Below are 230,686 nucleotides of genomic sequence, written 5' to 3' on the forward strand. Positions count from 1 at the left end.
GAGAGCGCCGACGTCATCAACCGGATCAACCCGGACTTCATCCGCTTCAGGGCGTTGCACGTACTGGACAACCTGGACCTTTTCCCGGACGGCGGCAAACCCTTCCGCTTTGCGCCGGACCTGGTGCTGGCACGGGAGACCCGCACCTTCCTCGAAAGGCTCGACGGCATCACCGGCGCGGTCAGAAGCGACCATGGCTTCAACCTGTTCCAGGAGATCAACGGCGCCTTCCCCGGCGGTAAGGAGCGCATGGTCGCGGTGCCCACGAGGTTCATGGAGCTGGAGCCGGATCAGCGGGTCCTGTTCCAGGTGGGGAAAAGGACCGGGTCCCTGCAGCGACTCGATGACCTCCAGCGCACCGAACGGGTCGACCCGGTGCGGGAGATGTGCCGAAAAGCGGGGATCACGGCGGCCAACGTGGATGAGCGGATGCACGCGATGATGCAGGAGAGGATGAGAAGGGGGATCTACTGGTGATCCTCAGCAGATGTCGGGGTTGACGAAAGGATCCTGGAGGCGGAAAGAGCCTTCCCCTTTCTGCTGCAGGCTCCCCAGGCGGTAGGCAAGCTGCGGGCGGGTGAGCCCCAGCGCACGCGCCGAAGCGGCAAGATTGCCACCCTCCTTTTCCACGGCGGCCCTGATCATCATGCTCTCCACCTGCTCAAGGGTCAGGCCCCCTTCCAGAACCGCCTCGCACAGTGCCTTTCCCGCCGAACTGTGATTGAGGTCGAGGTTGCCGGTGCTGCTGACGCTGTATTCCACGTTTGCTTCGTCGGCGGTCGAGGAGAACATCTGGTCCAGCTCGATGCGGGCGCCGTGCTGGGCCAGGATCACCCCGCGCTCCACCATGTTCTGCAGTTCCCGGATGTTGCCCGGCCAGGGGTACGCCAGCAGGGCCCGCTTGGCCTTGTCGGTGAAGCCCCGCAGCTTCTTCCCCTGTATCGCCGCGTATTTCTCCACGAAGCGCTCCGCGAGCAGCAGGATGTCCTCCTTCCTCTCGCTGAGCGACGGGATCTTGACCAGGAACGCGTTGAGGCGATAGTAGAGGTCGGAGCGGAACTTCCCTTCGCTCACCAGCTGTTTCAGGTCGATGTTGGTGGCCGCCACCAGCCTTACGTCCACCTTGCGGACCTTGTGGTCCCCCAGCCGCTCGATTTCCCCCTCCTGTAACACGCGCAGCAGTTTCGCCTGCGCCGGCAGTGGCAGGTCGCCGATCTCGTCCAGGAACAAGGTGCCGCCGCTGGCCCGCTCGAAGCGCCCCGGGCGCGATGCGAGCGCCCCGGTGTAGGCCCCCTTTTCCACGCCGAACAGCTCCGATTCCACCAGGTCATGGGGGATGGCGGCGCAGTTCACGGCGATGAAGGGGGCCTTGCTCCTAGTGCTCCGCTCATGCAGGGTGCGCGCGAACACCTCCTTGCCCACCCCGGTCTCCCCCTGCAAAAGGACCGTGATCTGACTTCCCGCCGCCTGCTTGAGCAGGCCGTATGCCGTCAGGAACGCGGGGGATTTGCCCACCACGTCCGCGGGGAGTTTCTCCTTTTCGTTGATGGCGGAGCGCAGCTCCACCACCTGGGTCTGCAGTTCCCTGAGCTCGTCGGCTATGGGGTCCGGGTGGAAGATCCTTTTGAACTCCTCCGTGTCATCCCATTCCTCCAGCGGCTTGCCGACGGTGCGGCAATGCTTGTCCCCCCTGCCGATGCACTCCACCTCCTTGTAGAGGATGGGACGCCCCATGAGAGCCGAGGTGTAGCCGCAGGCATAGCCGAGTTGGCTCCAGCAGGTCGGGGCCGAGTGGGGGCCGTAGTGCCTCATGTGCCAGTTTCCTTCCCAGGAGTTCTCCCACATGAACTGACCGGAGAACTTTCCCGCAGCCCGGTCGACCTCCAATTCCAGCGTGGTGACCTTGGCGACCCCCTCCAGTGTGTGCAGCTGTGTCCCGACCAGGAACGCCTCCTGGTCCGAGACCCCTTCGAGCTGTCTTTTGAACACCTCGGCGTCCTGAACGCCGGAAGCGAAACCCATGCGCATGAGAAGGGCCCTGGCGCGGCTCATCCCCAGGGTGTCGATCAGTTCCCTGCGCATGGCCCCCTGCGCCTCCGCGTGGATCAGCAGCATGCGGTGTTCGTGCAGCCAGATGTTGCCGGTGTCGGCGCAAAATTGCACCAGGGAACGCACCTTGTGCTTTGTGGCGTCGCCGGGAATGTTTTTCTTTTTCTGTGACTTGCTCATCTTCGTCCTGCCCTCCACGCCCCTCCCGAAACAGCGGTTCGAGAAGGACCTGCCCACACTCCGCCCCTCTTAGCTACCAAAGAAGTAAGAGCAGTGGTATTGTAATACCATAATACGGAGAACAATGTTATATTCATTTGTAGACATTTGCAAGCCGCTTCTTCGTTGGATCCGTATATCCCGGCGCCGGTTCCCGGCCCCGCCACCTTTTCCCCCGCCCCCGCTGTTTCTCACCTTCTCTCCCATGTGCTCGCGCAGGGCGCGCTTTAGGCCCCGGCGCAACATTCACCGTTATTGCCCAGTCATATCGGGCTGATAGGGGAGGTTGTGGGGTTTTTCCGCTGCAGTGCTTGCCGCATAGACTTCATCAAATGATAAAAACCGCCCGGGTCACCACCATCAGATTTCATCAATTGGTGAAGAGCCGAGCTGCTCCCTCCGGCCGCGGGTAAATCGTGTGCGGCAAAGTTTACGCCCCCCTCAGGTTCGCAAGACGCAGATTTCACATGGATTTTCCTGAAAAGACAATCTTGCATACAATTGAAAACGATGTTTTGGCATTACGCGTGCTATGGAGAGGGTGTTCCAGCGAGAAAACGGCTGCTGCGGGTCCTGGCAAGGTGGAGTGCATGGTTCCGGCCGCTGTTGGCTTGATAATTCACTTGATTCACGATGTATTTTCCCCGTGAGATCCGTGGTCGCAACGCTGGCGTTTCCAGATGCTGCCTATTCATTAGTGCAAAAAACCGTTTGTTGAAAATATCCAGAAGGGAGGACGGGCCATGAGTATATCGGGTGATGGGCAGGACGGCGTGACCATGGAAGCAATCGAGACGGCCTGCATCGATGCCGGTGGGAGCCGCGCGGCCGCAGCCCCGGGATTCGGGCAGCTTGTGGTCTACCTTGCCGTGTTCATGGGGCTTAGCTGGGCGATGATGTATTTCATCCCCACCGGGTTGCTCTTCACCGTGCTCCTCCCCGCGTCCTTTTACGTGCTGTTCGGCATTGTCGTCTTCTCCCCGCTGGTCTCGGGAGGGTGGCCCTTCGCGCCCCCCCTGGGCGACTGGAAGCCGGGCGACGGCATCTGGAAGCCCGGCCTCGCCACCACGGCGCTCCTCACCGCGGTGGCCGTTGCGGGCCCCCTGGCCACCACGCACCTTTACCCCCGCTTCCCGCTCTTCCCGGTCGGCTTTTGGTGGGGCATCATCCTCTTCACGGTGACCCTTTGGTACGCCTTCTCGTGGAACGGCTGGCCCCTGAACCGGACGTGCTCCCCTGCCGTGCGCGGCATCGGCGGTGGGGCGGTCATCGTCGGCATTACGGCACTCCTGTGGCAGCTGGTGAACCTCTCCGGCACCCCCTTCGCCGGCGCTCCCTACGACCCGAAAGGTCCTTTCCAGGCGGAGTGGTTCTTCGGCCTGCTGGTCTGGATCATCGTCTGGATCCAGGCGTTTTCCAACGTGCTCACCTTCCAGCAGTGGCCCTTCTACAAAATGCGGCAGCCCCTGGGGGAGATCGCCAACACCGCCGTCTGCATCCTCCTCGGCTGGCTCTGCTGGAGCGTGAGCCTCAAGTTCATGTCCCCGACCTTCTCCTTCGCGGCCCTTGGTGGCTCCATCATCGGGATGCAGAACTTCCACGGCGCCATCTTCGGCTACTACCCGTTCGCAAAGTACAAGCAGCCGACCCGCGGCATCTGCAACTTCGCGACCGAGATCATCCTGGCCTTCGGCTGGATCGCACTGATGCGGCTGATCATGCCTCCGGTCGTGGCCAGGGTCCAGGCGGCGGGGCTCCCCTTCGACCTGAACGTGGTTTCCGTGCTGTTCACCCTCCACTTCGTGGCCCTTTTGACGCTGATTCACAACTTCTATTTCCTGAGGGCGCCGCTTGCACCGGGCGGTCCTCCTCCCGCGCCCGAGTAGCACCGTACGTCCGTCCATCCCCTCTCCCGCGGGAGAGGGTGCCCGAAGGGGGGGAGGGGGATGCCACGACGATGGGGTCCTGGCTGGGGCACCCCCCTCACCCCCGCCCCTCTCCCACAGGGCGAGGGGAGACAAGACACCTGCCAAAGAGGAGTCGGAAATGGAACAACAAACCGGCAAGTACCAGGTGAGGATCCTGGGTATCGAGGAGTACCGGGCGCTGACCGCGTGCCAGAGCGCCTGCCCCGTGGGGACGGACACCAAGCGCTACGTGAGCGCCATCTCCAGGGGGGACTACGAGAAGGCCTACCTGATCGCCCGGCAGACCAACCCGCTGGTCTCGGTCTGCAGCAGGGTCTGCACCGCGCCCTGCGAGAAGTCCTGCCGCAAGGGGGAGACCGGCAGCCCGGTGGACATAAGGGCGCTGAAGCGCTTCGCCTGCGACCAGCACGGCGCCGCTTCCACGAAGCGCGTGGTGCAGCGGCTGGACGAGCTTTCCCGGCGCGCCGACTGGGTGAGCGACCGCGCGGGCAACCACGTGCTGAACCTCTCCAGGCAGGTCGGGAAGGCCAGGACGAAACAGGCGGCCGCCGCCCAGGGGGCGCGGGTGGCCATCGTCGGTTCCGGCCCCACCGGGCTTGCCGCGGCCCACGACCTGGCGCTCCTGGGGTACGCGGTGACCATCTTCGAGGCGGCTCCCCACGCAGGCGGGCAGCTCCGCTCCGGCATCCCGGCGTTCCGCCTCCCCAAGGACGTCCTGCAAAAGGAGATCGACGCCATCCTGGAACTCGGGGTGGAGCTCAGGCTGAACACCACGGTGGGCGCCGACCTGACCCTCACCCAGTTGCGCGAAGAGGGGTACCAGGCGGTGCTATTAACCATCGGCCTGCAGGACCCGATGCGCATCGAGATCGAGGGGACGGGGCTGCGCGGCGTCCACACCGGGATCGATTACGTCAGAAACCACGACAAGATCGAACTGGGGAGGAGCTGCCTGGTGATCGGGGGGGGCGGGGTCGCCATCGACTGCGCCCAGCACGCGGTGCGCCAGGGGGCGGAGCAGGTGATGATCGCCTGCCTGGAATCGTGGGAGACCATGCCTGCCAGCCGCGTGGAGATCGAGGACGCGCAGGAAGAGGGGATCACCTTCCACCCTTCCCTGGGGCCGCAGCGCTTCCTGGGAGAGGACGGCAGGGTGACCGGGGTCCAGTTCATGAAGGTGGCCTCCATCTTCGACGGGGAGGGGAGGTTCAACCCGAGCTATGAGCCTGACTCGGAGCACGTAATCCGGGTGGACTCGGTGATCCTCGCGGTGGGGCAGGCCTCGAACCTTGCCTCCCTGAAAGGGCTGGAAGGGCTGGAAGTCACCCCGGCCGGGCAGATCAAGGCGGGCGACGACATGTCCACGAGCCTCCCCGGGGTCTTCGCCGGTGGGGACGTGCGCTGGCGCTTCGCCAGAAACGCGACCGAGGCGATCGCCGACGGGCAGAAGGCGGCGCGCTCCATCCACGGCTACCTGCGCGGCGAGGCGTTGAACGTCAGGCAGACGGGTCACATGAGGGCGCTGCCGGCGGACTTTTTGAACACCCGCTGCGACACCATCGCCGCCGCCAGGATCCCCAAAAGGGAGGCGCAGGTGAGGGTGCGGACCCGGGAGGAGATCACCCTGGGGTTTGAGGAAAAAGAGGCCCGCGAGCAGGCGGCCCGCTGCCGGCAGTGCAGCATCCAGACCGTCTTCGACCGTTCCCGCTGCCTTTTGTGCGGCACCTGCGTCGACACCTGCACGCAGGGGACGCTGAAGCTGGTGCGCCTGGAGGATATCGAGGGGGACGAGAGGCTGGCACAGCTCACCGCCGCCCTGAAGAAGGGGGCGCCCGGGACCAGGGCGAGGACCGCGATCATCAAGGACGAGAGCAGGTGCGTCTCCTGCGGCATGTGCGCCCGGCGCTGCCCCGGCGGCGCCATCACCATGGCGGAGTTCAACCTCGACGAGGAATGGGAATAGGAGGAGAAAACCTATGAGCGCAACGGTCTACACAATCAGAGATTCCATCAAGAACCTCCCCAAGAACATCAGGAGCTCGGTGGTCCGCCCCGTGGAGGGGACGCCGGAACAGGCGCGGGCGGCGGCGGTCTTCGGCAACGTCTTCCTGCACATCCACCCGGCCCGGGTGCACGAGAACTCGCTTCGCTTCGGCTACACGCTGGGGCTTGGGCTGATCTCCTTCTACCTGTTCCTGATCCTGGCGATCTCGGGGACGCTGCTCATGTTCTACTACACCCCGTCCACGCAGCTCGCCTACCACAACATGAAGGACCTGGAGTACGTGGTCTCCTTCGGGGTGATCCTGCGCAACATCCACCGCTGGTCGGCGCACGCCATGGTCGCCGCCGTGTTCCTGCACATGTGCCGGGTCTTCTACACCGGCTCCTACAAGGCCCCCCGGGAGTTCAACTGGGTGGTGGGGGTATCCCTTTTGCTGATGACCCTGTTCCTGAGCTTCACCGGTTACCTCCTCCCCTGGGACCAGCTTGCCTTCTGGGCCATCACCGTGGGGTCCAACATCGCGGCCTATGCCCCCTGGATCGGCGAGAAGATCCGCTTCGTGATGCTGGGCGGCAACGAGGTCGGGCAGATGGCGCTGATCCGGTTCTACGTGCTGCACGTGGCCCTGCTCCCCGTGGTGGCGCTCGTCCTCATGGGGGTCCATTTCTGGAGGATCCGCAAGGACGGCGGCCTTTCCCGCCCGGCGGACCGTTAACGCGGCATCTAATTCAGACCCAAAGGAGGTGCAGCCATGCATCTGGTTAAAAAAGAAGAGATTTTCCCGAGGGACCCCAACAAGACCTACTCGCTGATGGCCATCGTGGATGGGGATTCGCTCCAGGTGGACAAGGACCCGGGCGACACCGTTTCCAGCTGGCCGCACCTGGTGCTGCGCGAACTGCTCCTCTTCCTGGTGGTGGGGATCGCGGTCGTCGGCGTGTCGCTTCTGTTCAACGCGCCGCTCGAGGAGCCGGCCAACGCCCTGCACTCCACCAACCCGGCCAAGGCGCCCTGGTACTTCGTGGGGATCCAGGAGCTGGTCAGCTACTCGGCCTTCCTGGGGGGGATCGTGGCCCCGGCGGCGATCGTGCTGTCGCTTCTGTTCCTCCCGTACCTGGACCGCAACCCGGCCGGCGTCGGGGTCTGGTTCGCCAAAGAGCGCAGGGTCGCCACCACCATTTTCACCGTTTTCGTGGTGTCCATGGGGATCCTGATCGTGATCGGGCAGTTCCTGCGCGGGCCGAACTGGACGCTCAACCTCCCCTGGAAGTGAGGGGGCAAAGGGGTGCTTAACGGCGGAAGAGAGTCAGATATCGCTTTGCAAAAAGGAGGATACGTCATGGGACTGAACAACTGTGGTGGCGCGGCGACCATGCCCGACGGGCTGGACGAGGGGCGCAGGAGTTTCGTGAAGAAGGTGACGGCGACCACGCTGGCCCTGGGGGTAGGGGGGATCGCGCTGCAGACCGGGCGGTTTCTGAAGCCCAACGTGCTCTACGAACCGGCCCGGGCCTTCAAGGTGGGGGAACTCGCCGCCTTCCCCATCGGCAGCCGCATCGTCATCGAGGGGCGCGGCGTCGAGATCGTCAGGGAGCGCGACGGCATCCACGCCGTTTCCCTCACCTGCACCCACCTGGGGTGCCTGGTGAAGCAGGTCGAGAACGACCCGGACGTGGCCTACGCCTGCCCCTGCCACGGCTCCACCTTCGCCCACAAGGGCGAGGTGCTGGGCGGGCCGGCACCGAAGGACCTCCCCTGGTACGAGATGTACATGGACCATACCGGCGCCCTCGTGGTGGACACCTCCAAGGTGAACCGCGATCGGACCAAACTCGTCGTCTAGGGAGGGCATGGAGATGGAAAAAGCAGTCTTGCGTAGGCTCACCACACTCTGCATCGTCTGCGGGCTCGGCTGCCTGGTCCTCCTGGGTGTGGCGGGTTTCCGGGACACGAACCGGGAATGGAAATACTACCAGGAGGATTACCGGGAAAAGCTGATGGGTAAGCTTGGCCGGGACAAGAACCCCGCCATGTACCAGAGGGTCGCCCAGATGAAGCCGGAACTCAAACAGGTGGTGGTGACGGAATGGCAGACGGTGGACCGCTGCGTCACCTGCCACATCTCCATCGAGGACCCGCTCTTCGCCCAGGCCCGCCAGCCGCTGAAGACCCACCCGTACCCGGAGCTTTTGAAGCAGCACCCGGTGGACAGGTTCGGCTGCACCATCTGCCACGGCGGACAGGGGCTCGCCACCACCTACTACGGCTCCTCGCACGAGCCGATCCACAACTGGCCGGTGACCCTGGTGTCGAAGGGGCTGATGCAGTCGCGCTGCGGCTACTGCCACAAGAACTTCGAGGCGATCAAGGCGGACAAGCTGATCGAGGGGCGCGCCCTCTACCAGGAGCTGCACTGCGCCGGCTGCCACCAGATCAACGGCCAGGGGGGGGCGGTCGGGCCCGACCTGAGCTCCTTCGCGGACAAGGACCCCAGCAACTTCTCCCTGGAGAACCTGAAAGGGAGCCGCTCGAAGCAGAACTGGGTCATCGAGCACTTCCAGGACCCGCAGCGGGTCTCCCCCGGCTCCCCATGCGCGGCTACGCCATGAGCGACAAGCAGGTCGAGGCGCTGGCGAGCTACGTGCTGAGCCTGAACCAGAGGGAGTTCACCCGCAAGTACACCCCGAAGCTGCGCGCGGGCTATGTGCCGCCCCGGGTGGACACGGTGCTCCCCGAGCCGGAACTCGGCACCTCGTCCAAGGCGGAAGCGGACGGCAAGCGGGACCTGCGCCTTTAACCGGACCAACACAGGAGCGAGATATGAAAAAAACCATCCTATCGATAGCGGCGGCGCTCTCACTGGCGGCGTTCACCACGCCGGCTCCGGCCGCGCCGGGTCCGCCCCGGATGCCCTACGCCTTCGAGATGTACTGCGTGATGTGCCACCAGCAGGGGGTCCAGATCGGCCCCACCGGCATCTTCGACATGCAGAGTAAAAGCGGCAATCCCCTGCACGAGCAGTACATCAGGAACAACGTTCGCTTCGGGATGAAGGCCATGCCCGCCTTCAGGCTCTCCGAGGTCCCGCCCAAAGAGCTGGACGGCTTCGTGGCCTACCTGAAGGACGTCGCCGCCTACCGGAAGACCAACCCCACATACCGGCCGGTTCCGGCCCAAAAAGGAGGGGCAAAGAAATGATCAGCCAGAACAGAAGGTCCTTTTTCAAGACGGTGATAGCCGCGGGCGCGGCCATGGCGGTTTCCGGTACCGGCACCCTGGCAGGCAGCGCTCAGGCCGCACCCGCGGGAGCCATCAGCGGCGTCTGCCTCTACGCCCCGGGCCTTGGGAGCGCCCGCGACTTCGTGGAGAGCATGCAAAAGAGCGCGCCGGGAGAGTGGAGCGTGCAGCCGTTGTCCGGCTCCCTCACCGACTGCTATTTCCAGGCGGCCCTCCTCTTCGAGGACGCCAGAAGGGGGAGGACCAACACCTTCGTCGGGGTCCTCGACCAGGCGAGCTTCGCCGTCGTGCACGAGGCCATCGTCGATCGCGGCGGCCGCTTCCACTACGTGACCCAGAACGGGCCGGACCGGGTCACCTTCTCCGTAGAGGTATAGGACGCCACAGACCAGGAGGTATCAAGATGAGCCGTTTCGTTGCGCTTCCCAAGGGAGTATCGGAAGAAACCTTCGCCCGGGCGATAAATGAGTACCGCGCCCTCCTGGGCGAGGGGAGGGTGAGGACCGACCCCGCTTCCCTGCAGTCCTACATGAAGATCATGATCCCGGAGTCGGAGGAGCTGCACAAGCCGTCGGCGGTGATCTACCCGAAATCGGTGCAGGAGATCCAGAAGATCGTGGGGATCGCCAACAAGTACAAGACCCCCCTTTGGACCGTCTCCACCGGGAAGAACATGGGGTACGGCACGGCGGCTCCTGCGACCCGCGGCCAGATCGTCCTGGACCTGAAGACCATGAACCGCATCGTGCACGTGGACGAGGAGCTCGGGTACTGCCTGGTGGAGCCGGGGGTTACCTACTACGACTTGCAGCAGCACTTCAAGAAGAACCGGATGAACCTCTGGGTCGACGTCCCTGCCCCGTCGGCGATGGCGAGCCCGGTGGGGAACACCGCCGACCGGGGCGTCGGGTACACCCCCTACGGCGAGCACTTCCTCTTCTCCTGCGGGATGGAGGTGGTGCTGGCCAACGGTGATGTCATCAGGACCGGCACGGGGGGGCTTGCCAACTCGAGCTCCTGGCAGACCAACAAGTGGGGCAACGGCCCCTACGTGGACGGCCTGTTCACCCAGTCCAACCTGGGGATCATCACCAAGCTCGGGGTGTGGCTCATGAAAGGGCCCCCGCCGGGCGGGTACTACCCGTTCCTGATGAAGTTCCCCAAGGTGGAGATGCTTCCCGACATCATCAAGACCCTGATGCCCCTGCGCATGAGCCAGATCATCCCCAACGCCTGCATCGTGGTGAACGCGGGGTGGGAGGCGGCGGGGTACTTCACCTACGACAAGAACGGCAAGGGGACCAACCGGGAGACCTTCTACAAGGGGAGGGGCTCGCTCCCTCCGAAGGTCTTCCAGCAGATCATGGACAAGTACGACGTGGGGGCCTGGAACTTCTACGCGGCGCTCTACGGCTCCCCCGAGCAGGTGGCGCTCAACTGGAAGTACGTCTCGGGGGCCTTCAAGCAGAAGTTCGGCAAGGACGTCCGCATCATCACCGAGAGGGAGGCGAAAGACGACCCGATCTTCGAGTACCGCCGCCAGCTGATGATGGGGGGCTCCACCCTCCAGGAGTTCGGCCTGTACAACTGGCGCGGCGGCGGCGGCTCGATGTGGTTCGCCCCGGTGGCGGCGGCGCGCCCCTCCGAGTGCGAGCAGCAGATGAAGGTGGCGACGGACATCCTCAACAAGTACGGCTTCGACTACGTCTCCGAGTTCATCGTCGGGTGGCGCGACATGCACCACATCATCGACCTGCTCTACGACCGCACCCAGCCGGAGGAGATGAAGCGCGCCTACCAGTGCTTCGACGAGCTCCTCACCGTCTTCACCAAGAACGGCTACGGGACCTACCGGACCAACACCGCGTTCATGGACAAGGTCTCCCGCAGCTACGGGCAGGGGATGCGCGACATCCACCACAAGCTGAAGCGGGCGCTGGACCCCAACAACATCCTGGCGCCGGGCAAGTCCGGGATCAACCTGCAGGCCTAGCGCCTGAACCGGGCAACAGACCACCACAGTCGAGGAGGCATCCAGATGAGCAGCTTTATGGCACTCCCCAAGGGGATAAACGAAGAGACCTTCGCCAAGGCGATCCGGGAGTACCGCTCCCTTCTGGGGGAGAACCGGGTCAGGACCGACGCGGCGTCCCTGCAGCGCTATCTCAACAACACGCTGGCGCAGACCGCCCAGCACCGCCCCTCGGCGGCACTGTACCCGGCCAGCGAAAGCGAGGTGCAGGGGGTGGTGAGGATCGCCAACCGCTACAGGACCCCGCTTTGGACCTGCTACGGCGGGGAGAACCGGGGCTACGGCTGCGCCACCCCGGCCACCGACGGGCAGATCGTCCTCGACCTTTCCGGGATGAAGAAGATCATCGAGGTGGACCGCGAACTCGGCTACTGCCTGGTGGAGCCCGGCGTCACCTATGACGACCTGCAGCGCTACCTCGCCAAGAACAGGATCGACCTCTGGCTGGACACCCCGGCCCCGGCGGCGGGGGTGAGTATCGCCGGCAACATCCTGGAGCGCGGCACCGGCTACACCCCCTACAGCGAGTCCTTCCTCTTCTCCTGCGGCATGGAGGTGGTGCTGGGGGACGGCAGCCTGATCCGTACCGGCATGGGGGGGATCCCCAAGACCACCAGCTGGCAGGTCTTCAAATGGGGCTTCGGCCCCTACGTGGACGGCCTCTTCTCGCAGGGGAACAGCGGCATCGTCACCAAGGTGGGGGGGTGGCTCATGCCTCCCCCGCCGCCGGGGGGATACAAGCCTTTCTGCATCAGGTTCCCAAGCACCGACATGGTTCAGCACATCGTCAAGCCCCTCATGTTCCTGCGTGAGACCCAGATCGTCCCCAACGCCTGCGCCCTGGTCAACGCGGGATGGGAGGCGGCCACGGTGGCGCAGGGGAGAAAGAGCGGCTTCGTGAACGCCGGCAAGGGGACGCTCGCCACCCGCAAGGTGCAGGACAGCTACGGCGTGGGTGCCTGGAACCTCTACGGCGCGGTCTACGGCTCGCCCGAGCAGGTGGAGCTGAACTGGAAGTACGTCTTCGGCACCTTCAGCAAGGCCTTCGGCAACAAGATCAAGATCATCACCGAGAAGGAGGCGAAGGGGGACCCTGCCTTCCTGTACCGCGCCCAGCTCATGAAGGGGGAAGTCACCAGCGCCGACCCGCTCGACTCCTGGCGCGCCGGCGGCGGCTCCATGCGCTTCCAGCCCACGGCGGCGGCCCGCCCCGGCGAGATCGCCCAGCAGGTGAAGCTCGCCACCGGGATCGTGAACCGGCACGGTTTCGACTACCTGAGCGAGCTGGTCTTCTTCTGGCGCGACGCCCGCCACGTCATTGACCTGCGCTTCAACCGCGCCGACGCGGCCGAGTCCCGCCGGGCGCACCAGTGCTTCGACGAGCTGACCAGGTCCTTCACCAAGCGCGGCTGGGGGATCAACCGCACCAACCCCGCTTTCATGAACCAGGTGGCCGATTCCTACGGGCCGGCCATGCGGCGCTTCAACAGGACGGTAAAGAAAGCCCTCGACCCGAACAACATCGTGGCCCCGGGCAAGTCGGGTATCACCCTGGCCTGACCCCTTACCTGCAATTGATTTCAGGAGGCATCAATGACGCACGCACGGATATCGATCTTCGTCCTCGTTTTGGCCGCACTCTTCATCTGCCGCCCGGTCCACGCCTTTAACAGCAGTTCCTTCAACGGAACCGCCGACTTCTACGCCGGGGCCGCGCCGCCGCCGGGGCTGCACCTGATCGACTACAACGTGTTTTTGGACATCAAGAAGGTCCAGAACAAGGGGCAGGGAATCACCGACGGCGAGGGGACGCTGACCGCCATCGCCTTCCGTCCCATCTACGTCTCCGACAAGGGGCTCTTCGGGGGGAACTTCCTGATGCACTCCATCATCCCGATCCTCTCCGTGGAGGCCAACGTCAAAGCCCAGACCCCGGGGGGACCGGTGAGCGTCAACGGGCATGACGGCGGGCTTGGCGACATCTACTTCGGGGTCGGCATGGCGTGGCACACCAAGACCTGGCACTTGCTGACCGTGCTGGACGTGATCACCCCCACCGGCGCCTTCGATCCCGCCAAGCCGATCAACGCCGGCAACAACGCCTTCATCATCGAACCGGTGATCGCGGTGACCGGTCTCTTCGACAACGGCATCGAGGCGAGCGCGAAGCTCATGTACTCCTACCACACCAAAAACTCGGACTACGTGGAGGCGGGTACCGGACTGCGCGGCTACCAGACCGGGCAGGCGGTGCACATGGACTACATGCTGAACTACGCCGTCACGCCGGCCCTGAAGCTCGGGGTCACCGGCTGGATCTGGCAGGGGCTGCAGGACGACAAGATCGGCGGCGCCAGGCGCCCCGACACCAGGGACCGCGAATTCTCCATGGGCCCGGCGGTGCGCTACCAAAACGGCAAGTTCGGCCTCGTGGGCAAGTACGTGATCCCGGTGTCGGCAGAGAACCGGATCGAGGCGAACCAGACCTGGATCGACCTGGTCTATTCCTTCTAACAACGGAGTCAACCATGAACAGCGCCAAGATACTGATCATCAACCCCGGCTCCACCTCCACCAAGATCGGGGTGCACCTGGACGGCGAGATGAAGGTGAACGAATCGGTGAAGCACGCGGACGAGGAGCTGAGGAAGTTCCCGACCATCTGGCACCAGTACGATTACCGGAAGGAGGCCATCATCGGGGTCCTCTCCGATAACGGGCTGTCCGTTACCGACATGAACGCGATTGCCTGCCGCGGCGGCAATGTGAAGCCGCTGCCGGGGGGGACCTACCGGGTCTGCAACAGGATGATCGAGGACATGAAGAGCGGCATCTACGGCGCGCACCCCATCAACGTCGGGGGGCTGGTGGCGTACGACCTCGGGCGGGAGCACGACATCCCGGTCTTCACCGCCGATCCCCCCATGACCGACGAGCTCTGCACCTCGGCCCGCTACTCCGGAATCCCGCAGATCGCCCGGCAGAGCAGTTTCCACGCCCTGAACCAGAAGGCGACCGCCAGGAAGGTCTCGGTGGAGCTGGGGAAAAACTACCAGGATGTGAACCTGATCGTGGTGCACCTGGGAGGCGGCATCTCGGTCGGCGCGCACAGAAACGGGAAGATCATCGACGTGAACAACGCGCTTGACGGGGACGGCGCCTTCTCCCCCGAGCGGGCCGGGACGCTGCCGGCGGGGGACCTGGTGAAGCTCTGCTTCAGCGGGGAGTACACGAAGGACGAGGTGCTGAAGCTCCTCACCGGGCGGGGGGGGCTCTACGCCTACCTCGGGACCACCAACGCCATCGAGATCGAGAGGCGCATCGCCCAGGGGGACCAGAAGGCGGCCGAGGTGTACGAGGCGATGGTGTTCCAGGTGGCGAAGGAAGTGGGCGCCGCCGCGGCGGTCCTGGAAGGGAAGGTGGATGCCATCGCCCTCACCGGGAGCCTGGTCTACTCGAAGGTGCTCCTGGAGAGCCTGCTCAAAAAGATCTCCTTCATCGCCCCGGTGCACCTGAACCCCGGCGAGAACGAGATGGAGGCGCTGGCCGACGCGGTGCTCCGTTACTTCAACAGGGAAGAGGACCTGGCGGTGTACTCGTAGCTCGCTTGTATCAGCTGGCGCGGCCTCTCCCTCACCCGGCCTGCGGCCACCCTCTCCCATGGGGAGAGGGGATGACAGAGATACGGAAGGGGTGAGGGCGTTGCAACCGGGTTCTCCCTCTCCCTCTGGGAGAGGGGTGGGGTGAGGGCATTGCAACCGGCTGCCATAGCGGTTCCGGCACCTCCCTCGCCCGGCCTGCGGCCACCCTCTCCCACGGGGAGAGGGGATGACAGAGATACGGAGGGGGTGAGGGCGTTGCAACCGGTCGCTCCCTCTCCCTCTGGGAGAGGGTTGGGGTGAGGGCGTTGCAACTGGCTGCCATCGCGGTTCCGGCACCTCCCTCACCCGGCCTGCGGCCACCCTCTCCCATGGGGAGAGGGGATGACATACGGAAGAAGTACAGATCAATAAGCAATCAATCCAACCAAAAAGGAGATACGACCATGGGAAGACTCAACGGAAAAGTTGCCATCATCACGGGGTCCGCACAGGGTATCGGCGCCGCCTACGCACTGGGGTTCGCGAAAGAGGGGGCGAAGGTGGTGATCGCCGACGTCATTGACGGGCAGAAGGCGGTCGAGGAGATCAAGAAGGCGGGGGGCGAGGCGATCTACGTCAAAACCGACGTCACCGACCAGGCGCAGTGCGACGCCATGGCCACAGCCGCCAGGGAGCGCTTCGGCAGCGTGGACATCCTGGTCAACAACGCCGCCGTCTTCGGCAGCATCGTCATGAAGCCCTTCACCGAGTACACCACCAAGGAGTTCATGAAGGTGCTGGAGATCAACGTGGTCGGGCAGTTCCACTGCATGAAGGCGGTCTTCCCGTTCATGAAGCAAAAAGGGGGCAAGATCGTCAACATCGGCTCCTCCTCCATCAACGAGGGGGTCCCGGGGATGCCGCACTACGTCGCCTCCAAGGGGGCCATCATGGCGCTCACCCGCTCCATGGCGCGCGAGATGGGGGACTACAAGATCAACGTGAATACCATCGCCCCGGGCTTCACCCACTCGGAGGGGGGCAACAACTTCGACAAGAACAAGGCGATGGACATCCCGCCGCTGGAGACCCTGCAGTTGAACGCCCGCTGCATCAAGCGCGAGGCGGTGCCGGAGGACCTGATCGGCCTGGCGCTCTTTCTCTCCACCGACGATTCCGCCTTCATCACCGGGCAGATGATCGTTCACGACGGCGGGCTCTCCTTCCACTAGGGGAGAACGGCGGGGGAGCGCGGGCGGTGCCTGGGACGAGTCTCCCCCTCCCTTGACGGGAGGGGGCCGGGGGGGTGGGTGAAGCCGCAAGCAGGGGAAGCGATGGCCAATTCCCCCACCCCCTACCTCCCTCCCGCAAGGGGAGGGGGAACCAAAGCCAGGCCACCCCCACATCCCAGGAAGAACATGAAACGCTGCTCCCCCGGGACATTCGCAGCAAAGGAGAGGATAGCTATGGACAAAATCTACCGTGTGGACATGTCGTCTTTGCAGTGCTCCGTCGAGCCGGTCCCGACCCCGTGGACGGGACTTGGAGGGCGTGCTCTCACCTCCGCCATCGTGGCCAAAGAGGTCCCTCCCACCTGCCACGCGCTCGGGGAGAACAACAAGCTCGTCTTCGCCCCGGGGATGCTGAGCGGCACCACCGCCGTCAACAGCGGCCGCCTGTCGGCCGGCGCCAAGAGCCCGCTCACCGGCACCATCAAGGAGAGTAACGCCGGCGGCACCGCCGCCCAGGTGCTGGCGCGCCTGGGGGTGAAGGCGCTGATCATCGAGGGGATCCCCAAGGGGGAGGCGTGGTACGGGCTGCACCTGACCAGGGACGGCGTCACCATCGTCGAGGAGAAGGAGCTGATCGGCAAGGGGAACTTCGCGGTGATCGAGGCGCTGGAAAAGCGGCTGGGGAAGACCGGCGTCCTCACCATCGGCCCGGCGGGCGAGATGAAGATGCTCGCGGCCAACATCTCGGTTCGGGACATCGACGGGAAGCTGAGAAGCCACGGGCGCGGCGGTCTGGGCGCGGTGATGGGGTCCAAGAGGATCAAGTTCATCGCCCTGGACGGAGAAGGCACTCCGGCGGTCCCCCTGGCTGATCCGGGGAAATTCACCCAGGCGGCGCGCACTTTCGCCCAGGCCATCATGAACCATCCCGGCACCGGGCAGGGGCTCCCCACCTACGGCACCGCCGAGATGGTGAACATCGTCAACGCGGCCGGCGGGCTCCCCACCAGGAACTTCCTGCACGGCCAGTACCACGACAACGAGAAGATCTCCGGCGAGACCCTGCGCGAGACCATCATCGAGCGCGGCGGCAACCCGAGCCACGGCTGCCAGTCCGGCTGCGTCATCAAGTGCTCCCAGGTCTTTTTGGACAAGAAGGGGAAATACGTCACCTCCGGCCTTGAATACGAGACCATCGAGATCCTGGGCGCCAACGCCATGATCGGCGACCTCGACGTGATCGCCGAGGCGGACCATCTCATGGACGACATCGGCATCGACTCCATCGAGACCGCGGTCGCCATCGGGGTCGCCATGGACGGTGGCGTGCTTCCCTTCGGCGACGGCCAGGGCGTGCTGAGGCTGCTGCGCGAGGAGCTGCGGGCCGGAACTTCGCTCGGGCGCACCATCGGAAGCGGTGCTGCCAGCGTCGGGAAGGTGTACGGCGTGACGCGGGTGCCGGTGGTGAAGAACCAGGCCATTCCGGCCTACGACCCCAGGGCCATCAAGGGGATCGGCATCACCTACGCCACCAGCACCATGGGAGCGGACCACACCGCGGGCTACGCGGTCGCCACCAACCTGATGGGGGTGGGGGGCGGGATAGTCGACCCGCTCAAGAAGGACGGGCAGGTGGAGCTGTCGCGGCACCTGCAGATCGCGACGGTGATGCTCGACTCCCTGGGGCTGTGCCTCTTCATTGGATTTCCCTCCGCGGACGATCCGACCTGCGTCCCGGCCATCGTGGACATGCTGAACGCCCGCTTCGGCCTGGAGCTGACCCCGGAATGGTTCGGGGGACTGGGGGTGAACACGCTGAAGACCGAGCGGGCCTTCAACCAGGCTGCCGGCTTCACCAGCGAACACGACCGGCTCCCCGAGTTCTTCAGAGAGCCGCTCGCCCCAAGCGGAGCGGTGTGGGATTTCACCGGCGAGGAAATCGACCAGTTCTGGAACTTCTAGAGGCTAGAGGGGGGAGCACCATGATCGAGGTGACTGTGAATCTTTTGGCGACCTTCCGGACCGACCGCTTCAAGCAGGAGCTGCAGCAGATTCCCGAGGGGACCACGGTGGGAAGCCTGGTTTCCACCATGGGGATTTGCGAGAAGGAGGTGGGGATGTCGCTGGTGAACGGGCGCCATGCCCCAATGGCGTACCCGCTGACCCACGGGGACGTCCTGCACCTCGCCCCCTGGATCGCGGGAGGGTGACGGGAGGGGGCAGGGGGTGGGTGAAGCGGCCACCAACTCGAACGATGGCACCTACCCCCACCCCCTAACCCCCTCCCGCCAGGGGAGGGGGGACTTGATCATCAGCAATCAGCGCAAGTAAAGGAGACGACCATGATCAGATGCCTGGACGACCTCTACGCCGCCGTGAGGGGGAAGGAGACCAAATCCATCGCCGTGGCGGTGGCGGAGGACGAGGCGATTATCAAGCTGGTGAAGCAGGCGGTCCAGAAGGGGATCGCCCGGTTCATCCTCACCGGCGACGAGAAGCGCATCATCGAACTGTTGCGCCAGCATGGGCTGGAGCCCTCCGACTTCGAGATCCACGACTGTGCCAGCCACAAGGAGGCGGCGGAGAGGGCGGTGAGTCTCGTGGTCCAGGGGAAGGCGCACCTGGTGATGAAGGGGGAGCTGCAGACGGCGCTCTTTCTGAAGGCCCTCCTGGACAAGGAGAAGGGGCTGCGCGGCAGCAACCTGATCAGCCAGATAACGGTGACCGAGAAACCGGAAGGGGATGGGCTCCTCATGTTCACCGACTGCGCCATGAACATCACCCCGACGCTCGAGGAGAAGAAGCAGCTGATCGAGAACGCGGTAGGGCTCGCCATGAGCCTCGGCTACCAGCAGCCCAAGGTGGCGGTGCTCTCCGCGGTGGAGGTGGTGAACCCGACCATGCCGGACACCATGGACGCCGCGGTGCTGAGCAAGATGGCAGAGCGTGGCCAGATCGCCAACGCCCTCGTCGACGGCCCCTTCGCCCTGGATAACGCCATCTCGGTCGTCGCGGCGAGGCAGAAGAAGATCGGCGGACCGGTGGCGGGACAGGCGGACATCGTGCTGGTCCCGAACCTCCAGGTGGGGAACGCCATCCACAAGGGGCTCACCTTCCTCTCGCAGAGGAAGGTCGCCGCAGCGGTGGTGGGGGCCAAGGTCCCCATCGTGATGACCTCGCGGGCCGACACCACCGACACCAAGCTCTACTCGATAGCCATCGCCACCTACGTTTCCTGACGCCATAAGCCCCCGTCCCCTGCGGGAGGGGAGGCGTGACCACGCCGAAGGGAAGGAGAGTTACATGTTCGGATTCGGAGTACCGGAACTAATCATCGTGCTGGCCATCCTGGTGATCGTCGCCGGGCCCGCCAGGCTGGCCGGGCTTGGGGGAGCCCTCGGGGGCGCCCTGAGAAGCTTCAGGAAGGGGGCGCAAGGGGAGGAGCCCAGGGAGATCGGGGGCGGCGAGGCGCACGGCAGGGAGGGGGACAGCCGTGTCTGACCACCTCCCCCTCACCGAGAATATCGTGTTCCTGGTAGCTAAGGCCCACCAGAAGACCCAGGGGGTGCTCAAGGGGCACCTCCAGCCCCTGGGGATCACCCCGATGCAGTGCCTGTTCATGGAGTCGCTCTGGGCCGAGGACGGTCTGAGCGTCGGGGAGATCGGGCGCCGCATCGCCCTGGACACCGCGACACTGGCGGGGATCCTGGACCGGCTGGTGAACGGCGGCTGGGTGCTCAGGGAGAGCGACCCGGCGGACGGGCGGGTGGCCCGGGTCTACCTGACGGAGAAAGCGCGGGAGGTGATCCCGCAACTATGCAGCGCGGTGCACCGCACCAACGACGCGCTGCTGCACGGCTTTTCGCTGGAGGAGAAGGTTCTTTGCAAGCGTTTCCTGCGCAGCATCAAGGGGTGAGCCGCTCCCCCTTTTTTGCCGGCATCCCTCGCATGCAAGAGATTATTGCAACGAGCAGCAGCTCTCCCCCTCCCTTGACGGGAGGGGGCAGGGGGGTGGGTGAAGCCGCAAGCTGTGGAGATGATGGCGAATTCCCCCACCCCCTACCCCCCTCCCGCAACGGGAGGGGGGAGCGCCCGAGCAAAATCCCCCCTCGGGAGAGGGAGAGACGTAAAAACCATAAGGAGACCAACCATGTACGTGCCCGATTTCGAGTATCACGCACCGAAGAGCGTCGCGGAGGCCTGCGCCATCCTGGCGGAGCTGGGGGACCGCGCGACCGTGCTCGCCGGGGGGACCGACGTCCTCCACAAGATGAAAGTGGGGAAGCTCGCCCCGGAGCACCTGGTGTCGCTGAAGCACCTGGACGAGCTGCGCGAGATCCGGGAGGAGCCGGGCCGCGTGGTCATCGGCGCCCTGGCAAGCCATAACCAGATCTACAACTCAAGGCTGCTGCAGAGGCGCTACCTGTCGCTATCCATGGCCGCCCACACCATGGCGTCCAACCAGATCTGCAACCTGGGGACCGTGGGGGGGAACATCGTGAACGGCGTCCCCTCGGCCGACCTCCCCCCCATCCTGATCGCGCTGAACGCGTCGATCCGCCTCACGAGCGCCGAGGGGGAGCGGACCATGCCGCTGGAGGATTTCTTTCACGGCTCGGCCCAGACCCGCATCAAGCAGGGGGAGATCCTCACCGAGATCGTGATCCCGGACCAGGCCACCACGGGGAGCACCTACCTGAAGTTCGGCCTGCGCCGCTCCGGGGCCCTGGCTGTGGCGGCGGCCGCGGTATCGGTGCAGGTGGCCGGGGACACGCTGCACGGGGTCCGCATCGTGCTCGCTTCCGCCGCGCCCACCGTGCTCAGGGTGACCGGCGCCGAGCGCAGCCTCGTCGGGCGCAGGATAGACGACGACCTGCTGGCGGAGGCGGGGTACCTGGCGGCCAAGGCGAGCAGCCCCAGGGACAGCATCCGGGGGTCGGCGGAGTACCGCAGGAACCTGGTCGAGGTATTGACGAAACGCGCGCTCAGAAAGGCGATCGACGAAGGTCACGCCTAGAAAGGAGGGGATACATGGCTCAGGCAATTACCGACAAGGACGGGGTGAAGCGCTACCTGATCACCCTCAACGTGAACGGCGACGCCCACACCGTGCTGGTGAAGGGGAACGCGATACTCACCAACGTGCTACGCGAGCAGCTTGATCTGACCGGCACCAAGAAGGGGTGCGAGCTCGGGGACTGCGGCTCCTGCACCGTGCTTTTGGACGGGAAGCCGGTCGATTCCTGTCTGGTCCTGGCGATCGAGGCGGACGGGCGCGAGATCACCACCATCGAGGGGGTGGCGGAAAACGGCAGGCTGGACGCGATCCAGGAGTCGATGATCAACCACGCCGCCGTGCAGTGCGGCTACTGCACCCCGGGGATGGTGTTGTCGGCCAAGGCGCTTTTGACCAGGAACCCGAACCCCAGCGAACAGGAGGTGCGCGAGGCGATCAGCGGCAACCTCTGTCGCTGCACGGGGTACGTTCACATCGTGGAGGCCGTTTTGGCCACCGCCCAGGGGCGGCTAACGCCGGACGACCACTAAGGAGATAAAGATGAGCGACAACCACAAGGTAATCGGCCGCAGCGTGCCCCGCATCGACGGCCCGGAGAAGGTAACCGGGGGGGCGAAGTACACGGGTGACCTCAAGTTCCCCAACATGCTCTACGGCAAGATCCTGACGAGCCCCCACGCCCATGCCCGGATCATTTCCATCGACACCTCCGAGGCGGAAAGGCTCCCCGGGGTGAAGGCGGTGATCACGCACAAGGACGTGCCGACGCTGAAGTACGGCCTGAGCCCGGCGCGCTGGGACGAGAGCATCTTCTGCAGCGACAAGGTCCGCTTCGTGGGGGACAAGGTGGCCGCGGTCGCCTGCCTGGACGAGGACACCTGCTACCGGGCACTGAAGCTGATCAAGGTGGAGTACGAGGTGCTCCCCGCCGCGCTCGACTTCCTGCACGCCATGGACGAGGGGCAGCCGCAGGTGCACGAGGAGTACGCGAGGAACATCAACACCGAGATCCACCAGGAGTTCGGGGACGTGGAGAAGGCCCTGGCCGAGGCGCACCACGTGCGCACCGACACCTTCGTCGGGCAGAGGACCTACCAGTCACCCATCGAGCCGCACTCCGCCATCTCCATGTGGGACGGCGGCAAGCTCACCATCTATTCCAGCACCCAGTCGCCGCACTACTTCCAGCACTACATCGCCCGCGAGTTCGACATGCCCATGGGGGATGTGCGCATCATCAAGCCCTACCTGGGGGGCGGGTTCGGCGGCAAGCTGGAGCCCACCGGGCTCGAATTCGCCGGCGCGGTGCTGGCGAGGCTCACCGGCCGGCCGGTCAGGACCTTCTACGACCGCGCCGAGATGTTCGCCCACAACCGCGGCCGCCACGCCCAGTACATGGAGATCACCACCGGCGTGGACAAAAACGGCAAGATCCTGGCCGCCAAGGCGAACTTCCTCATGGACGGCGGCGCCTACACGAGCCTGGGCATCGCCAGCGCCTACTACGCCGGCGCGCTTTTGCCGCTCACCTACGAGTTCGACAACTACCAGTTCGACATGTTCCGGGTCTACACGAACCTCCCCGCCTGCGGTGCCCAGCGCGGCCACGGCGCTCCGCAGCCGAAGTACGCCTTCGAGAGCCACCTGGACAACGTGGCGGCGGATCTCGGCATCGACCCCATGGACATCAGGATCATCAACGCCCGGCGCCCCGACACCGTGACCCCCAACGATTTCCGGGTCAACTCCTGCAAGATCAAGGAGTGCCTGGAGCGGGTGCGGGTGATGTCGGGGTGGGATGAGAAGAAGAAAAATCTCCCCCGCGGCAGGGGGATCGGCGTCGCCACCGGCAGCTTCGTCACCGGCGCGGGTTATCCCATCTACCGCACCGACCTGCCGCACGCCGCCGCCTTCATCAAGGTCTGCGAGGACGGCACCGCCGCCACCCTCTACACCGGGTCGGTGGACATTGGCCAGGGCTCGGACACCGTGCTCTGCCAGATGGCGGCCGAGGCGATGGGGTACCGCTACGAGCAGATGAAGATCGTCGCCGCCGACACCGAGATCACCCCGCTCGACTTCGGCGCCTATGCGAGCCGCCAGACCTACATGTCCGGCGCGGCGGTGAAGCAGGCCGGCGAGGAGGTGAAGCGGCAGATCCTGGAGATGGCATCTTCGATGCTGGGGCTCCCCGCCGATGACCTCGACTGCGCCGACGGCATGATCTTCTCCAAATCGCGCAACGGCAAGAGCCTCAGCTTCGAGGAGGTGGCGCGCAAGCACTTCGTGCTCCGGGGACCGCTACTGGGGCGCGGCTCCTACACCCCGCCCAAGCTCGGCGGGAGCTTCAAGGGGGCGGCCGTCGGCACCTCGCCCGCCTACAGCTTCGGGGCACAGGTGGGGGAGGTCGCCATCGACGAGGAGACCGGCGAGATCTCCGTGGTGGGGATCTGGGACGTGCACGACTGCGGCAAGGTGATCAACCCGCGCCTTCTGCACGGCCAGGTGCACGGCGCCCTCTACATGGGGATGGGGGAGGCGGTCTGGGAGGAGGTCCTCTTCGACGACAAGGGGAGGATCAAGAACGCCGAGCTCGCCAACTACCGCCTGCTGACCGCGGTGGACATGCCCCCGATCACCTCCGAGGTGGTGGACAGTTACGAGCCGACCGGCCCCTGGGGGGTGAAGGAGGTGGGGGAAGGGGCCACCAACCCGACCCTCGGGATGTTCTCCAACGCCATCTTCGACGCCATGGGGGTGCGGGTGAACTCGCTGCCGCTTTCCTACGAGAAGGTCTGGCGCGCCCTGAAGGAAAAGCGCGAGCGGGAGGAGGACGCCAGGCGCGAGGAAGATGCGAGGCGGGAGGCACATGATAGGCGGGCGGACGCCCAGCGGGAGGCGGACGGCCCCACCCCGATTTACGCGAACCCGATCTGAAAAAGGAGGCGATTATGTGGGACTGGGTAGCAAAGCTTGAGGAGCTGCGGCGCCGCGACCAGTTGGCGGTGCTGGTGACGGTGACCAAGAGCGCGGGATCGACCCCCGGCAAGAAGGGGGCGAAGATGATCGTCCTCCCCGACGGGACCTTTTACGGCACCGTCGGCGGCGGGGTGCCGGAGCACTTCGCCCTGGAGGATGCCAGGAAGTGTTTCGAGCTGATGCACGACACCACTACCACCGTCCCGCTCGAGCAGCGGGGCGAGTTCCCCGCCTGCGGCGGCACCATGGAGCTCTACATGGAACTGGTTAACGACAACCCGCGCCTGTACCTGTTCGGCGCCGGACACATCGCCCAGTCGCTGTGCCACGTGCTGGACGGGACCCAGTTCCGGGTCCATCTGGTCGACGAGAGAAGCGAGTGGATCAACGCGCCCACACTCCCCGCCGGGGTGATCCGCCACCAGCGCCACTACAGCGACTTCATCCGCGAGGCGAACTGGTGCGACCAGAGGACCTATGCCACCATCCTCACCTACAACGGTGCGGTGGACCAGCAGGTGCTGGCCGAGGTGCTGCCCAAGCCCGCGCGCTTCATCGGCATGGTGGGGAGCAAGTCCAAGTGGGCGAAGATCCAGAAGAACCTGGAGGGGCAGGGCCACGACCTGTCCCGGGTGCGCTGCCCGGTCGGGCACGATAACGGCGGCAACTCCCCGCGCGAGATCGCGGTGAGCATCGCAAGCCAGCTGTTCGCTACCAGCCATGACCGCGAATAGCATGTCAGGGAAGCGGCTGTCGGAGCGGGTAGTGGTGATCCGCGGCGCGGGGGAGCAGGCAAGCGGCATCGCCTGCCGGCTGTACCGCGCCAACGTGCGCCGCATCCTGATGCTGGAAACCGAGTTCCCCCTCGCGGTGCGGCGGCTGGTCTCCTTCTGCGAGGCGGTGCACGACGGGGAGATGACGGTGGAAGGGGTGACGGCCGTGAGGGCCGACCGGGTCGAGGACGTGGCCGGAATGTGGAGCGCCGGCAAGATCGGCGTACTCGTGGATCCGGCAGCAGAGAGCCTTTACACGGTCCGCCCCGACCTCCTCCTGAATGCGACCCTCGCCAAGCGCAACCTCGGCACCTCGATCGGCGACGCGCCGTTGGTGGTGGGGCTTGGCCCCGGCTTCTGCGCCGGGGTGGACTGCCACCTGGTGGTGGAGACCAACCGCGGCCATGATCTCGGACGGGTGATCGGGGCTGGGCCGGCGGAGGCCGATACCGGCATTCCCGGCGCCATCGGCGGCTATACCAGCGAACGGGTGCTGCGCGCGCCGGTTGCCGGCCGCTTCGAGAACGAGCGGGCCATAGGCGACCTGGTGCAGCAGGGGGAGACGGTTGGGCGGATCGGGGAGGTCGAGGTCCGGGCGACAATCGACGGCGTCCTGCGCGGGATGATCAGGCCCGGCGCCGTGGTTAAGGCGGGGTTGAAGATCGGGGATGTCGACCCGCGCGGTCGCAAAGATTACTGCGTGACCGTCTCGGAGAAGGCCCGGGCGCTGGGTGGCGCGGTCCTGGAGGCGCTCCTTGACCGCTACAACTGCTAGCGGCTTGGTCCGGGGCCCGGGTTCGCGCAAGCAGGAAGGGGTCGCAGTCCATCCCCCTCGCCCTCTGGGAGAGGGGCAGGGGTGAGGGGGGTGGCCCAGCCAGAATCTTGTCTTCGTGGCATCTCCCTCACCCGGCCTTCGGCCACCCTCTCCCAAAGGGGGAGGGTGATCTGAGACCGGCTACCGTCTGCCCGCCCCTGGCATGAGGGGAGGGACGTTTCCCGGAATCCCTTGAAGATTCCTTTTTCTACAGGCTGATATCTCGCGTGCGAGGCAATTGAGGCGGACAGGGCAGGGGAAAGGAGAAGGCATGCAACTGATAGAAGAAGTACTCTGCACGGCGCCGCGCGGGGTGGTGAGCATCACCGGAGCCGGGGGGAAGACGAGCCTCATGTTCCACCTGGCCCGCGTCCTGTCGGAGTCGGGGAAAAGGGTGCTGGTCACCACCACCACGAAGATCTTTCCACCTACCGCCAGGCAGTGCGGCACGCTGCTGATCGATGCTGATCCGGAGGTGGTGGTGAGGCGGGCAGCTTACCGCTACGGTAAGGAACCGGTCACCGCGGCGGCGCGGCGCGACCTGGAATCGGGAAAGCTTCTGGGCTTCGCGCCGGAGGCGATAACCCTTTTCCAGAACTGTGGCCGGTTTGACTGGATCGTCGTCGAGGCCGACGGCTCGGCCCGGCGCCCGCTCAAGGCCCATGCACCTCATGAGCCGGTGATCCCCTCCTGCAGCACGGTCCTCGTTGCCGTGGCCGGCCTGGATGTCCTGGGAGAGCCGCTGAGCGGTGAGTGGGTCTTTCGCCCCGAAATCGCCGCGCCCTTGATGGGGCTGGCCGAAGGCGACACTATTGGCGCGGCGGCCTTGGCCCGGATCATCGTCCATCCGGAGGGGCTCTTCACCGGCGCCCCGAAAAGTGCGCGCCGTTTCCTGTTCCTGAACAAGGCGGACACCCCGCAGCGCCTGTTGCGCGCCGCGCAGATCGCGGCCGCCGTGAGAGAGGAGGCCCCCTCGGTCGCCGAGGCGTTTTTGGTGGGGCAGGCCCTGAACGGGGTCACTCTGCACGCCATCCACCCGATGGGGGCGTCATGAGACGGGTCGCCGGCATCATCCTGGCCGCGGGGGAGGGGAGCCGCATGGGGACGACCAAGCAGCTCCTCCCCTTCAGGGGAAAGAGCATCCTGGAGTGGGTGGTGGAGAGCGCGCTGGCCTCGGCGCTGCACCGGGTTGTGGTGGTCGTGGGGCACCAGGCGGAGCGGATCATCCCGCTGATCGAGGGGCGCGGGGTCGAGGTGGCGCTGAACACGGAGTACCGGCGCGGGCAGAGCTCCTCGCTCAACTGCGGGCTCCGGTCCCTTGGGCCGGAAACCGATGCGGCGCTGTTTCTCCTGGGGGACCAGCCGCTCATCACACCGGCGCTCATCGACACACTGATCCGTGCCTACCGATGCTCCCAGCACCCCATCGTGATGCCGGTCTTCGAGGGGCGGCGCGGCAATCCGGTCCTCTTCGACCGGGAAACCTTTCCCGGCATGGAGGGACTCGCAGCGGACTGCGGCGCGAAGCCGCTCTTCGAGAAGTACCGGGAGCGCCTGCTGAAGGTCCCGGTGGAGGATGCCTCCATCCACTTCGACGTAGACACCGCCGCCGATTACCGCCGGCTCCTGGAACAGTATGGTGGCGGCACACCGGCCACCTTCAACAGCAGAGAAAGGATCCCGTCATGAACCTGGAAACGTACATAGTTCTTTTCAGCGCCATCCTGACCGTTGCCGTCCTCTACTCCTGCGTAGGCCACGGCGGCGCATCGGGTTACATCGCGGTGCTCGCCCTTTTCAGCGTCGCCCCGGAGGTGTTCAAACCAACGGCGTTGCTGCTGAACATCATGGTGGCTTCGGTCGCCGCCTACTCCTTCCGGCGTGCCGGGCATTTCTCCTGGGGGCTCTTCTGGCCTTTCGCGGCGACCTCTATACCGTTCAGTTTCCTGGGAGGGTACCTGAGTCTGCCGCAGCACCTGTACCGTCCGCTGGTCGGCGTCGTTCTACTCGCCTCGGCCTGCCGGCTCCTGGTGCACCGGGAACCGGACGCCGCCTCGCTGCGCCGTCCGCCGGTTGCCATCTCCCTCCTGGTGGGCGCCGTATTGGGGCTTCTCTCGGGGCTCACCGGGGTGGGAGGAGGGATCTTTCTGAGCCCGCTCATGATGCTGCTGCGGTGGGGGCGGGCGCGGGAGGTTTCGGGGGTGGCTGCCCTGTTCATCCTGGTCAACTCCTGCTCGGGGCTTTTGGGGCACGTGAGCAGCCTGCAACTGGTGCCGGGGTTCGCTCCGCTTCTGGCGGTGGCCGCCGTCGCCGGCGGATGTGTCGGGTCGTTCCTGGGGAGCAGCTTTCTTCCGGTGCGCAGGGTAATCAAGGCCCTCTCCCTGGTGCTGACGGTCGCCGGCGTGAAGATGCTGATGGTGTGATAACCACGAGGCGACGCCCGAAGCACCGCACCTCCCTGGCAGCCGCTGTCTTCAGCTAAGAAAGCGGCAACGTCCACCTTGAGTACCGCTTGGGCGGCCGAATATCGTTGAGAAAACATCGTTCTTTTGGCGCCGCACTCTGGTTGCGGCGCCCTTTCCACGCGCCCGTATCCCTGCAGCGCTTCCGCAAGACACCCACTCCCACAGGCTTTGGCACGCACGCCACTCTACTGCGGCAGGACTAAAGAAAGGTTCATCCAGGAACGCCGGGAACTCGGGGCTCCTTTGGTCCCTCTCCACGTGCGGGAGGGGGAGGTGGAGGACTAAGGCGCAATTATTTCACTGTCTTGCGGAGTTGCTTGCCTCCCGCCCCCCTCCTGTCAAGGGAGGGGGGCGGCGTGAAAGGGCGGTTCTCCCTGGAATTCCTGGATGGACCTAAAAAATTGCATGAATCGGCTTGACAGGTAAAATGGTATTGTGGTACCTATTTACACAAAACAAAGTTTTGCTGATCCGGCGACTATCCGGACAGCCACTAACGAAGGAGGAGGTTTTATGTCCAAGCAAGCGTATCGCTGGTCTATGATGGCCGTTGGTGAACCTATGGCGAAGAGCGAATTCACCCCGACCCCGGGCGCAGGTGAGGTTGTGGTCGAGGTTGCCGGCTGCGGCGTCTGCCACACCGATCTCGGCTTCTACTACAGCGGTGTCCGTTTCAACCATCCCGCTCCGCTCACGCTGGGGCACGAGATCTCCGGCCGCGTCGTGGCCACCGGTGAAGGCGCCGGCACCTGGATGGGGAAGGCCGTCCTCATCCCGGCCGTTATGCCGTGCGGCGAGTGTGACCTCTGCCTCTCCAGCCACGGCACCATCTGCCGCGCGCAGCAGATGCCGGGGAACGACATCCATGGCGGCTTCGCCTCGCACATCGTGGTCCCGGCCAAGACCCTCTGCCCGGTCGATGAGAAGCGCCTGGCGGCCTCCGGCCTCACCCTTGCCGACATCTCCGTCGTCGCGGACGCGGTGACCACGCCGTACCAGGCGGCGGTCCAGGCCGAGGTGCAGCCGGGGGATGTCGCCATCGTCATCGGGGTTGGCGGGGTAGGTGGTTACGCTGTGCAGGTGGCCAACGCCCTTGGCGCGACGGTCATCGCCATCGACGTCGACCAGGTGAAGCTGGACAACATGGCGCAGCACGGCGCCGCGCTCACCCTCAACTCCCGCCAGATCGCCGGCAAGGAGCTGAAGAAGGCGATCAACACCTTCGTCAAGGAGAAGGGGCTCAAGGAAACCTGCTGGAAGATCTTCGAATGTTCCGGCTCCGCTCCAGGCCAGGATACCGCCTTCGGTCTCCTCACCTATGGCGCCACCCTCTCCGTGGTTGGCTTCACCATGGACAAGATCGAACTGCGCCTCTCCAACCTTATGGCCTTCCATGCCAGGGCCCTTGGCAACTGGGGCTGCCTGACCGAACTCTACCCGGCGGCGCTCGACCTGGTTCTGGACGGCAAGGTCAACCTGATCCCCTTCATCGAGAAGCACCCGCTGGATAACATCAACGAGGTCTTCGCTTCGGCGCACGCGCACAAGCTCACCAGGCGCGCCATCCTGGTACCCGGCGCGCAGGGAGGTGTGCAATGAGCCAAGCCGCCGCAGCCGCACAGACCATGACGGCACCGTCCGAGTCCCCGCTCAAGGTGAGCCTCGAGCGTGACGGCCGCCTGCTGAAACTCACCCTGGCGCGCCCCAAGGCGAACATCGTGGACGCAGCGATGATCGCGGCTTTGCAGGCTGCCCTGGACCAGTATCTTGTCCGTCCGGAGCTGAGAGCCGTCCTGCTGACCGCGGAGGGGCCGCATTTCAGTTTCGGGGCGAGCGTGGACGAGCACATGCCCGACTCCTGCGCCCAGATGCTGAAGTCGCTACACGCACTGGTGCTGAAGCTCGTGGAGAGCCCGGTGCCGGTTCTGGTGGCGGTGCGCGGGCAGTGCCTGGGCGGGGGGCTCGAGGTGGTCGCGGCGGGGAACTTCATCTTCGCCGCCCCCAACGCTCAGCTCGGCCAGCCCGAGATCAAACTTGCCGTCTTCGCACCCGCTGCCTCGTGCCTGTTGCCGGAGAGAATCGGGCAGGCGCAGGCGGAGGACCTCCTTTTCTCGGGGCGCAGCGTGAGCGCGGAAGAGGCGCTGCTCATGGGACTCGTGTCGGTGGTCGCGGAGGACCCGGACCAGGCTGCGTACGACTACTTCGACAAGCATCTCTCCAGCGTGAGCGCGAGCACCCTGAGGTTCGCCGTGAAGGCCGCCCGCACCCAGTTCGCGCAGCGGGTTCGGGCGAAGATCGAGTTCGTGGAGAAGCTTTACCTGGAAGAGATGATGAAGACGCACGACTCCGTCGAGGGGCTTATGGCTTTCGTCGAGAAACGCCAGCCGACCTGGCTCGATCGCTAGGCGTGCGATAAGGAACTCCACCCCTCTAAGGGGGAAGGGGGATTGCCGCTCTCTCGGACAGGCGGCAATCCCCCGGAGTCCAAAGGGTGACCAAGAGCAGATCTCATCCTGAATCTGATCCATAAGGCAAAAACAGCTTAAAGAGGGGGCGACATGAGCAGCTTTCTGAATTTCAAAGGACGGACCGCGGTGGTTACCGGAGGTGCGCGCGGACTGGGACTTTCCATCACCCGCACGCTGCTGGAGCACGGCGCCAAGGTACACGTCTTTGACGTCGCCGAAGGTGAAGCGGGAGGTGGTTACCAGTTCCACAAGGTCGACATCACGGACCCCGCCAGCGTTTCGGCCGCCGTGGCTGCCATCCCGGACCAGGTGACCCTTTTGGTCAACAACGCGGGCATCACCCGTGACCGCAGCGTTTTCAAGATGTCGGACGACGAATGGCAATCCGTGCTCGGGGTGAACCTCACCGGGGCTTTCAACGTGGTCCGGGCCTTCGCTCCCGGGATGAGGGATGCCGGCTACGGCCGCATCGTCAACATCACTTCGATTAACGGCATCCGCGGCAAGTTCGGCCAGGCCAACTATTCGGCATCCAAGGCGGGTCTCATCGGGCTTACCAAGACCCTCGCCCGCGAGCTGGGGCCCAAGGGGGTGACGGTGAACGCGGTGGCGCCGGGCATGGTGCTGACCGACATGGCGCTCGCCCTCCCCGCGGAGATCCTCGACAAGGCCAGGAACGAGTGTCTGCTCCCGGACCTTGCCAAGCCGGAGGATATCGCCAACGCGGTCGCCTTCCTCCTTTCGGATGCGGCCGGCAAGATCACGGGCGAGGTGATCCGGGTGGATTCGGGGCAGTACATCTAAAACATCCTTGCACGACGGCATCCGCCACCGGCCCACCATCCAGAGGGGCAGGGCCACCATCCCCTCTACCTCGTGGAGTTGGGCAGGCCACCATCCCCTCTCCCTCTGGGAGAGGGGGGGCATGGAGGACAGTCGTGGGGGATGTTGGGAAAACCTCCCTCACCCGCCCTTCGGGCACCCTCTCCTATAGGGAGAGAAGGGGGCATGGAGGAGGGTCGCAAAAGGGAGTTGCTTGACCGCCTGGATTGAAAGTTCCAGGCAGGAACGGAGGCGCATGTGCGTGAAGCGGTGATTATCGATGCGGTGAGGACCCCGGTGGGGAAGTTCGGCGGCGCCCTTGGCAAAGTTCGGCCGGACGACCTGGCGGCGTTGTGTATAGCGGAGCTTGTCGAGCGCAACAGGCTCGATGCGTCCCTGGTCGAGGACGTCATCCTCGGCTGTACCAACCAGGCGGGCGAGGACAACCGCAACGTGGCGCGCATGGCCGCGCTGCTCGCCGGGCTGCCGCACAGCGTGGGGGGGCAGACCATCAACAGGCTCTGCGGATCGGGGCTGAACGCGGTCAACGCCGCGGCGCTCGCCATCAAGGCGGGTGAGGGGGATGTCTTCATCGCCGGTGGCACCGAGTCCATGACCCGCGCCCCCTTCGTCTTCGCCAAGGCTGACTCGCCGTTCTCCCGCGACATGAAGGTATTTGACTCGACCATCGGCTGGCGCTTCACCAACCCGAGGATGACCGAGCCGTATGCGAAAGAGGGGATGGGAGACACGGCGGAGAACGTGGCGCAACGCTACGGAATCACGCGCCAGGAGCAGGACGAGTTCGCCCTCGTCACCCAGAGGAAATGGAGCGCCGCCCATGCCGCCGGGAAATTCGCGGACGAGCTGGTGCCGGTTCCCGTCCCGCAAAGAAAGGGTGAGCCGCTCATCGTGGACCGGGACGAGTTCCCGCGCCCGGACGTAACCATGGAACAGCTTGGCAAGCTCCCCGCTGCATTCAAAAAGGACGGCACCGTCACCGCCGGCAACTCGAGCGGCATCAACGACGGGGCAGCCGCCGTCCTTCTCATGGAAGCGGAGCGCGCGCGGCAGTTGGGCTACCGACCGCTGGTCAGGGTCGTGTCGAGCGCCGTGGCCGGCTGCGACCCATCCTACATGGGGCTCGGGCCGATCCCGGCTATCCGCAAGGCGCTGGAGCGCGCACGGCTCTCCATCGACGACATCGATCTCTTCGAGCTGAACGAGGCCTTCGCCGCCCAGGCCATCCCCTGCATCAGGGAGCTGGGCATCGATCCGGACCGGGTCAACGTGAACGGAGGCTCCATCGCCATCGGGCACCCTTTGGGCTCCACCGGCGCGCGTATCACCGCGACCCTGGTGCACGAGATGAGAAGGCGCGGATCGCGCTACGGCCTGGCCTCGCTCTGCATAGGGCTCGGACAGGGGATTGCCACCATCGTCGAGCGGGTCTGAAAGGGAAGGGGAGAAAAGCCATGCCGTCGCCGGGCGAACCGAAACCGCAGCCTTTGAGGATCGACTTTCACGTCCATCTCGCCACGTACGACGGCTCGATGCACCCCTGGGTGGTGGATTGGATAAGCCAGTCTCATCCCGGCGGCTACGAGAAGTACGTCGCCCGCTACAGCGACCCCGGCGCCTTCGAGGCGCTTCTTGAAGAAGAAGGGGTGGACTACGCCTGCATCCTGGCCGAGCTGAACCCTGTCACCACAGGCATGTGCAGCAACGACTCGGTGCGTGAGTTCTGCCACGGCAGGAAGAGGCTGATCCCGTTCTGCGACCTGAACCCCCACCTGCACACCGACCTGGGCGCGGAGCTGCGCCGCAAGGTGGAAAGCGAAGGGTTCCGGGGGCTCAAGCTCTACCCCAGCTACCAGCACTACTACCTCAACGAGCCGAGGATGTACCCCTTGTACCAGGCCGCGGAGGAACTCGGCATCCCCGTCCTGATCCACACTGGTTCCTCGGTCTTCAAGGGGACCAGGCTGAAATACGCCAATCCCCTACACCTCGACGACGTGGCCGTCGACTTTCCGTCGTTGAACCTGGTCATGGCCCATTCCGGGCGCGGCTTCTGGTACGACCGCGCCTTTTTCCTCTCCCGGCTGCACCCCAACGTCTACATGGAGCTTTCGGGGCTCCCCCCCGCGAAGCTTTTGACCTACTTCCCCGAGCTTGCGCGCAACACCGGCAAAACCATTTTCGGCAGCGACTGGCCCGCGATGCCGCACATCCGCCACAACATGGAGGCGATAGCGAAACTGCCGCTGTCACCGGAGGGTGCGGCGGCGATCCTCGGGGGGAATGCCGCGAGAATTCTCAAGCTGGAAGGTCGATCTTAAGTGTGAGGTGCATGTCCATGTCCCCTCCCCCGGAGGGGGAGGGGGCTCCCGTTCCGGCAGAGGCCCCCTCCCAGCCTCCCCCTCCGGGGGAGGAGCGAGCCGGAGGAGTGAGGGGGCATTGCCCCAGTTAAGACGCCACGTTCCCTGAAAGGAGCTGACCATGTCGCTGATCGATTCCTACGGAAGACGCATCAACTACCTCCGGCTCTCGGTTACGGACCGCTGCAACCTGCGCTGCCGCTACTGCATGCCGGCCAAAGGGATGCAGATGCTCCCTCACCACGAGATCCTCTCCTTCGAGGAACTGCTGAGGGTCTCTGAACAAGCTGTTGCTGCCGGGATCTGCAAGATACGGGTGACCGGCGGCGAGCCGCTGGTACGAAGGGGGATACTCCCTTTCCTGGCGCGGCTGGGGCGGCTTCCCGGCTTGAAGGAGCTTGTGCTTACCACCAACGGCGTCCTCCTCGGGGAGATGGCCAGGGGGCTTAAGGATGCGGGAGTGCAGCGGCTCAACATCAGCCTCGATTCCCTGAAGCCGGAGACCTTCGCCAGGATCACCCGCGGGGGGAAGCTCTCGGACGCGCTCTCCGGCATCGAGGCGGCGGAAAAAGCAGGTTTCCCGCCGCACAAGATCAACGTGGTGCTGATGCGTGGCGTCAACGACGACGAGATCATGGATTTCGTGGAGCTCACCAGGGAGCGCCCCTACAACGTCCGGTTCATCGAGTACATGCCGACCCACTCGGGCAACTGGCGCGCCTTCTCCATCCCGGGGGCGGAAGTTCTGGAGCGGATCGCGGAGCGCTACCTCATAGAAAAGCTCGAGCCGGGCGAGCATTCGGGTCCCGCCAGCAACTTCCGGGTGCGGGGAGCGCCGGGGTCGCTCGGGATCATCTCCGCCATGACCGGGCACTTCTGTGGCAGCTGCAACCGCCTGAGGGTGACTGCGGCGGGATTAGCGAAGGGGTGCCTGTTCTCGGGCGAAGGGGTGGACCTGAGGCCGCTGCTGGCGGCCGGGGACGACACCCTGCTCAGGCAGGAGCTACAAAGCATCGTGCAGGCAAAGCCTGCGGGGCACGAGATGAAGGGGCGGCCGGCATTTCCCCCGGCATCCTTTCACATGTCCGCGATAGGCGGTTGAAGACGGTAACCAGGAGAACCGGAGCGGAGGAGTCATGAGCTGGGTCTACAGGTATGAAAAGGGGACGTTGTCGGCACGGGAGCGCGAGGTAGTCGAGGAGGTCCCGGTGGTGCTCAACGTGAACGGCCGGGAACTGGCGACGCTGATCGCTTCTCCGCACGACCTCCGCTTCCTGGTGGCGGGGTTCCTGCGCATGCAGGGGCTCGTCGAACGCGCCGACGATTTTTACCTCCTCTCGGTCTGCAACGACTTCGGCATGGCCAAGGTTCAGATAAAGGGGGAACTGCCGGAGAGCCTCAAACCCGTGCTGACATCGGGGTGTGGCACGGGAATCAGCTTCACCATCCCCCAGGCCCGCAAGATGCGATCTGAGGAGAGTTCCGGTATGAGCTACCTGCCGGCCGGCGTCTTTACCATGATGGACGCGCTGGCGCAAAAGGCGGAAGCCTACGCAAGCCACGGCGGCATTCACTCGGCCGCCGTCGGGCATGGCAGTGTCGACCTTTTTTCCGAGGACCTGGGGAGGCATAACACCATCGACAGGATCGCAGGCGAGGCGCTCCTGAAGGGGATCGACCTCACGGGGATGATGCTGGTCACCTCGGGACGGATCTCCACCGAACTGGTGGCGAAAGCGGCGCTGCTCGGTATCGGCCTGGTCGCCTCCCGCACCTCTCCGACGTCAACGGCGGTGCAGATGGCCGAGGAGGCTGGGATCACGCTGATAGGGTACGTGAAGGCCGACCGTTTCGAGGTGTATTCCCATCCGGACCGCCTGGACGTGGTGGGAACCGTCACCCTGCAACATCAAGAAGGTTGACATCGGATCGTGATATTGCGTATACACAATCAATCGGGTACTTGGCCGGCGCAGGTTCCGCGGCGACGGCTGACCTTCCATGATCCCGGGTGCACAAGCGAAAGGTGAGACCATGGAGCAGCCCACAGAAATAGCCGGACCGGCAGCAGTGAAGGCAGCGGATGACGGGAACTCTTCGGGAATCCTGCATCTCGATGCCCAACTCTGCATCGTCTCGCTGGACGAGGCCGCCGGTACTCTTCTTGGGGCGGCGCCGCAAGCGCTTCTGGGGCGGAGGCTGGACGAGATCGCCGATCTGGCTGATCTGGGAGCCTATATGAAGAGCGGCACCGTCTTCAACGGGCAACCGATTGAGGTCAGCGGCCGCCGGATCCTGTGCGACTACCTCCCTACCGTGGAATCGGACCAGGTCGTCGGAGGCGTGCTCTCGCTGCTGCGGGTCCTTCCCGACGCCCTCGACTGCCACGTCGATCTGAAGGAATTGCTACAGTCGGCCGGCGCCTACCTCGACCTCAACTATGACGGTATCGTTATCTGCGACCGCGCCGGCATCATCGTCATGGTCAACCAGGCCTTCGCCGATCTCCTCGACACCACCCCCCACGCCATCATCGGCAAGCACCTGAACGAAGCCTACCTCAACTCGCAACCCTCGCGCCTTCCCGGCGTGATGGAAACCGAGACTCCCCAAGTCGGCATCACCCACTACATCAACGGGAAACAGGTGTACGCCTCGCTCTACCCGATCCAGAAGGACGGGAAGGTGGTGGGGGGGATCGGGAAGATCCTCTTCAAGGACATCCGCGAGATCACCCTGATCGCGAACCGGCTGCAGACAGCCCCCGAGACGCGGGCCCTGGCCGGGAGCGTGACCAGAAAAGAAACCAGTTCGCGCTACGACGTGAACAGCATCGTCGGGCAGAGCAAGAAGATCCTCGATCTGAAGGAATCCCTGCTGCGCGTGGCGGGAAAGAATTCCAACGTCCTGTTGCTGGGGGAAAGCGGCACAGGCAAGGAACTTTTCGCGCATGCCATCCATGCCGCCAGCAACCGGCGCTACGCGCAGTTCGTCAAGGTGAACTGCGCCGCCATCCCGGAGCACCTCCTCGAATCGGAACTGTTCGGCTACTCCGAGGGGGCCTTCACCGGGGCGCGCAAGGGTGGGCAGCTGGGGAAATTCGAGCAGGCGCACCTGGGGACCATCTTCCTCGACGAAATCGGCGACATGCCGCTGTACATGCAGGCGAAGATGCTGCGTGTCCTGCAGGAGCGGGAACTTACCCCGCTTGGGGGGGGCGCTCCGAAGATGGTCGACGTCAGGGTGGTCGCCGCGACCAACTGCAACCTGGAGCACCTGGTTCGGGAGGGAAAGTTCAGGCAGGACCTGTACTACCGCCTGAAGGTGGTGACGCTGGCCATCCCTTCCCTGCGGGAGCGCAGGGAGGACATTCGGCCCTTGGTCATGAGCTTCATCCACCAGTTCAACGAGGAGTTCGGCCTGGAGGTGCAGGCGCTGAGCCTCGAGGCGAGGGAAGTCATCATGCGCTATGACTGGCCCGGCAACGTCCGGGAGCTGCGCAACGTCATCGAAAGCGCGTTCAACCTGGTGACCGGGCCTCTCATCCTGCGCGATCATCTTCCCGAACAGTTGTCCCGGATGCACGACTCTTCGGCTGCCGAGGCATCAGCCGCACAGGACATCGGCGGGTACATTCACCAGCGCTTGGGGGCCAAGCCCCTGTCCGAGATAGTGGACGAGTTCGAACAACTCCTGCTGGAAACGGCCCTGGAGGTGAGCAAGGGGAACAAGCTTCAGGCCGCAGACCTCCTGGGCATTTCCCGGCAGTGGCTCTACAAGAAACTGCATAAATACGAATCCGGCGAAGATCCCTGACCCTTTCTCCATCCTCCCCTGCTTTCTTTCTCCTTCGTTCCCGACAGACTCTCTCCTGATCGTAAACGCCGTTTTGATCGTCGAGGTAACACTATCTTGGAGCGCGACCTGATCCGCAGCCCCGGCTTCGGAGCCGACCGGTATCTACGAACTGTAAACGTTTTGTATACATTATGTGTCAGGCCATAAGTCGCTGTAATCTATCTAACTTTCCTCCGGTGTCGCTATCGTGTGTCAACGATCGTTGACATGGCCCTCCTGGTGCCGTTTCAACGTACGTCAGTTCATGGAAACATTGTTTTGATAGATTTACGGATACTTGCACGGGGTTCCATGACTTTTGTCAAGAAAGGCCCGTTTTTGGTATCAGGGTTGCTTTACTCTCCTTCAAACACGAGCCTGTAGTCAGGACGTTCAACCTTAAAGGATGGAGGAGCCACCCGTGAAGAGTATCGCTCTGGCAAAAAGCAATTTTGAACAGGAATACCGGCAAAAACTCTGTACCCCCGCTGAAGCGGCCTCGATCGTCAAATCAGGGGACCACCTGTGCTTCCCGCTCGGAGTCGGTGAACCGACCCTCTTCGTGAAGGCGCTGGCGGCGCGCAAGCGTGAGCTGGAGGGGGTGGTGGTGAACCAGCAGCATCATCTTTGCCCCGATTATTTCACCGAGGATTCCGTGCCGCACATCAAGGTGAATGCCTGGTTCACCAGTCACGTTTCGCGTGAGGCGGTGCAGAAGGGGTGGGCGGACTTCGTGCCCAACCACTTCCACGAGGTTCCCAAGCTCTTGAGGGAATACTGGCCGGTGGACGTGGCGGGGACGGTGGTGTCGCCGATGGACGAATTCGGCTATTTCACCTGCAGCCTTTCGGTCGGGTACACCATGGAGGCGGTGAAGAAGGCGGAGAAGGTCGTGGTGCAGGTCAATCCGCATGCCCCCCGCACCCATGGCAACTGTCACATCCACATCTCGGAGGTGGATCACATCGTCGAGTGCAACGAGCCTCTCAAGGAGCTGCAGATACCGGAGATCTCCCCGGTGGAGGAAGCCATCGGCGGCCACCTTGCCGAGATGATCCAGGACGGGTCGTGCCTGCAACTGGGGTGGGGGGGGATTCCCAACGCGGTCACTAGGGCCCTCATGCACAAGAAGGACCTGGGGATCCACACCGAGCTCATGTCCGACGGCATCGTCGACCTCATGCTCGCGGGGGCGGTCAACAACTCCAGGAAGAACATCCATCGCGGCAAGGCGCTGGCGACCTTCGCACTGGGCACCAAGCGGCTTTTCGACTTCATGAACGAGAACCCGATGATCGAGATGCACCCGGTCGATTACGTCAACGACCCTGCCGTGATCGGCTCTATCGACAACGTCGTGGCCATCAACGCCACCATCCAGGTGGACCTCCTTGGGCAGTGCTGTTCCGAGTCGTTCGGGCACCTGCAGTGGAGCGGGACCGGCGGCCAGGCGGACTTCGCGCGAGGCGCCAACCGTTCGCGCGGCGGGAAGGCCTTCATCACCACGGCCTCCACTGCGAAAAACGGAACCATCTCCTGCATCGTGCCGACGCTCACCGCGGGGGCCTCGGTCACCACCAGCAAGAATGACGTCGACCACGTGGTTACCGAGTTCGGCGTGGCGAAGCTGCGCGGGCAGACCGCGAAGCAGAGGGCGATGAACCTGATCAACGTGGCCCACCCCGATTTCCGCGGCGAGCTGATGGAAGCGGCGCGGAGGATGAACAGGATCTAGCGGGGCGGACGAAAGATCCCTCTCCCTCGGGGAGAGGGGGCCCGGAGGGCGGGTGAGGGCGGGTTGGCAGCCGAATCCCTCACCCTGACCCTCTCCCAGGGGGAGAGGGGATTGTGGGCGTTGGAAGGGCGGGTGAGTGATTACCCCGAATCCCTCACCCTGACCCTCTCCCAGAGGGAGAGGGGATTGTGGGCGTTGGAAGGGCGGGTGAGTGATTACCCCGAATCCCTCACCCTGACCCTCTCCCAGAGGGAGAGGGGATTGTGGGCGTTGGAAGCGCGGGGGAGTGACTGCGTCCGAATCCCTCACCCTGACCCTCTCCCAGGGGGAGAGGGGATTGTGGATGTTGGAAGGGCGGGTGGGTGATTACCCCGAATCCCTCACCCTGATCCTCTCCCAGAGGGAGAGGGGATTGTGGGCGTTGGCTGGGCTGGGGGGGGGATTGCTCCGAATCCCTCACCCTGACCCTCTCCCAGGGGGAGAGGGGATTGCGGACGCAGCGGATGTTGTGGCTACCAGGTCCTTTTGTAGGGGGCGGGACTAGCTTTTTGGGGGTTCCTTCTGCGCGGCGAGTTCGGCGCGCAGGCGGGTGTTCTTCAAGGCGGTGGCGAGGGTGATGGTATCGAGGATGGCGCGGGTGACCGTGTCGATCTCATTGGTAATCGCCTGTAGCTCCTCGACGACGGGATCGGCGGCCTTGCTCCAGTGCGGCAGGTCGAGGTCGGATTCCAGCGACTCGAAAAGCCTGATGATGTCGAGCAGCGTGGTGCGGTTGACGTTACCGGCGAAGCGATAGCCGCCACCGACTCCGCGCATCGCCTGCACCACCCCTTCGTGCACGAGGTTGCGCATCACCTTGGCCAGGTGGTGCGAGGAAATGCCGTACTTGTCGGCGATATCCGCGGTGGAAAGTTGCCGTTCCGGCTCGCTCGCCAGCTCGAGAACCGAGATCAGTGCGAAGAGGCTTGCCTTGTTCAGCTTCATGATGTGCTCGCTCCAGTGGGGTGCAGACCGCACCCTCAGTCGATTTGCTTTTCCAGTTCGATGTAGCGGCCGGTGCGCATCCCCATGCTGCGGAAGAAGGAGAGGGTGAGCTTGCTGTCGATGTCGACCATGGTCCGCACCGTGGAAACCCCCGCCTGTTTGAGCCTCTGGCAGATCTCGTCGAACATCTTTTTGCCGATACCTCCTTCACGGGCGGAAGGGGAAACGGTGAGGGCGAAGACCCAACCGCAGGGAGGAGAGCCGAACTCCCAGGCACGTACCTCACCGATGATGAACCCGACCGGAGTACCCCCCTGTTTGGCTACCAGGAAAACGCGGTCGTTGCGCCCGCTTTCGACGTAGCGCTGGAAAACGCCGCGCCAGTAGCCGATCTTGTCTTCCTTTAGTCCGGCCCGGTCCAGGGCGATGACCGCTTCCAGGTCACCTTGGACTGCGTCTTCTATGACTATCTGCTGGTTCATGTTGCTCTCGCTCGCGCCGCGTGCCGGACCGTTGGACGAACCGGGCGGCCGCTCGGGGAAGTGGCCTCCTGAGATACGGAGACTGTTAAAGTGGTAAATTAGTACCACAAATACCGGGCTCTGGCAAGTGCGGGAAAATAATAACGCCAGGAGCACAAAAAAGTGTTGACAGTAAATCGGTATAGTGATACCAATTTAGCAACGTAACGCTGTTCTGCTAAATCGTAGACGCCGCTGCCGGCAGGTGGCAGGCGGCAGCCGAAGGATCCCACCCGGGACCGGTAGAGCGAGGTTTTTCATGAACGACATGTTCCGTTACTACATGAGGGTGCGCTACTACGAGTGCGATGCGCAGAAGGTGGTGTACAACGCCAACTACGGTAACTACGTCAGCGTGGCGACCACCGAATTCCTCCGCGCCCTGCAGGGGAGGGACCTCCTGCAGGGCGATCTCGACTACAAGGTGGTCAAGCAGGAAATGAAGTGGCATGCGCCGGCGCGCTACGACGAGGTCCTCGAGGTCTCGGTGGCCGTGAAGCAGCTGGGGCGCAGTTCGGTCACCATCTCGACCGACTTCCGCATCGCGGGCTCGCCGGAGGTGGTCGCCTCCGCCGAGACGGTCCGGGTCGTGGTCGACGCCCGCACCATGGAGAAAATGGGGATCCCGCAGGACGTGCGCGAGATGCTCAAGACGGGAGCGCCGGGAGTCGTGGTAGACCACGCGGGGTACATTAACCTGGACGACATCGTCTTTTCTTAGAACAACGGTATTTTTTTTGGATTAATAATCGTATTATGGTACCGCAATACAACAAGAGGGGCGGGAGCCCACAAAAAGACAAGCAAAGGGGGAAGCCGTGGCAACTACAGACGAAATCATAAAGAGAACCGCACCGTCCCATCTCATCGACCACAACCTGATCGACCGCGAGGTGGAGAGCCTGTGCGACGGCATGGTGCAGTACCAGAAGAGGCCGGCCCAGCGTCGCGACGGCAGCGTGGTGGACGGGCTCTACAACGCCTGGATCATCTTCAACAACCCCAAGCAGTTCAACTCCTACACCACCGACATGGTCAAGGCGACCATCCTCGCCTTCCGCCGCGCTTCCGCCGACCGCCAGGTCAACGCGGTGGTCTTCACCGGGGTAGGGGAGAAGGCGTTCTGCACCGGCGGCAACACCAAGGAGTACGCCGAGTACTACGCCGGAAACCCGCAGGAGTACCGCCAGTACATGCGCCTTTTCAACGACATGGTCTCCGCCATCCTCGGCTGTGACAAGCCGGTCATCTGCCGGGTCAACGGCATGAGGATCGGCGGCGGCCAGGAGATCGGCATGGCCTGCGACTTCTCGGTCGCGCACGACCTGGCCAACTTCGGCCAGGCCGGTCCCAAGCACGGCTCGGCGGCCATCGGCGGCGCCACCGATTTCCTCCCGGTCATGATCGGCTGTGAGCAGGCCATGGTCTCCGGCACGCTGTGCGAGCCCTTCTCGGCCCACAAGGCCGCACGCCTCGGGATCATCGCCGACGTGGTACCGGCGCTGAAGATCGACGGCAAGTTCGTCGCCAACCCCACCGTGGTCACCGACCGTTTCCTTGACGAGTACGGCCGCGTCGTCCACGGCGAGTTCCGCACCGGCTCCCAGTTCAAGGAGGGGCAGGCGATGATCAAGGAAGGGGAGATCGACCTGTCGCTTCTGGACCAGAAGGTCGAGGAACTCTGCGCGAAGCTTCTGGACACCTTCCCCGAGTGCATGACCAAGAGCCTCGAGGAGCTGAGAAAGCCCAAGCTGAACGCCTGGAACCAGAACAAGGAAAACTCCAGGGCATGGCTCGCGCTCAACATGATGAACGAAGCGAGGACCGGCTTCAGGGCCTTCAACGAGGGGACCAAGGAAACCGGCCGCGAGATCGACTTCGTCAAGCTGCGCCAGGGGCTTGCCGTCGGCACGCCGTGGACCGAGGAACTGGTCGACAGCCTGATGCCGGCAGCGGCCAGGTAAGACGCCGCACTTCCCGCGCCGGCCGCCGCCGCGCGCGGGAAGGATTCCAGGGGGGCGCCCCCACGTAGCACCGGTCCCGATCGTCGGGAGTCCGAACTCAAGGCAATCACCAAGGGGTAACACTATGAGGTACGCAGAGACAGGATATGTGCTGGAAGTCGACCTTACCAAGGGGAACATCGAAAGGGTGGCGACTGACCCGAGGGATACCGAACTCTACCTCGGCGGTCTGGGCACCAACGCCAAGATGCTGTGGGACAGGGTCCCTGCCGATGTCGAGCCCTTTTCGCCGGACAACCTTTTGATCTTCGCCGCCGGCCTTCTGTGCGGAACGCCGGCCACCGGCTGTAACCGCACCATCGTCTCCACCATCTCGCCGCAGACGAGGCTCATGGCCTTCTCGATGATGGGCGGGTTCTGGGCTCCGGAGCTCAAGTACGCGGGGTACGACAAGGTGGTCCTGCGCGGCAAGTCGGAAAAGCTCGTCTATCTCTACATCAACAACGACAAGGTCGAGATCCGCGACGCCTCCCACCTGAAGGGGAAGGGGGCCATCGAGACCGCGGAGATCATCAAGAAGGAGCTGAACGAGCCCCGGGCCCAGGTGGCCGCCATCGGCCTCGCCGGTGAGAACCGGGTCTTCTACGCATCCATAGAGCAGGGGCGCTCCTCCGCCTCCCGCGGCGGCATCGGCGCGGTGATGGGGGACAAGGGGGTCAAGGCGGTGGTGGTGCGCGGCACCAAGGACGTCGTGGTCGCCAAGCCCCAGGAGTACATGGACCTCTGCAGCGACGTGCTCGACTACATAAAGCACCGCGAGGAGAACCCGATTCCGGACGTGATGCCGATCCTGGCAGGGCTAGGCAGCCCCCAGGAGATGAAGGTCCACGACGAGAAGTGGCACACCGAGAACTTCAACTGGGGCAACGCCCGCACCCGCCGCAAGGACTTCTGGACCGAGGAGGTGGACCACGCCTGGGCCGAGACCATGGAGAAGGCGAGGACCAGGCTCATCAGCTGCTACAACTGTCCCATGAAGTGCGGCGCCACCATCTCGATGGAGGGGCTCCCCACCTACATGATGAAGTGCTTCACCAAGCTGACCTACACCATGGCCGCCTTCTCCGACCTCGACTTCGGCCTGAGGATGGCACAGAAGGCAACCGAGTACGGCCTGGACGGCTTCTCCGCCCCCCAGGTCATGGCGTTCGCCCTGGAGCTCCTGGAGAAGGGGAGCCTGAAGGACTCCGACTTCCCCGGGATGCCCGAGGACACCGAGGGTAGGTTCTTCTACCTCCTGGACATGATCGTGAACCGCCAGGGGATCGGCGACGTCCTCGCCAACGGCACCTACTGGGCCGCGCGCGAGATCGGCAACGGCGCCGAGGATTTCGCCCACAACAACATCAAAAAGCACGAGCAGCTTCCCTTGAAGCTCTCCATGCTGAACCCCATCTACTACCTCATGTACTGCACCGGGGAGAAGATCAACATCACCCAGATCGAGGGGCAGTTCCCGCAGGCGCCGTACCCGACGGTGGAGCAGCGCGAGGCCTTCGTCAAGGACTGGATCCAGGTCCCGGACGACAAGTTCAAGGACATCTTCCTGCAGTGGGAGCCGCGCGGCGAGAAGTCGATGCCCAACTTCCCCACCGTGGACATGTGCTGCGACATCGTCGACTGGCAGGAGATGATGCACTACATCGACGACGCCCTCGGGCAGTGCGCCGGCCTCTCCTCCTTCCCGCTCAAACCGCCGTACCACATCCACAACTACCCGAAGTTCATCTCCGCCGGGGCCGGCATCGAGATGACCAAGGAGAAGCTCACCAAGGCCGCCAAACGCTACCGCACCCTGGTGCGGGCGATCAACATCCGCCGCGGCATGAGAAGGGTGGACGAACAGCCGCCGGCGAACCACTGGAAGAACAGGTTCCCCGAGCTGGAGAAGGAGCTCCTCGACTCGTACTACCAGTTGAAGGGGTGGAACGAGGACGGCATCCCCACCAGGGAGACCCTGGAGGATCTGGGGCTTGGCTACGTCGCCGCCGAGTTCGAGCGGAGCGGCGTGTACGGCGGCTCCGCCCAGCCGGCCAGTGCGCCGCGCCAGCAGGAGACACTTAACGTCGGGGGGGTACAGCCGTGAGCACCGAGACCAAGAAAAGAACCATAAAGACCATCAACATCGACGCGGACAAATGCAACGGCTGCCGTGCCTGCGAGGTGATCTGCTCCTCCTTTCACGCGGCGCCTAAGTACAGCAGCAACAACCCGGCACGCTCCAGGGTGCGCGTGGTGCGCGACCCGCTGCGCGACATCTACATCCCGCTCTACGCCGGTGACTACACCGAGAGCGAGTGCATGGGGCGCGACAAGTTCATCATCGACGGCAAGGAGTACGACGAGTGCGGCTTCTGCCGGACCTCCTGCCCCTCGCGCGACCTCTTCAGGGAACCGGACTCCGGCCTTCCCCTGAAGTGCGACCTCTGCGACGGCGAACCCGAGCCCCTGTGCGTCAAGTGGTGCCTGGTCGGGGCCCTTTCCGTGACGGAACGGGAGGTGGAGGAGCCGGCTGAGGAGACGAAGCGGGGCGAACTGGAGATAGGCCTGGAGTCCCTGGCGAGAAGATTCGGCGCCGACAAGCTCCTTGATACCGTTGCCCAGATTACCAAAGGACGCTGACGCGAAAGGACGGTGCATCGTGGAAACCGTGACTCCATTCAAAGAGATCATAGATGTCATCAAGGAGAAGGGGGGGGACTCGCTCAAGTACTGCTACCAGTGCGGCCTGTGCGACTCGGTCTGCCCCTGGAACCGGGTGCGGCAGTTCAGCATGCGCAAGGTGGTGCGGCAGGGGGTCTTCGGGCTCACCGAGATCGAGCAGGAGGAGATCTGGCGCTGCAGCACCTGCGGGACCTGTCCCTCCCGCTGCCCCAGGGGGGTGAACCAGATCGAGGCGGGGGTTGCCCTGAGGACCATGGGCGCCGAGTACGACGTCTACCCCGGTCACGTGGCCACGATCAGGAACGTGGTGGCGAGCCTGACCAGCGAGGGGAACTCCATCGGTGGTGAGCGCGCCAAGAGGGGCGATTGGGCCAAGGACCTCCCGGTGAAGCCGTACCAGGAGGGGATGGAAGCCCTCTACTTCACCGGCTGCTACCTGAGCTACGATCCTAGGATGAGAAGGGTGGCCCAGGCCACCGCGACCATCCTCAACAAGGCGGGGGTGAACTTCGGGATCCTCGGCACCAAGGAAAGCTGCTGCGGCGAGAGCATCAGGAAGACCGGCAACGAGGAACTCTTCAAGAAACTCGCCAAGGAGAACATCAGGACCTTCATCGACAACGGCGTCAAGAAGGTGATCGTCTCCTCGCCGCACTGCTACCACACCTTCAAGAACGAGTACCCGGAGTTCATGGTGAACTTCGAGGTGGTCTTCATCTCCCAGTTCATCGAGGAGCTGATCGAGACCGGGAGGCTCACCATCAAGGGTGAGTTCGCCAAGAAGGTGACCTATCACGACCCCTGCTACCTCGGGCGGCACAACGGCGTCTACGACGAGCCCAGGAACGTGCTGAAAATGGTCCCGGGACTTCAGTTCACCGAGATGGCCGACAACCGCGAGTTCGCCCTTTGCTGCGGCGGTGGCGGCGGCAGGATCTGGATGGAGACACCCAAGGAGGAGCGCTTCGCCGACTTGAGGCTCAGGCAGGCGGTCCAGGCCGGGGCCGAGGTGCTGGCCACCTCCTGTCCCTACTGCATCACCAACTTCACCGACTCGAGCCTCGACCTGGCCGACCACGAGAAGGTGGAAGTAAAGGACCTGACGGAGATCATCGCCGAGGTGATCTGAGGCAAGAAACCCTGAGGGGAAGGATAACTTCTATGAATAGCGCAGAGAGAAATATAGGTGACGTACTCATCGTGGGCGGAGGGATCAGCGGCATTCAGGCCGCCCTCGATCTCGCCAACTCAGGATTCAGGGTCTTCCTCGTGGACAAGTCCCCGGCGCTCGGCGGCAAGATGTCCCAGCTGGACAAGACCTTCCCTACCAACGACTGTTCCATGTGCATCGAGTCCCCCAAGTTCATCGAGTGCTCGAGGAACCCGAACATCGAGATCATCACCTACACCGAGGTCGACCGGGTCGAAGGGGAGGCCGGCGACTTCAAGGTGACCCTCACCAAAAAGCCCAGGTACATCTCGGAGGAGAAGTGCACCGGGTGCAACATCTGCGTGGACTACTGCCCGGTGAAGATCCCGGACCCGTTCAACCAGAACCTCTCCGAGAACAAGGCGGTGCACATCTACTTCTCGCAGGCGGTGCCGCTGGTCACCTACGTCGACCCGGAGACCTGCCTGTACCTGAAGGAAGGGAAGTGCCAGATCTGCGTCGGCGCCTGCAAGACCAACGCGATCGACCTGCACCAAAAGCCCGAGACCTTCCAGATCGAGGTGGGCGCCATCCTCCTTTCCCCCGGCTACTCGACCTTCGACCCGAAACTGAGGGGGGACTTCGGCTACGGCAGGATGCAGAACGTGGTGACGAGCCTCGACTTCGAGAGGATCCTCTGCGCCACCGGCCCCTACGAGGGGGAGGTGCTGCGCCCCTCGGACAAGAAGCACCCGCACAAGATCGCCTGGATCCAGTGCGTGGGCTCCCGCCAGGTCACCCCGGGCGGCAACAACTACTGCTCGGCAGTCTGCTGCGCCTATTCGCAGAAGCAGGTGATCCTCGCCAAGGACCACAGCCCGACCCTGCAGGCCACCATCTTCCATAACGACGTCCGCGCCTACGGAAAGGATTTCGAGCGCTTCCACCAGCGGGCCGAGAAGCTCCCCGACGTGCGCTTCATCCGGAGCTACGTCACGGTGGGAAGGGAGATCGAGAGCAGCAAGAACGTCACCATCAGGTACTCCACCGTCGACCAGGGGGTCAAGGAGGAGGAGTTCGACATGGTGGTCCTCTCGGTGGGGCTTAACCCGCCCAAGGACGTGGAGGCGCTGGCCGCCAAGTTCGGCATCGAGCTGACCGACCAGAAGTTCTGCAAGAACAACCCGTACAACCCCATCGAGACCTCCAGAAAGGGGATCTTCGTCTCCGGCGCCTTCCAGGGCCCCCTGGACATCCCCGAGTCGGTCGTGACCGCCAGCGGCGCCGACGCCCTGGTCGGCCAGCTCCTCTCCACACGGCGCCACAAGCTGGAGCGGGAGAGGGTCTACCCGGCCGAGAAGGACGTCTCGCAGGAGGAGCTGAAGATCGGGGTGGTGGTCTGCTACTGCGGCGCCAACATCGGGCGCGTTGTCAACATCCCGGAGGTGATCGAGTACGCGGCGACCCTCCCCAACGTCTCCTGGGCCGGCGAGAACCTCTTCGCCTGCTCCACGGAAAACGCGAAGCAGATCTCCGACGCCATCGTGGCCAAGGGGCTGAACCGCGTGGTGCTCGCAGCCTGCACGCCGAGAACGCACGAGCCACTCTTTAGGGACACCTGCCGCGAGGCGGGGCTTAACCAGTACTTCTTCGAGTTCGCCAACATCCGCGAGCACTGCTCCTGGGTCCACTCCCGCGAGAAGGAGAACGCGACGGAAAAGGCGAAGGAGATCATCCGGATGTCGGTGGCCCGCGCCGCCCACCTGGAACCGTTGCAGGAATTCCAGCTCCCGGTCGACCACACCGCGCTCGTCGTCGGCGGCGGGGTCGCGGGGATGACCGCCTCGCTCAACATGGCCGAGCAGGGTTTCGAGGTCTACCTGGTCGAGAAGGACGACGACCTGGGGGGGATGGCGAGGCGCCTCCACTACACCCTGGAGGGGACCGAGGTGCAGCCCTTCCTCGCCGAGCTCGTGAAGAAGGTGTACCGGCACCCGTCCATCCACGTCTGGACCGACGCCACCATCGAGGACGTCTCCGGCTACGTCGGCAACTTCACCACCCGCGTGCTCTCCCAGGGGAGGGTGCGCGAGGTGAAGCACGGGGTCTCGGTGCTGGCCACCGGCGCCGCCGAGTACAAGCCGACCGAGTACCTCTACGGCGAGAACGACAACGTCCTGACCCAGCTCGAGCTGGAAGAGCGGATCGCGGCGGGGGACGAGAAGGTCAAGGCGGCCCAGAGCGTGGTCATGATCCAGTGCGTCGGCTGCCGCCAGGCCGACCGCAACTACTGCAGCCGGGTCTGCTGCAACCAGGCCATCAAGAACGCCCTGAAGCTCAAACAGATCAACCCCGAGGTCGAGGTCCAGGTCATCTTCCGCGACATGCGCACCTACGGGCTCAAGGAGGTCTACTACCGCGAGGCGGCCAACCAGAACGTGAAGTTCATCCGCTACGAGGCGGAGGGGAAACCGGTGGTGGAGGCGACAGGCGCCGGCTTCACGGTGACCGTCCCCGACCCGGTCCTGGGTCAGAAGATGGAGCTGGAAGCGGACCTCGTGGTGCTCGCGGCGGCGGTGATCCCGTCCGAGGCGAGCCAGGAGGCGGGGAAACTGTTCAAGGTGTCCAACAACCCGGACGGCTTCTTCCAGGAAGCCCACGTGAAGCTGAGGCCGGTCGATTTCAGCGCCGACGGCGTCTTCCTCTGCGGCACCGCCCACTATCCCAAGCACCTGACCGAGACCATCAGCCAGGCGCTGGGGGCGGCGGGACGCGCGGTGGGGATCCTCTCCAAGGAGACGGTGACCGCCTCCGGATCGGTCTGCGACGTCGACGAGACGAGCTGCGTATCCTGCGGCGCCTGCATCACCGCCTGCAAGTACGGCGCGATCAGCTTCGCCGACACCCCCAAGGGGAAGAAGGCGCGTGTGGAACCGATTCTGTGCAAGGGAGACGGCCTGTGCAACGCCAAGTGCCCGACCCGCGCCATTTACCTGAAGCACTACACCGACGACGCGATCTTCGCCCAGATCGACGCGGCGCTCCCGCCGGGCCGGGGCTAGATCTCACGAACAACTCCAGGGGAAACCTGGGAAGGAGGTAACAATGACAACCGGAATCGAGCAAAAGCCCAGGGTCGTCGGTTTCCTGTGCACGTGGTGAGCGTACGGCGCTGCCGACCTGGCTGGAGTTTCCAGACTGCAATATACGACAGAGACGAAGATTATCAGGGTGATGTGTACCGGCCGCGTGGACATCGGGTTCGTGCTGCGGGCCTTCCAGAAGGGGGCGGACGGGGTGTTCATCGGCGGCTGCTGGCCGGGTGAATGCCACTACGTCACCGAGGGGAACTACGATGTGCTGAAGAACGTGCACATTGCGAAAAAGATCCTCGAGAAGATCGGGGTGAACCCGAACCGCCTGAGGCTCGAGTGGATCTCGGCCTCGGAGGGGATGCGCTACGCCGAGGTGATGAACGACTTCGGCCGCGTGCTGAAGGAGTTGGGCCCCCTGGGCAAGGGGGAGGGGATCGACGCGAGCGCCCTGACCATCCGGATGGAGGCCGCCAACAGGCTGGTCCCCTACGTGAAGCTGGTGGAGCGCGAGCGGCTCAGGCAGCGCTTCAAGACCGAGGAGGAGTACGCCCGGTACTTCGAAAGCGACGAACTGAACCGTATCTTCGAGGACCTGGTGGTGGACAAGCTGGCGGTGAGCCAGATGACCCTGCTCCTGAGGGACAACCCGCTCACCAGCGCGGAGATCGCCCAGGCCCTGGGCCTCGAACCGGCGGACGTCTCCCGGCACCTGAAGGATTCGTCGCGGAAAGGATTGGTGAGGTACGACGAGGGGGAGAAGCGCTACGCGCTGGCCCTGTAGTCACAACGAAGGTAAATGAGGACCGCTGCCATGTGCATGGATATTACGAGAATCGACCAGATCATTGACGACCACAACGCCGAGCAGAGCTCGCTGATCCAGATCCTTTTGGACATCCAGGCCGAGCACCACTGGCTTCCCAAGCAGGCGCTGGACCGGGTGGCCGAGAAGCTGGATGTGCCGATGAACCGGATCCAGCACATCACCACCTTCTACAAGGCGTTCAGCCAGGTTCCCAAGGGGCGCCACCAGATCCATGTCTGCATGGGGACGGCCTGCCACGTGCGCGGGGCGCAGAGGGTGCTGGACACCATCTCCGAGGCGACCGGGATCAAGGCGGGAGAGACCGACGCCGAGCTCAAGTTCAGCCTCGAGACGGTGAACTGTCTCGGGTGCTGCGCCCTCGGGCCGGTCATGGTGGTGGACGGTGAATATCACGGCAACGTGGCGCCTGCACAGGCGGCAGACGTTCTGAAAAACTACGAGTAAGGGGCGCTTATGCCAAGGATAAATTCGCCAGCGGAATTGGAAGAGTTCAGGAGGAGCATCCTGTCGAAGCGCAGCGACGACAGGCCCTGCATCACGCTCTGCTCCGGCAGCGCCTGCCACGCAACGGGGAGCGAGAAGGTCGCCGGCGCCATCGTCGCCGAACTGGAGAACCACGGGCTCACCGGCCAGGTCGATTTCAGAAGGACCGGCTGCCACGGCTTTTGCGAGCAGGGGCCCATCGTGGTCATCTACCCGGAGGGGATCTGCTACCTGAAAGTCAAGCCCGAGGACATCTGCGAGATCGTCTCCCACACCTTCAAGGAGAAGAAGCTCGTCGAGCGGCTCCTCTACGTCGACCCGACCAACGGGGAGAAGTCGAGCTTCGAGCACGACATCCCCTTCTACAAGAACCAGCAGCGGCTCATCCTGGGGCTCAACCGCAAGATCGACCCGAAGAGCCTCGAGGACTTCCTCGCGGTCGGAGGGTACAAGGCGCTCACCAAGGCGCTCTTCGAGATGAGCCCGGAAGAGGTGATCGGCGAGGTCAAGGCCGCGAAGCTCAGGGGGCGCGGCGGTGCGGGCTTCCCCTCCGGCATGAAGTGGGAATTCGCCAGGAAGGCGCCGGGAGACCAGAAGTACGTGGTGGTCAACTGCGACGAGGGGGACCCGGGCGCGTACATGGACCGCTCCCTCATGGAAGGGAACCCCTTCACCGTCCTCGAAGGGCTCATGATCGGGGCCTACGCCATCGGCGCCACCGAGGGTTACATCTACGTGCGCCAGGAATACCCGCTCGCCGTCGACAACCTCTCGGTCGCGATGAAAGAAGCGGAGCGGCGCGGGCTTCTGGGGAAGAACATCATGGGTTCCGGCTTCGACTTCACCGTCAAGGTACATCGCGGCGCCGGCGCATTCATCTGCGGCGAGGAGACTTCGCTGCTTGCCTCGCTGGAAGGAAAGCCGGGGGAGCCGAAGTCCAGGCCGCCGTTTCCCGCCAACAAGGGGCTTTGGGGCAAGCCGACCAACATCAACAACGTGGAGACCTGGGCCAACATCCCGGTGATCATCAACGAGGGGGCGGAATTCTTCTCCTCCGTCGGGACCGAAAGCAGCAAGGGGACCAAGATCTTCTCGCTGGTCGGGAAGGTGAACAACACCGGCCTCGTCGAGGTGCCGATGGGGATACCGCTGCGCGACATCATCTACAAGATCGGCGGCGGCGTGCCCAAGGGGAAGAAATTCAAGGCGGTGCAGACCGGCGGGCCGTCGGGTGGCTGCATCCCCGAGGCGTATCTCGACGTCAAGGTGGACTTCGACGAGCTGATGAAGATGGGCGCCATGATGGGCTCGGGCGGCATGATCGTCATGGACGAGGACACCTGCCTCGTGGACATCGCCCGCTACTTCCTCGAGTTTTTAAGTGACGAGTCGTGCGGCAAGTGCGTTCCCTGCCGCGAGGGGATCAGGCAGATGCTCAAGGTGATGACCGACATCACCCAGGGGAAAGGGAAGGAAGGGGACATCGAACTCCTCGAGAACATGGCGATGGCGACCCAGGGGGCGGCACTTTGTGCCCTCGGCAAGACCGCGCCGAACCCGGTCCTCTCGACCCTCAAGTACTTCCGCGAGGAGTACGAGGCCCACATCAAGGAGAAGCGCTGCCCGGCCCTTTCCTGCAAGGAGCTGATCGCCTTCCACATCGATCCGGAGAAGTGCAAGGGGTGCGGCAGCTGCTTGAGGAAGTGCCCCGCCAACGCCATCGAGGGGGGGAAGAAGACGATCCACGTCATCGACCAGGAGAAGTGCACCAAGTGCGGCACCTGCATCGAGGCCTGCCCGGCGGCCTTCCAGGCCATCGGCAAGCTTTCCGGCGTGCCGGTGCCTGCCCCGGTTCCGCAGGAAAAACGGGCGTTGGCGTAGTATCGAGGAACTTTTAACCCCCTCTCCCGACACTCCCTCTCCCCCTGGGAGAGGGTCGGGGTGAGGGAGCCGGCACCAGGCACCAGTCAAGCTTCGCGGCAGCGCCCTCACCCCCAGCCCCTCTCCCAAAGGGGGAGGGGGGGAACGGGGTCCCCTTGAAAGGAGTACAACATGAGCGAATTCGTCCTGCAGATAGATGGGAAAGAGGTCACCGCCCGGGAAGGGATGACCATCGTAGAGGCCGCGAAATCGGCCGGGATCAGAATCCCGACCCTTTGCCACCACGACCAGCTGGAGCCCTACGGCGCCTGCCGGATCTGCACGGTGGAGGCGGAGGCCAACGGCAGAAACCAGCTGGTCGCAGCCTGCGTCTACCCTGCGGAAAAGGGGATGGTGGTGCAGACCAAGACCGAGAAGCTGGCCAAGATCCGCAAGGTGCTGGTGGAGCAGATGATGGCCCACGCCCCGGACGCGCCGCAGCTTCTGGAACTGGCCGAGGAGTACGGCGCCGACCGGGACCGCTTCGACAAGGACCCCTCCTTCTGCATCCTCTGCGGCCTGTGCGTCAGGTACTGCAACGAGGTCAAGAAGAAGAACGCCATCGGCTACATCGACCGCGGCCCGCGGCGCGAGATCAGCTTCATCCCCGACGTCGCCGGCAAGGAATGCTGGGACTGCAAGGAATGCTTTCCCCTCTGCCCGACCTCCGCGCTGCAGGCGGCCTACGTGCTGACCGAGGCGCTGGCCACGCCGCCCGAGGAGGCCGCGCAGGAGGCCGGTTGCGCCTGCTCCTGCTCCTGCTCGGGAAGCTGCGGCTAGCGGATTTGGCTGAAGGGAAAGCTAGAGTCTCTTGCTTCCGGGGGCGCGGTGGGTGTGTGTCGTTGGGGTGCGAATCCCCATCCGGCCTTCGGGCCACCCCCGGGGGCGAGGGAAACAAGAAGATAGTTCGCTCACACAGTGAGCCCTGCCTCCCGCTCCAGCGCGGGGAGGGCAACTTCCCTCTCCCTCTGGGAGAGGGCCAGGGTGAGGGCGTTGCAATAGGCGAAATGTCACTTCGTGGCTCCCCCCTCACCCGCCCCTTCGGGCACCCTCTCCCGGGGGGAGAGGGGATTGAGTCGAAGATTCTAGTCAAGCAAGAAACTTAATAACCAAGGAGGTCGTCATGCGGTTCGGATTAACGGATGAACAGAAAATGATGCAGGAGATGGCGAGGGACTTCGCCCAGAAAGAGATCCTTCCCACCCTGAAAGAGGACGAGGCCAACCATACCTTCCGTCCCGAACTGGTGAAAAAGATGGCCTCCCTCGGGTTCTTCGGCTGCGGATTGCCCGAGGAGTACGGCGGCAACGGCTGCGGCTTCCTCGAATCGGTGATCCTGGCGGAACAGCTCGCCACGGTGAGCGGCTCGTCACGGCTCCCCCTCAACATGCAGAACATCGGCCCCGCCCTCACCGTCAACCGGTTCGGCAGCAAGGAGCAGAAGGAGCGCTTCATACCGGACTGGGTAAGCGCGGAATCCTTCGGCTTTTTCGCCATCACCGAGCCCAACTCCGGCTCCGACGTGGTGAGCATGGGGACCACCGCCACCGACCGCGGCGACCACTGGGAGATCAACGGCCAGAAGATGTGGATCTCCAACGCCCACGTGGGTGATTGGGGTCTCCTCTACGCCGTGACCGACCGTGCCGCCAAGCACAAGGGTCTCACCTGCTTCATCATCAACCTGAAGGGGAACGAGGGGATCATCACCGCCGCCATCGAGAGCAAGGTCGGTCTCCACTGCGCCCCGACCGGCGAGATCTCCTTCAACCAGGCCAAGATCCCCAAGGATTCGGTGCTGGGCGAAGTGGGGCAGGGGTTCCAGATCTGCATGTGGCAGTTGAACAACACCCGCATCAGCTGCGCGGCGGGAGCCCTCGGTATCGGCGCCGGCGCCATCGAGGCGGCCATCGGCTACGCCAACGAGAGGACCCAGTTCGGCAAGAAGATCGGCTCCTACCAGATGGTCCAGGCCTCCATCGCCGAGATGGTCGCCGAGCACGAGGCGGCACGGCTTCTCGTCTACCAGGCCGCCTGGCTCAAGGACCAGGGGCTCCCCAACCAGTACCAGACCTCCATGGCGAAGCTCTTCGCCTCAGAGGCTGCGGTTCACGCGGCGACCGAAACCATGAAGATCTTCGGCAGCTACGGATTCTCCACCGAATACCCGGCGGAGCGCTGGCTGCGCGACTCCATGTCACTTCGTACCGTCGAAGGAACCAGCAACATCCAGAAGACCATCATCGCCGGCTTCGCCCTGGGCGACGTGGTCAACCGCTAACCCAAAACCCCTCTCCCCCTGGGAGAGGGTGCCCGAAGGGCGGGTGAGGGCGTTGCCTTGTAATGAGGAGCTGCCGCTGCCGACGCCCTCACCCTGGCCCTCTCCCGGAGGGAGAGGGGATGTGGACGATGTGCTGGCGAAGATCATGACAAATTAAATTCAATGAAAGGAACCCACCATGGCACGAAAGCAGACACCGCTGCGCCCGTATTTCGAGAAGATGGCCGACATCGGCAAGGCGCTGAGCGATGCGGAGGTTAAACGTTCGCAGGAGAACGTGGAGCTGGTCAAGGAGCAGGTGCAGCTCCTCGGTCAGGAAACGGAGCGGGTGAAAAACGCCGGCATCCCGGCCAAGAAGGTCCACGAGCGCGGCGGCATGACCATCTACGACCGCCTCGACTACCTCGTCGACGCCGGGACCTGGGCGCCGCTGCACACCCTCTACAACCCCAAGAACAACGAGGAGGGGTGCACCGGGGTCGTGAACGGCATCGGGCGCATCGAAGGCAAGTGGGCGGTCATCATCGGCTTCGACAACAAGGTGATGGCGGGCGCCTGGATCGCCGGGCAGTCCGAGAACATCCTCATGGTCACCGACATGGCCAAGCGCCTCAACGTCCCGCTGGTCTGGCTCACCAACTGTTCCGGCGTGAAGCTCATGGAGCAGGAGACGGTCTATGCCGGACGCCGCTCCAGCGGCGCTCCCTTCTACCGCCACGCCGATCTCAACCACCTCGGCATCCCCATCCTCAACGGCATCTACGGCACCAACCCGGCCGGCGGCGGCTACCAGGGCATCAGCCCGACCATCCTCCTTGCCCATGATGGTGCCAACATTGCGGTAGGCGGCGCGGGCATCGTCGGCGGCATGAACCCGAAAGGACACATCGACGTGGAGGCCGCGCAGGCACTCATCGATGCCACCCGCAACTTCAAGGCGAAGGATCCCGGCCGCGTCGAGACCCATTTCGACCAGACCGCCTACTTCCGCGAAGTGCACGACACCGAGACCGGCGTCCTGGACGGCATCAAGGATTACATGCGCATGATGCCCGCCTACGATCCGGCCATGTTCCGCGTCGCGGCGCCTGCCGCGCCCCGCTTCCCGGTAGAGGATCTCAACATGATCCTGCCGGCCAACCAGAAGCGCCCCTACGACGCCATCCAGATCCTGGCGCGCCTGACCGACAACAGCGAGTTCATGGAGTACCGCCCCGACTACGGGCGCGAGGTCTACACCGGCATCGCCAAGGTGGACGGCTTCCCCGTCGCCTTCATCGGCAACCGCCAGGGGGTCTTCCCGGGCTATCCCGAGTACGCCAAGGGGGCCTACCCGGCCGTGGGCGGCAAGCATTACCGCGAGGGTCTCATCAAGCAGGCCGAGTTCGTGACGCTGTGCGGCCGCGACAACCTCCCCATCGTCTGGCTCCAGGACACCACCGGCATCGACGTCGGCGACCTGGCCGAGGAAGCCGAACTCCTGGCACTCGGGCAGTCGCTGGTCTACTCCATCGAACAGACCGACCTCTCCATGATGTGCGTCGTGCTCAGGAAGGGGACCGCGGCGGCCCACTACATCATGTGCGGTCCGCAGGCGAACAACAACAACGCCTTCACCCTGGGCACACCGCTCACCGAGATCTACGTCATGCACGGCGAGACCGCGGCCGCCGCGTCCTATGCGCGCCGCCTGGTGAAGGAGCAGGATTCCGGCAACGACCTGGCGCCGGTCATCGGCAAGATGAACCAGATGATCCAGGACTACCAGGAGAAATCGCGCCCGGCCTACTGTGCCATCAGCGGCTTTGTCGACGAGATTGTCGAGCTTCCCGACCTGCGCAGGTACATCCAGGCCTTCACCGGCGCCAACTATCAGAACCCGAAGTCGATCACCCCGGTGCACCAGATGCTCCTACCGAGGATCATCAGGGGATAGCGATCCAGGTTCCCTCCCCCGGAGGGGAGGGTTAGGGAGGGGACGCCTGAAAGTTTCCCCCTCCCGACCTCCCCCCCGGGGGGAGGAGCGATGACGTTCCCCCCCTGGTTCCCAAGCTCCAGCTTGGGAACCCCCATGTGGCGCAAAGCTCCAGCTTTGCATTCGAGGGAAAATCGGAGCTTCGGAGAGGCTTTGCGTTCCCAAGGTGGACCTTGGGAACATAAAAAGTCCCCCTTTGCGAAGGGGGATTTAGGGGGATTTGTCTTTGATCCCCAGCAGCTTAACAGTGATCTTTTAAACAAACACTTCAGCAGCTTAACTTCACGATAATTACGGAGACGAAGATGGCCAAGACAACGAAACCGTTAGGGATCACCGAAGTCGTCCTCAGGGACGCCCACCAGTCCTTGTTCGCGACCCGCCTGCGCCTGGACGACATGCTTCCCATCGCCGCCAAGCTGGACCAGGTCGGCTATTGGTCGATCGAGATGTGGGGCGGAGCCACCTTCGACTCCTGCATCCGCTTCCTGGGCGAGGACCCCTGGGAGCGCCTGCGCGAACTGAAGAAGGCGATGCCCAACACGCCGCAGCAGATGCTGTTCCGGGGGCAGAACATCCTGGGCTACCGCCACTACGCAGACGACGTGGTCGAGAAGTTCGTGGAGCGCTCCGCGGTGAACGGCATCGACGTCTTCCGCGTCTTCGATGCCATGAACGACCCGCGCAACCTGGACACCGCCATCAAGGCGGTCATCAAGCAGGGCAAGCACGCCCAGGGAACCCTCTCCTACACGGTCAGCCCGGTGGACACCATCCCGAAATGGGTGGATCTCGCCAGGAAAATCGAGGACATGGGGGCACACTCGCTCTGCATCAAGGACATGGCCGGCCTCATGGCCCCCTACGCCGCCTACGATCTGGTCAAGGCGCTCAAGAAGGCGATCAAGATCCCCATCCACATGCAGTGCCACGCCACCACCGGCATGTCGACGGCGGCCTACGTGAAGGCGATCGAGGCGGGGGTCGAAAACGTCGACACCTCCATCTCCTCCATGAGCATGACCTACGGCCATTCCCCCACCGAGACGCTGGCCGCCATCTTCGCGGACACCGACAAGGCCACCGGCCTCGACACGGTGCTCCTGCAGGAAATCGCCGACTACTTCACCGTGGTGCGTAAGAAATACGCCAAGTTCGAGGGCTCCCTCAAAGGGGTCGACGCCCGCATCATCACCGCGCAGGTCCCGGGCGGCATGCTCACCAACATGGAGAGCCAGTTGAAGGAGCAGAACGCCGGGCACAAGATGGACCTGGTGCTGGCCGAGATCCCGAAAGTCCGCGAGGACCTGGGCATGATCCCGCTGGTCACCCCGACCTCGCAGATCGTCGGCACCCAGGCCGTCATCAACGTCCTGACCGGCGAGCGCTACAAGTCGATGACCAAGGAGACCGCCGCAGTCCTCAAAGGGGAGTACGGCGCCACCTCCGCTCCGGTGAACAAGGAGCTGCAGCAGAAGGTGCTGGCAGGCGCCGATCCGATCACCTGCCGCCCGGCCGATCTTCTCATCGCCGAGATGGACAAGCTCACCGAGGAACTGCGCGCCCTCTCCAAGGAGAAGAACCTGAAGTTCGGCGACCACGAGGTGGAGGACGTGCTCACCTACGCCCTGTTCCAGCAGGTGGGTCTCAAGTTCCTGGAGCATCGCGACAATCCCGAGATGTTTGAGCCTGTGCCGACCGCCGAGGATGCGGCCCCCAAGAAAGCGGCGGCAGCCGAAGTCACCGGCGGCGACACCTACACCGTCACCGGCGGCGGCCAGACCTTCGTGGTGCAGGTGGCGAAGGCAACCGGTGCGGCCGCAGCCGCAGCCGCGGCAGCCTCAGCCGTGGGTGGCAGCGCCCCGGCAGCAGCCCCGGCCGCAGCCGCCGGCAAGACCGTCGTCTCGCCCCTGGCTGGCAATGTCTGGAAGATCGAATGCGAGCCGGGCCAGCAGGTGCAGGAAGGTGATCTGCTCCTGATCCTGGAGGCGATGAAGATGGAGAACGAGATCTTCGCCGACCGCGACGGCATCGTGGGCGCCATCCATATCGAGGAAGGTACCGCCGTCGACATCGGCGCCGCATTGGTCACCATCATCGGCGAGGGTGATGCGCAGGCCGCCGCCTCGGCCCCGGCCGCAGCTGCCGCAGTCGCCGCTCCCGCCGAAGGTGGCGTCGTCGCCCCCTTGGCCGGCAACGTCTGGAAGATTGAGGTCGAGCAGGGGCAGGCGGTCCAGGCCGGCGATCTGCTCCTGATCCTGGAAGCCATGAAGATGGAGAACGAGATCTTCGCCGAGAAGGACGGTGTCGTCGGCCAGATCATGATCCAGGAAGGAAACGCCGTCGACATCGGCCAACTCCTGCTGGTCGTTCAGTAAAGAAAAGCTCCCTCTCCCTCTGGGAGAGGGTACGTCTCGACTTTCCTTTCCCAAAGGGAGGCTAAGTCACCGATCCTGTTGTCAATGCCACTTGCCTTGAAGGGGATGCTGCTATGAAGAAGATGTCTGATGCACTGCAATACCACGCCACAGGTCGCAAGGGGAAGATCGAGGTTATCGCCACTAAGCCCTGCCAGACCGCCCAGGACCTGTCATTGGCCTATTCGCCCGGCGTCGCCGAGCCCTGCCTCGCCATCGAGCAAAACCCCGAGGATGCCTACCAGTACACCGCCAAGGGAAACCTGGTGGCGGTGGTCTCCAACGGCACCGCGGTCCTTGGCCTTGGCAACATCGGCGCCCTCGCGGGGAAGCCGGTCATGGAAGGGAAGGGGGTCCTCTTCAAGCGCTTCGCCGACGTCGACGTCTTCGACATCGAACTTAACAGCGAGGACCCGGACGAGATCATCAGGGCCTGTCAGCTGCTCGAGCCGACCTTCGGCGGCATCAACCTCGAGGACATCAAGGCACCCGAGTGCTTCTACATCGAAGAAGAACTCAAGAAGACCATGAACATCCCGGTCTTCCACGACGACCAGCACGGCACGGCTATCATCTCGGCGGCCGGGCTGATAAACGCCCTGCACCTCGTGGGTAAGAAGATCGACGAGGTGAAGATAGTGGTGAACGGCGCCGGCGCATCGGCTAATGCCTGCGTCAACCTCGCCCTGTCGCTTGGCCTCAAGCTGGAAAACCTCATCATGTGCGACACCAAGGGGGTGATCTTCAAGGGCAGAACGGAGGGGATGAACAAGTACAAGGAGCGTTTCGCCGCCGATACCCCGCTGCGGACGCTGGAAGAGGCGGCGGTCGGCTGCGACGTCATGTACGGCCTCTCCTCCAAGGGGGCCATCACTCCGGCGATGGTGCGCAGCATGGCGCCCAACCCGATCATCTTCGCCATGGCGAACCCCGACCCGGAGATCACCCCGGAGGAGGCGCACGCGGTCCGCGGGGACGTCCTGATCGCCACCGGGCGCTCTGACTATCCGAACCAGGTCAACAACGTCCTGGGCTTCCCCTTCATCTTCCGCGGCGCTCTCGACGTGCGGGCCACGACCATAAACGAGGAGATGAAAAAGGCGGCGGTCTTCGCGCTGGCCGAACTTGCCCGCGAGGAATGCCCCGATTCCGTCTGCCGCGCCTACGGCAACGTCAAATTCAGCTTCGGTCGCGACTACATCATCCCGAAACCGTTCGATCCCCGGGCCCTTTTGCGAGTCGCCCCCGCGATAGCGAAGGCGGCAATGGATTCGGGCGTGGCGCGCCAGCCCATCGCCGACATGAACAAGTACGTGGAGCATCTGGAGTCCCTGCAGGGGAAGTCCAAGGAAACGCTGCGCCAGATCATCAACAAGGCCAAGAGCGACCCGAAGACGGTGGTTTTCCCGGAAGGGGAGAACGAGAAGGTCCTGCGCGCGGCCCAGATGCTGGTGGAGCAGGGGATAGCGCGACCGATCCTGCTCGGGAACGAGGACAAGATCCGCTGCACGCTCAAGTCGCTGGAGATCGACCTCAACGGCGGCGTCACCATCATCGACCCGGCCAACTACGAGAACCTCGAGTCGTACGCAAATGAGCTGTTCCTGCTCAGGCAGAGAAAGGGGCTCACCCTCTCCGAGAGCCGCCGGCTCATGGCCCGCAAGTCGCGCACACACTTCGGCTGCATGATGGTGCGCCGGGGCGACGCGGACGCGCTCTTGGCCGGCGTCGATGCCAACTACGCCGATACCATCCGTCCCGCCCTGCAGGTGATCGGCAAGCAGGAAGGGCTCTCCAGCGTACACGGCCTCTACATGATGGTCTTCAAGCAGGAGATCTACTTCCTTGCCGACACGACCGTCTGCATCGACCCGGACGCGGCGGAGCTTGCCGAGACGGCGATCCTTGCCGCGGAGAAGGCGCGTATGCTCGAGATCGAACCGAGCGTCGCCATGCTCTCCATGTCGAACTTCGGTTCGGTGCGGCACCCGCAGGCCGACCGGGTGCGAAGCGCCGTTGAGATGGTTAAAAAGAGGGCCCCCGGGCTCGACATCGACGGGGAGATGCAGGCGGACACCGCCGTGGTCTCCGAGCTGCTGCAGGCGAATTTCCCCTTCACGACTCTCAAAAAAGCTGCTAACGTCCTGGTCTTCCCTGACCTCACCTCGGGGAACATCTGTTACAAGCTCCTGCGCCAGCTGGGGGGGGCGGACGCCATCGGCCCCATCCTCATGGGGATGAACAAGCCGGTGCACATCCTGCAACAGGGGGACGACGTCTTGGACATCGTCAACATGGCCGCCATCGCCGTGGTCGATGCCCAGAACTGCGGCAGGTCGGCCACCGCGGCCGGTGCGCCGGCAACCAGGAAGGCCCATCCTGCCCCCACGTCCGAGGGGGTCTTCGCCGGGGCCTGAGGAGGCGTTCATGATGCCCGCGCACGAACAGATGAGAGCAGCCGCCGCTGTGGCCGGCCACTACCGTTCACCGGACCTCGAAGAAAGCGTCCTGGCGGCGCTGGTCGCGGCGGGAAAGGACCCGGACCGGCTACGGCCAGAAGATCTGGCTGCAATCGACGAATTCCACGTGCGCGGTGCCGCGGCCACCAGGGAACTCGCGGCGGCGCTGGATCCTCGGCCGGGGCTGCGGGTTCTCGATGTTGGCTGCGGGCTGGGAGGGGCGTCGCGCTACCTCGCCGGCCATTTCGACTGCCACGTCACTGGCGTCGACCAAAGTTCCGACTACTGCGCGGCGGCGAGGATGCTCGCGAAAAGGCTCGGGATGGGTGCCAAGGTCGTCTACCTTCACGCAAACGCGCTGACGCTCCCCTTCGGGCACGGGATCTTCGACGTGGTCTGGACCCAGCACGTCTCGATGAACATCGACGACAAGCGCCGTTTTTACCGCGAGGTCCGTCGCGTGCTGGCGCCGGGTGGAAGGCTTGCCTGCTACGAGGTGCTATCGGGGCCGGGAGGCGAGGTATGTTTCCCGGTGCCGTGGGCGCGGGACCCGTCGGGGAGCTTCCTGGTAAACCAGCAGGGGTTTCGCCGGCTCCTCGGCGAGGCGGGATTCCAGACCTTGCTTTGGAAGGACGTGACAGAGGAGGGGCTTGCCTGGTTTCGCGGCAGGCAGCAGAAGAGCAGCGGCGCACCTCGCAACCCTTTCGGGCTGCAGTTGCTGCTCGGTAACGATTTCCCCCTGATGACCGAAAACCAGCTGCGCAACCTGGAAGAACAGCGGATCACCCTGGTGCAGGGAATTTTCCAGGCGCCGGGAGGGAGATGATTTTTCTAACAGCAGGGCAGGGATAGGAGGTTCGCCATGAAAAATGCCGCCAGGAGGTTTTCGCTCTTACCACATCCGAAGGAGGGGCCGGCCATGCCGCAGCTCAAGGATTGCACCCTGACCCTGGAGGACCGGGTCGCAGTTCTGACGTTCCAGCGCGACGATGTCCGCAATGCCCTCACCGGAACCGCCCTCGCCGAAGACATCATCACCACCATCAACTGGGTAAACGCGGAAGATTGCGTCTCCGTCCTGGTCATGACCGGCGCCGGATCGGCGTTTTCCTCCGGCGGAAACGTGAAGGAGATGCAAGCTCAAAGCGGCATTTTCGGCGGCTCGCCGGTCCAGGTCCAGGACAAGTACCGCCGCGGCATCCAGCAGATCCCGCTTCTGCTGCACAAGGCCGAGATCCCCGTCATCGCCGCGATCAACGGTCCTGCCATCGGGGCCGGATTCGACCTTGCCAACATGTGCGACATCCGCATCGCCTCCACCCGCGCCAAGGTCGGAGAGACCTTCATAAACCTCGGCATCACCCCCGGCGACGGCGGAGCCTGGTTCATGCAGCGGCTTTTGGGGTACCAGCGGGCCGCCGAGCTCATCTTCACCGGGCGTGTGATCGACGCCGCCGAGGCGCTGAAGCTCGGCATCTTCCTCGAGGTGGTCGATCCGGAGGAACTCCTGCCGCGCACCATGGAGCTGGCGCGCGAGATCGCCTCCAAGCCCCCCGTGACGCTCAGGCTCACCAAGCGGATGATGAAGCTCGCCCAGAGAAGCGATCTTCCCGACTTCCTCGACCTCTGCGCCTGCTTCCAGTCCTTCGCGCATCATACCGAGGACCACCTGGAGGCGGTCGACGCCTTCCTGGAGAAGCGGAAGCCCACCTACAAGGGGCGCTGACATGAGCGTATCGGAGACAACGACGGGTAACGGGGGAGCCGGCGCCGGGATCATCGACGTCCATGCCCACTGCTTCACCTCGAAGAACCTGGCGGCGGACGTCGCCCGGCAACTGGCGCGACTTCGGGAGCGCGGGATCACCCACGTGGCCGTGGCAGGGATGGTGAACGACCGCTGCGATGCGAAGCAGATCTGGGGGCTCGTTCCCGACTGGGTGGAAAACCGGGGTGACGGCCTCTTCGATGAGGCCCACGATCTCCTGGAGCACGCCCGGCTTTCCAAAGGGGCCATCGTCCCGCTGCTTGACACCCGTTACCTTTGGGGAGACGTCTCCGGCGCCTTGGGGCGGTATCTGAGGCAGGGGTTCCGCGGCATCAAGGGGATCTATCTCCCCGACTCCGGGAATGACCTGGGCGTGAAGGGTGTGCCGGATACCTTCGGCATCACGGTGGCCGAGTACCGCAAGAGGGAATGGGAGATCTTCTCCTTCGCCGAGGCGAACGACCTCCCGGTCCTGTACCACATCGATGCCAGGCGCTACGGCGACACCATGGCGGCCCTTCTGGCCGACTTCCCGAGGGTGCGCGTGAACTTTCCCCATTTCGGGATCGGCAGGAAGGCCTTCAGCCCGTTCCTTGACCGCTACCCCAACCTGTTCACCGACTTCTCGGGGCTTCTCCCGCACATGAGGGAGAACCGGGCGAGCTACCGCGACTTCATCCTGCAGTACCATGACCGGGTCTGCTTCGGGAGCGACGCCATCCTCTACAAGGTCGAGGGCTCCGCTCATTACCTGGACGCGCTGCACGACCTGGGGCTTTCCGAAGAGGTGCTGCACAAGGTGTGTGTCGAGAACCCGCACCGACTGATGGGGAGTGCACTCCGGAGCGCTTGATCAGCCCTGGTCTTTGCCGCATGCGTCCGGATTTCCTGCCCGGTGGGAGGGTAGGGGAGGGCGCGGGATGTTTTCACATAAAAAATCCCCTCACCCTGACCCTCTCCCAGAGGGAGAGGGGACCGGTGAAAAACCTTGGGGCGGTTGCCCAGGCGTCCCCGCCCCCGGAGGGGGAGGGACAGGGAGGGGCTCTGTGTCTTTCCCCCTCCTGGCCTCCCCCTCCTGGCCTCCCCCCTCCTGGGGGAGGTATCGAGTTTCCCCTTACCTGATACCTTCCGGCGGTGGAGCCGGTAGGCATGTTTCTCTAAAAAAGAAATTGCTGTAACACCGTTCTCTTTTTTTGTTGACAGTAAAATGGTATTGTAGTACCTATTTACCAACTAGCGACGGAGCGGCTCCATGGAACGCCGCACCAAGAGGAGAAACACCATGTCCGAGGTCTACCTTGTCGAAGCTTTGAGAACACCGTTGGGATCCTTTGGAGGCGCTCTTTCCGATGTGGAGGCCCCGCGTCTTGCCGCAACGGTGATGAAGGAAATCCTGCAGCGTACCGGGCTCCCGGCTGACGCTGTCGACGAGGTCATCGTCGGGCAGGTCCTCTCCGGCGGCAGCGGCCAGGCCCCGGCCAGGCAGGCGCTGCGTTACGCGGGACTCCCCGACAACGTCCCGGCCCTGACCATCAACAAGGTCTGCGGTTCGGGGTTGAAGGCGATCATGCTCGGCGCGGGCTCGATCCGGCTGGGTGACGCCGAGGTGGTGCTGGCGGGCGGCATGGAGAACATGTCCCTCGCTCCGTACGCGCTCAGCAAGGGTCGCTACGGCTACCGGATGGGGAACGCCGAGATGCTCGACCTCCTGGTCCATGACGGCCTCATCGACCCCTACAGCGGCAGCCACATGGGGGTGATCGCCGAGGCGAGCGCCGAGAAGAACGGCATCAGCCGCTCCACCCAGGACACCTACGCCCTCGCCTCCTACATGAAGGCGCAGGCGGCGCAGACGGACGGGGTGTTCGCGGACGAGATCGTGCCGGTCACCAAGAAGGGCCGCGGCGGCGAGGTGGTGGTCAAGGACGACGAGGAGCCGTTCAAGGTCGACTTCAAGAAACTCCCCGAGCTCCGCGCCGCCTTCAAGAAGGAAGGGACCATCACCGCGGGGAACGCCTCGACCATCAACGACGGCGCCGGCATGACCCTTCTGGCCAGTGCCGCTGCGGTGAAGAAACATGGGCTGAAGCCCAAGGCCCGCCTGGTGGCCTACGCTACCAACAGCGTCCACCCCGACGACTTCACCGAGGCGCCGGTAGGGGCGATCGAGAAGGCGTGCGCAAAGGCCGGCCTTTCCGTCGCCGACATCGATCTCTTCGAGATCAACGAGGCCTTCGCGATGGTGCCGCTCATCGCCTTCAAAAAGCTCGGCATCGACCCGGAGAAGGTCAACGTGAACGGCGGCGCCGTCGCCATCGGCCACCCCCTGGGTGCCAGCGGCGCCCGCATCACCGCGACCCTGGTCCGTGAGCTCAAAAAAAGAAAAGCGCGCTACGGTCTCGCCACCCTCTGCATCGGCGGCGGCGAGGCGGTGGCGGTCATCCTCGAGTCCGTTCAGGAGGCAATATGATCAGGAAGGTTGGTGTTCTCGGCGCAGGGCAGATGGGGAGCGGCATAGCGCAGGTCCTGGCCCGGTATGAAACCGAGGTGCTCCTCTACGACATCGCGCAGCCGCAGCTCGACAGGGCACTCGCCGGCATCGCGAAGAACCTGGACCGCCAGGTGCAGAAAGGGGAGCTCGCCGCTGAAGCGGTGCAGCAGATCCTCAAGCGCATCGTCGCCACGCAGAAGATGGACGACCTCTCCGGTTGCGACCTGGCCATCGAGGCGGTCACCGAGAAGGAGTCGCTCAAGCTGGAGATCTTCCGGCAGCTCGACAAGGTGGTGAAGAAAGACGCCATCCTCGCCTCAAACACCTCCTCCATCCCGATCACCAGGATCGCGGCGGTGACCGGGCGGCAGGACAAGGTGATCGGCATGCATTTCATGAATCCCGTGCCGGTCATGAAGCTGGTCGAGGTGATCCGCGGGCTTGCCACCAGCGACGAGACCTTCGCGGCGACCTCCTCGCTCGTGGCCAGGCTGCAGAAGGAGATGGCGGTCTCCGCCGACTACCCCGGCTTCATCGTGAACCGCATCCTCATCCCGATGATCAACGAGGCGGCGTTCGCCCTGTTCGAGGGGATCGCCACGGTCGAGGACATCGACAAGGCGATGAAGCTCGGCACCAACCAGCCCATGGGGCCACTCACGCTGGCCGACTTCATCGGGCTCGACACCTGCCTGGCCATCATGGAGGTCCTGTACCAGGGGTTCAAGGATCCCAAGTACCGTCCCTGCCCGCTGCTCGTGAAGAAGGTCGAGGCAGGCTATCTCGGCAGGAAGTCCGGCAGGGGCTTCTACAACTACGCCTAAAGGGGGCTCGCCATGCCATACCAGAATCTGCTCTTGGATAAAAAGGACGGGGTCGCGCTCCTCACGGTGAACCGCCCGAAGGTGCTGAACAGCCTCAACGAGGAAGTGCTGGACGAACTGCTGCACGCCTTCGAGGTGCTCGACCTGGACCGGTCGGTGCGCGCCGTGGTGCTGACCGGCGCCGGCGAGAAGGCCTTCGTGGCCGGTGCCGACATCGCCGCCATGGCCGACTACAACGTGGAGCAGGCGCTCGCCTTCGCGAAGAAGGGACAGCAGCTGATGGCGCTGATCGGCCGGGTGAGAAAGCCGGTGATAGCCGCCGTGAACGGCTTCGCCCTGGGGGGCGGGCTGGAGCTGGCCCTCGCCTGCGACTTCGCCTACGCCTCGGACAACGCGAAACTCGGTCTCCCCGAGGTCACCCTCGGCATCATGCCCGGCTTCGGCGGCACGCAAAACCTGCCGCGCCTGGTGGGGAGGTACCGCGCCAACGAGCTGATCTTCCTCGGCAAAGTGGTCAACGCCGTCGAGGCCAAGAGCTGGGGGCTGGTCATGGCCGTGTTCCCGCCCGAGCGGCTGCTGGACGAGGCGCTGGAGACCGCGGCGAAGATCGCCGGCAACGGGGTGATCGGCGTCGCCCGCGCCAAGGACGCGGTGAAGAGCGGCCTCGACATGTCGCTGGCGGACGGGATGAACCACGAGGCGGTAAGCTTTGCCTCCCTCTTCGCGAGCCAGGACCAGAAAGAGGGGATGACCGCATTCGTGCAGAAAAGGAAACCCGCCTTCGTGGGGGCGTAAGCAGATTGAAACGTACGTCCGTATCCCCTCTCCCTCCGGGAGAGGGCCAGGGTGAGGGCGTTGCAAACGGCAAGATGATAGCGACCGGCAGGGCCCTCACCTGCCCTTTGGGCACCCTCTCCCGGAGGGAGAGGGGACTGGCAAAAGTATCGGCAATCAGGAACGGCAAGCGAGGTGAGTCATGGAAGCAACGCGCGAACTCTATTGGAACATAGGCCACGGGGCGGCGGTACTGGTCCCGATGTACCTGATCACGGTGGCCGCTTTGGCGCTGCTCGGCTACTACGGTTACCAGCGGCTGCGGATCTACGGCAAGGGTAAGCCCCTGGACCGGACCGGCAACCGCCCGGAACGGATCTCCATGCTGGTGAAGAACGTCCTCCTGCAAAGCCGCGTGCTCAAGGTCAAGGGCCCCGGCTTCGCCCACGGCTTCTTCTTCTGGTCGTTCGCGACACTCTTCGCCGGTACCGTGCTGGTGGCCCTGCAGGCCGACGGCACCGACCTGCTCCTCGGCGTGCGCTTCCTGACCGGCACCTTCTACAAGATCTTCTCCCTGGTGCTCGACGTCGCCGGTCTCGCCGCCCTCATCACGCTTGGCGGACTCTTCGTGCGCCGCTACCTGGTGCGCCCGGACGGGCTGGAAACGACCCGCGACGACGCCGTCATGCACGCCCTTCTCTTCGCCATCATCGTCACCGGTTTCCTCATCGAGGGAGCCAGGATGGCCGTGACCGAAGTGGTGCAGCAGCCCGATCTCGCGCTCTGGTCGCCGGTGGGGCTCCTGGTCGCCAAGATCCTCGCCGGCTCGCAGCCCGAGGACCTGGCCCGGGTGCACCGCGGTCTGTGGTGGTTCCATTTCATCCTGGTCGCCGCTTTCATCTGCGCCATCCCCTTCACCAAGTTCCGCCACATCTTCACCACCTCGGCCAACTACTTCTTCGCGCCGCTCGGCCCCAAGGGGGCCCTGGTGACCGTGGACATGGAGGGTGATGCCGAGAGCTTCGGGGCGGCAAAGATTGGCGATCTCACCTGGAAGGACATCTTCGATACCGACGCCTGCACCAAGTGCAAGCGCTGCCAGGACCGCTGCCCGGCGCACGCAACGGACAAACCGCTCTCTCCCATGAAGGTCATCTCCCAGCTGGGCGAGGTGGCCCGCGAGGCCGTCGAGGACAACCTGGTCGAAGCGGTCGGCAAGGATGCCCTCTGGTCCTGCACCACCTGCCGGGCCTGCCAGGAGATCTGCCCCGCCGCCATCGAGCACGTCAACAAGGTGGTCGACATCCGCCGCAACCTGGTCCTCATGGAAGGGGAGTTCCCGGGGGACGAGGTGGTCACCGCGATGGGGAACGTCGAGGTGAACGGCAATCCACTCGGCATGTCCTTTGCCTCCCGCGGCGACTGGGCCGAAGGGTTGCCGGTCACCCAGCTCTCCGAAGGGGCCGAGGTCGACATCCTCTACTTCGTCGGCTGCTACGCCTCCTTCGACAAGCGCAACATCAAGATCGCCACCAGCTTCGTGAAGCTCTGCGCCGCCGCCGGCATCAGGGTCGGCATCCTCGGCAAGGAGGAGAAGTGCTGCGGCGAGCCGATGCGCAAGCTGGGGAACGAGTACCTGTACCAGACCCTGGCGACGGAGAACATCGAGACCATCAAGGGGTACGGTGTGAAGAAGGTGGTCACCGCCTGCCCGCACTGCTTCAACACCCTCTCCAAGGATTACCGGGACCTCGGCTTCGACGTCGAGACCGAGCACTACACCATGTTCCTGGAGCGCCTGGTCACCGGCGGAAAGCTGAAGATCGAGCAGGGAACCTTCGAATGCACCTACCACGACTCCTGCTATCTCGGTCGCTACAACGAGACCTACCAGGCGCCGCGCGCCCTGGTGCAGGCGGCGGGGGGCACCATCAGGGAGATGGAGCGCAAGGAAGCCGAAAGCTTCTGCTGCGGCGCCGGCGGGGGACGGATCATGGTCGAGGAGAAGCTCGGGAGCCGCATCAGCGTGAAGCGCGTGCAGATGGCCGCCGCGACCGGCGCCGGAGTCCTGGTCTCGAACTGTCCGTTCTGTCTCACCATGTTCGAGGACGGCGTCAAGGGGGCCGAACTGGAAGGGCTCCTGGTGGCCCGGGACGTGTCGGAGATCCTGCTGGAAAGAATTGCACCCCAGGCAGGGTAAGTGTTCCAACCTCCCGCCTCCCGCAACGGGCCTGCGCGCAGCGCTCCGGTCCGCGAAGGGGGAAGGGGGACCATAGCAGTCAACGGTAGAGGTAGAGCCGGTAGCGGCAGGTACCGCATCCGACTCCGGGCAGGCGAAAATCTGACGGAGGACACCGATGAGCCGAATTCATTGTGCAGATGGCCCCAGGAGGGGTGGCGGAAACCGTAGCAGATGTGAAATCCAGTTGCTGATACCTCCATGATGGGGGCTCGGGGGAATGGAAATCCAGCCGGAAACGGCGGGGATGCCTTGGGACAACCGCAATCGGCGCGACAGGCGAGACGGGGAGGCGCCGCGCGCCTGGGAGGATAAAAGGGATGAACATTCACGAGTATCAAGCCAAAGCGATACTGAGGAAATTCGGGGTGCCGGTTCCGGACGGCCACGTCTGCTACAACGGCGCGAGCGCGAGGGAATGGGCCAAGCGGCTCGGTGAGGGGCCCTGGGTGGTGAAGGCGCAGATCCATGCAGGCGGGCGCGGCAAGGGGGGCGGCGTCAAGCTCGCGCGGAGTTCCAGCGAGGTGCAGATGATCGCCCGCGACATGCTCGGCATGACGCTCAGGACGCACCAGACCGGCCCGGAAGGGAAGGTGGTGCACCGGGTGCTGGTGGAGAACGGCTGCGATATCGCCCGCGAACTCTACGTGAGCCTCGTCGTGGACCGGTCCACCTCGAAGGTGACCGTGATGGCCTCCACCGAGGGGGGGATGGACATCGAGGAGGTGGCGGCGAAGACGCCGGAGAAGATCTTCACCGAGAAGATCGAGCCGCTGGTAGGGCTCACCCAGTTCCAGGGGCGGAAACTCGCCTTCGCCCTGGGGCTCGAAGGAAAACAAATCGGGAAGGCGGCCAAGATGTTCGAGGCGCTCTACGCCACCTTCATCGCCTGCGACTGCTCCCTTCTCGAGGTGAACCCGCTGGTCGTGACCGGTGCGGGGGAACTTCTCGCCCTGGACGCGAAGTTCGGGTTCGATGACAACGCGCTCTTCCGTCACCTGCAGATCGGCGACATGCGCGACTTCGACGAGGAGGACGCCAACGAGATCGAGGCGAGCCAGCACGACCTCTCCTACATCTCGCTCACCGGCAACATCGGCTGCCTGGTAAACGGCGCCGGCCTGGCCATGGCGACCATGGACATCATCAAGCACTACGGTGGCGACCCCGCCAACTTCCTCGACGTCGGGGGGGGCGCGACCATCGAGCGCGTCACCGAGGCTTTCAAGATCATCCTCTCCGACAAGAACGTCGAGGGGATCCTGGTCAACATCTTCGGCGGCATCATGAAGTGCGACGTGATCGCGACCGGCGTCATCCAGGCGGCCAAACAGGTATCCCTCAAGGTCCCGCTGGTGGTCCGCCTGGAAGGGACCAACGTCGAGAAAGGCAAACAGCTCCTCGCCGAGAGCGGGCTCGACATCGTGGCCGCCGACGGCATGGCCGATGCCGCGCAGAAAATCATCATGGCCGTTTCCGCCAAAGGGGGTAGAGCATGAGCATCCTGGTCGATAAAAACACCAAGGTGATTACGCAAGGGATCACCGGGGCCACCGGCCTCTTCCACGCGCAGGGCGCCCGCGAGTACGGCACGCAGATGGTGGGCGGCGTCACCCCCGGCAAGGGAGGGACCACGGTTGACGGGTTCCCGGTCTACAACACCGTCGCCGACGCGGTCCGCGAAACCGGCGCCACCGCGAGCGTCATCTACGTCCCGCCGCCGTTTGCCGCCGACTCCATCATGGAGGCGGTCGATGCCGGGCTGGAGCTCGTCTGCTGCATCACCGAGGGGATTCCGGTCCTCGACATGGTCAAGGTGAAGCAGTTCATGCAGGGGAAAAGCACGCGGCTCATCGGCCCGAACTGTCCGGGGATCATCACCCCGGGGCAATGCAAGATCGGCATCATGCCCGGCTACATCCACAAGCCCGGCAAGGTCGGGGTGGTCTCCAGGAGCGGCACGCTCACCTACGAGGCTGTCTGGCAGCTGACCGGCTACGGCCTCGGACAGTCGACCTGCGTGGGTATCGGCGGGGACCCGGTGAACGGCACGAGCCACCTCGACTGCCTGAAGATGTTCGAGCAGGACCCGGACACCGAGGCGGTCATCATGATCGGCGAGATCGGCGGCTACGCCGAGGAGGAGGCCGCCTACTTCGTCAAGGATTACATGACCAAACCGGTCGCGGCCTACATCGCCGGCCGTACCGCGCCTCCGGGCAAGCGGATGGGACATGCCGGCGCCATCATATCCGGCGGCAAGGGGACGGCCGCGGAGAAGGTCGCGGTGCTGGAGTCCTGCGGCATCAGCGTCGCGGCGACCCCCGCCGAGATGGCCCAGGCGCTCATGAAGATCTACCGTCCCGGTGTGAAGAACACGCAACACTACGTGACCGCCCCCGCTGCCGCCGCGGTTTAACCCGGGCCTACCCGGTTACCGGAGACAATCCCCCGTTGGCCTTGTCCCCCCCTCCCTTGACGGGAGGGGGTCGGGGGGTGGGTGAAGCCGCAAGGCAGTTGAGATGATGGCATCCTCCCCCGCCCCTACCCCCTCCCGCAAGTGGAGGGGAGCAACGGCAGGGGGATTTCAAAGGCGGTACCGCTGAAGTTGTTAGAAACGCTGCACGACACCTCGCGTTCCCCCCTTTGCGAAGGGGGGACAGGGGGGATTTGCTTCTGAACCAACAGCACACCAGCAGTCAAAGCGAAGGAGAAGATCATGCTCGTGATCTCCTGTATCAAGCAGGTGCCGGACACCACCCAGGTCAAGATCGACCCGGTCACCAACACCCTGGTGAGGGAGGGGATCCCCTTCATCGTGAACCCCTACGATACCCACGCCCTCGAGGAGGGGCTGGCCCTCAAGGACCGCTACGGGCTGCGCTCGGTCGCCATCTCGATGGGGCCGCCCAACACGGTCGCCACCCTCAAAAAGGCGTGCGCACTCGGGGTCGATGAGGCCATCCTCCTCTCCGACCGCGCCTTCGGCGGTGCGGACACCCTGGCCACCAGCCAGGTGCTCGCCTCCGCCATCGAGCGGCTCGCGCAGCAGGAGGAAGTGGGGATCGTCTTCTGCGGCAAGCAGACCATCGACGGGGATACCGCGCAGGTCGGGCCCGGCATCGCCACCCGCCTTGGCTTCACGCAACTCACCCTCGTCGACCGGATCGAGTGGCTCGATCTCGACAAAAAGAGGATACGGGTCAGGAGAAAGCTCGAAGGGAGGCACGAGATCGTCGAGGCCCCGCTGCCGGTGGTCATCACCGCGGTGCGGGAGCTGAACCGTCCGCGCTACCCAACCGTTCCTATGCGCCTGACCGCGGAGCTGACGGAGGTGACCGTGTGGGACAACCAGGTGCTCAACCTGGACGTCGGGACGGTCGGCCTCAAGGGGTCGGCGACCTGGGTCAGCAAGATCTTCTCTCCCGAACGTGACCAAGGGGAGATCATCGGCGACGGCATCAAGGATCCCGTCGGCACCGCCCACCTGCTACTCGACAAGATGCTCAGCAAAGACCTGTTAGCGTTGTAGCCTGCAAGGAGTTGACATGGACAGCAAGAAGATCAAAAAGCCGCGCGGCATAGCGCGCGTGGTCGCCGGCAAGTGCATAGCCTGCGGGGCGCGCTGCGAGAGTTCCTGCCCGGTGAGCGGCATCCTCATGAACGAGGCGGGGGAGCCTTCGATCCACGCCGAGAAGTGCATCGGTTGCGCGAAGTGCGTGAAGGTCTGCGCGGCCGGCGCCCTCGAGATGTTCTACACGCCGGAAGAGCTGGAGCTCCTGAAGCAGTGGGAAGCGCAGCACGGCGCGGCCGAGGAGGAACTCGATCCGGCGGAAAAGAAGCTGCGGGAGATGCTGGCCACCTATCGCGGCGTCTGGGTCTTCATCGAGCAGTACCAGGGCGAGGTCGCCAAGGTCTCCTGGGAGCTTCTGGGTGCCGGTGCGGAGCTGGCGAAAAAACTCCAGGTGCCGCTGTCGGCGGTGATCATCGGCCACGGCGTGGCCGAGCTCTGCGAGGAGGCCTTCAGCTACGGCGCCGAGCAGGCCATCGTGCTGGACGCACCGGTCTTCGAGAATTACCGCACCAAGCCCTTCTGCGACGCGCTCTGCTACCTAGTCTACAAGCACCGGCCCGAGGTGATCCTCATGGGCGCCACCGGCCAGGGGCGCGACCTCGCCGGGGCGGTCGCCACCGTGGTCAAGACCGGCCTTACCGCCGACTGCACCGGCCTCGGCATCGATGACAAACGCAACCTGATGCAGACCCGCCCGGCCTTTGGCGGCAACATCATGGCGACCATCATGTGCGACCGCTTCCGCCCGCAGATGGCGACGGTGCGCCCGCACGTGATGGCCATGCCGGAAAGGCTCCCGGGGCGGACCGGTGTGGTTGTCAGCGAGACGTACGACCTCTGCGAGGAGGACGTCCTCGCCAAGGTGATCGAGTCCATCAGCGACAAGGGGGGCAAGGACATCGACATCGCCGGGGCCGAGATCATCGTCTCGGGGGGGCGCGGCCTGATGGGGAAGGAGAACTTCGCCATGCTGCACGAGCTCGCCGCGGAACTTGGCGGGGTGGTCGGCGCCTCCAGAAGCGCCGTCGATGCGGGGTGGATGCCGCACAGCCGCCAGGTGGGGCAGACCGGGAAGACGGTGCGGCCCAAGATCTACATCGCCTGCGGCATCTCCGGCGCCATCCAGCACCTGGTCGGCATGCAGGACTCGGACGTGGTCATCGCCATCAACCGCGACCCGGAGGCCCCCATCTTCCAGGTCGCCACCTACGGCATCGTGGGTGATGTCTTCGAGATCGTCCCGGCCCTGACCAAGAGGGTGCGCACCATGAAAGAGCAGCGCGGCGGGAGACTCCCCGACCGGCTCGCCGTCTGACGAACCGATGACCGCTTGAGTTGAAGGGGACCGGCACCTGCGGAGCCAGTCCCCCTCAAGGAACAGATAACCGCTTGCGAGGTATCACATGCAAAGCCACCCGTACTTTATGCCGTTGTTACTCGTCGCCGTCCTGACCTTTTGCTACAGCTGCTATCAGCGCCTGCAACTGGTTGCCGCCGGTGCCGCCGAGGACCGCTTCGACCGCCCCGGAACGCGCCTGGCCGGCGTCTTCTCCTACGCCTTCGGACAGAAGCGGGTTCTTTCCCGCCCGTTCGGTGTCAACCATTTCGTGCTGTTCTGGGCCTTTTTGCTCCTTCTGGTCGCCAACGCGGACTTCCTGTGGCAGGGGCTCTTCCCGGGAAGCGGGCTCTCCGCCCTTCCCGAAGGGGTCCGCCACCCGCTCGAACTCGCCTTCGACATGGTGTCGCTCCTTGCGCTCGTGAGCGTCATCGTGGCCCTGGCGCGCCGGCTCTTCTTCGCCCCGTCGTATCTTGGCAACGACTACACCAAGCCCTGCAGCGGCGAGGCCCTCCTGATCCTCGCGATGATCGCGACGCTCATGGCGGCGTACTTCCTGATGAACGCAGCCCGCCTCGCTCCCGGGGCGGATACGTGGCAGCCTGTCTCACGGGCAGTCTCCTTTTTATTGCAGGGCGTTCCTGCGGCAACACTGGACGCGGTGGCCCTGGCCTCGTGGTGGGTGCACGCGATAGTGTTGCTTCTTTTTCTCAACCTGCTGCCGCGCAGCAAGCATATGCACATCCTGACCGCCATCCCCAACTGTTACTTCAGGAGCCTCGACCATCCCGCCGTCCCGCCGCGCGAGGAGTTCCAAATGGGGAACAGGTTCGGTGTGAGCGGCGTCGAGCAGTTTTCCTGGAAGGATCTGCTGGACTCCTTCTCCTGCACCGAATGCGGACGCTGCCAGGACCTCTGCCCCGCCCACACTACCGGGAAGGCCCTCAATCCGCGCCGCGTCGTGCACGATCTCAAGGTGAACCTGCTGGAAAAGGGGGGGAAGCCGCTCATCGGTACCCAGGACGAGGGGACGAGCAGTGAGGAGGCGCTCTGGGACTGCACCACTTGCGGCGCCTGCCTCTCCGTCTGCCCGGTCCTCATCGAGCACCTCCCCAAGATCGTCAAGATGCGCAGGCACCTGGTGCAGGAAAAGGCCCGGTTCCCGGAAGAGCTCTTGAACCTCTTCGAGAACATGGAACAGCGCAGCAACCCCTGGGGCATCGCGCCCTCCGAGCGCGGCAAGTGGACCTCCCTCCTCGGGGATCGCAGCTTCAAACAGGGCGAGACCGAGTATCTCTTCTTCGTCGGCTGCGCCGGCTCCTTCGACAGCCGCGCCAAGCAGACCACACTCGCCCTGGCCACCACCCTGGACCGGGCCGGGATCAGCTGGGGCATCCTGGGCAAGGACGAGATCTGCTGCGGCGACAGCGTCCGGCGCCTGGGCAACGAATTCGTGTTCGACAAGATGGCCCGCGGCAACGTGGAGCTGTTCCGCGAGCGTGGGGTGAAGAAGATCGTCACCGCGTGCCCGCACTGCTTCAGCACCTTGAAGAACGACTACAAGCAGTACGGCATCGAGCTGGAGGTGGTGCACCACAGCGAGCTGATCGCCCGGCTGGTCCGGGATGGCAGGCTCAAGGCCCCCGGCACGGCGAGCCAGGGGAAGGTTCTCTTCCATGACTCGTGCTACTTGGGGCGCCACAACGACACCTATACCGCGCCTCGCGCCGTCATCGAGGCGGCTACCGGCGCTCCTCCCGGCGACTTCGAGCGCAACCGCGAGAACGGCTTCTGCTGCGGCGCCGGCGGCGGCAGGATGTGGATGGAGGAACAGACCGGAGCGAGAATCAACCACGAACGGGTGAAGGAGGCCCTCACGCAGCAACCCGACACCATCTGCGTAAGCTGTCCCTACTGCATGACCATGCTGGAGGACGGGCTGAAGGACCAGGGGGCGGAGAAGGTACGGGTTAAGGACATCGCAGAGGTAATGGCCGAGGCATTAAACGACCGATAGGGAGGCGCACAATGAACATTCTAGTCTGCATCAAACAGGTACCGGACATGGAATCCCGCTTCAAGGTGAACGGGACGGGGGATTGGTACGACGAGGCCGATCTGGCCTACAGGATGAACGAATACGACGAGTACGCCGTCGAGCAGGCGGTGCAGCTCAAGGAGCAGCTCGGGAACCAGCCCGAGATCACGGTGCTCTCCATCGGCGCGGACCGCGTCGGGGAGGCCCTCAAGAAGGCGCTCGCCATGGGGTGCGACAAGGCGGTCCAGGTCCAGGATAACGACAGCGCCCGCAAGGACCCCTGGCAGATCGCCAACATCATCGCCGCCTTCGCGAGCGACAAGAACTTCGACGTCATCTTCACCGGGATGCAGTCGCAGGACCGGGGCTCGGCGCAGGTGGGCGTCACCGTGGCCGAAATTTTGGGCCACAACTGCGCCAGCACCCTGGTCGGCTTCGAGTACGCCGACGGCGTGGTGACCGCGAAGAGGGAACTTGAGGGGGGCGTCAAGAGCGTGGTCAAGGTCCCCGTGCCGGCGCTGGTCACCTGCCAGTTGGGCCTCAACGTGCCGCGCTACCCGACCCTGCCCAACATCATGAAGGCGAAGAAGAAGGAGCTGCAGCTGGTACCGGTTTCGAGCCTCTTGAAAGAGGAGGCCGCGACGGGAACCGCGAAACTCTACCCGCCGGTGAAAAGCGGCGGCGGCATCGTTCTCGAAGGGGATCTGGGGGACGTTGCGGACCGCCTGCTGGGCATTCTCAAGGAAAAAACCACGGTCATGAAATAAGGAGGTGAGCCATGAAAGCACTGCTTGTCTGTGAACAGCGGGAAGGGAAATTACTGGATACCAGCTATGAGCTGGTGGCCTTCGCCGAGCGTCTGGGGGCGGAGGTGAGCCTGGTTCTGGTGGGGAAGCAGGCGCAGGCGCCGCAGGTTGCCGGGAAACTTTACCTGGCGGACGTCGACAAATATGGGGAGTACAGCCCGGAGCTGCACAAGCACATCGTGCTGGCCGCGGCGCTTAAGGAAAACCCGGACTACATCATCTTCCCGCACTCCTCCTACGGATGGGACCTGGCTCCCAGGGTGGCCGCGACACTGAGAGTGGGACAGGTCTCCGAGATCGTCAACATCGTGGACGGCCAGCTGGAAGTGAGCCTGTGCAACGGCAAGCTGCGCCGCACCGTGAGCCCGAAAGGGGCCCGCGCCGTCCTCACCGTCCAGGCTGGTGCCTTCAACTATGCCGGCCAGAAATCCGGTGCCCCGCAGGTGGAGGAGATCGAGATCTCCCAGGGGAGTTCGGCGCTGCAGTTCGTCGGCTATGAGCCCGCCGAGAAGAAAGAGGTCGACCTCGGGCGCGCCGAGATCATTGTCAGCGCAGGTCGCGGCGTCGGCAAGAAGGAGAACGTGGGCGTCATCGCCGATCTGGCCAAGGCTTTCGGCGGCGAGCTCGGGGCGAGCCGCCCGGTGGTCGACGCCGGATGGGTCGGGCACAGCCACCAGGTTGGCACCACCGGCCAGACCGTGTCGCCCAAGCTGTACGTCGCCTGCGGCATCTCCGGTGCCATCCAGCACCTGGCCGGCATGAAGAAATCCGACTTCATCGTCGCCATAAACAAGGACAAGGACGCCCCCATCAGCGAGGCCGCCGATGTCATGGTGGTGGCCGACGTGCTGCAGCTGGCGCCGGTCCTGGCCGAGAAGCTGCGCGCCGCGTAACGGCACCTGCAGCGGGTGGCAACATGAAGGATCCCCTCTCCCTCTGGGAGAGGGTGGCCGGAGGCCGGGTGAGGGCGTCACTACCGCTAGGGATCCCCTCTCCCTCTGGGAGAGGGTGGCCGGAGGCCGGGTGAGGGCGTTGCTACCGCTGAGGGATTCCCTCTCCCTCTGGGAGAGGGTGGCCGGAGGCCGGGTGAGGGCGTCGCTACCGCTAGGGATCCCCTCTCCCTCTGGGAGAGGGTGGCCGGAGGCCGGGTGAGGGCGTCGCTACCGCTGAGGGATCCCCTCTCCCTCTGGGAGAGGGTGGCCGGAGGCCAGGTGAGGGCGTTGCTGCAGGGCAAGATGCGAGCCGGTGGCACCTCCCTCACCCCGACCCTCTCCCAAAGGGAGAGGGGGTAAAAGGGTAAAAGGGAGAAGGGGAGAAGGGGAGAAGGGGAGAAGGGGAGAAGGGGAGAAGGGGAGAAGGGGAGAAGGGGAGAAGGGGAGAAGGGGAGAAGGGGAGACGCCGTCTACCGGCAACCTCGCTGCAAGGATATGTTTCTCAGGAAATGGCTCGGGACAATGCGCCTGGGACCAGCAGCACCACGCGCAGGGTTTCTCCTGGCTTCCCTGCGCGTGGTGCGACTTCACTTCTCGTGGTACTCAAGTACATCTGGTGCGAATACATAAAGGAGGGTGTCATGTCCGTGGCGAGCATAGAGGAAGCGATCGAAGAGATCAGGGCGGGAAGGATGGTCATCCTGGTGGATGACGAGGACCGCGAGAACGAAGGCGATCTCACCATGGCCGCCCAGTTCGTAACCCCGGAGGCCATCAACTTCATGGCGCGTTTCGGGCGCGGCCTCATCTGCCTCACCATGACCGCGGAACGCTGCGACCACCTGGCGCTCCCTCCCATGGTGCGGGACAACACCTCCTCCTTCGGCACCGCGTTCACCGTCTCCATCGAGGCGCGCTCCGGCGTCAGCACCGGGATCTCCGCGGCGGACCGTGCCCGCACCATACTGACCGCCGTGGCCCCCGACGCGCAGGCCTCGGACCTGGCAAGGCCGGGGCACATCTTTCCCCTGCGCGCCCGCGACGGCGGCGTCCTGGTCCGCTCCGGGCAGACCGAGGGCTCCGTGGATCTCGCGCGTCTGGCCGGGGTGGAGCCGGCAGGCGTCATCTGCGAGATCATGAAAGAGGACGGCTCCATGGCCCGGATGCCCGACTTGAAGCGCTTCGCGCTGCAGCACGGCATCAAGATCTGCACCATCGCCGACCTGGTCGCCTACCGCCTCCGGCACGAGTCCCTGGTGCGGCGCTCCGTAGAGGTCGCCCTCCCCACCAAAGCGGGTGCTTTCCGCGCCATCGCCTTTGACAACGACGTCGACCATCTCGAGCACATCGCCCTCGTCAAGGGGGACCTCGCCGGCGACGAGCCGGTCCTGGTACGGGTCCATTCCGAATGTATGACCGGCGACGTGTTTGGCAGCGTCCGCTGCGACTGCGCCGACCAACTGCACCATGCCATGGAACTGGTGGAGGCGGAGGGTAGGGGGGTGGTCCTCTACATGCGCCAGGAAGGGCGCGGCATCGGGCTCACCAACAAGCTGAAGGCGTACGCGCTGCAGGATCAGGGTAAAGATACGGTCGAGGCCAACCTTGCCCTGGGGTTCAAGGCCGACATGCGCGACTACGGCATTGGGGCTCAGATCCTGGCTCACCTGGGGCTCACGAAGATCCGGCTCATGACCAACAATCCGAAGAAACTGGTCGGCCTGCAAGGGTACGGCATAGACATCGTCGAGCGCGTGCCACTGGAGGTCGCACCCGGCAGTGACAACATCGAGTATCTCCGTGCGAAGCGGGAGAAAATGGGACATATGCTGCAGTTCATCTGAGGATGCGGGAGAAGGCGCTGCGGCTCGTGGGGGAAGTATGAACGATTATGGAGACCTTGATTGTCGGCGCTACATCATCTCGGTCAGGATCACCGATGCCGAGCGCAAATTTTTGCTGCGCCTGTTGAACGGGCAGAACATGACCATCTCCGACCTGGTGCGGGAGGCCCTGGGGCGCCTGGCCGTCTTCCCGCCCACCACTCTCCGGAAGCCGCGCTCCGCGCCAGGAGGGAAAGCGGCGCGGCAGAAAAACAGCGTCGCGTGAAGCTGCGACGTGGGTCTTCGGACCCAGGCGGGGTGTCCCGAAAAATAGATAGCAAAATAATAGATAGCATGCTATCTATATTGCATGACCACGGCAAACGCAAAGGTAGGCAAAGAAAACCTCCTCTACCGCATGGGATTTTTAACCAGGCGGTGGCGTCAGGTGCTGGACGGCGCTTTCCAATCCCTGGGGCTGACTGACGCCGCATGGCGCCCATTGCTGCACCTGCACCACATGGGCGACAGCATCAGGCAGAAGGACTTGGCGGCCTCTCTCGGCATAGAAGGTCCCTCGCTGACACGCATTCTCGACCAACTGATAGCCAGAGGGCTTATCGAGCGCAGCGAGGACGCCAGCGACCGGCGAGCCAAACTCCTTACCCTCGCTCCCCGGGGACGCGCGATGGTGACTGAGATTGCCGGCAAGGTCGCGACCCTGGAGCATGACCTCCTCAATGAGTTCAGCGAAGCGGAGATCAACCAGATGAGCGACTACGTGGAGCGGCTGGAGAAGAGGTTGCAGGAAACCCGCTCGAGACTCAAAGGATGAATCCGTCCCACCGCTTGAAATTCGCCCTCGCCCTGCGCGGGACGCTGGCCGCACTGACCGCCCTGGGCGTCGCCGAGTTCCTCGGCATAGAGAACCCCTACTGGGCGGCGATGACCGCTCTGATCGTCATCCAGCCTACGCGCGGCCTGCTGTTCGAAAAAAGCTTCTACCGCCTGGTCGGCACCGTCTTCGGCTCCCTGGCCGCCCTGCTGCTCCTCCAGTACACGAAATCCCCCTTTCTGCTCACGTGCGCGCTCGTCTTCTGGATCGCCGGGTGCGTCGGCATAGGAAATCTCTTCCACGGCCTGCGCTCCTACGCCTTTCTCATGGCAGGCTGCACCTGCGCCGTCATCGTCATGAGCGGCTTCATGAATCCCTCCCGCGTGCCCGAGATCGCCTTCGGCCGGATCGCCTGCATCGTCGTCGGCATCATCGTCACCACGGCGGTCACCGCCCTTTTTACACCGCGTTCGCCGCGTGAGGAGTTGAAGCGGCGTCTTCGTGAGGTGATCTGCGACGCCATACGGTGGCTGTCGGAGCTGATCAGGGACGGCCGCAGCGATAACGTCGCGAGGCTTGAGCAGGTGATGCTCATCGAACTGGCGGACCTGGAGCTGCTTCTCGATACCGCCGGAGCGGCATCACCCGGCTTTAAAAAAAGACACCGCCACGTGAAGAGCCTGATTGCGGCGCTTCTTTCCCTGCTGTCAGTGGGGCGCCTCGCAGCGGAACACCTCGACCGTCACAGCGATGGCGTCGGCAGGGACGCGAAGTGGCGCGAGATGATGTCCCGGCATCTTCTCCACGTCGCATCGACCTTCGCGTCCTCCCCTCGGGGCGGGATCTGCTCCGAGCTTGCGGCTTTGGCCTGCGAAGCGCGTTCCCACCTGCCACTTCTGGGCGAGACTTTCGCCGGGCTGGTGGTAGCCATGGAAGAGGTCCGTGCAGGATTCGAGGCCGTGGCAGAAGACGCGGCAGAGGAGCCGCGACATCGGCTCATCCGGCACCGGGACTGGGTTGAAGCGGGTAGGGCGGCCTTTCGCTCCGGGCTCGTCATCGCCGCCGTGGGCTTCACCTGGAGCGCCACCGGCTGGAGCAAGGGGCCTCTCATGATGATGGCCCTGTCGATCATGACCACCATCTTCTCGAACAAGGACCATCCCGCCCATTTTGTCGGCAACATCTTCGTCGGTGCGGCGATCGGCTCGGCCAGCGCTGTTTTCTGCCGGATATTCCTGCTCTCCGCCGTTCATGACCCCTCCCTTACCGTTGCCGTCATCGCGCCTTTCGTGCTGCTCGGGTTCGTCGCCATGCAGTATCAGCGCACGATGATAGCGGCGACCGATGCGACCCTTTTCTTCATCTTCGTGGTCCAGCCGGGTGTCGCGGTCAACGTCGCACATGTCGATCTGGCCATCGGCGCCGTAGCCATGGTGGCCGGTGTCGGAACCGCCTGGCTTTCCTACACCGTGCTGGTCCCCATCAACCCGGGGCTGCGGATGCGGTCCATTCTCGCCGCCGTTTCCCGCGACCTGGTGCACATGGCACAGGACGGTTCGCCGCAGGTGCTAGGCCGGGCACAGGAAAGGCTGCACCACAGGGTGATCCGCCTGGTGGACATGGCCGCGCGGCACGACCCGGAACATCTGAGGACGGTCGAGGGGGGGGTGACCGCGCTTGGCATGGCAGCATGCATCAGGTCGCTCTGGGAAAAACTGAACGGTAACGACCTTACTCCCTCCTCGGAGCGGATCATAAGAGAAGCGCTGATGACGATAGCGGTCCTGGCCCCTCAACCGGACAACGCACGGGAGCTCCTGAGCCGTGCCGCCCGCGCCCTTTATGCCGTTTTGGAAGAGGGTGCCGTCATGAAGGGGCTGATGAATGAAACAGCAGGGGCGGCCGGGGATTCCGGCCAGGTCCGGCAGCCGCGTAACCGGCTGTTGTGGGCAGAGCGACAGTAACACAGAAGAGGAGAATGAAAGATGGATGTGTCAGGCAAAGTAGTTCTGGTTACCGGTGCCAACGGCGGTATCGGGTGGGCGCTGGTGAATGAGTTGCTGGAGCGCGGAGCTGCCAAGGTATATGCGGCGGCGCGCAATATCCAGGCGGTGGCGGGAATGGCCCGGTTCGACCCCGGGCACGTGGTGGCGCTCAGGATCGACGTGACCCACGAGACCAGCGTGGCCACGGCCGCGGCGCAATGCCAGGATGTCGACCTGCTGATCAATAACGCCGGCGTGAACCATTGCAAAAGCCTACTCGACCCCGATGGGCTTGAAAGCGCGCGCCAGGAGATCAAGGTGAACTATCTCGGCACCCTCTCCATGTGCCGGGCCTTCGCGCCGCTATTGGCAGCCCGCGGTGGGGCGATAGCGAACGTCTGCTCCATCCTGGGTCTTGTCAACCTCCCCGTTAACGGCACCTATTCAGCCTCCAAGGCCGCAGGTCATTCCTTGCTGCAGGGGGTGCGCGCCGAACTCGCGTCGCGTGGCGTCAAGGTGTACGGAGTGTACCCCGGACCCGTGGACACCAGGATGACAGCAGGCCAGGAAATGGACAAAGCCACCCCGGAGCAGGTCGCCAAGATGATCCTGGACGGGATCGCGAAGGACCAGGAGTACATCTTCCCGGACGCGATGTCCCGGGACGTGTATCGTGGACTGCTCAACGCTCCCAAAGAAGTCGAACAGCAGTTCGGTGCCATGGTGCCGTAAGCGATAGAGAAGCGCAAGGTGCCATCGGTAAAAAAATGAACGATTCCGATTAGATGTAGCTGTGGTGCAAAGGTGCCCCAAAAAAACAATTGACATAAAGTTTTGGAGGGGCTATACACAAGTCTACAAAAACGACAGGCTAATGGATGATATCGAAAAAAACGAAATACGGCCTTAAAGCCCTTATCTATCTTGCGCGGCAGTACGAGCAGGGACCGATCCTGATAGCGGACCTGGCGCGGGACGAGAACATCCCGAAGAAGTTTTTGGAAGCCATCCTGCTTGCGTTGAAAAACAGCGGTATCCTGCAGAGCCGGAAAGGGAAGGGCGGGGGCTACCACCTGGGGCGGTCCCCCAGGCAGATCACCATGGGGCAGGCGATCCGGGTGATGGAAGGTCCTCTGGCGCCGGTCCCCTGCGTCAGCGAAACGGCGTACGCCAAGTGTACCGAGTGCGGCAACGAGAACACCTGCGGCATCCGGCTGGTCATGAAGGACGTGCGCGAGGCCATCGCCAAAATCCTGGACAACACCACCCTGGCCGATGTGCTGGATCGCATCGAGCACGCTGAACTCTCCGAAAAGAACGTCATCGATTTTTGCATCTGAACAGCAGCACTTTTTTTTGTCTCAATAATCTATCAAATCTGTAGACTAAACAGAAAAAGGAGAAACGCCGATGAAGAAAACTATCCGCACCGCACTCGCCACGCTGCTGGTAGCAGCACTCCCCCTCACCGCTTTCGCGGCACAGGAGTTCCTCAACGTCTCGTATGACCCGACCCGCGAACTGTACCAGGACTTCAACAAGGCCTTCGCCAAAAAAGGGCACTCCAATGTCACCTTCAAGCAGTCCCACGGCGGCTCCGGCAAGCAGGCCAGGGCGGTGATCGACGGCCTCGAGGCCGACGTGGTAACCCTGGCGCTGGCCTACGATATCGACGAGATCAGCGACAGGGCGAAGCTCCTCCCGGCCGACTGGCAGAAGAGGCTCCCGAACAACAGCTCTCCCTACACCTCGACCATCGTCTTCCTGGTGCGCAAGGGTAACCCCAAGAAGATAAAGGACTGGAACGACCTGGTGAAGCCGGGCGTCGCCGTCATCACCCCCAACCCCAAGACCTCCGGCGGTGCGCGCTGGAACTACCTGGCGGCCTGGGCCTACGCCCTGAAGCAGAAAGGGGGGAATGAGGCGAAAGCGAAGCAGTTCGTATCCGAACTCTTCAAGCACGTACCGGTGCTCGATTCCGGTGCTCGCGGCGCCACCACCACCTTCGTGCAGCGCGGCCAGGGCGACGTGCTTCTCGCCTGGGAGAACGAGGCCTTCCTCGCGGTGAACGAACTGGGCAAGGACAAGTTCGAGATCGTGGTTCCCTCGCTGAGCATCCTGGCCGAGCCGCCTGTTGCCGTGGTGGACAAGGTCGTCGACAAGAAGGGGACCAGGAAGCTTGCCGAGGAGTACCTGAAATACCTCTACTCGACGGAAGGGCAGGAGATCGCCGCCAAGCATTATTACCGTCCGCGCGACAAGAAGGTGGCGGCCAAGTACGCCAAGGTGTTCCCCAAGGTGAAGCTGGTAACCATCGACGACACCTTCGGCGGCTGGCGCAAGGCACAGAAGACACATTTCGCCGACGGCGGGGTGTTCGACCAGATCTACAGCGCAAAGTAGCTTGCACTGCATCAGCTAATCGTCCCGGAGGGAGCATGAAAACGGTACCCGAACAACCTGGCAAATGGAGTAAGGAACTCGAGCAGAGGCTCCGCCTCGCACTCCAAGACCTGCGCTTCGGGACGGTCACCCTCGTGGTCCAGGACGGCAAGGTCATTCAGCTCGATAAGAACGAAAAGATCAGGATTTAGAAGATAGCAGCGAGCCCGGCGGTGCCCTGAGAGGGGGGCGCCGGTACACCCGACACAAACCCTGTCGCCGACCAGACAAACTGGAGGCCAGGCCGTAACCGGATGCACGGTTATGCCTGGCCTTTTTTGTTGCCGCCGGCCAGTTCCAGAGGAGGAAGCACCCATGTCCAAGCAGCGATTTCTGTTCACCTCCGAATCCGTCACCGAGGGGCACCCCGACAAGCTGGCGGACCAGGTTTCCGACGCCATCCTCGACGCCCTGCTGGCACAGGATCCCCATGCCCGCGTCGCCTGCGAGACCAGCGTGACCACTGGGCTTGTGCTGTTGTTCGGTGAGGTCTCCAGCTCGGCTCAGGTCAACTTCGCCCGCATCGCCCGCGACACCATCGCCCGAGTCGGCTACACCGACGCGAAGTACGGCCTGGACGCGGAACACGCCGCGGTCCTGGTTTCTCTGGACCAGCAGTCGGCCGACATCGCCCAGGGGGTAGACGTTGCGCTGGAGCAGAGAAAGGGGGCGGAGCACGACGGCTACCTCGACTCGGTGGGGGCGGGGGACCAGGGGATGGTCTTCGGTTTTGCCACCGACGAGACTCCCGAATACCTCCCCACCAGCATCGCCCTGGCCCACAAGCTGGCCCGGCGGCTCACCGAGGCGCGCAAGTCCGGCGAGATCCCCTACCTGCGCCCCGACGGCAAGACCCAGGTAACCGTGGAATATGAAGGGGATGTTCCGGTCCGGGTGGACACGGTGGTCATCTCGGCCCAGCACGACCCGGAGGTGGAGCTCGAACAGATCCGCGCCGACCTGATCGCAAAGGTGATCGGGCCGGTGATCCCCGAGGCGCTCCTGGACGCGCAGACCCGCATCTTCGTCAACCCGACCGGTCGCTTCGTGATCGGCGGACCGCACGGCGACGCCGGCCTCACCGGCAGGAAGATCATCGTGGACAGCTACGGCGGCTTCTCGCGCCACGGCGGCGGCGCGTTCTCGGGCAAGGACTCCACCAAGGTGGACCGCTCCGGCGCGTACGCGGCCCGCTACGTTGCGAAGAATCTGGTCGCGGCGGGGTTGGCAAAGAAGGTCGAGGTCCAGATCGCCTACGCCATCGGCGTCGCCCGCCCGGTCTCCATCTTCGTCGACAGCTTCGGGACCGGGGCCTTGGCCAACGAGGAACTGGCCGGACTGATCGCGCGCCACTTCGACCTGCGGCCTGCTGCCATCATCGAGCAGCTCGACCTCAGGCGTCCCATCTACCGCGACACGGCAGCCTACGGCCACTTCGGCAGGCTCGATCTCGATCTCCCCTGGGAGCGGACCGACAAGGCGGATCTCCTGCGGCAGGCGGCGCGCGGCGTGGCGGTCAACTGAAAGCATCCTGATCGGCCGGCCGTGTAGAACCTGTGCTTCACCGCCAGCCAACGGCGCACCGTGCTGCGCTTGGGCATGAAACAGTAAAAGGAGGCGCCACATGGCCGGACAACATCTCATCATCGTAGGGAAAAGCGGCGTCGGCAGGTCCACCGTCGCGGCCAATGTGGGCGCCGCCCTGGCGGAAACGGGGCGCCGGGTGCTGCTGATCGGTTACGACAACCACAGGAGTTCGGCGGGCAACCTGAGCGGAGGCAGCGAGCTGAAGGCGCTGCCGCTCTGGGGGCACGGGGAGGAGCCACCCCTTTATGCGCACGGCTACCGCGGCGCCCTATGCCTGGAAGCGGGGGGAGGCGTTGCGGAGGACGAAGCCGCGCAGGCGGCTCTTTGGGCCCATCCCCTGGTCGCGGCTTTTCAGCCGGAATTCGTGCTGCATGACGTAGCCTGGGAGCCCTGCGGCACCTTCCGTCTCCCGGTGGGAATCGACGGCGTTGCCAGTATCCTGGCGGTCACCTCCGCCGACCGTTGCGCGCTGCAGGCGGTTAACGGGCTCTTCGGCTGGCTCAACACGGTCGCCGCCGCCAATGCCAGGCTGGGAGGCGTGGTGGCCAACAACCTTACGGGGCCGTTGCAGGAGGCGATCGTGTCCGATTTCGCCGGCCAGACCGGAGCTTCGGTCACGGCGACCATCCCGCATTCCATCATGGTTTCGGTAAGCGACTTTTACAGCCAGACGCTGCTCGAGTCCGCCCCCTTCTCCCACGTCACCTACGCCTACCGCAAGCTGGCGAAAACGCTGGTCGAGGCGGCGACGCAGCGCCGTCCCCGGCAGCTTGACGACGAAGCCATGAGGAAGTGGTCCGCGAAGTGGGGTGACATCATCGCCGAGCTCGAGACCGGCGTGGTGAACGGCGGACTCGGGATCTAGACAAGGAGGATGCCGAGATGTCACGCATTTATGACAGCCTTACCGAGCTCATCGGAGCCACGCCCCTGCTGCGCCTGAACCGTTTCGCAGCCGGTGCCGGGGCGGAAGTCCTGGCCAAACTGGAAGCCTTCAACCCCGGAGGGAGCGTCAAGGACCGCATCGGCTACGGCATGCTCATCGAGGCGGAAAAGCAGGGACTCATCGACCAGGATACCGTCATCATCGAGCCCACCAGCGGCAATACCGGTATCGCGCTCGCCATGGTGGCGGCGGTGCGCGGCTACCGGCTGGTGTTGACCATGCCCGACTCGATGAGCGTCGAGCGTCGCAACCTGCTCAAGGCCTACGGGGCCGAACTTGTTCTCACCCCGGGGGCGCAGGGGATGAAAGGACCGATGGACGCAGCCGAGGAGCTGGCGGCCCGCATCCCCAATTCGTTCGTGCCTTCGCAGTTCAAGAACAAGGCGAACGCCGCCATCCATCGAGCCACCACCGCCGACGAGATCTGGCAGGACACGGACGGCAAGGTGGACATCGTGGTGGGAGGGGTGGGGACCGGCGGCACGCTCACCGGCGTCGGGGAAGCGTTGAAGGCCCTCAACCCGAAGGTACGGGTCATCGCGGTCGAGCCCTTCGAGTCGCCGGTGCTCTCGGGAGGCATGCCGGGCCCGCACGGCATCCAGGGGATCGGCTCCGGGTTCATCCCCGAGGTGCTGAACCTGGAGATCGTCGACGAGATCTTGAGGGTGAGGTCGAGTGAGGCGATCGATGCCAGCCGGCGCCTGGCCAAGGTGGAGGGGGTGCTGGCCGGCATCTCGGGAGGGGCCGCGGTCCATGCAGCCTGTCTCGTCGCGGAACGTCCGGAGAACCGCGGCAAGCGCATCGTGGTGGTGCTGCCGGACACGGGCGAGCGCTACTTGTCGACTCCGTTGTTCAGCCAGCCCCAGGGGGGGGCGGCTGCATAAACAATCACTGTGGACTACAACCCAACACGAGGAGGGAGCATCATGGGAAACATTTTTAACGACAATTCGCTTTCGATCGGCAACACGCCGCTGGTTAAGCTGAACCACGTGACCGGCGACGCCAAGGCCACTGTCCTGGCCAAGGTCGAGGGACGCAACCCGGCCTACTCGGTGAAGTGCCGCATCGGGGCCAACCTGATCTGGGACGCCGAGAAAAGGGGCGTGCTGAAGTCCGGCGTCGAGATCGTCGAGCCCACTTCCGGCAATACCGGTATCGCCCTTGCCTACGTGGCGGCCGCCCGCGGCTACCGGCTCACCCTTACCATGCCCGATACCATGAGCATCGAGCGGCGCCGCGTGCTGGCCGCCCTCGGGGCGAACCTGATCCTGACCCCCGGTGCGGAGGGGATGAAGGGTGCCATCAAGAAGGCGGAGGAGATCGCCGCTTCCGAGCCGGCACGCTACTTTATCCCGCAACAGTTCAAAAACCAGGCGAACCCCGCCATACACGAAAGCACCACCGGCCCGGAGATCTGGAACGACACCGACGGCGCGATCGATGTCCTCGTGGCCGGTGTCGGCACCGGGGGGACCATCACGGGCGTCTCGCGCTACCTGAAGAAAACGAAGCAGAAGCAGATTCTGTCCGTTGCCGTCGAACCAAAGGAGAGCCCGGTTATCAGCCAGGCACTGGCCGGGGAAGAGCTCAAGCCCGGTCCGCACAAGATCCAGGGAATCGGCGCCGGGTTCATCCCCGACACCCTTGACCTTACCCTCGTGGACCAGGTGGAGCAGGTGAGCAGCGATGAGGCCCTGGAGTTCGCCAAAAGGCTCGCCCGGGAGGAGGGGCTCCTGGTCGGCATCTCCTCCGGCGCCGCGGCCGCGGCCGCCGTGCGCCTGGCGCAGCGTGACGAGTTCGCCGGCAAGACCATCGTGGTGGTGCTGCCCGACGGCGCCGAGCGTTATCTCTCCACGGCGCTCTTCGAGGGAATCTGATGAGCGCGCAGAGTCCAGACCCATGGAACCCGGAACTCGAACAGATTATCAGGGACCTGCTGGTCTCGTTGCGCTTTGGGACGCTCACCCTGGTGGTCCAGGACGGGCGCGTGATCCAGGTGGACAGAAGTGAAAAGTACCGCCTCAACAAACCCGGTCACATAGACGGCAGCGGTATCTGAAACTGGACTTTTGGGGTTCATCGCGGAATTTCGGGGTGGGCCATTGTTCACGGCTCCCCCTCCCTTGACGGGAGGGGGACGGGGGGTGGGTGAAGCCGCAACCAGCGGAAATGATGGCATCTCCCCCCACCCCCATACCCCCTCCCGCAAGGGGAAGGGGCAGCTGCAGGCTGCCCCCGGAATTGTCTGCAGAGCCTATTTTTTTCCGTTGACAAAGTAGCTTCTATCATATATACCTTGTCCATCGTTTCAGTAGACTAAAGGCTCACCGGAAAAACCGGAGGCCAAAGGACCTGCTCCTTTGGCCTCTTTTTTTTGCACTCACATATCGTCGTACTGGTTGACTGGAAATACCGGAGACCGGCTGCAGATTATCTGCACCGGTCTTTTTTCGTTTTTGGAGGGTGCATGAGCAACGCGAGCAGGATCATCAGGAAAAGGGGAGGGGACCAGAACATCGAGGCGATCCACAAGGTGACCGACCTCCTCAAGACGGTCCATTACGGGTCCATCACCCTGCATATCCAGGCAGGGAAGGTCTACCAGATAAACAGAACCGAGAGCCGCAGGCTTGCCGCCGCGGCCCTTGACTAAGCCAACACACAAAAGGAGCCAACGACATGTCCGGTAAAAAAGTGAAAACCATCGCCATCTACGGCAAGGGGGGGATCGGCAAGTCCACCACCACCTCCAACATCAGCGCGGCTCTCGCGGCCTCGGGCCTCAAGGTGATGCAGATCGGCTGCGACCCGAAGAGCGACTCCACCACCACCCTGCGCGGCGGAGGGTACATCCCCACCATCCTCGACACCCTGCGCGAGAAGAAGAACGTGAAGCTCGACGAGGTGGTGTTCCGCGGCTTCGCCGGCATCTACTGCGTCGAGGCGGGCGGACCCGCCCCGGGCGTCGGCTGCGCCGGCCGCGGCATCATCACCTCGGTGGAACTGTTGAAGCAGCTGCGCGTCTTCGAGGAGCTCGATCTCGACATCGTGGTCTACGACGTCCTCGGGGACGTGGTCTGCGGCGGCTTCGCGGTGCCGGTGCGCGAGGGGATCGCCGACCATGTCTTCACGGTTTCCTCCTCGGACTTCATGGCCATCTACGCGGCCAACAACCTCTTCAAGGGGATCCAGAAGTACTCCAACAACGGCGGTGCGCTCCTGGGCGGGGTGATCGCCAACTCCATGAACTCCGACTACCACAAGGCGATCATCGACGACTTCGTGGAGAACACCCAGACCCAGGTGGTCGAGTATGTCCCGCGCTCGGTCACAGTAACCCAGTCCGAGCTGCAGGGTAAAACGACCATCGAGGCCTTCCCCGATTCCGACCAGGCCAAGGTGTACCGCGCTCTCGCGGACAGGATCTACAACCACTCCGACTCGAAAGTGCCCACGCCGCTGAACGACAAGCAGTTGCACGAATGGGCCCTCAAATGGGCCGACACCCTGCTCGCCATCGAGACCGGCGAGGTGAGAAGCAGCGGCGCCAGCATCTAGCCTGCAAGTGGGGGGGCGATGCCCCGCGAGACCGGCGCGGTTCCCGCGCCGGACACCAATTTCCGGAGGAGATTATGGACGGAATCATCTATACGCCGGTGCGGGAGAAGACGGTTGAAGGGGAGGCGGCGAGCGCCGCGGCGCGAGGAAGCCACTTCCATCTGCCTGATTTCGTGCTGCGGCTGAACGATCGGCTGCTCGACTGGTACGGACTCGCGCTGTTGCTGGCCCTGTGGGAGATCGCCCCCCGCCTGGGGTGGATCGACATCCAGTTTTTCCCTCCTCCTTCGCTGATCGTCGAGGAGGGGGTGAAACTGGCTTCCCGGGGCGAGCTGCTGGCACAGATCACCTCGAGCCTCGCGCGTCTGTTGCAGGGGCTCTCGGCGGCGCTCGCGGTTGGCATTCCCGCCGGCTTCGTCCTCGGGGGGTGGTACCCGCGCCTCACCCACTTCCTGCGGCCGCTGCTGCGCCTTTTCGGGCAGATCAACGCCTTTTCGCTCTTCCCGCTCTTCGTGCTCTTCTTCGGGATCGGGGAGCTGGCCAAGTTCGCGGTGATCTTCTGGTCCTGCCTCTGGCCCATCCTCTTCACCACCATCTCCGGGGTGCAGAACGTGGACCCGCTCTTCGTCAAGGTGGCGCGCTCCATGGGGTGCGGCAGGTTGAGGCTCTTCTCCCGGGTGCTCTTGCCCGGAGCGCTTCCCTCCATCTTCACCGGGGTGCGCCTCGGGGCCACGGTCGCCTTCCTGATGCTGATCGCGGCGGAGATGATCGGAGCCAACGCGGGGCTTGGGTGGCTCGTGCACAACTCGTCCACCAACTACGTGATCCCGCGCCTGTACCTGGCCGCCGCGCTGATCGCCCTGCTGGGGCTGGGCATGAACTCGGCCATCCACTTCGTCGAGGCGCGGGTCGTCGCCTGGCGCCAGTCCGTCGAAGTCTAAAGGAGGAAGCTACCATGCCGCAAGAACAGATAACCGACCGGCGGGGGGGATGGCTGACCCGCCACCTGGACAAGCTCTCCATCCTTCTCTTCTTCGCCGCCTGGCAGGCCGCGCCTCAACTGGGGGGAATCGTCGAGACCTTCATTGCCCCGCCGACCCTGGTGCTGAAGACCCTGTACGAGATGTTCCAGGCCGAAGAGCTGCTGCCGTCCATCGGCGTCAGCCTGTTCCGCTCCGCCACCGGATTTTTCCTGGCCGCCGCTGTCGCCATTCCGCTGGGCTTCCTGCTGGGGGGGAGCTTCAGGACCTTCGAGCGCCTGGTGAACCCGGTGCTCCGCTTCCTCGGACAGGTGAACCCCTTCTCGCTCTTCCCGCTCTTCATCCTCATCTTCGGGATCGGCGAGATGTCCAAGGTGGCCATGATCTTCTGGGTCTGCATCTGGCCCATCCTCTTCAACACGGTGAACGGGGTGAAGCAGATCGACCCGCTCTTGGTGAAGTCGGCGCGTTCCATGGGGTGCGGCGTGGCAACGCTGTTCTTCCGGGTCATCCTCCCCGCGGCCTCCCCCGGCATCTTCCATGGCCTCAAGATGGGGTGCGGCACCGCCTTCTTCATGCTCATCGCCGCCGAGATGATCGGAGCGAGCGCCGGGCTCGGCTGGCTGGTCTGGAACGCCCAGATCAACTTCCAGATGCCGCAGCTTTTCGCGGCCACCGTGCTCATCTCCACCCTCGGCCTGATCCTGAACCACTCCTTCGCCCTCCTGGAGGGGAAACTGGTGGGGTGGAAGCAGCGATCCATTACCGAGAATTTCTGACGCGGCACTCAGGCGGAATCACCCTGGCGGCAGGGGGCGTCAAGAAGAATGATCACAGCGACAAATAAAGAAGAACTGCCGCCGGCAAAAACAGATGCCGGTGCATCCAAGGAGGAAGGACCATGAACGTATCGAGGAAAAATGTGGTACTGGCCGCACTGGCGGTGGTTGTGGCGGCAGCGTCGATTTTCGCCGGGACCGGCAACGGGCAGGCCGCGACCAAAAAGCAGCTGGTCGAGATCAAGACCTGGACCAGGAAGGACTGTTCGCTCGCCCCCTGGCTGGTCACGGAGAAGCTGGGATTTTTCGAGCAGGAGGGTGTGAAGCTCGTCTACACCGGCGAGACGCAGGCCCCGCTGCAGATCCCGTCCCTGGTGAAGGGGAACAACGACGTGGGGAGCGGGCATCCAAACCAGTACGGCATCGCCATCGCCGGCGGCGCCAAGCTGAAGGCGGTGGTGCGGGCCGGGGTCGAGCCGGCGCCTTCCTACGATCCCAAGTTCCGCCACATGTGGTGGTTCGTCAACCCGGCCAAGCATCCCAACGTGAAGAGCTTCGCCGACCTGAAGAACCTGCCGGGCAAGATCAAGGTCTCCACCATCACCAAGAACATCTGCGCCGACTTCGAGACCAACATCCTGGCGGAGAAGTACGGGGTGCCCAAAGAGAAGATCGAGTGGGTAACCATGCCGGACATCCAGGCCATCCAGGCGCTGAAGCAGGGGCTGGTCGACGTCGCGCCGGTGCACCCCCCGTTCTACAAGGGGATGCTGGACGCGAAGGCGATCAAGGTGGCGGACTCCACCGACACGGGGCTCGGCTCCGCGGCCGGACTCTCCTACTACTGGTTCACCGAGGACTTCATCAAGAAGCACCCGGAGGCGGTGGCCGGTTTCGTGAGGGCGATCAAGCGCGGACAGCGCTGGGCCAACGCCAACCCCGACAAGACCGCCAAGTGGGTCGAGGAGGTGATCGGCGTGCCGGTGACCGGCAACCACTACTACTCCGAGGACGCCACCATCGTCGAGAAAGAGATCGTCCCCTGGATCAAGGGGGTCGAGGATGCCAAGGTCATCCCCAAGGGGAAGATCACCCCGGCTTCCATCGTGACGCACCAGTTCGAGGCGGTGGGCAACGACGACAAGGCCTACCAGAACAAGCTGAAGCAGGGCGCGAAGAAGAAAAAGGCATAACAGGAGGCAACTCATGGCAACGGCTGCAAGTAACGCAAAGATCGAGATCAGGGGCATCCACCGCGTCTTCCCGGCCCGAAACCGTGGCCGGGGGGACAGCCCCAAGGAGTTCGTGGCGCTCAAGGACGTGAGCCTCCAGGTGCAAAAAGGGGAGTTCCTCGCCATCGTGGGGCCCTCGGGGTGTGGCAAGTCGACACTCCTGGACATCCTGGCCGGGCTCGCCAAGCCGAGCTCGGGGGAGATCTTCATCGACGGCAGGAAGGTGACCGGGCCGGCCCTGGACCGCGGCATCGTGCTGCAGGGATACGCGCTCTTCCCGTGGCGCACGGTGCGCCAGAACGTGGAATTCGGCCTGGAGATAAAGAAGGTTCCCAAGGGCGAGCGCCGCGCCGTCAGCGACCGCTTCATAGGCCTCGTCGGCCTGGAGGGGTTCGCGGACCACTTCCCCCACGAGCTCTCGGGAGGGATGAAGCAGCGGGTGGCCATCGCGCGCGCCCTGGCCTACGACCCCGAAGTGCTCCTGATGGACGAACCCTTCGCGGCGGTGGACGCCCAGACCAGGGAGACCCTACAGGACGAGCTGCTGCGCATCTGGGAGGAGACCGGTAAGACCATCATCTTCGTCACCCACAGCATCGAGGAGGCCGTCTTCCTCGCCGACCGGGTGGCCGTCCTCGGCACCAACCCCGGTGCGGTGAAGGAGGTGGTCGACATCGACCTACCCAGGCCGCGCCACAACAGCGACCTGCGCTCCTCCGCCGAGTTCGGCTGGGTGCGGCACAAGGTCTGGGAGCTATTGCAAAACCGCGAGGCGAAGGTCGAGGCGCCGCGCCGAACGCTTCCCTCCGTAGCCGACGCCATCTCGTCGTCGGTCGAGCTGTAGGACGGAGGGACGCCGCCATGGGCGCCTCGGCATCGATAAAAAAGCTGCGGCATCTGCTGCTGCGCTGGTCCGGCGTCGTGCTGTTCCTGCTCGCCTGGGAGCTCGCCCCGCGCCTGGAGTGGGTCGATCCCTACTTCCTGCCGCCGTTCTCGACGGTGGTGGCCGAGATCGACCGGCTCTTTACCGGCGCCTGGCTCTCGGTGCACATCCTGGTCAGCCTCTGGAGGGCGCTCGCGGGACTCCTTATCGCGGTCGCGGCCGGGATCCCGGCGGGGCTCTTGCTGGGGCGGGTCTATCCCCGGGTCGCGAACGCCGTGAGCCCGCTCCTGAAGGTGCTGAGCCAGGTGAATCCGTTCTCGCTCCTGCCGGTTTTCGTCCTCTTCTTCGGCATCGGGGAGGCGGCCAAGCTTGCCGTGGTGGCCTGGGTCTCGGTCTGGCCGGTCCTCTTCTACACCATGACCGGGAGCCGCAACGTGGACACGGTGCAGGAGAAGACGGCGGCCTCCATGGGGATAGGCCCTTGGGCGCTGCTGGTAAAGGTGATCCTCCCCGGCGCGCTCCCCACCATCTTCGTCGGGGTGCGCATCGCCGCCACGGTGACCTTCTACATCCTGGTTGCGGCGGAGATGCTCGGGGCGAGCGCGGGGCTCGGCTACCTGGTGCACAACGCCGCCATGAACTACCAGATCCCCCGCATCTACGCGGGGGCGACCTTCATCGTCGTCTTCGGTTTCCTGCTGAACCGCGGGCTGATCGCCCTGGGCGACCGTCTCTTCTGCTGGCAGGAAACGGAAGCCGTGGCGCCCGCTGACGGTCCGGCGCCTTCTCGCCCCTCCTGGAGGCCGGGCAGGTTTTCCGCCTGCGCCGCCGCGGCCGCCACTGTGGTGCTGCTGGTGCTGGGGGGGATCGAAGTGGGGAAGGTGAACCGGGAGGCCGCGTCGCTGACACCCGGCGACCACTCCCGCCACTTCGGGACGCCGGTCGACTCGGGAAGCGGGAGTTGAGCCATGAACGATAGAACGACCCTTATGCACCAGGCGCTGGCCGTCATCCTGTTCCTCTCCCTCTGGGAGGTGCTCCCGCGAACCGGCCTGGTGAACCCGCTCTTCATCCCGCCGCTCTCCGGGGTGCTGCAGGCGATCTGCGACCTGTACGCGAGCGGCGAACTGCTGCTGCACGCACGCCTGAGCCTTGGGCGCGCGCTGATCGGGTTCGGCGCCGCGGTCGCCATCGGTCTCCCGCTGGGGCTCGTGCTGGGGGGATGGTTCCCCCGCATCCAGACCGCCACCGAGCCCCTGCTGGAGCTTTTCGCCCAGGCGAACCCGGTGATACTCGCCCACATCATCATCTTCTTCCTGGGCATCGGCGAGGTGGCCAAGACCTTCATCATCGGCTGGCTCTGCCTGTGGCCCATCGTCTTCAGCAGCATCAGCGGCATCAGGAGCGTGGACGTGCCGGTACTGAAGGCGGCGCGTTCGCTGGGGCTCGGGCGCCGGCAGCTCTTTCTCAAGGTCGTGCTCCCTTCCGCCGCCCCTGCCATCTGCACCGGGCTGCGCCTCGCCTCCGGCTACGCCTTCATCATGCTGGTCGCCTCGGAAATGATGGGGGGGAGTAACGGCATCGGCTGGCTCATCGTGCAGAGTCAGGAGAACTACCACGTGACCCGCATCTTCGCCGGCGCGACCGTGCTCACCGCGCTCGCCGTGGCTGCGGATCTCTCCCTGAAGCTTGCGGAGAAGCGGTTCGTGGTCTGGGACGTGGCCCTCAGCGAGGACTATCTGAAGCTGGCACCCGTCAGGGGGGAGGAACCATGAGAAGCCTCATTTTGGCAGCGGCGCTAGTGGTTCTCATTGCCGGCGGCGTACAGGCAGCTGGGCCGCGCATCGGCTCGCAGGCACCGGCCTTCACCCTGACGGACCTCTCAGGCGCCAAGGTCGATTCCGGACGTTACCGTGGCAAGACCACGGTCCTCTATTTCTGGAACAACCTGTGTGGCTGCACCGAGCAGCTGATCGCGCTGAGAGGGTTCGTTGGCGCCCGCAAGGGAACCATGAACTTCGTTGCCATAAACGAAGGGCAGAAGAAGGAGATCATCGAGAGCGTCATCCTGTCCAACGGGCTGCCGTACCAGGCACTCTCCGACCGCGACCTGGCGGTGGGGCGGGGGAGCTTCGGCATCAAGGTCCTGCCGACCGTGTTCGTGGTCGACGGTAGGGGAGTGGTGCGGGAGAAGCTGATCGGCATCCTCGACAACAAGAAGCTGGAGTCGATCATCCAGAGGTATCTGTGAGAATGGAAGAGGGATGGTGCGGACGGTTGTTTGGGCGAATGTTTATTCGCCCCTACAGTGCCAAAATCTCAAGGCGGGGGACTGGCTCCTCCAGGTGCCTGTCCCCCTTGTCTTTGGGAAGGTGGCTGAGCTGAAGGGAGCGTTCCGCCAGAGGGACAGGCACCTTACGGAGCCAGTCCCTTCGGCCCTGAACCTTTACCCAATGTAGGGGCGAATAATCATTCGCCCAGGTTTTTGCTTTCACATTTCGAGGAACCTATGACCAAAAAAACACTCTTCATCTCGTTCATCATCACCGCGCTCCTTTCGAGCGCCACCCTCGCCATGGCCGCTGCCGGCAAGCCCCGCAAGCCTGGCCCTACCGACAAGTGCGCCGTCTGCGGCATGTTCGTGGCGAACTACGCCAACTTCGCCGCGCAGGTCCACCTGAAGGACGGCAAGGTGCTCTACTTCGATGGCAGCAAGGACCTGTTCCGGTTCTACCACGAGGTGCCCCGGTACGCGCCGGGCAGGAAAGCGGGCGACGTCGCCGCCGTCTTCGTGACCGGCTATTACGACGCGACCCTCATCGACGGCACCACGGCCTTCTACGTGATCGGGAGCGATGTGGCCGGCCCCATGGGGAGCGAGCTGATCCCGTTCGCCAAGGAGGCGGACGCCAGGGAGTTCCTGAAGGACCACCACGGCAGGAAGATCGTCCGTTTCCGGGAAGTGACCCCGGCAGTGCTGGCCCAGGTGCGCTGATGCGGCTTAGCCTATCCTCGTCATACCTTGTGCTCACCGGGGCGCTGCTGCTGCTCCTGGTGGCCGCCGCGTTGCACGCGAGCTTTGCGGCTCGGGCGCTTTTGCCGGGCGTCAGCCTGATGAACTGGCAGGTCAGGACGCTGGAACTGACCGATCTGACCCTTTTCAGCGAGGCGAGCTACACCAGGAACCTGGCCCTGGCGGACCGTTTCACCCCGTTCCAGGACTCCCCGATGGCGCTGGAGCATTTCCCCTCGGGGAGCGTCGCCGGCCCCCCCGCGCAGTTGAGACGACCATGAGAAACCTTCTGGAGCGACAGCGACATATCCTGGATTTCACCATCGCGTCGCTATTGCGCCGCAAGTGGAAGAACGGCTCCCTGCTGGCGGTCTACACCCTGCTGGTGTTTCTCCTCTCCTCGATCCTGCTCTTCTCCCATGCGCTGAAAACCGAGGCGAATGCGGTATTGCAGGGGACGCCGGAAATCATCGTGCAGCGCAGCCTGACCGGCCGCTACCAGCCGGTCCCGCTTTCCTACGCGGAGAAAATCGCGGAGATCCGCGGCATCCATTCGGTGCGGCCGAGGCTTTGGGGCTACTACTACGACGCCAACTTCCTGGCCAACTACACGCTGCTGGTCCCCCGCGAGGGCGCGCCGCAGCCGGGCTTCATCGACATCGGCAGCGGCATCTCGCGCATCCGCGACACCCATCCCGGCGACGTCATCGGCTTCACCGGGCATGACGGCAAGCCGCGCAGCTTCACCATCCGCAAGGTCCTTCCCGCCGGCTCCGAGCTGGTCAGCGCGGACCTGATCCTCATCTCGGAGTCCGACTACCGCGACTTCTCCGGCCTCCCGGCGGACCAGGCGACCGACCTGGTTATCACCGTGCGCAACCCCAGGGAGTTCAGCACCGTGGCGGAAAAGGTGGTGCGCCTCCTCCCCGACAGCCGCCCGATCGTGCGCGACGAGATCCTGAGGACCTACGACGCCGTCTTCGGCTGGCGTTCGGGGCTCGTCATCGTCGTCTTCGGCGCCGTGGCGCTCGCCTTCGTCATCTTCGCCTGGGACAAGGCGACCGGGCTGTCGGCGGAGGAACGCAGGGAAATCGGGATACTGAAGGCGGTGGGGTGGGAAACCGCGGACGTCCTGCACCTGAAATTCTGGGAAGGGGTGGTGGTGTCGCTGACGGCGTTTCTGGCCGGCTATCTCCTCGCCTACGCCCACGTGTTCCTGGGGGGCTCTTTCCTGTTCGCGCCGGTCTTGAAGGGGTGGTCGGTGCTCTACCCGGAGTTTCGGCTGGTGCCGTCCCTCGACTGCGGCGAACTGGCCGCGATCTTTTTTCTCACCGTGGTCCCCTACACCGCGACCACCATCGTCCCCTCCTGGCGGGCGGCAACCATCGACCCCGATGCGGTCATGCGCTAGGCGAGGAGGCCCCGTGATCACAGCACGCAACGTGAGCAAGACCTTCAACGCCGGCCGCCCCAACGAGTTCCGCGCCGTGAGCGACGTCACCCTGTCCATCGACCTTGGGCGTACCACCGTCCTCAAGGGGCCGAGCGGTTCGGGCAAGACCACGCTGCTCGGCATGATCGGCTGCATGTCGCGCCCCAGCGCCGGACGGATCTTCCTCGGGGAGCGGGAGATCACCAGCCTCCCCGAGCGCTTCCTGACCTCCATCCGCCGGCGCACCTTCGGCTTCATCTTCCAGCAGTTCCACCTGGTAAAGGGGCTCACCGTGCTGGAAAACGTGATGATCCCGGCTTATCCCACCCCGGAGCGGCTGGGATCGCTGCAGAAGCGGGCCCTGGATACGCTGGCCATGTTCAACCTGGAGGGGAAGGCGGGCGCCAAGATCGAGTGGCTCTCCGGCGGCGAGGCGCAGCGTGCGGCCATCGCCCGGGCGCTCATCAACGACCCCGCCATAATCGTCGCCGACGAGCCGACCGCGCACCTCGACACCCGGCTCTCCCACGAATTCATGGGGATCATGCGCACCCTGAAAGGAGAGGGAAAGACCATCATCCTCTCCAGCCACGACCCCATCGTCTATGACAGCGACCTGGCGGACCGGATCGTGGAAATGCGCGACGGCCGCATCGTCGCGGCGGGGGCGCCGTCATGATCCTCAACCCGGGCATCCTGTCGCTCTTCGCCGCGTCGCTGCTCACCGCCATCATGGTGCTCTACGCCACGCTGCACGGCGTGCAGATCCTCAGGCACTGGGACCTCTCCAGCGGCAGCGAAGCGCAGCTGGTGCTGGAGCGCAAGACCTACCTGGTCGCGACGGTGCTGAGCTACTTCCTCGCCTTCCAACTGGTGTCCCTGTTCCTGTTCATAGTTACCGCCGACAACATCCACCACCTCTTCGTCGGCGCCATGTGCGCGGTGGGGACCCTTACCGCGACCCCCCTCGGCTATCCCACGCTCCTCTTGAAGTGCGCCGGTTTTCTCCTGGCGGGGCTCTGGCTCGTCTTCAATCACGCCGACAGCCTGGGGTACGACTACCCGCTGATCCGCACCAAGTACCTGCTCCTGTTGCTGCTCGCTCCGCTGCTTCTGGCGGAGGCGGTGCTCCAGGGGGGGTACTTCCTGGGGCTTTCCCCGGACATCATCACCTCGTGCTGCGGCAGCCTGTTCAGCCCGGCGAGCCGCGGCATCGCCACCGAGATCGCCAACGCGCCGCCGCTTCCCATGCTGGGGATCTTCTACCTGAGCTCCGCGCTCACCGTCGGCTGCGGCCTGCGCTTGGCCGGGTCTGGCAGCGGCGGCGGCATCTTCGCGCTGGCGAGCGCGCTGCAACTGGTGGTGGCGCTGGTGGCGCTGGTCTCGGTGATCTCGCTTTACATCTACCAGATGCCCTCGCACCACTGCCCGTTCTGCATCCTGCAGAGGGAGTACGGTTTCGTGGGATACCCGATATACCTGGCCATCCTGGCCGCAGCCGTGAGCGGCATAGGCGCCGGATGCCTGCAGCGCTACCGGAACGTCGCGAGCCTCGCGCCCGAGCTGCCGCACCTGACCAGGAGGCTCGCGCTGGTCTCGGTATCGGCCGTCCTGCTGCTGGCGGCCATCGTCACCGGCTACGTCGTCTTCACCGACTTCACCCTGCGCTGAGGCGCGCAGGCAGACACAGCACACAAAGGAGCAGACATGAAAGTTGTGGCACTTCTGGGAAGCCCCCGTCGCAGGGGAAACAGTTCCTTTCTGGCAGAGCGGTTCCTGGCACGGGCGGAGGGGGCCGGGCACAGGCCGGTGGTACATGAGCTCGGCAGCTTGATCTACAAGGGGTGCGTCGCCTGCTACGCCTGCAAGACGGGGAGGGAGGACTGCGCCGTGCGCGACGACCTGACCCGGGTTCTTGCCGACGTCGCAGCCGCTGACCTGCTGGTGCTGGCCACGCCGGTCTATTTCGGGGACGTCACCAGCCAGCTCAAGGCCTTCATCGACCGCACCTTTTCGTACTTCACGCCCGATTACCGCACCGCGGCCGCCCCGAGCCGCCTGAAGCCGGGGAAGCAGCTGGTCTTCATCCAGACCCAGGGGAATCCGGACGAATCCACCTTCGCCGACATCTTCCCCAAGTACGCCGGGTTTCTGAGGCGGAACAGCTTCGGCGCCGCCCACCTCGTCAGGGCGCGCGGCGTCTCCGCGCCTGACGACGCCCAGAAGCGCCAGGAAATCCTCGACCAGCTCGATCGGGTGGCCAATGAGGTGTTCGGCGCGCCCCACCTGCCGGCAGGTGACGGGCAGGTCAGCTGGTAGGACCTGAGGTGCCGACACCGCAGGCAGATGCCGGGAAGTGGATGCTGACCCTCACGGTGATGCTGGGGACCATGCTGAACGCGATCGACACCAGCATCGTGAACGTCGCCGTCCCCTACATGCGGGGCAACCTCGGCGCCTCGGTGGAGGAGATCTCCTGGGTGGTGACCGGATACATCCTTTCCAACGTGATCGTGATGCCGCTCATCGCCATGATCAGTACCCGCTTCGGCAGGAGGCGCTACTACCTCTTTTCCGTGGCGGCCTTCACGGCCACCTCGCTTCTGTGCGCCCTTGCCACGACCCTCCCCATGCTGGTCGCCGCCCGGGTGCTGCAGGGGATCGCGGGGGGGAGCCTGGCGCCGCTCTCGCAGTCGATCATCCGGGAGCGGTTCGCGCCGCACGAGCAGGGAACGGCGATGGGGATCTTCGGTCTCGGGGTGGTGATCGGCCCGGCGCTCGGCCCCACCCTCGGCGGCTGGCTCGTGGACCGCTTCTCCTGGCCCTGGATCTTCTACGTGAACCTCCCCCTGGGGCTGTTGAACGTGGCCATGGTGCTGCGCTACCTTCACGATCCCCCGTACCTGAAAAGGGAGCGGGTGTCGCTGGACCTCCCGGGGGTGGCCCTTTTGGTGCTGGGGCTCGGCTCGCTCCAGCTCATGCTCGAGGAGGGGGAGCGCAACGACTGGTTCTCGTCCCGGTTCATCACCGGGCTTCTGTTCATCGCGTTCACGGCGCTTGCGCTCTTCGCCTGGCGGGAGCTGACCACGCCGAGCCCCGCGGTGGATCTGACGCTCTTGGGCGATGCGCAGTTCACCTCCGGGGTGCTGATCAGCGGGATGCTGGGGATGGGGCTTTTTGCCAGCACCTTCCTGCTCCCGATCTTCCTGCAGCAGCTCATGGGGTACCCGGCCTTCGACGCCGGCGTGGTCATGGTCCCGCGCAGCCTGGCCATGGGGCTCACCATGCCCCTGGCGGGGAGGCTCTACAACCGGGTCGGGCCGAGGTTCCTGGTGAGCGGCGGGCTGCTTCTCTCGGCGGCCTCGTTTCTCCTGATGACCCGTCTCTCGCTGGACGTGGGGTACCGGGAGCTCTTCCTGGTCCAGGCCGTCCAGGGGATGGGCTTCGGCATGACCTTCGTCTCGGTGAGCACGGCGACCCTGGCTTCGGTGCCGCGCCCCCGCATGATGGCGGCCAGCGGCCTCTACAACGTGTTCCGGCAGGTGTTCGGCAGTATCGGCATCGCCTGGGCGGCGAACCTCCTGGTGCGGGGGCAGGCCCAGCACCGGGTGCGGCTGGCGGACGGGCTGCTGCCGTACTCGGAGCGGGTGGCACATTGGCTCGAGCAGAGCGCTGCGTCGCTCGGCGCCCGCTACGGGAGTCTCGCGGCCAAGGTCAAGGCGCTGCACCTGCTCGACAACCTGGTGCAGCGTCAGGCGTCCATGCTCGCCTTCAACCGGGTCTACCTCGTCTTCGGGGTGATGCTGCTCGCGGCGCTCCCCCTGGTCCTTCTCATGGGGCAGGGGGGGCGCGTGGAGAAACCGGAGGGGAACGGGATGGTGCTTGAGTGACCTTTGCGCCTCCCCCTCCCTTGACGGGAGGGGGCCGGGGGGTGGGTGAAGCCGCCATCCAAGGCGATGATGGCACCTTCCCCCACCCCCTAACCCCCTCCCGCAAGGGGAGGGGGGACGAGGAGGCGTTCCGGGAATTTCTGAAAGACAGCTCTTCGGGGCGATGGCACTGAAGAAACATAAAGGAGGAAGGACTATGAAGGTATCAGCGGGAATCGTGGCAGCGGTGGTGATGCTGGCCCTTGCGGGTACGGCGCAGGCGAAATCGAAGGCGCCGGAGATCGACCTGGTCGAGGTGAAGGGGGGGACCTACCAGCAGGGAGACACCTTCGACACCGGCGGAGAGGACGAGAAACCGGTGCACCAAGTCACGGTAAGTGACTTCTACCTGGGGAAGTTCGAGGTGACCCAGGGGCAGTGGAAGGCGGTCATGAAGACCAATCCCTCCCATTTCCAGGGCGACAGCCTCCCGGTGGAAAACGTCTCCTGGGACGACGCGCAGTTCTTCATCAAGAGGCTGAACAAGCTGACGGGCAAGAAGTACCGCCTCCCCACCGAAAGCGAGTGGGAGTACGCGGCCAGAAGCGGCGGCGGGGACAAGTACGCGGGCACCAGCAAGGGGCTCGACAAGGAGACCAAGGAAAACGAGCTGGCGGACTACGCCTGGTACGACATGAACAGCGGCGGACAGACCCACGCGGTCGGGGTGAAAAAGCCCAACGCCCTGGGCATTCACGACCTGAGCGGCAACGTCTGGGAGTGGGTGCAGGACCGCTACGCCGCAGACTACTATGCGAAGAGCGCGACTGAGAATCCGCAGGGGCCGGAAACCGGCCAGGACCGTGTCCGCCGCGGTGGCGGCTGGACCAGCTCCGAGCGCGGCGTGCGCAACACCTTCCGCTACGGCGACTTCGCCAATGCGCGCAACGATTTCGTCGGCTTCCGGCTCGCCCTCTCCAGGGAGGATCTTGTCGCGGGTCACAAAGCCGTCAGGAAGTAGCACGGCTTCAGCCGTAGGGAGTGAGGCGGTGCCATATGGATGATCTGGTGAGCGAAGGCGGGGGGGATGCGGCGGTAGCCATCCTGGAGCAGATCCTGCGGTCGTATGCGGCCGTGGGCGCGGCGCTCAGCCCGGACGGCGGCCCGGACCTGGTGCAGCCGGTGACCGAGGTGGCGCGCGGCAGCTACCGCTTCGCCGCCGTCCACTTCATGGAGGTGCGGGTGGACGAATACGTGGAGGTGGTGCCGGTCCGCTGCACCGCCACCGTCTCTCCGGCCCGCGGCAGCGGCTTTCGCGTCGAGCTGGTCTGCCATACCAACCTGGAGGAGCCGGATTATTCATACTGGGAATTCCGCGATTTCCTGAAGGAGCTTTCCGCCAACGGCTACCTAGGCGCCTTCAGCCTCGGCTCGTCACCCTGGTACAGCCACGGCTGCAGTCGGCAGGTGCTCTGCTACCAGTACCGTTTCCCGGCGGGGCAGGGGGAAGAACTCCCGGTGAGCCTGGCCTACTGCGTGCTGGGCGGCATGGTGGATGACATCTTCCACGCCGCCACGTCGTACTTCCAGCACTTCTGGTATTACCTGGAACACGACGGTTCCTGGTCCAGGCGCCCGGGGTACGACCAGAGACCTGCCGTACCCACGCGGGTGATCCAGTTTCCGGGGTATCGCCGGAACAAGCAGAGCTGACAGCCTCCGTGTGATCGCCCGCGCCCGCGCGGGCCTTTTTTTTCGCGGCACTGGACGCTGCGCTGACACCAACCCGAAGGAGTTGAATGAACATGCTGATCTGGCAGATCTTCTGGCTGTACACCCGCGTCTCGCTCTTTTCCTGGGGGGGAGGGCCCGCCTCACTCGCGCTCATGCAGCGGGAAACGACCGCCGCCATCTGGGTGCCGCCCGGGAGCACCCATCCGGTTCCCTGGGCCACGCCGCTCGAGTTCTCCGACGCGGTGGCGGTCGGGAATGCGCTGCCCGGGCCGATCGCTCCGCAGGTCTCGGCCTACATCGGCTACAAGCTGGCCGGTGTTCCCGGGGCGGTGGCCGCGGCGCTGGGGACGGTCCTTCCCACCACGCTCCTCATGCTGGTGATGGTGGTCTTTTTCTTCAGGATCAAGGAGAGCCTTACCGTTCAGTCCATGCTGAAGGGGGTGCGTCCGGTGGTGGTGGGGCTTCTGCTCTGGACCGCCTACGACATGGCGGTGAGCGTGTTCGGGGTGAAGCAGGGAGGCTGGGGTGCGACGCTATTGCAGTGGGACAAACTGCTCATCGTCGCCCTGACCTTCGGCATCCTCACCCTGACCGGCCTGAATCCCGCTTTCGTCATCTTCGGGGCCGCTTGCTTCGGGCTGGTCGCCTACCAATAGGGGGGGCAACCCTGTACCCGACCCCTTTCAACCGTAAAAGGAGCGCGCATGAACGACCGGAATCCGATCGCTGAAACCCTGCAGGAGCGAGAGCTCGGCTCGTTGTTGCCTCTCTCCGAGCACGCCGTCTCGGTCGCCTTGCCGAAGTGGCAGGACGTAGTGGGATACGAGGAGAAGTGGCCCGAGGTGGTAGACAGCCTCCAAGGGGGCTACCCCCGCTGCGTGATCCACCCGGGTGTGCTGGAACTCGCCGAGCTGCTGGCACCGGGAGAACCGTGCCTGCCGTTCCCGTCACTGCGGGTGGCGGAGGCTGCAGCTGCTTTCATCCGGGCGCACTCCGGGGCCGAGGCTCGCGTGGTTCGCTGGGAAGGGGAGTTCGGTGTGGCGACCACGCAGGGGGGCGCCGACAGCCTCAAGATCTTCTGGCGTTACCCCGGGCAGATCGTCTCCACGCGCCGTGCCCGCGCCGCTCTTTCCCGCGCCTCAACTGAACGCCTGGACGACCGCGCTATCCGGCAGGACCTCCGCCGACAGCTGGCTGGGCTCTACGACTGCAATGAGGACGACGTCTTCCTGCACCCCTCCGGTATGGCGGCGCTCTACCACGCCCTGCGCGCCGTGCAGGCCCGCAGGCCGGGGGCGGCCACCGTTCAGCTCGGGTTCCCCTACTCGGACAGCCTGAGACTGCTTAAGTGGTTCGGTGGCGAGCCGACGCTGCTGCACGACCTGGGCGAAGCTCCGGCCTGTATTGAGGAGATTGCGCGCCTTCGTTCCGTAGCCGCCTGCTGCACCGAAATCCCCGGCAATCCCCTGCTCGGTACTGCCGACCTGGGTGCCGTCACTCCCATCCTGCGCCGCTTCGGCATCCCGCTCATCGTGGATGACGCAGTCGGCTCCCCCTTCAACGTCGACGCGAGCGCCCATGCCGACCTCATAGCCACCAGCCTTACCAAGTTCCTGGCCGGAAGCGGCGATGTCATGGGGGGATGCGTCGTCTGCAACCCGCGTTCCCCGTACTACCCGGAACTGAAGGCGCTGGCCGCGGGCTTGCACGAGGAACACCTCTGGGTCGAGGATGCCGCTGTGCTCGCGGCCCGGATCAGCGGGTTCGCCGAGCGGATGCGGCTGCATAACGCGAACGGGTTGGAGATCGCGCGACGCCTGCGGGAGCATCCCGCCGTCGAGCGTGTCTGGTATCCACAGTGGTCGGACGGGGCGGCCTATGAGGCCGTGCGCCGACCGGATGGAGGCTGGGGCGCCCTGGTCAGTTTTCTTCCCAAAGATGCCGCCACCGCGGCCCCGCAGATCTACGACCGGCTGCCGATAGCCAAGGGACCGAGCTTCGGCACCGTGTTCACCCTGGCCTGTCCCTTCACGCTCCTTGGCCACTACTGCGAGCTTGAGTGGGCTGAGTCGCTGGGTGTGCCACGTGAGCTGATCCGCCTCTCGGTGGGGCTGGAGGATGTCGAGGAACTGTGGCGCGGCATCGCCGCCGCCCTGGGACAGCCAGGCAGCCAGAGGGAGGGGGAGGGGGATGCGTAAGTCGTTTGGGCGGAGCCTGGCGCTTTCTTTCCTGCTGGCGGGGAGCCTGCACCTTTCTGCTTCTCATCCGGCCAGCGCCATGGAGGCGGAGTTCGGCGACTTTCAGCGCATCATGCTGATGCCCCTTCAGGCGCAGGTGAAGCGAGCCGACGCCATTTTGAACCGGAAGTACAAGAAGGATTTCAATCCGGCCACCTACGAAAGCAACATGGAAAACTCCATCCCTTTCTACGCCCTTGCCAGCGACGCGACCTTTGCCGCCTACCGCATAGCGGCGGCCAGGCCGGAGCTCCTTGCGGGCTACGAGGTCTATGAAAGCTGCCGGGGCGGGGTGCCGCGCACCCTGCTGGAGTGCTTCTTCAGGGGGGGCGCCCGTGGCGAGTACGTCGACCTCGCCGCTTCCTGCCCCGTCTGCAGCGCCGAGGCCGTTACCCTCTTTCTCTGGGATGAAGCGGGTGTTCCCTCGTCGCAGTTCACCGGCGGACTCCGCTTTCTCTACGACCCGTCCCTGCGCGAGCCGCCCCCCCTCTGATCTTCTTAGAACGAACAAAAAAAGACGGCCCTGCTACCTGAGCGGGACCGTCTTTTTCTTTGTGCGCAGTGGCTAGAAGAAGTAGTAGAGCGCGAGCCTCGCGATGTTGGTGGTTCCCTCGTCGGAGCGGCCGGATGTGGCGGTTGCCGTCGCCGGGACGGTGATGTTGCCGTACTTGGTGTTGAGCCGCTGGTACTCGGTGGCCACCCGGACGGCGGCGTTCAGGTCGTAGTAGGCGTTCGCGAAATAGGTCTCGTTGTACTTCTCGAAGTTCGAGATCCCCTTGTAGTCGCCGTAGTTGTAGGCCTGGCGCCGCCCGTAGCCGGCGCTTACGCTGAACTGGTCGGTGGGGTAGAAGATGAGGTGGCCGGAGGCGCCGAACCCCTTGGCGGGGTGCAGGTCGCCGGCGGTCCCGGTGTACTGGTACGCGGTTGCGCCGGTCACGTTGGCGGCAAGGTAGGTCTGTCCCTCGAAGGTGAGGCTCCCGGCCCGTTTTTTCCCGTCGGGGGAGGCTATGACCGGCACGAAGGTGTAGAAGCCGACGCCCCAGGAGTCGATGGTCTTGTCGTTGGTCTGCCCCTTGGCATGCTGGTTGCCGTAGAGGCCGAAGAAGCCGGCGGTCAGGTTCTGCTGCCCGAAGCCGTAGGCGATGGGGGAGGTGCCCAGGGCCTTGCTGACGAAGAAGGCCTGTCCGACGAAGTTGGGTACGGGGCCCCAGCTGTCACCCGCGCTGCCGACGGTGTTGCCCGGTGCTGCGTTGGCGTTGGCCGTGTTGAAGTTGGTCTGGAAGGGCTGTTCGACGGCCGCCACCAGCTTGAGGGAGTTGCCGCCCCCCAGGTCGACGCGCTGGGTGAGTTTTACCTGCGGCACCCTGAAGCCGTTGCCGAAGCCCGCCTGGATCCCTGCGTTGAAGTCGACGCTGTTGGCGTTGAAGACGCTGAAGTTCTCGGTGGTCTGCCCGAAGAGGAGCTGCGTGTTGCCCCAGTCGATGTTTCCCCAGGCGTGGCGCAGGCGCGGGGTGGCGTTGAAGGATTCGGTGTTGGCGACGCCGCTGGTGCCGTAGATCGGGGCGTTGGTGAAGTCGAGTTCCACCAGGGCCGTGGACCGCCCTCCCAGGAGGTTGGGGCCGTTGGAGCGGAACCAGATGCGGGAGGAGCGCGCGGAGAAGGTCGATTGGTCCTTCTGCCCCTCCAGGGAGTCGTTCTTGGGAGAGCGGGTGTTGGTGAAGAAACCGTTGGGGCCGAAGTTGCTCGAGTTGTAGGCGTAGTCCAGCTTGACGAAGCCACCCACCGCCAGGTTGAACTTGCTCGAGGCCGGCGCGTTCAGGTTGCCGTAGACGCCGGGTGCGACCTCGCAGGCGGGCTCGAAGTCGCAGTTGAACTGCGTGGCGCCGTTTGGCGGGGGCGCGTCGGCGGCGAGGGCCGGGGCCGCCGCGAGAAGGCTCGCGGCCACTACTACGGGTACTGCTCTGCTCATCTTTTTTCTCATCTACTTCCTCCTCTGGTGTGGTGCCGCCGCTCTGCGGCGGGCAAGTCATTGAATAAAAAAAAGGCCGGACCCCTGTTTCGGGTTCGGCCTCCAGTTGCCTGGTACACCTCATTGCATCTTCAAATCTATGGAAGTGGTGGGACTACGGGGGGCTTTCCAGCTCCACGTAGTCTCCGGCCTGCACCTGCGCCGCCTCCGTCGAGGTGGCGACGGAGCCGTCGGAGCCGAAAAGCTCGTTCACCCTGAGCGTCGCGATGTGCGTTCCCGGCGCGAAGCCGATCCCCTTCACGACTTCTCCTCCGCGGTACACCGTGACCTGCTGTCCTGCCGCCAGCCCGGCTTCCGCTCCTCCGTCCAGATAGACGCGCTCGCCGCTGACGCGCGCCACCCGGCCGTACCACGGAAACCAGGAGAGGGTGCGCACCGCCGTCTCCGCCAGCCCCTTTACCGCCGACAGCAGGGCCTCCTGTTCGCTTTGTCCGGGCGCAGGTTCGGGCACCGCCACCCAGAAGGAGCGGATCACGAGCGGCCCTCTCACGTCGTAGAGATCCGCCTTGAGCCGCGCACCCGGATGAGTCCCCTCCGGTTTGGAGAGAAAGAGGAGCGGACCGGAGGCGTTTCCGGAAACGGTGCCGAGGTAGGAAAGCGCCTCTGCTTCGGTGAGCGCGTCCGCCGGCGAGGGGGGAGCCGCCTGGCGTACCACCAGCGCTTTGCCCACCGCAGCGGCGAAGTGCTGGCTGAGCTGCTGCCTGCCGGACTCGGCGACCAGCAGGCGGAGCCGGAGCGGGCTGCGGGGGACTGTCGCCGCATCGGTGACCTTGGCGGCGGCGAGCTTCTCGTAGCCGATCTTCGCCACCTCGCGCCCCCGCGGCACTCCTTTCTCCAGCGATGCCTTGGGCACCCAGATCTTCGCGTTGGCGTCACCCGCTTCCCCGGGGAACGGGGAGTCGATCTCGACATAATCCTGGTTGTTTAGAACCTGCTGCCGCGCCGCACACCCTGCAAGCGTGCCGGTGATCGCCGCCGCGACGGCGGCGGCCACGATAAGCCGTTTTGCCAGGATTTCATGACCTTTCCCATGCACACTCATGCCGTTATTACCCCGTAACTTCATTTCTGTTGCCTCTCCTTGATGAGCACTTCCCTCACCGCCAGCTGAAACGCTTCCGGCACGAAGCCCCGCAGCACTTTTTTGCCGTCGCCGATCACGATGAGCGGGACCGAACTGCAGCGGTAGCGTTCCGACATTTCGTCCAGGTAGCTCTCGTTCGCCGTGACGTCCTTTGCGGTATAGGGGATGCCATTCGAACCCAGGTATTCGCTCGCCGCCTTGCAGCTCTTGCATCCGGGTGCGGTATAGAGCTCTATCTTGGGGTAGCTCCCCTTGGTGGCGGCCGTCGCGATCCCTGCGCAGGCGGCGAGCAGCATGAGGACGAAGAAGGCAAGCATGATGTTGCGATGGGCGGTCTTCATGGTCTTCCTCCCGCGCCGTCGGCGCCGTCGGTGATGTAGGCGAAGGGGTCGTTGCGGTACCAGCTTTCCCGGTAGGGCTGGCGGGTGTGCCGGCGCAGCTGCTCCTGGAAGGCCCTGTTCGCCGTGAGGCGTACCGCCCGCCGCGCCACCTCGAACACGCCGAGGTAGCCAAGATAGGTCTGGGGCGCGCTGAAGATGGGGAGAGTGGGGACGCCCAGCTTGGCGACCCAGGCGTTGCTGCCGCTGTGCCCGAGGTACAGGTCCGGTTGCGCCCGCTCGATCAGGTTTGCCAGCTCGAAGGTCTGCGTGGTGGCGACGTTCACCTCCATGCCGGGGCGGTCCTGGGCGGCGGTCAGGTAAAGGTCGTCGCCGAACTCGTCGTAGTGGTGGGCCCGGAAGCCGACCACCTCGCACCCCAGTTCGTGCATGAGCATGGCCGTGGCCGCGACGCGCATCTCCCCGCCCCCCAGGTAGACCCGCTTGCCGGCCAGGGGCGGTCGGTAATCGGAGAGGGCCCGTTCCAGTTCGGCCTCCTCCGCGGCGATCACCCGTTCCGCCTGTTCCTCGAGGCCGAAGCGTGCCGCCACCGCCCGCAGCCACCGTCCCGTGTTGCGGATGCCGATGGGCATGGTGTCGATCAGGTACGGGATGCCGTAGCGCTCCTCGAGAAAGGTGAGGAAGTAGTCGTCGTGGGTGGCGCAGATGCTCACGTTGAGCGACGCCTCGGTCAGTTCGGTGAACGCTTCGGGGCGCGCGAAGTTGGGGTAGAAACGCGCCTCCAGCCCGATCAGTTCCAGAAGCCTCGCCAGCTCCACCTCGTCCGAGCGGCCGATGGAGTACACGTTGAACACGTTGACGCGCCGGCTCTTGCGGCGCTCGTCCAGCAGCGCCTGGCCCGAGCTCTCCTCGGCGAGCCGCTGCGCGTCGTGCGGTGCGAGCTGCACGTAGCGGGCTAGGCCGTGGTAGACCGCGTCGTAGCCGGTCGCCGAGATGCGGGTCTTGAACCCCTCGCAGTGCAGCGGCACCACGGTGGCGGCGACCCTGGAGCGGACCCGTCCCGCCACGGCGTCGATGTCGTCGCCGATGATGCCGGGGGTGCAGGTGGAGACCACGAAGATGAGGCGGGGGCGGAAGCGCAGATCAGCCTCCACGATGGTCGCTTCCAGCTTCTCCTCGCCGCCGGCGATGACGTCGGCCTCGTCGAGGTTGCTGGTGAACCAGATGAGCGGCGCCTTTTTTTCGCCGCGCGCGTTCAACCCGTTTCTCACGTAGAGGTCCATGGAGACGTTGGAGCCGCCGCAGCCGGGAGGGGCGTGCATGATGATCACCGCGTCCGGGATGGTGGTCACCATGGTGAGGGCGAGGCTCATCTGGCAGTTGCAGACCTGGGTGAAACTCCGCTCGCTGCGCACCAGGCAGCCGCCGCGGGACTCCTGCACCAGCGCGCAGGAGGTGCCGCCGTAGGCGTGGCAGGTGCGCAGCCGGTCCTCCCTCTTCGGGAGCACTTTCTGATCGGTGTGGTGAGCCATGTCATGCCCCTCCGAAATAGGTCGAGAGCAGGTCCTCGACGAGATGCAGTGCGCCGTGGAACCCGGCGTAGCCCCGGTTGACGATGACCCGGTTGAAGACGGGGTAGCTGACGCTCAGGTGCCGCGCGCCCACCGCCGCGGCGGGCTCCTGCTCCAGCGTGCTGCCGAGGACGAAGGCGGGAGCGAAGCGCTTTTGGTAGCGCTCGCCGCCTGAAGGACGCCAGGCCCGGGTCAGGTGTCCCGCGATCACCGATGCGTCGGTCTCGAAGACCAGGGCCGGCTTCCCGCCGTGCGGCAGCGAATCGAGGCTGAGGGCGATGCGGCTCCGCTCCTCGTCGGGGAGGTTGTCCGTCACCACCACGAGGCTCGGCAGCCAGCCGAGGTCTTCGGCGAGGAAGCGGGTGTAGGGGAGGGCGCTGGTCGCGTTACCCACTACCGCCACGTAGTGCTGCAGGTCGGTGTCGCAGTAGAAATCGGCCACCCGCTCCACGAAACGGTAATAATCGGCCGTTTCCCGTTCGATCACCCGCTCCACGAGCTGACCGTCCAGCCCCAGGAACTCCGCAACCTGGCGCAGGAACCGCGCCGAGGCGGACGGGCCGATGGGGAGTTCGAGGGCGAGGTAGGGGGTGCCGAAGCGCTCCCTGAATGCCTCGGCCGCCGCGATGCCGTGCTGCTGCGACACCACGATGTTGGCCGCGGCCTTGCCGGCCTCGACCAGGTCGCGCACCCCCTCTCCGGGGACGAAGAAGGTGGACGCCTGCACTCCGACCAGGGCCAGCAGCCGCTGCAGTTCCAGGAGGTCGCCGCGGAAGAACGGGTCGAGTCCCGGCACCAGCCCCCACAGGTTCACCCTGTTAGTCGCGCGCTCGTCCGTCTCGGCCACCACCTGCCGGAACAGGGCGGAGAGGGCCAGGTCGTACCCCTTGTAGGAGGTCCCCTTGAAGCCGCCGGTTTCCACCCCGGCGACCGGCGCGCCGGTGCCGCGGAACTCCTGCACGGCGCTGCGGATGTCGTCCCCGATGATGTCGGTCATGCAGCCGGTGAGGACGACGTAGCACTCCCCCTCCATGATCTCCAGGGTGGTGCGGATCTGTTCGGCCAGCCGCTCCTCTCCGCCGAAGACGATCTCGTGCTCGGAGACGTTCGACCCCGGGGCCGAGAGGCCGCCGCAGTAGCCGGAGCCGTAGTAGCCGCTGCCGCCCAACTGCGCGGTGAAGAGATTGCCGCCGCAGCCGGCCGCGGCATGGACGATGGGGACCGTCCCGTGGATGGCGGTCACCGTGGAGAGGGCGCCCCCCAGGGTGCAGGAAAATCGCGGTCTTTCAACGAATCCGTTCATGCCTGTCACCTCTTACCTGTTGGCGACCAGCACGCTGATCAGTTCGGTGGCGAGCCGCAACCCGCCGCGGAAGCCGACGTAGAACTGGTCGGTGACGATCCTGTTGGTGATGGGGTAGGAGACCCCCCAGAAGCCGGCCTTGATACCGGCGGCAAGGGGGCGGTCCAGGTTGCTGCCGATCACGAAAGCGGGGTGGATCGGGTTGCCGTAGGGATCCTCCTCCTGCTCCAGTATCTCCTGCAGTCGCGCCGTGATCCGGTCCGTGTCCGTCTCGAAGATCACCTTGGGGCGGTAGTCGGCCGGCAGCGTCTCCAGCCTTTCGATCACCGCCTGCTGCTGGTCGTCGTGCAACAGGTCGGTGACCGCGGCCAGGTAGGGGAGCCACCCCAGGTCCTCGGAGATGAAACGGGTCACCGCGTAGCTGTAGTTGGCGTTGCCGATCACGATGCCGAAGCGCTGGAAGTCCTGGTCGTTGACCAGGTCGGTCATCGGGTTGATGAAGCTGTAGTAGTACGCCTTCTCCTGGGCGATGGCGAACTCCGCCGTTTCCTCGTCGACCTTCAAGAGCGACGCGATGCGCCTCAGGAATGCCTCCGTCGCGGTCGGGCCGATCGGGAGCGGTTCGGTGACAAAGGGGGTGCCGTGCAGTTCCTCGAAGAGCTTGGCGGGCTTCACCCCGTGCACGTCCGAGAAGACGATGTTGAGCGAGGCGCGCGAGGCCTCCTTCAGCTCCTTCAGCCGGTCCTGTGGGGTGAGGAAGGTGTTCGCTTCGATGCCGAGAAGCCCCAGGAGGCGTTTGAGCTCCAGGAGGTTGCCGCGCCAGAAGACGTCCTGCGCCGGGACGAAGCCAAAGAGGTTGACCCGGCGCGCGTCCTTGGGGAGCCCTTTCGCGACGAACTGGCTGAAGATCGCCTCCCAGATGAAGTCGGCGCCGACCGTGGAGTCCCCCTTGAAGCCGCCGGTCTCGGCCACGATCACCGGCTTGCCCTGGCGCTGGAACTCGCTCACCACGGAGCGGACGTCGTCGCCGATGATGTCGGTCATGCAGCCGGTGATCACCGCGTAGAGGTCGGCGTCGACCACCTCGAGAGTGGCGGCGATCTGCTCGGCCAGGCGCTCTTCGCCGCCGAAGATGACCTCACGCTCGACGATGTTGGTGCTGGGGGTGGCGCGGCCGTCGGTCTCCGTGGTGCCCCAGTAGCCGCCTCCCACGGTGGCGGCGCCGTCGGCGCTGGCCGCACAACCGGGTGCTGCGTGCACTATGGCCACGGCGCGGTCTATCGAGTTGATCGTTACCAGGGCTCCGCCCAGTGCGCACTGGTAGCGCGGGCGTTCTATATGGCTGCTCATGTCGTTGCTCCTTGTTGTGGTCGTGTCTGCTTTCGGTGCGGCGAAGCTCATTACGCCGCGCGTGTCGCCGGCTCGACGGGGGGCTCCACGCTGTCGCTCTTTATGTAGGCGAAGGGGCTCTTCGCGTACCACTCCTTCTTGTAGGCGTCGCGCACGTTCTGGCTCAGCTTCTTGTTGAAGTTGTGATTCTTCAGGTTCCTCGCCGCCTTCTTGGCCACCTCGTAGAAGCCGCGGTAGCCGAGGTAATGGTCGAAGATCCTGAAGATGGTGATGCAGGGGTAGCCAAGGCGCGCGGCCCAAGCGTTGTCGAAGACGTGACCGCAGAAGAGGTCGGGCTCCACCTTCTTGAGCAGGTTCACCAGTTCGAAGGGCTGGAAGTTCGCGATGTCGATGGGGAAGTCCTTCCCATCCTGCGCCTGGACCAGCTTTCGGTAGAAGTCGGTGCCGAAGTCATCGTGGTGGTAGGAGCGCAGCCCCACGATCTCCATGCCCAGTTCCTGGAACAGGCCGCCGGTGACCAGCGCCCGGAACTCGCCGGCCGAGAGGAAGACGCGGACCCCCTTCAGCTGCGGCAGGAAGCGCTGCACCGCCTGCCTTGCCTTGGCCTCTTCCGTCTCGATGAACGCGAGCGCCTTGTCCTCAAGCCCGAAGTGGCGCGCGATGTCGAGCACCCAGTTGCGGGTGTTCTCAAGGCCGATGGGCATGTCCTTGAGGACATAGGGGATGCCGTATTCCTCGTGGAGGTACTCGATCAGGTAGTCATCGTGGGTCGGGCAGACGCTCACGTTGAGGTCGGCCTGGGTCATGCTGCGGATCTTCTCACGGTCGGCGAAGTTGGGTCCGATGACGACGTCGATGCCGATGGCGTTCAGGATACGCTCCAGCTCCAGTTCGTCCGGCTTCCCCATCGAGGCCAGGTTGATGATGTTGACCTGCGGGCGCTCGCCCGGCTTTCTCGGCGCCTTCCTGGGGGGCGGCCCTTCTTTGTCCCTTTCGATGAAGCCGTTGAACATGGCGTGGAAGGCGACGTCGTAACCGGTGGCCCAGACCTTGGTCTTGAACCCCTCGCAGTGCGAGTACAGTAGCGGCGTGTCGATCTGCGGCCTCAGCTTCTCGATGACCCCGACCAGGTCGTCGCCGATGATGGAGGGGGTGCAGCTCTGCAGGACGATGATGGACGCCGGGCGGTACTTCTCGTGCACCGCGAGGATGGTCTCCTCCAGGCGCTTTTCGCCGCCGTGCACCACGTCCGACTCGTCCAGGTTGGTGGTGAACCAGAGGCTGTCCTTGGCGTTGGGGTTGCCGCGCAAAAGGTGGTGCAGCTTGATGCTCGTGTTCATGGCGAACCCGGTCGAGCCGCAGCCGATGGCGCCGTGCACGATCACCGCGGTCTCCGGAAGGGTAAGGAGCATGCCCAGCGTCGGCAGGAGCTGGCACAGGCCCGCCTGCGAGAAGCCGCGCTCGTTGTTCTTGAGGCAGATCTTGTCCTGTCCGCCGATGCCGCTTGCGCACCCTCCGTGCGCCATGCAGGCCTGTACCCGGTCCTCGCGGCCGGGGACCACCTTGTCCGTCTTCAAACCCATGGTGACCATCTCCTTGTTGGTTGAGGTTGCTCCCGTCCCGCCTCAGGGGCTAGGGGAGCGGGACCGGCGGCGGGACGAAGGGCGCCCCCGCCACCTGTTTGTGTTCCGGTTCCAGCTCTATGGTGGGGACGACGCTCATGCCGACCCGCAGCAGATGCCCCGGGTCGCTTCCCGGCTCCAGGGCGATTTTCACCGGGATGCGCTGCACCACCTTGACGAAGTTGCCGGTGGCGTTTTCCGGCGGCAGCACCGAGAAGGCCGCTCCCGCGCCTGCCATGATGCTGTCCACCCGTCCGTGGAAGGTCCTGCCGGGGTAGGCGTCGGCCGTCAAGCTGACCCTGAGCCCCGGCCGCACCCCGGCAACCTGTCCCTCCTTGAGGTTGGCGGTGACCCAGATCTGCTGCAGCGATACCAGGGTGAGCAGCGTCCGCCCCGCCTCCACGTTGCTCCCGGGTTCCACCGCCTTGCGGGTGACGTAGCCGTCGCACGGGGCGACGATCCTGGTGAAGGCGAGCTGCCGCCGCGCCTCCTCCAGCGCCGCCTGCTTTGCCCGGACCTTGGCGGTTGCGCTGACGCTCCGTTCCAGTCCGGCCTCGGCCCGGGCCTTGCGCCAGGCCTGCTCGGCCTCCTTCAACTGGTGCTGAGCGGTGAGCCTTGCCGTAGCGAGCTGTTCCACCTGCTCCCGGGCCACGATGTCCTGTCGGAACAGTTCCTCGGCCCGCTTGAGGTCCCGTTCCGCCTGGGCGAGCCGTACCCTGGCGATATCGGCCGCGGCCTCGGCGCCGCCGATCCTGGAGAGGTCCGCGCTGCTCTCGTCGCGGACGACACCAAGGTCCGCTTCGGCCTTGCGTACCGCGATCCCGAAATCCTCCGGCTCCAGTTCCACCAGGAGCTCCCCGTGGCGCACGTACTGGTTGTCCTGAACCAGGACCCGCCGCACCATTCCCCCCACCCGCGGCGAGATTGCGGTGCTGCTTCCTTCCACGAAGGCGTTGTCGGTCCGGACGTGCCCCGCCTCCCAGAGCCACCAGCGCACGCTACCCGCCGCGGCCAGCGCCGTAAGCGCCAGCGCGAAGAACAGGGCGCGGTAACGGGCCGGCACGGGTGCTGCCTGCGGCATGGGGATGTCGTCCTCCAGAACCTGGTCCATCTCTCGTGCTCCTGTATCGATCTAATGCTGGTGTTTCCCCCTCCCCTTGCGGGAGGGGGTAGGGGGTGGGGGTAGGTGCCACATTTGCGGTCATGGCAAGGTCACCCACCTCCCAGCCCCCTCCCGTCAAGGGAGGGGGAGAGCTGGAAACAGTTCCATCCTGATAAATGCAGGTGTCCAATCGGACGGCGCTCGGTTGGTTCGGCTCCGCGACCGTCGTAGGCTACTGGAAGCTGTTCAGGATCACCGTGTAGATGTCCTCGGCCAAGGTGAGCCCGCCGTCGTAGCCCGCGTAGCTGCGGTTCAGCACCAGGCGGTCGCTCACCGGCAGCGATACCGAAAGGGGGTAGCCCTGCAGTTCCCGTGTGATCACCTTGTCCCAGGTGCTTCCGAGGATAAGCGGCCTCTCCCTGAACTTGAGCCCCTGGATCACCTCCCTGATGGCGCCGCCGTCGCTGGTGAAGATGACGGGGGAGGGGATGCCGGCCACCTCGTCCTGGAACTCCGCCTCGATGCGCTCCCGGTGCTGGTCGGGCACCTTGTCGGTGACGAACTGAGCCTCCGGGATCAGCCCCAGGTCGTTGACCAGGAACCGGGACAGCCCCAGGGCGAAGCCGCTGTCGGCGATGGTGATGAAGTGCCCCGGCTTGAAGCGCGTTTCGAAGAAGAGGTCGGCGGCGCGTTCCATGTAGTAGTAGTAGCGGGATTCCTCCCGCGCGATGGCCGCCTCGACCAGCGCCTCGTCGATGCCGGCGTAGGCGGCGACACCCCTGAGGAAGCGCCCGGTCTCGGTGGCGCCGACCGGCAGGGCCGGGTACTGGTAGAAGGGGATGCCGAAGCGCCGCTCCAGGTGCTGCACCGTCTTCAGTCCCAGCCAGGGGTTCAAAAGCAGGTTGAACTGGGCGGAGGGGATGCTCCTCACCGACTTGATCCCCTGGCCGTGGCCGTAGATGAGGTTCGGTTTGAGGCCGATCAGCTTCAGCAGGTTGCCGATGGTCTCCAGGGTCGCGGCCCAGAACGGGTCCTGGTAGGGGAGCACCGACCAGACGTTGACCAGGCCGGGCTCCACGGCGTCAGCAGGTTCCAGGAACTGGTCGATGATCGATTCCCACAACAGCTCCTGGCCGAAATAGTTGTTCCCCTTGAAGCCGCCGGTCTCGACGTGCACGATGGGGGCTCCCTGCTCCCGGAAGCCGCGCACCACGTCGCCGGTGTCATCACCGACGATGTCGGCGGTGCAGCCGGTGAGCACGACGAAGAGGTCGCCGTCCATGACCTTGAGCGAGTTCTCGATGGTCTCGCGCAGCCGCTCTTCCCCGCCGAAGACGATTTCGTTCTCGGTCGAGTTGGAGCAGGGGACGCTGTGCCCCCCGGCGTAGCCGGAGCCCTGGAAGCCGTTGCCGCTGGAAAGTGCGCTCCAGAGCTTTTGACCGCAGCCGGGGCCGGCATGGATGATGGGGATGGCGCGCTCTATGGCGGCTACGGATTGCAGCGCCCCAAGGGCGCAAACGTTGCGTATCTGTTCGACTACATCGGGCATCAGGCGGCCTCCTCCTGGGAAAGGAAATGGTAGGGGTTCTGCTCGAACCACCACTGCTGGTAGGGGAGCCGGACCCGCTGGGCAAGGTTGTTGACGAAGCGGCGGTTGGCCAGGGCGTCGGCGATGCGCCAGCCGAAGTTGACCAGGCCGCGGTAGCCGAAGGCGGTGTACTCGTCCATGACGGGGATGGTGACGATCCCCTGCTTGGCCGCCCACACGGAGCTGCCGGGATGGCGGGAGAAGTAGAGGTCGGGCTTTAGTTCCTTGAGCAGGTTTGCGATCTCGAAGTTCTGCTGTTCGCCGATGCCGAAGGGGATGTCCTGGTGCTCCGTCGCCAGCTCCGTTGTGATGGCAGGCTGGCTGCCGTGGTCGTAGTGCTGGTCGTAGTGCCAGCTCGCCGCGTAGAGAACCTTGATGCCCAGCTCCTCGAGGACCCGGATATAGGAGAGGCTGAAGCCCGGGCCCATGCCGATCACGGCGGTGGCGCCGGCCAGTTTCTGCCGTACCTGGGCCAGGTCGTCCTGCACCGCGCGCTTTTCCTCCACGATGAGCGCCTCGATCTCCCGCTCTTTGCCGACCGCCTGTCCCAGTCCGCGCAGCCAGGCGTCCATGCCGGCGAAGCCGTGCGGCGGCGTGCTCTTCACGTATGGGACGCCGTACTCTTCCTCGAGCGCCGTGCCGAGGTAGCTGCCGAGCGTGCCGCAGATGGTGAGCGAGGCGGCGGCCTCGGAAATGCGCTCCAGTTCGCCCACGGTGGCAAAGGGGACCACGAAGACCGGCTTCAGCCCGACCCGTGCGAAGAGATCGGTGATGTAGGCCCGTGCCGAGCCGCGGAAGTTGATGATGTTGACCAGCTCCTTGCTCTTCTGCTCGGGCGGCTTGACGATGCGGGTCAGGATGGCATGGAAGGCCGCGTCGAACCCGGTGGCCCAGACCCTGCTCCGGAACCCCTCGCAGTGCACCGGCACCACCGGAGTCGGGATCTCGTCCTTCAACTCGTCGATGACCCCTTGCACGTCGTCGCCGATGATGCCTGAGGCGCAGGAGGTGGTGACGAAGATGGCCTTCGGTTTGAAGCGGCGCCATGCCTCACGTATGCCGTCCTTGAGCCTCTCCGCGCCGCCGAAGACGGTATCGGACTCACCCATGTTGGTGCTGATCATGCTGACGTTGCTGTAGGGCCAGTTGCGGTGGAATTGCCCGTAGTGGTAGCCGATGTTCTGGTACAGCGAGTCCCCCAGGCAGCCGAGCGGGGCGTGGTTGACCACGGCGGCGTCGACGATGCCGGAGAGGAGCGTCTGCGCGCACCCGGAGCTGCAGGAGCTGGTCTGGGCGAAGCTCCGCTCGCGGTTGGAGAGGCAGCACCCCGGCGCCGTGCGAGCCGCCAGGTCGTGCACCGAACCGCTGTAGCCGGTGATGGCGTCCAGGCGGAGCTCCCGGATGGGGGCCTGTGCGATCTTCGTGTTGATGGCCATGGATAAACCTCCTTAGGATGCGCAGCCGCCGCCGATCAGGCCGACCGCGTCGGCGCGGCACTGCTGGCAGCCGCGGAACTGCGCGATGATGGATTCGTTGGCGGAGCGGACCTGTTCCAGGTGCTCCGGGGTTGGGCGCGGCACGTGGGCCAGGTCCGCCTGCGGGATGATGGGCATCACGTTCATGACGAAGGCGCCGGCCTCGCTGACCCGTTGCGCGATGCGTTGGATCTGGTCCTCGTTGATGCCGGGGATGAGCACCGTGTTCACCTTGACCACCATGCCGTGCTCCGCGGCGAGACGCACCCCTTCGAACTGGTTCCTGATCAGGATCTCGGCGCCCTCGACGCCGTTCAGGACGCTGCCGCGGTAGCGTACCTGCCGGTAGATCTTCGCAGCCACCTCAGGGTCTACCGCGTTGATGGTGACGGTAAGGCTGTGCAGGTTGATCCGGGAAAGTTCCTCGATGCGGTCGGGGAGCGCGAGCCCGTTGGTGCTCAGGCAGAACAGGAGGTCCGGGAACTCCTGCTGCACCAGCCGGAAGGTCTCGAAGGTCTCGTCGTTCGCCAGCGGGTCCCCCGGCCCGGCTATCCCGATCACCTTGATGATGGAGCCGAAGCTGGGGCTTGCCATCACGCCGCGCACCTGTTCCAGTGCCTCCGACGGGGTGAGGAGCCTGCTGGTCACGCCGGGGCGCGACTCGTTGGCGCAGTCGTGCCTGCGGTCGCAGTAGCCGCACTTGATGTTGCAGCGCGGAGCTACCGCGAGATGGATGCGTCCGTTTTTGTGTCTGTTCCCGCCGAAGCAGGGGTGGCCGTGTACTACCCTGTCCTTCGTGCATGATGTCGCCATGATCGTTGTCTCCTGGAAACAAAAAAGGCCGAGGTGAACTACCCTCGGCCTCCGGTTGTCCGGTCGGCCCCAGCAAGGTGCAGAAACGAAAAAAGGCCAGGGAAATTTCCCTGGCCTCCAGTTGTCTGGTGAGCCTTAGCTGAGTTTGCTGCTTTGAATTGTGCTGCGAGCCTATACCATCGATTCCGGGTTGTCAATAGAAAATTATTCTTACTCTATCGAATTTATAGAAAGAGCGGCTGCTACAGAAGTTGCTGAAATGGTACAACTTTTTACGATGGGTTGCGGGTCGTCGCGGGTGTTAGTCCCATTTTTACCGTTGACAGTGAAAAAAACGTGTGCTACTTCGGCATCATGAATCATGGGTAGCAGGGAGCGAGGGAAGGGTAAGGCGATCCATCTTTCTAGCGACCAAGGACCCGACATAGCTGACCAGAAAACTGGAGGCCGAGAGAGAACCGCAGCCGTTCTCACTCGGCCTTTTTTTATTTACGCGCAGGGCTCAGGTCGCGGTTTCGCGCAGTGTGGCTGTCAAAAAAAGGAGATCAGATACGGTGAAAGTAGCGGTAGCGACAAGCGATGGTGTCACCATCAACGAGCATTTCGGGCAGGCGCGCGAGTTTCGCCTGTACCGGGTGGAGGATGACGGCAGCTACGAGCTGCTGCAGGTACGGGCGATCCCCAACGCACCGCTTGATCCCGCGCGCACACACACGGCGGAAACCACGGTGGAGCAGCTCGCAGACGTTGACGTGGTGCTGGTGAGCCAGATCGGTCCCCATGCGGTGGCGAGCCTCGGCGCGCGCGGCATCAGGTCGTTCACCGTGAAGGGGAGCATCGATAGCGCGCTGACGGCGTACGGCAAGCGCCACAAGCTGCTCGATCTTGACATTCCCGGCGTATCCGGCTGCCGGCCAACAGGTAGCTCCTGCGGCTGCTCGCAAAGGGGGTGCAGGTGATGGGCGCGCAACCGTTCCAGGAAACCATGTCCTCCAAGGAGCGCACCGTGGCCGCGCTCACCGGAAAGCCGTACGACCGCATCCCGGTGAACCTCCTCATCAGCGACCACGCGGCACGCGTCATCGGCGTCAGCGTAGGCGACTACAACAACTCGGCACATCTTTTGGCCCGCGGGCAGGTAGCCGCCTGGCGCAGGTACGGCACCGACAACGTCAACACCGGGCCGGGACTCACCGGCATCGCTGAGGCAATCGGGAGCAAGGTAGCCTTCCCCGACAGCACTCCCTACATCGCCGAGAACGTGGTGACGCAGGAGTCGGTGCTGGACGCCCTGAAGATCCCGGATCCGGAAAAGGACGGGCGCCTGCCGCTTTTCCTTGATGCGGCGACCCTGGTGCTGAAGGAGATCGGCGACCAAGTCCCCCTCGGTATGACCTGCGCGGGCCCCTTCACCACGGCGGCGGGCATCCGGGGTACCGAGAAGTTTCTCCGCGACCTGCGCAGGAACCCAGCCTTCGCCCATCGCCTCCTTCGGCTCTCGACCGAAAGTATCATCCGCTTCGCTAAGGCGGCGCTCGAGCGCGGCGCCCGCATTGGCCTCGCCGACCCGACCGCCTCCGGGACCATGATCTCGCCTGCGCTGTTCACGGAATTCGCGCTTCCCTACCTGAAGGAGGTCTGCGCCGCCATCAAGGCGGAGAGCGGCGCGGCTCCATCTCTGCACATCTGCGGCAACACCACCCGGATCTGGCCCGAGATGGCGGACACCGGCGCCTCGGTGCTGAGCCTTGACGACGTGGTCGATCTGGCGGACGCCAAGGCGGCGGTGGGGGACAGGGTCGCCCTTTTGGGCAACGTGCGCCCCACCGCGACCATGTACCTCGGCACTCCCGACGACGTCCTCGCCAACGCGAAGGAGTGCCTGGCGAAAGGGTGGGACAACCCGAAAGGCTACATTCTCGGGCTTGGCTGCGGGCTCCCCATCGACACCCCGCCGGCCAACATCGACGCCCTGGTCGCCGCCGCCCGGACCTACGGGCGCTGGCCTCTGGACCCGGCGCTCCTGGCCCAGGGGGAAGCAGCCTAAGGAGGGGGTATGGCAACTGAAATGACGTCCCTGGAGCGCGTGGATGCTCTGCTTGCCGGAAAGCAGGTGGACAGGATACCTTGTCATCCCTTCATCGGGGATCATGCCGCGACGGTTCTCGGCGTGCCGGTCTCTGACTACCATCGCTCCGCACGCCTTATGGCCAAGGCGCAGGTGGCCGCCTGGCGCCTTTACGGTCATGATTGGGTCGGCGTCGGGCCGGTTCTTGGGATTGCTGAGGCGGTCGGTACGGTGTTCCATTACCCGGAGCAGGCGGCGCCCTACATCGTGTCCCATGCCATTGCTGATCCTGTTGACCTCGATTCTGCTGTCCTTCCCGACGTAGCGGATCCGCGCATAGCGCTCTACCTGGAGGCGGTCCAGGCGATACACGCCGAAATCGGGGATCGTGTGCCGGTGAGCCTCAACGTTCGTTCCCCCTTCAGTACAGCGGCCAACTTGCGCGGCGCCGAGGAGTTGATGCGGGACCTTATGTACCGCCCCGCGTTCGCGCACCGGCTGCTCCGCTTCGCGCTCGACGCGACGCTCCCCGTCCTCGAGGCGGCCCCCGCCGGAATACGGTTCGGCACTTCCGACCCGGTGGCATCCGGCAGCCTTATCAGCCCCCGGCACTACCGGGAATTCGCCAAGCCTTACGAACAGGAACTGCTGGCTGCGATGAGACGGATCTCTGGATCGCCGGGGCTTTTGCATATCTGCGGCAACACCAAGAAGGTATGGGCGGATATGGCCGACACCGGAGCGGGTTTTCTTTCTTTGGACGACGTGGTGGACATGGCCGCGGCCAAGGAGGCGATAGGAGACCGTGCCGTGCTGGTCGGCAACGTGCGGCCGACGGAAAGCATGTTCCTGGGGACCCCGGAATTGGTCCGCGAGAATGTGCGGGAATGCGTGGCGGCGGCCGGTGATGCTCCCGGCGGCTTCATGCTGGCGGTCGGCTGTGGGCTCCCCATACCGACGCCGCCGGCGAACGTTCATGCCCTGGTGCAGGCGGCCAAGGAGTTCGGCAGCTTCGCACCGGACCGGGAGGTACGCGGTGCGCTCTGAAACAGGCAGCACTCGCATCATCGCCTGCGAGGTCATGAAGGAGGAACTGCTGGCGGTTCCGCTGCTCAGGGAGGTCGAGTTCGAGTTCGTCTCCATGGGGCTGCACCGCTGGCCGGACAAGCTGCACGAGGAGCTGCGCCGGCTCCTGGCCGGGACTGACGGCCTCCGGCGGGTGGTGCTCGCTTTCGGTCTGTGCGGCGGCGCCGTCTCCGGCCTTGCCGCGCCTTCGGCCGAGCTCCACATCCCCCTGGCACACGACTGCATCCCCCTTTTGCTCGGCTCCGGCTACTCCCATCAGTCGCTGCTGCAGGAGGAAAAGGGGACCTTTTTCCTCTCCGGCGGCTGGCTGGAAGGGGAGCGTACCGTCTTCAGCGAATACCGACGGGTGCGGGACAAGTACGGCGAAGTCAAGGCCCGGCGCGTCATGGCCACCATGTTCGACGCCTACCGCCGGCTGGTCTTCATCAGGACCGGGCATCCCCGCGAGGAGCAACACGCGGCGACCGGTCGGGAGCTCGCCTCCCTGCTGGGGCTCCAGTACCGTGAGGTGGGGGGACGGGCGGCCTGGCTGCATCGCATCGTCAACGGCCCCTGGGATGACGAGGCCTTCGTCACCGTCGCCCCGGGGGAGCCGCTTACCGAGGCCGCTTTCGGGATAGCAGCGGGCGTTGCCACGCTGCAAGGGGTTTGAACGGTTTTGAGGCAGACGAATTTCCCGACATTCAGGCAGCACCAGCGCCGCCGTGCGACGGCGATGCTGCTTACCGTCATCTACCTGGTGATGGCCCTGGGGCCGTTGGCGCCCCTCGCCCTGCGCTCACCCCACGTGGCGCACGCCCTGACCGGGGAGTGCGCCGGTGACTGCGACATCTGCGGCTGCGCGGCGGAAAAGCGCGCCAACCATACCTGCTGCTGTGCGCAGAAGAACAGGGCGGAAGCGAAGCAGACCATAGCGCGCGAATGCTGCAAACCCGAGCCGGACCACGGCGCCCCGGTACTGAAGTGCGGCTGCCCCTGCGGCTCGGACAAGCAGGCCACGCTGCTCAATTTCGACAAGAACGAACTCCTCCCCTTCATGTTTCACGCGGCGAATTTCACGCCGGTCATTCACGCCATCCCTCCCGCGCGGCCGAGACCGCTGGTCTCACGCTGCGGCGAGCCTGTTGAACCACCGCCACGCTTACTCCCTGCCTGATGACAACCTGGTTCGGATCGCCCTGCACCCCGCTGTCCGGGGGACCGGAAGGCCGGCGCGCGCCTGACGCCGCGCCCGGCAGCTGATCCGTAAGCGCGGAAACCCGGCGTCGCCATGCGGCCGGGCGTTTCCGCCCGATATCCACACGTCCCGTGGGCCGCACGGCACAGCTGCGCCTTACCGTCAGCGCCGCGCGCCTTCGCTCGACCTACCGGTCGGACTCCATCGGGAGTTCGTCCAGGCACAAGGAGTCGTCTGTCATGAGTACAGCAGCGCGTTTATATCCCCTTTTCCTTCTGTTTATTCTTTTCTTGATCTCCGGTTGCGGCGGCTCCGGCAGCGGTGCCGCAACCACCGACGTTTCAGGCACCGTCTTTGCCGGTCCGGTCACCGGGGCGACCCTCGTCGTCAAGGATCCGGGTGGCGCCGTGGTCGCCGGTCCCTTCACGGTCAGCTCCAGCGACGGTTCCTTCCGCGTTCCGGTACCCACGTCCTCGCTGCGGGGGGCGCTGATCTTCCAGGCTACCGGCGGCACCTATACGGACGAGGCGACCGGCACCACGGGCGTCCCGCTGGGGGCCTTCTCCGCCTATGCGGCGCCAGGGGCAGCCTCCGCTGCGCCTGTCACAATCGACCCGGCGAGCACCATCGTGCAGCAGCTCGTCGCCCGCGGGTCGAGCCTTGCCGCCGCCACCCGGGCCTTCGAGAACGCCTTCGGCTTCACCCCGGACAGCTCGACAGCCCCGGCCTTTGCCAACGTCTCCAGCAGCGCCGCGACCCCTTCCCGGCTGGCTGGGGTACACGCGGCCTACTTCAGCCAGCTCACCAAGGATCTGGCCCTAGCCCCGGAGAGGCAGTCCGAACTGGTGGCAGCGCTCGCGGATGACCTGGCGGACGGCACCCTTGACGGCAGGGTGGGCTCCCTTGCCGTGAGCACCAGTTCCGGCACGGTCCTACCCGAGGACATCGCCGTGCGCTTTGCCGCCGCGGCGGTCAACTACCTGAGCAGCCAGAACAACAAGAGCAGGCTCGCCGCGGACAAGATCGAGGCGCCCGTCTGCGGAACCATTTCGATCACGGCCAGCTACCGGGTCGAATACCTCGCTCCGGCCGGGGGTGACCTGGCGGGAAAAGACACCTTCCGCTTCAAGGTGACCAAGAGAAGCGACGGCTCCGCCGCGACCGGCCTCGCCTACGGAGTCGTCCTTTCCCCGCTCATGGTCATGGGGACGATGAGCGGGGCTACCACCTGGCCCAACGCCGTCGTCGAGACCGGCACCCCCGGCACTTACGCCGGCACGGTCTACTACAGCATGGCCACCTCCGGCATGAACATGTACTGGCGCCTGAGAATCGACATCGGGTCGGAAAGCGCCGTCTTCTACCCGAAGGTTGCGGCTCTCCCCGCCGGGAACACCGTCTCGGCCAAGCTCTCCAACAACGCCGACAAGGTCGGGGCCGGCAACCGGACCTACCGGATTTGGCGCGACAGCCTCACCCCCGCCAGCGACGGCAGGTACGACCTGAAGGTGTTCGTCTCCTCGACCGACGCGGGATACGCCCAGCCGGTGTTTCCCGGCCAGCAGTGGAGCGCCCCCCAGATGAGCCTCACCGCGGTGGAGCTGGCCATCTCCGGTGACGGGAGCAACTGGACCCCGCTCTCCGCCGAAGGGACGAGCGGCAGGTACGTAGCGGCTGCCCTTTCCCTCGCCCCGGGCAGCACATCGAGGTACTACCTGCGGCTGCGGATCAACGGCAGCACCTACACCACCAACGGCGGCACACCTGACGGCAACGCCAACCCGACGCTGAGCAACGGCTTCGCGAGCTTCAGCGTGACCCCCTGAACAGACGACCTTGACAGGGCGGGCTCCGGCGCACCGTCCCGGCCTGCCCAACCCGGTCCTTAAGGTGAACGGCCGGAATGCCTGCAAGTTCCGGCCGTTCACCTTACCCGAAGAACCTTGGAGGAGGAGCATGATGACAAACCGTAACGCCTGCCGCCTCGCCGCCGCGCTTTTCCTGGCGTCACTGGTCAGCGCCTGGGGCGGTCCCGGCGCCGCCCGGGCCGCTTCCTGCTGCGGCAGCGGTTCCAATACGACTTTGCTGGTGCCCAAGTATGCCACGGCGCTGGCCGACCTTTCCTTCGATGCCGAGAGCTACCACGGCTTTTGGAATGAAAAGGGGAGACATACCCCGGACCCCGCCGGGGCCGATCTGAACCAGTACCGGCTGAACCTGGCAGCGGCGTACCGTTTCCTGCCCGACTGGCAGTTCAGCCTCGCCGTCCCCTACGTCTGGAACGACAACCGCTACTCCGGCCTGTCCAGCCATACCAGCGGCCTGGGGGATACCACCGTCTCGGTGTGGTACGACCTCACGGACGATCAATCCCCCTGGCGGATCACATCCTGGCGCGACCTGACCCCCGCCGTGAGCCTGGGCGTCTCGCTGCTGCTGCCCACCGGGTACTCGCCCTACGACAACGTGAACAGCAGCTTCGATGTCACCGGGCGCGGCTTCTACCGCCTGGACGGCAACCTTCTGGTCGAGAAGGTGATCAAACACTGGGACCTGACGCTCTCCGCCAGTTACGGCAGCTACTTCGAGCGCTGGGTCAACCGGGAATACGGCAAGCTCGTGGAGCCGTACCGCAAAGAGCTCGGGGACCGCACCTCGCTCTCGGCGTCACTGGGGTACGGTTTCCCGCTGGGAAGCGGCGGTGACCTGCTGACCGCTACCGCCTCCTACGCCTACCTGGCGGAGAGCGAGGTGAGCTTCGACGGCCGGGCCGATCCCGGCAGCGCGTTTCGCAAGCAGTCGGTGGCTGGTATGCTCTCCTTCTCCGGCGCCGACCGTGATTGGAGCCTTCGCGCCGGATGGCGCCATGACCTGCGGGGTTCCGGCTGGGGGAGGAACTTCCCCAGCACCGACGTCTTGACGGTGGGGGTGCGCTATGTCTTTGGTTAGATGCGCGGCCATCGTGCTGCTGGTGGCTCTCCTTTCCGGCTGCGGCGACAACCTGACCCCTTCCGGCTCCGACCTGCGCCCCGCGCTCCAGCCCGGCAGCACCGGTCCAGCCGTGGGGCAGAGCGCGCCCCCCTTCGCGGTGAGCGACAGCTCCGGGGCGACTGTCACCCTGACCACGGCGCTGGCCGGACGCAAGGGGATCGTCCTCTATTGCACCATGTGGTGCTCGAGCTGCGAGGAACAGACCGCGCAACTGCAGTCGATGGCGGCATCGTTCCCGGAGGTGGGCTTCTACCTGGTGGACTACGTCTCCGGGACGGTGACGGAAGCGGCCACTGCGGCGGTTGCCAACGGCGTCACCGGGGCAGCGGTGGTCACGCTGGCGGACACGGAACACGCCCTGCTGAACGCCTTTCAAGGGACCATGGGGACCACAGTGCTGGTCGATGCCGCCGGGGTCGTTCGCATGAATGAGGATTTTCGAGACGGCGCCCGCCTGCGGGCCATGCTGGGCGCGCCGTCCCAACCCTAACCGATACGGGAGGATTCGACATGAAAAACGCATGGATGGCCGTTGTTTGCCTGGGGGTGCTGTTCCTTTGCTGCAGCGCGGCTCTCTGCGCGGACGACATCGCCAGCCGACGCTTCTGTGAAAACTGCGGCATGGACCGCCAGGAATTCGGCTATGCCCGGATGCTGGTCCGTTTCGCCGACGGTTCCCAGGTGGGGACCTGCAGCCTGCACTGCGCCGTGGTGGAGTTGGAAAAGCGCAAGCGGCAGAAGCTGCAGGCGATTCTGGTCGCCGACCGGGACAGCCGCGAGCTGATCGATGCGGCCGAGGCAACCTGGGTGATGGGAGGAAGCAAGCGCGGGGTGATGACCCGGCGCCCGAAATGGGCCTTCGCAAGGAAAAGCGCAGCCGAGGAATTCGTCAAGCAGCATGGCGGGACGCTGCTGGACTGGCAAAGCGCCTATCGCGCCGGCCAGGCGGACGCCGCCAGATGAGCCGGCCCCTGGTGGACGCCACGAAAAAACTGATGTAGAATCGCGTCACTTCCTGCCGGCGTGCCGGCACTGGAAGCAGAGATCCCTTCTCCTGCAAGCCCCGGATCTCCCAGTGCCGGCCTGCCGCTAACCTGCGGCAGCACACTTCTTTTTCCTGCCTTAGCCCCGCCTTTCCGGTCCATCCCCGGGTCCTGTCGCTGGTTGTTTACCCGTTCCGGTGTGAATCATTATCCTTTTACCACACTAAAACGCTAGATTTTTACTTGACAATACCGGCAGTGTGGTGGTAAACCATACTCCACCAATCCGATGGATTTATTGTGCTGAGGCGGGTGTCACTATGAACTCCGCTGGGCGACGTAGCAATATGGCGGCTGTAATAGAAGGGGGGAACCATGGCGGGGGCCAGCGGAAAAAATAACGTACTACCCGGTTTCACTCCGGCGCTCGGTTACACCATCTTCTACCTGAGCCTCGTGGTGCTGATCCCGCTTTCGGGCCTCTTCTTCAAGACCGCGACCCTGAGCTGGGCTGATTTCGTCGCTGCCGTAACCGCGCCGCGGGTGCTCGCTTCCTACCGGGTTACCTTCGGGGCTTCGCTTGCCGCCGCAGTCATCAACGCGTTCTTCGGCGTATTGGTCGCCTGGGTGCTGGTGCGTTACCGCTTCCCGGGCAGGAAGCTGGTCGACGCGCTGGTGGACCTTCCGTTCGCCCTCCCCACGGCGGTGGCCGGCATCACGCTCGCCAGCATCTACTCGCAAAACGGCTGGCTGGGGCGCTACCTGGAGCCGCACGGCATCAAGGTCGCCTTCACCCCCCTCGGTATCGCCGTCGCCATGGTCTTCATCGGCCTCCCCTTCGTGGTACGGACGGTCCAGCCGGTGCTGGAGGAGCTGGACCAGGAAATCGAGGAGGCCGCCTCCTGCCTCGGCGCCAACCGGTGGCAGACCTTCCGCCGGGTGCTTTTGCCGACCATGCTCCCCGCCATCCTGACCGGCTTCGCCCTTTCCTTTGCGCGTGCCGTCGGGGAGTACGGCTCCATCATCTTCATCGCCGGCAACATGCCGATGGTTTCCGAGATCACGCCGCTGCTCATCATCACCAAGCTGGAGCAGTACGACTACGCCGGCGCGACCGCCATCGCGACCGTCATGCTGGTGGTCTCCTTCGTCATGCTGCTCTGCATCAACCTCTTGCAGAAGTGGAGCAGGCGTTACGCGGAATAGACGGGCCTTGGGCGCCGGGAGGGACAGGACATGGTTGGCAAGGGATTTAACAAGAAGGAGAGGAAAGGGGCGACGGTCACTGAACCGGCCTGGGTACGCTGGCTGCTGACCGCGACCGCCCTTGCGTTCCTGGCGCTGTTCCTGGTGCTGCCGCTCGCCGCGGTGTTCAGCCAGGCGCTGGAAAAGGGATGGGAAGCATATCTCGCCGCGCTCAAGGAGCCCGACACCATCTCGGCGATCCGCCTTACCCTGATCACCGCCGCGGTCTGCGTCCCCTTGAACCTCTTCTTCGGCATCGTGGCGGCCTGGGCTATCGCCAAGTTCAGCTTTCCGGGCAAGAGCTTCCTGATCACGTTGATCGACCTGCCGTTCTCGGTCTCCCCGGTGGTCTCGGGCCTCATCTACGTGCTGATTTTCGGTCTGCAGGGATGGCTCGGCCCCTGGCTGCAGGAGCACGACATCAAGATCATCTTCGCCGTCCCCGGGATCATCCTCGCCACCATCTTCGTCACCTTCCCGTTCATCGCGCGGGAGTTGATCCCGCTCATGGAGTCGCAGGGGCGCGAGGAGGAGGAAGCGGCGCTGACCCTTGGGGCCAACGGGCTGCAGACCTTCTTCCGGGTCACCTTTCCCAACATCAAGTGGGGCATCCTCTACGGCGTGATCCTCTGCAACGCGAGGGCGATGGGGGAGTTCGGTGCAGTCTCGGTCGTTTCCGGCCACGTGCGCGGCTCCACCAACACCATCCCGCTCCAGGTGGAGATCCTCTACAACGAATACAGCTACGCCGCGGCTTTCGCCGTCGCCTCCCTCCTGGCCCTGCTTGCCCTGGTGACCCTCGCGGTGAAGACGGTGTCCGAATGGAAGATGCAGCAGACGATCACAGCAGCAGAGACAGAAAGGTAACCCCATGAGCATCGAAATCGAAGGCGTAAGCAAATCGTTTGGCACCTTTGCCGCACTGAAGGACGTGAGCCTCAAGGTCCCCTCCGGGGAGCTGGTTGCGCTGCTGGGCCCCTCGGGTTCCGGGAAGACTTCGCTGTTGCGCATCATCGCCGGGTTGGAGAACCCTGACAGCGGCAGGATCCTCTTCGACGGCGTGGAGGCCACCAAGCGCCAGGTCCAGGAGCGCCAGGTCGGTTTCGTTTTCCAGCACTATGCCCTGTTCCGGCACATGACGGTTTTCGACAACATCGCTTTCGGCCTGACCGTCAAGCCCAAGAAAAGCCGCCCCGGTAAGCAGGAGATCCGGGATAAGGTGCACAACCTGCTCAAGCTGATCCAGTTGGAAAACCTGGCCGACCGCTACCCGGCACAGCTTTCGGGTGGGCAGCGGCAGCGTGTGGCGCTGGCCCGGGCTTTGGCCGTCGAGCCTCAGGTGCTCTTGCTGGACGAGCCGTTCGGTGCCCTGGACGCCAAGGTGAGGCTGGAACTGCGCCGGTGGCTCAGGCGCCTGCACGACGAAATCCACGTCACCAGTGTCTTCGTGACCCATGACCAGGAGGAGGCGCTCGAGGTTGCCGACCGGATAGTGGTCATGAACGAGGGGCGCATCGAGCAGGAAGGGACGCCGTCCGAAGTCTACGATCGCCCGGCTACCCCGTTCGTCTATGACTTCCTCGGCAGCGTCAACCTCTTCCACGGCAGGGTACACGAGGGTACCGCCCAGATGGCGGGCATCGACCTGTCCTCCCCGGAGAACGCCTCCGCACACGACGCCCCTGCGATCGGCTACGTCCGCTCGCACGATATCGCCATCGAGCGGGACGGCAACGGTTCAGGCGCCATCAAGGCCGAAGTGCGCTACCTCCTCACGGTCGGCCCCCTGGTGCGCGTCGATCTGGTGCTCTCCGGCAGCGACCGAACCATCGAGGCGGAGCTGCCGCGTGACGAGGCGGACCGGCTTCAGTTGCAGGTGGGCGAGCAGGTCTACGCCCGGCCGCGCAAGATGCGCGTCTTTGTGGAGGACTACCAGATTTAGCAACACTCTATAAAAATTGTAGGATAGGTAGAAAATCGCTTGACTTGCTCAGGCGCAGGCGCTATGATCGGCGCCATCAGTAACGGTGGGGCTCCCAGAGCTTCATCATCATAAGAATGGTTGACCAGACAAACTGGAGGCCAAGGTAAACGATTCCCGCACGGGAGGCGCTACCTTGGCCTTTTTTCGTTTCGGGGCGCACGGGGAACACCGCCCCCGCCTAAAGCCCCCCTCCCTGTCCCTTCCCCTCCGGGGCGGGGACGCTTGGGCAGGTAGTCTGCCCCTCCCCCCGCTGGGGCGACACTTGGCAGCTACCCCTCCCCCGGAGGGGGAGGCTGGGAGGGGGAATGGGAGGGGGGAAGCTTTAGAAGGCTACAAAAACAGCCGGAGGTGCAGCGTGGAGTTGAGAGTGGCTTTAGCATCCAGTGACGGAATCTCCGTGAACCAGCATTTCGGCCGGGCCACCCGCTTCAGCATCTTCCGTCTCACCGATGGGGGCTGGGAGCACCTGGAGGACCGCGACAACAGCCCTGCCTGTGCCGGACAGGAGCATGCGGACGGGCTTCTGGAGCAGACCGCCGAGGTCATATCCGACTGCAGGGGGGTGGCCGTTGCCCGTATCGGAGTAACTGCCATGGACGTTCTCCTGGCACGGCGTATCTTCCCCTTCGTGCTGGAACTCCCGGTGGAAGAAGCCCTGCAGGTCTTGCAAAAATCGAAGCTCATTCACAGAGCCAACAATCCTTAAGGAGGGTGTCATGTCCAAAATCGCCAACAGTATCACCGACCTCATCGGGAGAACTCCCCTGCTGCGCCTTTCCACTCGCCAGTCCGGCGGCAACGCGGACCTGGTTGCCAAGCTGGAGTCGTTCAACCCAGGCGGTTCGGTGAAGGACCGCATCGGCTTCGCCATGATCAAGGCTGCCGAGGAGCAGGGGCTGGTCAACAAGGACACCGTGATCATCGAGCCCACCAGCGGCAACACCGGCATAGCCCTCGCTTTCGTGGCCGCTGCCAAAGGGTATCGCCTCATCCTCACCATGCCCGACACCATGAGCATCGAGCGCCGCAACCTCTTGAAGGCCTACGGCGCGGAACTGGTGCTGACCCCGGGCGCCAAGGGGATGAAGGGCGCCATCGAGAAGGCGACCGAACTCGCCGCGGCCACCCCCAACTCCTTCGTGCCGCAGCAGTTCAATAACGGCGCCAACCCGGCCATCCACCGCGCCACCACGGCCGAGGAGATCTGGGAGGACACCGCCGGCAAGGTCGATATCGTGGTCGCCGGCGTCGGCACCGGCGGGACCATCACCGGCGTGGGCGAGGTGCTGAAAGAGCGCAATCCGGCCATCAAGGTGGTGGCCGTCGAGCCGCTCGACTCGCCGGTCCTGTCCGGCGGCACACCGGCACCCCACAAGCTCCAGGGGATCGGCGCCGGCTTCGTGCCGGCGGTCCTGAACACGGACGTGTACGACGAGATCTACAAGGTGAAGAACGAGGAGGCGTTCGAGACGGCGCGCAGCTTGGCCAGGGAAGAGGGCCTCCTGGTCGGCATCTCCGCCGGGGCGGCTGCCTTCGCCGCGCGCCAGGTGGCGAGGCGTCCGGAGAACAAGGGGAAACTCATCGTGGTGGTGCTCCCGGACACCGGCGAGCGCTACCTCTCCACAGCGCTCTTCCAGGACGCGTAACCAGAGAAGTCACACTTTCAGAGCCGGGGATTCACCATGCACGAGATAGCTATACAGAACGTCAATTTTTCCTATGGCAGCCAAACCGTACTGGAGGAGATCAACCTTACCGCCCAGGCGGGGGAGTTCGTCTGCCTCCTGGGCCCTTCCGGTTGCGGCAAGAGCACGCTGCTGAGACTGCTGGCGGGACTCGGGCTGCCAACGTCGGGTTGCATCACTCTGGACGGGACGCCGATCACCGGCCCCGGCCTCGACCGCGGCGTCGTGTTCCAGGACTACAGCCTGTTCCCCTGGATGACCACCGGGCAGAACGTGGTCCTGGCCCTGAACCAGGCCTTTCCGGGCAAGAGCAAGGCCGAGCAGGCGGAGACCGCCCAGGCCTACCTGGAGATGGTGGGGCTAACCGACGTGTTCCACAAGCTACCCGGCGCCCTTTCCGGCGGCATGCGCCAGAGGGCTGCCATCGCCCGCGCCTTTGCGATCAACTCGCCGGTCCTTCTCATGGATGAGCCCTTCGGGGCGCTGGACGCCATCACGCGGGCCCGGTTGCAGGACCTTTTGCTGCAGCTCTGGCAGCACAACTCGCAGGAACGAAAGACCGTCTTCTTCGTCACCCACGACGTGGAGGAGGCGATCCTGCTGGCGAACCGCGTGGTGGTCATGGGGCTCAACCCGGGATCGGTGCGGGGCGTCTTCGAGGTGAACATCCCGCGCCCCCGCCAGCGCCAGGACCTCTACAGCAACCCCGCCTTTACCAGGTTGCGGGACCAGCTGATCCGGGAACTGAATGCCGACGTGCTCCAGGAACTGGACGGCGGCCGGACGGTGCAAAGTGCCGGGGAGGCGATCTGAGCATGCGGCGCTTGGGCACCCTCTTGCTGGCGGTATCGCTTGCGCTGCTCGCCATCGGCGTAAAGCCGGATTCCGCCCAGGCCGCCGCGGCGATCCGGCTGGGGTATCTGGATGACCCCGGCAGCGCCCTGGTCCTGCTCGCCGAGGCGGGGTCCCTGTTCAAGGAAGAGGGGCTCGAGGTCAAAACGGTTCGGTTCGACGACAGTGCCGCGGGTCTCGCAGCACTTGTCGCCGGAAAGGTGGACGTCGGTGCCTTCAGGGTAGCGGATACCTTGAAGGCCATAGCCAGGGGCAACCGGCTGCGGATCATCGCCGGCGGCGGTACCGACCGCACCGGGTCGCTTCTGGACGAGGTCGATACCTCGGGCCGCCTGGAGCGCGAGGAGCGCGGCATCGTGGTGACTTCGGCTGATCTCCCCGGGGCGCCGGACAAGGAGACGCTGGCCAAACTGGTGAGCGCGCTGATCAAGGCGGACCTGCTGCTGCACAACCATCCCGCCCGCGCCTGGAGCAGCATTCCCAGTCATCGCCCCCGTGAGGGGAGGTATTTCCGCTTCGACCCCGATCCCGATTACTATCGGCTGGCAGATATCTGGAAACGGCTGGACCTGCAGGCCCCGGGCATGGCGCGGAGCTTCCTCGCCGACCACGTCTACGACGAGATTTACTGTGACGCTCTCCACGACCTGAAGGAAGGGGAGGGGGAGTCTGACCCCGTGTTGAAGAAATTAGCTGACAAGGCGGTCTGTCCCCCCGACTGCTGCCCCACCGGCAAAAAGAAGAGTGCCCCCGAAAGCAACCTCCCCCTCCCTTGACGGGAGGGGGCCGGGGGGTGGGTGAAGCCGCAAGCTGTCGAAATGATGCCACCTTCCCCCCACCCCCTAACCCCCTCCCGCAAGGGGAGGGGGGATGACTTGGATGGTAAACACCCAATTAAGGAGGATTTCAATGAAACGGATATTCGCACTGGTTGTCATGATCGCCCTGCTGGCCGGCAGCGCCTACGGCGCCCCCCTCCCCAAGCTGAGGGTGGGGTACGTGCCGGAACCGGCCCACGGGCTTTACTTTGTGGCCAAGGAAAAAGGGTTCTTCAAAGACGAGGGAGTTGACGTTGACCTGTACCAGTTCGGCAGTGCCGCCGAAGGAATGGCGGCACTCAAGGCGGACAAGCTCGACGTCGGCACCTTCGGCACCACGGCCCCCCTGGTCTTCATCAGCAAGGGGAGCGAGTTCACCTTCATCGGCGGCATGATGATCGGCGGGCAGGCGATCATCACCCGTCCCGAGCGGCTCGCCGAGCTCTCCGGCAAGGACCTGAAGGTCTACAAGGGTAAGAAGATCGGCCTGGTCAAGCTCTCCACCGGCGACGTCATCTTCAAGGGCGCACTGAAGAGGGCAGGCATCGACTACAAGAAGGACGTCAACTTCGTCGAGTTCGGCAGCGTCGCGGCGGTGGTCGAGGCGGTCAAGAAAGGGGCGGTCGACGCCGGCCTCGTCTTCCCGCCGCACTTCTCGCTGGCGGAGAAGAACCACGGCCTGAAGGTCGCCCACTACATCGAGGAGTTCTATCCCGACTACACCTGCTGCCGCATCGTCGCCCCCACCGCACAGGTGAAGGCGAACCCCGACACCTACAGGCGCTTCCTGGCCGCGCTGATCCGCGCCTACCGCTTCTACAAGACCAACCCGGACGAGACGGTGAAGATCTACACCCGTGCGCTGAAGATCGACGAGGACATCATCCGCAACGAGACCTACGTGAAACGGGTGGCGGAATCGAACCCCGATCCCCTCAGGAAAGGGATCCTCGACTTCTGGCAGCACATCAGGGACGCGGGCTACATCACGCAGGACTACCCGATCGACCAGCACATCAACACGGCCCTGTACAAGCAGGCGCTCGACTCGATCGTTAAGCGTGAACCGAAGGACAAGGTGTACCAGCAGATGCTGGCCTTCTACAAAAAGAACAACTGAACGGCGCCTGCCGGCGCACAAGGAGCCAAGCCATGAAACGCATCTTTACCATCATCCTATCCCTGGCGCTGCTCGCGCTGGGTGCTGTGACCGCGGGGGCGGCAGAGCTGCACAAGCTCAAGGTGGGGCATCTCCCCACCTCGGGGCACCTCCTCTATTTCGTAGCCAAGGAAAAAGGGTTCTTCCAGCAGGAAGGGCTCGACGTGGAACTGTTCCGCTTCACCAACTCCGGCGAGGGGCTGACCGCCATCAAGAGTGGCAAGCTCGACATCGGCTCTTTCGGCACCTCGGCGCCCTTATCCTTCATCGCCAACGGCGCCGACTTCACCATCTTCGGCGGGCAGATGGGGGAAGGGCACGCCCTGATTGCCAAGCCCGAGAACGCCGCACGCTTCAAGGATCTGAAGAACTACCGCGGCGCCACCATCGGTGCCATCCGTCTCGCTACCGGCGACGTCGTATTTAGGGCGGCGCTGCACCAGGCCGGCCTCGACTGGCGCAAGGACCTGACCATCAAGGAGTTCGATTCGCCCGCGGCTGTGCAGGAGGCGGTGAAAAAGGGCGCGGTCGACGCGGGACTTACCTGGATTCCTTACTACACCATGGCCGAGAAGCAGGGGCTTGCGGTGGTGAAGTACTCCGGCGATGTCATCAAGTCGCACACCTGCTGCCGCCAGGTGGCGCTCACCTCCACGGTGAAGGCGCGCCAGGCTGATTTCGAGAAATTCATGGTCGCCCTTTTGAAGGCATACCGTTTCTACCAGGGAAACCACAAGGAGACCGTCGATATCGTGGCCAAGTACGTCCAGATCGACAAGGCGGACCTCAACAAGGATATCTATGGCGGCCACCTGCTGGTGAGTCCGGACCCGCACAAGCCGAGCGTGGTGCAGTTCTGGGACTTCATGAAGAAAGCCGATTACATCAAGTCGAAGGAAGCCATCGAACCGCACATCAACACCACCCTTTACGCGCAGGCCCTGACGGATCTCTCCAGGCGCGAGCCCAAGGAGAAGCTCTGGGCCAGCCTGGACCGGGATTTCCGCGACGGGGACCCGACGCTGCACATCAAGAAACACTGAGGTCGCCATGGAAGCCGTCCTATCAGCGGGAGCCCGCGTCGAGCGGGGTAGTATCGCCAAACGCCTGATCCTCTCCCCGGCGAGCGTCGTTTTCGTCCTGCTTCTCGCGGAACTGTTCTGGCCGGTGCCGGGAGAGGAATACCCGGCGTACCTGCTGGCGTTGACCGCCGCGGTGGAGCTGGTCTACCTGGTGCGCGTGGGACTTGCGCGCGGCGGCAAGGGGGTGGCGGGGGCCGGGGACGTCGCCGCCATCGTCTTCGGCATTCTCCTGGCCTGGCACCTCTGCACCACCCGGTTCGTGCTCCTGGACAAGATGCTCTTTCCCAAGCCGGAGCCGGTGCTGCGCCTGTTCGTGAGCGAACTCCCCGACATGCTGAAGGGGCTGGTCAACTCCCTGATCCTGCTGGTGAGCGGCTACCTGATCGCGCTCGCCACGGCGATCCCCCTGGGACTCCTGGTCGGCTGGCGCGTGCGGCTTTTCAACGCGCTGCACCCCTTTACCAAGGTGCTCGGCCCGATCCCCCCCATCGTGTACATCCCGTACGCGATAGCGCTTTTGCCGAGCTTTAGGGCAGCATCCATCTTCGTGATCTTCATCGGCGCCTTCTGGCCGGTGTTCATCAACACCGTGAACGGGGTCTTCAACATCCACAAGGGACTGCTCGACTCGGCCCGGGTGCTGAGCCTTTCCGAGCGGACCCTGCTCTTCAGGGTGATCCTCCCCGGCGCCATGCCCTCCATCTGCACCGGCGCGACCCTGGGCCTCGTTTTCGCACTGGTGCTTCTGACCGCGGCGGAGCTTATCGGCGCCAACTCGGGCATCGGCTGGTACGTGAAGAACTTCGCGGACTTCGCGGATTACCAGCGGGTGGTGGTCGGCATCATCTTCATCAGCATCGTGGTTACCGTCATCACCTGGGGCACCGAACGCCTGGAGCGCCGCCTGCTGCGCTGGCGCAACTGATTTTTTCAAGGAGTTGCAAACATGAGTAAGAAGAACGGGGTCAAAAGCTGCAGCGACTGCGGCACCCTCAACTGCTACAAGCTGAATGCGAGCTTTCCCACGGGTTGCCTCACCGTGGGGCTCGACCAGGAGGAGCTGACCGAGGCGGTGGAGCTCTACAAGAACGACCCGCTGGTGTCGAAGATCTCCTGCTCCGCCGCCGAGGTGGAGGGGACCTACTACGGGCAACTGACCCGGGTCGAGGAAATCGCCGCCTTCGCCCGCCGCGCCGGCGTCACCAAAATCGGGATCGCAAGCTGCGTCGGCCTGGCCGCCGAGGCACGCACCTTCGCTAAATTCCTCGAGTCGCAGGGGATCGCGTCCTACAGCGTGCTGTGCAAGGTCGGTGCGGTGGAAAAGACCGAGACCGGCATCCCGAAGGAGCACAAGATCGATCCCGATGCCCACGAGTCCATGTGCAACCCGGTGCTGCAGGCGCGGCTACTGGCGAAGCAGGACACCGAACTGAACGTGGTGGTGGGGCTCTGCGTCGGGCACGACTCGCTCTTCATCAAGTACTCGCAGGCGCCGGTCACCTACCTGGTGGTGAAGGACCGGGTGCTGGCGCACAACCCCGTGGGCGCGCTTTATACCGGCGGGACCTACTACAAGAAGCTCTTCGACGGGAAGCTGCGCTGAGACTTGCCTGCGCCGCGCCCGCTTCACTGCAGAAATGGAGGATCCATGAGTTATTTCGACAACAAGGTCCCGCCCAAGCGCGAGGACCGTTTGAACGCGGTGATCGCGCACCAGGACAGCATCTGCGGCCTGGCCCGGAAAGGGAAGGGGGGCAAGAGCTGCCTGATCGACGACGGCGAGCGCGGCTTCACCCAGGGGACCATTTGCCTCCTGCTTCCGGCCCTCGCCATGCTGAACTCGCTGCCGGACAACGTCGTGCTGCTGCACAGTGCGCTCGGCTGCGGCTCCTGCACCCACTCCCAGAACGCGAACGTCCGCATGGGGAGTAACGCGCGCAGGGGGAAGGCGCAGGACGGCATCTGGCTCTCCACCGCGCTGGATGAAACCGACGTCATCAGCGGCGGCGAGGACAAGCTGGAGCGCGCCATCATCGAGGCGGACCGGCGCTACCGCCCGGCCAGCATCACCATCGTGGCGGGGTGCGTCCCCGGGATCATCGGCGACGACATCGACGGCGTCGCGCAGAGGCTGCAGCCGCAGGTGAGCGCCAAGCTCCTCCCGGTGCACTGCGAAGGGTTTAAGACCAAGATCTGGGCCACCGCCTACGATGCGGTCTACCACACCATCGGCCGCAACCTCCTGGAAGAAAAGGGGGTGACGGAGCACACGCCGCAGGACGAGCTGGAGGTGCTCCGCGAGCAGGAGCGCCTGGCGCGCACCGTGAACCTGATGAACGTCTCCTCCATGGGGCGCGTCGATGAGCAGGAACTGGAGCGGCTGCTGGTCAGTCTCGGACTGGAGGTGAACGTCTTCCCGGTCTTCGCCCACCCCGATTCCTTCGTGAAGGCGACCCGGGCGGCGCTTTCCATCAGCACCTGCCCGACCCACGACGATTACTTCCTGGGCTACCTGGAGGAACGCTTCAACGTCCCTTCCATCATCAAGCACATGCCCATCGGCATCGAGAACACCAGCCTCTGGCTTCGTGACGTGGCGGCGCGCTTCGGCTTCGAGGGACAGGCCGAGCGTCTGATCGCCGCCGAGGAGGCGGAACTGAAAGAGGCGCTCGAAGAGTTCAGGCCGCTCTTTCAGGGCAAGAAGGTCTTCGTCAGCGCCGGGGAATTCCGTGCCCTGGCAACGGCGCGCCTGCTCCAGGAGATCGGTCTCGAGGTGGTAGGCATCCGCTCCTTCCACCACGACCATTTCGCCGAGGTGGAGTACGAGAAGCTCGCCCGCGAGGCGAAGACGGATTACGTGGTGGACATCGCCAACGTGCAGCCCTTCGAGGAGGCGAACCTTTTGAACCGGCTGAAGCCGGATCTCTTCCTCGGGCACGCCAACGGCAACATGACCGCGTCAAAGCTCGGCATCCCCACCCACGTCATCTACAACACGGGGCTTGCCTACATCGGCTACCGGGGCGTCTATGAACTCGCGCGCCGCCTGCACCGCCAGCTCTTGAACCCTGCCTACAACCGGAACCTGGCTGAGAACCTGAGGCTCCCCTACAGCGACGCCTGGTACCAGGCCGAGCCGTTTTCCTATCTCAACACCCGCGGGAGGAGCGTCAATGAGTGAGAATTTTGTCGAAAGGGCACGCTATCTCTGCTCCCTGGGGGGGGCGGCCGCCACGGTGACCGCGCTGCCGGGTGGCATTCCGATTCTGCACTCGGCCTCTGGATGCGCAGGCAACTTTGCCTGGACCCAGAACGGCGGCAGTGGCCTCCAGGTCGGGGGCTATTGCGGCGGGCTCACCGTCCCAAGCTCCAACATACAAGAGACCGAGGTGGTCTTCGGCGGCGAGGACCGCCTGCGCGAGGAGATTACCTCCACCCTCAAGGTGATGCAGGGCGGCCTTTACGTGGTCCTGACCGGCTGCGTCCCCGAGGTGATCGGCGACGACATCTTCGCCGTGGTGAATGATTTCCGCGAAGAGGGGGTCCCCATCATCGGTGCGGTCACCGGCGGCTTCCGCGGCGACTCCTACTGGGGGTACGACCTGGTGCTCCAGGCGCTCACCAAGGACTACGTGGCGAAGGGGAGCGCGAAGGTTAAGGGAAGGGTGAACCTCTGGGGCGTGGTGCCGTACATGGACCCGTTCTGGCGCGGCAACCTGGAAGGGGCGCGGCATCTGTTGGAGCTCCTCGGCCTGGAGGTCAATTCCTTCTTCACCCCGGCGGACACCTTGGAGGGGATCAGGGCTGCCGGCTCCGCGGAACTCAACATCGTGCTCTCGGACCTCTACGGCCAGGGCGCCGCCGCGCTTTTCCGGGAGAAGCACGGCACCCCCTTCGTCACTACCTCGCTCCCTATCGGGGTTTCCGCTTCCGAAGCGTTCCTGCGCCAGGTGGGCGCCGCGCTGGAACTCGACCCGGAATTGGTGCAGCGGGTGATTGATAGGGAAAAGCGGCACTACTACCAGATCCTGGAGCCGCTTACCGACTGCTACAACGACCTCGACCTGCAGCGTTACGCCGTGGTCGTCGGCGATGCCAACTACGCCGTGGCGCTCACCCGCTTCCTTGCGGACGACCTCGGCTGGCTCCCCGTGCTCACTGTCGTGACCGACAGGATTCACGAGAACGGCCAGCCGGCGATTGCGGCCCGAGTTGAGCATCTGGCCTCCGGATTCAGCACCAACGTAGTCTTCGAGTCCGACGCTTCCCAGGTCCTCGGGCACCTGAACCAGGTCTGGCCGCGTGCCGCCGGGCAGAAATACTACAACGCCTTCAGCCCCGCCTTCGTGCTGGGCAGCTCGCTCGACCGAGAGCTCGCGCTACAGATCGGGGCGCCGCACCTCTCGGTCTCTTTCCCGGTGGCGAACCGCGCCGTGCTGGATCGTGGCTACACCGGCTTCCGCGGCGGCTTGAGACTGGCCGAAGACGTCTTCGGGCAGATAGTGGCGAACAGGTGAGTTGGCTCCCCCTCCTTGGCCTTTAGCTCCCCCTCCCTTGACGGGAGGGGGCTGGGGGGTGGGTGAGGCGGCCAACGCGGGAAAGGTGGCACCTTCCCCCACCCCCTGACCCCCTCCCGCAAGGGGAGGGGGGACGATAAACAAGGGAGGAGGACTCCGAGCAGGTTTACCGGACAGGATTATCAACCCGGGAAAGGCTGGATTGCGAACGCGCAAAACCCAGAACAGGTAATGGAGGAATTGATAATGGGTCAGATCGATAACGAGTTATTCAAGCGGCTGTCGGACGCGGTTGTGGATATGGACGAGGACGAGGCGGTCGCTGCCGCAAACGAGGTGGTCACACGCGGCATCGATGCCTACCAGGCCATCGAGAAGGGGCTTTCCGCCGGGATGGAGCGGGCCGGGCAGCTCTTCGACGAGGAGGAGTATTTCATCCCCGAACTCCTCATGTGCTCCGATGCCATGTACGCCGGGATGGATGTCCTCAAGCCGCACCTGCGCAGCGACGGCGCTGCCGAGAAGCACAAGGTGGTGATCGGCGTGGTGGAGGGAGACACCCACGACATCGGGAAGAACCTGGTGAAGATCATGCTGGAGACCTCCGGCTTCGACGTCACCGACCTCGGGCGCGACATCCCGCCGGCCCGTTTCGTGGAAACGGCGAAGGAGATCGGCGCCAACATCATCGCCCTCTCCACCCTGATGACCACCACCATGGACGGCATGGGCGCCGTGGTGCGTCAGCTTAGCGAGGAGGGGATCCGGGACCGCTTCAAGGTCATCGTCGGCGGCGGTCCCATCTCGCAGGGTTTCGCCGATCGGATCGGCGCGGACGGCTATGCGGTGAACGCCGCGGACGCGATCCGCCTGGCCAGGGCGCTGGTGGCCCCCGCGGAGGCGGCTGCCTGATGAGCCGCGACCAGATGACACCGCTTGATCGCCTGGCGGCCTACGGCGCAGGCGCACCTGTCGACCGGCTCCCCTGCGTCCCGATAGTTGGCAACACGGCGGCGCGGGTGATCGGCGTGAAGGTCGGGGACTTCCGTGGCAACGGTGCGTTGATCGCGCAGGCACAGGTAGCGGCCTACCAGCTCTTCGGCTACGACATCATCAGGATCTTCACCGACCTCTACACCCAGGCCGAGGCGATGGGGGCAAAGGTGAGCTACCCGGAGGACGAGACCGCTTTCCTCGCTGCCCCGGCCGTCACCGACCTTGCGGAAATAGAGCGCCTGAGGCCGGCCGATCCGAACCGGGACGGCAACCTGCCGCAGCACCTTGAGGCGATGCGCCGCGTAGTGGATCAAGTGGGGCACGAGGTGGCGGTGACCGGCGCGGTTACCTGCCCCTTCACCAACGCCTCCTTCCTGGTGGGAGCCGACAAGCTGGCCCGTCTCATGATGCGCTCGCCCGAGACGGTGCACCACCTGTGCGAAATCTCGCTGCAGACCAACATCGCCTATGCCGGCGCCATCATCGACGCTGGCTGCACGCCGAGCCTGACCGACGCCATGTCCTCGATGTCCGTGATCAGCCCGCGCCAGTTCAGGGAATTCTCTTTTCCCTACCTAAAGCGGCTCATCGACTACGTCCACGGGCGCGACAGGAAGGTCACGCTGCACATCTGCGGCAAGACCTCCGGCATCTGGGAGGCCATGGTCGAGGCAGGTGCCGACTGTCTCAGCATCGACAACGATGCCGACCTCAGCGAGGCGCGGTTCGCGGTCGGCGACCGGGTGCGTCTGATGGGAAACGTGCACCCCTCCGAGGTCATGCTGCAAGGAACGCCGGAGACAGTGCGCGCGGCGACGCTCGCCTGTCTTGCCCAAGCGAAGGATACCCCCAAGGGGTTCATCGTCGCCTCCGGCTGCAGTCTCCCCACCGAGACCCCCTTTGCCAACATCCACGCTATGCTGGACACGGTGCGCGAGGCGGGCTGGCCGGTAAAGATCTGACATCTGAACGTTTGCGTCCGCGGCTCCTCCCCCCGGAGGGGGAGGGGACACTAGGTAGGACGGCAATGAGGCCAGACCCGCCTCCGTCCACTCTCCCCTCGCCCTCCGGGGGCGGGGAAGACCGCAATGAGGCCAGGCCTTCCTCCGTCCACTCTCCCCTCGCCCTCCGGGAGAGGGGCGGGGGTGAGGGCGATGCAAACTGCGCCAAATCTCGCCGTCCAGGCAAAACGCTAATAGGAGTAACAGACCATGAGCCTCAGCCCAAAAGAGCGGCTGCTCGACACCCTCGCCAAAAAGAAGGTCGACCGCCCGCCGGTCGTCTGCACCGGCGGCATGATGAACGCCGCCATCGTCGACGTCATGAACCGCACCGGCCACACCCTCCCGGAAGGGCACTTCCGGTCCGACCTGATGGCCGAGCTTGCCACCGACGTCAACCACGACACCGGCTTCGAGAACTTCGGCATCCCGTTCTGCATGACGGTGGAGGCCGAGGTTCTCGGCAGCGAGATCGACTTCGGCACCCTTGCCTGCGAGCCCAAGATCGCGCGCGAGCCTTTCGCCTCGAACGCCCAGGTCCAGTTTCGCGACATCGACAGGATGCTCGACTCCGGGCGCATCCGGCAGGTGGCCGAGGCGGCCCTCCTTTTGAGCCGCGCCAACCCCGACGTGCCCGTCATCGGCAGCATCACCGGCCCGGTCAGCACCGCCGCTTCCATCGTCGATCCCATGGCCTTTCTGAAGGAACTGCATAAAAAACGGGAAGATTCCCACCGCGTGCTCGACTACGTGAGCGATTTCCTCATCTCGTTCGCCCGCCTGCTGGTCGACGGCGGCGCCAGCGCCATCTGCATCGGCGACCCGACCGCCACCGGTGAGATTCTCGGGCCGCGCCTGTTCCAGGAGTACGCCGTCACCTACCTGAACAAGGTCATCGACGGCATTCACGCCACTGGTGTCCCGGTCCTGGTGCATATCTGCGGCGAGATGAAGGCGGTCAAGCCCTCCATTCCTCAACTGCACAGCGACGCCATCAGCACCGACGCCTTCGTGAACCTGAAGCTCCTGAAAGAGGAATACCCGCAGCTCACCACCATGGGGAACCTGAGCACTTTCCTCCTGGAGCTCGGGGAGCCGGACAAGGTCTCGCGCCACACGGCGGGGCTCGTGCGCGACGGCATCGACATCATCTCCCCCGCTTGCGGGCTGAGCACCGCCTCCTCGATCAGGAACATCCAGGCCATGACCCAGACGGTGAAGGACGGAGGGCGCGGATGGTAACGGTTCTATTTCTTCCCGACGATAAACGAGCCACGGTTTCCAAGGGCTCTACCATTCTGGAGGCCGCCCGTGCAGCCGGAGTGACCATCGATTCCCCCTGCAACGGTGCGGTGGTCTGCGGCAAGTGCGCGGTGACCCTGCCTTCCCACGATCTCGACAAGGTGGTCGAAAAAGGAGCGCACCGGCTTCCGGCGGGAGAAAGGAGCCGCGGGCAGGTGCTTGCTTGCGCAGCCGAGGTCCACGGCAACATCGCGGTGCTGGTTCCCGAGGGGCCTTCGCTGCGTGATTTCAAGATAGCCAGCCACGGCGAGGCTTGCACTGTCGATCTCGCCCCACACATCGTCAAGGAGTACCGGCCGGATCTGGGCGTGACGCGCGTGCTGGGCGGCGGAGCAGTGTTGACCGAAGAGGAGGGCGATACTGCCGGCGAGTGCTACGGCGTGGTGGTCGACATCGGCACCACCACCCTCGTGGTCGCGCTGGTGGACCTGACAACCGGGACTCAACTGGGGGCCGCTTCGTCCCTCAACCCGCAAAGCCGCCACGCCCAGGACGTGCTGTCGCGCATCAAGATGGGGTCGGAAGGGCGCGGGCTGGAGGAGTTGAGAAGCGGCGTCATCGGGGAGATCAACGCGCTCATCGATCAGGTCGCTGGTGACTCGGGGGTAAGACGGGACCGGATCTACGAGGTGATCTTCAGTGGCAACACCTGCATGCTACACTTGGCCGCCGGGGTCGATCCCGCGCCGCTCGGCAAGTATCCCTACACCTCCACGCTCGCCTGCGCCGCCTGGCTCCCCGCGCAGGCGACCGGCATCGACATCGCGCACGGCGGGCTCATCTACCTACCACCGATCATCTCCGGCTACATCGGCGCCGACATCACCGCGGGGCTGCAGGCGGTCCGGCTGCACGAAAGCGAGGAGACCGTCCTCTTCGTGGATATCGGCACCAACGGCGAAATGGCTTTGTGCCGCGACGGGAAGATCTGGGCCACCTCGACCGCGGCCGGCCCGGCCTTCGAGGGTATGAACATCCGCTTTGGCATGAGGGCAGGGGAGGGGGCCATAGAGCGCTGCAGCGTCCAGCCCGACGGCTCCCTTGAGATCCGGACCATCGCTGGGGCGGAGGCTGTCGGCATCTGCGGCTCGGGCCTGATGGATGTAGTCGCCGAGCTTGTGGCCCACGGCCTGGTGGGAAAAAACGGTAAGTTCGTCAAGCCGGACGCGGCCGCAATCCACCCGAAGCTGGCCGAGCGCCTGGTGGAGCGGGACGGCAAGCCGTCGTTCCTGCTCACCGAGAAAGTCTGGTTGACCCAAAAGGACGTGCGCCAGGTGCAGCTCGCCAAGGGGGCGATCCGGGCCGGGGTGGAATTTCTGCTGCGCGAGGCCTCGGTCCCGGTAGCGGAACTGCAGCGGGTCCTGATCGCCGGCTCTTTCGGCTATCATCTGACCGCCGAAAGCCTGACCACCATCGGGCTCTTGCCGGCCGGCACCTCCGGGCGGATCCGGTTCGTGGGCAACACCGCCAAAAGCGGAGGGGAAGCGTTCCTCCTCAACGCCGTCTCGCGCCGGGAGATGAGCGATCTGGTCGAGCAGGTGCAGGTCGTGGAGTTGGCCAACTGCAAGGACTTTGACAAGGTTTTCGTGGAAGCACTTTCCTTTTGAGTGCTGTCAAGTGATGGCTAGACTATAAAACTTATAGACTAAATATTTTTATATTGACTCCAGCAGCAGCCGGTGCTATGTTTTCCCCCACAGTTCAATAGTGGTGGCTGACCAGAGACACTGGAGGCCAGGCAAGTACGGTGATGACACCGACTCGCCTGGCCTTTTTTATTTCCCACAGAAAAAGGAGCACGAGATGAGATCTGCATGGAAAAGATTGCTGTTGCTAGCTGTTGCAGCCCTGGGATTGGCGGCGCAGGCTGACGCCGCCGTTGCCAAGACCAAGCTGAAGGTCGGCTATGCGCCGGGAGGGGGCAGCGTGCTCACCTTTCTGGCGCAGGACCAGAAGCTGTTCGAGAGGGAAGGAGTCGAGGTGGAACTGGTGCAGTTCGCCAGCTCCTCCGACGGGCTCAACGCGTTGAACAGCGGCAAGATCGACATCGGTGTCTCCTTCGGCACCGCCGGGCCGCTTACCTTCATTTCCAAGGGGAGCGACTTTTCCATCATCGGAGGGCACCTTTCCGGCGGCCACCCCGTGATCGCGCTGCCGGGAAAGGCACAGCAGTTTAAGACCATCGGCGATTTCCGCGGCAAGACCGTTGCCACCCCCCGCATCTACACCGCGGACATAGTCTGGCGCGGCGCCCTCAAACGCGCAGGGCTCGACCCCAATAAAGACGTCAAGATCATCGAACTGAAGAATCCCGCTGCGGTTTTGGAAGCGGTCAAGGCTGGCAAAGCGGATGTAGGTATCGGCGCCTCCTCCATCCTCTTGAAGGCAAAGGAGTCCGGCGTCGCTGTCGTCGGGTGGAGCAACTACTTCTTTCCCCAGCACCCCTGCTGCCGCATCGTGGCCAGAGGGAAGGCGGTCAAGGAGGATCCCGACGCCTACCGTGCTTTCCTGAGGGCCATCCTGCAAGCAGAAAAGATCAAGACCGAGAAACCGGACCTGGCGGTGGAGGTGAACAAGCGGGTCCTGAACCTCGACGACAAGATGGCCCGTGAGTTCACCCTGGAGCCCCACCAGGAAACTCACGCCGACCCAAACCGGAAGGGGATCGCGCAGATGTGGCATGACATGAAAAGCATCGACTACGTGGAAGGGGACATCGACCTGAACCGCTACGTGAACGTCGACCTCTATCGCGACGCCCTGAAGGAGTTACAGCGGCGTAATCCCAAGGACAAGTTCTACCGCGAGGCGAAGAGACGCTTCGAACGTCAGAACTGAGGCGCATCATCATGGTTGCACATCTGATCAAACGATACAGCGGCCCGGCGGCAGTGACCCTGCTGCTGGTGCTGCTCTTCGAAGCCGCCACCGACTGGTCCGGCTGGCTTGAGCCGGTCCTTTTCCCCGGTCTCTCGAAGATCCTGCCGGCCTTCGGCAAATCGCTGCCCAAACTGGTTCTGGGCTTTGGCAACTCCATGGGAATGCTGGTGCCGAGCTACTTCCTGGCGCTGGCTTTGGGCGTCGGCGGCGGCTTGGTGGTTGGCTCCTCGAACTTTTTGCGCGGGCTGCTCATGCCGGTCTTTCGCGGGGTGAGCCCGATTCCGCCCACCATGCTGATCCCGTATGCCATCGCCGTTTTGCCGACCTTCTGGCTCTCCTCGGCCTTCATCATCTTCGCCGGCGCCTTCTGGCCCATCCTGATGGGGACCATTCACGGCGTGGTGCACCTGGAGGAGCGCTATATCGAAAACGCCAGGACCTTGGGACTTGGCGGCTTCCGGCTTTATCGCAACGTCATCCTCCCGGGCGCTCTCCCGATGATCTTCAGCGGTGCCGGAATGGCGCTGGTCTTCAGCTTCATCCTCCTGACCGTCGCCGAGATGTTCGGAGCCAAGTCCGGCATGGGGCACTTCATCCAATACAACGCCGATTTCTCCGATTATCCCAAGGTCCTGGCCGGTATGCTCTTCATGTCGCTGGTCATCATCCTGATCATGGAAATCTTCGACCTGGTGCAGCGCCGCGTGCTGCATTGGACTGGCAAACGCTGACGAGGCAACCGATGAGCGCTAACAACGACACCAGCAAGTCCCTGTTTGAAAACGAGATCCCCAAGTGGGGCGAGCCCTATCCGAGGAAACTGGACCGGCAGTCCGTGCTGGAGGCACTGACCGACTACATCCTGGGCGTCAACTTTCGCGGCTACCGGCCGGACTTCCGCAAGGTGCTTGCGGTACGCAGCAGCGACCGCACCGCGACCCTGCGCAACTTCGCGCCGCCGCTGCGGCAGGAGGTCTACTACTTCATCGAGGGTGAGATCTTTGCCGAGGTAGGCACCACCAAGCTGGGGGAAGGAGAGTCCCCCGCCGAACTGGCAGCCCGGCTTGTGGAGGAAGTCTACGAGCAGCTCTATATCTGGGTGGCCTACGATCTCACCAAGGGCTCTCCCCCCGGATTCCGAAAGCCCTTCGACCATCCCCCCATCGTCAAGGGATCCCTCCATGCAAATCCGGAGCAGGTGACGCGGGACGCGGCTCGCCGCGAGGGTGTGAATCCCGGCTTCTACCTTCCCGACCCTGCTCCGCCGTCAAGGGCGGAGACGGCGGGGGAGGACGACGTCGCGCTGGAGGAAGTGCTGAACCACGTGAGTCACCTGGTGCGCACGGACTTCCGCAATGCGCTTCCGGAAGGGGACAACCCGCCCATCTGGGACCTCCCCCTGATCGGCGTCGCCTCGGCAGAAGATCCGCTCTTCGAGCGCTTTCAGGACCCGGAGGTGGTTGGTCCGATGCACCGGCTGCCGCAGGAGTGGCTTCCCGGCGCCCGCTCCATCATCAGCGTCTTTCTTCCCTTCACCGGGCACATCACCGAGCACTACGGGAGGGAGCAGCGCTACTCGGCCATCGAATTTTCCTCCGGGAAATGGAACGGCTCCAAGTTCCTGAACGTGGTGCGGCGCTTGCTGATCCGGTTCGTAGAGCGTCACGGGGGGAGGGCGGTCGCGCCCAACATCGACCCGCGCTACGATTCCGACGGGTGGCGCCCGTTCTGGTCCGAGCGGCACACCGCCTTCGCCGCGGGCCTCGGCACCTTCGGGCTGCACCAGAACTTCATCTCCGAAAAAGGCGCTCTGGGGCGACTTTGCAGCGTGATCACGGACTTGGAGCTCACTCCGACGCCACGCCCTTACACCGATGTCTACCACTACTGTCTCTACGCTTTCGACGGGAGTTGTGACGCCTGCATCAGGCGCTGCCCGACGGGAGCGATAACCAGTACCGGCAAGATACCGGGGCGCTGCGAGACCCACGGCAACAAGGAACACTTTGCCGCCTGGAACTACGGCTCCTGCGGGCACTGTTCCACCCTCATCCCATGTGCCCGGGAGATCCCGCCCCGGATCAGGAAAACACTTTCCCTCAAGCCGCGGCCGTGACCGGTTGATCCGCTGTCACCGCCGTATCAGGAGCATATATGGCGACAGCAGCATTAAGTGTCAGTAAGTACCTGGAGTTCTTCAGGAAGAAAGACGTGCGCTCGGTCCTTGACTACGGGGCGGGGACGCTTCGAAACTCGGCATACATGGCGGACGCCGGTTTCAAAGTCTACGCGGCGGACCTTCCGGTCCAGGTGGCCCGCATCATGAAGATGGCGAGCGCCAGGAAGTTGGCCGGTATTTTCGACGTGGACGAGTTGACAGGCGGCAGGCTGGATGTGGATCTCGTTCTTTCCAGCTATGTGTTGAACATCATCCCCGACGGCACGGAAAAGAGCCGGTACCTGAAGAACATCGTCCTCAACCTGCGCCCCGAGGGGTACCTCCTGGTGGAGGTGCGCTGCCGCAACGCCGCACCCGACTGCAGCAGCGGTTGCGCGCACGGCAAGAGATGCCCGAACTGCATCAAGACCTACTCGCACCAGGAACTGGATCAACTGGTCGAGTCGGCGGGATTCAGGCGCGTGAGCCACTACTACCGCCGCCACTCCGTTGCCGTTTTGTACCAGCGCTTTCAGTAGCAGGGCGGATTGCTGAGCAGCAGAGATCGGTCACAGGACCAGAATGGGGAGGAGGGTATGGCGATCGGGTTACACGAAAAGCAGCTTGAGTCCTGCAATGGCCAGCACCAGGGACAAAGCTTTTACGACCCCTGCAACGGGCAGAGTCCTACTTCCGAAAACTGAGCCGATGATTCCTCCGAGTACCGCTGCCAAAGCCAATAGCGGCCCGAAAGGTGGGATCTGTTGCAGGCTGCTTATGTGCCCGAGAAGTCCGGCGATGGAGTTGACCAGTATGAACAATGCCGCGATGGCAGAGGCCTCCCTCGCCCGCCCCCATTTGAGCAGGAGGAGGAGGGGGCTGAGAAATATTCCGCCGCCCACTCCCGTCAATCCGGATAGCAGCCCAAGGACTGCGCCAACGACCAGGGCTACGGGAGTCGCAGGGCGTTGAATCTCCAGTGATTCGTGTTCCTTGTGAAATACAAGGCGACAGGCCGAAGCCAGCAGGACCATGCCCACAAGCTGCTTGTAGACATGCGGAGGGACAGTGAGATACCCCCCGATGAAACTGCATGGCACAGATGTCGTGGCGAAAGGCCAGAACAGCCGCCAGGAGAAATGGCCGGCTTGCGCGAAAGAATAGGTAGCTATCGCAGCCACCATGATGTTCAGGATCAGTGCGGTGGGTTTGAAGGCCTCGGGCATGATGCTGAACAGGGCAAGCACGCCGATATACCCGGACGCGCCGCCGTGACCAACGCTGGAGTACAGGATGGCAACGGTAAATATGGCAGCCAAGAGTAGAAAATATGCTTCCGGACTGAGCATCGGTTAGCCCCTCACCCTTGGCATCTTCAATGACGCCTGGAAATTTCGGAGACTTCCGGCAGGTCTGCCCAAGTTGCAGCCCAAGTTGCAGCAACGGGCGGGCGAGAGCCGCAGGTAGTTTGTCTTTCCGCCATGTGGGTCGATCAGGCCCATTATCGAAAAGATCCCATCTCAAAGCCCCTATCAAGCAGGAGAACATCAACACTGTCACCCGCAGCGCGTGACGATTCCGGTTCCAGGAGGATCAGGCCATTGCCTTGGATCAGGGAGGAGAGCCGGCCAGAACTTTGGTTGCCGGTAGTCGAGACGTGGTACCTGTCATCGCTTTTGGAGACAATGCCGCGGACCAGGTGCGGGCGCTTCCCTTTGTTGGAAACCGGCCCCTTCATGGCCGCCTTTGCCTTGGGCCGGAATACCTTGTCGTGCCCCATCGCCTTCAGGATCGACGGGCGCACGAACAGTTCGAACGATACCATGGCGGCGACAGGGTTGCCCGGCAGCGCGAAGACCGGCTTTCCCTGCAGCATCGCAAAAGCCAGGGGCTTGCCCGGTTTCATATTGACCTTCCAGAAGATGACTTCCCCGCCCAGTTTTTCTATTGCCACTTTCACAAAGTCGCGATCCCCAACAGAAACCCCGCCGGTGATGACCAGCATGTCGGCGTTCAGACCTGCCTTTATCTTGTCGCATGTATCTTCAAGAGTGTCGGCTGCAATGCCAAGCATCATCGGGTCCCCGCCGGCGTCGAGAACCTGGGCGGCCAGACTGTAGCTGTTGCTGTTGATGATCTTGCCGGGAAGCGGTGTCGAACCTGGCTCCAGAAGTTCGTCTCCGGTGGAAAGGATAGCGACCCGGGCTTTTCGGTACACAGCCACCGAAGTCGTCCCCATGGCCGACAGCATGCCGATCTCCTGTGGTCTGAGCAGTGAGCCCTCTGGGATAACGACATCGCCATGTCGGATATCTTCGCCGCGCTCCCGAACGTGGGACCCTGCCTTTACCGACGAGGTAACACGGATCCACGCGCCGTCCTCTTCAACATCTTCGACGGGAACCACAGTATCGCAACTGGGGGGGAGTGGGGCGCCGGTCATGATCTTTATCGCCTCGCCTGGAAGCACGGGGACCTTGCACACCTCACCTGCAGGGAGAAAGCCTGTCACCTTCAGTCGATCATCCTTGAACGAGGCATGCGAAAAGGCATAGCCGTCCATGGCAGAGTTGTCAGCGGGAGGGATATCCCACGGCGCGATGTGGCTCTCGGGGGTGACGCGGTTCAATCCTTCGAAGACCGAGACCTTCACCGTCTCAAGCGGTGCAATCTCACTCAGAATGGCCCGTTGCGCTTCTTCGATACTTACCATGTGCCAGTAACTCCTCTGTGTCTCAGAAGTCGAGCTTGATGAACTTACGGTTGACCGAGGCCTTGAACCCTTTTTGCAGCAGATCGAACTTCTCGAGCAGAGCAACTGCTTGTGGTGTAAGGGTTGATTCGCCGCCTCCGGCCCCTCCCTTCAGGCGGTTCACCAGGGCGAAACCAAGCCGCTTCTCCATGGCGTCGATATAGGTCCACGCCTTGCGGTAGGGTATGCCCATCTCCTTGGCGGCCGCATTGATGGAGCCGGTTTGCTGGAGCAGGCGCAGAAGCTCTTCTCGCCCCTGCCCAAAAACCGGCGCGCCATCAACTTCCAGCCAGATCTTGGAGCGGACCTCGAGCTGTGAGACTGGTTTTTCCACTATAGTTCCTCACTGCTTTGTCGTCAGAACAACACCCATCTCAACCGAATGCGAGCAAGAATTTCACAGTATCTGAAGATAAGTTTCATTAGTATTTACACGGAAGAGGCGTTGACTTTTCCTTGTGATTTACGTTCGAGGGTTATACCAAAATCGCATAACGCTTTGCAAGGATATTCCTATAACAGTCATTACAACGACATACCTTCATTGGCATGAACACCTTGCGAGTTGAACGTTAGACGAGATCAACTCTTGCGTTCATGATATTTTAAGTATATTTTAAGCAGCACACACTCAAAGGAGGGGTGGACGCATGAAAAAGCTTGCCGCAGTAACTGTCTTAATTCTGCTCGCCGCTAGTGCAGCAACGGCCATAGTCGGCGGGGGCGAAATCACTTTGCACAGCAAGGGTGGCAACGTGCTGTTCAGCCATGACAGCCATGTCGGCGGCGGGCAGTTGTCCTGCACCGAGTGCCACGACAAGCTCTACCTGACCATCAAGCAGCACAAAAAGGTGACCATGAAGCAGATGCAGCAAGGCAAGTCTTGCGGCGCCTGCCACAACGGCAAGAAGGCGTTCAGTGTCAAGGGACAATGCGCGAAGTGCCATAAGAAATAGGCGCCCCCCCCAAAGCGGCCTCGAATTTCAATGGAGGAATACATGGAAAAGGACATTCTGGTACGAATGCAGGAAGACCTGGAGCGGGCACTGAAAAGGCCGGCTGACAAACGGCGCTGGGCCATGCTCCTCGATACCCGCAAATGCACCACGTGCAGCGCCTGCACCGTCGCCTGTGCCTCGGAGAACAAGCTCCCGCCGGCACAGTGGTACCGGCCGGTATGGGAGGAGGAACTGGGGAGTTATCCGAAGATCCAGAGGATCTCCCTGCCGCGGCCCTGCATGCAGTGCGACAAACCTCCCTGCGTCACCGCCTGCCCGGTCAAGGGACCGGACGGCGCCACCTGGAAGGAGACCAAGGGCATTGGCGCCGGTATCGTGCCGATCAACTACGCGAAATGCATCGGCTGCGCTAAATGCGTCCCGGCCTGCCCCTACGGCGCACGGTTCATAGACAGCGGCAGGTTTCACACCGACGGCACCCCGGAACTGATGAAATACGAGAAGGGGCGGGCCTTCGAGTACGGCAAGGTGCTGGTCCGTGAGGGCAAGAACCAGCCGGTGGGCAACGCCCGTAAATGCCACTTTTGTCAGCATCGACTGGCCAACGGCATGCTGCCGCAGTGCATCACTTCCTGCGTCTGCCGCATGGGCTATTTCGGCGACGAGAGCGACCCCGAGAGCCTGATCGCGCAGACCATAGCGGCAAACAAGGCGAAGCTCCAGGTACTGAAGAAGGGCGCGGGAACGCTGCCGAGGGTGTACTACCTTGGCAACGCCGACCTGTCCATCTTCAATAAGCACCTGAAGGCGTAAAACGCGACAAAATATCATTTTCGGAGGCAGAAATGGCTGAAGATATAAAGAAAACCGATGGGCTATCGCGCCGGGATTTTCTCAAGAACACCGCGGTCCTCAGTTGCGGCGCGCTGGTTGCGTCGCAGCTCGATTTCGCCCGCGGCATCATCGCCCGGGTAGAGGCGGGAGAGCTGACCCCCGCCGAGGCGTACGAACTGATGAAGGCGGAGAATACCCTTTACACCGTCTGCCTCAACTGCAACACAGGCTGCGGCATCAAGGTGAAGATCCTGGACGGCGTCGCCGTGAAGATCGATGGCAATCCCTACAACCCGTTCACCCTGCACCCCCATTTCCCGATGAACGCGGAGTTGGGCAAGATGGCGAAGGTAGACGGGGCCATCTGTCCGAAGGGGCAGTCCGGGCACCAGGGCGCCTATGACCCGTACCGGGTGCGCAAGGTGCTGAAGCGCGCCGGAAAACGTGGCGAAGGAAAGTGGGTGTCGGTACCGTTTAATCAGGCCGTGGATGAGATAGTCAACGGTGGGGTCCTCTTCGGTAATGTCCCGGGTGAGGAAAACCGCCGGGTGACCGGGCTCAAGGAACTGTACGCCTTGAAGGACGCCAAGGTCGCCGAGGAGATGGCGGCGGACGTGGCGGCGCTGCGCAAGAAGAAGCTGACCGTGGCCGAGTTTAAGACCAAGCATGCTGCCAACCTGGACAAGTTGATCGATCCGGACCACCCGGACTTCGGCCCCAAGAACAACCAGTTCGTCTATTTCTGGGGGCGCAAGAAGGGGGGGCGCTCGGACTTCGCCAAACGCTTCACCGACCAGTTCGGCACGGTCAACACGCACGGCCATACCACCGTCTGCCAGGGCTCCCTCTACTTCGCCTGCAAGGCGATGAGCGAGCAGTACAACGGCAGTGACTTCAAGGACGGCCAGAAGTTCTACTGGCAGACCGACCTGGAGAACGCCGAGTACGTCCTGTTCGTGGGTTCCAACCTGTTCGACGGCAACTACGGACCGCCCAACCGCTCGCCCAGGCTGATGAGCCGCTTGGTGGAGGGAAAGACCAAGATCACGGTACTTGACCCGCGCTTCACCAAGCTGGCCGGCAAGGCGAACCGCTGGGTACCGGTTCTTCCCGGCACAGACGCAGCCTTCGCCATGGGGATGACCCGCTGGATCCTCGAGAACAAGCGCTTCGACGCGAAGTACCTCTCCAACTGCAACAAGGCGGCGGCCGCCGCCGACAAGGAGTCGACCTGGTCCAACGGTGCCTGGCTGGTGAAGCTGGACAAGGACGGCAAGCCCTCCACCTTCCTGCGCGCCTCCGAGATCGGCCTCAAGGCCAAGGAAGTCAGGAAGGACAGTGAAGGCAAGGACATTGATTTCGACTATCTCGTGACCATGAAGAACGGGAAGCCGGTCGCCTTCGATCCCAACGATGACAAGGAGGCCGCCGAGGGCGAGCTGTTCGTGACGGCCGAGATCCCGAGCGAGAAGGGGCCGGTAAAAGTGAAGAGCGGCCTGCAGGTGATGCTTGAGGCGGCTCAGGAAAAGACGATCGCCGAGTATGCCACTATCTGCGGCATCGACGCTGGCGTGATCGAGGAGACGGCCAGGGAGTTCACCTCTTACGGCAAGAAAGCCTCGGTGGACATGCACCGCGGTCCGGCGCAGCACACGAACGGCTTCTACAACATCTCGTCGCTTATGAACCTGAACCTGCTGGTGGGCAACTTCGACTGGCGGGGGGGGATGATTGTCGCCTCCACCTATAATGCCGACGGCACCAAATCGGAAAAACAGCCCTTCAACTTCAAGAAAATCACCCCCAAGGCAAAGAAGACCTTCGGCCTCTCCGTCATCCGGCACGACGCCAAGTACGAGGAGTCGACCCTTTTCAGCGGCAAGGAAAGCTATCCGGCCAAGCGCAACTGGTGGCCTCTTTCCTCGGACGTCTACGAGGAGATCCTGCCCTCCATAGCTGACGCCTACCCGTACTCGATCAAGGTGCTCTTCTCCTACATGGGGGCGCCCACCTACTCGCTGCCAGCGGGGCACACCATGATCGAGGCGCTGGTGAACCTGGAGCGTATCCCGCTCTACTTCGCCAGCGACATCATCGTAGGCACCACCACCATGTATGCCGACTACATCTTCCCGGACCTGCACTACCTGGAGCGCTGGGAGATGCAGGGGTCGCACCCCAACATGCCGGTCAAGGTGCAGCCGGTGCGCAACCCGGTGATCCCGCCACCCAATGAAGTGGTCAAGGTGTTCGGCGAGGAGCAGCCCATTTCGTACGAAACGCTCTGGATGGCGCTGGCCGAGAAGCTGGGCATCGCGGGTTTCGGCCCGGACGGTTTCGGGAAGGGGATGCCGCTTACCCGCCCCGATGACTTCTACGTGCGCATGGTGGCGAACGTGGCGCTGGACGGCAAGGAGCCGGTCGCCGACGCCTCCGCCCAGGAGATCGACACCTTCCTGAAGGGGCGCCGTCACCTCCCCAAGGACGTCTTCGATGCGGAGCGCTGGAAGAGGATAGCCGGTCCGGACTGGCCCAAGGTGGTCACTGTGCTCAACCGGGGCGGCCGCTTTGACACCCAGGAGGCCTCCTACAAGGGAGACCACGTCGCCAACAAGTACGGCAAGCAGATCAACCTGTATCAGGAGAAGACCTACAAGTGCAAGGACGCCTTCACCGGGAAGCACTACTACGGCATGGCGCGGTACGTACCGGTCGCCGATACTCTGGACAGGCAGCCGGTGGAGCAGTCCAAGGGGTACGATCTGCATCTGATCACCCAGCGTGACATCAAGATGACCAAGTCCAGGACCATATCGAACCAGTACCTGACCGAGATGATGCCCGAGAACGAGATCATCGTTAATACGGTGGACGCCAAGCGTCTGGGGCTGAAGACCGGCGAAAAGGTCAAGGTGGTCTCGGCCACAAACCCGGAAGGGGTATGGGATCTGAAGAACGGCGCCAAGAAGCCCATGGTCGGTAAGGTCAAGGTCACCGAAACCATCCGGCCCGGCATCATCACCTTCACCCTGGGGCACGGCGTCTGGGCCACCGGCGGGGACGACATGTTCATTGACGGCAAACTGGTGAAGGGCGACCCGCGCCGCCGCACCGGCGTCCACGCCAACGCCGCCATGTGGACGGATCCGCACCTGAAAAACACCTGCATGATCGACAAGGTCGGGGGGAGCGTGTCCTTTTACGACACCAAGGTGCGGCTCGTGAAAATCTGATTGTTCTGATCGTTTTTAGAAAAAGAGGAGGGGGCCGCCGCTGCCGGTGGCCCCCTCTGTCGCTTCATTTGCGTTTTGCTGCTACCCCAGGCCTCGATCCTGCAGTCGGCGCCGCCCCGTCAAAGCATGTAGAGTGGAGAGGGGACCTGCTACCGAGCCGGGCAATAAGCAACGCCCTGATCCTCCTCGATCGCGATCCAGAGGCTTTGTTGGTACTTAAGGTGCATTGAAAAGCCGCTTAAAGAAGGAGTGGTGATCATCTCCACCGCTTTCAGCAGTTCATTGCCTCTGGGTCGCGTGTCTTCTTCCCCTATAACAAGCCTGCCAACGCATCGCAGTGCCATTCACGAAGTTTTATTCGATGAAAACCGTCCCAACAGTTGCTACTCGATGAAAACCGCTAAAGCGAAAGAGAAGAAACTCATCATGCACAACACGGGGGAGTTGTTTCGTCTAAGGCGGATTTGAGGGGGGAGGAGGAGTGCTGAGGTTCATCTTGTCGTACTTCGGGAGGGTTCTCCCGGCACAAAAAAAGAGCGCTGTTCGCGCTCTCTCTTCATGGTGAAGTTCTTAATCCTGCCAGGTTGGTGCTTTATGCAGCTGAAGCCGATTGAATAATTTTGGCGGAAGCACATGGGAATCGAACCCACCAGGGAAGTTTCTCACCCCCCTCTCTGGTTTTGAAGACCAGGCCGCCCACCAGCGACGGTGGTGCTTCCTCTGTTTGCCGCCTTGTTTGTAAAACATCTCCAAGGCCAAAGTCAATATATAAATTACTTCATATTCATGATCGACTCTCTGAGCATGGAGAGACTGTACGGTTTCTGCACGAAACCGGCCAGCCCTTTGCCACCCAGACGCTGGTTGATCTCTTGCTCGTTATAGCCGCTGGACATGATCACCTTGACGTCGGGTTTTTGCTGAATAAGTTCCCGATAGGTTTGTTCGCCGTCCAGGCGTGGCATTGTCAAATCGAGGATGATAAAGGAAAAGCGGTCCGGGTTCTCTTTGAACAACTCGAGCGCCTCATTGCCGTCGACGGCAGTCACCACTTCGAAGCCTAACTCCTTCAGCATTTCCCCGCCTATGTCCAGAACGCTTTGTTCGTCATCAACCAGGAGCACGGTCCCTTTACCTCGCCACCCCTCTGTGTCTCGTGGTTGCTGGTCGAGGTGCTGGTTCAGCTTGCTGCTCGCGGGGAGGAATACTTTGAAGGCGGTCCCTCGGCCCGGTTCGCTGCTGACCGAGATCGCTCCCTTGTGGCCGCGGATGATGCCGAGCACCGCTGCCATGCCGAGCCCCCGCCCGGTGAACTTGGTGGTGAAGAAGGGATCGAATATCTTGGCCACCGTTTCTGCATCCATGCCGCAACCGGTATCGCTTATCTCCAGCCAGACGTAGAGCCCTGCCGGTAGCTGCTCGTGCATCCAGATGCTGCTCAAGTAGCTTCTGTCGCACTCCATGCTGCCGGTCGTTATCGATATGATTCCGCTCCCGCCGCCGATCGCTTCGGAGGCGTTGATGATCAAGTTCATGATGATCTGGTGCAGTTGGGTGGCATCCGCCTCCACCGCAGGCAGGGCGTCGGCGAGGTCGCACTTCAGGACGGCCTTCTTCGAGATGGAGACCTCCAGCATGTGGGTCATTTCCCGGATCAGCCGGTTCAGATCGATGGTTTCTATGACGAATCTCCCTTTGCCCGAATATGCCAGCATCTGTTTGGCCAGATCGGCCGCGCGACTAGCGGCCTGCTCGATGCGCTGCAGGTTGTCCCGTACCGGTGACTCCGGGTTGAGACGCATCAGCGCCAGATCGGTGTTGCCGACGATGGCCGTCAACAGGTTGTTGAAGTCGTGGGCGATGCCGCCGGCAAGCACACCGAGGCTTTCAAGTTTCTGGGCATGGAGGAGTTGCTGCTCCAGTCTCAGGCGGTCCTGCTCGGCAAGCCTGCGCTCCGTTATGTCGCGGGCCAGCACGATGAACTGGGTCTGCGGATCGTCTGGTTTCCCCATCGCCGCAAGCGAGAGTTCGTACCACCGCTCTCCCCCGGGCAGGGGGAGGGAATAGGTCGCTCCACGATGCCTCCCGGTGGCGACGGCCTCGCCAAGGGCGGCCATGATGATCTGTGCCTGTTCCTGCGGCAGCACCTCGACCAGCCTCTTGCCCAGGAACTGCTCCGGGGGGAGGTAGAGACCGTCGGTACTGGAGTAGCGGACTTCGTGGAAGCGGCCTTCTGCATCGATTCTGAACATGAGATCGGGCAGGGCGTTCATGGTGGCATCCAGGTGCTCTTTTGACGTCCTCAATTCTTTTTCGACCTGCTTGAGCGATGTGATGTCCTCAAACACCACGAAGACCTCGTTGTCGATCAGCAGCCCGAAAATCAGGAAGGTCTTTAGCGTGCCATCCTTGCAGGTCACCTGGTATTCCCGGCGCTCGATGTACCCGCTACCCTCGGCCGCCTTTTGAACCAGGTGCGTCCACTGCCGGATTACCTGCTCGCGGTAAACCGGATCCGGATACGCCTGGACCCACCAGTCGCTCATGTGGGGTATGTCCCGCGGTTCGTACCCCATGGTCTGTACCGCGTAATCGTTTATATACACTATGGTGCCGTCCGCGGAGACTATGGACATGGAAATGGGGCTTTGCTGGATGATTTTCCTGAACCTGTTTTCGCTTTCCACCAAAAGTTGTGTTTCCTGCACCAGCGAGGCCCTGGACTCCCTGATGGCGTCCAGCATGCTGTTGAAATCCTCGGCGAGGCTGCCGATCTCATCCCTGGAACGCACCGCCACCCTGGTGTCGATGTCCCCGGCCTTGACCTTCAGCGAAGCGGACCTGATCTGGAATATGGGGCTGACGATCCACCTGTCGAGGAACAGTATCAGCAGCAACGAGGAGATGAAAAACAGCACGGCGAAGCTGATGAAGGACATGATGATCTCGTTTATGTCCTTACGTATGGGGGCGACCGACATCCCCACATGCAGCCTGCCCAGCTGTCCACGGGCGACCGGTGCCGATATCTGGATGATTTCCCCTTCGGTGGTGTCGAACCTTCTGATCCGGCTTTCATCCTTGCCGCTTTGCCGCCCCAACTCCTTCAGGGCAACGGGGAATTCCCGGCCGAACGAGTGGGCGATGACCTCGCCGCTCTTCGTCGTCAGGTAGATGTAGGCGACGTCCTTTTCCGATTCGGTGTAGTCGCGTAAAAACAGGTCCAGCTGAAAGTAGTTCCTGGACAGGATCAGGTCGGTGCATTGGGATGAGATGGCGTGGACTATCGACTCGCCGCGCTTCTCAAGCTTGGATTCCAGGCGCGGCTTGACGAAAAGGAGGGCGATGAGAACCATGCCGGCCATGGTGGCCAGGGATATGGCCAGGAACACGACCAGGATCTTCGATCTCAGGTTGAGTGCGAAGTTTCCCATGCGTCGGTCACCGCTGCTTTTGCCGGCCGGCTATCCACTTCTTCATGGCGCGCACGGAGTCGTAGGCCCGGTCCTCAACCGGCACATAGCGATCAGTCATCATCTTCTCCAGAATCATCTTCCCTCTGGGGGTGGTATGGGCGGTCAGCAGGATGGTGCGGAGCCTTTCCTTCACGGCGGGGTCGAGTGCCGGATGGACCACGAAGGGCGGAGTGGCGTACGGCTCTGACTTGAAAATGATACGCGTCCGCGCCGTCAGCTCGGGTTTGGTCTTGTTGAGGTATTCCCATATGAGACTGTCCACCGCGGCACCGTCCACCAGCGTGCCGGCCACGGCCTGTATGGATTTGTCATGGGAGCCCGAATAGACGGTCTTGCTGAAGAAGGTGCCGGAACTCTGTCCCTGCTTGGCCAGGAGGTACTCAGGCACCAGTTTGCCGGTATTGGAAAGCGGATCTGTGAATGCGAACGACTTTCCCTTCAGGTCGTTCAGCGTCCTGGCCGGGCTGTCCTTCGGTACGATGATGTAGGAGTAATAATTCGCGGCACCGTAGGCTTTCGGGGCGGCCAGAAGTTCCAGGCCGAACTTGCTGTGACCATCGACATAGGGGCCGCTGCAGACGATGGCCGCGTCGATGCTCCGGTTTTCAAGCATCTCGTTGGTCTCTTCGTAGCTTGGCGCATCCACGTACTCGACCGGTCTGCCGAGTTCGCTGCCGATAAAGTCGAGAAACTCCCGGTAGTAGGTCAGCCCCTCCCTTGGCGTGATCATTCCGCCGACAGCGATCCGTATCGCGCCTGTATTCTCTCCGGGTTCGCTGTCCAAAGCTGCCCTTTTGCTGAGGTCGATTTTTTTCGATTCCTCCCTGTTGCATCCCGGAGCTACCAGCACAAGGAGGGCTATCACGGACGCTATTACCCGGTGGATCAGCATGACTGGTTTCTCCTGTAATGGGAACGACAGCTACAGGTTGTCTTTCTGTTACCATTTCTTTCGGGTGTTTATTGAAATAACTGAAGCCCATATACAGTGTTTCATAAGGCATAGTGACAGTTTTTGCACACTTATCCGTTCTCTCGGTGTCAGTGACAGCAAACCTTAGCCTCTCCTGGATCGTCTCTCAATCAGGAGTCCTTGAAGGGGGGGATTCGAAAAAGGAACGGGTCTCCCGTGGGACGGGGCGGGGAGGGGAGGATGATGGGAAATCTTTTGTTGGCCCGTTCTAAATAATCTAGTCTTTGCAGGTAGTTGTCGCCTCCTCTCCTGCCCCGGCAAGCTTGACAAACCATCGTGTTTTCTGTATAGCATGGCTTGCTTAACACCAACCTCTGAGGGGGATAAATGATCCTGCTTGCCAACATCCTCTTGGCCCTTGCGAAGATAGTCGAGTTGGCCAGTGGTCTGCTGACGATCTACAAGTACATCCTCATCGCCAGCGTCATCATCTCCTGGATCAATGCCGATCCCTACAATCCCATCGTCAGCTTCATCTACCGCGTCACCGAACCGCCGCTTCGGCGCATCCGCCGCTACATGCCCAACACCGGGATGCTCGATCTCTCGCCGCTGGTCCTCTTCGCCCTCATCTACCTGGTGCAGATCATCGTCTTCGACACCGCCTACACCTATCTGATGATCTTCAGCAACCAGCTCAAAGGAGGGGGCGCCCTGTGAAAATAACCCCGATGGACATCCAGCAACAGCAGTTCAAGGGCAAGATGCTCGGAGGGCTCGATCCCGAGGATGTGGATGCCTTCCTGCAGATGGTTGCCGGCGAGATGGAGGAACTCATCAGGGAGAACAACGACCTGAAGGAGCGCCTGAACCGTAACGCCACCGCCATGGCCGAGATGGAGGCCCGTGAGGCGCAGCTGCGCGAGACCATGCTGGCGGCGCAGCGCATCACCGAGGAGATGAAGGCCAACGCCCAGAAAGAGGCGCACCTCATGATCTCGGAGGCGGAGTTGAAAGGGGAGCGCATCGTCGCGGACGCCGAGAACAAGCTGGTGCAGCTTAACAACCAGATCCAGGATCTCAAGCGGGACAAGCTCCAGTTCGAAAGCGGCTTCAAGAACCTCCTGGACACCTACTACAAGTTGCTCGCCCTGGATAAATAAATGAGCGAAGAGGATGTACGGGTAACGCAGACGCCGGAGGGGCTCCTCTTCACGGTGCACGTGCAGCCGCGCGCCTCGCGCAGCGAGATCTGCGGTCCGAAGGAGGGGGAGCTGCGGGTCAGGCTCACCTCGCCGCCGGTGGACGACGCGGCCAACAAGCAGTGCGTGGAACTGATCGCCAAAAGCCTCGGCGTCGCCAAGTCCAAGGTGAGCATCAAGTCCGGGGCCAAGTCCCGGCACAAGGTAGTGAGGGTGGAGGGGGTGGAGCGGGATGAGCTTCTCCCCCTATTCAAAATAAACAAGGAGCATCCATGAAGGCGAAAGACATTATGGTAACGGACGTGCCGTCCATCACCACCAAGACCACGGTGGCAGAGGCGGTCCGGATCATGAAGAGCAACTTCGGCGACGAAAGTTTTCTAAACGCTGCGCCGGGCCTGATCGTGGTCAACGAAAGAGGAGGGCTGGCGGGGATCCTGACGCCGCTCAGCATCATCACGGCCATCATGGACGGCGCGCCGGAGGGCAAATCCGACCCCGGCTTCTTCGGCTCCCTGTGCGACCGCATCAAGGATCTTCCCATCTCCGCCATCATGGAGCACCAGCCCATCTCGGTAACCCAGGACGCCAGCGTGAGCGACGTGGCCCGTCTCTTCCTCACCCACCGCTTCCAGAGGGTGCCGGTCGTTGACGGCAAGAAGGTGGTCGGCATCATCTACCGCTCGCGCCTGCTCTTCGCCATTTCCCAGAGCCTCCAGCTTGCCCCTTGACAAAGATGGTGGCGGGTCCTTATATTAATCCTGCGCTTAGCCGTCTTTTCGCCGGTGCCACAGTTTATTAGGAGGTAGTAGAAAAATGCCACTTTACGAGTATCAATGCAAAAGCTGCAATAATACCTTTGAGTTGCGTCAGAAGTTCTCCGACGCGCCCGCTTCCGAGTGCCCCCAGTGCGGCGGCCCGGTCGAGAAGCTGATCTCCCAGTCCGGCTTTTCGCTGAAAGGTGGAGGGTGGTACGGAGACGGTTACGGCAGCTCCAAGGCGGCACCTTCATGCCCCTCCGGCGGTAGCTGCGCCGGCTGCCCCTCGGCCTCCTGATCGAAACCCACCAGCCCCCCGTTCGCGGGGGCTTTTTTTGTCCCGGTTTTCCGGCAAAATCCTTTACAAAAAACCTCTCTTTACTTATTATCGACAGCTTAAAACCTGACGCCGGTGGGGGCTGCGCGCCCGCACCGCGCCTGCATATTCCAGTGAAAAGAGGGGTGCACGTTAATGGCGAAAATCATCGACGGGAAGGCCATCGCGGCGAAGATCCGCGCAGAAATCAGCGCAGAGGCGGCTCGGCTCAAGGAGCGGGGGGTCGTCCCCGGTCTCGCCGTGGTACTGGTGGGGGAGGACCCGGCCAGCAAGGTCTACGTCTCCATGAAGGAGAAGGCATGCGCAGATGTGGGGATCTTCTCCGACGAGTACAAGCTGCCGGTCGAGACGACTGAAGACGAGCTTCTGGCCCTGATCGGGAAGCTGAACGCGGACCCCAAGATCCACGGCATCCTGGTGCAGCTGCCGCTCCCCAAGCAGATCAACACCGAGCGCGTCCTCGAGGCGATCTCGCCGGATAAGGACGCCGACGGCTTCCACCCCTACAACGTCGGGCGCCTGGTGATCGGCAAGCCGCTCTTCCAGCCCTGCACCCCCTACGGCGTCATGGTGATGCTCAAGGAGGCGGGGGTCGAGCTTTCCGGCAAGGAAGTGGTCGTGGTCGGCCGCTCCAACATCGTGGGCAAACCGGTCGCGTTCATGTGTCTGCAGCAAAACGCCACGGTGACCCTGTGCCACTCGAAGACCCGCGACCTGGCCGGCAAGGTGGGACAGGCCGACGTGGTCATCGCGGCGGTGGGGGTGCCCGAGATGATCAAGGGCTCCTGGATCAAGGAGGGGGCTGTGGTCATCGACGTCGGCGTGAACCGCGTGGGCGAGAAGAAGCTGGTGGGTGACGTGGAGTACGCGGCCGCCAGCGAGCGCGCCTCTGCCATCACCCCGGTGCCGGGGGGCGTCGGTCCCATGACCATCACCATGCTGTTGCAGAACACGCTGGAGTCGGCAAAAAGGGGGCTGTAGGGTTCCCGGTCCCGCAGCGTTCAGGGGGGGGGCGCCTTGCCCCACCCCCACCTCCCGCTGTCAGCGCCCTCACCCGGCCTTCGGCCACCCTCTCCCGGGGGGAGAGGGGAGGCAACCAGCAGGTATTCAATTGTGATCAAGGAGAATCGCTATGCGCGTTAAGAAGGCGGTCTTTCCGGTTGCGGGCCTGGGCACCAGGTTCCTGCCGGCCACGAAGTCCACTCCCAAGGAGATGCTGCCGCTCATCGACAAGCCGCTGGTGCAGTACGTGGTGGAGGAGGCGGTCGCCTCGGGGATCGAGCAGATCCTCTTCGTCACCGGGCGCGGCAAGAGGGCGATCGAGGATCACTTCGACATCTCCTTCGAGCTCGAGACGCTCCTCTACGAGAAGGGGAAGGACCATGAGCTGCAGCAGGTGCGCGAGATCGCGGAGATGGCCAACATCTTCTTCGTGAGGCAGAAGGAGGCGTTGGGCCTTGGCCACGCCATCCTCTGCGCCAAGGACTTCGTCGGTGACGAGCCTTTCGCGGTGCTTCTGGGCGACGACATCATCGACGCCAAGGAGCCCTGCCTCGGCCAGCTCCTGGAGACCTACGAGACCTACCGTTCCCCGGTGCTCGCCCTGGAGCAGGTCCCCATCGAGAGCATTTCCTCCTATGGCTGCGTCAAGGCGAATCACCTGGCCAAGCGCGCTTTCGAGGTGCTGGACCTGGTGGAGAAACCGCCGGTCGCGGAGGCTCCCTCGGACCTGGCCATCATCGGCCGCTACATCCTTACTCCCGGCATCTTCCCGATCCTTGAGAATCAGGAGCCGGGCAAGGGGGGGGAGATCCAGCTGACGGATGCCATCAAGACGCTCTCGCGCCAGGAGCCGATCTACGGCTGCCGCTTCGACGGCGTGCGCCACGACTGCGGCGACAAACTGGGCTTTTTGAAGGCGACGGTGGATATGGCGCTCAAGCGCGATGAGTTCAACGGGGATTTCGAGGCGTTTTTGAGGCAGCGGCTGGGCTGCTAGTTCCAACCGTTTTCTTCAGGCGGCGGCTTGGCTGTCAGCGGAGACGGCCGCTGCCGCTGCCGTAGTGGAAGAAGGCGATAAGCTTGAAGTTTTCTCCGCTGTACCCCTTGGGGAAGGAGCCGATCGGCCCCAGGGCGTTCAGGGTGCGCAGCACCTCGTCGTCGAGGATCTTGCTCCCCGAGCTGTCCAGCATGTCGACCCGGACTATCTCGCCCTTGCGGTTGAAGGTGATGCGGACCGGCGTGGTCCCCTCGATGCCGCGCAGAAGCGCCGCCTGAGGGTAGTGCCAGACGCCGTAGATCGCCGTCTCCAGGCGGCGCAGGAAGGAACCGAAGAGGATGTCGTCGGTGTTGAGGAAGCGGGTGTCCCCCTCCTCAACCTCGCTGCGGTACTTCTCCCGGTAGCTTTCCTCCAGACGCGCCATCCTGGTCGCGCTGGGAAAGAGCTTGGCGCGGTCGGGAAGCGGGGCCGTCTTGGGCTTGAAGATCCCCTGCCCCGGGAGCGCCGGCTCCTGGGATGGGGGGGGCGTCTGGGGAGAGACCGGCTGTCTCGGCGCCGGCACCGGGCGGCTCGACTGCGGCAGCGGTCTCGTATTCGGCAGCATCCGGTCCACCTCGTCCCGCCCCTTCGGCGCCATCTCCTTGACAACACGCTGCCGCTTTTCCGAGTACCGCTTGATCTCGGGCCTGGGCTCCTCTTTTTCCAGGGGCTTGGGCTGGGGCTGAGGCGTCAGGTCCGGCAGGTCGGTGAGGTCCACCATGGTGGGCTCAGGTGCCGTTTTGGGTTGTCCCGGGGGGATAATCATGATAACTAGATATACCGCTACATGGACCAGTAGTGACAGCGCCAGCAGGTAGAGGAAGTTTTTTTCGATATATCTGTCGGACATGTATCTCCACCCGCTGTGCCGGGTGTGTAGTGGTCTTCGCCCAGGCGGATTGTTCGCCGGTACGCTCGCGAATGGTAGAAGATCGTCCGGCAAAAAGCAAGGGGTTTGGGGGGACGCCAGGCGGCTTGTCGCTGCTAACTCCCCTAGACCCTTTCGTAAACATCCGCTCCTTGACCTAGGTCAACTTTTTTCCCCACATCTCCTAGTAACTTGAAGGCATCAAAACATCCGAGGTCGCCATGCTCGTAGTGGTATGTGTTAAGCAAGTCCCCGACACAACGCAGGTACAGATCGATCCCGTCACCAACACCCTGATCCGCGAGGGCGTCCCCTTCATCGTAAACCCCTACGACACCCATGCCGTCGAGGAGGCGCTGCGCTTCAAGGACCGCTTCGGCTGCCGCGTGGCGGCCATCTCCATGGGTCCCCCCAACGCCGAGGCGACGCTTAGAAAGGCGCTGGCCCAGGGGGTGGACCGTGCCGTCCTCCTCTCCGACCGGACCTTCGGCGGCGCCGATACCCTTGCCACCAGCAAGGTGCTCGCCGCGGCGATCGAGAAGCTCGCCCGGGAAGAGGAGGTTGGGGTGGTGATCTGCGGCAAGCAGACCATCGACGGCGACACGGCGCAGGTGGGGCCCGGCATCGCCACCCGTCTTAACTTCTCCCAGCTCACCCTGGTGGACCGGGTCGACGAACTCGACCTCACCGGCAAGAAGATCCGGGTGAGCCGTAAGCTGGAAGGGCGCCACGAGCACGTGGAGGCGCCGCTGCCGGTGCTCCTCACCGTGGTGCGCGAGTTGAACCGCCCGCGCTACCCGACCGTCGCCATGCGTCTCGAGTCGGCGGACGCCCAGGTCGAGGTCTGGGACAACAAGGTGCTGCAGCTCGACGTGAACGGCATCGGCCTCAAGGGCTCCCCCACCTGGGTGAGCCGCATCTTCTCCCCCGAGCGGGCCAAGGGTGAGATGCTGGGGGACGGCGTGCACGATCCGGAAGGGGCGGCGCAGCTGCTGATCGACAAGATGCTGGAGAAGGACCTCCTGGCTCTCTAATCCAAATTACCAAAGGAAATGCAATGACCGATGTTGTGAAACCGCCCAAGAAACCGCGCGGCAAGGCAAGGCTTTTGGAAAACAAGTGCATCGCCTGCGGGGCCCGCTGCCAGAGCGCCTGCCCGGTCGACGCCATCCAGATGAACGACGCGGGTGAGCCGATCGTCGACGCCTCGCGCTGTATCGGCTGCGTAAAGTGCGTCAAGGTCTGCCCGGTGCAGGCGCTGGAGATGGCCTTCACCCCGGAGGAGCTGCGCATCCTGCAGGAACTGGCCGCAGCCTCCGGCGGCGTGGAGCCCACCGAGGAAGACGCCGAGGAGGCCGCGCTCAGGAAGAAGCTCGCCGCCTATTCCGGCGTGTGGGTCTTCGTGGAGCAGACCGAGGGCGAGGCCGCCAAGGTCTCGTGGGAACTGCTGGGGAAAGGAAAGGAGCTGGCGCAGGCGAGGAAGGCTCCGCTGTGCGCCGTGGTGATGGGGGAGGGGGTGGAGAAGCTCTGCGACCAGGCCTTCGGCTACGGCGCCGAGAAGGTCTACCTCATGGACGCGCCGGTATTGCGCCACTACCGCACCGAGGCGTACCAGAAGAGCCTGTGCGCCCTGGTCGAGAAGTACAAGCCGGAGGTGATCCTTATGGGCGCCACCGGTCTCGGGCGCGACCTGGCCGGCGTGGTCGCGACCGTGATGGCCACCGGGCTCACCGCGGACTGCACCGGGCTCTCCATCGATGACAAGGGGAACCTGATGCAGACCCGCCCCGCGTTCGGCGGCAACATCATGGCCACCATCGTCTGTGACAAGTTCCGTCCCCAGATGTCCACGGTGCGCCCGCACGTGATGCCCATGCCGGAGTTCGACCCGCAGGCCAAAGGCGAGATCGTCCGGGAGACGGTGCCGGTGGCCGAGGACCAGGTCCTGGTCAAGGTGCTGGACATCCTGATGGACGGCGGCGGCTCCAAGGTCGACATCGCCGGCGCCGAGTTCATCATCTCGGGGGGGCGCGGCATGATGGCCAAGGAGAACTTCTCCATGCTCGAGGACCTGGCCGAGGTACTGGGCGGGGTGGTGGGCGCGTCGAGGAGCGCCGTCGACGCCGGGTGGATGCCTCCGGACCGCCAGGTGGGGCAGACCGGGAAGACGGTGCGCCCCAAGGTGTACATCGCCTGCGGCATTTCCGGCGCCATTCAGCACCTGGTCGGCATGCAGGACTCCGACGTGGTGATCGCCATCAACCGCGATCCCGAGGCGCCCATCTTCGAGGTGGCGAGCTACGGCCTCGTCGGCGACCTGTTCAAGATCATCCCGGCGCTGACCAGCAAGCTCAGGGCGCTCAAGGCCGCCCGCTCCAAGGCGTGATCAACACACAGATCCAGTTGCGCGGCAGCGCCGCACTCCATAACGAGGTACCCCTATGATGCCGCAAACCGCTATCTTCACGATGCTCCTGGTCGCATCGCTCCTCTTCTTCTGCTGGAGCGTGTACCGCCGCTTCTCGCTGGTCTGTTTCGGCCAGCCGGAAGAGAGGCTGGACCAGCCGGCACGCCGTCTCTCCGAGATGTTCCTGTACGCCTTCGGCCAGTTGCGCGTGCTGAGAAAGCCTTTCGGCCTGAACCACTTCGTGATCTTCTGGTCCTTCATGATCCTGGCGCTCGCGAACGGCGAGTTCCTGGTCAACGGGGTCTTCCCGTCGGTGAGCCTCGCCCTGCTGCCGGAAGGGGTGCACCGGGTGCTGCTCTTCGCCTTCGACGTGGTGTCGCTGCTCACCCTGGTCGCCATCTCCTTCTCCTTCATAAGGCGCCTGGTGGTGAAGCCCCCCTACCTGGACAGCCTCTACGTCAAGGGGAAAAGCCCCGAGGCGTTCCTGATCCTCTCCTTCATCGCGCTTTTGATGCTGGCCTACTTCGGCCTGCACGGCTCGCTGATCGCCCTAAGTCTGGAGAACGATCCTTCGGCCATGCCGGTGTCGGCCCTGGTCGCCTCCTGGCTCGCGCCGCACGCGTCCCTGCTCCCCAAGGTGCAGGTCATATCCTGGTGGCTGCACGCCTTCGTCCTCTTCGCCTTCATCTGCTTCCTGCCGCACTCGAAGCATATGCACATCCTCACCGCCATCCCCAACTGCTACCTGGGGGCCCTCACCTGGCCGGCAACCCAGCCGCGCGAGAAGTTCGAGAAGGGGGCGGTCTACGGGGTGGGGACGGTGGAGCGTTTCACCTGGAAGGACCTCTTCGACTCCTTCTCCTGCACCGAGTGCGGCCGTTGCCAGGCCGCCTGTCCGGCCACCACCACCGGCAAGCCGTTGAACCCGCGCCAGATCGTGCACGCCATCAAGACCAATCTCCTGGAGAACAGTCACGCGCTCAGGGAGGGGAGAAGCGGTACGCTCCCCTTGATCGGGGACGAAGGGGAAGGGACCAACACCGAGGAAGCCATCTGGTCCTGCACCACCTGCGGCGCCTGCATGGAGGCCTGTCCGGTGCTGATCGAGCAGATGCCCAAGATCATCAAGATGCGGCGCCACCTGGTGGAGACAGAGTCGAGGTTCCCCGAGGAACTCTTGAACCTGTTCGAGAACATGGAGCAGCGCTCCAACCCCTGGGGCATCGCCCCAGGCGAGCGCGCGAAGTGGGTATCCACCCTTCCAGTCAAGCCGTTCGTCGCCGGCGAGACCGAGTACCTCCTCTACGTTGGGTGCGCCGGTTCCTTCGACTCCCGCGCCAAGCAGGTTACCGTTGCGCTCGCCACCGTCTTGAACGCGGCCGGGGTGTCGTGGGGCATTCTCGGCAAGGACGAGAAGTGCTGCGGCGATTCGCTGAGGAGGCTCGGCAACGAGTACCTCTTCGAGAAGATGGCCCTGGAGAATGTGGAAACCTTCCGCGAGCGCGGCGTCACCAAGGTGATCACCCTCTGCCCGCACTGTCTCACCACCTTGAAGAACGATTATCGCCAGTACGGTCTCGAACTCGAGGTGGTACACCAGAGCGAACTGATCGCGGAGTTGATCGCCGGGGGGCGCATCGCCCTTGACAAGAAGGACGACAGTTTCGGCCGTATCGCCTACCATGACCCGTGCTACCTCGGGCGCCACAACGACATCTTCGATGCCCCGCGCGCCCTGGTCCAGGCATCGACCGGCAGCACTGCGGTAGAGGCCGAACGCCACGGCAGGAACTCGTTTTGCTGCGGCGCCGGCGGCGGCCGCATGTGGATGGAGGAGTTCACCGGCGAGAGGGTGAACCACGCCCGCGTGGACGAACTCCTGGCCCAGAAGCCGGACACCATATGCGTCGCCTGCCCGTACTGCATGACCATGGTCGAGGATGGCTTGAAGGACAAGGGGGCCGGCCAGGTCCGGGTGAAGGACGTGGTCGAGGTGCTCGCCGAGGGGCTTTTGAGAAAGAACGCGTAGACCGGTAGATTCCCCTCTCCCTCTGGGAGAGGGTGGCCATAGGCCGGGTGAGGGCGGCGGCTGGGGGGGGCCTTCGTTGCGACGCCCTCACCCCAACCCTCTCCCGGGGGGAGAGGGGGCGAACACCATACCTGTAGGGGTGAATTATCATTCGCCCTATCCAGACGCCCTCACCGTAACCCCCTCCCGGGGGGAGAGGGGGCGAACATCATATTTGTAGGGGCGAATAATCATTCGCCCTATCCTGACGCCCTCACCGTAACCCCCTCCCGAGGGGAGAGGGAGGATGGACAGAATCCCGCAGCGGCCGACGAAAGCCTAGGAATTGGGCCGTGGGCGGAGGCACTGCACTCTTTGTAAGCAAGGAAAGGATCTTCCCCTGTCCCATTTCACCCGCATCGCCGCGAACCTCTTCCCCTTCCGGGGCGCGCTCCTCTTTTTTTTACTCATCCTACCGTTAAACGCCCAGGGGGCGCGCACCGTCACCGTAGCCGCCGTGGGCGACATCATGATGGGAAGCGACTTCCCGACCCCCAAGCTGCCACCACGCGACGGCCGGGATCTCTTCGCCGCGGTCGCCCCCTACCTGCGCCGCGCCGACATCGCCCTGGGGAACCTGGAGGGGCCGCTTTGCAGCGAGGAAACCCCGGCAAAAGAGCCGCTTGCCGGGCGACGTTACCTGTTCCGCACGCCGCCTTCCTACGCGAAGAACCTCAAGGAAGCCGGTTTCTCTATCCTTTCCCTGGCCAACAACCACGCCCGCGACTTCGGCGGGGCAGGGCTTGAATCGACCCGGAAGGCGCTCTCCGGGGCCGGGGTGCAGTTCTCCAGCAAGAAAGGGGAGATCGCCCGCTTCGACCTGCACGGGGTCCGCGTCGCCGTGATCGCGCTCGCCTACGGCCCGCCGCCGCGCTCCATCGTCTTTCCGGCACAGCCCCTGCAGGAGATCGAACGGGCGGCGAGCGAGTACGACGTGGTGATCCTCTCCATCCATGCCGGTGCCGAGGGGAGGGGGGCGCTGCACGTGGCCCCCGGCGAGGAGCGTTTCCTGGAGGAATCGCGCGGAGACCTGGTGCGCTTCGCACATGACGCCATCGCGCGGGGCGCCGACCTGGTGCTCGCCCACGGGCCGCACGTGCCGCGCGCCCTTGAGTTGTACCGGGGGAGACTCATCGCCTACAGCCTCGGGAACTTCGCCACCTACGGCGGCGTGAGCGTCGTAGGCGAGAGCGGACTGGCCCCGCTTCTGACCGTGGAGCTTGCCGCAGACGGCTCCTTCATCGGAGGGAACATCGATTCGTTCCGGCAGTTCCGTTACACGGGTCCCCAGCCCGACCCCAAGCGCCGCGCCCTGCGCCTGATGCGCAGACTTTCGGCCGAGGACTTCCCTGACTCGCCGCTGGTCTTCGGTGACGGGGGACGGATCGGGGTAAAACAACCGGTGCGGCCGTAAAGTTTTCAGCAGATCATCATCGTCCCTCTCCCCCCGGGAGAGGGGAGGGTGAGGGGGCTGCAGATCGTCCTGTCTTTCGTGGCGTCGCCTCACCCGCCCTGCGGGCACCCTCGCCAGGACGGAGAGGGGGAGGACGGCCGCCTTGCATAACATCGAGGAGATGCCATGTTCCTGATCGTGCAAAACGACCCGCTCTGCCCTGCCGGCGGATTGCTGCCTCTGCTGGATAGCTCCGGGCACCCCTACCGGTCCCTGGCGGCCTTTGCGGCGGAGCCTTTTCCCGACCCGGAGAGCCTCACCGGCATCGTGGTGCTCGGCGGGGAGATGGGGGTGCATGACACGGCCGGGCACCCGCACCTCGTACGCGTTCTGGATTTCATCGATGCCGCCCTGAAGGCCGGGACTCCCCTTCTGGGCATCTGCCTGGGGGGGCAGCTCCTCTCCCACGCGGCCGGCGGGGTGGTGAGCTCCCCTTCTCCTCATCGTGAAATGGGGATCTGCGGGGTCGACCTGAACGCCACGGGGAGCGGCGACCCGCTCTTCGCCGGGGTGCCCACCCCCTTCGTCACCTTCCAGCTCCATAACGACAGCTTCACCGTCCCACCCGGAGGCACGCTCCTCGCCAGTTCCGCCGCCTGTCCGGCCCAGGCCTTCAGGCTCCCGGGATGCGTCTACGGGGTCCAGTTCCACCCCGAGGTGGACCGCCCCATCGTCGACCAATGGGACGGCCTGTTCACCCCGCGGGCCGACTATCTCTCCGGCTTCATCGCCGCTGAAGCCGAATTCAACGCCGCCTCCCACGCCATCCTGGCCAACTTCATCTCCCTCGCCGCGACAGCCCGTCTTTCTTGAAATCCCAACCTTATATTGTAAAGTTCTAACGTTTGCCTTCCGGGCATCACGAGACCGCGCCCCCACCGGGGGCGCCGCCGGTCAATTCCCCCTCCGGAATGCGACGAAGGAGGTGCCGTGAAGCTTTCGTGGCCGGGAAAAAGCTCCCTCAAGTCCAGACTGGTCAAACTTCTCCTCGGCTGTGACACGCTGCTGCTTCTCTGTCTCACCCTCAGTTTCGTCTGCTACCACTCCCTCGCCTTGCCTCCCGCAGCCGGACAGTCGCGGCTGCTCCTTTTCACCTCTTTGCAGCTCACCCTGTCTCTGCTCGGAGTGATGGGGCTCGCCGCGCTCCTCTCCCAGCGTATCGATTGGACCATCTCGGAACCTATCCGGGACCTGAGCAGGAAAATGGAGATCGTCTCCAGAAGCCAGGACTACCGCGTCAGGGTGGAACGTACCGGCGAGGACGAACTTGCCGTCCTGTTCGCCTGCTTCAACAACATGCTCGCCGAGATATCGGTCCGGGACGAGCGGCTCGCCCTGCACTCCGAGGAGCTGGAACTGGAGGTGGCGGAACGGACCCTTGAATTGTCGGAGGTGAACCGGCAGCTCGAGGCGAGCCTCGAGAGCGTGCGGGAAGCGATGCAGAGCGCGCAGTCCGCAAACCGCGCCAAGTCCGACTTCCTGGCGCAGATGAGCCACGAGATCAGGACCCCTATGTACGGCGTCCTCGGCATGACCGAGCTCCTGCTGGGGACCGACCTGACCAAGGAGCAGGCCCGTTACGTGGACACGGTGCGGCGCTCCGGCGAGGCGCTCCTTTCCATCATCAACAACATCCTTGATTTCTCCAAGATCGAGGCCGGACACATGGAGCTGGAACAGATCCCCTTCGACCTGCACCAGTTGGCCTCCGACGCGATCGCCATCTGCGCCGAGGACGCGGCCAGAAAAGGGCTGGAGCTCACCCTGGAACTGGAGCCGGGGCTGCCGCGCATGTTCCTGGGAGACCCGGGGAGGCTGCGCCAGGTAGTGGTGAACCTTTTGGGCAACGCAGTGAAATTCACCATGAAGGGGTCGGTGCGCCTCTCGTTGACGGTTGCCGCCCCCCCGGCCCTGGTGCGGTTCAGCGTCGAGGACACCGGCATCGGTATCGCCCCCGACGCGCAGCAGCGCATCTTCAACCAGTTCACCCAGGGTGACGAGTCCATGACCCGAAAGTACGGCGGCACCGGGCTCGGGCTGGCCATCGCCCGGCAGCTCACCGAACTGATGGGGGGAGCCCTGGAACTGGAGAGCGAGCCGGGTCGCGGTTCCCGCTTCAGCTTCACGGCAGTGCTGCAACCGCACGAGGAACTCCCACGCCCTGAGCGCTGCTGTACGGCCCTGCGCGGAAAGAGGGTGCTGCTGGCCACCGACGACGAGCGGACCCGGGGCGGGATCGAGGGGGAGCTCTCTTCGTGGGGAGTGGATCTGGAATGCGTGGGTGACGCACCAGAGGCCTTTTGCCGCATAGTGACCGCTCCCTTCGACCTCGCGCTGCTGGACCACCACCTGGCCGGCACGGACGGGATTGAACTGGCCGCCACCATCCGCACCGCGCCGGCCGGACGCTCGGTGCGCATCATGCTGCTCACGGAGCGTGAAGAGGAGTCGGGCGACCCCAGGCTGACCGAAACCGATGCGACCTCGTTCCCCAGGTGCCAGCTTGGGCAGGAGGGGCTCTATCATGCTCTGGTGGCGGCTCTGGGGATGGACGACGAGGAACGGCTGGCCACCGGGTGCTGCGGCGGGCCTCCTCCGCGGCCGCGCCAGGTGCTCCTCGTGGAAGACAACGTGGTGAACCAGGAGGTGGGAAGGGGGATGCTGGAGAGCCTGGGATGCCGGGTCAAGGTGGTGGAGGACGGCGCCGCTGCAGTGAGTGAGGTGCAGCGCAGCAGCTACGACATCGTCTTCATGGACTGCCAGATGCCGGTGCTGGACGGCCTCGAGGCGACCCGGCGGATCAGGGCCTGGGAGCAGGGGAGCGACAACCGTGTCCCCATCATTGCGCTCACCGCCTACGCCATGCCGGGAGACCGTGTGGCGTGTCTGGAGGCGGGGGCGGATGACTACCTTTCCAAGCCCTTCACCTGCGACGAGATCGCCAAGGCGATGGACCGGCAGCTGCAGGGGGCGGTGACGGTTCTCGCCGAGGGGGAAGGGGGTTCCCCGAAGCCGTTGGAGGTGATCTCCCACGACAAGATGAGCGGCGCACTGGAGATGATTCGCACGCTCCCAGGGAACCGTGGTGTGGAGATCCTGCGCAAGGTGGTGGAGCTGTACCTGTCCAGCACGCCAGCTCTTCTGCAGACCATGCGCGAGGCCGAGTCGGGAGGGGACGCCGAGAAGCTCAAGGCGGCGGCGCACAGCTTCAAGTCCAGCAGCGCAAACCTCGGCGCACTGCGTCTGGCCGGGGTCTGCATGGAACTTGAGAGTCTCGGCCGTGCCGGCTCCACGGAAGGAGCCTTGCCGTTGTTGCACCAGGTCGAGGAGGAGTACCGGCTGGTGCGCGACGCGTTGAGGGGAGGGCCGCTATGCTGACCAGGAAGAGCAAGCGCGTGACGCCGCTGGTCATGGTGGTGGACGACGACCAGGCCGTGCGGATGCTGGCCCGGGAGACCCTGGAAAATTCCGGGTTCTCGGTGCGCGACGCGGAGACCGGCGAGCAGGCACTCGATGATTTCGTCGCCCATGCTCCCGACCTCGTGCTCCTGGATGTGATGCTGCCGGGGGTGGACGGGTTCACCGTCTGCAGCGCCATCCGGCGCACCGAAGGGGGGCGCGACACCCCCGTGTTGATGATGACGGGGCTGGACGACCTGGAATCCATCGACTGCGCCTACGATGTCGGCGCCACCGACTTCATCACCAAGCCCATCAACTGGCACATCCTGGGGTACCGGGTGAGCTACATGCTGCGGGCCAGCAGCGCATTGGAGCAGCTCAGGGAGAGCCGGGCGGGGCTCGCCCACGCCCAGAGCCTCGCCCACATAGGCTCCTGGGAATGGGACCTCACCACCGGCGAGATCCGCTGCTCGGAAGAGGTGTACAGCATCTGCTGCATCGACCCCAGCCACCGCGACGGCAACCCCATCCTCGACCCGGTGCACCACCAGGATCGCGCCTTCGTGCAGGGCTCCATAGACGACGCCATCGCCAAACGCGCCCCCTTGAGCTTCGATTACCGCATCACCCTGGACGGGGGGGAGCGGACCCTGCACGCCGAGCTGGTGACCGTGCTGGACGAGGAGGGGGAGGCCGTCTGCCTGACCGGCACCATCCAGGACATCACCGAGCGCAAGCGGGCCGAGGAGCAGATCCGCCTCCTTGCCTACTACGACGCCCTGACCGGGCTCCCCAACCGCCGTTTCTTCCAGCAGCAGCTGGAGCAGGCGCTCGTGTTCGCCAACCGTAACGACCGGATGCTGGCCGTGCTGTTCCTCGACCTGGACCGCTTCAAACTGGTCAACGACACCCTGGGGCACGGCGTGGGGGACCGGCTGCTGCAGGACGTGGCCGACCGCCTGCTGCGCTGCGTTCGCAGAAGCGACTGCCTGGCGCGCGCCGAGGACGACTGCCCACCGTCGCTGGTGTCGCGCCTTGGCGGGGACGAGTTCACCATCATGCTCTCGGACATCGAGCACTTTCAGGACGTGGCCAAGGTGGCCCGGCGCATCCTGGACGCGGTGTCGGTTCCCTATTCGCTGGAGGGGCAGGAGGTCTTCGTCTCCACCAGCATCGGCATCAGCCTCTACCCCTTCGATGCGACCACGGCCAGCGACCTGATCAGAAACGCGGACGGCGCCATGTATCAGGCCAAGGAGCAGGGGAGAAACGGCTACCAGATCTATGACGAATCGATGAACGCGAAGGCGCTGGAACGGATCATTCTGGAGAGCCAGTTGCACAAGGCGCTCAAGGATGAGGAATTCGAGGTGTACTACCAGCCCCAGGTCAGCTGCCGGACCGGGGAGGTGGTGGGGATAGAGGCGCTGGTGCGCTGGAACAGTAAGGAGCTTGGCGTGGTCGAGCCGGGACGGTTCCTTCCCCTGGCCGAGGAGATCGGGCTGGTGATCCAGATCGACCAATGGGTGATGCGGGAGGCGTGCCGTCAGCACAAGCTCTGGATCGACCAGGGGCTGCCGCCGGTCACCATCGCCGTCAACATCTCCGGCCAGCAGTTTCTGAAGAACGAGCTGCTGGACACGGTAACCGCGGTGCTCGAGCGAAGCGGTCTGGAGCCGGGGCTGCTGGAGCTGGAACTCACCGAAGGGGTGCTTATGGCGCACACCGAGCGGACCGTCAAGACTCTCGAGGCGCTCAAGGGGATGGGGGTGCGCCTGGCCATCGACGATTTCGGCACCGGTTTTTCTTCCCTTTCCTATCTGAAACGCTTCCCGCTCGACGTGCTGAAGATTGACCGGACCTTCATCAACGACATCACCAGCGATCCCGATGACGCGGCCATCACCCTCGCCACCATAGAGATGGCGCACACCCTGAAGCTGCAGGTGATCGCGGAAGGTGTGGAGACCCAGGCGCAGCTTGAATTTCTCACCAGGAACCGTTGCGACATGTACCAGGGCTATCTTTTCAGCAAGCCGATGCGCCCCGAGGAGTACCCCCGCCTGTTCCTTTCCCACCATGCCGACCACGCTGCCCCTGATCACGCCACGCCTGATCCCGTCACCACCTGATCCCGTCCCGCCACCGCCTCATTCCGCCATCGCCTCATTCCGCCATCGCCGTATCCACCACCTCATCGCTGCCGCCTGCCTCCCTGCTACCCGTTCCCTGCTTAAAAATTCATCACCCCTGCTGCGAGAAGCGACCGCGACAACCCGTCGTTTACGCCGCAGTGGCTAAAAATGGTGATTATTCAATGACTTGGCTAAGAGTTGGGTGGCTGGCACACCCTGTGCTAATGGATGGTCACACGGCACGAAGGAGTGTCGCAGAAGGCTTTCCCGCCCGTTTAGGCAATGGTGCACAGGTCGTGGTGGAGGGGCATCATTATTGGGAAAGGGGGACTGTTTTCAAGGCTGGACAAGCTGTTTATTCGACGTTGAACAAAAGGCAAGGGCATCGAAGCCTTCAGGGGCCTGAAAAGAGGGTAACACCTGGAACCCGATGGATGCTGTGTCTGCAAGCCGTGACCCGGCCTGCTGAATGTTCTGCAAGACCTGTGATGCACGCAGTGTGCAAACGACCAATCCACCGCCATTAACTAACAAAGGAGGCAAGCGATGAAGCTGATAGAGGCAATCATCAAGCCGTTCAAACTGGACGAGGTGAAAGACGCCCTCAACGAGATCGGAATCGAGGGGATCACCGTGAGCGAGGTGAAGGGGTACGGACGTCAGAAGGGGCACACCGAATTGTACCGTGGCGCCGAGTACGTCGTGGACTTCATCCCCAAGGTGAAACTGGAAATCGTCGTGGCCGACGAACTGGCTGCGAAGGCCGTGGCCACCATCGAGGATACCGCCAAGACCGGCAGGATTGGCGACGGCAAGATCTTCATCCTCGCCCTCGAAGAAGCCGTCCGCATCAGGACCGGTGAGAAGGGCGACGAGGCGATCTAGGACTTTCGGTTCTCAATCCAACCCCATAAATACGATCAATGGAGAGTGTTATGATGCGCGACATTAAAAAGGTAAAGGATGCAGCTACGCCCGCTTCCAGCTGCCTCACCATGAAACTCGGGAAGCTTGCCCTCCTGGCCAGCCTGATGCTGATACCGGTTCTCGCCATAGCCGAGGAGAAGGCGGCCGATTCCGTGGCCGCACCGGCTGCCGCCACCGCGACCCCTGCCGCCGTAGCCCCCGTTGCCGGCGCACCGGCAGCCGCCGCTCCCGCCGCAGCCGCACCGGCCGCAGCACCTGCACCCAAGAACGTCGCACCGGTCCTCAACACCGGTGACACCGCCTGGATGCTGGTATCCGCAGCTATGGTCCTATTCATGACCCCGGGCCTCGCTCTTTTCTACGGTGGGATGGTTCGTCAGAAGAACGTTCTCTCCACCATGATGCACTCCCTGGTGGCGATGGGCATCGTCGGCGTGCAGTGGGCCGTCATCGGCTACTCACTGGCCTTCGGGCCCGACATGGGGCACGGCCTGGTGGGCGACTTCAGCAAGGCCCTGTTGAACGGGCTGATCACCTTCAAGGACGGTAACGCGATCTACGCGCTGTTCCAGAACGTCCCGACCGAGCCGGGCGCCATCCCGGAGTACGTGTTCGCCATGTACCAGGCGATGTTCGCCATCATCACCGTGGCCCTGATCTCGGGGGCCCTGGCCGAGAGGATCAAGTTCTCCGCCTACTGCCTGTTCGTGCTGCTCTGGACCACCCTGGTCTACGATCCGCTGGCACACTGGGTCTGGATGTCCGACGGCTGGCTCTTCAAGATGGGCGCACTTGACTTCGCAGGCGGCACCGTCGTTCACCTCTCCTCCGGTATCTCGGCCCTGGTGGTCCTCTTCTTCCTCGGCAAGCGTCACGGCTTCCCGACTGAGCGCATGGCTCCGCACAACCTGCCGTTTACTCTCCTCGGTGTCGGCCTGCTCTGGTTCGGCTGGTTCGGCTTCAACGCGGGCTCCGCCATCGTGGGCGCCGGATGCTCCGACGCGGCGGGCGGTCTCGCCGGCCTCGCCTTCATGACGACCACCATCGCACCGGCTGCCGCCGGCCTCACCTGGATGATCGCCGAGTGGATCCACGCGGGCAAACCCTCCGCCCTTGGCTTTGGCTCCGGTGTTGTCGCCGGCCTGGTCGTGATCACCCCCGCTGCCGGCTTCGTGCAGCCGGGTGCCGCCCTGCTCATGGGTGTTGCCGGCGGCCTGGTCTGCTACGGCGGCGTCCTGCTCAAGGCGAAACTCAAGTACGACGACTCCCTGGACGCCTTTGGCGTGCACGGCGTGGGCGGCACCACCGGAGCGATCCTGACCGGCGTCTTCGCCACCGTCGGCGCAACCGGCCTCACCTCCGGCAACATGAAGCAGTTCGTCACCCAGTTTATCGCCGTCGGCGCAGCAGGCGCCTACGCGGTGGTGGTGACCCTGGTGATCGCATTCGTACTGCACAAGACCATCGGACTGCGTGTCGAGAAGGAAGACGAGATCATGGGCCTCGACCAGACCCAGCACTCCGAGACCGCGTACAACTAGGACAGACAGTACAGCTTGCAACGAGAAGGGGGACCGCAAGGTCCCCCTTTTTCTGTTTCTGGTCAGGCAGTACGTTCCGCCACGTGCGTCCACATCCGCTCTTTCCCAGGGAGAGGGGCGGGGGTGAGGGCTTCGCAGGAAAGCGACGCCGTGCCATGTGCGTCACCCCTCACCCGGCCTCCGGCCACCCTCTCCCAGAGGGAGAGGGGATGAAGGGCAGAGGGGGAGCGGATGGCACAGTGCAGGTTGTGGAAGCTGCAGTTCCCCCCTCGCCCTCCGGGAGAGGGGCGGGGGTGAGGGGCTTCGCAGGAAAGCGGCTGAGCCGGTTCGTACTTGCCCCCTCTCCAGTTCTGTAAAAATGTGGTCTACCCTTTTGAAATATAGAGATTTCCTGTTACTGTTTTCCAGCCAGAAAATGACAAGTGTCGGGAGGGGGTTATGGATTCCAGGGACATGGTGCTCCGGAAGGAAGGTGATGGCATAGGGTACTACGAACGCTGTAGCGCCGATGCGGGGGACGGCGGGTTTTCCACCATCTTCAGGATGTTCAGCGAGGACGAGCTGCGTCACGCGGGGGCCCTGCGAGCGCTGAGGGCCGGGGGAAGGGTGGATCTGCCCCGTTCGCCGACGCTCCAGGGGGCGCGCAGCATACTGCGCCGGCTGTCGATCGAGGAACTCTCAAGCTGCCGCGGCGATCTCGGGGTGTACCGGAACGCCATGCAGTTCGAGGCGCTTTCCGCCCGTGCCTGCTCGGAGCTTGCCCGCGAGGCGCTGCACCCCTGGGAGCGCGAGATGTTCCAGACCATGGCGGATGAGGACGAGATGCACTTCACGCTGCTCGAGGAGATGCAGGAGCTTTTGGAGGAAACGGATGTCCAGTGATGCCGGGCTGCAGCAGATGCTCGAAGTCGCGGTATCAGCCGCACGCGAGGCCGGGGCCCTCCAGAAGCAGAAACTCTGGGGAGATTTCAGCTTCTCCTACAAAGGGGAGGTCGACATCGTGACCGAGGTGGACCGGGCCTGCGAGGAAATGATCGTGAACCGGATCCGGAGCGCCTTTCCCGGTCACAGCTTCCTGGCGGAGGAAAACCTCTACGCGGATGGCGACCCGCAGTGGCGCTGGGTCATCGACCCCCTGGACGGCACTACCAACTACGCACACGGCTTCCCCTGGTTCTGCGTCTCCATCGCCCTGGAGCGGCAGGGGGAGCTCACTCTCGGAGTGATCTACCACTGCATGATGGACGAACTCTTCACGACAACCCTGGGAGGAGGTGCCTATTTGAACGGCGCCCCCATCCGCGTCTCCTCGCGCGCGCCCCTGAGACAGTCCCTGATCGCGACCGGCTTTCCCTACGACGCCGCCCGCGGCAACGAGAACAACTTCCGGAACTTCTTCGAGCTGCAGCTCGCGGCACGCGGGGTACGCAGGGCTGGGGCCGCGGCGCTCGACCTGGCCTACGTGGCGGCGGGAAGGCTGGACGGATACTGGGAGTGCAAGCTGAAACCGTGGGACGTGGCCGCCGGGGCGCTGCTGGTCAGGGAGGCCGGGGGGAGGGTGACCAACCACAAGGGGGAGCCGCACCGGGTCGACGACCACCGTATCCTGGCGACCAACGGTCTCATCCACGACGAGATAGAGACCCTCCTGGAGCGGGCGGGAAAGGGTGAACCGGTGCTGTGACCGGCATATCTTTGCCAGCTGAAAAAGCGCCCCTTCCGGGCGCTTTTTTTTCCATCTTGCAGTTGTTCCTCATGGCGGTGCCCTCCCCCCCGCCCCTCTCCCGAAGGGCGAGGGGGACCTTGTGTCCTTCCTGACGCGGCAACCCTCTCTTTCTAAATTCAGTAGGAAAAACCGCGGCGATGTTATATAGTTGTGCAGCCTTTCACCCCCAGCCGCACCCGGAGGAACGATGCTCAACCTGCGCAAGAAGATCCTGGTGGCCATCGACGGCTCGCCGCTTTCTGACAAGGCCGCCGAGGAGGCGGTCCGCTTCGCCGCGGGCATCCCGAGCCAGTTCAAGAGCAAGGTCTACGGGCTCCTGGTGCTCCCCAACGCGCCGCGCAACACCTTCACCGATTTCGTCCCCGCACGCCCCATCACCGAGCAGGACCAATGGACCGAATTGAAGGAACGCATCTTCTACGTCGTCGAGAAGCTCGCCGCCGAACTGGAGGTGCCGCTGGAGACGGCGGTGGTGTATGGGGACCCGGCCGACGAACTGATCCGGTTCGCCCAGAAGGAGGAGATCGACGTGATCGTGATAGGGAGTACGGGCAAGGGCTTTCTGAAGCGCAAACTGTTGGGGAGCGTGTCGCACAAGGTGGTGCGGGACGCGAAGTGCTCGGTGTACGTGGTCAGGGGGTAGTCTTTGCGGTCTCCTGCCGCAGGTAGGCCAGGATCTCCTTCAAGCTTTCCTGGATGATCCCTTCCCCCTTGGGGAACTCGTGCGGAGAAAGCTCCAGGGTAAGGATGTCGTTGTAGGCGGTGTTGCGCAGGTGGTTCAGGAAGCGGGTGAGCGGCAGGATGCCGTGCCCCGGCAGCAGGTGCTGCCGGCCGTGCCCGTAGTCGGAAAAGTGAATGTTCCTGATCCGGCCGCTGTTGTAGCAGAGGTAGAAGTCGTTGATGAAGTTGGCCCGCCCGCTCCCCATGTGGGTGCAGTCGAACGTGAGGTAGAGGTTCCTCTCCTGGAGGAACTCGATCAGTTTCTGGGTGTCCGAGAGGATGTAGCCGTTGATCCGGTACTTGCCGGTCCAAGGCATGTTCTCCAGGGTGACGGCCACCTGGTCCCCCCCGATCTCCTTCTGGAAGTCCTGCATCCGGTACAACCAGCGCCAGTAACTGAACTCCATCCCGAGCCATGATGGCGGATGGAAGTTCACCAGCCCGATGCCGCAGTCCGCCGCGATCTCCACGCAACGTTTCAAAGAATCCACCGGGCTACCCCAGCCGTCCAGCTGCAGGAAAGGGGCGTGGATCGAGAAGATCGGCATGATCTCCGCGAGTTCCTTGACCAGTCGCCGCGAGTTCACCTTCTGGAACTCCTGGTTGATCACCAGCTCCATGCCGTCAAAGCCGGCCTCCCGGGCCATAGCGAAGGCCTTTGGAAGAGGGAAGGTGAACAGCGTTCCTGCGGAGATGGATATACGCATGCCGGGTCCTATACCTGTCCCACCAGCCTCTGGTAGGCGATCTTCTGCAGGCTGAGCACCGCCTCCAGCGCGCTTCTCAGGCGCGCGTCCAGCTCCATGCTGAACTCCTCAGGATTGGCGAAGGCTCCCGCCCCCTCGCTGCGGATTTCACCCTCGATTCTCAACTGCATCAGGCACTGCAGCGCCTTCAAAAGGCGCTCTGCCAGATCGACGTCCAGCGCGCCGCGGTACAGGAGCTGCCGCACCCGCTCGAGCGTCCCCCCCTCGTGGACCTCCGCCTGCAGCGCCAGGATGCGGACCAGCTGCACCAGGGGGGAGAGTCCCAGCGTCTCGATGTCGATCTCCCCCTGGTGCTCGCCGACGCGTTCCAGCCGCCACCGTCCGAAGTGCCCGAGCGCGAGCGGCAGGTTGATCACCCGGCGCGCCACCTGGAAAAAGGGGTCCCGCCCGCGCTGTTCCCTGAGGGCGGCAGCCGCGGCACTGAGCGCCTGTTCGCCCAGCGGCTCGAACCCCGCGACGTGGCAGAGATCCGCCATCGACTCCAGGCGCCAGCGCCATTCGGGAAGCGGGGGTGCCGCCTTTTTCTGCGCGGAAGAGAAGGGAAGCATCGGCTCCAGATCCGGAGGTCTCGGCTCCTGGTGCCGCTCGCCGTTCTTCAACAGCGAACGCCATTCCGTGAGCGAGCCATGCCAGGGTGCCTCCCCCTCGGCGAGCAGCCCCGACTCGCAGAGCGCCTGGGTGAGCTGGTGGCTGAACAGGTAGAAACGTTGGGAGTCGAGCTGGTGCAGGAGCAGATAGCGGTTGCGGGCGTAGAGGGTCTGCTCGCCCCGGCCGCGGTCGCCGGAGACCAGCAGCGCGTAGACCGGCGCTGTTCCCTGTCCCAGGTCGCGCATGCGCTCCTCGGCGAGTTGTGACGCCCGTCTCAGCACCTGGTCGTGCAGGGCGTTGCAGGCGCCGCACAGGGCCAGGGGCGAGGTGCGGCGCCGGAAATGGGCTGCGAGCAGTTCCCGGTAACGCGCCTGGAGCGGCACCAGCGCCGTGGGGGTGGGGGCCTGGGCGATGTCCTGGTCCAGTGCCGCCAACTCCGCGTCCAGTTGCCCCTCGTAGGCGAGTTCCTCCTTGAGCGAATCGATCATCGTCCCCAGGAAGGCCTCCGCCTCGCGGGAGGAGCTGCTGCCCCACTTCCGTTCCAGGCGCTTCTTGAGGCTCTCCACCAGTTCCGTGCTGGCGCGCCACTTGAGGATGTCATCTCCCTTGGTTCCCAAAAGCATGGGCATAAAGGCTCCAAAACGGGTTCTACGTTAAAACCTCTCGTGGGCGCCGCACGGCTACCGCATCTACGCCGCAGATAAAGGATCCAAAAACAGGTTCTACATTCTATGTTCTGCGTTCTGCGTTAGAACCTCTCGTGGGCGTCACACGGCTACCGCATCCACGCCGCCGAGAATCCAGAACTAAGACGTAGAACGTCCTTTCCTCGTCAGTCCAGGTGTCCGTGCACCTCCTGCTCCAGGAAACGCCTCATCTCCTCGGGCGGGGCGGGGGTCGCGAGCGAGACGGCGATCATGACGCAGATGACCAGCGGTGCGCCGCACAGGGCCGAGGCGGTGACCGGGAAGTAGGAGGTGAGGCCGGGAAGCACTCCCCCAAAAAGCGGCTGCGCGACGGTACAGAGGACGCCGGTAAACATGCCGGCGATGGCGCCGTAACGGTTGGCACGGTCCCACCAGATCCCCAAGAGGAAGAGGGGGAAGATGGTGTTTCCGGCCAGGGCGAAGGCGACGGCGGTGATCTCGGCGATCAACCCGGGCGGGTTCAGCGCGACCAGGAGGACCAGGGCCGCCAGCACCAGGGTTCCTCCCTTGGCCACCTGCATCCGCGAGGTCTCGCTCGCCTTGGGGTTCACGAAGCTGTAGTAGATGTCGTGGGAGATGGAGGAGGCTCCGGTCATCAGGAGGCCGGCGACGGTGAAAAACGCGGCCGACAGTGCCCCCGCCGCCAGTACCCCGACCAGCCATCCGGGGAGGCCGGCCATCAAGGCGGTTTTCAAGGCGATCACGTCGGCGGTCGCGCGGGCCGTCTCGGGGGTGAAGGCGATCCCCTGGCGTGCCTCGAGGAGCCTGCCGAAGACGGCGAAGGCGGGGGCGGACCAGTAGATGAGCGCGATGAAGAATAGCCCCCAAACGACGCTCCAGCGGGCGTCGCGGACGTTGGGCACGGTGTAGAAGCGCGACAGGACATGGGGGAGCCCGCCGGTCCCCACCATCAGGGTGAAGCAGAGCGCGCACCACTCGAAGAGCGAGTCCCCGGCGAAGGGAAGGGTGAAGTCGACGTGGAATTCGCGGGAGAGGTCGGTCAGGGCGCGGCCGTAGCCGAACTGGGGCAGCAGCCAGAAATAGCCCAGTTTTCTGGCCAGCCACATGAGCGGGACGATGAAGGCGACGCAGATCACCAGGTACTGGAGCTGCTGGTTGCGCGGGACCCCCAGCGCCCCGGAGACCACCAGGTAGGAGACGACGGCGAGTGCCCCGTAGGTCACCCCCTGCTCATAGCCGATATCGAACATGAAGGAGAAGATGAGGCCGATCCCCTTGAACTGGGCCACGCAGTAGATGACGGAGATGGCGATGGCGATCACCGCGGCAATGAGCCGCGCGGCGGGCGAGCCGTAGCGTTCACCCACGAACTCGGGGGTGGTGAACTTGCCGAAACGCCGGATCTGGCTGGCGAGCAGCACCAGCAGGAGCACGTATCCGCCGGTCCAGCCGATCACGTAGGCGAGCCCCTGGTAGCCCCGCAGGTAGATGATCCCGGCCAGCCCCATGAGGCTCGCGGCACTCATCCAGTTGCTGGCGATGGCGGCGCCCCCCCCGATCCTGCCGGTGTAACGGCCGCCGAACCCGTACTCCTGGCTCTCGCGCGACTTCTGCCTCAGCCCGACCAGGATGAATGAGAGCAGCACCAGCAAAACGACGAAGATCGACCAGGACGAGTCATTCATAGCTTTTGTCTCTCTTGCGGCTGTGGTACTCGCTGATCCGGTCCACGTAGATGTTGAAGATGACGCACAGGACGATGAACCACAGGGGGAGGAACTGACCGGTGAACCAGAAGTGCAGCGGCAGGTTGAACAGGGTGAGCCGGGTCAGGAGGCTTCCCGCGCCGGTGCCACGGCAGGCGTAGACCAGAAACTGGAAGCCGAAGGTGCAGACTCCCCAGCCAAAGAGGATGGCGAGGATGATATGCACCTCGTCCCGCATGTGCCCCTCCTTGGGGCGGAACAGGTTGACCTTGTGGCGCTTCTCGGGGTGGCTCATGCCATGTCTCCTCCGCTGATGGCGCCCTGGGGTGAAGACCCGCCGGGACGGGGCTCGCCGCGGCACGCTGCTAGACGATGGAAAAGTTGGTGTGGATGGTCTTCTGCAAATCCTCGATGAGGAGCAGGGCCTGTCTCATGCGCTCCCGCTCGTCGGTTGGGAGCGAGTACGGGTTCAGGTAGTAGGCGTCGTTCTGGATCCCCTTGAACACCTTGATCTGGAGCAGGATCCGGTGCCTGGTGAGGATGCGGTAGGCGGCCACGAGCCCGCGCGCCATGTTGGCGGAGAAGCTGTGCTCCTTTTCCAGGAGCTCGATCCTCTTCACGGTCGAGGTGGCGGGAATGCCCTGGTTGATGGCCAGGATGCGCACGTTCATCACCAGCGGGGCCCAGGCCAGGAGCTTCAGGTTGAAGGATCCCTTGTGCTCGCCGCTCCCCTCGGTCCAGAACCGCTTAAGGAACCCAAGCGCCAGCTTCATCTCGGTGGCGGCCTTGGCCATCCCCCAAAGGGCCATGAAATAATCCTGCAACAGGGAGCGTATCAGGGAGACCAGCCGGCCGGCCAGCTCGGCGTCGCCGGCGACGAAGCGGGCGTCGGAGAGGACGATCAGGTCCATCATGTTCTTGCCGTAGTCCTCGGTCTCGTAACGCACGATGGCGTGCAGCCGGCGCTGCCACTGTGACAGCGACCCGCGCCAGTTGTCGTTTACCGGCATGATCCCGCCGCTGCACTTCTTGAAGCCGATCTCGGCCAGCCGCTCGACGAGGATCCGGCTGTACTCCTGGAAGTAGTGGTCCGCCCGGTCGCCTCCCTCGTCACTGTAGACGATCAGGTAGTCCTGGTCGGTGATGAGCGTCTGCTCCTCGCGGCCGTCGCTCCCCATGCTGACCAGGGCGAAGGGGACCGGAGGGGAGGAGGGCATCTCGGCCGCCACCAGCTCGAGTGCCCGCCCGGCCAGGGCGTCGCGGTACCAGGTGCAGTTCTCGTGCAGGGCGGTGACCGAGTAGAAGTTGAGGAAGCGCTCCATTTCCAGAAGATTCAGCTCTTCGTGCAGCTTCAGAAGCGTCGCGTACTCGGTTTCGGCGGCGATCCGCTCGATGATGGCTTCTTCCCGCCCCGAGTACAGGCGCAGTTTGCCCAGCTCCTCCGAGCTGTGCCACACCAGTCCCTCCAGCAGCTTCTTTCCCTCGTCCCGGTTCAAAAGCGGGAGAAAGGCGTGCACCTCCCCCAGCAACTCCGAAAGGAGTTCCCCGTCGCTTGGCTCCGGTGGGTAGATCTGATGGGGCATGTGCGGCCACCTCTTCTTAATCTGCTCGTGGCGTTGATTCTACAGAAAAAAACCGGGTTGTAAAACTGTTTTACTGGTAACCGGACCGATTCCTTGACTTTTTTCGCCCGGATGGCCGCAGTGAAGGGGAGGAAACGATTAGGCAACGGACAAAAAAATTGGGGAAGGTTTCCCTTCCCCAATTCCATGCTGCTTTGTTGCCAGGTATTAGTGCTCGACTGCCTTGGCCATACCCAAACCGGTGTTCTGGCGGACGTAGACCTCGTCGAACATATCCTCGGAGCGCCTGCTCGGGAAGGCCAGGGCGCCCAGGATGGCGGCCATGAAGCCCAGCGGGATGGAGATGATGCCCGGGTTCTTCAGGGTGAAGAGCGGCTTGTCCAGACCCACGATGGAGGTGCCGTCCTGCTGAGCGTCGACCTTCGCCTTGGCAAGCGCCTTGGCGTCCTTCTCGGAGAGGGTCTGGCCGGCAGGGAGTGCGGCCTGCTTCTTCTCCATGGCGGTGACCACCTTCTTGGCGCCGGCGGCGACCACTTTCGGGTAGGTCATGTTGGGGGATACCATCACCAGGCCGATGGAGGCGATGGTGCCTACCACCAGGCCGGAGATGACGCCGGCGGTGTTGAACTTCCTCCAGAAGAGGGAGAGGATGACGACCGGCAGGTTGCCGGAGGCTGCGACCGCGAAGGCCAGTGCCACCAGGTGTGCGACGTTCTGCTTCTCTGCTGCGAGGCCGATCAGGATGCCGCAGGCGCCTACCACGAAGGAAGTGGCGCGGGCTGCGAAGACCTGCTCGTGCTGGTCGGCGTGGCCGTCCTTGATCACGTTCACGTAGATGTCGTGTGCGATGGCCGCGGATGCTGCCAGTACCAGGCCGGAGACCACGGCGAGGATGGTGGCGAAGGCGACGGCGCACAGGAAGGCGAGGAAGAGGTCGCCGATGATCGGTGCGATGTCGGCGCCCATCTGCTGTGCCAGCATCAGGGTTGCCATGTTGCCGCCCGGGTCTATCGCGGTGATCCCCTGCGGAGTCAGGTGGATGGCGGCGCCGAAGCCGAGTAGGGTGGTCAGGATGTAGAAGCCGCCGATGATGAACATGGCGATGATGACGGACTTACGTGCGGCCTGCGCGGTCGGCACGGTGAAGAAGCGCATCAGGATGTGCGGCATACCGGCGGTGCCAAGCACCAGGGCCATCCCCAGGGAGATCTGGTCCAGCGGGTTCTTGAGGTACAGGCCGGGCTCGAGGAAGCGCTGGCCGGCGTCCATGCCGGAGAGGATGACGCCGTCTTTCAGTACCAGCTTGGAAACGTGGTCCTGGATGTCAGGGCTGGAAACGATGGTCGAGAAGAAGCCGATCGGGTTGAAGCCCGCCTTGATCATGACCAGGAAGGAGAGCAGGAATGCGCCCGACATGAGCAGGCCCGCCTTGATGATCTGGACCCAGGTGGTGGCGACCATGCCGCCGAAGACGACGTAGCCGACCATGAGGACGCCGACGCCGATGATGGACATCTTGTAGGGGATGCCGACCAGCAGGGCCATGAGCTTGCCTGCACCGACCATCTGGGCGGTGAGGTAGAAGGTGGAGACCGCAACGGTGGAGATGGCGGCGAAGGCGCGCACCGGCTTGGGCGAGGTCCTGAAGGAGAGGATATCCCCAAGGGTGTACTTGCCCGCGTTGCGGCAGGGCTCCGCCACGATCAGAAGCACGGTGATGTAGGCCACCAGCCAGCCGACCGAGTACATGAAGCCGTCATAGCCGTAGAGCGAGATGAGGCCGGAAATACCCAGGAAGGAGGCAGCCGACATGTAGTCGCCGGCGATGGCCCAGCCGTTCTGGGTGCCGGTGATGCCGCCGCCGGCCGCGTAGAAGTCAGCGGCTGACTTGGTCTGCTTGGCCGCCCAGACCACGACCCCCATGGTGACGGCGATGATGATCAGGAACATCCCGATGGTGATGGTCTTGTTGGTCTTGAGTTCCTTCTTGAGCGGTGCGGGTGCCGCGGGGGCAGGGGTGGCCACGGAAGCGGCCGCGTTTGGTGCTGGTGCCGCTGCGGTCGCGGCCGGTGCTCCCTGGGCTGCCGGGGCGCTCATCGCGGGCGCCGCGCCGGCTGCCGGGGCCTTCTGCTCTTCAGCGTAGGCTGCCGCGGCTACCGAGAGGGCCAAGGTGGCTGCTATGAATATCTTCTTGATGGTCATGTCCTGTCCTCCCTTTCCTAGAGATGTAATTCGTCGATCAGTTCCCTGGTCAACCGGTCAAAGTCCTTGTTGGCGACGTGCGAGTAGTAGAGTGCAATGCCCCAGGAGACGAAGAACTGGGAGAGTGCGAAGATGTACCCGAAATTGACCACGCCAATGATTTTGACCTTGAAGATCCCCGGTGTGTAAGCCGCCCCGATGGGGAGCAGGAAATAGTACACACAGGAGAAAATCCACCACCCGAAAAGGAAGGCCGTCTTCTTGTGATGTAGCTCCACGAACTTTGGATTTTTTGCGATTGCTTTCCAGTCGTACTGTTTTTCTGCCATGGTTGTCACTCCTTTCTCAGTAAGATGCGTTGCGGCGGCGTCCCGCCCCTCTGGTTTCAGTTCCCGATAAATCCCCCTTTCCTGATCTCTAAATTTTGTTTCTAAAATTGTCTAAGCTGTTTTGCTGGAAATGGTTAAAGCGTTCTGTTCGGAGCACTGTTTTGCAAGTTACTGTTTTTTCGGAGTTGGTCGGGCCGGTTACGTGAGGGCAGCGCCTGGCGCAGCTCCTGACCCCCGCCGTATTTTCCGTATACGTGAGTTTGTTGTATCACATGATTTTCAAATGTACAATAAAAATAAACACCGTTCTAAATAAATTGAACCCAAAAAAGCAGCTTGTTTTACGATCTGGTTGCTTGCAACTATTTTAAATTACAAACCAAAAAAGAAAAGTGCACGGTAAATTATTTTTTATTATTGTTGGGCGTTGTCGCGGAGAGGGGCGTTTTTGCATTTTTCGTGCACCCGTTTTGGAGATTGCTCAAACGCTGTCGCATTAATGTGTCAGACAATCCTCTTAATCAATCTTGTCGCCCGCCCGGCTCGCTGGCGCACTATCCCGCAGCAAAATTGCTGTTACTGGCGGGTACCTGCAGGCCCAGGATTGGCTTTCAGATGACGAGGTGACTTTGTCGAGCCGACATAAAACGGCTAATGACAGAAAATATCGACGATGATTGGTGTTTTATGCTTTGAAGTGAGGATGCGGTGGTGAGATTGTGAACGTGGTAGATATTTGGGGCATGAAGCTGGTTGATTTGATGTGACATTGTTTTACGCGAAAGCTACTTTGCCGCGAGAGATGACAAAACAAAGGGGGAGCCAGTCACGTCTCCCCCTCATTGGTACAGATGGATTTTGAAAAGTACCTATACGTGTTTCCCTGTTGACAGTCCGCGGGACGGTCCGTTCATGCGTATCGCGGCCGCGAACTCCATCCAGAAGATGAGATAGATGGAAATCATCAGGGAGAGTCCGATGTTGGCGTTCTCCGGTCCCAGGGACTTGCTCAGAATCGGGGAGGCGAAGCCGGCCCCGAGCGTCCCGGTGGCGCGCTCCAAAAGGTAGAAGACGGGGAGGGTGATCAGGGTCCCGGCGAACATGATGGCGATGCCGCGCCCCCGTTTCACCCAGTACTTGGGAGAGAAGCCGAACATCCTCATGAATATGACCACCAGGATGATCCAGACCGAGTAGTCCACGGCCGCGTCGGGAAGGGCAAGCTTGTTCTTGACCAGGGCCACCTCGAGGATGGTCACCGCGAAGAGGAGCACGAACATCCAGTTGAACTTCTCATTGGCCTGGGTCTGCCAGTTCCGGCTGTCCGGTGCGGCGGTTTCCCGCATGGAGTGGTTCGGGGTCCCAAGCGCCGAGAAGAGGATGGCGAACCATATGCCGGCGTTGTGGAACAAAAGGGAGGCGTGGTTGCCCGCCACGTTGGCGATGCGGGACATGGGATCCCGGGCGAAGTCCGCGGCGATCCGCATCAGGAACAGGTTCACGATCACCGAGCACATGATGATCACCGTCAGGGTGAAGATGCGCCGGGGGAGGAGGTACGGATCGATCCGGTCGGGGAACCCCAGGATGAAGGCGAACCAGATCAGGTACATGATGAGCGGGATGCCGAGGCAGATTCCGTACACCGAGTTGCCGGCGAAGTCCCCGTTCTGGGCGTAGATGATGTACTTCTCGTCGTTTTCCGGATCGGTGTTGACCGCCTGGACCACTTCCTTGGGGACATTCTTCACGTGGGGGAGGAGCCCCATGCCGTACCAGCCGTGGTCGCCCTGCGTGGTGTCGACCACCCAGTACTGGTCTCCCATCATCTCGTCGAGCCCCTGGAAAATCCTGAGCGAGAAGGTCGCGCAGAGGACGACGACGAGTAAAAGAAGAATCACGTTTGACAGTTTCATCGGCATGTGACGTTCCTCCTGATCGGCGCCCGGCGCTGTTATTCTTTGTGGGTGGTCCAGAACATGGACACGGCGTTGGCTGCGAACAACCCGTAGAGCCACATGGTGTTCCAGGCCGGCCCGGACCAGTGGCTGCCGCGGCCGCCGCCGACCACGCCGGAGGCGATCACGATGCCGATCATCGCGGTGAAGGCTACCATGGCGACGGCGCGCAGGATGGCAGAGTTGCGCCAGGTATGCCGCTCCAACTCCTCAAGCCTCGAGAGCAGTTCAAGTTCTTTTTCACTCATCGCCGTTCTCCTTTTCCATGAAAATGCAGCCCTGCTCTGTTGATTCGCCCCCGCCCGGCTTCACCCGTCGGCTAGACCAGGCAGAGGTTGGAATCGAGCTGCCCGGCCGGAACCCGGTCGGACAACTCCTGGTATTTGAGGCATTCCCGGTGACGGCAGCTGCAAAAGGTGATGATCTGCTTGACGTCGTGCGGCGAGATGTAGCCGCAGCCCACGTCGCAGTAATCATCGTTTTTGCCGAAGAAGGGGCAGACCGTCGCTTCCTGCATATGACCTCATACCTTTTTACAACGTAAAGAAAGGGTGACGTAAACAGTGTTAGCAACTGGCGTACCAATTTTGCGTTTACGTCCATCTTGGTTGTAAAGTAGCGTGATTTCGGCGTGTTGCAGGGGAGGGGGCGGAGAGTTGCAGGGGAGGGGAATGACAGGCTTTCGCAAAATCGCAAAGCAAGATTAAAGGGGGATGAAACCGGAACTAACCTTCGCGGTGGCCCGGGGCTTCGGGGGGGTGGAGGTAAACTGATGCAAAAACGGATGGTTGGCGTGAATGGGGATGGCGGGAGGGGAGAGTTTGCATGCGTGCGAGTGGTGGGGCGTCCTTTTTTGCAATGTTGCAAAAGGGGGCGCCCCCGAATGCGTCCCGTCAGCTGTTGTACTCGTCTTTTCTGATGCCGTATTTCTTGATCTTGCGGTAGATGGTGGCCATGTTGGTGCCGGCTTCCTTGGCGGCAGCCTCCACGTTGCCAAGGTTCTTGCGCAAAAGACCCCTCAAGTACTCGGTCTCGAAGCGCATGAGCGCCTTGGAGTACTCTCCCTCCTCGACCATCGCCTCGCCTGCCGGGTCGGGGGGGACCACCTCGATGAACTGGGAGAGTACCGGCAGCGTGATGTAGTCGCTGCTCTCCATGGCGATGCAGGCCTCGATCACGTTCTTGAGCTGGCGGATGTTGCCCGGCCAGGCGAAATCCACCGCGGCTTCCATGGCGTCATGCTCCAGCCCCTTGATGTGGGTGCCGAACTTGGAGTTTTGCAGCGAGATGAAGTGCGCCGCCAGGAGGGCGATGTCGTCCCTTCTCTCCCTCAGCGGCGGCAGCTGGATGTTGACCACGTTCAGGCGGTAGTAGAGGTCCTCGCGGAACTCTCCCGCCTTCACCGCCTGCTTCATGTCCGCGTTGGTCGCCGACAGGATGCGGACGTCGACCTTGGTCGGAGTGGGGTCCCCCAGCCGGTTGAACTCCTGTTCCTGGAGAAAGCGCAGCAAGGTCTTTTGCACCGTCATGGGGAGGTTCCCCACCTCGTCCAGAAAGAGGGTGCCGCCGTCGGCGGTCTCCAACAGGCCGCGCCGGTTCTCGGTGGCGCCGGTGAAGGCCCCCTTCTTGTAGCCGAAGAGCTCGCTCTCCAAAAGCGACGCGGGAAGGGCGCCGCAGTTGATGGCGACGAACTTCTTCTCCTTTCTGGGGGAGTTGTAGTGCACCGCCTGGGCGATCAGCTCCTTGCCGGTCCCGGACTCTCCGGTGATGAGCACGGAGGTGTCGCGGACCGCGAGCTTCTCCACGCGCTCCAGCACCTCCTTCAGGGCGGTGGAGGCGCCGATGATGTTGCCGAAGTTAAAGCGCCCCACGAGCTCCTCGCGCAGTTCCCGGTTCTCCTCCATGAGGCGGGTGTGCTGCAGCGCGTTCTTGACCCGGTACAGGAGCTCCTCCGGCTCGAAGGGCTTGGTGAGCATGTCGTAGGCGCCCTTTCTCAACGCCTGGATGGACATCTCAACGGTGGCGTAGGCGGTCACCATGATGACCGGTATGGCGGGGTCCTTCTGCTTCACCTTCTGCAGCAGTTCGAGCCCGTCCATCCCCGGCATCTTGATGTCCGTGACCAGGAGGTCCCACTGCCCCGCCTGAAAGCTCTCGGCGGCCTCGAAGCTCCTGGTGAAAGCGGAAACCGCGTACCCGTTGTCGGAGAGGACCGCCTCCATCATCCGGCACAGCCCCTCCTCGTTGTCTACCAGCATCACCCGTTTTTTGGTCATGGGCCTACTCCGTCAGCCGCGCTGGGCGGTCAATTTTCGTCTTAGCAGTATTCTTCCCTTTTCAGGGGGAGGCGCACCTCGACCGTGGTCCCGACGCCGATCTCGCTCTCTATGCCGATCTTGCCGTGATGCTGCTCCACGATCTGCCTGGTGATGGCGAGCCCGAGCCCCGTTCCCTTCACCTTTGTGGTGAAGAAGGGCTCGAAGATCCGCTCCATGTGCTCCGGCGAGATCCCGGCCCCGTTGTCGCGGAACTTGAGGCTCACCCACTCCTCCCCGCCCGGCTCGGAACTCACCACCAGCTCCCCCCCCTTCTGCATGGCGGCGCCGGCGTTCAGGATCAGGTTGATGGCCACCTGGCGCAGCTGGTCGCCGTCCACCATGATCGGCGGCAGGGAGCGGTCGAAGCTCTTCTTCACGGTGACGTGGTGCATGTCGGTGTGATTCGCGGCAAAATCGACGATCTGTTCCAGAAGGTCGTTGATGTCTGTCTCCTCCAGGACCGGTTGCGGGGTCCGGGCGTAGGAGAGGAGGTCTTGGACGATCTTCTTGCAGCGCTTGCTCTCGCGCTTTATCTCGTGGATGAACTTGTAGTTGGGGTCTTCCGGGGTCAGCTTCTTCTCGATATAGGCGGCGTAGCCCAGGATGACCCCCAGCGGGTTGTTGATCTCGTGGGCGACCCCCGAGGAGAGCACCCCCAGCGAGGCCATCTTCCCCTGCTGGGCGAGGTTCGCCTCCAGTTCCTTGTTGTGCTTGATGATCCTGGTCATCCGGTTGAAGGCGTGGGCGAGTTCCCCGAGCTCGTCCTCGGAATCGACCGGCATGGTTTCGTCGAGCCTCCCCTGCTTCACCTTGCGGATCACCTCGATCATCCGGCTGATGGGCTCGGTCATGACGCGCGAGGCGAGCAGCACCATGAACACCGACAGCACCGAGACCAGGATGGTGAGGACCACCATGCTCTCCAGGATGCGCCCCTTGATGGCGTTGGCCTCCTGGTAGAACTCCTCCTCGTAGGAGCCGACGGCGACGATCCAGTTCCATGGCTCGAAGTACTCGTAGCGCACGATCTTCATGCGCGACGCCTCGTCCCCCTTGTTCTTCCAGGGGTAGCGGATCCAGCCGTTTTTCCTCTCGCACATCTCCTTGATGAAGTGCTGGCCGTTAGAGTCGACGGCGTTGAGGAAGTTCCTCCCCTCGCCGGTGGGGTGGATCATGAAGTTGCCGGAGCTGTCCATGGCGAAGATGTAGCCGGTCTTGCCCACCTTCTTGCTCTTGATCTTCTCCTTGAGCGCCTCGAAGGAGCGGCGCTCGAAGGCGAGGTCCTCGTAGGTCTCCTCAAGGTAGCCGCCGGCGGCGATGATCCAGTCCCATTCCTTGAAGTAGCGATAGGCAACCACCTTCTTCCTGAGGGACTTGTCGCCGAGTGCCGCGTTCTTCCAGGGGTAGACGATGTAGAGCACCTCCCCCGGCTTGGCGCGGTGCGCTTTCTCGATCATCTCCTTGATGAAGTAGCGCCCGGTCTCGTCCCGGCTGTCCGAGACGTTGGCGCCCTCCTGGGCCACGTGCACCTTCAGTTCGCCACGGCTGTTCATGGCGTAGATGTAGCCGGTTTTGCCGACGTTCACCTTCAAAAGGGCGTTTCGCGCCTCGCGCATGGCGCCGGCCAGGTCCGTCCTGCCGGACTTCTGCAGGTTGTGCTGGCTCTTGACCACGTTGTAGGCCAGCTCGCTCACCGTCTTCAGCTCTTCGTGGAAGGTCCTTTCCTTGTCCTGCTTGTAGACCTGGAATTGCTGGTAGTGGGAGTTCAGCAGGTCGACCGTGAAGGATGCCATGTGCTGCAGGTCGTCTTTGCTGGTCTGGGTGATGCCGAGGTAGGCCTGCTTGGTGGAGATGTAGCCGATGATTCCCCCCACCAGGAAAATGGGGATGATCACCAGGGGGAGCACCAGGACCACCATCTTCCAGCGCAGCTTGAGGTTGTTTATGAAGTCGAAGAGATATCTCTGCACGGCTCCCCCGGAAAAATCCGTTTGCTTTTTGCGGTGATGATCGTTAAATGTCTATCCGCCTAAGAGGTGTTTTTTCACTGTCATTGCTGGCTTTGCAAATGCCAAACAGTTTTTTGCAAACGCTCCCGGTAGAGTATTCGCGATACTACCGTATACGGCATGGGAAATGCCAGTCCTTTTTTCGCATTTCTGCAAAAAAATGAGTATACTGTGACAGATTTTTCCCGGGAGATACACATGGAGATTCCACGCTACCCACAAAGCCGCGGCATCGACCTGCAGGACAAGCCCCTGTTGGACCGGCTCTTCGCCGGGTTGCAGCCCCGCGTCTCCGAGTTGACCTTCGCTAACCTGTACCTGTTCCGCACGGTGCACGAGTACCGGCTGACGCTTTTGGGGGACGCGGTTCTGGCCCTTGGGCGCGGCTACGACGGCACCGCCTATTTTCTTCCTCCCTTTGGCGGCGACATCGCAGCGGTGACCCGGGAGCTGCTGGACCAGGGGCTCACCCTGTACGGCGCGGACGACCTTTTCCTGGAGCGCTATCTCGGTGGAGGAGACGGGGTGGAGGCGATACCGGACCGCGACAACTTCGATTACCTGCACAATAAGCGGGAGATGGCGGAACTGGGCGGGAAGCTGTACCACAAGAAGAAAAACCGGGTGAACTACTTTCTCAATCGCCACCGTCACCAGGTGGAGATCCTGCACGACGGGCATCTTCCCGGCGCGCTGGCGCTGTTGGAGGAGTGGGGGCGGGTCAGGACGGAGATCGTGCCGCGGGGGACGGGGCAGGGGAGCTCGGTGCGGGGGGAGATCGAGGGGGCCGCTGAGGCGCTCAGGCTGCACCGCGAGCTGGGGCTCTCCGGCGTGGTGGTCTTGGTGGAGGGGGCGGTGCGCGGTTTCGCGCTCGGTGAGAGGCTCAACCGGGAGACGGCGGTCTGTCACTTCGAGAAGGGGGATCTCTTCATGGAGGGGCTGTACCAGCTGCTGGACCGGGAGTTCTCCCGGCTCTTGTTCACCGAATGCGTCTACCTGAACCGGGAGCAGGACCTCGGGGAGGAGTCGCTTAGGCAGGCGAAGCTTTCCTATCATCCGGTGGAGCTGGTGGCGAAGTATCGGGTGCGGAAAGGGTAGGGGGCAGGGGCGGCCCGGAGGGGAGACGTTTTCGTAGGGGCGAATAATATTCGCCCAGCCGCTGGTGCCCCCCAGATCGTTGTGGCACATGCGGCGCCGCTGGCATCAGGGCGAATGATTATTCGCCCCTACAGGTTGGATGCCATTTGGTTGTAATTGGCCCTGATGGACGCCGCTGGCATCAAGGGCGAATGATTATTCGCCCCTACAGGTTCATGCCGTTTGGTTGTCGTTGGCAGTGATGGATGCCGCTGGCTGATGGGTTGATGGGTTGATGGGTTGATGGGTTGATGGGTTGATGGGTTGATGGGTTGATGGGTTGATGGGTTGATGGGCACGGTGTTGGCTACCGCGCCGACTGCGCGGCCAGGAACTGCTCCAGCTCCCCGGCGGCCCGGTCGAAATCCTCCATGTCGAGCTGATAATCCGCCTCCCAGGTCCGGTTCTTGTAATAGACCTTGTCGTAGTAGTCGCAAACCAAGCCCTTCATGAATTCTTCCATCTCCCACCGCTCGAGGTTCCCGGCCAGTTCGTCGCACCGCTTCCCCCCGAGCTTCTTCCTGATGCGCTGCAGCGCGACGCCCATCTCCTCCTTGTACTCGGGGAGGCCGTACTCCTCGATCAGTCTGCGCACCCGGGTCTCCAGGGTGGCGTGGCACCAGACCCTGATACCCTGCGCCATCTTCTGGTAGAAGTCACCCGGCAGTGATACCCGGCCGATGCGCTCGCTTTCCCCTTCGAGGATGAGGGGGCGCCCGGCGGGAGCCTTGCGGATGGCGTCCCACAAAAGCGTCTCGAACCGCTTCTGGGTGAGATCCTGGTTGAGGCCGAGCTGGCCGAAGGCGGAGCCGCGGTGGCAGGCGAGCCCTTCGAGGTCCAGGACCGAGTTCCCGCGCTCCTTGAGGCGCTGCAGCAGGGTGGTCTTTCCTATGCCGGTCATGCCGTGCAGCACGATGAGCGGCTTCTTGGGGGTGTAGGGGGTGAAGTACTCGCTGACCACGTGGCGGTAGCTCTTGTAGCCGCCGATCAGCTGCACCGCCTTCAGTCCGGCGAGATCGAGTATGGAGGTGACGGTCTTGCTGCGCAGCCCGCCGCGCCAGCAGTAGACCAGGATGGGGCGCCCCCCCGCCTCGTCGCATATCTGCCGCACCATCTCCGGGAAGCGGTGCGCGGTGAGTTCAAGTCCGCGCCGGCGCGCGGCATAGGGACCTTGCTCCTTATGCAGGATGCCGATCTCGACCCTCTCGTCGTTGTCGAGCAGCGGGACGTTGATGGCGCCGGGGATGTGGTCCTCGGCATATTCCAGGGGGGAACGGACGTCCACCAGCAGGTGGCTGTCCAGAAGTTCTTCGTTGAATGGGGTTGTTTCCACGTACACGGGCTCCTTTTTGGCGGGCTCATTATAGAGAGGCGACGCATCGATTGCAATAAGCGGGACGAATAATTATTCGCACCCACGGCAGTCACGCCCGTTCCCGTGGCGCGCAAATCCCTCATAGCAGGCGCCTTTTCAGTTGAGGGTTTCTCACTTTTATGGTAGCGTACACTGTTTTTTTTATCCTGTTTTGACTGCTAAGGAGATTTCATAGATGTTTGGCGCGCTTATAAAGAAGTTTGTCGGGAGCAAGAACGAGCGGGAATTGAAGCGTCTCTGGCCGATCGTGGATCGCATCAACCAGCTGGAAGCCGAGATGGTCAAGCTCTCCGACGACGAGCTGCGCGGCAAGACCGCCCAGTTCAAAGAGCGCTATGCCAAGGGGGAGAGCCTGGACGCCATGCTCCCCGAGGCTTTCGCCGTCTGCCGCGAGGCGGGCAAACGCGTCCTCGGCATGCGCCACTTCGACGTGCAGCTGATCGGCGGCATGGTGCTTCACTCCGGCAAGATCGCCGAGATGAAGACCGGCGAGGGTAAGACCCTGGTGGCGACCCTTCCGTCCTACCTGAACGGCATCTCCGGCAAGGGCGTGCACGTGGTCACGGTCAACGACTACCTGGCCAAGCGCGACGCCGACTGGATGGGGCGCATTCATAAATTCCTGGGGCTCTCGGTCGGGGTGATCGTGCACGGTCTGGAGGACTGGGAGCGCCGCGAGGCATACGCCGCCGACGTAACCTACGGCACCAACAACGAGTTCGGCTTCGACTACCTGCGCGACAACATGAAGTTCGACCTGGCCGACTACGTCCAGCGTCCCTTCAACTTCGCCGTCGTGGACGAAGTGGACTCCATCCTCATCGACGAGGCGAGGACGCCGCTCATCATCTCCGGCCCCACCGAGGACTCCACCGACAAGTACTACATCATCGACCGCATCATCCCGATGCTCAAGAAGGGCGAGGTGATCGAAGTCGAGGCCAACACGCTGTCCGGCAAGAGAAAGACCTACACCGGCGACTTCACCGTGGACGAGAAGGCGAAGAGCGCCTCCCTCACCGAGGAAGGGGTACTCAAGGTCGAAAAGCTCCTGAAGATCGATAACCTCTACGATCCCAGGAACATGGAGATCCTGCACCACACCCAGCAGGCGCTCAGGGCGCACGCGCTGTTCAAGCGCGACGTGGACTACGTGGTGCGCGACAACGAGGTCCTCATCGTCGACGAGTTCACCGGCCGCCTCATGCCGGGTCGCCGCTGGTCCGACGGTCTGCATCAGGCCATCGAGGCCAAGGAAGGGGCGAAGATCGAGAACGAGAACCAGACCCTCGCCACCATCACCTTCCAGAACTACTTCCGCATGTACGAGAGGCTCTCCGGCATGACCGGCACCGCGGATACCGAGGCGGAGGAGTTCCACAAGATCTACAAACTGGACGTCGTGGTCATTCCGACCAACCGTCCGCTGCTGCGCCCGGACTTCCCGGACGTGATCTACAAGACCGAGCGCGAGAAGTTCAGCGCCGTCATCGCCGAGATCAAGGAACTGCACGCCAAGGGGCAGCCGATCCTGGTCGGCACCATCTCCATCGAGAAGTCCGAGCAGCTCGCCGAGCTCATGAAACGCGAGGGCATCCCGCACTTCGTCCTCAACGCGAAGCAGCACGAGCGCGAGGCGGAGATCGTGGCCCAGGCGGGACGCAAGGGGATGGTCACCATCGCTACCAACATGGCCGGCCGTGGTACCGACATCGTCCTCGGGGGGAACCCCGACGGCCTGGCGCGCCAGGAGTTCGGCGGCACGCCGGAGGTGAAGGCCGAGGCCTTTGCGCAGGCGTTCGCCAAGGCGCAGGGCGAAGGGGGGGCGGACAAGGAACTGCTCCAGGCGCTGGAGCGGGATTTCCCGGGAAGTTCCGCCGCCGTCGCCGGGTACCTGGAGCAGAACGACGAGATCGACTTCGACGAGCTGCAGGAGCTGGTGATCCCCGTGTTCAAGAAGCAGTTCGACGCCATCGTCGACAAGTACAAGCCGATCTGCGCCGCCGAGCACGAGGAGGTGGTGGCCCTGGGCGGCCTGCACATCCTTGGCACCGAGCGCCACGAGTCGCGCCGCATCGACAACCAGCTGCGCGGCCGTTCCGGCCGTCAGGGCGACCCGGGTTCCTCGCGCTTCTACCTCTCGCTGGAGGACGATCTGCTGCGCATCTTCGGCTCCGAGCGCGTCTCCATGATCATGGACAAGCTTGGCATCGAGGAGGGTGAGGCGATTACCCACGGCCTGATCACCAGGGCCATCGAGAACGCCCAGAAGAAGGTCGAGGCGCACAACTTCGAGATCAGGAAGCACCTGATCGAGTACGACGACGTCATGAACAAGCAGCGCGAGGTGATCTACACCCAGAGAAAGGAGATCCTCGCCGGCAACGAGATCAGGAAGAGCTTCGTCGGCATGCTGGAGGAGACCGTGACCGACGTGGTCCAGGCCTTCGTCATCGACCGCACCCCGGCGCGCGAGTGGGACTGGCAGGGGATCACGGACACGGTGTTCAAGCTGTTCGGTTTCAACCTTGATCTCACCCCGGAGCTCTTCGACCGCATCACCCCGGTCAACTTCGAGGAAACGCTGAGAAGCGGCACCAGCGACCGTTTCACCCAGAAGGTGAACGAGTTCGGCGACGAACTCATGGACCACCTGATCAAGGTGATCATGCTCCAGGTGATCGACACCCAGTGGAAGGATCACCTCCTTTCCATCGACCATTTGAAGGAAGGTATCGGCCTGCGCGGCTACGGCCAGAAGGATCCGAAGCAGGAGTACAAGCGCGAGGCCTACCAGCTGTTCATGGACATGATGAACAGGATCCGCCAGGAAGTGGTGGAGAAGATCTTCTGGGTGCAGGTCGGCACCGAGGAAGATCTGGAGCAGTACGAGCTGGAGCAGCCCAAGCCGCAGAAGATGGTCTTCAACCTGGTGGAGGAAGAGGAAGAAGAGGCGTCCGGCAAGGGCGGCCCCGCCAAGAGTGTGCGCAACGCCGGCCGCAACGAGCCCTGCCCCTGCGGCAGCGGCAAGAAGTACAAGAAGTGCTGCGGCAAGTAGAGTAACGACCGTTCTCCGTTCCAGGTTGAAGTCTTTGGCAGCCGGCATTATCCGCCGGAGCTGAACTTTGACCTGGACGTGAGCCGGCAGGTTTTCAACGTAGAACGTAGAACATGTTTCAGCTTCTGGAGGTTCTATGAAAGGCTTTCGTTTTTCCGCCGTCGAGGCGGCCATCAAGAAGCCGGGCCGGCTTGACCTGGCGCTGATATTCTCTGATTTCCCCGCCCAGGTGGCGGCGGTTTATACCACCAACAAGGTGCAGGCCGCACCGGTTATCATCTCGCGCCAGCGCTCGCAAAACGGCAGGTGCCGCGCGCTCCTGGTCAACAGCGGCAACGCAAATGCCTGCACCGGAGAACAGGGGATGACGGACGCGCTCGAGTGCGGCAGGAAAACTGCCGAGGCGCTGGGGCTCTCCGACGAGGAACTCCTCATCGCCTCGACCGGCGTCATCGGGCAGCCCCTTCCCATGGAGCGTTTCAGGAAGGGGATCCAGCCCCTGGTGGACGGTCTCGACCACGGCACGCTCGACCACGTGGCCAAGGCGATCATGACCACCGACACCTTCGAGAAGATCGAGAGGCGCTCCGGCGAGGCGGGCGGCAAACCCTACAGCATCTGGGGGATCGCCAAGGGGGCCGGGATGATTCATCCCAACATGGCCACCATGCTCTCCTTCCTGGTCACCGACGCGGAGGTCGACGGCTCTTTTTTAAAGAGCGCCTTCACCCAGGCGGTGGACGGCTCCTTCAACGCCATCACGGTTGACAACGACACCTCCACCAATGACACGGCCCTCATCTTCGCCAACGGCGCGGCCGGGAACCCGGTCATCAAGGGAGGGACCCCGGAAGGGACCGCCTTCGCCGCCCTGTTGCACGACCTGCTCCTCTCCCTGGCCAAGCTGATCGTCAAGGACGGGGAGGGCGCCACCAAGTTCGTCGAGATCAGGGTGAAAGGGGGCGCGACCCAGGCCGACGCCAAGAAGGCCGCGCTTGCCGTCGCCAACTCCATGCTGGTCAAGACCGCCTTCTTCGGCCAGGACGCCAACTGGGGCAGGATCATCGCCGCCATCGGCTACTCCGGCGCGCAGGTGGAGCAGGAGCGGGTCGAAATCCGCTTCGACGACGTCGTGATGGCGACCGGCGGCATCTTCGCCGGCGGCGACGCCGAGGCTGCCGGCACCCGGGTTTTGCAGCAAAAGGAATTCAAGGTCACCATCGATCTGAAGATCGGAGGGGGCGAGGCCGTGGTCTACACCAGCGACCTCTCCTACGACTACGTGCGCATCAACGCAGATTACAGAACCTGACAGGAACCTGACGCCGCCGCTTCCCGTCCGGGGGCGGCACCGGCGCAAAAGCCGGTATCTCACTCTCCGCAAACGCTGCTGGAGGCACAATGAGCCGTACCACGATGCTTTCGATCGCAACCGCTGTACTGTTGGCAACCCTCGCCGGCTGGACCCAGTCGTGGGCGGGCGACTTGAAAATCACGGAGATGGCGGTCACCACCAAGATCGTCAAGGGCAACCCGATCGACTCGGTGCGCCGCATCTCTTCGACCTCCGTGAAGGCTCTCTACTGCTTCACCAGGTTCTCGGCCCCCGAGGACACCGACACCACCATCAAGCAGATCTGGTACCTGAACGATGAGTCGGTGGCGGAGTACGAACTGCCGGTCAAAGGGGCGCACTGGCGCACCTACAGCCGCAAGGCGGTCGAGAAGGGACTCTCCGGCCAATGGCGCTGCGACGCGGTGGACAACGAGGGGAAGGTTCTGAAGTCGGTCACGTTCACGATGAATTAACAGCGGCACCCAGTACCAACCGAGAGTCACATTGAGATTGAACACGTATTTTAGGGTGCGCGTGCGCCCCCTGCTGAGCTGTATCTGCGGCTGTCTGCTGGCCGTCCTCCTCGCGTCCGCCTGCGGCGCCGCCGACCAGCCCCGCATCGACTCCCTGATGAACGAGGCCATGGCCCGCAACCTCATCGCCGGCGGCGTGGTCCTCATCGGCAACCGCGACAAGATCCTCTTCGAGAAGGCGTACGGACGCCTCTCCCCCTTTCCCGATGCACCTCCCATGACGGCGGATGCCATCTTCGACATCGCCTCGCTGACCAAGGTCACCGCCACCACCCCCTCCATCCTGAAACTTGCGGAAGAGGGGAGGATCTCGCTGCTCGATCCCGTCACCAAGTGGTTTCCCGAACTGGCGGGGAAGGGTAAGGACGCGGTCCTGGTGATGAACCTGCTGACCCACACCTCGGGGCTGGACGACATCCCGCTTTCCAGCGCCAACCCCATGCAAAGCGCCATCGAGGGGGCCGCGGCCCAGAAGCTCAAGGGGGAGGTGGGAAGCCGTTTCCGCTACGCCGACCTGAACTTCATCCTGCTCGCGGAGCTGGTCCGTCGCGCCACCGGCGCCCCCCTTGACCTCTACGCACAGGTCTCCTTCTATCGCCCGCTGGGGATGACCGACACCGCCTTCCATCCCAAGGAAACCGGGCGCTGTTCCGGAACGATCAGCGACGACCGCGTCCTTTTCGGGGAGCCCCAGGACTACCTCTGCCGGCAGCTCGGCGGGGTGGCCGGGCACGCCGGTCTCTTCGCCACCGCCCGGGACCTGTCCCGCTTTTGCCGCATGATGCTCTCGGGCGGCATCCTGGACGGCCGAAGGGTCCTCGCCCAGCGCACGGTGGAGCAGATGACGGCTCCCTACTTCTCGCGCGGCGGAGCGGTGGTCAGGGGACTGGGGTGGGACATCTCCTCCCCATTTTCCGCCCCCCGCGGCCAGGGATTCTCCCGGGTCTCCTTCGGCCACACCGGGTACTCCGGTTCGTCGGTCTGGATCGACCCGGCCACCGATACCTTCGTCGTCCTGCTCACCTCGCGGCTTGATTACAAGAAGGTGCACGACATCAACAAGTTGAGAGGTGACATCTCGACGCTTGCCGCGCAGATCTTCGGCATTCCGGTGGAGTTCGGTGACATGGCCCGTTTCAATGACGAGTGATTAATAAGAAAGGGTAAAAACCTTGACACCTTACGCCCTTTATGCTAGCTTTTTTTACCATTTTCAGTGTCATACTGGATATATCTGCGCCTGATCACCGATTGACATTTCTGTCTGTCCCACGCACAGAGATCCTGTGAGCCTCTTCCTGGATCATTTCTGTATCAGCCGGATGACTTGAATTTGTCGTGGCAACATAACTCCTGTAATAAGCTTCCGAAGTAGAGGGGGGATCGATGGGCAATAGACTGCTCCTCGCCGATGACAGTATCACCATTCAGAAGGTCGTGGCGATCATCTTCGCCAATGAGGAGTTTGAGCTGACCGTTGTCGACAACGGTACTGCTGCCCTTGAGAAGGCGCGGGAGACCAAGCCGGACGTGATGCTGGTCGACGCGCTGATGCCTGGAAAGACCGGCTACGAGGTCTGCGCCGAGATCCGCCGCGACCCCGTGCTCGGTGCGGTTCCCATCATCCTCCTGATCGGCGCCTTCGAGCCGCTGGACGAGGAGAAGGCGCGCGAATGCGGCGCCGATGCCACGGTTTCCAAGCCCTTCGAATCGCAGCAGCTGATCGACCGGGTCAAGGAGATGCTGGAATTGGGCAAGACCCGCAAAACAGCTCCTCCCGTGGCCCAGCCGGCAGCCCCGGCGTCCGCCGCCGCTGAGGAACTGTGGGGGGATCTTTCCGCCCTCGACGCGATGGCTCCGGCCCCGGCAGCCCCGGCGGCAATACCGACCCCGGCGGCAGCACCGACTCCGGCGGCAGCACCGGCCCCGGCGGCAGCCGAGGACATCTGGGAAAGCGTGGGTATGGAGAGCGAACCGGCCTGGGAGGCTCCCGCTGCAGTGGAAGAACCTGCCTGGGAAATGCCGGCCGCCCCGGCGCAGCCCGCAGCTGCTGCCGCTCCGGTGGAGCCGGTCGAGGCTTCCATGGAGGACGATCTGTGGGGAGCCTTCGACCTGGAGGAGGAAACGCCGGCGGCAGCCGTCGAAGCGCCGTCCGAACTCTTCGGCGTGGTGGAACCGGGCAGCGAGTCCGAGTTCGAGGCGGAAGAGATTTTCAGCTTCGACGAGTCCGAAGATATCGAAGAGACCGGTCCCGCGCTGGAGCTGGAAGAGCCGGCCGTTGATTCCTCACTGACCGTCTCCGAGGAAGAATTCTTCGCCTTCAGCGAGGAGCCGGAAGCACAGGTGGCGGTACCCGCGCAGGCAGAGGCTGAGGCCGAAGCCGAGACATTCGGGGTGCCGGAGTATGAAGCGTTCGAGTTCGAGACGGAGGAGCCCGCGCCGCAGGCCGCAGCACCTGCCGCACCTGCCGCACCTGCCGCACCCGCAGCACCCGCAGCACCTGCCGCACCTGTGGCGCCGGTCGCCGCGCCCGTAGCGGCGCCCCCGGTTCAGGCAGCGCAACCCGTCGCGGCGCAGCCCGCTGCCGTCCCGGAACTGACCGAAGACCAACTGGTGGCGGCCCTGTCCAAGGTATCCCGCGAGGTGATCGAGAGGATCGTCTGGGAAGTGGTGCCGGACCTGGCCGAGGTGATCATCAAGGAAGAGATCAGGAAGTTGAAGAGCGGCGTACGCGGCTAAGGCGGACGTCTCTCGCGCATCCGCTTCTGAAAACAGGGGATTTCACGATCCCCTTTTTTCATACTTAGACACTCCCCCCCTTTGATGACCTGGCCACCCTCTCCCGGAGGGAGAGGGGATGGAATCCGAACCGTGTGTGTGGCCAGAATCCCGGCACAGTGTTAGGAAAAACAATAAGAGCTATACAGGGGGGCAACCCCTGCTAAAGCATTTTCCCCATGAGGTAGATTAGATGGCAAACAAAGAGCTGGAAAAGGTTTACGAGCCGAAAAGCGTTGAACAGAAGTGGTACCAGGAGTGGGAAGGGAAGGGGTACTTCCATGCCACCGTTCCCTCCGACAAGCCGGGCTACTCCATCGTCATCCCCCCCCCGAACATCACCGGCGTGCTGCACATGGGCCACGCCCTGAACAATACCCTGCAGGACATCCTGTGCCGCTGGAAGCGGATGAGCGGCTACAACGTGCTCTGGATGCCGGGCACCGACCACGCCGGGATCGCGACCCAGAACGTGGTCGAGCGCCAGTTGGCCGCCGAGGGGAAGGACCGCTTCGAGCTCGGGCGCGAGGCCTTCATCGAGCGGGTGTGGCAGTGGAAGGGTGAGTCCGGCGGGCAGATCATCGGCCAGCTCAAAAGGCTCGGCGCATCCTGCGACTGGGAGCGTGAGCGTTTCACCATGGACGCCGGCCTCTCCAAGGCGGTGCGCGAGGTGTTCGTGCGCCTGTACGAAGAGAAGCTGATCTACCGCGACAACCGCCTGATCAACTGGTGCCCGCGCTGCCATACCGCGCTCTCCGATATCGAGGTCGAGCACGAGGACAAGGCCGGCAACCTCTGGCACCTGCGCTACCCGGTGGTGGGGAGCGACGAGTACGTGGTGGTCGCAACCACCCGTCCCGAAACCATGCTGGGCGACACCGCGGTGGCCGTCCACCCCGAGGACGAGCGCTACAGCCACCTGATCGGCAAGAACGTCATGCTGCCGCTGGTGAACCGCGAGATACCGGTCATCGCCGACGACTACGTCGACCGCGAGTTCGGCACCGGCGTGGTGAAGATCACCCCGGCGCACGACTTCAACGACTTCGAGATGGGCCTCAGGCACAACCTGGACCGCATCAACGTGTTCGACGAATCCGGCGTGGTGAACGCCGCCGGCAAGCAGTACGAGGGGATGGACCGCTTTGCCGCCAGGAAGCAGGTGGTGGCCGACCTCGAGGCGGCCGGGCTTCTGGAGAAGATCCAGGATCATGCCCTCTCCGTCGGCGGCTGCTACCGCTGCAAGACCGTGGTCGAGCCGTACATGTCCCTGCAGTGGTACGTGAAGGTGGGCCCCTTGGCCGAGCGCGCTCTCGGCGCCGTAAAGGACGGGCGCACCAAGATCGTGCCGCAGCAGTGGGAGAACACCTACTACGACTGGATGGAGAACATCCGGGACTGGTGCATCTCGCGTCAGATCTGGTGGGGACACCGGATTCCGGCATGGTACTGCGACCACTGCGGCCACATCACCGTTGCCAAGGAAGACCCGGCGAAGTGCAGCCAGTGCGGCTCCGACGAGATCCGGCAGGAAACCGACGTGCTCGACACCTGGTTCTCCTCGGCCCTGTGGCCCTTCTCCACCATGGGGTGGCCGGAAAAGACCCCGGAGCTTTCCGCCTTCTACCCGACCTCCTGCCTGGTCACCGGCTTCGACATCCTCTTCTTCTGGGTGGCCCGCATGATGATGATGGGGCTGCACTTCATGGACGAGGTCCCCTTCACCGACGTCTACATCCACGCCCTGGTGCGTGACGCCCAGGGGCAGAAGATGTCCAAGTCCAAGGGGAACGTCATAGATCCGCTCACCGTGATCGATGCCTACGGCACCGATGCCTTCCGCTTCACCCTGGCCGCCTTCGCCGCGCAGGGGCGTGACATCAAGCTGGCCGAGGAGAGGATCGCCGGCTACCGCAACTTCGCCAACAAGATCTGGAACGCCTCCCGCTTCGCCATGATGAACCTGGAAGGGTTCGCCCCGGACCAGGTCGACGCGTCGTCGCTCAAGCTCTCCAACGCCGACCGCTGGATCCTGTACCGTCTGAACGAGGCGGCCACCGCCGTCGACTCGGCGCTGACCGGGTTCCGCTTCAACGAGGCCGCCAGCGAGCTGTACCGCTTCACCTGGAGCGAGTTCTGCGACTGGTACATCGAGCTCGCCAAGGACGACCTTTACAAGGGTGACGCCGAGCGCCAGGCGGCGGCCAAGTACGTACTCTGGCTGGTGCTGGAGAACCTCCTGCGCCTTTTGCATCCGTTCATGCCCTTCATCACCGAGGAGATCTGGCAGGCCCTGCCCAAGAAAAGCGGCGCCGCCGATTCCATCATGATCGCCGACTTCCCGACCCCGTGCGAGGAGTGGGCGGGCTACGCCTCCGCCGCCGCCGAGATGGAGCTGGTCATGGAAGTTATAAAGGGGATCAGGAACATCAGGGGCGAGATGGAAGTGGCCCCGAGCAAGCAGATCGCCGCCATCCTCGACTGCAAGTCCGAGGCGAGCCTCAAGCTGCTCAAGAAGAACGAGGTGTACGTGATGAGCCTCGCCCGTCTCTCCGACCTCGCCATCGGGCAGGGGATCGAGCGTCCCGCCGAGGCCTCGCTGCAGGTGGCCGGCGACGTCGAGATCATCGTGCCGCTCAAGGGGCTCGTGAACGTCGAGGAAGAAGAGAAGCGTCTCAACAAGGAGATCGCCAAGATCGAGAAGGACATCGAGTTCCTCTCCAAGAAGCTGGAGAACCCGAGCTTCGTGGAGCGCGCCCCCGCCGACGTGGTTGAAAAGGAGCGCGAGAAGATCGCCGAATTCGGCAGCAAGAAGCAGCTCCTCCAGGAGAGCCTGGAGAAAATTTTGAGATTGAAGTAAAGAAAGGCAGGGGATAGGGGCTAGGGGCTGGTAAAACCAAGAGGTTTTTTCTAGTCCCTAGCCCCTAGCCCCTGTTTCACGAGGTTTTCTTGACGCCCTACATCACCTACGCCGTATTCGCTTTCCTGCTGGGAGCCGTGGTCGGCTCCTTTCTGAACGTCTGCATCTGCCGGATGCCCAGCGAGGAATCGGTGGTGTCGCCTCCGTCGCATTGCCCCAAGTGCGACTACCGGATCCGCTGGTACGACAACATCCCGATAGTCAGCTACCTTCTGCTTGGCGGAAAGTGCCGCTCCTGCGGCGCGCCGATCTCGCTCCAGTACCCGCTGGTCGAACTCCTGAACGGCCTCCTTTCCCTGGCCCTTTTCTTTAAATTCTTCCCCCGGCCGTTGTTCGAGGAGGGGGCTCCGGTCCAGTTCCTATTCACCGGCCTGTTCTACTTCAGCGTCCTCTTCGTGTTCTGCAGCGCCCTGGTCGTGGTGACCTTTATCGACCTTGAGCACCAGATCATCCCGGACCGGATCACGCTGCCGGGGATCGTCCTCGGTTTCATCGTCTCGTTCTTCATCCCGCAACTGGGGTGGCTCAACTCCCTGATCGGCATCGTGGCTGGTGGCGGCAGCCTCCTCCTCATCGCCTGGATCTACCAGGTGGTCGCCAAGAAGGACGGCATGGGAGGGGGGGACGTGAAGCTCCTGGCGATGATGGGTGCGTTTCTTGGATGGAAGCCGATCCTGTTCATCATCTTCGTTTCCTCTTTGCTGGGATCGGTCATCGGCATCACCTTGATGCTGATCCGCAAGAAAGACTCCACGCTCGCCATCCCGTTCGGCCCGTTCCTGGCCGGGGCCGCCGTCCTGTACGTCTTCTACGGCAGGCGCATCATCAACTGGTACATGACCATGGGAAGCTGAAACGGCCCCTATGAAACCATTCCGTTTCAGCCTCACCTTCTACATCCTCTCCGCCTTGAGCATGCTGCTCGTGCTCACCTGGGCCCTCCTCTCCCTGATATCATTCAAAATCTCCGAAAACGACCTCCTGGCCCAGAAGGGGGAGGACGCGAAGCTGCTCCTTAGCGCCATCGTGTCGGCCTTGCCGCGTCCCTTGGCACCGCCGGATGCCGACAGCCAGGTCGTGAGTTACCTTGAGCAGCTGAGGCGGGACCGAAGCTTTGTGGGGCTGGTCGTGGTTGACCAGGGGGGGCGGCGGCTTTACGCCGTCAACGACGGCAGTGAGACCGACAACGGCCTGCTCAGCGTGCTGGAGAGCGGGCGCTCCCTGTTCCAGCTCTCCCCTGACAAGACCACGGGCCGCGGCTACGCCGCCATCGTGCAGCATGGCAAGGTGGTCGGCGCCGCCCGCCTCACGTTGTCGCTGCACCCGGTGCAGGAGCGCCTGCTGACCTCCAGGCATCTCTTTCTCGCCTACTTCGCCCTGGACTTCCTGCTGCTTTTGGTTTTTGGTTCCTACCTTTTGTCCCGCACCGTGGTTTCCCCGATCAAGCGGCTCCTCTCGGCCACCCGTCGCATCACCGCCGGTGATCTGGGAGTTTCCGTCAACGTGGCGGGAAGCACCGAGGTTGCCGAACTCTCCGACGGGTTCAACAGCATGATGGTGGCGCTCAGGGAGAAGAGGGTGGAAGTCGAGGAGAAGGTCGCCTCGCTGAAGTGGACCAACAAGGAGCTGGTCGAGGCGAGAAACGAGGCGGTCCGTTCCGAAAAGATGGCTTCCGTCGGGCTTCTGGCTGCCGGCATGGCGCATGAGATTGGCACCCCGCTCGCCGCCATCATGGGGTACAGCACCATCCTGGCGGAGGAGCTGGCGGCCGATCCGGAAAAGTCCGATTACCTGCGTCGTATCGAGGAGGAATCGAGGCGCATCGACCGCATCGTGCGGGGGCTTTTGGACTACGCCCGTCCCAAGCGTGTGCGGTGGGAGGAAGTGGAGATCCGGGGATTGCTGGACAAGGTGGTGGAGCTGTTGGCTGGCCAGGGTGTGCTGAAGCACCTGGAAGTTTCCGTCGAAGTCGAAGCGGATCTGGCCACGGTGCACGCCGATCCGCACCAGCTCGAGCAGTTGCTGATCAACCTGATCGTGAACGCACGGGACGCCATGCCGCGGGGGGGAAGCCTGTGGCTAAAGGGGAGGCGGTCCGGAGCCGAAGTAGTCATCGAGGTTGAGGACAATGGCGAGGGAATGGCGCCTGAGCTGCTCGGGAAGGTTTTCGATCCTTTTTTCACCACCAAGGAGCCGGGGAAGGGGACCGGTTTGGGCCTGGCCATAGCCGCGCGCATCGCCGAATCCTGCGGCGGCAGGCTCGATGTGCAGAGCGAACTCGGCAAGGGAAGCCGTTTCACCCTGACCCTGCCGGCCAGTGGGGCTAGGCTAGGGGCTAGGGGCTAGGCCAGGCCCGCAAGGGCCAGTCTGACCAGTCCGACCAGTCTGACCCCGCCCAGTCCGACAAGGAGCACCGTGTTGACCGAAAAAAAGAGAATACTGGTGGTGGACGACGAGGCGAACCTGCGCCACATGCTCCAGGTCCTTTTGAAAAAGCAAGGGTACCTGGTGGAGCAGTCACCCGACGGCGCCGACGCCCTGGCGAAGGCGCGCGAGGGTAGCTACGCCTTCATCCTGTGCGACATCCGGATGCCGGTCATGGACGGCAAGAAGTTCCTCGAGGCCTGCACCCGGTCCGGCATAGGCGCCACCGTCATCATGATGTCCGCCTACGGCACCGTCGACGACGCCATCGACTGCATGAAACTGGGTGCCTACGACTACATCTCCAAACCCTTCAACAGCGACGAAATCTCCCTGGTGCTGAAAAAGGCTGAGGAGCGGGAGCGGTTGAAGGACGAGAACCGCCGGCTGCGCGAGGCGGTACGGGGGCGCACCTTCCCCGACATCATCAGCAGAAACGGCCGGATGGCCGAGATCATGGAGTTGGTCACGAAGCTCTCCGAGCACAAGACCACGGTACTGATCCAGGGTGAATCCGGAACCGGAAAGGAACTGGTGGCGCGGGCGCTGCACAACAGCGGCGTTCGTCGCCAGGGTCCCTTCGTGGCCGTCAACTGCGGTGCCATACCCGCTTCCCTGCTGGAGAGCGAACTCTTCGGGCACGTCAAGGGGGCCTTCACCGATGCCGCCCAGGACAAGATAGGCCTCTTCGAGGAGGCCAACGGCGGCACCCTGTTCCTGGACGAGATAGGTGAGCTTCCGCTTCCGTTGCAGGTTAAACTGCTGCGTGTGCTGCAGGAGGAGGAGATCCGCCGCCTCGGCGCGGCCGCCGCGCAAAAGGTCGACGTCAGGGTGGTCTCCGCCACCAGCAGGGATCTGGTCCGGGAAGTCGCTGCCGGAAGGTTCCGCGAGGATCTCTACTTCCGCATCAATGTCTTCGCCCTTTCCCTCCCCCCCCTGCGGGAGCGGGTGGAGGACGTCCCCTTTCTGGTGGACCATTTCCTGGAGAAATACGGCGAGCGCATGGGGATGGCCGGGGTGCGCCCCACCCCCGAGGCGCTGCAGGTGCTGGTGCGCTACGCCTGGCCGGGCAACGTGAGGGAGCTGGAAAATTGCATCGAACGCGGGCTCGTGCTGTGTGAGGGTGAGACGCTCGGGCTTTCCTGCCTGCCGGAGGCGGTGCGCAAGGGAGCGGGACTGGAGACGCGCCGGGGCGAGCTGGCGGATTCACTCTCGATCAAGAAGGGGGCGGAGGCGCTGGAGAGAGAACTGATCGTGCGTGCGCTGGAACAGACAGCGGGGAACCGGACCCACGCGGCGCGTCTTCTGGAAATCAGCCACCGGGCCCTGCTCTATAAGCTCAAGGAGTACGATCTGGGGTGAACCCGCTCGTGCCGCCAGGTGCCAATTTTTTGCGGGGTTGACGCCGCAGCTATGAAAAAAATGCGTAGTTTTTGCTGTCCCCCCGTGGTATGGTATGCCACAACTAGCCGGATTGACGTCTAAAGCGCCGTTTCAAGGTCGCGAACGGGGCCAAGGCACGGTTGTTGCTCCCCTCTCGGAGCAACGAAATCTCCCACGAGGTAGTTGAATGTTCTTCGCCAAAAGTCTCATCCGTCTCTTTACACCCTGCTTCATCCTTGTCGTTATCGCCTTTGCCGCACCCGCCTTCGCCATGTCGGAAGGATGCAGCGGGGATTGCGCATCCTGCCACTCCATCACCCTGCAGGAGGCCAGCGGGCTCCTGAAGGAGATCGGTCCGGTGAAGGACGTGAAGCCGGCGCCGGTGCGCGGGCTGTACGAGGTGACCTTCGAGCAGGGGGGGAAGAGCGGGGTCGCCTATCTCGACTACAGCAAGAAACACATCATCGCCGGCCAGGTCTTCGACATCGCCTCCAGGCAGCCGGTGGGTGGCACCGCGGACCAGGCCAAAAAAACCGAGCGCAAGGACCGTCTTGACCCGGCCACCCTCGGCACCGACAATGCACTGGTCATGGGCAACCCGAAGGGGAAAAAGAAGCTGTTCGTCTTCACCGACCCCGAGTGCCCTTACTGCGCGAAGGCGCATGCCGAGCTGAAGAAGCTGGCGGCCCTGGAGCCGGACCTCGCTATCTACATCAAGCTCTATCCGCTCAAGATGCATCCCAAGGCGTACGACAAGTCCCGGGTGATCCTGTCCCAGGGCTCCCTGGAGCTTCTGGACAAGTCCTTCTCCGGGCAGCCACTGCCGGCGGCCACCGATAAGGACGCCAGGAAGCCGGTGGAGGATACCATCAAGTTCGCCGAGTCCAACGGTATCGTCTCCACGCCTACGCTGGTGCTGTCCGACGGGCGCATCATGGTGGGGTTCCGGGATGCCGCCGCCATGCGCGAACTCATCACAAAGTAAGGAACCGTGAGTATGCGCTCCACTTCGACTGAACCTTCAACGCCCTTCAATACGAGGTGTTCAATGGGAAAGACTGTTAACAGGCTCTTCATCAAGACCTTGCTGCCTCTGATCGCGTCGGTCATGCTTGTTCCCGCGGCGGCATTGGCCGAGGATCCCGGTAACAACTGGTGCATAACCCCTGCCTTCATCACCAGCTCGATCAAGCCAAACCTGTTGTTGATGATCGATAACTCGGCCAGTATGTACGATCTCGGGTACATCGCCGGATCGACCTCGACAGCGCCGACTTATTCCTGCGGCACCGCGACGGTCTCTTCATCCTATTGTTTCGACAACACCTACGACAACACCAAAAACTACGAGGGGTACTTTAGCAAGCTCAACAGCGACGGTACCTTCACCTATCCGGTTTACGAGTATTCCGGTGGAAAATTCGTAGAGAGGGCAAGCGGTGTGCCTGCCAGCGGTGGCACCTTCCGCACCAGCTACCTCTACCTTGCCATGTCGGGCGACAATACGACCGTCTCCCCTCCCACCAGGGTGGTTGATAGCTTCATCGCCAGCGGGAGGTTCCTCAACTGGCTCTCCTCATCGAAGTTCGACATCGAGAAGAAGATCCTGACCGGCGGTAAGTATGACAATGGCGTGCTGGTAGGCGAGACCAGGGGATGCGTGGGACGGCGCTTCGTGAAAGTAGTGCCCGGCATCTCGGGGCTTTCCTTCGCGGTCCGCGGCCCTACCTCCGTTGAGCCCAACTACGACCCCAGCACGCAGGGTGGGGGGACCAGGATCGAGATCTTCGAGGGGACCTACAACCAGTCCGACTGCCAGTGCGCGGTCTACAACTGGAGCAGCGGCAATTACGGCCAGGCGAGCACTGACACCAAGAATTGCCTCTCCACCACCAACGCGGACAAGGCACTGGCCACCATCAACCACACCCAGCAGGCCTGCTGGAAGATCAAGGACAACATAAGGACCGGCGGCGACATCTGGCAGGGGGTGAGCGTCAACTCGCTGCAGGTCGCGTGCGCCAGCGTATATAATGACTTGAACCCGGCGGCCATTACCGACGAGTCGAACGGCAACTACATCTGCACCAGCGCCGCGACCCATACCGCGCCGGTCGCGCCCTATATCGGCACCGGCTCCGATACCACCGGCTTCCTGGGGAGATGCTGGAGGAACAACAGCGACAAGTGGCTAAACGACGGTGATGCCTGCGTGAAGCGGGAGATCCTGCACTACTGCATGGGGCAGAACTTCGGCGAGGTCACCGACCCCTCCTCGGTCATCCCCACCGCGGGGAACATCCCGTCCGTGCTCATGGACGCCGGCGTGCGCGCCATCGGCTCGCCGGTCGGCCCCTCCGGCAACCCGGGCACCTGCTCACGCCGGACCACGACCGCCTGCTCCTCCGATGCGGACTGTACCACCAAGGTCTGTTCCAACAATGCTGCTACGACCTGCACCACCGATGCGAACTGCACCTCGCCGGGGGTCTGCGTCAGCCAGACCTGCAACAACCCCTTCTACGGCAAGGTGGAAGTCTCTGCTCCGCCCACCGGCCTTATCAACGACTTCGCCGAGTCCATCCGTTTCGGCGTCATGAACTTCAACAATTACGGCTCGGCCAGCGAATGCGGCGGCATTGTCGGCATGCCTTGTCCCAAGTTCTGCTCCGGCAACCCGAACAAGGTGTGCAGCACTAATGCAGACTGCCTCGCCAGCCTGAACGAAGGGTCCTGCCAGGATCCCACCACCCCCAACAGGGACGCCGGTTCGGTGGTCAAAAACATCGGTACGGCCATCGGTGACCACAGCTCCGGTGTCATCGGGAAAATCGACAGCACCCCAGCCGTTGCCTGGACACCCTTCGCCGAGGCGTACTACAACGCCATCGCCTACTTCGTCAAGGACGCCACAGCAACCACGCCGACCTTGAACACAACTAAATTCACCCCGACCGCAGCCGCTATTCAGGCGCCGCTCACCGACACACAAGACCCGGTTATCACCAACCAGAACCCGATCCAGTTCCGCTGCCAGCAAAACAACATCCTGCTGATCACGGACGGTTCCTCCACCGCTGACAAGAACGACACCATGAAGAACAAGGTCACCGACGTCTCCAAGGTCTTCAGGGATCCGAACACGCTGACCGAGACAGGCTCGACCGCCGGTGTCTGCGGCAGCTACGGGGGGAGCCCGTTCCTGCACGACCTGAGCTATTTCGCCTACCACCGTAACATTTTCGACCCGAGCCAGGTATGCCACGGCACCGGCGCTGTCGCCTGCGATAACGCCCAAACAATCAAGACCCACGTGGTGTACAACGCGCCGTCCAGCAGCGCCACGACCGACGTGTGCGACCCCTACCTGCAGATGAAGATGACGGCCGAAAACGGCGGAACCTTGCTGCACAACCCGAGCAACCCCACCGAACTGAGAACGGAACTGAAGGCGGCCCTGGAAAGCATCGCGGTCGGCGCCTCCTCCGGTACCGCCGCCTCCATCCTCAGCAACAGCGAGGGTAGCGGCGCGAACATACTGCAGGCGGTGTTCTATCCCAAGAAGGTCTTCGCGGACCAGACCGAGACCAAGTGGATCGGCGAGATGCAGAACCTCTGGTACTTCGTCGACCCGCAGATCAACCGCTCCACCATCAGGGAGGACACCGACCAGAACAATATCTTCGACCTGATCCAGGACAAGGTGGTCAGCTTCCGCTTCGACAGCACGGACAACACTACCTATGCCTGGGAGTCCCAGGACCTAAACGGTGACGGTTCCGGCGACACCACCGAGGTGAAGGTGGACGCCGACACGGTGAAGAGTATCTGGCGTGCGGGTAAGAAGCTCTGGGCACGGCCGCTGACCGGCACCGGCGCCAGGCCGCGCAAGATCAAGACAACCATCAACGGCACGTCGCTCATCGACTTCTCCTCCGACACCTTCAAGGGCGACTCCATGGTGGACAACTCGGCTACGCTGGCGCCGTATCTGGACGTTGCGGACGGTGCGATCGCCACCAACCTGATCAACTACGTGCACGGACTCGAGCAGACCGGCTACCGTCCCAGGACCGTTTCCATCAAGGAGACCCCGTCGAGTACGGCCGTGTCGGGGGTCTGGCGCCTGGGGGACATCATATCCTCGACGCCCCGCATCCAGTCGAGCCTCAAGCTGAACACCTACAACATGCAGGCCCCCAGCGGCTACAGCGACAGCTCTTACGACACCTACGTCGGATCTGAAAACTATAAAAATCATGGCATGGTGTACGTCGGGGCCAATGACGGCATGCTGCACGCCTTCAACTTCGGCAAGCTCAACGTCACCGCGACCAGCACCCAGAAAGCGACCCTCGAGAAGCTTGAGAGCACCGATCCCGCCCTTGGCGAGGAGATGTGGGCATACATCCCGAAGCAGGTGCTGCCGTACCTCAAGTACTACGCCGACGTCAACTATAATCACCTCTACTACATCGACGGCGCCACCGTGCTCTTCGATGCCAGCATAGGCGCGCCTAGCAGCATCGCGGGCTGCTCCGACGCGACCTATTACAACTGCGACAAGCTCAACTCCGTGGTGGACGGCAGCAACAACCTCGACAGCACCAAGAACCCCTGGCACAGCATCCTGATCGGCGGCATGGGACTGGGCGGGGCCTCCTCGTCGAGCTGCACCGACCCGGCGACCAACAACTGCGTGCCGACACCGCGCATGGATCCCGCCGATAACACCAAAGGGCTCGGCCTCTCCTCCTACTTCGCCCTCGATGTGAGTAATCCTAAGAGCCCGACCCTTTTATGGGAATTCAAGAACGAAAACCTTGGTTTCGCCACCACCGGTCCGGCCATCGTCAGGGTGGGGGACAAGGCCAAAAACGGGCGCTGGTTCGCCGTGTTCGGCTCCGGCCCCACCGGGCCGGTAGACACCGACGGCAACCAGTTCGAGGGGCGCTCCAACCAGCGGCTCAAGTTCTTCGTGGTCGACCTGAAGACCGGTACCCTCGTGACTACGCTCGACGGCGGAGTCGACAATGCCTTCGCCGGTTCCATGATCGGCGGCTCCGTCGACGCCGACCGCTGGAATCCGTACGCGGCAGGAAACTACCAGGATGACGCCATCATGGTCGGCTTCACCAAGAAGACAGGTACCGGCAGCTCCGCCACCTGGACCGACGGCGGCGTGATCAGGATCGTCACCAAGAACGACACCAACCCCGCCAACTGGGTGGTCAGCAAGGTCGTCGACGGCATCGGGCCGGTGGTGACCGCGATCGCGCGGTTGCAGGACCGCAAGAACATGAACATGTGGTACTACTTCGGGACCGGCAGGTACTTCTATCGCGCGGGAGCGTCCATCGACGACTACGACACGCAGCGCACGATCTTCGGCCTGAAGGACCCCTGCTACAACACCGCGTCCGTTCCCGGCAACAAGCTGGACCCGAACTGCGGCACCACCATCAGCACCTCAGACATAACCGACCAGTCCACCGCCATCTCCACCAGCATCGGCAGTGGCGGGTGGAAAATCACCCTCGACCCCTCCACGACGGCCTTCGGCGCCGAGCGCGTTGTTTCCGACGCGGTGACGCTGACCAACGGCACCGTCTTCGTGACCACCTTCGAGCCGACCTCGGACGCCTGCGGCTTCGGCGGCAACTCCTTCCTGTGGGCCCTGGGCTACAACACCGGAGGGAGGCCAAGCGACGCCGCTCTTTCCGGCAAGGCGCTGATCCAGCTTTCGACGGGCGAGTTCAAGGAGGTCGACCTGGCCCAGGCCTTCGGCAGCAGCGCGTCCCGCCTGATGCGGCGCAGCTCCACCCCGATGACCGGAAAACCGCCGGCGGACGCCTTCCCGGTCGTCAGCAAGAGCGCCAACAAGCCGGTGAAGAAGATCCTGCACATCCAGGAGCGTTAATTCATGCGACAGCGAGGCTTTACACTGGTGGAACTGGTAGTCGTGGTGGCGATCATCGCCACCCTGCTCGCCATAGCTACCCTGCAGTACAGCAAGATGCAGCAGAAGGCCTCGGTCGAGGCGCAGGCAAGGACGGTGTACAGCAAGCTCGTCGAGGTGCGGGCCGAGGCGATGTACACGAGGACCCCGCGCGCCGTCATCGTCAGCGGCAACGAGCTCCGCGTCTACGCGACCAACGACACCACCGTGCCGCCGCTCACCGTGTTTCGGCTCGGCATGCCCATGGTGATGAACGTCTCCCCCGGCAGGATCGAGTATGACGGCCAGGGGATGATGCAGTCCTCGGATCTCTCGGTCTGCGTCCAGTTGGGGACCTCGGCCGACAACCCGGGGAGCTTCGACAGCGTCGTCGCTTCCACCGTGCGCACCTACATGGGAAAAAGACAAACCGGAGGGGCCTGTGCACCAGCCAGCATCACTCAGAAATAACGACGGCTTCACCCTGGTCGAGCTGATGATCGCCCTTGTCATCGTGGCCGTCGGCATGTTCGGCGTGCTGCAGACGATCAACGTCACCCTGCAGCACAACCTCCGCAACGAGGTGCGCAACGAGGCGGTACGCATCGGCGAGAAGTACATGTCCGACATGCGCGGAAAGACCTTCGGCGCGTATTCCTCCCCCTACACGACCTTCACCGAGAACGGCAGGATCAGGGGGGTGAGCAAGCCGTACACCGTGGAGCGGACCTCGCAAGTGCTGGCTACCGACGGCGGCCAGCCGAGCACCTACCAGCTCATGGTCACCGTCAGGTGGTCGTACCGTAACTCGAACTACCAAAACGAGGTGGTCACCGTGATGGCCAGGCCGTGAGGCGCTGGCGACGGCGACCGGCAAAGGAACTTCGTATGTTGAAAGGGAAACAGGGCTATACGCTGGTCGAGCTCATCGTGGTCATGGCGATCTTCACCATCGTCATCGTCGTGGCCTCAGCAGGGTTCAAGACTGTGCTCACCCAGGTGGGGCAGCAGAGCAAACTGATGGAGACCGATATCGGGAGCGTCGTGGGGCTGGAGCTGTTCCGTTCCGACCTGCAGAGCGCCGGCTACGGGCTGCCGTGGGGGTTGCAGAACACGCCGGCCGGCTACACCGAGGTCACCACCACCGAACCGAGCGGCCAGCCGCCGACCAACGCCACCTTCTGGCCTTCCGGCCAGAGCGCGCGCAGCTACAACGATGCCGCCGGGGTGCCCCGGGCGGTGCAAAGCGGCAACACCACGTTCAACTTGAAGGACGGGGTGGGGTCGCAGTACCTCGTGCTGAAGTCGCTTTCGGTGGCCGGATCAACCAGCGGCGTGCAGAGGAAATGGCTGTCCGTCAGTTACGACGAGACCAATGTCAAAAAGGCCCCGAACTGGAACGACCCGGCCAACATCCGCAACTTCAGCGCCACCGACCGGGTCATCGTTCTCAGGAACACCTTCAGCAATAACGTGCCGAGCAGGCAGCTGCAGGTTACCAGCACCGGGGCATACTCGACCACCTTCTCCAACTACACCGCCATGACCATCCCCCATTCCTCCGGGGACATGTTCCAGGTGTACGGGGTGGATGCCGCGACCGACCTGCGCATGCCGTTCAACCGGGCGGACTACTACGTGAGAACTCCAGCCCCCATGCCTCCCGCCTGCGCGCCCAACACCGGGGTTCTTTACAAGGCGGTGCTGAAGCAGGCGGCGAGCGGCGGCTTCACCGAGATCCCGCTTTTGGACTGCGTGGCAGACCTGCAGGTCGTCTACGGTGTCGGGCCGTCCGGGACTGGCGACATCAACTTCCATCAGACAACGCTCCCCGGCACCGGGAGCCCGCAGGAGATCCGGCAGCAACTCAAGGAGATCAGGGTTTACGTCCTGGCGCAGCAGGGGAAGAAGGATCCCGGCTATCACCATCCCAACTCCCAGATCGAGGTGGGAGAGAGATTCGGCGGGAGCCTCATGGGGAGGACCTTCGATCTGCCTACGCAGATCGGAACCGGGTGGGACAACTATCGCTGGAAGGTGTACCCGATCGTGGTGCGGCCGCAGAACCTGATCCAGTGACAACTACGGTAATTATATGAAAAAGCTAAAAAACGAAGAAGGCGTCGCGCTGGTGACGGCACTGATGTTCACCCTGATCTGCCTGGGGATCGTGGCTGCGTTGATGCAGATGCTGCTTTTGCAGACCAAGGTTTCCGCCGTGGAGAAGAACTACCGCAACTCGCTGGAGGCTGCCTACGGCGGGACCGAGCTGGTCACCAGGGAGTTCATACCGAAGCTCTTCACCAACTATTCGACCGGTATCGGCCCGCTCCTCACGGCCTACGGCTCGGGGACGGGCTTCAGCAACCTCGGCCTCGTGGTGAACCAGGGGCTGGGGAACAGGGGAGGCCTCGAGATAAAGCTGCGCAACGCCACCAGCGATTGGGGGACCCTCTCCAAGACCCTTGACGCGAAGGACGCACCTGACCTGCAGTTCCTCCTCAAGGGGACCGGCTCAAACGGCAACTTCAGGATCTACGCGAAGATCGTCGACACGGTACCCGGAAACTCGGACACCACGGGCGTCGATTACCTCGACAGCGGCGTCGGCGTCGCCGGTGTCGGCTCCGGGATATCTCCCAAGCACAACCCCGCGCTCTACAGCGTCGAGGTGCGCGGGGAGAGGGCGGTAAACCCAAAGGAAAAGGCACAACTCTCCGTGCTGTACGCCTTCTAGTTTCTCCCCCCGCCGGCATCTCTTTCCGAAACGGCCCTTCCACCACGGATGGGCCGTTTTTTTGTGGCCGCACCGCGCCCGCCTCTTCCCCCATCGCGTCTTTTTTTTTCTTCCCGTTCTGATAGTATTGGAAAGTTCAAATCTGTCCCGGGCCGCCGGCCTGCGCGGAGGGGGTATGCGGTCAAGCGGCTTTTCCCTCATCGAGATGGTGGTGACCATCGCCATCGCCGCCATCTTGGCCACCGTTGGTACCCTGTATTTCCAGCAGTACCAGAAGGGGTACCGGATGGACGCCCAGACGCGCCTGCTCTTCTCGGAGCTCCAAAGCGCGCGGGCGCAGGCGATCTACCAGAGAAAAGGGACACGGGTCAAGTTATTCGCCGACCGCTTCGAGGTCTACTCCTCGCAGCAGGACGGCCCCTCGGTCCGCCCCGTGGCCACGCACCCGCTGAGCTATCCCATCACCAGCCCCACCACCCCCGGCTTCGACATCACTTTCGGGGGGGACGTCGATTTCGACGAAAGAGGGGTCACCTACGACTTGCGCTCCATCTGCCTGCAGCCGTCCGCGGGGCATGGCGGGGTGGACAGCGTGGTCATTCACTACGCGAGGATTTCCATTGGCAGGAAGGACCACGGCGATGCCTGTAATAGCGACAATATCACGCTCAAGTAGCCGCGGTTTCACCCTGGTCGAGATGCTCATGGCGATGCTGGTCATGACGGTCGGCCTTCTGGGTCTGCTGCAGTCTGTCAACGTCGCCTACCAGCAAAGCCTCAAGGACAAGCTGCGCAAGGAGGCGACCCAGGTGGCCGAGGCGCGAATGCATGACTGGTGCAGCCAGCCTTTCAAAAAGATAACCGGCCCGCCCCCCCCCGATGAGCGCGTCGAGAGAGCCGTCGCGGGAGGTTACTGGCGCTATGAAGTCCACTACGAACCGCAGCCCGTCGGAACCGGCACCGTGAAGCTGCGCGTCGGCGTGACCTGGTCGGTCAAAGGCGTGTCCAACAGCCATGAAATCTTCACGCTGAGGACGAGGAGAGACGGGGAATGAGTGGTCTCAGGACGGCGCGGGGCTATACCCTGGTGGAGCTGATCGTGGTCATGCTGATCTTCGCGGTCGTCATGTCGCTGATCAGCATCTCCTTTTCCAACATCGTCCGGAGCGCGGGGCAACTGGGGAGGCGGGTCGAGACGGATATCGGGGGGCTGATCGGCTTGGAACTGATGCGCGGCGACCTGGAACTGGGAGGATTTGGCCTCCCCTACACCGTGCCTCCAGGTGTTGCCTACACGGAGGCGCGCGACGACCTGCTGTTCGTGCCGGGATACCCCGGGGCCAAGCCCAGCACGTACAACGACGCCGGCCCCCCGGCCGCCTTCCGCGTCGGGAGCAACGCCGGCTTCAACGGCTCGGACTACCTGGTGGTGAAAGGGACCCCGCTCGGGGACCGCAGCGTCTGCCGCAGCTGGTGCTACCTCAATTTCAGCGGCGTCACGAGGCCCTCGCGCGTGGAACCGGAACTAAAGATCGGCGACAGGGACCGCGCCGTAGTGCTGCGTACCGGCGTTGGCGCCGATGGCAGGCCGGTGCGGGACCTGGTGGTCAGCGGCAGCAATTTCACCTTTTTCCTCGATAACAAACCCGATCAGGACTTCGCTCCGAAACAAAGAAGTGACAGCTACCTTGTCTATGGCGTCGCCGGGAAGACCGACGGGGGGGCGTGGCTCAATTTCCCCTTCAACCGCTCCGACTACTACATCAACCGCAAGCCCGACGGCTCCCAGCTTTGCAACAGGGGGACCGGAACCCTCTATAAGACGACCGTGGATCAGCAGGGAGGATCCGTCAAGTACCCGCTTCTCGACTGTGCCGCCGACATGCAGGTCGTGCTCTACATGGACAGCAACCTCGACGGCGCGGTCGATTACCACACCGACACCGCCGGGGCCGACGTGAGTGCGGATGACCTGCGTGAGCAGTTGAAGGAGATACGGGTTTACATCATGGCCCAGGAGGGGAAGAGGGACCCCGGCTACCAGTACCCGGTGAGGGACGCGGAGCGCGCCATAGTGGTCGGGGACCCGGAGCTGGATGATTACCTCGCCCACGTCTGGACGGCCCGGGGGATGAGCGCCACCTTCGGCCCGGACTGGCGCAACTACCGATGGAAGCTCTACACCATCGTGGTACGGCCCAAAAACCTTTAGCAGGGGAGGGGGCATGACGAAGCTTAGCTCCGACAGGGGCGCCGCCCTGATCACGGCGCTGATGCTTACCACGCTATCCCTGGTGATCGCGATGGCGCTCCTTTCCACGATCATCACCGGAACACATGTCGCCGCCAGCCAGAAGCGCTACCGCAGTTCCCTCACGGCAGCGCAGGGGGGAGTGGACCTGTTCACCCGCGAGATCATGCCCCGGCTGTTTCAGGCCGACTACGATCCCGCCGCCTTCGTGAGGGATTTCCCGGGGCTGGATCTCAAGGTGGCACTGAGCCCATGCCTGCGGCAGAAACTGACCTCCCCCCCTTCAGCGTGGTCCAGCTGCGATCAGGCCCAAGCCAGTCCCGACCCGGCTCAGGCCCCTGACCTCACCTTCCGCCTGGCGGGACTGCCGCCGGCCACCGGCTTCAACATCAGCACGAAGATCGTGGACACCGTCCCAGGAAATACCGACCGCAGCGGCTACTACCTCCTCGACGCCGGGGGGGCGGTGGCGGCCCAGGACGACGTGATCCGCCCGCAGCACGTTCCCGCCCTGTACAACATCCGGGTCCAGGGTATGCGCGAAGAGCCCGGGGTGCGGGAAAAGGCGCGGCTTTCAGTCCTCTACGCCTACTGACACGGACCGTGTCGCAAAAACCTATCCGTGAAGCGGGTTGCCCGTAATTGCAACTCGTTTTTTTATTGGTATCATCTCCCAATCCCTCACATTAAAAATCACGCCACTCGGGGGTGCCGAGCTTCGGTTATGTGCATTGTCACTCTTTGACCTATAATTACATATAATTTGAATTAAAAGGTTGACATTCCTTTTTAATGATGTAAATGTGTGGAAAAATTTGCCATGACTGTCGAAGCGGTGCCTATTTATGATCATGAACAGCGTCAAAAAACTTCGGGAAGAACGCCTGATGAGCAAGGCCGAGCTGGCACGTCTCGCCGGGGTATCGCCCATCACCATCGACCGGATCGAACGGGGTGAGGATTGCAGGATGGAGACCAAGCGCAAGATCCTGCTTGCTCTTGGGTTTTCCCTCTCCGACAAGAACAAGGTATTCCAGGACTAGGGTAAATAGGACCACGCGATGCTTTTCTCCAAGAAGAAGGACATAGTAGGGGTCGACATTGGGTCGAGCGCGGTAAAGCTCGTGCAACTGCGCCCGGCCAAGGGGGGCTTCCAGCTGGTGAAGATCGGCATCCTGCCGCTGCCGGCCGAAGCCATCGTCGACAACACCCTCATGGACAGCTCCTCCATCGTCGAAACCGTGAAGCAGCTGGTGGGGAGTCTCGGTGTCAAGGCGAAGGAAGCCACCTGCTCCATCTCGGGCAATTCCGTCATCATCAGGAAGATCTCCCTGCCGGTCATGCCTGTCGAGGAGCTGGAGGACCAGATCCACTGGGAGGCGGAGCAGTACATCCCCTTTGACATAAACGATGTCAACGTCGACTTCCAGATCCTCTCTCCCGACGAACAGGACCCTTCCAAGATGAGCGTCCTGCTGGTCGCCAGCAAAAAAGACATCATCAACGACTACATCTCGGTCTTCGCCGAGGCCGGGCTGAGGCTTGCGGTGGTCGACGTCGATTCCTTCGCCGTCCAGAACGCCTTCGAGCTCAACTACCCGGGCGACCCGGACCAGGTGGTGGCGCTGGTCAACATAGGCGCCAGCATCTTCAACCTCAACATCGTCAGAGACGGCGTCTCCCTGTTCACCCGCGACGTGCAGATGGGGGGCAACCTCTACACCGAGGAGATCCAGAAGCAGTTCGGCATCAGCAGCGGCGAGGCCGAGGAGATGAAACTCTCCGCGGGACAGTCGGAGGATCCGCGTCTGGGCGAGGTGCTGCAGCGGGTCAACGACACCATCGCCCTGGAGATGCGCCGCTCCCTGGACTTCTACAACTCGACCGCCGGCGAGGAGAAGATCACCAAGGTCTTTCTGAGCGGCGGCGCCGCCAAGACGCTGCAGCTGATCGACGCGGTGCAGCAGAGGCTGGCGCTTCCGGTGGAGATCATGAATCCGCTGGCCCAGGTCACCGTGAACGAGAAGGAGTTCGATCGCAGGTATCTTGATGAGATCGCCCCGCTCATGTCGGTAGCGGTGGGTCTTGCCACGAGGAGGGCTGGAGACAAATGATCAAGATAAACCTCCTCCCCATACGGGCATCCAGGAAAAAGGAAACGATGAGGCAGCAGGTCACCATCCTGGT

207 protein-coding genes and 1 tRNA gene (2 of these 208 running past the window's edge) are annotated in these 230,686 nt (G+C 63.7%); 174 read left to right on the top strand and 34 right to left on the bottom strand.

Annotation, left to right across the window (positions count from 1 at the left end):
* Nucleotides 1-477, top strand: the end of a protein-coding gene (locus KP001_RS01730) for a radical SAM protein (protein WP_217287873.1). The gene continues 642 nt to the left of window position 1, outside the view; only the last 477 of its 1,119 coding nucleotides appear in the window; the start codon falls outside the window, past its left edge; it ends in the stop codon at nucleotides 475-477.
* A 3-nt stretch (nucleotides 478-480) separates the two neighbouring features.
* Here KP001_RS01730 and KP001_RS01735 read toward each other — a convergent pair whose 3' ends face one another.
* Complete coding sequence (locus KP001_RS01735; RefSeq protein ID WP_217287874.1) at nucleotides 481-2,229, bottom strand: sigma-54-dependent Fis family transcriptional regulator; 1,749 nt, start codon at nucleotides 2,227-2,229, stop codon at nucleotides 481-483.
* A gap of 782 nt (nucleotides 2,230-3,011) precedes the next feature.
* Between KP001_RS01735 and KP001_RS01740 the strand changes: the two genes are divergently transcribed.
* From KP001_RS01740 to KP001_RS01910, 36 genes are all read left to right on the top strand, one after another.
* On the top strand, nucleotides 3,012-4,154 hold the full coding sequence (locus tag KP001_RS01740) for a hypothetical protein (protein WP_217287875.1): 1,143 nt from the start codon (nucleotides 3,012-3,014) through the stop codon (nucleotides 4,152-4,154).
* A 160-nt stretch (nucleotides 4,155-4,314) separates the two neighbouring features.
* Nucleotides 4,315-6,159, top strand: a complete 1,845-nt coding sequence (locus tag KP001_RS01745; RefSeq protein WP_217287876.1) for an FAD-dependent oxidoreductase — start codon at nucleotides 4,315-4,317, stop codon at nucleotides 6,157-6,159.
* 13 nt (nucleotides 6,160-6,172) lie between these two features.
* Nucleotides 6,173-6,916 (top strand): cytochrome b N-terminal domain-containing protein, encoded by a 744-nt coding sequence (locus KP001_RS01750; protein ID WP_217287877.1) that lies wholly within the window; start codon nucleotides 6,173-6,175, stop codon nucleotides 6,914-6,916.
* Nucleotides 6,917-6,952: 36 nt separating this feature from the next.
* Nucleotides 6,953-7,474: a cytochrome b family protein gene (locus KP001_RS01755; RefSeq protein ID WP_217287878.1), complete on the top strand. Its 522-nt coding sequence runs from the start codon at nucleotides 6,953-6,955 to the stop codon at nucleotides 7,472-7,474.
* Nucleotides 7,475-7,540: 66 nt separating this feature from the next.
* On the top strand, nucleotides 7,541-8,044 hold the full coding sequence (locus KP001_RS01760; protein ID WP_217287879.1) for a QcrA and Rieske domain-containing protein: 504 nt from the start codon (nucleotides 7,541-7,543) through the stop codon (nucleotides 8,042-8,044).
* A gap of 13 nt (nucleotides 8,045-8,057) precedes the next feature.
* Nucleotides 8,058-8,810, top strand: a complete 753-nt coding sequence (locus KP001_RS01765; RefSeq protein WP_239027866.1) for a c-type cytochrome — start codon at nucleotides 8,058-8,060, stop codon at nucleotides 8,808-8,810.
* Nucleotides 8,807-8,998, top strand: coding sequence for a hypothetical protein (locus tag KP001_RS21845; RefSeq protein WP_239027867.1), 192 nt, complete (start codon nucleotides 8,807-8,809; stop codon nucleotides 8,996-8,998). Before KP001_RS01765 ends, KP001_RS21845 begins: the two co-directional genes overlap by 4 nt.
* A gap of 23 nt (nucleotides 8,999-9,021) precedes the next feature.
* Nucleotides 9,022-9,399: a c-type cytochrome gene (locus KP001_RS01770; RefSeq protein WP_217287880.1), complete on the top strand. Its 378-nt coding sequence runs from the start codon at nucleotides 9,022-9,024 to the stop codon at nucleotides 9,397-9,399.
* On the top strand, nucleotides 9,396-9,815 hold the full coding sequence (locus tag KP001_RS01775) for a twin-arginine translocation pathway signal protein (RefSeq protein ID WP_217287881.1): 420 nt from the start codon (nucleotides 9,396-9,398) through the stop codon (nucleotides 9,813-9,815). Before KP001_RS01770 ends, KP001_RS01775 begins: the two co-directional genes overlap by 4 nt.
* 26 nt (nucleotides 9,816-9,841) lie before the next feature.
* Nucleotides 9,842-11,431: an FAD-binding oxidoreductase gene (locus KP001_RS01780; RefSeq protein WP_217287882.1), complete on the top strand. Its 1,590-nt coding sequence runs from the start codon at nucleotides 9,842-9,844 to the stop codon at nucleotides 11,429-11,431.
* A 45-nt stretch (nucleotides 11,432-11,476) separates the two neighbouring features.
* Complete coding sequence (locus tag KP001_RS01785; RefSeq protein WP_217287883.1) at nucleotides 11,477-13,030, top strand: FAD-binding oxidoreductase; 1,554 nt, start codon at nucleotides 11,477-11,479, stop codon at nucleotides 13,028-13,030.
* 33 nt (nucleotides 13,031-13,063) lie between these two features.
* Complete coding sequence (locus KP001_RS01790) at nucleotides 13,064-13,984, top strand: SphA family protein (RefSeq protein WP_217287884.1); 921 nt, start codon at nucleotides 13,064-13,066, stop codon at nucleotides 13,982-13,984.
* A 14-nt stretch (nucleotides 13,985-13,998) separates the two neighbouring features.
* Entirely contained in the window at nucleotides 13,999-15,072 is a 1,074-nt protein-coding gene (buk, locus tag KP001_RS01795; protein ID WP_217287885.1) for a butyrate kinase, read from the top strand.
* A 443-nt stretch (nucleotides 15,073-15,515) separates the two neighbouring features.
* Nucleotides 15,516-16,283, top strand: coding sequence for an SDR family NAD(P)-dependent oxidoreductase (locus tag KP001_RS01800; RefSeq protein WP_217287886.1), 768 nt, complete (start codon nucleotides 15,516-15,518; stop codon nucleotides 16,281-16,283).
* A gap of 234 nt (nucleotides 16,284-16,517) precedes the next feature.
* Nucleotides 16,518-18,245 carry an aldehyde ferredoxin oxidoreductase C-terminal domain-containing protein gene (locus tag KP001_RS01805; protein ID WP_217287887.1) on the top strand — a complete coding sequence of 576 codons (1,728 nt, stop codon included), beginning with the start codon at nucleotides 16,518-16,520 and terminating at the stop codon, nucleotides 18,243-18,245.
* A gap of 20 nt (nucleotides 18,246-18,265) precedes the next feature.
* A complete protein-coding gene (locus tag KP001_RS01810; RefSeq protein ID WP_217287888.1) occupies nucleotides 18,266-18,493 on the top strand; it encodes a MoaD/ThiS family protein in 228 nt (75 codons plus the stop codon).
* A 132-nt stretch (nucleotides 18,494-18,625) separates the two neighbouring features.
* Nucleotides 18,626-19,522, top strand: coding sequence for a bifunctional enoyl-CoA hydratase/phosphate acetyltransferase (locus KP001_RS01815; RefSeq protein ID WP_217287889.1), 897 nt, complete (start codon nucleotides 18,626-18,628; stop codon nucleotides 19,520-19,522).
* Nucleotides 19,523-19,586: 64 nt separating this feature from the next.
* Nucleotides 19,587-19,784, top strand: coding sequence for a twin-arginine translocase TatA/TatE family subunit (locus tag KP001_RS01820; protein ID WP_217287890.1), 198 nt, complete (start codon nucleotides 19,587-19,589; stop codon nucleotides 19,782-19,784).
* On the top strand, nucleotides 19,777-20,199 hold the full coding sequence (locus KP001_RS01825) for a MarR family winged helix-turn-helix transcriptional regulator (RefSeq protein WP_217287891.1): 423 nt from the start codon (nucleotides 19,777-19,779) through the stop codon (nucleotides 20,197-20,199). Before KP001_RS01820 ends, KP001_RS01825 begins: the two co-directional genes overlap by 8 nt.
* Before the next feature lie 234 nt (nucleotides 20,200-20,433).
* Nucleotides 20,434-21,300, top strand: a complete 867-nt coding sequence (locus tag KP001_RS01830) for an FAD binding domain-containing protein (RefSeq protein WP_217287892.1) — start codon at nucleotides 20,434-20,436, stop codon at nucleotides 21,298-21,300.
* 14 nt (nucleotides 21,301-21,314) lie between these two features.
* Nucleotides 21,315-21,830 (top strand): (2Fe-2S)-binding protein, encoded by a 516-nt coding sequence (locus KP001_RS01835; protein WP_224958043.1) that lies wholly within the window; start codon nucleotides 21,315-21,317, stop codon nucleotides 21,828-21,830.
* A 10-nt stretch (nucleotides 21,831-21,840) separates the two neighbouring features.
* Nucleotides 21,841-24,237: a 4-hydroxybenzoyl-CoA reductase subunit alpha gene (gene hcrA, locus KP001_RS01840; protein ID WP_239027868.1), complete on the top strand. Its 2,397-nt coding sequence runs from the start codon at nucleotides 21,841-21,843 to the stop codon at nucleotides 24,235-24,237.
* A gap of 14 nt (nucleotides 24,238-24,251) precedes the next feature.
* Nucleotides 24,252-25,013, top strand: a complete 762-nt coding sequence (locus KP001_RS01845; protein WP_217287893.1) for an XdhC family protein — start codon at nucleotides 24,252-24,254, stop codon at nucleotides 25,011-25,013.
* A 1-nt stretch (nucleotide 25,014) separates the two neighbouring features.
* Entirely contained in the window at nucleotides 25,015-25,827 is an 813-nt protein-coding gene (gene yqeB, locus KP001_RS01850; RefSeq protein WP_239027869.1) for a selenium-dependent molybdenum cofactor biosynthesis protein YqeB, read from the top strand.
* Nucleotides 25,828-26,137: 310 nt separating this feature from the next.
* Complete coding sequence (gene yqeC, locus KP001_RS01855; RefSeq protein WP_217287895.1) at nucleotides 26,138-26,920, top strand: selenium cofactor biosynthesis protein YqeC; 783 nt, start codon at nucleotides 26,138-26,140, stop codon at nucleotides 26,918-26,920.
* Nucleotides 26,917-27,555 (top strand): molybdenum cofactor cytidylyltransferase, encoded by a 639-nt coding sequence (mocA, locus tag KP001_RS01860; RefSeq protein ID WP_217287896.1) that lies wholly within the window; start codon nucleotides 26,917-26,919, stop codon nucleotides 27,553-27,555. The genes yqeC and mocA overlap by 4 nt, the downstream gene beginning before the upstream one ends.
* Nucleotides 27,552-28,289 carry a sulfite exporter TauE/SafE family protein gene (locus KP001_RS01865; protein ID WP_217287897.1) on the top strand — a complete coding sequence of 246 codons (738 nt, stop codon included), beginning with the start codon at nucleotides 27,552-27,554 and terminating at the stop codon, nucleotides 28,287-28,289. Before mocA ends, KP001_RS01865 begins: the two co-directional genes overlap by 4 nt.
* A gap of 555 nt (nucleotides 28,290-28,844) precedes the next feature.
* Nucleotides 28,845-29,930 (top strand): 6-hydroxycyclohex-1-ene-1-carbonyl-CoA dehydrogenase, encoded by a 1,086-nt coding sequence (gene had / locus KP001_RS01870; RefSeq protein ID WP_217287898.1) that lies wholly within the window; start codon nucleotides 28,845-28,847, stop codon nucleotides 29,928-29,930.
* Nucleotides 29,927-30,736: a cyclohexa-1,5-dienecarbonyl-CoA hydratase gene (locus tag KP001_RS01875; RefSeq protein WP_217287899.1), complete on the top strand. Its 810-nt coding sequence runs from the start codon at nucleotides 29,927-29,929 to the stop codon at nucleotides 30,734-30,736. The genes had and KP001_RS01875 overlap by 4 nt, the downstream gene beginning before the upstream one ends.
* Before the next feature lie 153 nt (nucleotides 30,737-30,889).
* Nucleotides 30,890-31,603, top strand: coding sequence for a 3-oxoacyl-ACP reductase FabG (gene fabG / locus KP001_RS01880; RefSeq protein WP_217287900.1), 714 nt, complete (start codon nucleotides 30,890-30,892; stop codon nucleotides 31,601-31,603).
* 276 nt (nucleotides 31,604-31,879) lie between these two features.
* Complete coding sequence (locus KP001_RS01885; protein WP_217287901.1) at nucleotides 31,880-33,076, top strand: thiolase family protein; 1,197 nt, start codon at nucleotides 31,880-31,882, stop codon at nucleotides 33,074-33,076.
* A 20-nt stretch (nucleotides 33,077-33,096) separates the two neighbouring features.
* On the top strand, nucleotides 33,097-33,963 hold the full coding sequence (locus KP001_RS01890) for an amidohydrolase family protein (RefSeq protein WP_217287902.1): 867 nt from the start codon (nucleotides 33,097-33,099) through the stop codon (nucleotides 33,961-33,963).
* A gap of 160 nt (nucleotides 33,964-34,123) precedes the next feature.
* The gene (gene moaA / locus KP001_RS01895; RefSeq protein ID WP_217287903.1) at nucleotides 34,124-35,104 is read left to right on the top strand and encodes a GTP 3',8-cyclase MoaA; all 981 of its coding nucleotides are present in this window, start codon (nucleotides 34,124-34,126) and stop codon (nucleotides 35,102-35,104) included.
* Between the two features lie 34 nt (nucleotides 35,105-35,138).
* Nucleotides 35,139-35,924 carry a formate dehydrogenase accessory sulfurtransferase FdhD gene (gene fdhD / locus KP001_RS01900; protein WP_217287904.1) on the top strand — a complete coding sequence of 262 codons (786 nt, stop codon included), beginning with the start codon at nucleotides 35,139-35,141 and terminating at the stop codon, nucleotides 35,922-35,924.
* A 112-nt stretch (nucleotides 35,925-36,036) separates the two neighbouring features.
* On the top strand, nucleotides 36,037-37,818 hold the full coding sequence (locus KP001_RS01905) for a sigma-54 interaction domain-containing protein (RefSeq protein WP_217287905.1): 1,782 nt from the start codon (nucleotides 36,037-36,039) through the stop codon (nucleotides 37,816-37,818).
* A gap of 442 nt (nucleotides 37,819-38,260) precedes the next feature.
* Nucleotides 38,261-39,574 carry a succinyl-CoA:cyclohexane-1-carboxylate CoA transferase gene (locus tag KP001_RS01910; RefSeq protein WP_217287906.1) on the top strand — a complete coding sequence of 438 codons (1,314 nt, stop codon included), beginning with the start codon at nucleotides 38,261-38,263 and terminating at the stop codon, nucleotides 39,572-39,574.
* A 540-nt stretch (nucleotides 39,575-40,114) separates the two neighbouring features.
* Here KP001_RS01910 and KP001_RS01915 read toward each other — a convergent pair.
* Together KP001_RS01915 and KP001_RS01920 are read right to left on the bottom strand one after the other, a co-directional pair.
* On the bottom strand, nucleotides 40,115-40,558 hold the full coding sequence (locus KP001_RS01915) for an Rrf2 family transcriptional regulator (RefSeq protein ID WP_217287907.1): 444 nt from the start codon (nucleotides 40,556-40,558) through the stop codon (nucleotides 40,115-40,117).
* Nucleotides 40,559-40,593: 35 nt separating this feature from the next.
* Nucleotides 40,594-41,040, bottom strand: a complete 447-nt coding sequence (locus KP001_RS01920; protein ID WP_217287908.1) for a GNAT family N-acetyltransferase — start codon at nucleotides 41,038-41,040, stop codon at nucleotides 40,594-40,596.
* A gap of 298 nt (nucleotides 41,041-41,338) precedes the next feature.
* Here KP001_RS01920 and KP001_RS01925 point away from each other — a divergent pair, with 298 nt between their 5' ends.
* From KP001_RS01925 to KP001_RS02230, 62 genes are all read left to right on the top strand, one after another.
* Entirely contained in the window at nucleotides 41,339-41,800 is a 462-nt protein-coding gene (locus KP001_RS01925) for an acyl-CoA thioesterase (RefSeq protein ID WP_217287909.1), read from the top strand.
* A gap of 97 nt (nucleotides 41,801-41,897) precedes the next feature.
* On the top strand, nucleotides 41,898-43,043 hold the full coding sequence (oah, locus tag KP001_RS01930; RefSeq protein WP_217287910.1) for a 6-oxocyclohex-1-ene-1-carbonyl-CoA hydratase: 1,146 nt from the start codon (nucleotides 41,898-41,900) through the stop codon (nucleotides 43,041-43,043).
* 124 nt (nucleotides 43,044-43,167) lie between these two features.
* A complete protein-coding gene (locus KP001_RS01935) occupies nucleotides 43,168-45,189 on the top strand; it encodes an aldehyde ferredoxin oxidoreductase N-terminal domain-containing protein (RefSeq protein ID WP_217287911.1) in 2,022 nt (673 codons plus the stop codon).
* Complete coding sequence (locus tag KP001_RS01940) at nucleotides 45,186-45,725, top strand: 4Fe-4S dicluster domain-containing protein (RefSeq protein ID WP_217287912.1); 540 nt, start codon at nucleotides 45,186-45,188, stop codon at nucleotides 45,723-45,725. Before KP001_RS01935 ends, KP001_RS01940 begins: the two co-directional genes overlap by 4 nt.
* 19 nt (nucleotides 45,726-45,744) lie before the next feature.
* Nucleotides 45,745-46,896 carry a (Fe-S)-binding protein gene (locus KP001_RS01945; RefSeq protein ID WP_217287913.1) on the top strand — a complete coding sequence of 384 codons (1,152 nt, stop codon included), beginning with the start codon at nucleotides 45,745-45,747 and terminating at the stop codon, nucleotides 46,894-46,896.
* A 32-nt stretch (nucleotides 46,897-46,928) separates the two neighbouring features.
* The gene (locus tag KP001_RS01950) at nucleotides 46,929-49,979 is read left to right on the top strand and encodes a CoB--CoM heterodisulfide reductase iron-sulfur subunit A family protein (RefSeq protein ID WP_217287914.1); all 3,051 of its coding nucleotides are present in this window, start codon (nucleotides 46,929-46,931) and stop codon (nucleotides 49,977-49,979) included.
* Nucleotides 49,980-50,022: 43 nt separating this feature from the next.
* Nucleotides 50,023-50,793, top strand: coding sequence for a hydrogenase iron-sulfur subunit (locus KP001_RS01955; protein ID WP_217287915.1), 771 nt, complete (start codon nucleotides 50,023-50,025; stop codon nucleotides 50,791-50,793).
* 36 nt (nucleotides 50,794-50,829) lie between these two features.
* Nucleotides 50,830-51,282, top strand: a complete 453-nt coding sequence (locus KP001_RS01960; protein ID WP_224957962.1) for a complex I 24 kDa subunit family protein — start codon at nucleotides 50,830-50,832, stop codon at nucleotides 51,280-51,282.
* A gap of 9 nt (nucleotides 51,283-51,291) precedes the next feature.
* On the top strand, nucleotides 51,292-53,202 hold the full coding sequence (gene nuoF, locus KP001_RS01965) for an NADH-quinone oxidoreductase subunit NuoF (protein ID WP_217287917.1): 1,911 nt from the start codon (nucleotides 51,292-51,294) through the stop codon (nucleotides 53,200-53,202).
* 171 nt (nucleotides 53,203-53,373) lie between these two features.
* The gene (locus tag KP001_RS01970; protein WP_217287918.1) at nucleotides 53,374-54,021 is read left to right on the top strand and encodes a 2Fe-2S iron-sulfur cluster-binding protein; all 648 of its coding nucleotides are present in this window, start codon (nucleotides 53,374-53,376) and stop codon (nucleotides 54,019-54,021) included.
* Nucleotides 54,022-54,364: 343 nt separating this feature from the next.
* The gene (locus KP001_RS01975; protein ID WP_217287919.1) at nucleotides 54,365-55,522 is read left to right on the top strand and encodes an acyl-CoA dehydrogenase family protein; all 1,158 of its coding nucleotides are present in this window, start codon (nucleotides 54,365-54,367) and stop codon (nucleotides 55,520-55,522) included.
* 178 nt (nucleotides 55,523-55,700) lie between these two features.
* A complete protein-coding gene (locus tag KP001_RS01980; RefSeq protein WP_217287920.1) occupies nucleotides 55,701-57,458 on the top strand; it encodes an acyl-CoA carboxylase subunit beta in 1,758 nt (585 codons plus the stop codon).
* Nucleotides 57,459-57,802: 344 nt separating this feature from the next.
* Nucleotides 57,803-59,875, top strand: coding sequence for a sodium-extruding oxaloacetate decarboxylase subunit alpha (oadA, locus tag KP001_RS01985; RefSeq protein ID WP_217287921.1), 2,073 nt, complete (start codon nucleotides 57,803-57,805; stop codon nucleotides 59,873-59,875).
* Nucleotides 59,876-59,988: 113 nt separating this feature from the next.
* Nucleotides 59,989-62,331: an NADP-dependent malic enzyme gene (locus KP001_RS01990; RefSeq protein WP_217287922.1), complete on the top strand. Its 2,343-nt coding sequence runs from the start codon at nucleotides 59,989-59,991 to the stop codon at nucleotides 62,329-62,331.
* Nucleotides 62,332-62,341: 10 nt separating this feature from the next.
* On the top strand, nucleotides 62,342-63,199 hold the full coding sequence (locus KP001_RS01995; RefSeq protein ID WP_217287923.1) for a class I SAM-dependent methyltransferase: 858 nt from the start codon (nucleotides 62,342-62,344) through the stop codon (nucleotides 63,197-63,199).
* Between the two features lie 36 nt (nucleotides 63,200-63,235).
* Nucleotides 63,236-64,099 (top strand): enoyl-CoA hydratase-related protein, encoded by an 864-nt coding sequence (locus KP001_RS02000; protein ID WP_217287924.1) that lies wholly within the window; start codon nucleotides 63,236-63,238, stop codon nucleotides 64,097-64,099.
* Nucleotide 64,100: 1 nt separating this feature from the next.
* Nucleotides 64,101-64,994, top strand: coding sequence for an amidohydrolase family protein (locus KP001_RS02005; protein WP_217287925.1), 894 nt, complete (start codon nucleotides 64,101-64,103; stop codon nucleotides 64,992-64,994).
* A 429-nt stretch (nucleotides 64,995-65,423) separates the two neighbouring features.
* The gene (locus KP001_RS02010; RefSeq protein ID WP_217289531.1) at nucleotides 65,424-66,611 is read left to right on the top strand and encodes a thiolase family protein; all 1,188 of its coding nucleotides are present in this window, start codon (nucleotides 65,424-65,426) and stop codon (nucleotides 66,609-66,611) included.
* Nucleotides 66,608-67,456 carry a 3-hydroxybutyryl-CoA dehydrogenase gene (locus KP001_RS02015; protein WP_217287926.1) on the top strand — a complete coding sequence of 283 codons (849 nt, stop codon included), beginning with the start codon at nucleotides 66,608-66,610 and terminating at the stop codon, nucleotides 67,454-67,456. Before KP001_RS02010 ends, KP001_RS02015 begins: the two co-directional genes overlap by 4 nt.
* Before the next feature lie 12 nt (nucleotides 67,457-67,468).
* Complete coding sequence (locus tag KP001_RS02020; RefSeq protein WP_217287927.1) at nucleotides 67,469-68,251, top strand: enoyl-CoA hydratase/isomerase family protein; 783 nt, start codon at nucleotides 67,469-67,471, stop codon at nucleotides 68,249-68,251.
* 181 nt (nucleotides 68,252-68,432) lie between these two features.
* On the top strand, nucleotides 68,433-70,430 hold the full coding sequence (locus tag KP001_RS02025) for a heterodisulfide reductase-related iron-sulfur binding cluster (RefSeq protein WP_217287928.1): 1,998 nt from the start codon (nucleotides 68,433-68,435) through the stop codon (nucleotides 70,428-70,430).
* Between the two features lie 359 nt (nucleotides 70,431-70,789).
* The gene (gene sucC / locus KP001_RS02030) at nucleotides 70,790-71,968 is read left to right on the top strand and encodes an ADP-forming succinate--CoA ligase subunit beta (protein WP_217287929.1); all 1,179 of its coding nucleotides are present in this window, start codon (nucleotides 70,790-70,792) and stop codon (nucleotides 71,966-71,968) included.
* Nucleotides 71,965-72,888: a succinate--CoA ligase subunit alpha gene (sucD, locus tag KP001_RS02035; RefSeq protein ID WP_217287930.1), complete on the top strand. Its 924-nt coding sequence runs from the start codon at nucleotides 71,965-71,967 to the stop codon at nucleotides 72,886-72,888. Before sucC ends, sucD begins: the two co-directional genes overlap by 4 nt.
* Nucleotides 72,889-73,188: 300 nt before the next feature.
* Nucleotides 73,189-74,001 carry an electron transfer flavoprotein subunit beta/FixA family protein gene (locus tag KP001_RS02040; RefSeq protein WP_217287931.1) on the top strand — a complete coding sequence of 271 codons (813 nt, stop codon included), beginning with the start codon at nucleotides 73,189-73,191 and terminating at the stop codon, nucleotides 73,999-74,001.
* Nucleotides 74,002-74,017: 16 nt separating this feature from the next.
* Nucleotides 74,018-75,358, top strand: a complete 1,341-nt coding sequence (locus KP001_RS02045; protein ID WP_217287932.1) for an FAD-binding protein — start codon at nucleotides 74,018-74,020, stop codon at nucleotides 75,356-75,358.
* A gap of 88 nt (nucleotides 75,359-75,446) precedes the next feature.
* The gene (locus KP001_RS02050; protein ID WP_217287933.1) at nucleotides 75,447-77,396 is read left to right on the top strand and encodes a (Fe-S)-binding protein; all 1,950 of its coding nucleotides are present in this window, start codon (nucleotides 75,447-75,449) and stop codon (nucleotides 77,394-77,396) included.
* A gap of 11 nt (nucleotides 77,397-77,407) precedes the next feature.
* A complete protein-coding gene (locus KP001_RS02055; protein ID WP_217287934.1) occupies nucleotides 77,408-78,184 on the top strand; it encodes an electron transfer flavoprotein subunit beta/FixA family protein in 777 nt (258 codons plus the stop codon).
* Nucleotides 78,185-78,195: 11 nt separating this feature from the next.
* Nucleotides 78,196-79,116 (top strand): electron transfer flavoprotein subunit alpha/FixB family protein, encoded by a 921-nt coding sequence (locus tag KP001_RS02060; RefSeq protein WP_217287935.1) that lies wholly within the window; start codon nucleotides 78,196-78,198, stop codon nucleotides 79,114-79,116.
* Nucleotides 79,117-79,796: 680 nt separating this feature from the next.
* The gene (locus KP001_RS02065; protein ID WP_217287936.1) at nucleotides 79,797-80,999 is read left to right on the top strand and encodes a bifunctional 3,4-dihydroxy-2-butanone-4-phosphate synthase/GTP cyclohydrolase II; all 1,203 of its coding nucleotides are present in this window, start codon (nucleotides 79,797-79,799) and stop codon (nucleotides 80,997-80,999) included.
* 37 nt (nucleotides 81,000-81,036) lie between these two features.
* A complete protein-coding gene (locus KP001_RS02070) occupies nucleotides 81,037-81,264 on the top strand; it encodes a hypothetical protein (protein ID WP_217287937.1) in 228 nt (75 codons plus the stop codon).
* 84 nt (nucleotides 81,265-81,348) lie between these two features.
* Nucleotides 81,349-81,813 carry a MarR family winged helix-turn-helix transcriptional regulator gene (locus KP001_RS02075; RefSeq protein ID WP_217287938.1) on the top strand — a complete coding sequence of 155 codons (465 nt, stop codon included), beginning with the start codon at nucleotides 81,349-81,351 and terminating at the stop codon, nucleotides 81,811-81,813.
* Complete coding sequence (locus KP001_RS02080) at nucleotides 81,810-83,777, top strand: FUSC family protein (RefSeq protein ID WP_217287939.1); 1,968 nt, start codon at nucleotides 81,810-81,812, stop codon at nucleotides 83,775-83,777. Before KP001_RS02075 ends, KP001_RS02080 begins: the two co-directional genes overlap by 4 nt.
* A gap of 21 nt (nucleotides 83,778-83,798) precedes the next feature.
* Entirely contained in the window at nucleotides 83,799-84,530 is a 732-nt protein-coding gene (locus KP001_RS02085) for an SDR family oxidoreductase (RefSeq protein WP_217287940.1), read from the top strand.
* 146 nt (nucleotides 84,531-84,676) lie between these two features.
* On the top strand, nucleotides 84,677-85,138 hold the full coding sequence (locus tag KP001_RS02090; protein ID WP_217287941.1) for an RrF2 family transcriptional regulator: 462 nt from the start codon (nucleotides 84,677-84,679) through the stop codon (nucleotides 85,136-85,138).
* A 70-nt stretch (nucleotides 85,139-85,208) separates the two neighbouring features.
* Nucleotides 85,209-86,201, top strand: coding sequence for a sulfate ABC transporter substrate-binding protein (locus tag KP001_RS02095; protein ID WP_217287942.1), 993 nt, complete (start codon nucleotides 85,209-85,211; stop codon nucleotides 86,199-86,201).
* Nucleotides 86,202-86,236: 35 nt separating this feature from the next.
* Entirely contained in the window at nucleotides 86,237-86,392 is a 156-nt protein-coding gene (locus KP001_RS02100) for a YezD family protein (protein ID WP_217287943.1), read from the top strand.
* Between the two features lie 163 nt (nucleotides 86,393-86,555).
* A complete protein-coding gene (metK, locus tag KP001_RS02105; RefSeq protein ID WP_217287944.1) occupies nucleotides 86,556-87,764 on the top strand; it encodes a methionine adenosyltransferase in 1,209 nt (402 codons plus the stop codon).
* A 100-nt stretch (nucleotides 87,765-87,864) separates the two neighbouring features.
* Nucleotides 87,865-88,692 carry a nucleotide-binding protein gene (locus KP001_RS02110; RefSeq protein WP_217287945.1) on the top strand — a complete coding sequence of 276 codons (828 nt, stop codon included), beginning with the start codon at nucleotides 87,865-87,867 and terminating at the stop codon, nucleotides 88,690-88,692.
* 17 nt (nucleotides 88,693-88,709) lie between these two features.
* Nucleotides 88,710-89,657 (top strand): cysteine synthase A, encoded by a 948-nt coding sequence (gene cysK, locus KP001_RS02115; protein WP_217287946.1) that lies wholly within the window; start codon nucleotides 88,710-88,712, stop codon nucleotides 89,655-89,657.
* Between the two features lie 42 nt (nucleotides 89,658-89,699).
* Complete coding sequence (gene cysK / locus KP001_RS02120) at nucleotides 89,700-90,653, top strand: cysteine synthase A (RefSeq protein ID WP_217287947.1); 954 nt, start codon at nucleotides 89,700-89,702, stop codon at nucleotides 90,651-90,653.
* Nucleotides 90,653-90,835: a YezD family protein gene (locus KP001_RS02125; RefSeq protein ID WP_217287948.1), complete on the top strand. Its 183-nt coding sequence runs from the start codon at nucleotides 90,653-90,655 to the stop codon at nucleotides 90,833-90,835. Before cysK (KP001_RS02120) ends, KP001_RS02125 begins: the two co-directional genes overlap by 1 nt.
* Before the next feature lie 408 nt (nucleotides 90,836-91,243).
* Entirely contained in the window at nucleotides 91,244-91,429 is a 186-nt protein-coding gene (locus tag KP001_RS02130; RefSeq protein ID WP_217287949.1) for a YezD family protein, read from the top strand.
* Nucleotides 91,430-91,455: 26 nt separating this feature from the next.
* On the top strand, nucleotides 91,456-92,334 hold the full coding sequence (gene nifH, locus KP001_RS02135; protein WP_217287950.1) for a nitrogenase iron protein: 879 nt from the start codon (nucleotides 91,456-91,458) through the stop codon (nucleotides 92,332-92,334).
* Nucleotides 92,335-92,408: 74 nt separating this feature from the next.
* Complete coding sequence (locus KP001_RS02140; protein WP_217287951.1) at nucleotides 92,409-93,275, top strand: ABC transporter permease; 867 nt, start codon at nucleotides 92,409-92,411, stop codon at nucleotides 93,273-93,275.
* A 14-nt stretch (nucleotides 93,276-93,289) separates the two neighbouring features.
* Entirely contained in the window at nucleotides 93,290-94,093 is an 804-nt protein-coding gene (locus KP001_RS02145; protein ID WP_217287952.1) for an ABC transporter permease, read from the top strand.
* Nucleotides 94,094-94,215: 122 nt separating this feature from the next.
* Nucleotides 94,216-95,286, top strand: coding sequence for an ABC transporter substrate-binding protein (locus KP001_RS02150; protein ID WP_217287953.1), 1,071 nt, complete (start codon nucleotides 94,216-94,218; stop codon nucleotides 95,284-95,286).
* A 13-nt stretch (nucleotides 95,287-95,299) separates the two neighbouring features.
* The gene (locus tag KP001_RS02155; RefSeq protein WP_217287954.1) at nucleotides 95,300-96,169 is read left to right on the top strand and encodes an ABC transporter ATP-binding protein; all 870 of its coding nucleotides are present in this window, start codon (nucleotides 95,300-95,302) and stop codon (nucleotides 96,167-96,169) included.
* Nucleotides 96,170-96,186: 17 nt separating this feature from the next.
* A complete protein-coding gene (locus KP001_RS02160) occupies nucleotides 96,187-97,173 on the top strand; it encodes an ABC transporter permease (RefSeq protein ID WP_217287955.1) in 987 nt (328 codons plus the stop codon).
* A gap of 3 nt (nucleotides 97,174-97,176) precedes the next feature.
* Nucleotides 97,177-97,983 (top strand): ABC transporter permease, encoded by an 807-nt coding sequence (locus tag KP001_RS02165; protein WP_217287956.1) that lies wholly within the window; start codon nucleotides 97,177-97,179, stop codon nucleotides 97,981-97,983.
* The gene (locus KP001_RS02170) at nucleotides 97,980-98,459 is read left to right on the top strand and encodes a TlpA family protein disulfide reductase (RefSeq protein ID WP_217287957.1); all 480 of its coding nucleotides are present in this window, start codon (nucleotides 97,980-97,982) and stop codon (nucleotides 98,457-98,459) included. The genes KP001_RS02165 and KP001_RS02170 overlap by 4 nt, the downstream gene beginning before the upstream one ends.
* Nucleotides 98,460-98,717: 258 nt before the next feature.
* Nucleotides 98,718-99,203 (top strand): nitrous oxide reductase accessory protein NosL, encoded by a 486-nt coding sequence (locus KP001_RS02175; RefSeq protein WP_217287958.1) that lies wholly within the window; start codon nucleotides 98,718-98,720, stop codon nucleotides 99,201-99,203.
* The gene (locus KP001_RS02180) at nucleotides 99,203-99,502 is read left to right on the top strand and encodes a hypothetical protein (protein WP_217287959.1); all 300 of its coding nucleotides are present in this window, start codon (nucleotides 99,203-99,205) and stop codon (nucleotides 99,500-99,502) included. The genes KP001_RS02175 and KP001_RS02180 overlap by 1 nt, the downstream gene beginning before the upstream one ends.
* Nucleotides 99,499-100,632, top strand: a complete 1,134-nt coding sequence (locus KP001_RS02185) for an ABC transporter permease (protein ID WP_217287960.1) — start codon at nucleotides 99,499-99,501, stop codon at nucleotides 100,630-100,632. Before KP001_RS02180 ends, KP001_RS02185 begins: the two co-directional genes overlap by 4 nt.
* Before the next feature lie 13 nt (nucleotides 100,633-100,645).
* Nucleotides 100,646-101,332 (top strand): ABC transporter ATP-binding protein, encoded by a 687-nt coding sequence (locus KP001_RS02190; protein ID WP_217287961.1) that lies wholly within the window; start codon nucleotides 100,646-100,648, stop codon nucleotides 101,330-101,332.
* Nucleotides 101,329-102,324, top strand: coding sequence for a hypothetical protein (locus KP001_RS02195; RefSeq protein WP_217287962.1), 996 nt, complete (start codon nucleotides 101,329-101,331; stop codon nucleotides 102,322-102,324). The genes KP001_RS02190 and KP001_RS02195 overlap by 4 nt, the downstream gene beginning before the upstream one ends.
* Before the next feature lie 36 nt (nucleotides 102,325-102,360).
* Nucleotides 102,361-102,972, top strand: coding sequence for a flavodoxin family protein (locus tag KP001_RS02200; protein WP_217287963.1), 612 nt, complete (start codon nucleotides 102,361-102,363; stop codon nucleotides 102,970-102,972).
* An 8-nt stretch (nucleotides 102,973-102,980) separates the two neighbouring features.
* Nucleotides 102,981-104,543 carry a DHA2 family efflux MFS transporter permease subunit gene (locus tag KP001_RS02205; RefSeq protein WP_217287964.1) on the top strand — a complete coding sequence of 521 codons (1,563 nt, stop codon included), beginning with the start codon at nucleotides 102,981-102,983 and terminating at the stop codon, nucleotides 104,541-104,543.
* Between the two features lie 196 nt (nucleotides 104,544-104,739).
* On the top strand, nucleotides 104,740-105,543 hold the full coding sequence (locus KP001_RS02210; protein ID WP_217287965.1) for a formylglycine-generating enzyme family protein: 804 nt from the start codon (nucleotides 104,740-104,742) through the stop codon (nucleotides 105,541-105,543).
* A gap of 35 nt (nucleotides 105,544-105,578) precedes the next feature.
* On the top strand, nucleotides 105,579-106,235 hold the full coding sequence (locus KP001_RS02215; protein ID WP_217287966.1) for a hypothetical protein: 657 nt from the start codon (nucleotides 105,579-105,581) through the stop codon (nucleotides 106,233-106,235).
* A gap of 86 nt (nucleotides 106,236-106,321) precedes the next feature.
* Nucleotides 106,322-106,912, top strand: a complete 591-nt coding sequence (locus tag KP001_RS02220) for a chromate transporter (RefSeq protein ID WP_217287967.1) — start codon at nucleotides 106,322-106,324, stop codon at nucleotides 106,910-106,912.
* Nucleotides 106,913-106,960: 48 nt separating this feature from the next.
* Nucleotides 106,961-108,454 (top strand): PLP-dependent transferase, encoded by a 1,494-nt coding sequence (locus tag KP001_RS02225; RefSeq protein ID WP_217287968.1) that lies wholly within the window; start codon nucleotides 106,961-106,963, stop codon nucleotides 108,452-108,454.
* Complete coding sequence (locus tag KP001_RS02230) at nucleotides 108,447-108,986, top strand: hypothetical protein (RefSeq protein WP_217287969.1); 540 nt, start codon at nucleotides 108,447-108,449, stop codon at nucleotides 108,984-108,986. The genes KP001_RS02225 and KP001_RS02230 overlap by 8 nt, the downstream gene beginning before the upstream one ends.
* A gap of 72 nt (nucleotides 108,987-109,058) precedes the next feature.
* Here the strand turns inward: KP001_RS02230 and KP001_RS02235 are convergent, their stop codons facing one another.
* The 11 genes from KP001_RS02235 to KP001_RS02285 all read right to left on the bottom strand — a co-directional run bounded on the left by KP001_RS02235 (nucleotide 109,059) and on the right by KP001_RS02285 (nucleotide 122,768).
* Nucleotides 109,059-110,462: a hypothetical protein gene (locus tag KP001_RS02235; protein WP_217287970.1), complete on the bottom strand. Its 1,404-nt coding sequence runs from the start codon at nucleotides 110,460-110,462 to the stop codon at nucleotides 109,059-109,061.
* Nucleotides 110,463-110,616: 154 nt separating this feature from the next.
* Entirely contained in the window at nucleotides 110,617-111,588 is a 972-nt protein-coding gene (locus tag KP001_RS02240) for a hypothetical protein (protein WP_217287971.1), read from the bottom strand.
* Nucleotides 111,585-111,947, bottom strand: a complete 363-nt coding sequence (locus KP001_RS02245) for a glutaredoxin domain-containing protein (RefSeq protein ID WP_217287972.1) — start codon at nucleotides 111,945-111,947, stop codon at nucleotides 111,585-111,587. Before KP001_RS02245 ends, KP001_RS02240 begins: the two co-directional genes overlap by 4 nt.
* Nucleotides 111,944-113,476, bottom strand: coding sequence for a nitrogenase component 1 (locus tag KP001_RS02250; RefSeq protein ID WP_217287973.1), 1,533 nt, complete (start codon nucleotides 113,474-113,476; stop codon nucleotides 111,944-111,946). Before KP001_RS02250 ends, KP001_RS02245 begins: the two co-directional genes overlap by 4 nt.
* A gap of 1 nt (nucleotide 113,477) precedes the next feature.
* Complete coding sequence (locus KP001_RS02255; protein WP_217287974.1) at nucleotides 113,478-114,818, bottom strand: nitrogenase component 1; 1,341 nt, start codon at nucleotides 114,816-114,818, stop codon at nucleotides 113,478-113,480.
* A 12-nt stretch (nucleotides 114,819-114,830) separates the two neighbouring features.
* Entirely contained in the window at nucleotides 114,831-116,168 is a 1,338-nt protein-coding gene (locus KP001_RS02260) for a nitrogenase component 1 (protein WP_217287975.1), read from the bottom strand.
* A gap of 50 nt (nucleotides 116,169-116,218) precedes the next feature.
* On the bottom strand, nucleotides 116,219-117,751 hold the full coding sequence (locus tag KP001_RS02265; RefSeq protein WP_217287976.1) for a nitrogenase component 1: 1,533 nt from the start codon (nucleotides 117,749-117,751) through the stop codon (nucleotides 116,219-116,221).
* 49 nt (nucleotides 117,752-117,800) lie between these two features.
* Nucleotides 117,801-118,901, bottom strand: coding sequence for an HlyD family secretion protein (locus KP001_RS02270; RefSeq protein ID WP_217287977.1), 1,101 nt, complete (start codon nucleotides 118,899-118,901; stop codon nucleotides 117,801-117,803).
* Nucleotides 118,902-119,124: 223 nt separating this feature from the next.
* Complete coding sequence (locus KP001_RS02275) at nucleotides 119,125-120,441, bottom strand: nitrogenase component 1 (protein ID WP_217287978.1); 1,317 nt, start codon at nucleotides 120,439-120,441, stop codon at nucleotides 119,125-119,127.
* Nucleotides 120,441-121,916, bottom strand: coding sequence for a nitrogenase component 1 (locus tag KP001_RS02280; protein WP_217287979.1), 1,476 nt, complete (start codon nucleotides 121,914-121,916; stop codon nucleotides 120,441-120,443). Before KP001_RS02280 ends, KP001_RS02275 begins: the two co-directional genes overlap by 1 nt.
* A gap of 12 nt (nucleotides 121,917-121,928) precedes the next feature.
* A complete protein-coding gene (locus KP001_RS02285; protein ID WP_217287980.1) occupies nucleotides 121,929-122,768 on the bottom strand; it encodes a radical SAM protein in 840 nt (279 codons plus the stop codon).
* 554 nt (nucleotides 122,769-123,322) lie between these two features.
* On the opposite strand from KP001_RS02285, the gene KP001_RS02290 reads away from it, so the two are divergent.
* From KP001_RS02290 to KP001_RS02435, 30 genes are all read left to right on the top strand, one after another.
* Nucleotides 123,323-123,727 (top strand): NifB/NifX family molybdenum-iron cluster-binding protein, encoded by a 405-nt coding sequence (locus KP001_RS02290; RefSeq protein ID WP_217287981.1) that lies wholly within the window; start codon nucleotides 123,323-123,325, stop codon nucleotides 123,725-123,727.
* Nucleotides 123,727-124,815 carry a uroporphyrinogen decarboxylase family protein gene (locus tag KP001_RS02295; RefSeq protein WP_217289532.1) on the top strand — a complete coding sequence of 363 codons (1,089 nt, stop codon included), beginning with the start codon at nucleotides 123,727-123,729 and terminating at the stop codon, nucleotides 124,813-124,815. The genes KP001_RS02290 and KP001_RS02295 overlap by 1 nt, the downstream gene beginning before the upstream one ends.
* 9 nt (nucleotides 124,816-124,824) lie before the next feature.
* Nucleotides 124,825-125,883: a uroporphyrinogen decarboxylase family protein gene (locus tag KP001_RS02300; RefSeq protein ID WP_217287982.1), complete on the top strand. Its 1,059-nt coding sequence runs from the start codon at nucleotides 124,825-124,827 to the stop codon at nucleotides 125,881-125,883.
* Nucleotides 125,873-126,574 (top strand): DUF1638 domain-containing protein, encoded by a 702-nt coding sequence (locus KP001_RS02305; protein WP_217287983.1) that lies wholly within the window; start codon nucleotides 125,873-125,875, stop codon nucleotides 126,572-126,574. The genes KP001_RS02300 and KP001_RS02305 overlap by 11 nt, the downstream gene beginning before the upstream one ends.
* A gap of 6 nt (nucleotides 126,575-126,580) precedes the next feature.
* The gene (locus tag KP001_RS02310) at nucleotides 126,581-127,078 is read left to right on the top strand and encodes a hypothetical protein (protein ID WP_217287984.1); all 498 of its coding nucleotides are present in this window, start codon (nucleotides 126,581-126,583) and stop codon (nucleotides 127,076-127,078) included.
* Between the two features lie 260 nt (nucleotides 127,079-127,338).
* Complete coding sequence (locus KP001_RS02315) at nucleotides 127,339-128,925, top strand: hypothetical protein (protein WP_217287985.1); 1,587 nt, start codon at nucleotides 127,339-127,341, stop codon at nucleotides 128,923-128,925.
* Between the two features lie 133 nt (nucleotides 128,926-129,058).
* Entirely contained in the window at nucleotides 129,059-130,048 is a 990-nt protein-coding gene (locus tag KP001_RS02320; RefSeq protein ID WP_217287986.1) for a transporter family protein, read from the top strand.
* Nucleotides 130,035-130,580: a TlpA family protein disulfide reductase gene (locus KP001_RS02325; protein WP_217287987.1), complete on the top strand. Its 546-nt coding sequence runs from the start codon at nucleotides 130,035-130,037 to the stop codon at nucleotides 130,578-130,580. Before KP001_RS02320 ends, KP001_RS02325 begins: the two co-directional genes overlap by 14 nt.
* Nucleotides 130,581-130,600: 20 nt before the next feature.
* A complete protein-coding gene (locus KP001_RS02330) occupies nucleotides 130,601-131,053 on the top strand; it encodes a nitrous oxide reductase accessory protein NosL (RefSeq protein WP_217287988.1) in 453 nt (150 codons plus the stop codon).
* Nucleotides 131,054-131,448: 395 nt separating this feature from the next.
* On the top strand, nucleotides 131,449-132,279 hold the full coding sequence (gene cysT / locus KP001_RS02335; protein ID WP_217287989.1) for a sulfate ABC transporter permease subunit CysT: 831 nt from the start codon (nucleotides 131,449-131,451) through the stop codon (nucleotides 132,277-132,279).
* Nucleotides 132,280-132,309: 30 nt separating this feature from the next.
* Complete coding sequence (cysW, locus tag KP001_RS02340) at nucleotides 132,310-133,185, top strand: sulfate ABC transporter permease subunit CysW (protein ID WP_217287990.1); 876 nt, start codon at nucleotides 132,310-132,312, stop codon at nucleotides 133,183-133,185.
* Nucleotides 133,186-133,189: 4 nt separating this feature from the next.
* The gene (locus KP001_RS02345) at nucleotides 133,190-134,260 is read left to right on the top strand and encodes a sulfate/molybdate ABC transporter ATP-binding protein (protein WP_217287991.1); all 1,071 of its coding nucleotides are present in this window, start codon (nucleotides 133,190-133,192) and stop codon (nucleotides 134,258-134,260) included.
* 409 nt (nucleotides 134,261-134,669) lie between these two features.
* Nucleotides 134,670-135,008 (top strand): NifB/NifX family molybdenum-iron cluster-binding protein, encoded by a 339-nt coding sequence (locus KP001_RS02350; RefSeq protein WP_217287992.1) that lies wholly within the window; start codon nucleotides 134,670-134,672, stop codon nucleotides 135,006-135,008.
* A gap of 10 nt (nucleotides 135,009-135,018) precedes the next feature.
* Nucleotides 135,019-135,948 (top strand): cysteine synthase A, encoded by a 930-nt coding sequence (gene cysK, locus KP001_RS02355; protein ID WP_217287993.1) that lies wholly within the window; start codon nucleotides 135,019-135,021, stop codon nucleotides 135,946-135,948.
* A gap of 36 nt (nucleotides 135,949-135,984) precedes the next feature.
* Nucleotides 135,985-136,800, top strand: coding sequence for an ABC transporter ATP-binding protein (locus KP001_RS02360; RefSeq protein ID WP_217287994.1), 816 nt, complete (start codon nucleotides 135,985-135,987; stop codon nucleotides 136,798-136,800).
* Between the two features lie 2 nt (nucleotides 136,801-136,802).
* A complete protein-coding gene (locus KP001_RS02365) occupies nucleotides 136,803-137,615 on the top strand; it encodes an ABC transporter substrate-binding protein (RefSeq protein WP_217287995.1) in 813 nt (270 codons plus the stop codon).
* 133 nt (nucleotides 137,616-137,748) lie between these two features.
* Nucleotides 137,749-138,777 carry an ABC transporter substrate-binding protein gene (locus KP001_RS02370; protein WP_217287996.1) on the top strand — a complete coding sequence of 343 codons (1,029 nt, stop codon included), beginning with the start codon at nucleotides 137,749-137,751 and terminating at the stop codon, nucleotides 138,775-138,777.
* Between the two features lie 32 nt (nucleotides 138,778-138,809).
* Nucleotides 138,810-139,859, top strand: a complete 1,050-nt coding sequence (locus KP001_RS02375) for an ABC transporter substrate-binding protein (RefSeq protein WP_217287997.1) — start codon at nucleotides 138,810-138,812, stop codon at nucleotides 139,857-139,859.
* A 7-nt stretch (nucleotides 139,860-139,866) separates the two neighbouring features.
* Entirely contained in the window at nucleotides 139,867-140,823 is a 957-nt protein-coding gene (locus tag KP001_RS02380) for an ABC transporter permease (RefSeq protein ID WP_217287998.1), read from the top strand.
* Between the two features lie 21 nt (nucleotides 140,824-140,844).
* Complete coding sequence (locus tag KP001_RS02385; RefSeq protein WP_217287999.1) at nucleotides 140,845-141,501, top strand: DUF1847 domain-containing protein; 657 nt, start codon at nucleotides 140,845-140,847, stop codon at nucleotides 141,499-141,501.
* Nucleotides 141,502-141,546: 45 nt separating this feature from the next.
* Nucleotides 141,547-143,079, top strand: coding sequence for a nitrogenase component 1 (locus KP001_RS02390; protein WP_217288000.1), 1,533 nt, complete (start codon nucleotides 141,547-141,549; stop codon nucleotides 143,077-143,079).
* Nucleotides 143,072-144,415: a nitrogenase component 1 gene (locus KP001_RS02395; protein WP_217288001.1), complete on the top strand. Its 1,344-nt coding sequence runs from the start codon at nucleotides 143,072-143,074 to the stop codon at nucleotides 144,413-144,415. The genes KP001_RS02390 and KP001_RS02395 overlap by 8 nt, the downstream gene beginning before the upstream one ends.
* Before the next feature lie 246 nt (nucleotides 144,416-144,661).
* Nucleotides 144,662-145,327: a corrinoid protein gene (locus KP001_RS02400; protein ID WP_217288002.1), complete on the top strand. Its 666-nt coding sequence runs from the start codon at nucleotides 144,662-144,664 to the stop codon at nucleotides 145,325-145,327.
* Nucleotides 145,327-146,373 carry a uroporphyrinogen decarboxylase family protein gene (locus KP001_RS02405; RefSeq protein ID WP_224957765.1) on the top strand — a complete coding sequence of 349 codons (1,047 nt, stop codon included), beginning with the start codon at nucleotides 145,327-145,329 and terminating at the stop codon, nucleotides 146,371-146,373. Before KP001_RS02400 ends, KP001_RS02405 begins: the two co-directional genes overlap by 1 nt.
* A 249-nt stretch (nucleotides 146,374-146,622) precedes the next feature.
* Nucleotides 146,623-147,654 (top strand): uroporphyrinogen decarboxylase family protein, encoded by a 1,032-nt coding sequence (locus tag KP001_RS02410; RefSeq protein WP_217288003.1) that lies wholly within the window; start codon nucleotides 146,623-146,625, stop codon nucleotides 147,652-147,654.
* Nucleotides 147,648-149,321 carry an ASKHA domain-containing protein gene (locus tag KP001_RS02415; RefSeq protein ID WP_217288004.1) on the top strand — a complete coding sequence of 558 codons (1,674 nt, stop codon included), beginning with the start codon at nucleotides 147,648-147,650 and terminating at the stop codon, nucleotides 149,319-149,321. The genes KP001_RS02410 and KP001_RS02415 overlap by 7 nt, the downstream gene beginning before the upstream one ends.
* A 196-nt stretch (nucleotides 149,322-149,517) precedes the next feature.
* Complete coding sequence (locus tag KP001_RS02420) at nucleotides 149,518-150,552, top strand: ABC transporter substrate-binding protein (protein ID WP_217288005.1); 1,035 nt, start codon at nucleotides 149,518-149,520, stop codon at nucleotides 150,550-150,552.
* Between the two features lie 11 nt (nucleotides 150,553-150,563).
* Nucleotides 150,564-151,325, top strand: coding sequence for an ABC transporter permease (locus tag KP001_RS02425; RefSeq protein ID WP_217288006.1), 762 nt, complete (start codon nucleotides 150,564-150,566; stop codon nucleotides 151,323-151,325).
* A gap of 11 nt (nucleotides 151,326-151,336) precedes the next feature.
* Nucleotides 151,337-152,710 (top strand): hypothetical protein, encoded by a 1,374-nt coding sequence (locus KP001_RS02430; protein ID WP_217288007.1) that lies wholly within the window; start codon nucleotides 151,337-151,339, stop codon nucleotides 152,708-152,710.
* Nucleotides 152,711-152,748: 38 nt separating this feature from the next.
* Nucleotides 152,749-153,291: a class I SAM-dependent methyltransferase gene (locus KP001_RS02435; RefSeq protein ID WP_217288008.1), complete on the top strand. Its 543-nt coding sequence runs from the start codon at nucleotides 152,749-152,751 to the stop codon at nucleotides 153,289-153,291.
* Between the two features lie 69 nt (nucleotides 153,292-153,360).
* On the opposite strand, the gene KP001_RS02440 is transcribed toward KP001_RS02435, so the two are convergent.
* From KP001_RS02440 to KP001_RS02450, 3 genes are all read right to left on the bottom strand, one after another.
* Nucleotides 153,361-154,101, bottom strand: coding sequence for a sulfite exporter TauE/SafE family protein (locus KP001_RS02440; protein ID WP_217288009.1), 741 nt, complete (start codon nucleotides 154,099-154,101; stop codon nucleotides 153,361-153,363).
* A 152-nt stretch (nucleotides 154,102-154,253) separates the two neighbouring features.
* Nucleotides 154,254-155,465: a molybdopterin molybdotransferase MoeA gene (locus tag KP001_RS02445; RefSeq protein WP_217288010.1), complete on the bottom strand. Its 1,212-nt coding sequence runs from the start codon at nucleotides 155,463-155,465 to the stop codon at nucleotides 154,254-154,256.
* 22 nt (nucleotides 155,466-155,487) lie between these two features.
* A complete protein-coding gene (locus KP001_RS02450) occupies nucleotides 155,488-155,838 on the bottom strand; it encodes a winged helix-turn-helix domain-containing protein (protein ID WP_217288011.1) in 351 nt (116 codons plus the stop codon).
* A 316-nt stretch (nucleotides 155,839-156,154) separates the two neighbouring features.
* Here KP001_RS02450 and KP001_RS02455 point away from each other — a divergent pair, with 316 nt between their 5' ends.
* The 3 genes from KP001_RS02455 to KP001_RS02465 are packed head-to-tail and all read left to right on the top strand — an operon-like array spanning nucleotide 156,155 to nucleotide 160,530.
* Nucleotides 156,155-156,460, top strand: coding sequence for a cytochrome c3 family protein (locus KP001_RS02455; protein WP_217288012.1), 306 nt, complete (start codon nucleotides 156,155-156,157; stop codon nucleotides 156,458-156,460).
* Between the two features lie 42 nt (nucleotides 156,461-156,502).
* The gene (locus KP001_RS02460; protein ID WP_217288013.1) at nucleotides 156,503-157,276 is read left to right on the top strand and encodes a 4Fe-4S dicluster domain-containing protein; all 774 of its coding nucleotides are present in this window, start codon (nucleotides 156,503-156,505) and stop codon (nucleotides 157,274-157,276) included.
* A gap of 32 nt (nucleotides 157,277-157,308) precedes the next feature.
* The gene (locus KP001_RS02465) at nucleotides 157,309-160,530 is read left to right on the top strand and encodes a molybdopterin-dependent oxidoreductase (RefSeq protein ID WP_217288014.1); all 3,222 of its coding nucleotides are present in this window, start codon (nucleotides 157,309-157,311) and stop codon (nucleotides 160,528-160,530) included.
* Nucleotides 160,531-161,151: 621 nt separating this feature from the next.
* On the opposite strand, the gene KP001_RS02470 is transcribed toward KP001_RS02465, so the two are convergent.
* The 3 genes from KP001_RS02470 to KP001_RS02480 form a co-directional block, all read right to left on the bottom strand.
* Nucleotides 161,152-161,249: transfer RNA gene (locus KP001_RS02470), tRNA-Sec, on the bottom strand.
* 54 nt (nucleotides 161,250-161,303) lie between these two features.
* Nucleotides 161,304-163,964 (bottom strand): PAS domain-containing protein, encoded by a 2,661-nt coding sequence (locus tag KP001_RS02475; RefSeq protein WP_217288015.1) that lies wholly within the window; start codon nucleotides 163,962-163,964, stop codon nucleotides 161,304-161,306.
* 7 nt (nucleotides 163,965-163,971) lie between these two features.
* On the bottom strand, nucleotides 163,972-164,898 hold the full coding sequence (locus KP001_RS02480; RefSeq protein WP_217288016.1) for a substrate-binding domain-containing protein: 927 nt from the start codon (nucleotides 164,896-164,898) through the stop codon (nucleotides 163,972-163,974).
* 408 nt (nucleotides 164,899-165,306) lie between these two features.
* Here KP001_RS02480 and KP001_RS02485 point away from each other — a divergent pair, with 408 nt between their 5' ends.
* From KP001_RS02485 to galU, 7 genes are all read left to right on the top strand, one after another.
* Nucleotides 165,307-165,639 (top strand): YggT family protein, encoded by a 333-nt coding sequence (locus tag KP001_RS02485; protein WP_217288017.1) that lies wholly within the window; start codon nucleotides 165,307-165,309, stop codon nucleotides 165,637-165,639.
* Nucleotides 165,636-166,082, top strand: a complete 447-nt coding sequence (locus KP001_RS02490; protein ID WP_217288018.1) for a DivIVA domain-containing protein — start codon at nucleotides 165,636-165,638, stop codon at nucleotides 166,080-166,082. The genes KP001_RS02485 and KP001_RS02490 overlap by 4 nt, the downstream gene beginning before the upstream one ends.
* Nucleotides 166,083-166,397, top strand: a complete 315-nt coding sequence (locus KP001_RS02495; protein ID WP_217288019.1) for a DUF167 domain-containing protein — start codon at nucleotides 166,083-166,085, stop codon at nucleotides 166,395-166,397.
* Nucleotides 166,394-166,852 (top strand): CBS domain-containing protein, encoded by a 459-nt coding sequence (locus tag KP001_RS02500; protein ID WP_217288020.1) that lies wholly within the window; start codon nucleotides 166,394-166,396, stop codon nucleotides 166,850-166,852. The genes KP001_RS02495 and KP001_RS02500 overlap by 4 nt, the downstream gene beginning before the upstream one ends.
* Nucleotides 166,853-166,937: 85 nt before the next feature.
* Nucleotides 166,938-167,177 carry an FmdB family zinc ribbon protein gene (locus tag KP001_RS02505; protein ID WP_216798892.1) on the top strand — a complete coding sequence of 80 codons (240 nt, stop codon included), beginning with the start codon at nucleotides 166,938-166,940 and terminating at the stop codon, nucleotides 167,175-167,177.
* 174 nt (nucleotides 167,178-167,351) lie between these two features.
* Nucleotides 167,352-168,197: a bifunctional methylenetetrahydrofolate dehydrogenase/methenyltetrahydrofolate cyclohydrolase FolD gene (folD, locus tag KP001_RS02510; protein ID WP_217288021.1), complete on the top strand. Its 846-nt coding sequence runs from the start codon at nucleotides 167,352-167,354 to the stop codon at nucleotides 168,195-168,197.
* 151 nt (nucleotides 168,198-168,348) lie between these two features.
* Nucleotides 168,349-169,215, top strand: coding sequence for a UTP--glucose-1-phosphate uridylyltransferase GalU (gene galU / locus KP001_RS02515; protein ID WP_217288022.1), 867 nt, complete (start codon nucleotides 168,349-168,351; stop codon nucleotides 169,213-169,215).
* 34 nt (nucleotides 169,216-169,249) lie between these two features.
* Here galU and KP001_RS02520 read toward each other — a convergent pair whose 3' ends face one another.
* Nucleotides 169,250-170,104 carry an energy transducer TonB gene (locus KP001_RS02520; protein WP_217288023.1) on the bottom strand — a complete coding sequence of 285 codons (855 nt, stop codon included), beginning with the start codon at nucleotides 170,102-170,104 and terminating at the stop codon, nucleotides 169,250-169,252.
* Between the two features lie 239 nt (nucleotides 170,105-170,343).
* On the opposite strand from KP001_RS02520, the gene KP001_RS02525 reads away from it, so the two are divergent.
* The 12 genes from KP001_RS02525 to KP001_RS02580 all read left to right on the top strand — a co-directional run bounded on the left by KP001_RS02525 (nucleotide 170,344) and on the right by KP001_RS02580 (nucleotide 186,424).
* Nucleotides 170,344-171,156: an electron transfer flavoprotein subunit beta/FixA family protein gene (locus KP001_RS02525; RefSeq protein ID WP_217288024.1), complete on the top strand. Its 813-nt coding sequence runs from the start codon at nucleotides 170,344-170,346 to the stop codon at nucleotides 171,154-171,156.
* A 23-nt stretch (nucleotides 171,157-171,179) separates the two neighbouring features.
* Nucleotides 171,180-172,508 carry an electron transfer flavoprotein subunit alpha gene (locus tag KP001_RS02530; protein ID WP_217288025.1) on the top strand — a complete coding sequence of 443 codons (1,329 nt, stop codon included), beginning with the start codon at nucleotides 171,180-171,182 and terminating at the stop codon, nucleotides 172,506-172,508.
* 55 nt (nucleotides 172,509-172,563) lie between these two features.
* Nucleotides 172,564-174,558, top strand: a complete 1,995-nt coding sequence (locus KP001_RS02535) for a (Fe-S)-binding protein (RefSeq protein ID WP_217288026.1) — start codon at nucleotides 172,564-172,566, stop codon at nucleotides 174,556-174,558.
* A gap of 496 nt (nucleotides 174,559-175,054) precedes the next feature.
* Nucleotides 175,055-176,011, top strand: a complete 957-nt coding sequence (locus KP001_RS02540) for a CapA family protein (protein WP_239027870.1) — start codon at nucleotides 175,055-175,057, stop codon at nucleotides 176,009-176,011.
* 165 nt (nucleotides 176,012-176,176) lie between these two features.
* On the top strand, nucleotides 176,177-176,863 hold the full coding sequence (locus tag KP001_RS02545; protein ID WP_217288027.1) for a type 1 glutamine amidotransferase: 687 nt from the start codon (nucleotides 176,177-176,179) through the stop codon (nucleotides 176,861-176,863).
* 117 nt (nucleotides 176,864-176,980) lie between these two features.
* Nucleotides 176,981-179,428, top strand: coding sequence for a response regulator (locus tag KP001_RS02550; RefSeq protein ID WP_217288028.1), 2,448 nt, complete (start codon nucleotides 176,981-176,983; stop codon nucleotides 179,426-179,428).
* Nucleotides 179,422-181,584 (top strand): putative bifunctional diguanylate cyclase/phosphodiesterase, encoded by a 2,163-nt coding sequence (locus tag KP001_RS02555; protein ID WP_217288029.1) that lies wholly within the window; start codon nucleotides 179,422-179,424, stop codon nucleotides 181,582-181,584. The genes KP001_RS02550 and KP001_RS02555 overlap by 7 nt, the downstream gene beginning before the upstream one ends.
* A 549-nt stretch (nucleotides 181,585-182,133) precedes the next feature.
* Nucleotides 182,134-182,472, top strand: a complete 339-nt coding sequence (locus KP001_RS02560; RefSeq protein WP_217288030.1) for a P-II family nitrogen regulator — start codon at nucleotides 182,134-182,136, stop codon at nucleotides 182,470-182,472.
* A 50-nt stretch (nucleotides 182,473-182,522) separates the two neighbouring features.
* Nucleotides 182,523-184,055, top strand: a complete 1,533-nt coding sequence (locus tag KP001_RS02565; RefSeq protein ID WP_275423343.1) for an ammonium transporter — start codon at nucleotides 182,523-182,525, stop codon at nucleotides 184,053-184,055.
* Nucleotides 184,056-184,493: 438 nt separating this feature from the next.
* On the top strand, nucleotides 184,494-184,937 hold the full coding sequence (locus KP001_RS02570; RefSeq protein ID WP_217288031.1) for a ferritin family protein: 444 nt from the start codon (nucleotides 184,494-184,496) through the stop codon (nucleotides 184,935-184,937).
* The gene (locus KP001_RS02575) at nucleotides 184,927-185,739 is read left to right on the top strand and encodes an inositol monophosphatase family protein (protein WP_217288032.1); all 813 of its coding nucleotides are present in this window, start codon (nucleotides 184,927-184,929) and stop codon (nucleotides 185,737-185,739) included. Before KP001_RS02570 ends, KP001_RS02575 begins: the two co-directional genes overlap by 11 nt.
* Nucleotides 185,740-185,968: 229 nt before the next feature.
* On the top strand, nucleotides 185,969-186,424 hold the full coding sequence (locus KP001_RS02580; RefSeq protein ID WP_217288033.1) for a universal stress protein: 456 nt from the start codon (nucleotides 185,969-185,971) through the stop codon (nucleotides 186,422-186,424).
* Here the strand turns inward: KP001_RS02580 and KP001_RS02585 are convergent.
* The 12 genes from KP001_RS02585 to KP001_RS02640 form a co-directional block, all read right to left on the bottom strand.
* Nucleotides 186,414-187,208 (bottom strand): sugar phosphate isomerase/epimerase family protein, encoded by a 795-nt coding sequence (locus tag KP001_RS02585; protein WP_217288034.1) that lies wholly within the window; start codon nucleotides 187,206-187,208, stop codon nucleotides 186,414-186,416. The genes KP001_RS02580 and KP001_RS02585 overlap by 11 nt on opposite strands.
* Before the next feature lie 8 nt (nucleotides 187,209-187,216).
* Nucleotides 187,217-188,485, bottom strand: a complete 1,269-nt coding sequence (locus tag KP001_RS02590; RefSeq protein ID WP_217288035.1) for a putative nucleotidyltransferase substrate binding domain-containing protein — start codon at nucleotides 188,483-188,485, stop codon at nucleotides 187,217-187,219.
* A 203-nt stretch (nucleotides 188,486-188,688) separates the two neighbouring features.
* The gene (locus tag KP001_RS02595) at nucleotides 188,689-190,209 is read right to left on the bottom strand and encodes a VC_2705 family sodium/solute symporter (protein ID WP_217288036.1); all 1,521 of its coding nucleotides are present in this window, start codon (nucleotides 190,207-190,209) and stop codon (nucleotides 188,689-188,691) included.
* Nucleotides 190,202-190,525 (bottom strand): DUF4212 domain-containing protein, encoded by a 324-nt coding sequence (locus KP001_RS02600; RefSeq protein ID WP_217288037.1) that lies wholly within the window; start codon nucleotides 190,523-190,525, stop codon nucleotides 190,202-190,204. Before KP001_RS02600 ends, KP001_RS02595 begins: the two co-directional genes overlap by 8 nt.
* Nucleotides 190,526-190,595: 70 nt before the next feature.
* Entirely contained in the window at nucleotides 190,596-191,813 is a 1,218-nt protein-coding gene (locus tag KP001_RS02605; RefSeq protein WP_217288038.1) for a putative nucleotidyltransferase substrate binding domain-containing protein, read from the bottom strand.
* Between the two features lie 207 nt (nucleotides 191,814-192,020).
* Entirely contained in the window at nucleotides 192,021-194,015 is a 1,995-nt protein-coding gene (locus tag KP001_RS02610) for a solute symporter family protein (RefSeq protein ID WP_217288039.1), read from the bottom strand.
* Between the two features lie 17 nt (nucleotides 194,016-194,032).
* The gene (locus KP001_RS02615) at nucleotides 194,033-194,344 is read right to left on the bottom strand and encodes a DUF485 domain-containing protein (protein WP_183346748.1); all 312 of its coding nucleotides are present in this window, start codon (nucleotides 194,342-194,344) and stop codon (nucleotides 194,033-194,035) included.
* An 869-nt stretch (nucleotides 194,345-195,213) separates the two neighbouring features.
* Nucleotides 195,214-196,266, bottom strand: a complete 1,053-nt coding sequence (locus tag KP001_RS02620) for a hypothetical protein (protein ID WP_217288040.1) — start codon at nucleotides 196,264-196,266, stop codon at nucleotides 195,214-195,216.
* Nucleotides 196,267-196,298: 32 nt separating this feature from the next.
* On the bottom strand, nucleotides 196,299-196,550 hold the full coding sequence (locus tag KP001_RS02625) for a hypothetical protein (RefSeq protein WP_012529954.1): 252 nt from the start codon (nucleotides 196,548-196,550) through the stop codon (nucleotides 196,299-196,301).
* 71 nt (nucleotides 196,551-196,621) lie between these two features.
* Nucleotides 196,622-196,819 carry a hypothetical protein gene (locus tag KP001_RS02630; protein ID WP_217288041.1) on the bottom strand — a complete coding sequence of 66 codons (198 nt, stop codon included), beginning with the start codon at nucleotides 196,817-196,819 and terminating at the stop codon, nucleotides 196,622-196,624.
* Between the two features lie 376 nt (nucleotides 196,820-197,195).
* Nucleotides 197,196-198,578, bottom strand: coding sequence for a sigma-54-dependent transcriptional regulator (locus KP001_RS02635; protein WP_217288042.1), 1,383 nt, complete (start codon nucleotides 198,576-198,578; stop codon nucleotides 197,196-197,198).
* 41 nt (nucleotides 198,579-198,619) lie between these two features.
* On the bottom strand, nucleotides 198,620-200,590 hold the full coding sequence (locus tag KP001_RS02640) for a cache domain-containing protein (RefSeq protein WP_217288043.1): 1,971 nt from the start codon (nucleotides 200,588-200,590) through the stop codon (nucleotides 198,620-198,622).
* A gap of 237 nt (nucleotides 200,591-200,827) precedes the next feature.
* Between KP001_RS02640 and KP001_RS02645 the strand changes: the two genes are divergently transcribed.
* Nucleotides 200,828-201,727 carry a DUF2156 domain-containing protein gene (locus tag KP001_RS02645; protein ID WP_217288044.1) on the top strand — a complete coding sequence of 300 codons (900 nt, stop codon included), beginning with the start codon at nucleotides 200,828-200,830 and terminating at the stop codon, nucleotides 201,725-201,727.
* Nucleotides 201,728-202,073: 346 nt separating this feature from the next.
* Here KP001_RS02645 and mnmH read toward each other — a convergent pair whose 3' ends face one another.
* Complete coding sequence (gene mnmH / locus KP001_RS02650) at nucleotides 202,074-203,099, bottom strand: tRNA 2-selenouridine(34) synthase MnmH (RefSeq protein WP_217288045.1); 1,026 nt, start codon at nucleotides 203,097-203,099, stop codon at nucleotides 202,074-202,076.
* A 217-nt stretch (nucleotides 203,100-203,316) separates the two neighbouring features.
* Between mnmH and secA the strand changes: the two genes are divergently transcribed.
* From secA to KP001_RS02760, 22 genes are all read left to right on the top strand, one after another.
* Nucleotides 203,317-206,199 carry a preprotein translocase subunit SecA gene (gene secA / locus KP001_RS02655; protein WP_217288046.1) on the top strand — a complete coding sequence of 961 codons (2,883 nt, stop codon included), beginning with the start codon at nucleotides 203,317-203,319 and terminating at the stop codon, nucleotides 206,197-206,199.
* A 136-nt stretch (nucleotides 206,200-206,335) separates the two neighbouring features.
* A complete protein-coding gene (gene argJ / locus KP001_RS02660) occupies nucleotides 206,336-207,511 on the top strand; it encodes a bifunctional glutamate N-acetyltransferase/amino-acid acetyltransferase ArgJ (protein ID WP_217288047.1) in 1,176 nt (391 codons plus the stop codon).
* Nucleotides 207,512-207,600: 89 nt separating this feature from the next.
* Nucleotides 207,601-208,008: a DUF2914 domain-containing protein gene (locus tag KP001_RS02665; protein ID WP_217288048.1), complete on the top strand. Its 408-nt coding sequence runs from the start codon at nucleotides 207,601-207,603 to the stop codon at nucleotides 208,006-208,008.
* A gap of 37 nt (nucleotides 208,009-208,045) precedes the next feature.
* Nucleotides 208,046-209,218: a serine hydrolase domain-containing protein gene (locus KP001_RS02670; protein WP_224957659.1), complete on the top strand. Its 1,173-nt coding sequence runs from the start codon at nucleotides 208,046-208,048 to the stop codon at nucleotides 209,216-209,218.
* Between the two features lie 236 nt (nucleotides 209,219-209,454).
* Nucleotides 209,455-210,807 (top strand): response regulator, encoded by a 1,353-nt coding sequence (locus KP001_RS02675; protein ID WP_217288050.1) that lies wholly within the window; start codon nucleotides 209,455-209,457, stop codon nucleotides 210,805-210,807.
* Between the two features lie 232 nt (nucleotides 210,808-211,039).
* Nucleotides 211,040-213,706, top strand: a complete 2,667-nt coding sequence (locus tag KP001_RS02680; RefSeq protein WP_217288051.1) for a valine--tRNA ligase — start codon at nucleotides 211,040-211,042, stop codon at nucleotides 213,704-213,706.
* A gap of 89 nt (nucleotides 213,707-213,795) precedes the next feature.
* Nucleotides 213,796-214,620 carry a prepilin peptidase gene (locus KP001_RS02685; RefSeq protein ID WP_217288052.1) on the top strand — a complete coding sequence of 275 codons (825 nt, stop codon included), beginning with the start codon at nucleotides 213,796-213,798 and terminating at the stop codon, nucleotides 214,618-214,620.
* A 10-nt stretch (nucleotides 214,621-214,630) separates the two neighbouring features.
* Nucleotides 214,631-216,112: a sensor histidine kinase gene (locus KP001_RS02690; RefSeq protein WP_217288053.1), complete on the top strand. Its 1,482-nt coding sequence runs from the start codon at nucleotides 214,631-214,633 to the stop codon at nucleotides 216,110-216,112.
* Nucleotides 216,113-216,184: 72 nt separating this feature from the next.
* Nucleotides 216,185-217,552 carry a sigma-54-dependent transcriptional regulator gene (locus tag KP001_RS02695; protein WP_217288054.1) on the top strand — a complete coding sequence of 456 codons (1,368 nt, stop codon included), beginning with the start codon at nucleotides 216,185-216,187 and terminating at the stop codon, nucleotides 217,550-217,552.
* Nucleotides 217,553-217,760: 208 nt separating this feature from the next.
* Nucleotides 217,761-218,558 (top strand): DsbC family protein, encoded by a 798-nt coding sequence (locus KP001_RS02700; RefSeq protein WP_217288055.1) that lies wholly within the window; start codon nucleotides 217,761-217,763, stop codon nucleotides 218,556-218,558.
* Between the two features lie 63 nt (nucleotides 218,559-218,621).
* The gene (locus tag KP001_RS02705) at nucleotides 218,622-223,493 is read left to right on the top strand and encodes a pilus assembly protein (protein ID WP_217288056.1); all 4,872 of its coding nucleotides are present in this window, start codon (nucleotides 218,622-218,624) and stop codon (nucleotides 223,491-223,493) included.
* A 3-nt stretch (nucleotides 223,494-223,496) separates the two neighbouring features.
* Entirely contained in the window at nucleotides 223,497-223,982 is a 486-nt protein-coding gene (locus KP001_RS02710; RefSeq protein ID WP_217288057.1) for a pilus assembly FimT family protein, read from the top strand.
* The gene (locus tag KP001_RS02715; protein WP_217288058.1) at nucleotides 223,954-224,364 is read left to right on the top strand and encodes a type IV pilus modification PilV family protein; all 411 of its coding nucleotides are present in this window, start codon (nucleotides 223,954-223,956) and stop codon (nucleotides 224,362-224,364) included. Before KP001_RS02710 ends, KP001_RS02715 begins: the two co-directional genes overlap by 29 nt.
* A gap of 35 nt (nucleotides 224,365-224,399) precedes the next feature.
* Entirely contained in the window at nucleotides 224,400-225,590 is a 1,191-nt protein-coding gene (locus KP001_RS02720) for a prepilin-type N-terminal cleavage/methylation domain-containing protein (RefSeq protein WP_217288059.1), read from the top strand.
* 16 nt (nucleotides 225,591-225,606) lie between these two features.
* On the top strand, nucleotides 225,607-226,248 hold the full coding sequence (locus KP001_RS02725; RefSeq protein WP_217288060.1) for a pilus assembly PilX N-terminal domain-containing protein: 642 nt from the start codon (nucleotides 225,607-225,609) through the stop codon (nucleotides 226,246-226,248).
* A 175-nt stretch (nucleotides 226,249-226,423) separates the two neighbouring features.
* On the top strand, nucleotides 226,424-226,924 hold the full coding sequence (locus KP001_RS02730; RefSeq protein WP_217288061.1) for a prepilin-type N-terminal cleavage/methylation domain-containing protein: 501 nt from the start codon (nucleotides 226,424-226,426) through the stop codon (nucleotides 226,922-226,924).
* Nucleotides 226,890-227,303 (top strand): type IV pilus modification PilV family protein, encoded by a 414-nt coding sequence (locus KP001_RS02735; protein WP_217288062.1) that lies wholly within the window; start codon nucleotides 226,890-226,892, stop codon nucleotides 227,301-227,303. Before KP001_RS02730 ends, KP001_RS02735 begins: the two co-directional genes overlap by 35 nt.
* The gene (locus tag KP001_RS02740) at nucleotides 227,300-228,460 is read left to right on the top strand and encodes a PulJ/GspJ family protein (protein WP_217288063.1); all 1,161 of its coding nucleotides are present in this window, start codon (nucleotides 227,300-227,302) and stop codon (nucleotides 228,458-228,460) included. The genes KP001_RS02735 and KP001_RS02740 overlap by 4 nt, the downstream gene beginning before the upstream one ends.
* Nucleotides 228,461-228,473: 13 nt before the next feature.
* A complete protein-coding gene (locus tag KP001_RS02745) occupies nucleotides 228,474-229,094 on the top strand; it encodes a pilus assembly protein PilX (RefSeq protein ID WP_217288064.1) in 621 nt (206 codons plus the stop codon).
* A 250-nt stretch (nucleotides 229,095-229,344) separates the two neighbouring features.
* Nucleotides 229,345-229,542 (top strand): helix-turn-helix transcriptional regulator, encoded by a 198-nt coding sequence (locus KP001_RS02750; RefSeq protein ID WP_041248407.1) that lies wholly within the window; start codon nucleotides 229,345-229,347, stop codon nucleotides 229,540-229,542.
* A gap of 18 nt (nucleotides 229,543-229,560) precedes the next feature.
* Nucleotides 229,561-230,613 (top strand): type IV pilus biogenesis protein PilM, encoded by a 1,053-nt coding sequence (gene pilM, locus KP001_RS02755; RefSeq protein WP_217288065.1) that lies wholly within the window; start codon nucleotides 229,561-229,563, stop codon nucleotides 230,611-230,613.
* Nucleotides 230,610-230,686, top strand: partial view of a PilN domain-containing protein gene (locus KP001_RS02760; RefSeq protein ID WP_217288066.1) — the start only. Its footprint extends 472 nt past the window's final position; the window shows 77 of its 549 coding nt (coding positions 1-77); it begins with the start codon at nucleotides 230,610-230,612; the stop codon falls past the right edge of the window. The genes pilM and KP001_RS02760 overlap by 4 nt, the downstream gene beginning before the upstream one ends.

This window comes from Geomonas subterranea, assembly GCF_019063845.1.
Classification (GTDB): domain Bacteria; phylum Desulfobacterota; class Desulfuromonadia; order Geobacterales; family Geobacteraceae; genus Geomonas; species Geomonas subterranea.

Coding starts and splice junctions, on each gene's coding strand:
- KP001_RS01735 (WP_217287874.1), bottom strand. CDS start 2,229: ATGAGCAAGTCACAGAAAAAGAAAAACATTCCCGGCGACGCCACAAAG.
- KP001_RS01740 (WP_217287875.1), top strand. CDS start 3,012: ATGAGTATATCGGGTGATGGGCAGGACGGCGTGACCATGGAAGCAATC.
- KP001_RS01745 (WP_217287876.1), top strand. CDS start 4,315: ATGGAACAACAAACCGGCAAGTACCAGGTGAGGATCCTGGGTATCGAG.
- KP001_RS01750 (WP_217287877.1), top strand. CDS start 6,173: ATGAGCGCAACGGTCTACACAATCAGAGATTCCATCAAGAACCTCCCC.
- KP001_RS01755 (WP_217287878.1), top strand. CDS start 6,953: ATGCATCTGGTTAAAAAAGAAGAGATTTTCCCGAGGGACCCCAACAAG.
- KP001_RS01760 (WP_217287879.1), top strand. CDS start 7,541: ATGGGACTGAACAACTGTGGTGGCGCGGCGACCATGCCCGACGGGCTG.
- KP001_RS01765 (WP_239027866.1), top strand. CDS start 8,058: ATGGAAAAAGCAGTCTTGCGTAGGCTCACCACACTCTGCATCGTCTGC.
- KP001_RS21845 (WP_239027867.1), top strand. CDS start 8,807: ATGAGCGACAAGCAGGTCGAGGCGCTGGCGAGCTACGTGCTGAGCCTG.
- KP001_RS01770 (WP_217287880.1), top strand. CDS start 9,022: ATGAAAAAAACCATCCTATCGATAGCGGCGGCGCTCTCACTGGCGGCG.
- KP001_RS01775 (WP_217287881.1), top strand. CDS start 9,396: ATGATCAGCCAGAACAGAAGGTCCTTTTTCAAGACGGTGATAGCCGCG.
- KP001_RS01780 (WP_217287882.1), top strand. CDS start 9,842: ATGAGCCGTTTCGTTGCGCTTCCCAAGGGAGTATCGGAAGAAACCTTC.
- KP001_RS01785 (WP_217287883.1), top strand. CDS start 11,477: ATGAGCAGCTTTATGGCACTCCCCAAGGGGATAAACGAAGAGACCTTC.
- KP001_RS01790 (WP_217287884.1), top strand. CDS start 13,064: ATGACGCACGCACGGATATCGATCTTCGTCCTCGTTTTGGCCGCACTC.
- buk (WP_217287885.1), top strand. CDS start 13,999: ATGAACAGCGCCAAGATACTGATCATCAACCCCGGCTCCACCTCCACC.
- KP001_RS01800 (WP_217287886.1), top strand. CDS start 15,516: ATGGGAAGACTCAACGGAAAAGTTGCCATCATCACGGGGTCCGCACAG.
- KP001_RS01805 (WP_217287887.1), top strand. CDS start 16,518: ATGGACAAAATCTACCGTGTGGACATGTCGTCTTTGCAGTGCTCCGTC.
- KP001_RS01810 (WP_217287888.1), top strand. CDS start 18,266: ATGATCGAGGTGACTGTGAATCTTTTGGCGACCTTCCGGACCGACCGC.
- KP001_RS01815 (WP_217287889.1), top strand. CDS start 18,626: ATGATCAGATGCCTGGACGACCTCTACGCCGCCGTGAGGGGGAAGGAG.
- KP001_RS01820 (WP_217287890.1), top strand. CDS start 19,587: ATGTTCGGATTCGGAGTACCGGAACTAATCATCGTGCTGGCCATCCTG.
- KP001_RS01830 (WP_217287892.1), top strand. CDS start 20,434: ATGTACGTGCCCGATTTCGAGTATCACGCACCGAAGAGCGTCGCGGAG.
- KP001_RS01835 (WP_224958043.1), top strand. CDS start 21,315: ATGGCTCAGGCAATTACCGACAAGGACGGGGTGAAGCGCTACCTGATC.
- hcrA (WP_239027868.1), top strand. CDS start 21,841: ATGAGCGACAACCACAAGGTAATCGGCCGCAGCGTGCCCCGCATCGAC.
- KP001_RS01845 (WP_217287893.1), top strand. CDS start 24,252: ATGTGGGACTGGGTAGCAAAGCTTGAGGAGCTGCGGCGCCGCGACCAG.
- yqeB (WP_239027869.1), top strand. CDS start 25,015: ATGTCAGGGAAGCGGCTGTCGGAGCGGGTAGTGGTGATCCGCGGCGCG.
- yqeC (WP_217287895.1), top strand. CDS start 26,138: ATGCAACTGATAGAAGAAGTACTCTGCACGGCGCCGCGCGGGGTGGTG.
- mocA (WP_217287896.1), top strand. CDS start 26,917: ATGAGACGGGTCGCCGGCATCATCCTGGCCGCGGGGGAGGGGAGCCGC.
- KP001_RS01865 (WP_217287897.1), top strand. CDS start 27,552: ATGAACCTGGAAACGTACATAGTTCTTTTCAGCGCCATCCTGACCGTT.
- had (WP_217287898.1), top strand. CDS start 28,845: ATGTCCAAGCAAGCGTATCGCTGGTCTATGATGGCCGTTGGTGAACCT.
- KP001_RS01875 (WP_217287899.1), top strand. CDS start 29,927: ATGAGCCAAGCCGCCGCAGCCGCACAGACCATGACGGCACCGTCCGAG.
- fabG (WP_217287900.1), top strand. CDS start 30,890: ATGAGCAGCTTTCTGAATTTCAAAGGACGGACCGCGGTGGTTACCGGA.
- KP001_RS01890 (WP_217287902.1), top strand. CDS start 33,097: ATGCCGTCGCCGGGCGAACCGAAACCGCAGCCTTTGAGGATCGACTTT.
- moaA (WP_217287903.1), top strand. CDS start 34,124: ATGTCGCTGATCGATTCCTACGGAAGACGCATCAACTACCTCCGGCTC.
- fdhD (WP_217287904.1), top strand. CDS start 35,139: ATGAGCTGGGTCTACAGGTATGAAAAGGGGACGTTGTCGGCACGGGAG.
- KP001_RS01905 (WP_217287905.1), top strand. CDS start 36,037: ATGGAGCAGCCCACAGAAATAGCCGGACCGGCAGCAGTGAAGGCAGCG.
- KP001_RS01915 (WP_217287907.1), bottom strand. CDS start 40,558: ATGAAGCTGAACAAGGCAAGCCTCTTCGCACTGATCTCGGTTCTCGAG.
- KP001_RS01920 (WP_217287908.1), bottom strand. CDS start 41,040: ATGAACCAGCAGATAGTCATAGAAGACGCAGTCCAAGGTGACCTGGAA.
- KP001_RS01925 (WP_217287909.1), top strand. CDS start 41,339: ATGAACGACATGTTCCGTTACTACATGAGGGTGCGCTACTACGAGTGC.
- KP001_RS01935 (WP_217287911.1), top strand. CDS start 43,168: ATGAGGTACGCAGAGACAGGATATGTGCTGGAAGTCGACCTTACCAAG.
- KP001_RS01950 (WP_217287914.1), top strand. CDS start 46,929: ATGAATAGCGCAGAGAGAAATATAGGTGACGTACTCATCGTGGGCGGA.
- KP001_RS01960 (WP_224957962.1), top strand. CDS start 50,830: ATGGATATTACGAGAATCGACCAGATCATTGACGACCACAACGCCGAG.
- nuoF (WP_217287917.1), top strand. CDS start 51,292: ATGCCAAGGATAAATTCGCCAGCGGAATTGGAAGAGTTCAGGAGGAGC.
- KP001_RS01970 (WP_217287918.1), top strand. CDS start 53,374: ATGAGCGAATTCGTCCTGCAGATAGATGGGAAAGAGGTCACCGCCCGG.
- KP001_RS01975 (WP_217287919.1), top strand. CDS start 54,365: ATGCGGTTCGGATTAACGGATGAACAGAAAATGATGCAGGAGATGGCG.
- KP001_RS01980 (WP_217287920.1), top strand. CDS start 55,701: ATGGCACGAAAGCAGACACCGCTGCGCCCGTATTTCGAGAAGATGGCC.
- oadA (WP_217287921.1), top strand. CDS start 57,803: ATGGCCAAGACAACGAAACCGTTAGGGATCACCGAAGTCGTCCTCAGG.
- KP001_RS01990 (WP_217287922.1), top strand. CDS start 59,989: ATGAAGAAGATGTCTGATGCACTGCAATACCACGCCACAGGTCGCAAG.
- KP001_RS01995 (WP_217287923.1), top strand. CDS start 62,342: ATGATGCCCGCGCACGAACAGATGAGAGCAGCCGCCGCTGTGGCCGGC.
- KP001_RS02000 (WP_217287924.1), top strand. CDS start 63,236: ATGAAAAATGCCGCCAGGAGGTTTTCGCTCTTACCACATCCGAAGGAG.
- KP001_RS02005 (WP_217287925.1), top strand. CDS start 64,101: ATGAGCGTATCGGAGACAACGACGGGTAACGGGGGAGCCGGCGCCGGG.
- KP001_RS02010 (WP_217289531.1), top strand. CDS start 65,424: ATGTCCGAGGTCTACCTTGTCGAAGCTTTGAGAACACCGTTGGGATCC.
- KP001_RS02015 (WP_217287926.1), top strand. CDS start 66,608: ATGATCAGGAAGGTTGGTGTTCTCGGCGCAGGGCAGATGGGGAGCGGC.
- KP001_RS02020 (WP_217287927.1), top strand. CDS start 67,469: ATGCCATACCAGAATCTGCTCTTGGATAAAAAGGACGGGGTCGCGCTC.
- KP001_RS02025 (WP_217287928.1), top strand. CDS start 68,433: ATGGAAGCAACGCGCGAACTCTATTGGAACATAGGCCACGGGGCGGCG.
- sucC (WP_217287929.1), top strand. CDS start 70,790: ATGAACATTCACGAGTATCAAGCCAAAGCGATACTGAGGAAATTCGGG.
- sucD (WP_217287930.1), top strand. CDS start 71,965: ATGAGCATCCTGGTCGATAAAAACACCAAGGTGATTACGCAAGGGATC.
- KP001_RS02040 (WP_217287931.1), top strand. CDS start 73,189: ATGCTCGTGATCTCCTGTATCAAGCAGGTGCCGGACACCACCCAGGTC.
- KP001_RS02045 (WP_217287932.1), top strand. CDS start 74,018: ATGGACAGCAAGAAGATCAAAAAGCCGCGCGGCATAGCGCGCGTGGTC.
- KP001_RS02050 (WP_217287933.1), top strand. CDS start 75,447: ATGCAAAGCCACCCGTACTTTATGCCGTTGTTACTCGTCGCCGTCCTG.
- KP001_RS02055 (WP_217287934.1), top strand. CDS start 77,408: ATGAACATTCTAGTCTGCATCAAACAGGTACCGGACATGGAATCCCGC.
- KP001_RS02060 (WP_217287935.1), top strand. CDS start 78,196: ATGAAAGCACTGCTTGTCTGTGAACAGCGGGAAGGGAAATTACTGGAT.
- KP001_RS02065 (WP_217287936.1), top strand. CDS start 79,797: ATGTCCGTGGCGAGCATAGAGGAAGCGATCGAAGAGATCAGGGCGGGA.
- KP001_RS02070 (WP_217287937.1), top strand. CDS start 81,037: ATGAACGATTATGGAGACCTTGATTGTCGGCGCTACATCATCTCGGTC.
- KP001_RS02075 (WP_217287938.1), top strand. CDS start 81,349: ATGACCACGGCAAACGCAAAGGTAGGCAAAGAAAACCTCCTCTACCGC.
- KP001_RS02080 (WP_217287939.1), top strand. CDS start 81,810: ATGAATCCGTCCCACCGCTTGAAATTCGCCCTCGCCCTGCGCGGGACG.
- KP001_RS02085 (WP_217287940.1), top strand. CDS start 83,799: ATGGATGTGTCAGGCAAAGTAGTTCTGGTTACCGGTGCCAACGGCGGT.
- KP001_RS02090 (WP_217287941.1), top strand. CDS start 84,677: ATGATATCGAAAAAAACGAAATACGGCCTTAAAGCCCTTATCTATCTT.
- KP001_RS02095 (WP_217287942.1), top strand. CDS start 85,209: ATGAAGAAAACTATCCGCACCGCACTCGCCACGCTGCTGGTAGCAGCA.
- KP001_RS02100 (WP_217287943.1), top strand. CDS start 86,237: ATGAAAACGGTACCCGAACAACCTGGCAAATGGAGTAAGGAACTCGAG.
- metK (WP_217287944.1), top strand. CDS start 86,556: ATGTCCAAGCAGCGATTTCTGTTCACCTCCGAATCCGTCACCGAGGGG.
- KP001_RS02110 (WP_217287945.1), top strand. CDS start 87,865: ATGGCCGGACAACATCTCATCATCGTAGGGAAAAGCGGCGTCGGCAGG.
- cysK (WP_217287946.1), top strand. CDS start 88,710: ATGTCACGCATTTATGACAGCCTTACCGAGCTCATCGGAGCCACGCCC.
- cysK (WP_217287947.1), top strand. CDS start 89,700: ATGGGAAACATTTTTAACGACAATTCGCTTTCGATCGGCAACACGCCG.
- KP001_RS02125 (WP_217287948.1), top strand. CDS start 90,653: ATGAGCGCGCAGAGTCCAGACCCATGGAACCCGGAACTCGAACAGATT.
- KP001_RS02130 (WP_217287949.1), top strand. CDS start 91,244: ATGAGCAACGCGAGCAGGATCATCAGGAAAAGGGGAGGGGACCAGAAC.
- nifH (WP_217287950.1), top strand. CDS start 91,456: ATGTCCGGTAAAAAAGTGAAAACCATCGCCATCTACGGCAAGGGGGGG.
- KP001_RS02140 (WP_217287951.1), top strand. CDS start 92,409: ATGGACGGAATCATCTATACGCCGGTGCGGGAGAAGACGGTTGAAGGG.
- KP001_RS02145 (WP_217287952.1), top strand. CDS start 93,290: ATGCCGCAAGAACAGATAACCGACCGGCGGGGGGGATGGCTGACCCGC.
- KP001_RS02150 (WP_217287953.1), top strand. CDS start 94,216: ATGAACGTATCGAGGAAAAATGTGGTACTGGCCGCACTGGCGGTGGTT.
- KP001_RS02155 (WP_217287954.1), top strand. CDS start 95,300: ATGGCAACGGCTGCAAGTAACGCAAAGATCGAGATCAGGGGCATCCAC.
- KP001_RS02160 (WP_217287955.1), top strand. CDS start 96,187: ATGGGCGCCTCGGCATCGATAAAAAAGCTGCGGCATCTGCTGCTGCGC.
- KP001_RS02165 (WP_217287956.1), top strand. CDS start 97,177: ATGAACGATAGAACGACCCTTATGCACCAGGCGCTGGCCGTCATCCTG.
- KP001_RS02170 (WP_217287957.1), top strand. CDS start 97,980: ATGAGAAGCCTCATTTTGGCAGCGGCGCTAGTGGTTCTCATTGCCGGC.
- KP001_RS02175 (WP_217287958.1), top strand. CDS start 98,718: ATGACCAAAAAAACACTCTTCATCTCGTTCATCATCACCGCGCTCCTT.
- KP001_RS02180 (WP_217287959.1), top strand. CDS start 99,203: ATGCGGCTTAGCCTATCCTCGTCATACCTTGTGCTCACCGGGGCGCTG.
- KP001_RS02185 (WP_217287960.1), top strand. CDS start 99,499: ATGAGAAACCTTCTGGAGCGACAGCGACATATCCTGGATTTCACCATC.
- KP001_RS02195 (WP_217287962.1), top strand. CDS start 101,329: ATGATCCTCAACCCGGGCATCCTGTCGCTCTTCGCCGCGTCGCTGCTC.
- KP001_RS02200 (WP_217287963.1), top strand. CDS start 102,361: ATGAAAGTTGTGGCACTTCTGGGAAGCCCCCGTCGCAGGGGAAACAGT.
- KP001_RS02210 (WP_217287965.1), top strand. CDS start 104,740: ATGAAGGTATCAGCGGGAATCGTGGCAGCGGTGGTGATGCTGGCCCTT.
- KP001_RS02215 (WP_217287966.1), top strand. CDS start 105,579: ATGGATGATCTGGTGAGCGAAGGCGGGGGGGATGCGGCGGTAGCCATC.
- KP001_RS02220 (WP_217287967.1), top strand. CDS start 106,322: ATGAACATGCTGATCTGGCAGATCTTCTGGCTGTACACCCGCGTCTCG.
- KP001_RS02225 (WP_217287968.1), top strand. CDS start 106,961: ATGAACGACCGGAATCCGATCGCTGAAACCCTGCAGGAGCGAGAGCTC.
- KP001_RS02230 (WP_217287969.1), top strand. CDS start 108,447: ATGCGTAAGTCGTTTGGGCGGAGCCTGGCGCTTTCTTTCCTGCTGGCG.
- KP001_RS02235 (WP_217287970.1), bottom strand. CDS start 110,462: ATGAGCAGAGCAGTACCCGTAGTAGTGGCCGCGAGCCTTCTCGCGGCG.
- KP001_RS02240 (WP_217287971.1), bottom strand. CDS start 111,588: ATGAAGTTACGGGGTAATAACGGCATGAGTGTGCATGGGAAAGGTCAT.
- KP001_RS02245 (WP_217287972.1), bottom strand. CDS start 111,947: ATGAAGACCGCCCATCGCAACATCATGCTTGCCTTCTTCGTCCTCATG.
- KP001_RS02250 (WP_217287973.1), bottom strand. CDS start 113,476: ATGGCTCACCACACCGATCAGAAAGTGCTCCCGAAGAGGGAGGACCGG.
- KP001_RS02255 (WP_217287974.1), bottom strand. CDS start 114,818: ATGAACGGATTCGTTGAAAGACCGCGATTTTCCTGCACCCTGGGGGGC.
- KP001_RS02260 (WP_217287975.1), bottom strand. CDS start 116,168: ATGAGCAGCCATATAGAACGCCCGCGCTACCAGTGCGCACTGGGCGGA.
- KP001_RS02265 (WP_217287976.1), bottom strand. CDS start 117,751: ATGGGTTTGAAGACGGACAAGGTGGTCCCCGGCCGCGAGGACCGGGTA.
- KP001_RS02270 (WP_217287977.1), bottom strand. CDS start 118,901: ATGGACCAGGTTCTGGAGGACGACATCCCCATGCCGCAGGCAGCACCC.
- KP001_RS02275 (WP_217287978.1), bottom strand. CDS start 120,441: ATGCCCGATGTAGTCGAACAGATACGCAACGTTTGCGCCCTTGGGGCG.
- KP001_RS02280 (WP_217287979.1), bottom strand. CDS start 121,916: ATGGCCATCAACACGAAGATCGCACAGGCCCCCATCCGGGAGCTCCGC.
- KP001_RS02285 (WP_217287980.1), bottom strand. CDS start 122,768: ATGGCGACATCATGCACGAAGGACAGGGTAGTACACGGCCACCCCTGC.
- KP001_RS02295 (WP_217289532.1), top strand. CDS start 123,727: ATGGGCGCGCAACCGTTCCAGGAAACCATGTCCTCCAAGGAGCGCACC.
- KP001_RS02300 (WP_217287982.1), top strand. CDS start 124,825: ATGGCAACTGAAATGACGTCCCTGGAGCGCGTGGATGCTCTGCTTGCC.
- KP001_RS02315 (WP_217287985.1), top strand. CDS start 127,339: ATGAGTACAGCAGCGCGTTTATATCCCCTTTTCCTTCTGTTTATTCTT.
- KP001_RS02320 (WP_217287986.1), top strand. CDS start 129,059: ATGACAAACCGTAACGCCTGCCGCCTCGCCGCCGCGCTTTTCCTGGCG.
- KP001_RS02325 (WP_217287987.1), top strand. CDS start 130,035: ATGTCTTTGGTTAGATGCGCGGCCATCGTGCTGCTGGTGGCTCTCCTT.
- KP001_RS02330 (WP_217287988.1), top strand. CDS start 130,601: ATGAAAAACGCATGGATGGCCGTTGTTTGCCTGGGGGTGCTGTTCCTT.
- cysT (WP_217287989.1), top strand. CDS start 131,449: ATGGCGGGGGCCAGCGGAAAAAATAACGTACTACCCGGTTTCACTCCG.
- cysW (WP_217287990.1), top strand. CDS start 132,310: ATGGTTGGCAAGGGATTTAACAAGAAGGAGAGGAAAGGGGCGACGGTC.
- KP001_RS02345 (WP_217287991.1), top strand. CDS start 133,190: ATGAGCATCGAAATCGAAGGCGTAAGCAAATCGTTTGGCACCTTTGCC.
- cysK (WP_217287993.1), top strand. CDS start 135,019: ATGTCCAAAATCGCCAACAGTATCACCGACCTCATCGGGAGAACTCCC.
- KP001_RS02360 (WP_217287994.1), top strand. CDS start 135,985: ATGCACGAGATAGCTATACAGAACGTCAATTTTTCCTATGGCAGCCAA.
- KP001_RS02365 (WP_217287995.1), top strand. CDS start 136,803: ATGCGGCGCTTGGGCACCCTCTTGCTGGCGGTATCGCTTGCGCTGCTC.
- KP001_RS02370 (WP_217287996.1), top strand. CDS start 137,749: ATGAAACGGATATTCGCACTGGTTGTCATGATCGCCCTGCTGGCCGGC.
- KP001_RS02375 (WP_217287997.1), top strand. CDS start 138,810: ATGAAACGCATCTTTACCATCATCCTATCCCTGGCGCTGCTCGCGCTG.
- KP001_RS02380 (WP_217287998.1), top strand. CDS start 139,867: ATGGAAGCCGTCCTATCAGCGGGAGCCCGCGTCGAGCGGGGTAGTATC.
- KP001_RS02385 (WP_217287999.1), top strand. CDS start 140,845: ATGAGTAAGAAGAACGGGGTCAAAAGCTGCAGCGACTGCGGCACCCTC.
- KP001_RS02390 (WP_217288000.1), top strand. CDS start 141,547: ATGAGTTATTTCGACAACAAGGTCCCGCCCAAGCGCGAGGACCGTTTG.
- KP001_RS02395 (WP_217288001.1), top strand. CDS start 143,072: ATGAGTGAGAATTTTGTCGAAAGGGCACGCTATCTCTGCTCCCTGGGG.
- KP001_RS02400 (WP_217288002.1), top strand. CDS start 144,662: ATGGGTCAGATCGATAACGAGTTATTCAAGCGGCTGTCGGACGCGGTT.
- KP001_RS02405 (WP_224957765.1), top strand. CDS start 145,327: ATGAGCCGCGACCAGATGACACCGCTTGATCGCCTGGCGGCCTACGGC.
- KP001_RS02410 (WP_217288003.1), top strand. CDS start 146,623: ATGAGCCTCAGCCCAAAAGAGCGGCTGCTCGACACCCTCGCCAAAAAG.
- KP001_RS02415 (WP_217288004.1), top strand. CDS start 147,648: ATGGTAACGGTTCTATTTCTTCCCGACGATAAACGAGCCACGGTTTCC.
- KP001_RS02420 (WP_217288005.1), top strand. CDS start 149,518: ATGAGATCTGCATGGAAAAGATTGCTGTTGCTAGCTGTTGCAGCCCTG.
- KP001_RS02425 (WP_217288006.1), top strand. CDS start 150,564: ATGGTTGCACATCTGATCAAACGATACAGCGGCCCGGCGGCAGTGACC.
- KP001_RS02430 (WP_217288007.1), top strand. CDS start 151,337: ATGAGCGCTAACAACGACACCAGCAAGTCCCTGTTTGAAAACGAGATC.
- KP001_RS02435 (WP_217288008.1), top strand. CDS start 152,749: ATGGCGACAGCAGCATTAAGTGTCAGTAAGTACCTGGAGTTCTTCAGG.
- KP001_RS02440 (WP_217288009.1), bottom strand. CDS start 154,101: ATGCTCAGTCCGGAAGCATATTTTCTACTCTTGGCTGCCATATTTACC.
- KP001_RS02445 (WP_217288010.1), bottom strand. CDS start 155,465: ATGGTAAGTATCGAAGAAGCGCAACGGGCCATTCTGAGTGAGATTGCA.
- KP001_RS02455 (WP_217288012.1), top strand. CDS start 156,155: ATGAAAAAGCTTGCCGCAGTAACTGTCTTAATTCTGCTCGCCGCTAGT.
- KP001_RS02460 (WP_217288013.1), top strand. CDS start 156,503: ATGGAAAAGGACATTCTGGTACGAATGCAGGAAGACCTGGAGCGGGCA.
- KP001_RS02465 (WP_217288014.1), top strand. CDS start 157,309: ATGGCTGAAGATATAAAGAAAACCGATGGGCTATCGCGCCGGGATTTT.
- KP001_RS02475 (WP_217288015.1), bottom strand. CDS start 163,964: ATGGGAAACTTCGCACTCAACCTGAGATCGAAGATCCTGGTCGTGTTC.
- KP001_RS02480 (WP_217288016.1), bottom strand. CDS start 164,898: ATGCTGATCCACCGGGTAATAGCGTCCGTGATAGCCCTCCTTGTGCTG.
- KP001_RS02485 (WP_217288017.1), top strand. CDS start 165,307: ATGATCCTGCTTGCCAACATCCTCTTGGCCCTTGCGAAGATAGTCGAG.
- KP001_RS02495 (WP_217288019.1), top strand. CDS start 166,083: ATGAGCGAAGAGGATGTACGGGTAACGCAGACGCCGGAGGGGCTCCTC.
- KP001_RS02500 (WP_217288020.1), top strand. CDS start 166,394: ATGAAGGCGAAAGACATTATGGTAACGGACGTGCCGTCCATCACCACC.
- KP001_RS02505 (WP_216798892.1), top strand. CDS start 166,938: ATGCCACTTTACGAGTATCAATGCAAAAGCTGCAATAATACCTTTGAG.
- folD (WP_217288021.1), top strand. CDS start 167,352: ATGGCGAAAATCATCGACGGGAAGGCCATCGCGGCGAAGATCCGCGCA.
- galU (WP_217288022.1), top strand. CDS start 168,349: ATGCGCGTTAAGAAGGCGGTCTTTCCGGTTGCGGGCCTGGGCACCAGG.
- KP001_RS02520 (WP_217288023.1), bottom strand. CDS start 170,104: ATGTCCGACAGATATATCGAAAAAAACTTCCTCTACCTGCTGGCGCTG.
- KP001_RS02525 (WP_217288024.1), top strand. CDS start 170,344: ATGCTCGTAGTGGTATGTGTTAAGCAAGTCCCCGACACAACGCAGGTA.
- KP001_RS02530 (WP_217288025.1), top strand. CDS start 171,180: ATGACCGATGTTGTGAAACCGCCCAAGAAACCGCGCGGCAAGGCAAGG.
- KP001_RS02535 (WP_217288026.1), top strand. CDS start 172,564: ATGATGCCGCAAACCGCTATCTTCACGATGCTCCTGGTCGCATCGCTC.
- KP001_RS02545 (WP_217288027.1), top strand. CDS start 176,177: ATGTTCCTGATCGTGCAAAACGACCCGCTCTGCCCTGCCGGCGGATTG.
- KP001_RS02555 (WP_217288029.1), top strand. CDS start 179,422: ATGCTGACCAGGAAGAGCAAGCGCGTGACGCCGCTGGTCATGGTGGTG.
- KP001_RS02560 (WP_217288030.1), top strand. CDS start 182,134: ATGAAGCTGATAGAGGCAATCATCAAGCCGTTCAAACTGGACGAGGTG.
- KP001_RS02565 (WP_275423343.1), top strand. CDS start 182,523: ATGATGCGCGACATTAAAAAGGTAAAGGATGCAGCTACGCCCGCTTCC.
- KP001_RS02570 (WP_217288031.1), top strand. CDS start 184,494: ATGGATTCCAGGGACATGGTGCTCCGGAAGGAAGGTGATGGCATAGGG.
- KP001_RS02575 (WP_217288032.1), top strand. CDS start 184,927: ATGTCCAGTGATGCCGGGCTGCAGCAGATGCTCGAAGTCGCGGTATCA.
- KP001_RS02580 (WP_217288033.1), top strand. CDS start 185,969: ATGCTCAACCTGCGCAAGAAGATCCTGGTGGCCATCGACGGCTCGCCG.
- KP001_RS02585 (WP_217288034.1), bottom strand. CDS start 187,208: ATGCGTATATCCATCTCCGCAGGAACGCTGTTCACCTTCCCTCTTCCA.
- KP001_RS02590 (WP_217288035.1), bottom strand. CDS start 188,485: ATGCCCATGCTTTTGGGAACCAAGGGAGATGACATCCTCAAGTGGCGC.
- KP001_RS02595 (WP_217288036.1), bottom strand. CDS start 190,209: ATGAATGACTCGTCCTGGTCGATCTTCGTCGTTTTGCTGGTGCTGCTC.
- KP001_RS02600 (WP_217288037.1), bottom strand. CDS start 190,525: ATGAGCCACCCCGAGAAGCGCCACAAGGTCAACCTGTTCCGCCCCAAG.
- KP001_RS02605 (WP_217288038.1), bottom strand. CDS start 191,813: ATGCCCCATCAGATCTACCCACCGGAGCCAAGCGACGGGGAACTCCTT.
- KP001_RS02610 (WP_217288039.1), bottom strand. CDS start 194,015: ATGACCATCAAGAAGATATTCATAGCAGCCACCTTGGCCCTCTCGGTA.
- KP001_RS02615 (WP_183346748.1), bottom strand. CDS start 194,344: ATGGCAGAAAAACAGTACGACTGGAAAGCAATCGCAAAAAATCCAAAG.
- KP001_RS02620 (WP_217288040.1), bottom strand. CDS start 196,266: ATGCCGATGAAACTGTCAAACGTGATTCTTCTTTTACTCGTCGTCGTC.
- KP001_RS02625 (WP_012529954.1), bottom strand. CDS start 196,550: ATGAGTGAAAAAGAACTTGAACTGCTCTCGAGGCTTGAGGAGTTGGAG.
- KP001_RS02630 (WP_217288041.1), bottom strand. CDS start 196,819: ATGCAGGAAGCGACGGTCTGCCCCTTCTTCGGCAAAAACGATGATTAC.
- KP001_RS02635 (WP_217288042.1), bottom strand. CDS start 198,578: ATGACCAAAAAACGGGTGATGCTGGTAGACAACGAGGAGGGGCTGTGC.
- KP001_RS02645 (WP_217288044.1), top strand. CDS start 200,828: ATGGAGATTCCACGCTACCCACAAAGCCGCGGCATCGACCTGCAGGAC.
- secA (WP_217288046.1), top strand. CDS start 203,317: ATGTTTGGCGCGCTTATAAAGAAGTTTGTCGGGAGCAAGAACGAGCGG.
- argJ (WP_217288047.1), top strand. CDS start 206,336: ATGAAAGGCTTTCGTTTTTCCGCCGTCGAGGCGGCCATCAAGAAGCCG.
- KP001_RS02665 (WP_217288048.1), top strand. CDS start 207,601: ATGAGCCGTACCACGATGCTTTCGATCGCAACCGCTGTACTGTTGGCA.
- KP001_RS02675 (WP_217288050.1), top strand. CDS start 209,455: ATGGGCAATAGACTGCTCCTCGCCGATGACAGTATCACCATTCAGAAG.
- KP001_RS02680 (WP_217288051.1), top strand. CDS start 211,040: ATGGCAAACAAAGAGCTGGAAAAGGTTTACGAGCCGAAAAGCGTTGAA.
- KP001_RS02690 (WP_217288053.1), top strand. CDS start 214,631: ATGAAACCATTCCGTTTCAGCCTCACCTTCTACATCCTCTCCGCCTTG.
- KP001_RS02700 (WP_217288055.1), top strand. CDS start 217,761: ATGTTCTTCGCCAAAAGTCTCATCCGTCTCTTTACACCCTGCTTCATC.
- KP001_RS02705 (WP_217288056.1), top strand. CDS start 218,622: ATGGGAAAGACTGTTAACAGGCTCTTCATCAAGACCTTGCTGCCTCTG.
- KP001_RS02710 (WP_217288057.1), top strand. CDS start 223,497: ATGCGACAGCGAGGCTTTACACTGGTGGAACTGGTAGTCGTGGTGGCG.
- KP001_RS02720 (WP_217288059.1), top strand. CDS start 224,400: ATGTTGAAAGGGAAACAGGGCTATACGCTGGTCGAGCTCATCGTGGTC.
- KP001_RS02725 (WP_217288060.1), top strand. CDS start 225,607: ATGAAAAAGCTAAAAAACGAAGAAGGCGTCGCGCTGGTGACGGCACTG.
- KP001_RS02730 (WP_217288061.1), top strand. CDS start 226,424: ATGCGGTCAAGCGGCTTTTCCCTCATCGAGATGGTGGTGACCATCGCC.
- KP001_RS02735 (WP_217288062.1), top strand. CDS start 226,890: ATGCCTGTAATAGCGACAATATCACGCTCAAGTAGCCGCGGTTTCACC.
- KP001_RS02740 (WP_217288063.1), top strand. CDS start 227,300: ATGAGTGGTCTCAGGACGGCGCGGGGCTATACCCTGGTGGAGCTGATC.
- KP001_RS02745 (WP_217288064.1), top strand. CDS start 228,474: ATGACGAAGCTTAGCTCCGACAGGGGCGCCGCCCTGATCACGGCGCTG.
- KP001_RS02750 (WP_041248407.1), top strand. CDS start 229,345: ATGATCATGAACAGCGTCAAAAAACTTCGGGAAGAACGCCTGATGAGC.
- pilM (WP_217288065.1), top strand. CDS start 229,561: ATGCTTTTCTCCAAGAAGAAGGACATAGTAGGGGTCGACATTGGGTCG.